Origin of the sequence: Roseovarius sp. PS-C2 (assembly GCF_018862045.1) — a bacterium.
Lineage (GTDB): Bacteria > Pseudomonadota > Alphaproteobacteria > Rhodobacterales > Rhodobacteraceae > Roseovarius.
The window spans coordinates 1-217,729 of record NZ_JAHKSQ010000007.1; the positions used below are offsets into that span (position 1 = coordinate 1).

The 217,729-nt window shown below is 63.1% G+C and carries 218 protein-coding genes, 2 tRNA genes, 1 pseudogene and 1 riboswitch; of the genes and pseudogenes, 116 read left to right on the top strand and 105 right to left on the bottom strand.

Annotated elements, in window-relative coordinates:
• Nucleotides 1-376 (top strand): annotated as a pseudogene (locus KPG71_RS14000) (recombinase family protein); the annotation flags it as partial.
• A 45-nt stretch (nt 377-421) separates the two neighbouring features.
• On the opposite strand, the gene KPG71_RS14005 reads toward KPG71_RS14000, so the two are convergent.
• Nucleotides 422-1,138, bottom strand: a complete 717-nt coding sequence (locus tag KPG71_RS14005; RefSeq protein ID WP_216338627.1) for a DUF5681 domain-containing protein — start codon at nt 1,136-1,138, stop codon at nt 422-424.
• Nucleotides 1,135-2,436, bottom strand: coding sequence for a DNA methyltransferase (locus KPG71_RS14010; protein WP_216338628.1), 1,302 nt, complete (start codon nt 2,434-2,436; stop codon nt 1,135-1,137). The genes KPG71_RS14005 and KPG71_RS14010 overlap by 4 nt, the downstream gene beginning before the upstream one ends.
• A gap of 136 nt (nt 2,437-2,572) precedes the next feature.
• Between KPG71_RS14010 and KPG71_RS14015 the strand changes: the two genes are divergently transcribed.
• Together KPG71_RS14015 and KPG71_RS14020 are read left to right on the top strand one after the other, a co-directional pair.
• Nucleotides 2,573-2,902: a helix-turn-helix domain-containing protein gene (locus tag KPG71_RS14015; protein ID WP_216338629.1), complete on the top strand. Its 330-nt coding sequence runs from the start codon at nt 2,573-2,575 to the stop codon at nt 2,900-2,902.
• 3 nt (nt 2,903-2,905) lie between these two features.
• A complete protein-coding gene (locus tag KPG71_RS14020) occupies nt 2,906-3,775 on the top strand; it encodes an ImmA/IrrE family metallo-endopeptidase (protein ID WP_216338630.1) in 870 nt (289 codons plus the stop codon).
• 398 nt (nt 3,776-4,173) lie between these two features.
• Here KPG71_RS14020 and KPG71_RS14025 read toward each other — a convergent pair.
• Nucleotides 4,174-4,263, bottom strand: a tRNA-Ser gene (locus KPG71_RS14025).
• A gap of 205 nt (nt 4,264-4,468) precedes the next feature.
• Between KPG71_RS14025 and KPG71_RS14030 the strand changes: the two genes are divergently transcribed.
• From KPG71_RS14030 to KPG71_RS14060, 7 genes are read left to right on the top strand one after another with little or no spacing between them, the layout of a single operon-like run.
• A complete protein-coding gene (locus tag KPG71_RS14030) occupies nt 4,469-5,374 on the top strand; it encodes an SPOR domain-containing protein (protein ID WP_216338631.1) in 906 nt (301 codons plus the stop codon).
• A 12-nt stretch (nt 5,375-5,386) separates the two neighbouring features.
• A complete protein-coding gene (locus tag KPG71_RS14035) occupies nt 5,387-6,565 on the top strand; it encodes a D-alanyl-D-alanine carboxypeptidase family protein (RefSeq protein ID WP_216338632.1) in 1,179 nt (392 codons plus the stop codon).
• On the top strand, nt 6,562-7,188 hold the full coding sequence (tmk, locus tag KPG71_RS14040) for a dTMP kinase (protein WP_216338633.1): 627 nt from the start codon (nt 6,562-6,564) through the stop codon (nt 7,186-7,188). Before KPG71_RS14035 ends, tmk begins: the two co-directional genes overlap by 4 nt.
• Nucleotides 7,185-8,333, top strand: coding sequence for a DNA polymerase III subunit delta' (locus tag KPG71_RS14045; protein ID WP_216338634.1), 1,149 nt, complete (start codon nt 7,185-7,187; stop codon nt 8,331-8,333). Before tmk ends, KPG71_RS14045 begins: the two co-directional genes overlap by 4 nt.
• 22 nt (nt 8,334-8,355) lie before the next feature.
• Complete coding sequence (locus KPG71_RS14050; protein WP_216338635.1) at nt 8,356-9,162, top strand: TatD family hydrolase; 807 nt, start codon at nt 8,356-8,358, stop codon at nt 9,160-9,162.
• On the top strand, nt 9,162-9,959 hold the full coding sequence (locus tag KPG71_RS14055; protein WP_216338636.1) for an MBL fold metallo-hydrolase: 798 nt from the start codon (nt 9,162-9,164) through the stop codon (nt 9,957-9,959). Before KPG71_RS14050 ends, KPG71_RS14055 begins: the two co-directional genes overlap by 1 nt.
• Nucleotides 9,960-9,964: 5 nt before the next feature.
• Nucleotides 9,965-10,894, top strand: coding sequence for an AEC family transporter (locus KPG71_RS14060; RefSeq protein WP_216338637.1), 930 nt, complete (start codon nt 9,965-9,967; stop codon nt 10,892-10,894).
• 2 nt (nt 10,895-10,896) lie between these two features.
• Here KPG71_RS14060 and KPG71_RS14065 read toward each other — a convergent pair whose 3' ends face one another.
• Together KPG71_RS14065 and KPG71_RS14070 are read right to left on the bottom strand one after the other, a co-directional pair.
• The gene (locus tag KPG71_RS14065) at nt 10,897-11,175 is read right to left on the bottom strand and encodes a helix-turn-helix transcriptional regulator (protein WP_216338816.1); all 279 of its coding nucleotides are present in this window, start codon (nt 11,173-11,175) and stop codon (nt 10,897-10,899) included.
• Between the two features lie 94 nt (nt 11,176-11,269).
• Nucleotides 11,270-12,499 (bottom strand): mandelate racemase/muconate lactonizing enzyme family protein, encoded by a 1,230-nt coding sequence (locus tag KPG71_RS14070; protein ID WP_216338638.1) that lies wholly within the window; start codon nt 12,497-12,499, stop codon nt 11,270-11,272.
• Nucleotides 12,500-12,789: 290 nt separating this feature from the next.
• On the opposite strand from KPG71_RS14070, the gene KPG71_RS14075 reads away from it, so the two are divergent.
• Complete coding sequence (locus KPG71_RS14075) at nt 12,790-14,337, top strand: phospholipase D family protein (protein WP_216338639.1); 1,548 nt, start codon at nt 12,790-12,792, stop codon at nt 14,335-14,337.
• 36 nt (nt 14,338-14,373) lie between these two features.
• Entirely contained in the window at nt 14,374-14,898 is a 525-nt protein-coding gene (locus tag KPG71_RS14080; RefSeq protein ID WP_216338640.1) for an HdeD family acid-resistance protein, read from the top strand.
• A 29-nt stretch (nt 14,899-14,927) separates the two neighbouring features.
• Here KPG71_RS14080 and KPG71_RS14085 read toward each other — a convergent pair whose 3' ends face one another.
• The 4 genes from KPG71_RS14085 to pobA form a co-directional block, all read right to left on the bottom strand.
• Nucleotides 14,928-16,013 carry a zinc-binding dehydrogenase gene (locus tag KPG71_RS14085; RefSeq protein WP_216338641.1) on the bottom strand — a complete coding sequence of 362 codons (1,086 nt, stop codon included), beginning with the start codon at nt 16,011-16,013 and terminating at the stop codon, nt 14,928-14,930.
• Between the two features lie 93 nt (nt 16,014-16,106).
• A complete protein-coding gene (locus KPG71_RS14090; RefSeq protein ID WP_216338642.1) occupies nt 16,107-16,823 on the bottom strand; it encodes an alpha/beta fold hydrolase in 717 nt (238 codons plus the stop codon).
• On the bottom strand, nt 16,816-17,607 hold the full coding sequence (pcaD, locus tag KPG71_RS14095; protein WP_216338643.1) for a 3-oxoadipate enol-lactonase: 792 nt from the start codon (nt 17,605-17,607) through the stop codon (nt 16,816-16,818). The genes KPG71_RS14090 and pcaD overlap by 8 nt, the downstream gene beginning before the upstream one ends.
• Nucleotides 17,608-17,748: 141 nt before the next feature.
• The gene (pobA, locus tag KPG71_RS14100; protein ID WP_216338644.1) at nt 17,749-18,918 is read right to left on the bottom strand and encodes a 4-hydroxybenzoate 3-monooxygenase; all 1,170 of its coding nucleotides are present in this window, start codon (nt 18,916-18,918) and stop codon (nt 17,749-17,751) included.
• Nucleotides 18,919-19,119: 201 nt separating this feature from the next.
• Here pobA and KPG71_RS14105 point away from each other — a divergent pair, with 201 nt between their 5' ends.
• Entirely contained in the window at nt 19,120-20,148 is a 1,029-nt protein-coding gene (locus KPG71_RS14105; protein WP_216338645.1) for a proline racemase family protein, read from the top strand.
• Here the strand turns inward: KPG71_RS14105 and KPG71_RS14110 are convergent.
• From KPG71_RS14110 to KPG71_RS14125, 4 genes are all read right to left on the bottom strand, one after another.
• A complete protein-coding gene (locus tag KPG71_RS14110; RefSeq protein WP_216338646.1) occupies nt 20,145-21,350 on the bottom strand; it encodes an endonuclease/exonuclease/phosphatase family protein in 1,206 nt (401 codons plus the stop codon). The two genes, KPG71_RS14105 and KPG71_RS14110, sit on opposite strands and share 4 nt — an antisense overlap.
• Nucleotides 21,351-21,678: 328 nt before the next feature.
• Complete coding sequence (locus KPG71_RS14115; protein WP_216338647.1) at nt 21,679-22,659, bottom strand: threonine/serine dehydratase; 981 nt, start codon at nt 22,657-22,659, stop codon at nt 21,679-21,681.
• The gene (locus KPG71_RS14120; protein ID WP_216338648.1) at nt 22,656-23,489 is read right to left on the bottom strand and encodes an alpha/beta fold hydrolase; all 834 of its coding nucleotides are present in this window, start codon (nt 23,487-23,489) and stop codon (nt 22,656-22,658) included. The genes KPG71_RS14115 and KPG71_RS14120 overlap by 4 nt, the downstream gene beginning before the upstream one ends.
• 3 nt (nt 23,490-23,492) lie before the next feature.
• Nucleotides 23,493-24,179, bottom strand: a complete 687-nt coding sequence (locus tag KPG71_RS14125) for a haloacid dehalogenase type II (protein ID WP_216338649.1) — start codon at nt 24,177-24,179, stop codon at nt 23,493-23,495.
• Between the two features lie 201 nt (nt 24,180-24,380).
• On the opposite strand from KPG71_RS14125, the gene KPG71_RS14130 reads away from it, so the two are divergent.
• Both KPG71_RS14130 and KPG71_RS14135 read left to right on the top strand, forming a co-directional pair.
• Nucleotides 24,381-24,809, top strand: a complete 429-nt coding sequence (locus KPG71_RS14130) for a peptidylprolyl isomerase (RefSeq protein ID WP_216338650.1) — start codon at nt 24,381-24,383, stop codon at nt 24,807-24,809.
• 111 nt (nt 24,810-24,920) lie between these two features.
• Nucleotides 24,921-25,532, top strand: coding sequence for a hypothetical protein (locus tag KPG71_RS14135; protein WP_216338651.1), 612 nt, complete (start codon nt 24,921-24,923; stop codon nt 25,530-25,532).
• Between the two features lie 25 nt (nt 25,533-25,557).
• Here the strand turns inward: KPG71_RS14135 and yecR are convergent, their stop codons facing one another.
• The 3 genes from yecR to irrA form a co-directional block, all read right to left on the bottom strand.
• Complete coding sequence (gene yecR, locus KPG71_RS14140) at nt 25,558-25,875, bottom strand: YecR family lipoprotein (RefSeq protein ID WP_216338652.1); 318 nt, start codon at nt 25,873-25,875, stop codon at nt 25,558-25,560.
• 316 nt (nt 25,876-26,191) lie between these two features.
• The gene (locus tag KPG71_RS14145) at nt 26,192-27,181 is read right to left on the bottom strand and encodes an NADPH:quinone reductase (RefSeq protein WP_216338653.1); all 990 of its coding nucleotides are present in this window, start codon (nt 27,179-27,181) and stop codon (nt 26,192-26,194) included.
• A gap of 82 nt (nt 27,182-27,263) precedes the next feature.
• On the bottom strand, nt 27,264-27,683 hold the full coding sequence (irrA, locus tag KPG71_RS14150) for an iron response transcriptional regulator IrrA (RefSeq protein ID WP_216338654.1): 420 nt from the start codon (nt 27,681-27,683) through the stop codon (nt 27,264-27,266).
• Between the two features lie 175 nt (nt 27,684-27,858).
• Between irrA and fabA the strand changes: the two genes are divergently transcribed.
• The 4 genes from fabA (at nt 27,859) to KPG71_RS14170 (ending at nt 30,821) form a co-directional block, all read left to right on the top strand.
• Nucleotides 27,859-28,368 carry a bifunctional 3-hydroxydecanoyl-ACP dehydratase/trans-2-decenoyl-ACP isomerase gene (fabA, locus tag KPG71_RS14155; RefSeq protein WP_216338655.1) on the top strand — a complete coding sequence of 170 codons (510 nt, stop codon included), beginning with the start codon at nt 27,859-27,861 and terminating at the stop codon, nt 28,366-28,368.
• Between the two features lie 30 nt (nt 28,369-28,398).
• Nucleotides 28,399-29,628, top strand: coding sequence for a beta-ketoacyl-ACP synthase I (gene fabB, locus KPG71_RS14160; RefSeq protein WP_216338656.1), 1,230 nt, complete (start codon nt 28,399-28,401; stop codon nt 29,626-29,628).
• Nucleotides 29,629-29,634: 6 nt separating this feature from the next.
• Nucleotides 29,635-30,426: an enoyl-ACP reductase gene (locus KPG71_RS14165; RefSeq protein ID WP_216338657.1), complete on the top strand. Its 792-nt coding sequence runs from the start codon at nt 29,635-29,637 to the stop codon at nt 30,424-30,426.
• Between the two features lie 83 nt (nt 30,427-30,509).
• Entirely contained in the window at nt 30,510-30,821 is a 312-nt protein-coding gene (locus KPG71_RS14170; RefSeq protein WP_216338658.1) for a hypothetical protein, read from the top strand.
• A gap of 370 nt (nt 30,822-31,191) precedes the next feature.
• Here KPG71_RS14170 and KPG71_RS14175 read toward each other — a convergent pair whose 3' ends face one another.
• Nucleotides 31,192-32,061, bottom strand: a complete 870-nt coding sequence (locus KPG71_RS14175; protein ID WP_216338659.1) for a hypothetical protein — start codon at nt 32,059-32,061, stop codon at nt 31,192-31,194.
• Between the two features lie 105 nt (nt 32,062-32,166).
• Between KPG71_RS14175 and miaB the strand changes: the two genes are divergently transcribed.
• The 9 genes from miaB (at nt 32,167) to KPG71_RS14220 (ending at nt 40,892) form a co-directional block, all read left to right on the top strand.
• A complete protein-coding gene (gene miaB / locus KPG71_RS14180; protein ID WP_216338660.1) occupies nt 32,167-33,495 on the top strand; it encodes a tRNA (N6-isopentenyl adenosine(37)-C2)-methylthiotransferase MiaB in 1,329 nt (442 codons plus the stop codon).
• A 280-nt stretch (nt 33,496-33,775) separates the two neighbouring features.
• Complete coding sequence (locus KPG71_RS14185) at nt 33,776-34,279, top strand: OmpA family protein (protein WP_253196288.1); 504 nt, start codon at nt 33,776-33,778, stop codon at nt 34,277-34,279.
• A gap of 13 nt (nt 34,280-34,292) precedes the next feature.
• Nucleotides 34,293-34,604, top strand: coding sequence for a hypothetical protein (locus KPG71_RS14190; protein WP_216338661.1), 312 nt, complete (start codon nt 34,293-34,295; stop codon nt 34,602-34,604).
• Nucleotides 34,605-34,750: 146 nt separating this feature from the next.
• The gene (locus KPG71_RS14195) at nt 34,751-35,767 is read left to right on the top strand and encodes a PhoH family protein (protein ID WP_216338662.1); all 1,017 of its coding nucleotides are present in this window, start codon (nt 34,751-34,753) and stop codon (nt 35,765-35,767) included.
• 84 nt (nt 35,768-35,851) lie between these two features.
• Nucleotides 35,852-36,355, top strand: coding sequence for an rRNA maturation RNase YbeY (gene ybeY, locus KPG71_RS14200; protein ID WP_216338663.1), 504 nt, complete (start codon nt 35,852-35,854; stop codon nt 36,353-36,355).
• Between the two features lie 47 nt (nt 36,356-36,402).
• Nucleotides 36,403-37,296, top strand: a complete 894-nt coding sequence (locus tag KPG71_RS14205; RefSeq protein WP_216338664.1) for a hemolysin family protein — start codon at nt 36,403-36,405, stop codon at nt 37,294-37,296.
• Nucleotides 37,289-38,809: an apolipoprotein N-acyltransferase gene (gene lnt, locus KPG71_RS14210; RefSeq protein ID WP_216338665.1), complete on the top strand. Its 1,521-nt coding sequence runs from the start codon at nt 37,289-37,291 to the stop codon at nt 38,807-38,809. Before KPG71_RS14205 ends, lnt begins: the two co-directional genes overlap by 8 nt.
• Nucleotides 38,810-38,848: 39 nt before the next feature.
• Nucleotides 38,849-38,897, top strand: a riboswitch (SAM-SAH riboswitch).
• Nucleotides 38,898-38,905: 8 nt separating this feature from the next.
• Nucleotides 38,906-40,072, top strand: coding sequence for a methionine adenosyltransferase (metK, locus tag KPG71_RS14215; protein WP_216338666.1), 1,167 nt, complete (start codon nt 38,906-38,908; stop codon nt 40,070-40,072).
• 106 nt (nt 40,073-40,178) lie between these two features.
• Complete coding sequence (locus KPG71_RS14220) at nt 40,179-40,892, top strand: tRNA (guanosine(46)-N(7))-methyltransferase TrmB (protein ID WP_216338667.1); 714 nt, start codon at nt 40,179-40,181, stop codon at nt 40,890-40,892.
• 38 nt (nt 40,893-40,930) lie between these two features.
• Here the strand turns inward: KPG71_RS14220 and argE are convergent, their stop codons facing one another.
• A complete protein-coding gene (gene argE, locus KPG71_RS14225; protein WP_216338668.1) occupies nt 40,931-42,094 on the bottom strand; it encodes an acetylornithine deacetylase in 1,164 nt (387 codons plus the stop codon).
• A gap of 515 nt (nt 42,095-42,609) precedes the next feature.
• Between argE and KPG71_RS14230 the strand changes: the two genes are divergently transcribed.
• The 5 genes from KPG71_RS14230 to KPG71_RS14250 all read left to right on the top strand — a co-directional run bounded on the left by KPG71_RS14230 (nt 42,610) and on the right by KPG71_RS14250 (nt 50,464).
• Nucleotides 42,610-43,392, top strand: coding sequence for an Ig-like domain-containing protein (locus KPG71_RS14230; RefSeq protein WP_216338669.1), 783 nt, complete (start codon nt 42,610-42,612; stop codon nt 43,390-43,392).
• Nucleotides 43,393-43,398: 6 nt separating this feature from the next.
• Nucleotides 43,399-45,654: an Ig-like domain-containing protein gene (locus tag KPG71_RS19845; protein WP_216338670.1), complete on the top strand. Its 2,256-nt coding sequence runs from the start codon at nt 43,399-43,401 to the stop codon at nt 45,652-45,654.
• 72 nt (nt 45,655-45,726) lie between these two features.
• Nucleotides 45,727-47,043 (top strand): TolC family protein, encoded by a 1,317-nt coding sequence (locus KPG71_RS14240; RefSeq protein WP_253196280.1) that lies wholly within the window; start codon nt 45,727-45,729, stop codon nt 47,041-47,043.
• A gap of 104 nt (nt 47,044-47,147) precedes the next feature.
• Nucleotides 47,148-49,274 (top strand): ATP-binding cassette domain-containing protein, encoded by a 2,127-nt coding sequence (locus KPG71_RS14245; protein WP_367397361.1) that lies wholly within the window; start codon nt 47,148-47,150, stop codon nt 49,272-49,274.
• Nucleotides 49,275-49,276: 2 nt separating this feature from the next.
• Complete coding sequence (locus tag KPG71_RS14250) at nt 49,277-50,464, top strand: HlyD family efflux transporter periplasmic adaptor subunit (protein WP_216338671.1); 1,188 nt, start codon at nt 49,277-49,279, stop codon at nt 50,462-50,464.
• Between the two features lie 12 nt (nt 50,465-50,476).
• Here KPG71_RS14250 and KPG71_RS14255 read toward each other — a convergent pair whose 3' ends face one another.
• Entirely contained in the window at nt 50,477-51,334 is an 858-nt protein-coding gene (locus KPG71_RS14255; protein WP_216338672.1) for a LysR family transcriptional regulator, read from the bottom strand.
• 94 nt (nt 51,335-51,428) lie between these two features.
• Between KPG71_RS14255 and KPG71_RS14260 the strand changes: the two genes are divergently transcribed.
• Nucleotides 51,429-52,685, top strand: a complete 1,257-nt coding sequence (locus KPG71_RS14260) for a Xaa-Pro peptidase family protein (protein WP_216338673.1) — start codon at nt 51,429-51,431, stop codon at nt 52,683-52,685.
• A 7-nt stretch (nt 52,686-52,692) separates the two neighbouring features.
• Here KPG71_RS14260 and dtd read toward each other — a convergent pair whose 3' ends face one another.
• A complete protein-coding gene (gene dtd / locus KPG71_RS14265; protein ID WP_216338674.1) occupies nt 52,693-53,130 on the bottom strand; it encodes a D-aminoacyl-tRNA deacylase in 438 nt (145 codons plus the stop codon).
• A gap of 150 nt (nt 53,131-53,280) precedes the next feature.
• On the opposite strand from dtd, the gene KPG71_RS14270 reads away from it, so the two are divergent.
• Nucleotides 53,281-53,694, top strand: a complete 414-nt coding sequence (locus KPG71_RS14270) for an Hsp20/alpha crystallin family protein (protein WP_216338675.1) — start codon at nt 53,281-53,283, stop codon at nt 53,692-53,694.
• A gap of 17 nt (nt 53,695-53,711) precedes the next feature.
• Here the strand turns inward: KPG71_RS14270 and KPG71_RS14275 are convergent, their stop codons facing one another.
• From KPG71_RS14275 to KPG71_RS14300, 6 genes are all read right to left on the bottom strand, one after another.
• Nucleotides 53,712-54,386 (bottom strand): nitroreductase, encoded by a 675-nt coding sequence (locus KPG71_RS14275; RefSeq protein WP_216338676.1) that lies wholly within the window; start codon nt 54,384-54,386, stop codon nt 53,712-53,714.
• Nucleotides 54,387-55,505 carry a TFIIB-type zinc finger domain-containing protein gene (locus KPG71_RS14280; RefSeq protein WP_216338677.1) on the bottom strand — a complete coding sequence of 373 codons (1,119 nt, stop codon included), beginning with the start codon at nt 55,503-55,505 and terminating at the stop codon, nt 54,387-54,389. It abuts the gene before it with no gap.
• Between the two features lie 68 nt (nt 55,506-55,573).
• Complete coding sequence (locus tag KPG71_RS14285) at nt 55,574-56,695, bottom strand: SPFH domain-containing protein (protein ID WP_216338678.1); 1,122 nt, start codon at nt 56,693-56,695, stop codon at nt 55,574-55,576.
• A gap of 20 nt (nt 56,696-56,715) precedes the next feature.
• Nucleotides 56,716-57,642, bottom strand: a complete 927-nt coding sequence (locus KPG71_RS14290; RefSeq protein WP_216338820.1) for a DUF2927 domain-containing protein — start codon at nt 57,640-57,642, stop codon at nt 56,716-56,718.
• A 40-nt stretch (nt 57,643-57,682) separates the two neighbouring features.
• The gene (locus KPG71_RS14295; protein ID WP_216338679.1) at nt 57,683-58,882 is read right to left on the bottom strand and encodes a toxic anion resistance protein; all 1,200 of its coding nucleotides are present in this window, start codon (nt 58,880-58,882) and stop codon (nt 57,683-57,685) included.
• A gap of 9 nt (nt 58,883-58,891) precedes the next feature.
• On the bottom strand, nt 58,892-59,791 hold the full coding sequence (locus KPG71_RS14300; protein WP_216338680.1) for a 5-bromo-4-chloroindolyl phosphate hydrolysis family protein: 900 nt from the start codon (nt 59,789-59,791) through the stop codon (nt 58,892-58,894).
• 252 nt (nt 59,792-60,043) lie between these two features.
• On the opposite strand from KPG71_RS14300, the gene KPG71_RS14305 reads away from it, so the two are divergent.
• Nucleotides 60,044-61,060: a GlxA family transcriptional regulator gene (locus tag KPG71_RS14305; RefSeq protein WP_216338681.1), complete on the top strand. Its 1,017-nt coding sequence runs from the start codon at nt 60,044-60,046 to the stop codon at nt 61,058-61,060.
• A gap of 15 nt (nt 61,061-61,075) precedes the next feature.
• On the opposite strand, the gene cls is transcribed toward KPG71_RS14305, so the two are convergent.
• The 3 genes from cls to KPG71_RS14320 form a co-directional block, all read right to left on the bottom strand.
• Entirely contained in the window at nt 61,076-62,527 is a 1,452-nt protein-coding gene (gene cls, locus KPG71_RS14310; protein ID WP_216338682.1) for a cardiolipin synthase, read from the bottom strand.
• 166 nt (nt 62,528-62,693) lie between these two features.
• Complete coding sequence (locus tag KPG71_RS14315) at nt 62,694-63,170, bottom strand: hypothetical protein (RefSeq protein WP_216338683.1); 477 nt, start codon at nt 63,168-63,170, stop codon at nt 62,694-62,696.
• A gap of 574 nt (nt 63,171-63,744) precedes the next feature.
• A complete protein-coding gene (locus KPG71_RS14320) occupies nt 63,745-64,536 on the bottom strand; it encodes a pseudouridine synthase (RefSeq protein WP_216338684.1) in 792 nt (263 codons plus the stop codon).
• A 64-nt stretch (nt 64,537-64,600) separates the two neighbouring features.
• Here KPG71_RS14320 and KPG71_RS14325 point away from each other — a divergent pair, with 64 nt between their 5' ends.
• Entirely contained in the window at nt 64,601-65,056 is a 456-nt protein-coding gene (locus KPG71_RS14325) for a nucleoside deaminase (protein WP_216338685.1), read from the top strand.
• 68 nt (nt 65,057-65,124) lie between these two features.
• Here the strand turns inward: KPG71_RS14325 and KPG71_RS14330 are convergent, their stop codons facing one another.
• Together KPG71_RS14330 and pgk are read right to left on the bottom strand one after the other, a co-directional pair.
• Nucleotides 65,125-66,018, bottom strand: a complete 894-nt coding sequence (locus tag KPG71_RS14330; protein ID WP_216338686.1) for a fructose bisphosphate aldolase — start codon at nt 66,016-66,018, stop codon at nt 65,125-65,127.
• A 171-nt stretch (nt 66,019-66,189) separates the two neighbouring features.
• Nucleotides 66,190-67,374: a phosphoglycerate kinase gene (pgk, locus tag KPG71_RS14335; RefSeq protein WP_216338687.1), complete on the bottom strand. Its 1,185-nt coding sequence runs from the start codon at nt 67,372-67,374 to the stop codon at nt 66,190-66,192.
• A gap of 130 nt (nt 67,375-67,504) precedes the next feature.
• Here pgk and KPG71_RS14340 point away from each other — a divergent pair, with 130 nt between their 5' ends.
• The 3 genes from KPG71_RS14340 to KPG71_RS14350 are packed head-to-tail and all read left to right on the top strand — an operon-like array spanning nt 67,505 to nt 69,356.
• Nucleotides 67,505-68,011, top strand: a complete 507-nt coding sequence (locus KPG71_RS14340; protein ID WP_216338688.1) for a peptidylprolyl isomerase — start codon at nt 67,505-67,507, stop codon at nt 68,009-68,011.
• Nucleotides 68,004-68,552, top strand: coding sequence for a peptidylprolyl isomerase (locus tag KPG71_RS14345; RefSeq protein WP_216338689.1), 549 nt, complete (start codon nt 68,004-68,006; stop codon nt 68,550-68,552). Before KPG71_RS14340 ends, KPG71_RS14345 begins: the two co-directional genes overlap by 8 nt.
• A 3-nt stretch (nt 68,553-68,555) precedes the next feature.
• Nucleotides 68,556-69,356, top strand: coding sequence for a DUF4336 domain-containing protein (locus KPG71_RS14350; RefSeq protein ID WP_216338690.1), 801 nt, complete (start codon nt 68,556-68,558; stop codon nt 69,354-69,356).
• 28 nt (nt 69,357-69,384) lie between these two features.
• Here KPG71_RS14350 and KPG71_RS14355 read toward each other — a convergent pair whose 3' ends face one another.
• From KPG71_RS14355 to KPG71_RS14390, 8 genes are all read right to left on the bottom strand, one after another.
• Nucleotides 69,385-70,191 (bottom strand): ABC transporter permease, encoded by an 807-nt coding sequence (locus KPG71_RS14355; protein WP_216338691.1) that lies wholly within the window; start codon nt 70,189-70,191, stop codon nt 69,385-69,387.
• Nucleotides 70,188-71,072: an ABC transporter permease gene (locus KPG71_RS14360; RefSeq protein ID WP_216338692.1), complete on the bottom strand. Its 885-nt coding sequence runs from the start codon at nt 71,070-71,072 to the stop codon at nt 70,188-70,190. The genes KPG71_RS14355 and KPG71_RS14360 overlap by 4 nt, the downstream gene beginning before the upstream one ends.
• 62 nt (nt 71,073-71,134) lie before the next feature.
• Nucleotides 71,135-71,851 carry a transporter substrate-binding domain-containing protein gene (locus tag KPG71_RS14365; protein ID WP_216338693.1) on the bottom strand — a complete coding sequence of 239 codons (717 nt, stop codon included), beginning with the start codon at nt 71,849-71,851 and terminating at the stop codon, nt 71,135-71,137.
• 38 nt (nt 71,852-71,889) lie between these two features.
• On the bottom strand, nt 71,890-72,666 hold the full coding sequence (locus KPG71_RS14370) for an ABC transporter ATP-binding protein (protein WP_216338694.1): 777 nt from the start codon (nt 72,664-72,666) through the stop codon (nt 71,890-71,892).
• 114 nt (nt 72,667-72,780) lie between these two features.
• The gene (locus KPG71_RS14375) at nt 72,781-73,542 is read right to left on the bottom strand and encodes a phosphate/phosphite/phosphonate ABC transporter substrate-binding protein (RefSeq protein WP_253196282.1); all 762 of its coding nucleotides are present in this window, start codon (nt 73,540-73,542) and stop codon (nt 72,781-72,783) included.
• Nucleotides 73,539-73,979: a TerB family tellurite resistance protein gene (locus KPG71_RS14380; protein ID WP_216338695.1), complete on the bottom strand. Its 441-nt coding sequence runs from the start codon at nt 73,977-73,979 to the stop codon at nt 73,539-73,541. Before KPG71_RS14380 ends, KPG71_RS14375 begins: the two co-directional genes overlap by 4 nt.
• Before the next feature lie 39 nt (nt 73,980-74,018).
• Nucleotides 74,019-74,456, bottom strand: a complete 438-nt coding sequence (locus KPG71_RS14385) for a TerB family tellurite resistance protein (protein WP_216338696.1) — start codon at nt 74,454-74,456, stop codon at nt 74,019-74,021.
• A gap of 14 nt (nt 74,457-74,470) precedes the next feature.
• Nucleotides 74,471-75,166 carry a hypothetical protein gene (locus KPG71_RS14390; RefSeq protein WP_216338697.1) on the bottom strand — a complete coding sequence of 232 codons (696 nt, stop codon included), beginning with the start codon at nt 75,164-75,166 and terminating at the stop codon, nt 74,471-74,473.
• Nucleotides 75,167-75,273: 107 nt separating this feature from the next.
• On the opposite strand from KPG71_RS14390, the gene KPG71_RS14395 reads away from it, so the two are divergent.
• The 3 genes from KPG71_RS14395 (at nt 75,274) to KPG71_RS14405 (ending at nt 77,547) form a co-directional block, all read left to right on the top strand.
• Complete coding sequence (locus tag KPG71_RS14395) at nt 75,274-75,852, top strand: hypothetical protein (RefSeq protein ID WP_216338698.1); 579 nt, start codon at nt 75,274-75,276, stop codon at nt 75,850-75,852.
• Nucleotides 75,853-75,940: 88 nt separating this feature from the next.
• Nucleotides 75,941-76,765 carry a sulfite exporter TauE/SafE family protein gene (locus KPG71_RS14400; protein WP_216338699.1) on the top strand — a complete coding sequence of 275 codons (825 nt, stop codon included), beginning with the start codon at nt 75,941-75,943 and terminating at the stop codon, nt 76,763-76,765.
• Entirely contained in the window at nt 76,759-77,547 is a 789-nt protein-coding gene (locus tag KPG71_RS14405) for a hypothetical protein (protein ID WP_216338700.1), read from the top strand. The genes KPG71_RS14400 and KPG71_RS14405 overlap by 7 nt, the downstream gene beginning before the upstream one ends.
• A 21-nt stretch (nt 77,548-77,568) precedes the next feature.
• Here the strand turns inward: KPG71_RS14405 and KPG71_RS14410 are convergent, their stop codons facing one another.
• From KPG71_RS14410 to ccmI, 3 genes are read right to left on the bottom strand one after another with little or no spacing between them, the layout of a single operon-like run.
• Nucleotides 77,569-77,811 carry a DUF1289 domain-containing protein gene (locus tag KPG71_RS14410; protein WP_216338701.1) on the bottom strand — a complete coding sequence of 81 codons (243 nt, stop codon included), beginning with the start codon at nt 77,809-77,811 and terminating at the stop codon, nt 77,569-77,571.
• Nucleotides 77,808-78,284 carry a Holliday junction resolvase RuvX gene (gene ruvX, locus KPG71_RS14415; protein WP_073035174.1) on the bottom strand — a complete coding sequence of 159 codons (477 nt, stop codon included), beginning with the start codon at nt 78,282-78,284 and terminating at the stop codon, nt 77,808-77,810. Before ruvX ends, KPG71_RS14410 begins: the two co-directional genes overlap by 4 nt.
• Entirely contained in the window at nt 78,281-79,522 is a 1,242-nt protein-coding gene (ccmI, locus tag KPG71_RS14420; RefSeq protein WP_216338702.1) for a c-type cytochrome biogenesis protein CcmI, read from the bottom strand. Before ccmI ends, ruvX begins: the two co-directional genes overlap by 4 nt.
• A gap of 215 nt (nt 79,523-79,737) precedes the next feature.
• Here ccmI and KPG71_RS14425 point away from each other — a divergent pair, with 215 nt between their 5' ends.
• From KPG71_RS14425 to rarD, 7 genes are all read left to right on the top strand, one after another.
• Nucleotides 79,738-80,982: a sarcosine oxidase subunit beta family protein gene (locus tag KPG71_RS14425; RefSeq protein ID WP_073035176.1), complete on the top strand. Its 1,245-nt coding sequence runs from the start codon at nt 79,738-79,740 to the stop codon at nt 80,980-80,982.
• Between the two features lie 85 nt (nt 80,983-81,067).
• A complete protein-coding gene (locus tag KPG71_RS14430; protein ID WP_216338703.1) occupies nt 81,068-81,397 on the top strand; it encodes a sarcosine oxidase subunit delta in 330 nt (109 codons plus the stop codon).
• On the top strand, nt 81,394-84,408 hold the full coding sequence (locus tag KPG71_RS14435) for a sarcosine oxidase subunit alpha family protein (protein ID WP_216338704.1): 3,015 nt from the start codon (nt 81,394-81,396) through the stop codon (nt 84,406-84,408). The genes KPG71_RS14430 and KPG71_RS14435 overlap by 4 nt, the downstream gene beginning before the upstream one ends.
• Nucleotides 84,401-84,976 (top strand): sarcosine oxidase subunit gamma, encoded by a 576-nt coding sequence (locus KPG71_RS14440; protein ID WP_216338705.1) that lies wholly within the window; start codon nt 84,401-84,403, stop codon nt 84,974-84,976. Before KPG71_RS14435 ends, KPG71_RS14440 begins: the two co-directional genes overlap by 8 nt.
• Before the next feature lie 97 nt (nt 84,977-85,073).
• Nucleotides 85,074-85,673 carry a superoxide dismutase gene (locus tag KPG71_RS14445; RefSeq protein WP_216338706.1) on the top strand — a complete coding sequence of 200 codons (600 nt, stop codon included), beginning with the start codon at nt 85,074-85,076 and terminating at the stop codon, nt 85,671-85,673.
• 143 nt (nt 85,674-85,816) lie between these two features.
• Nucleotides 85,817-86,272 carry a host attachment family protein gene (locus KPG71_RS14450; protein WP_216338707.1) on the top strand — a complete coding sequence of 152 codons (456 nt, stop codon included), beginning with the start codon at nt 85,817-85,819 and terminating at the stop codon, nt 86,270-86,272.
• A gap of 98 nt (nt 86,273-86,370) precedes the next feature.
• Nucleotides 86,371-87,270 carry an EamA family transporter RarD gene (gene rarD / locus KPG71_RS14455; protein ID WP_216338708.1) on the top strand — a complete coding sequence of 300 codons (900 nt, stop codon included), beginning with the start codon at nt 86,371-86,373 and terminating at the stop codon, nt 87,268-87,270.
• Here the strand turns inward: rarD and KPG71_RS14460 are convergent.
• The gene (locus KPG71_RS14460; RefSeq protein WP_216338709.1) at nt 87,231-87,782 is read right to left on the bottom strand and encodes a TIGR00730 family Rossman fold protein; all 552 of its coding nucleotides are present in this window, start codon (nt 87,780-87,782) and stop codon (nt 87,231-87,233) included. The two genes, rarD and KPG71_RS14460, sit on opposite strands and share 40 nt — an antisense overlap.
• 103 nt (nt 87,783-87,885) lie before the next feature.
• Between KPG71_RS14460 and KPG71_RS14465 the strand changes: the two genes are divergently transcribed.
• The 3 genes from KPG71_RS14465 to KPG71_RS14475 all read left to right on the top strand — a co-directional run bounded on the left by KPG71_RS14465 (nt 87,886) and on the right by KPG71_RS14475 (nt 91,282).
• Nucleotides 87,886-89,013 carry a LysM peptidoglycan-binding domain-containing protein gene (locus KPG71_RS14465; RefSeq protein ID WP_253196283.1) on the top strand — a complete coding sequence of 376 codons (1,128 nt, stop codon included), beginning with the start codon at nt 87,886-87,888 and terminating at the stop codon, nt 89,011-89,013.
• Nucleotides 89,014-89,129: 116 nt separating this feature from the next.
• Nucleotides 89,130-90,941 (top strand): ABC transporter ATP-binding protein/permease, encoded by a 1,812-nt coding sequence (locus KPG71_RS14470; RefSeq protein WP_216338710.1) that lies wholly within the window; start codon nt 89,130-89,132, stop codon nt 90,939-90,941.
• A complete protein-coding gene (locus tag KPG71_RS14475) occupies nt 90,938-91,282 on the top strand; it encodes a hypothetical protein (RefSeq protein WP_216338711.1) in 345 nt (114 codons plus the stop codon). Before KPG71_RS14470 ends, KPG71_RS14475 begins: the two co-directional genes overlap by 4 nt.
• Nucleotides 91,283-91,300: 18 nt before the next feature.
• Here the strand turns inward: KPG71_RS14475 and KPG71_RS14480 are convergent, their stop codons facing one another.
• The gene (locus KPG71_RS14480; protein ID WP_216338712.1) at nt 91,301-95,086 is read right to left on the bottom strand and encodes an efflux RND transporter permease subunit; all 3,786 of its coding nucleotides are present in this window, start codon (nt 95,084-95,086) and stop codon (nt 91,301-91,303) included.
• Nucleotides 95,083-96,318 carry an efflux RND transporter periplasmic adaptor subunit gene (locus tag KPG71_RS14485; RefSeq protein ID WP_216338713.1) on the bottom strand — a complete coding sequence of 412 codons (1,236 nt, stop codon included), beginning with the start codon at nt 96,316-96,318 and terminating at the stop codon, nt 95,083-95,085. Before KPG71_RS14485 ends, KPG71_RS14480 begins: the two co-directional genes overlap by 4 nt.
• Before the next feature lie 301 nt (nt 96,319-96,619).
• Between KPG71_RS14485 and KPG71_RS14490 the strand changes: the two genes are divergently transcribed.
• The 4 genes from KPG71_RS14490 (at nt 96,620) to KPG71_RS14505 (ending at nt 101,418) form a co-directional block, all read left to right on the top strand.
• On the top strand, nt 96,620-97,285 hold the full coding sequence (locus KPG71_RS14490) for a tetratricopeptide repeat protein (protein WP_216338714.1): 666 nt from the start codon (nt 96,620-96,622) through the stop codon (nt 97,283-97,285).
• 60 nt (nt 97,286-97,345) lie between these two features.
• Nucleotides 97,346-98,674: a PQQ-like beta-propeller repeat protein gene (locus KPG71_RS14495; RefSeq protein ID WP_253196284.1), complete on the top strand. Its 1,329-nt coding sequence runs from the start codon at nt 97,346-97,348 to the stop codon at nt 98,672-98,674.
• A 49-nt stretch (nt 98,675-98,723) separates the two neighbouring features.
• Complete coding sequence (gene der / locus KPG71_RS14500; RefSeq protein WP_216338715.1) at nt 98,724-100,196, top strand: ribosome biogenesis GTPase Der; 1,473 nt, start codon at nt 98,724-98,726, stop codon at nt 100,194-100,196.
• A 232-nt stretch (nt 100,197-100,428) separates the two neighbouring features.
• Nucleotides 100,429-101,418 (top strand): fatty acid desaturase, encoded by a 990-nt coding sequence (locus tag KPG71_RS14505; protein ID WP_216338716.1) that lies wholly within the window; start codon nt 100,429-100,431, stop codon nt 101,416-101,418.
• Nucleotides 101,419-101,557: 139 nt separating this feature from the next.
• Here KPG71_RS14505 and serS read toward each other — a convergent pair whose 3' ends face one another.
• Nucleotides 101,558-102,850 (bottom strand): serine--tRNA ligase, encoded by a 1,293-nt coding sequence (gene serS / locus KPG71_RS14510; RefSeq protein ID WP_216338717.1) that lies wholly within the window; start codon nt 102,848-102,850, stop codon nt 101,558-101,560.
• A gap of 243 nt (nt 102,851-103,093) precedes the next feature.
• On the opposite strand from serS, the gene yajC reads away from it, so the two are divergent.
• The 9 genes from yajC to KPG71_RS14555 all read left to right on the top strand — a co-directional run bounded on the left by yajC (nt 103,094) and on the right by KPG71_RS14555 (nt 109,940).
• Nucleotides 103,094-103,375 carry a preprotein translocase subunit YajC gene (gene yajC / locus KPG71_RS14515; RefSeq protein WP_216338824.1) on the top strand — a complete coding sequence of 94 codons (282 nt, stop codon included), beginning with the start codon at nt 103,094-103,096 and terminating at the stop codon, nt 103,373-103,375.
• Nucleotides 103,376-103,427: 52 nt separating this feature from the next.
• Nucleotides 103,428-106,061, top strand: coding sequence for a protein translocase subunit SecD (secD, locus tag KPG71_RS14520; protein WP_216338718.1), 2,634 nt, complete (start codon nt 103,428-103,430; stop codon nt 106,059-106,061).
• The gene (locus tag KPG71_RS14525) at nt 106,054-106,815 is read left to right on the top strand and encodes a sulfite exporter TauE/SafE family protein (RefSeq protein ID WP_216338719.1); all 762 of its coding nucleotides are present in this window, start codon (nt 106,054-106,056) and stop codon (nt 106,813-106,815) included. The genes secD and KPG71_RS14525 overlap by 8 nt, the downstream gene beginning before the upstream one ends.
• A gap of 1 nt (nt 106,816) precedes the next feature.
• The gene (locus tag KPG71_RS14530) at nt 106,817-107,170 is read left to right on the top strand and encodes an Mth938-like domain-containing protein (protein WP_216338720.1); all 354 of its coding nucleotides are present in this window, start codon (nt 106,817-106,819) and stop codon (nt 107,168-107,170) included.
• 64 nt (nt 107,171-107,234) lie between these two features.
• A complete protein-coding gene (gene ccmA / locus KPG71_RS14535) occupies nt 107,235-107,852 on the top strand; it encodes a heme ABC exporter ATP-binding protein CcmA (protein ID WP_216338721.1) in 618 nt (205 codons plus the stop codon).
• Nucleotides 107,849-108,505 (top strand): heme exporter protein CcmB, encoded by a 657-nt coding sequence (ccmB, locus tag KPG71_RS14540; RefSeq protein WP_216338722.1) that lies wholly within the window; start codon nt 107,849-107,851, stop codon nt 108,503-108,505. The genes ccmA and ccmB overlap by 4 nt, the downstream gene beginning before the upstream one ends.
• Nucleotides 108,506-108,521: 16 nt before the next feature.
• Nucleotides 108,522-109,259 (top strand): heme ABC transporter permease, encoded by a 738-nt coding sequence (locus KPG71_RS14545; protein WP_216338723.1) that lies wholly within the window; start codon nt 108,522-108,524, stop codon nt 109,257-109,259.
• A complete protein-coding gene (gene ccmD, locus KPG71_RS14550) occupies nt 109,256-109,414 on the top strand; it encodes a heme exporter protein CcmD (protein WP_216338724.1) in 159 nt (52 codons plus the stop codon). The genes KPG71_RS14545 and ccmD overlap by 4 nt, the downstream gene beginning before the upstream one ends.
• Nucleotides 109,407-109,940 carry a DsbE family thiol:disulfide interchange protein gene (locus tag KPG71_RS14555; RefSeq protein ID WP_216338725.1) on the top strand — a complete coding sequence of 178 codons (534 nt, stop codon included), beginning with the start codon at nt 109,407-109,409 and terminating at the stop codon, nt 109,938-109,940. Before ccmD ends, KPG71_RS14555 begins: the two co-directional genes overlap by 8 nt.
• A gap of 94 nt (nt 109,941-110,034) precedes the next feature.
• Here KPG71_RS14555 and KPG71_RS19780 read toward each other — a convergent pair whose 3' ends face one another.
• Nucleotides 110,035-110,169: a hypothetical protein gene (locus KPG71_RS19780; protein WP_301182903.1), complete on the bottom strand. Its 135-nt coding sequence runs from the start codon at nt 110,167-110,169 to the stop codon at nt 110,035-110,037.
• Between the two features lie 230 nt (nt 110,170-110,399).
• Here KPG71_RS19780 and KPG71_RS14560 point away from each other — a divergent pair, with 230 nt between their 5' ends.
• Nucleotides 110,400-110,792, top strand: a complete 393-nt coding sequence (locus KPG71_RS14560; protein WP_216338726.1) for a diacylglycerol kinase — start codon at nt 110,400-110,402, stop codon at nt 110,790-110,792.
• Nucleotides 110,793-110,974: 182 nt separating this feature from the next.
• Here KPG71_RS14560 and acnA read toward each other — a convergent pair whose 3' ends face one another.
• A complete protein-coding gene (acnA, locus tag KPG71_RS14565) occupies nt 110,975-113,725 on the bottom strand; it encodes an aconitate hydratase AcnA (protein WP_216338727.1) in 2,751 nt (916 codons plus the stop codon).
• 171 nt (nt 113,726-113,896) lie between these two features.
• Between acnA and KPG71_RS14570 the strand changes: the two genes are divergently transcribed.
• From KPG71_RS14570 to hemF, 5 genes are all read left to right on the top strand, one after another.
• A complete protein-coding gene (locus KPG71_RS14570; RefSeq protein ID WP_253196285.1) occupies nt 113,897-114,664 on the top strand; it encodes a thioredoxin family protein in 768 nt (255 codons plus the stop codon).
• 148 nt (nt 114,665-114,812) lie between these two features.
• Entirely contained in the window at nt 114,813-115,142 is a 330-nt protein-coding gene (clpS, locus tag KPG71_RS14575) for an ATP-dependent Clp protease adapter ClpS (protein WP_216338826.1), read from the top strand.
• 7 nt (nt 115,143-115,149) lie between these two features.
• Complete coding sequence (locus tag KPG71_RS14580; RefSeq protein WP_216338728.1) at nt 115,150-116,148, top strand: class I SAM-dependent methyltransferase; 999 nt, start codon at nt 115,150-115,152, stop codon at nt 116,146-116,148.
• Between the two features lie 46 nt (nt 116,149-116,194).
• A complete protein-coding gene (locus KPG71_RS14585) occupies nt 116,195-116,995 on the top strand; it encodes an SDR family NAD(P)-dependent oxidoreductase (protein WP_216338729.1) in 801 nt (266 codons plus the stop codon).
• Between the two features lie 14 nt (nt 116,996-117,009).
• Nucleotides 117,010-117,900, top strand: coding sequence for an oxygen-dependent coproporphyrinogen oxidase (gene hemF / locus KPG71_RS14590; protein WP_216338730.1), 891 nt, complete (start codon nt 117,010-117,012; stop codon nt 117,898-117,900).
• A gap of 36 nt (nt 117,901-117,936) precedes the next feature.
• Here hemF and KPG71_RS14595 read toward each other — a convergent pair whose 3' ends face one another.
• The 7 genes from KPG71_RS14595 to purB all read right to left on the bottom strand — a co-directional run bounded on the left by KPG71_RS14595 (nt 117,937) and on the right by purB (nt 123,208).
• Nucleotides 117,937-118,878 carry a lysophospholipid acyltransferase family protein gene (locus tag KPG71_RS14595; protein WP_216338731.1) on the bottom strand — a complete coding sequence of 314 codons (942 nt, stop codon included), beginning with the start codon at nt 118,876-118,878 and terminating at the stop codon, nt 117,937-117,939.
• A 75-nt stretch (nt 118,879-118,953) separates the two neighbouring features.
• The gene (nthA, locus tag KPG71_RS14600; RefSeq protein WP_216338732.1) at nt 118,954-119,595 is read right to left on the bottom strand and encodes a nitrile hydratase subunit alpha; all 642 of its coding nucleotides are present in this window, start codon (nt 119,593-119,595) and stop codon (nt 118,954-118,956) included.
• A 4-nt stretch (nt 119,596-119,599) separates the two neighbouring features.
• Nucleotides 119,600-119,863, bottom strand: coding sequence for an SH3-like domain-containing protein (locus tag KPG71_RS19850; RefSeq protein WP_367397357.1), 264 nt, complete (start codon nt 119,861-119,863; stop codon nt 119,600-119,602).
• On the bottom strand, nt 119,856-120,203 hold the full coding sequence (locus KPG71_RS19855) for a ScnB-like protein (RefSeq protein WP_367397358.1): 348 nt from the start codon (nt 120,201-120,203) through the stop codon (nt 119,856-119,858). Before KPG71_RS19855 ends, KPG71_RS19850 begins: the two co-directional genes overlap by 8 nt.
• 211 nt (nt 120,204-120,414) lie before the next feature.
• Nucleotides 120,415-121,497, bottom strand: coding sequence for a flagellar motor switch protein FliG (locus KPG71_RS14615; protein WP_216338734.1), 1,083 nt, complete (start codon nt 121,495-121,497; stop codon nt 120,415-120,417).
• A gap of 119 nt (nt 121,498-121,616) precedes the next feature.
• Nucleotides 121,617-121,775 (bottom strand): adenylosuccinate lyase, encoded by a 159-nt coding sequence (locus tag KPG71_RS14620; RefSeq protein WP_143163211.1) that lies wholly within the window; start codon nt 121,773-121,775, stop codon nt 121,617-121,619.
• A 125-nt stretch (nt 121,776-121,900) separates the two neighbouring features.
• On the bottom strand, nt 121,901-123,208 hold the full coding sequence (purB, locus tag KPG71_RS14625) for an adenylosuccinate lyase (RefSeq protein WP_216338735.1): 1,308 nt from the start codon (nt 123,206-123,208) through the stop codon (nt 121,901-121,903).
• A 91-nt stretch (nt 123,209-123,299) separates the two neighbouring features.
• Between purB and KPG71_RS14630 the strand changes: the two genes are divergently transcribed.
• Both KPG71_RS14630 and KPG71_RS14635 read left to right on the top strand, forming a co-directional pair.
• On the top strand, nt 123,300-123,719 hold the full coding sequence (locus tag KPG71_RS14630) for a DUF6314 family protein (protein WP_301182904.1): 420 nt from the start codon (nt 123,300-123,302) through the stop codon (nt 123,717-123,719).
• A gap of 150 nt (nt 123,720-123,869) precedes the next feature.
• Nucleotides 123,870-124,604: a DUF3445 domain-containing protein gene (locus KPG71_RS14635; protein WP_216338736.1), complete on the top strand. Its 735-nt coding sequence runs from the start codon at nt 123,870-123,872 to the stop codon at nt 124,602-124,604.
• A gap of 3 nt (nt 124,605-124,607) precedes the next feature.
• Here KPG71_RS14635 and KPG71_RS14640 read toward each other — a convergent pair whose 3' ends face one another.
• The 5 genes from KPG71_RS14640 to KPG71_RS14660 form a co-directional block, all read right to left on the bottom strand.
• Nucleotides 124,608-125,324: a hypothetical protein gene (locus KPG71_RS14640; RefSeq protein WP_216338737.1), complete on the bottom strand. Its 717-nt coding sequence runs from the start codon at nt 125,322-125,324 to the stop codon at nt 124,608-124,610.
• Nucleotides 125,325-125,473: 149 nt separating this feature from the next.
• Nucleotides 125,474-126,226 (bottom strand): lytic transglycosylase domain-containing protein, encoded by a 753-nt coding sequence (locus KPG71_RS14645; RefSeq protein WP_253196293.1) that lies wholly within the window; start codon nt 126,224-126,226, stop codon nt 125,474-125,476.
• A 194-nt stretch (nt 126,227-126,420) separates the two neighbouring features.
• The gene (locus tag KPG71_RS14650; RefSeq protein ID WP_216338739.1) at nt 126,421-127,266 is read right to left on the bottom strand and encodes a hypothetical protein; all 846 of its coding nucleotides are present in this window, start codon (nt 127,264-127,266) and stop codon (nt 126,421-126,423) included.
• Between the two features lie 204 nt (nt 127,267-127,470).
• Nucleotides 127,471-128,877, bottom strand: coding sequence for a type I glutamate--ammonia ligase (gene glnA / locus KPG71_RS14655; protein WP_216338740.1), 1,407 nt, complete (start codon nt 128,875-128,877; stop codon nt 127,471-127,473).
• A gap of 82 nt (nt 128,878-128,959) precedes the next feature.
• Nucleotides 128,960-129,298: a P-II family nitrogen regulator gene (locus KPG71_RS14660; protein ID WP_216338741.1), complete on the bottom strand. Its 339-nt coding sequence runs from the start codon at nt 129,296-129,298 to the stop codon at nt 128,960-128,962.
• A gap of 176 nt (nt 129,299-129,474) precedes the next feature.
• Between KPG71_RS14660 and KPG71_RS14665 the strand changes: the two genes are divergently transcribed.
• Nucleotides 129,475-131,055: an NAD(P)H-hydrate dehydratase gene (locus KPG71_RS14665; protein WP_216338742.1), complete on the top strand. Its 1,581-nt coding sequence runs from the start codon at nt 129,475-129,477 to the stop codon at nt 131,053-131,055.
• Nucleotides 131,056-131,117: 62 nt separating this feature from the next.
• Here KPG71_RS14665 and KPG71_RS14670 read toward each other — a convergent pair whose 3' ends face one another.
• Nucleotides 131,118-131,615, bottom strand: a complete 498-nt coding sequence (locus tag KPG71_RS14670) for a Hint domain-containing protein (RefSeq protein WP_216338743.1) — start codon at nt 131,613-131,615, stop codon at nt 131,118-131,120.
• 152 nt (nt 131,616-131,767) lie between these two features.
• On the opposite strand from KPG71_RS14670, the gene KPG71_RS14675 reads away from it, so the two are divergent.
• The 3 genes from KPG71_RS14675 (at nt 131,768) to tig (ending at nt 134,267) form a co-directional block, all read left to right on the top strand.
• Nucleotides 131,768-131,852 (top strand) — tRNA-Leu (locus KPG71_RS14675).
• A gap of 241 nt (nt 131,853-132,093) precedes the next feature.
• Nucleotides 132,094-132,708, top strand: coding sequence for a VPLPA-CTERM sorting domain-containing protein (locus KPG71_RS14680; RefSeq protein WP_216338744.1), 615 nt, complete (start codon nt 132,094-132,096; stop codon nt 132,706-132,708).
• A gap of 227 nt (nt 132,709-132,935) precedes the next feature.
• Nucleotides 132,936-134,267 (top strand): trigger factor, encoded by a 1,332-nt coding sequence (tig, locus tag KPG71_RS14685; protein ID WP_216338829.1) that lies wholly within the window; start codon nt 132,936-132,938, stop codon nt 134,265-134,267.
• Nucleotides 134,268-134,418: 151 nt separating this feature from the next.
• On the opposite strand, the gene KPG71_RS14690 is transcribed toward tig, so the two are convergent.
• From KPG71_RS14690 to rpsF, 5 genes are all read right to left on the bottom strand, one after another.
• Nucleotides 134,419-135,216: an acyl-homoserine-lactone synthase gene (locus tag KPG71_RS14690; protein WP_216338745.1), complete on the bottom strand. Its 798-nt coding sequence runs from the start codon at nt 135,214-135,216 to the stop codon at nt 134,419-134,421.
• 170 nt (nt 135,217-135,386) lie between these two features.
• On the bottom strand, nt 135,387-136,088 hold the full coding sequence (locus KPG71_RS14695) for an autoinducer binding domain-containing protein (RefSeq protein ID WP_216338746.1): 702 nt from the start codon (nt 136,086-136,088) through the stop codon (nt 135,387-135,389).
• Between the two features lie 420 nt (nt 136,089-136,508).
• Nucleotides 136,509-137,147 (bottom strand): 50S ribosomal protein L9, encoded by a 639-nt coding sequence (rplI, locus tag KPG71_RS14700; RefSeq protein ID WP_216338747.1) that lies wholly within the window; start codon nt 137,145-137,147, stop codon nt 136,509-136,511.
• Nucleotides 137,148-137,159: 12 nt separating this feature from the next.
• The gene (rpsR, locus tag KPG71_RS14705; RefSeq protein ID WP_058291462.1) at nt 137,160-137,387 is read right to left on the bottom strand and encodes a 30S ribosomal protein S18; all 228 of its coding nucleotides are present in this window, start codon (nt 137,385-137,387) and stop codon (nt 137,160-137,162) included.
• Nucleotides 137,388-137,415: 28 nt separating this feature from the next.
• Entirely contained in the window at nt 137,416-137,769 is a 354-nt protein-coding gene (gene rpsF, locus KPG71_RS14710) for a 30S ribosomal protein S6 (protein WP_216338748.1), read from the bottom strand.
• Nucleotides 137,770-138,005: 236 nt separating this feature from the next.
• On the opposite strand from rpsF, the gene KPG71_RS14715 reads away from it, so the two are divergent.
• Nucleotides 138,006-138,512 (top strand): hypothetical protein, encoded by a 507-nt coding sequence (locus KPG71_RS14715; protein ID WP_216338749.1) that lies wholly within the window; start codon nt 138,006-138,008, stop codon nt 138,510-138,512.
• A 150-nt stretch (nt 138,513-138,662) separates the two neighbouring features.
• Nucleotides 138,663-139,238, top strand: coding sequence for a YceI family protein (locus KPG71_RS14720; protein WP_216338750.1), 576 nt, complete (start codon nt 138,663-138,665; stop codon nt 139,236-139,238).
• A gap of 74 nt (nt 139,239-139,312) precedes the next feature.
• Here KPG71_RS14720 and KPG71_RS14725 read toward each other — a convergent pair whose 3' ends face one another.
• Nucleotides 139,313-140,545, bottom strand: coding sequence for a cytochrome b/b6 domain-containing protein (locus KPG71_RS14725; RefSeq protein WP_216338751.1), 1,233 nt, complete (start codon nt 140,543-140,545; stop codon nt 139,313-139,315).
• A gap of 173 nt (nt 140,546-140,718) precedes the next feature.
• On the opposite strand from KPG71_RS14725, the gene fabD reads away from it, so the two are divergent.
• The 10 genes from fabD (at nt 140,719) to KPG71_RS14775 (ending at nt 151,291) form a co-directional block, all read left to right on the top strand.
• Nucleotides 140,719-141,660: an ACP S-malonyltransferase gene (gene fabD, locus KPG71_RS14730; RefSeq protein WP_216338752.1), complete on the top strand. Its 942-nt coding sequence runs from the start codon at nt 140,719-140,721 to the stop codon at nt 141,658-141,660.
• 72 nt (nt 141,661-141,732) lie between these two features.
• Entirely contained in the window at nt 141,733-142,470 is a 738-nt protein-coding gene (fabG, locus tag KPG71_RS14735) for a 3-oxoacyl-[acyl-carrier-protein] reductase (RefSeq protein ID WP_216338753.1), read from the top strand.
• 454 nt (nt 142,471-142,924) lie between these two features.
• Nucleotides 142,925-143,158, top strand: coding sequence for an acyl carrier protein (locus KPG71_RS14740; protein ID WP_036558652.1), 234 nt, complete (start codon nt 142,925-142,927; stop codon nt 143,156-143,158).
• Between the two features lie 207 nt (nt 143,159-143,365).
• A complete protein-coding gene (locus tag KPG71_RS14745; protein WP_216338754.1) occupies nt 143,366-144,109 on the top strand; it encodes a 1-(5-phosphoribosyl)-5-[(5-phosphoribosylamino)methylideneamino] imidazole-4-carboxamide isomerase in 744 nt (247 codons plus the stop codon).
• 129 nt (nt 144,110-144,238) lie between these two features.
• On the top strand, nt 144,239-145,498 hold the full coding sequence (gene fabF, locus KPG71_RS14750; RefSeq protein ID WP_216338755.1) for a beta-ketoacyl-ACP synthase II: 1,260 nt from the start codon (nt 144,239-144,241) through the stop codon (nt 145,496-145,498).
• Complete coding sequence (mltG, locus tag KPG71_RS14755) at nt 145,498-146,652, top strand: endolytic transglycosylase MltG (protein ID WP_216338756.1); 1,155 nt, start codon at nt 145,498-145,500, stop codon at nt 146,650-146,652. Before fabF ends, mltG begins: the two co-directional genes overlap by 1 nt.
• 420 nt (nt 146,653-147,072) lie before the next feature.
• A complete protein-coding gene (locus KPG71_RS14760; protein ID WP_216338757.1) occupies nt 147,073-147,489 on the top strand; it encodes a hypothetical protein in 417 nt (138 codons plus the stop codon).
• Between the two features lie 53 nt (nt 147,490-147,542).
• Entirely contained in the window at nt 147,543-147,818 is a 276-nt protein-coding gene (locus tag KPG71_RS14765) for a hypothetical protein (RefSeq protein ID WP_216338758.1), read from the top strand.
• 775 nt (nt 147,819-148,593) lie between these two features.
• Nucleotides 148,594-148,935: a hypothetical protein gene (locus tag KPG71_RS14770; RefSeq protein WP_216338759.1), complete on the top strand. Its 342-nt coding sequence runs from the start codon at nt 148,594-148,596 to the stop codon at nt 148,933-148,935.
• 19 nt (nt 148,936-148,954) lie between these two features.
• Nucleotides 148,955-151,291, top strand: a complete 2,337-nt coding sequence (locus KPG71_RS14775; RefSeq protein ID WP_367397360.1) for a phage tail protein — start codon at nt 148,955-148,957, stop codon at nt 151,289-151,291.
• A 19-nt stretch (nt 151,292-151,310) separates the two neighbouring features.
• Here KPG71_RS14775 and KPG71_RS14780 read toward each other — a convergent pair whose 3' ends face one another.
• Both KPG71_RS14780 and KPG71_RS14785 read right to left on the bottom strand, forming a co-directional pair.
• Complete coding sequence (locus tag KPG71_RS14780; protein WP_216338761.1) at nt 151,311-151,859, bottom strand: cytochrome b; 549 nt, start codon at nt 151,857-151,859, stop codon at nt 151,311-151,313.
• 119 nt (nt 151,860-151,978) lie between these two features.
• Nucleotides 151,979-152,317 carry a TraR/DksA C4-type zinc finger protein gene (locus KPG71_RS14785; RefSeq protein WP_216338762.1) on the bottom strand — a complete coding sequence of 113 codons (339 nt, stop codon included), beginning with the start codon at nt 152,315-152,317 and terminating at the stop codon, nt 151,979-151,981.
• 85 nt (nt 152,318-152,402) lie between these two features.
• On the opposite strand from KPG71_RS14785, the gene cysE reads away from it, so the two are divergent.
• On the top strand, nt 152,403-153,218 hold the full coding sequence (gene cysE / locus KPG71_RS14790) for a serine O-acetyltransferase (RefSeq protein ID WP_073035241.1): 816 nt from the start codon (nt 152,403-152,405) through the stop codon (nt 153,216-153,218).
• A 90-nt stretch (nt 153,219-153,308) separates the two neighbouring features.
• Here cysE and KPG71_RS14795 read toward each other — a convergent pair whose 3' ends face one another.
• The 4 genes from KPG71_RS14795 to KPG71_RS14810 all read right to left on the bottom strand — a co-directional run bounded on the left by KPG71_RS14795 (nt 153,309) and on the right by KPG71_RS14810 (nt 157,469).
• Nucleotides 153,309-154,604 carry a pyruvate dehydrogenase complex dihydrolipoamide acetyltransferase gene (locus KPG71_RS14795; protein ID WP_216338763.1) on the bottom strand — a complete coding sequence of 432 codons (1,296 nt, stop codon included), beginning with the start codon at nt 154,602-154,604 and terminating at the stop codon, nt 153,309-153,311.
• A gap of 13 nt (nt 154,605-154,617) precedes the next feature.
• Complete coding sequence (locus KPG71_RS14800; RefSeq protein WP_216338764.1) at nt 154,618-156,000, bottom strand: pyruvate dehydrogenase complex E1 component subunit beta; 1,383 nt, start codon at nt 155,998-156,000, stop codon at nt 154,618-154,620.
• 15 nt (nt 156,001-156,015) lie between these two features.
• Nucleotides 156,016-157,026 (bottom strand): pyruvate dehydrogenase (acetyl-transferring) E1 component subunit alpha, encoded by a 1,011-nt coding sequence (gene pdhA / locus KPG71_RS14805; protein WP_216338765.1) that lies wholly within the window; start codon nt 157,024-157,026, stop codon nt 156,016-156,018.
• Between the two features lie 143 nt (nt 157,027-157,169).
• Nucleotides 157,170-157,469 carry a septum formation initiator family protein gene (locus KPG71_RS14810; RefSeq protein WP_216338766.1) on the bottom strand — a complete coding sequence of 100 codons (300 nt, stop codon included), beginning with the start codon at nt 157,467-157,469 and terminating at the stop codon, nt 157,170-157,172.
• A gap of 139 nt (nt 157,470-157,608) precedes the next feature.
• Here KPG71_RS14810 and KPG71_RS14815 point away from each other — a divergent pair, with 139 nt between their 5' ends.
• Complete coding sequence (locus KPG71_RS14815) at nt 157,609-159,234, top strand: acyl-CoA dehydrogenase family protein (RefSeq protein WP_216338767.1); 1,626 nt, start codon at nt 157,609-157,611, stop codon at nt 159,232-159,234.
• Between the two features lie 117 nt (nt 159,235-159,351).
• Here KPG71_RS14815 and KPG71_RS14820 read toward each other — a convergent pair whose 3' ends face one another.
• Together KPG71_RS14820 and KPG71_RS14825 are read right to left on the bottom strand one after the other, a co-directional pair.
• A complete protein-coding gene (locus KPG71_RS14820) occupies nt 159,352-159,702 on the bottom strand; it encodes a hypothetical protein (protein ID WP_216338768.1) in 351 nt (116 codons plus the stop codon).
• 807 nt (nt 159,703-160,509) lie between these two features.
• On the bottom strand, nt 160,510-162,048 hold the full coding sequence (locus tag KPG71_RS14825) for a trimethylamine methyltransferase family protein (RefSeq protein WP_216338769.1): 1,539 nt from the start codon (nt 162,046-162,048) through the stop codon (nt 160,510-160,512).
• Nucleotides 162,049-162,470: 422 nt separating this feature from the next.
• Here KPG71_RS14825 and cysS point away from each other — a divergent pair, with 422 nt between their 5' ends.
• The 3 genes from cysS to KPG71_RS14840 all read left to right on the top strand — a co-directional run bounded on the left by cysS (nt 162,471) and on the right by KPG71_RS14840 (nt 166,406).
• Complete coding sequence (cysS, locus tag KPG71_RS14830) at nt 162,471-163,889, top strand: cysteine--tRNA ligase (RefSeq protein ID WP_216338770.1); 1,419 nt, start codon at nt 162,471-162,473, stop codon at nt 163,887-163,889.
• A gap of 99 nt (nt 163,890-163,988) precedes the next feature.
• Nucleotides 163,989-165,620 carry a citramalate synthase gene (gene cimA / locus KPG71_RS14835; protein ID WP_216338771.1) on the top strand — a complete coding sequence of 544 codons (1,632 nt, stop codon included), beginning with the start codon at nt 163,989-163,991 and terminating at the stop codon, nt 165,618-165,620.
• A 9-nt stretch (nt 165,621-165,629) separates the two neighbouring features.
• Nucleotides 165,630-166,406: a squalene/phytoene synthase family protein gene (locus KPG71_RS14840; RefSeq protein WP_216338772.1), complete on the top strand. Its 777-nt coding sequence runs from the start codon at nt 165,630-165,632 to the stop codon at nt 166,404-166,406.
• A gap of 4 nt (nt 166,407-166,410) precedes the next feature.
• On the opposite strand, the gene KPG71_RS14845 is transcribed toward KPG71_RS14840, so the two are convergent.
• Nucleotides 166,411-168,018 carry a peptide chain release factor 3 gene (locus KPG71_RS14845; protein WP_216338773.1) on the bottom strand — a complete coding sequence of 536 codons (1,608 nt, stop codon included), beginning with the start codon at nt 168,016-168,018 and terminating at the stop codon, nt 166,411-166,413.
• 63 nt (nt 168,019-168,081) lie between these two features.
• Nucleotides 168,082-169,095 (bottom strand): Hint domain-containing protein, encoded by a 1,014-nt coding sequence (locus KPG71_RS14850; RefSeq protein ID WP_216338774.1) that lies wholly within the window; start codon nt 169,093-169,095, stop codon nt 168,082-168,084.
• A gap of 151 nt (nt 169,096-169,246) precedes the next feature.
• Here KPG71_RS14850 and KPG71_RS14855 point away from each other — a divergent pair, with 151 nt between their 5' ends.
• Nucleotides 169,247-170,026 carry an SDR family oxidoreductase gene (locus KPG71_RS14855; protein ID WP_216338775.1) on the top strand — a complete coding sequence of 260 codons (780 nt, stop codon included), beginning with the start codon at nt 169,247-169,249 and terminating at the stop codon, nt 170,024-170,026.
• On the top strand, nt 170,023-170,406 hold the full coding sequence (locus tag KPG71_RS14860) for an alpha/beta hydrolase (protein WP_216338776.1): 384 nt from the start codon (nt 170,023-170,025) through the stop codon (nt 170,404-170,406). The genes KPG71_RS14855 and KPG71_RS14860 overlap by 4 nt, the downstream gene beginning before the upstream one ends.
• Before the next feature lie 90 nt (nt 170,407-170,496).
• Here KPG71_RS14860 and KPG71_RS14865 read toward each other — a convergent pair whose 3' ends face one another.
• The 4 genes from KPG71_RS14865 to KPG71_RS14880 form a co-directional block, all read right to left on the bottom strand.
• A complete protein-coding gene (locus tag KPG71_RS14865) occupies nt 170,497-171,342 on the bottom strand; it encodes an arginyltransferase (RefSeq protein WP_216338777.1) in 846 nt (281 codons plus the stop codon).
• 87 nt (nt 171,343-171,429) lie between these two features.
• On the bottom strand, nt 171,430-171,879 hold the full coding sequence (locus tag KPG71_RS14870) for an RDD family protein (RefSeq protein ID WP_216338778.1): 450 nt from the start codon (nt 171,877-171,879) through the stop codon (nt 171,430-171,432).
• A 55-nt stretch (nt 171,880-171,934) separates the two neighbouring features.
• Nucleotides 171,935-172,372: a DUF2852 domain-containing protein gene (locus KPG71_RS14875; protein ID WP_216338779.1), complete on the bottom strand. Its 438-nt coding sequence runs from the start codon at nt 172,370-172,372 to the stop codon at nt 171,935-171,937.
• A gap of 251 nt (nt 172,373-172,623) precedes the next feature.
• Nucleotides 172,624-173,091: a YbaK/EbsC family protein gene (locus KPG71_RS14880; protein WP_216338780.1), complete on the bottom strand. Its 468-nt coding sequence runs from the start codon at nt 173,089-173,091 to the stop codon at nt 172,624-172,626.
• An 84-nt stretch (nt 173,092-173,175) separates the two neighbouring features.
• On the opposite strand from KPG71_RS14880, the gene KPG71_RS14885 reads away from it, so the two are divergent.
• The 5 genes from KPG71_RS14885 to KPG71_RS14905 all read left to right on the top strand — a co-directional run bounded on the left by KPG71_RS14885 (nt 173,176) and on the right by KPG71_RS14905 (nt 178,806).
• The gene (locus tag KPG71_RS14885; RefSeq protein WP_216338781.1) at nt 173,176-175,965 is read left to right on the top strand and encodes a glutamine-synthetase adenylyltransferase; all 2,790 of its coding nucleotides are present in this window, start codon (nt 173,176-173,178) and stop codon (nt 175,963-175,965) included.
• A gap of 1 nt (nt 175,966) precedes the next feature.
• The gene (locus KPG71_RS14890) at nt 175,967-176,236 is read left to right on the top strand and encodes a hypothetical protein (protein WP_216338782.1); all 270 of its coding nucleotides are present in this window, start codon (nt 175,967-175,969) and stop codon (nt 176,234-176,236) included.
• Between the two features lie 155 nt (nt 176,237-176,391).
• On the top strand, nt 176,392-177,027 hold the full coding sequence (locus KPG71_RS14895; protein ID WP_216338783.1) for a DUF6778 family protein: 636 nt from the start codon (nt 176,392-176,394) through the stop codon (nt 177,025-177,027).
• A 37-nt stretch (nt 177,028-177,064) separates the two neighbouring features.
• Nucleotides 177,065-178,261, top strand: a complete 1,197-nt coding sequence (locus KPG71_RS14900) for an RSP_2647 family RNA methyltransferase (protein ID WP_216338784.1) — start codon at nt 177,065-177,067, stop codon at nt 178,259-178,261.
• The gene (locus tag KPG71_RS14905; RefSeq protein WP_216338785.1) at nt 178,261-178,806 is read left to right on the top strand and encodes an RSP_2648 family PIN domain-containing protein; all 546 of its coding nucleotides are present in this window, start codon (nt 178,261-178,263) and stop codon (nt 178,804-178,806) included. The genes KPG71_RS14900 and KPG71_RS14905 overlap by 1 nt, the downstream gene beginning before the upstream one ends.
• Nucleotides 178,807-178,906: 100 nt before the next feature.
• On the opposite strand, the gene KPG71_RS14910 is transcribed toward KPG71_RS14905, so the two are convergent.
• Together KPG71_RS14910 and KPG71_RS14915 are read right to left on the bottom strand one after the other, a co-directional pair.
• Entirely contained in the window at nt 178,907-179,596 is a 690-nt protein-coding gene (locus KPG71_RS14910) for a M48 family metallopeptidase (protein ID WP_216338786.1), read from the bottom strand.
• Nucleotides 179,597-179,639: 43 nt separating this feature from the next.
• Nucleotides 179,640-180,593 carry a radical SAM protein gene (locus KPG71_RS14915; protein WP_216338830.1) on the bottom strand — a complete coding sequence of 318 codons (954 nt, stop codon included), beginning with the start codon at nt 180,591-180,593 and terminating at the stop codon, nt 179,640-179,642.
• Between the two features lie 192 nt (nt 180,594-180,785).
• Between KPG71_RS14915 and zwf the strand changes: the two genes are divergently transcribed.
• The 3 genes from zwf to pgi are packed head-to-tail and all read left to right on the top strand — an operon-like array spanning nt 180,786 to nt 184,525.
• Nucleotides 180,786-182,240 carry a glucose-6-phosphate dehydrogenase gene (gene zwf, locus KPG71_RS14920; RefSeq protein ID WP_216338787.1) on the top strand — a complete coding sequence of 485 codons (1,455 nt, stop codon included), beginning with the start codon at nt 180,786-180,788 and terminating at the stop codon, nt 182,238-182,240.
• The gene (pgl, locus tag KPG71_RS14925; RefSeq protein WP_216338788.1) at nt 182,237-182,908 is read left to right on the top strand and encodes a 6-phosphogluconolactonase; all 672 of its coding nucleotides are present in this window, start codon (nt 182,237-182,239) and stop codon (nt 182,906-182,908) included. Before zwf ends, pgl begins: the two co-directional genes overlap by 4 nt.
• A 9-nt stretch (nt 182,909-182,917) precedes the next feature.
• On the top strand, nt 182,918-184,525 hold the full coding sequence (pgi, locus tag KPG71_RS14930) for a glucose-6-phosphate isomerase (RefSeq protein ID WP_216338789.1): 1,608 nt from the start codon (nt 182,918-182,920) through the stop codon (nt 184,523-184,525).
• Between the two features lie 22 nt (nt 184,526-184,547).
• Here pgi and KPG71_RS14935 read toward each other — a convergent pair whose 3' ends face one another.
• From KPG71_RS14935 to KPG71_RS14950, 4 genes are all read right to left on the bottom strand, one after another.
• Nucleotides 184,548-184,712, bottom strand: coding sequence for a hypothetical protein (locus tag KPG71_RS14935; RefSeq protein WP_216338835.1), 165 nt, complete (start codon nt 184,710-184,712; stop codon nt 184,548-184,550).
• Between the two features lie 106 nt (nt 184,713-184,818).
• On the bottom strand, nt 184,819-186,093 hold the full coding sequence (eno, locus tag KPG71_RS14940) for a phosphopyruvate hydratase (protein ID WP_216338790.1): 1,275 nt from the start codon (nt 186,091-186,093) through the stop codon (nt 184,819-184,821).
• A gap of 86 nt (nt 186,094-186,179) precedes the next feature.
• A complete protein-coding gene (locus KPG71_RS14945) occupies nt 186,180-187,055 on the bottom strand; it encodes a DMT family transporter (RefSeq protein ID WP_216338791.1) in 876 nt (291 codons plus the stop codon).
• 95 nt (nt 187,056-187,150) lie between these two features.
• The gene (locus KPG71_RS14950; RefSeq protein ID WP_216338831.1) at nt 187,151-187,561 is read right to left on the bottom strand and encodes a Fur family transcriptional regulator; all 411 of its coding nucleotides are present in this window, start codon (nt 187,559-187,561) and stop codon (nt 187,151-187,153) included.
• A gap of 323 nt (nt 187,562-187,884) precedes the next feature.
• Between KPG71_RS14950 and KPG71_RS14955 the strand changes: the two genes are divergently transcribed.
• Nucleotides 187,885-189,153: a DEAD/DEAH box helicase gene (locus tag KPG71_RS14955; protein ID WP_216338792.1), complete on the top strand. Its 1,269-nt coding sequence runs from the start codon at nt 187,885-187,887 to the stop codon at nt 189,151-189,153.
• A gap of 25 nt (nt 189,154-189,178) precedes the next feature.
• Here KPG71_RS14955 and KPG71_RS14960 read toward each other — a convergent pair whose 3' ends face one another.
• Nucleotides 189,179-189,898: an endonuclease/exonuclease/phosphatase family protein gene (locus tag KPG71_RS14960; RefSeq protein ID WP_216338793.1), complete on the bottom strand. Its 720-nt coding sequence runs from the start codon at nt 189,896-189,898 to the stop codon at nt 189,179-189,181.
• A 39-nt stretch (nt 189,899-189,937) separates the two neighbouring features.
• On the opposite strand from KPG71_RS14960, the gene KPG71_RS14965 reads away from it, so the two are divergent.
• Nucleotides 189,938-190,573 (top strand): hypothetical protein, encoded by a 636-nt coding sequence (locus tag KPG71_RS14965; RefSeq protein ID WP_216338794.1) that lies wholly within the window; start codon nt 189,938-189,940, stop codon nt 190,571-190,573.
• 6 nt (nt 190,574-190,579) lie between these two features.
• Here the strand turns inward: KPG71_RS14965 and KPG71_RS14970 are convergent, their stop codons facing one another.
• The 3 genes from KPG71_RS14970 to mazG form a co-directional block, all read right to left on the bottom strand.
• Nucleotides 190,580-192,001: a YdiU family protein gene (locus KPG71_RS14970; protein ID WP_216338795.1), complete on the bottom strand. Its 1,422-nt coding sequence runs from the start codon at nt 191,999-192,001 to the stop codon at nt 190,580-190,582.
• Between the two features lie 31 nt (nt 192,002-192,032).
• The gene (locus tag KPG71_RS14975) at nt 192,033-192,479 is read right to left on the bottom strand and encodes a GNAT family N-acetyltransferase (protein WP_320179479.1); all 447 of its coding nucleotides are present in this window, start codon (nt 192,477-192,479) and stop codon (nt 192,033-192,035) included.
• Between the two features lie 250 nt (nt 192,480-192,729).
• A complete protein-coding gene (gene mazG / locus KPG71_RS14980; RefSeq protein WP_216338797.1) occupies nt 192,730-193,551 on the bottom strand; it encodes a nucleoside triphosphate pyrophosphohydrolase in 822 nt (273 codons plus the stop codon).
• A gap of 158 nt (nt 193,552-193,709) precedes the next feature.
• Here mazG and speB point away from each other — a divergent pair, with 158 nt between their 5' ends.
• A complete protein-coding gene (gene speB / locus KPG71_RS14985; RefSeq protein WP_216338798.1) occupies nt 193,710-194,687 on the top strand; it encodes an agmatinase in 978 nt (325 codons plus the stop codon).
• 64 nt (nt 194,688-194,751) lie between these two features.
• Complete coding sequence (locus tag KPG71_RS14990) at nt 194,752-195,171, top strand: DUF1499 domain-containing protein (protein ID WP_216338832.1); 420 nt, start codon at nt 194,752-194,754, stop codon at nt 195,169-195,171.
• On the opposite strand, the gene KPG71_RS19665 is transcribed toward KPG71_RS14990, so the two are convergent.
• Nucleotides 195,079-195,399, bottom strand: a complete 321-nt coding sequence (locus KPG71_RS19665) for a hypothetical protein (RefSeq protein ID WP_253196286.1) — start codon at nt 195,397-195,399, stop codon at nt 195,079-195,081. The genes KPG71_RS14990 and KPG71_RS19665 overlap by 93 nt on opposite strands.
• A gap of 63 nt (nt 195,400-195,462) precedes the next feature.
• Here KPG71_RS19665 and prfA point away from each other — a divergent pair, with 63 nt between their 5' ends.
• The 3 genes from prfA to KPG71_RS15005 all read left to right on the top strand — a co-directional run bounded on the left by prfA (nt 195,463) and on the right by KPG71_RS15005 (nt 198,134).
• Nucleotides 195,463-196,509 (top strand): peptide chain release factor 1, encoded by a 1,047-nt coding sequence (prfA, locus tag KPG71_RS14995; RefSeq protein WP_216338799.1) that lies wholly within the window; start codon nt 195,463-195,465, stop codon nt 196,507-196,509.
• Complete coding sequence (prmC, locus tag KPG71_RS15000) at nt 196,506-197,336, top strand: peptide chain release factor N(5)-glutamine methyltransferase (protein WP_216338800.1); 831 nt, start codon at nt 196,506-196,508, stop codon at nt 197,334-197,336. Before prfA ends, prmC begins: the two co-directional genes overlap by 4 nt.
• A 231-nt stretch (nt 197,337-197,567) precedes the next feature.
• A complete protein-coding gene (locus KPG71_RS15005) occupies nt 197,568-198,134 on the top strand; it encodes a DUF4167 domain-containing protein (protein WP_216338801.1) in 567 nt (188 codons plus the stop codon).
• Nucleotides 198,135-198,222: 88 nt separating this feature from the next.
• On the opposite strand, the gene rsmA is transcribed toward KPG71_RS15005, so the two are convergent.
• Genes rsmA through lptF form a run of 6 tightly spaced genes read right to left on the bottom strand, consistent with a single transcriptional unit; the run spans nt 198,223 to nt 205,720 of the window.
• Nucleotides 198,223-199,062 carry a 16S rRNA (adenine(1518)-N(6)/adenine(1519)-N(6))-dimethyltransferase RsmA gene (gene rsmA / locus KPG71_RS15010; protein ID WP_216338802.1) on the bottom strand — a complete coding sequence of 280 codons (840 nt, stop codon included), beginning with the start codon at nt 199,060-199,062 and terminating at the stop codon, nt 198,223-198,225.
• On the bottom strand, nt 199,059-200,036 hold the full coding sequence (gene pdxA, locus KPG71_RS15015; protein WP_216338803.1) for a 4-hydroxythreonine-4-phosphate dehydrogenase PdxA: 978 nt from the start codon (nt 200,034-200,036) through the stop codon (nt 199,059-199,061). The genes rsmA and pdxA overlap by 4 nt, the downstream gene beginning before the upstream one ends.
• Complete coding sequence (locus KPG71_RS15020; RefSeq protein WP_216338804.1) at nt 200,033-201,283, bottom strand: peptidylprolyl isomerase; 1,251 nt, start codon at nt 201,281-201,283, stop codon at nt 200,033-200,035. The genes pdxA and KPG71_RS15020 overlap by 4 nt, the downstream gene beginning before the upstream one ends.
• Before the next feature lie 5 nt (nt 201,284-201,288).
• Nucleotides 201,289-203,502, bottom strand: coding sequence for an LPS-assembly protein LptD (locus tag KPG71_RS15025; RefSeq protein ID WP_216338805.1), 2,214 nt, complete (start codon nt 203,500-203,502; stop codon nt 201,289-201,291).
• A complete protein-coding gene (lptG, locus tag KPG71_RS15030; protein WP_216338806.1) occupies nt 203,499-204,593 on the bottom strand; it encodes an LPS export ABC transporter permease LptG in 1,095 nt (364 codons plus the stop codon). Before lptG ends, KPG71_RS15025 begins: the two co-directional genes overlap by 4 nt.
• Nucleotides 204,590-205,720 carry an LPS export ABC transporter permease LptF gene (gene lptF, locus KPG71_RS15035; protein WP_216338833.1) on the bottom strand — a complete coding sequence of 377 codons (1,131 nt, stop codon included), beginning with the start codon at nt 205,718-205,720 and terminating at the stop codon, nt 204,590-204,592. The genes lptG and lptF overlap by 4 nt, the downstream gene beginning before the upstream one ends.
• Before the next feature lie 151 nt (nt 205,721-205,871).
• On the opposite strand from lptF, the gene KPG71_RS15040 reads away from it, so the two are divergent.
• Entirely contained in the window at nt 205,872-207,344 is a 1,473-nt protein-coding gene (locus KPG71_RS15040) for a leucyl aminopeptidase (protein ID WP_216338807.1), read from the top strand.
• Nucleotides 207,344-207,802, top strand: coding sequence for a DNA polymerase III subunit chi (locus KPG71_RS15045; protein ID WP_216338808.1), 459 nt, complete (start codon nt 207,344-207,346; stop codon nt 207,800-207,802). The genes KPG71_RS15040 and KPG71_RS15045 overlap by 1 nt, the downstream gene beginning before the upstream one ends.
• A 6-nt stretch (nt 207,803-207,808) precedes the next feature.
• Here the strand turns inward: KPG71_RS15045 and KPG71_RS15050 are convergent, their stop codons facing one another.
• The 3 genes from KPG71_RS15050 to KPG71_RS15060 all read right to left on the bottom strand — a co-directional run bounded on the left by KPG71_RS15050 (nt 207,809) and on the right by KPG71_RS15060 (nt 210,971).
• Nucleotides 207,809-208,390 (bottom strand): TIGR02281 family clan AA aspartic protease, encoded by a 582-nt coding sequence (locus KPG71_RS15050; protein WP_216338809.1) that lies wholly within the window; start codon nt 208,388-208,390, stop codon nt 207,809-207,811.
• A gap of 37 nt (nt 208,391-208,427) precedes the next feature.
• On the bottom strand, nt 208,428-209,057 hold the full coding sequence (locus tag KPG71_RS15055; protein WP_216338810.1) for a MarC family protein: 630 nt from the start codon (nt 209,055-209,057) through the stop codon (nt 208,428-208,430).
• 63 nt (nt 209,058-209,120) lie between these two features.
• Complete coding sequence (locus tag KPG71_RS15060; RefSeq protein WP_216338834.1) at nt 209,121-210,971, bottom strand: ABC-F family ATP-binding cassette domain-containing protein; 1,851 nt, start codon at nt 210,969-210,971, stop codon at nt 209,121-209,123.
• Between the two features lie 136 nt (nt 210,972-211,107).
• On the opposite strand from KPG71_RS15060, the gene ndk reads away from it, so the two are divergent.
• A complete protein-coding gene (ndk, locus tag KPG71_RS15065; RefSeq protein ID WP_073037819.1) occupies nt 211,108-211,530 on the top strand; it encodes a nucleoside-diphosphate kinase in 423 nt (140 codons plus the stop codon).
• Nucleotides 211,531-212,157: 627 nt separating this feature from the next.
• Here ndk and sucD read toward each other — a convergent pair.
• From sucD to KPG71_RS15085, 4 genes are read right to left on the bottom strand one after another with little or no spacing between them, the layout of a single operon-like run.
• Nucleotides 212,158-213,039 (bottom strand): succinate--CoA ligase subunit alpha, encoded by an 882-nt coding sequence (sucD, locus tag KPG71_RS15070; RefSeq protein WP_216338811.1) that lies wholly within the window; start codon nt 213,037-213,039, stop codon nt 212,158-212,160.
• Nucleotides 213,039-214,223: a malate--CoA ligase subunit beta gene (locus KPG71_RS15075; protein ID WP_216338812.1), complete on the bottom strand. Its 1,185-nt coding sequence runs from the start codon at nt 214,221-214,223 to the stop codon at nt 213,039-213,041. Before KPG71_RS15075 ends, sucD begins: the two co-directional genes overlap by 1 nt.
• A 13-nt stretch (nt 214,224-214,236) precedes the next feature.
• Entirely contained in the window at nt 214,237-215,181 is a 945-nt protein-coding gene (locus tag KPG71_RS15080) for a CoA ester lyase (RefSeq protein ID WP_216338813.1), read from the bottom strand.
• 31 nt (nt 215,182-215,212) lie between these two features.
• Nucleotides 215,213-216,415, bottom strand: coding sequence for an aminotransferase class V-fold PLP-dependent enzyme (locus KPG71_RS15085; protein ID WP_216338814.1), 1,203 nt, complete (start codon nt 216,413-216,415; stop codon nt 215,213-215,215).
• 284 nt (nt 216,416-216,699) lie between these two features.
• Here KPG71_RS15085 and KPG71_RS15090 point away from each other — a divergent pair, with 284 nt between their 5' ends.
• Nucleotides 216,700-217,341: a response regulator transcription factor gene (locus KPG71_RS15090; RefSeq protein WP_253196287.1), complete on the top strand. Its 642-nt coding sequence runs from the start codon at nt 216,700-216,702 to the stop codon at nt 217,339-217,341.
• The last annotated feature ends 388 nt before the right edge of the window (nt 217,342-217,729 follow it).

Genomic DNA, 217,729 nt, shown 5'->3' on the forward strand with positions numbered 1-217,729 from the left:
ACCCGAAGACCTCTCTGACGACGCGCTTGCCATCGAGGCGCCCTTCAAAACCCGCCGGCGTGGGATTGAGACCAAGATCATTGTCGGGGATATGAAGCCCGCCCCGGATCGCACGCTTCTGCGGGGCCTGGCGAAGGCGCATAGATGGGCGGCGGCCATGCAGGGCGGCAGGTCGCTCGCCGCCATTGCCCGGCAAGAGAAGGTCAGTGAAGCCTATATCCGGCCGCGACTTCGCCTGGCTTTCCTGTCCCCGCCGATCCAGAAAGCGATCCTCGAGGGAACACAGCCAGCCGACATGACGCTGGAAGCGCTGCTGCGCACGACCCTGCCTCTCGAGTGGCAAGCGCAGGAAGATATCCTGGGATGGCGCGCATAGCGCAGGTTTGCGACATCAATGCGCGCCCCCTGATCCCCCCCTGCATCAATAGCCGATCTTTTCGAGCAACTGTTCGATGATCTCCAGCACGCGATCGACTTGCTTGAGATCCTCCTCCATGAGCGCGCGGGCTCTCGCGTCGGGTTCGGTTTCCAGATCCTCGAGCAATCCTTCGCGCTCGGCCTCGAACATCTCCTGGCGCTCGCGCCAGAGATCGAGCTGGGCCTTTTCGTCTTTGGTCGCAGGCCCCTGGATCCAGGCTTCGGCCGTGTTCATGTCGATCCGGACCTGATCGGGATGCGGCAACGGGTCGGGCAGATCGGTGATCCCAAGTTGCCTGCGCCGTTCAAGTTCGCGATCCCATTCGATCTTGTAATCGAGCGCGGTGTTGAACCACGCATCGGCCAGTTCCTTGTTCTGACGCTCCGTCGTTGTGAGCATCTCGGCAAAGAGGCGTTGCGAGCGGTGCTGCCCCTTGGCGGCATTGACCGCAAGCGCGCGCACAATGGCCTGGGCCATCGGCACGGTCACGTTGCGATCGCCATCGCGCACGGTGATGTCGCGATAGGCTTCATCGAGGATAATGCCCTTCAGCCGCTCCTCGTTGAGCTTTGGCCGCTTGTTCTTCGCGCCCCTGGGGCGCCCCTTCGGATTGCCCGACCGCCCGGGCCGGAAACGCCCCGAGGCAGGGGGCTTGCCATAGCCCACATCGTAGTCTGCGGCAGGTTTGTGAGCTGGCAGCTTGATCTTGCGTCCCGTCATTCTGCCGCCTCCATGACGGCCATCTCAGGGCCCCAGCCGCAGACCAGCTGCTCGGCCTCGTCGCGGGAATAGCACTCCCAGCGGGCCAGAATGCGATCACAATAGACAGGGTCGAGCTCGCAAAGATAGCCACGACGTCCGGTCTTTTCCGCCGCGATCAGCGTCGAGCCGGAGCCGCCGAAGATATCGAGCACGATCTCGCCGCGCCCGGACACATCGCGAATGGCATCCGCCACCATCTGAACCGGCTTGACCGTCGGATGCAGTGCCAACTCCTCCATGCGCCCCGCATGTCGGCTGTTCGCGCCGCGATATTCCCAGACATTGGTGCGATACCGCCCGTGCTGACCGAGCTCGAATGTATTGGTATGCGGGGCCGTGCCCTTCTTGAAGGCGAAGATCAACTCGTGACGGGAGCGATAGAAGGTGCCCATGCCGCCATTGTCCTTGGCCCAGACGATCAGGTTCTTGAGATCCTCATAGACCGCCTGTCCCGCCGCCAGCATCTCCTCCATGTGGCGCCAGTCCATGCACAGGAAGTGGATCGATCCATCCACGCTGTGATCTGCAAGGTTGCGGAGCGCCGTCTGAAGAAAGCCGGTGAACTCGTCGCGGCTCATCTCGCCGGACGCCATGGCAAATTCCCGATGCTGGATCTTGCCGGAATTGCCGACATGGCCATCGATCGGCACGTTATAGGGCGGATCACTGAACACCATGCGTGCGTCCTGGCCTGCCATCAGATCCCCGATCACTGCCGGGTCCAGCGCATCACCACAGATCAGACGATGCGCCCCCAACTGCCAGATGTCTCCGGGGCGGGTGCGGGATGCGACATCGCCGGGCAGGACATCATCCTCGGGATCGCCCGGCTCCTCGGGCGCCACGCTTTCCAGCACGCTATCGATCTCCGGAATGGAAAACCCGGTGATCGAGACATCGAACTCGAGGTCCGATGACATCAGCGCCCCAAGCTCGGCCGCCAGCAGGTCTTCATCCCAACCCGCATTCAGCGCCAGCTTGTTGTCGGCCAGCACATAGGCGCGCTTCTCATCCGCGCTCATATGATCGAGCCGCAGGCAGGGCACCTCGCGCCAGCCCAGCAGCTTTGCCGCCTCGACCCGGCCATGCCCGGCAAGGATCACGCGCCCCTCGTCGATCAGCACCGGATTGGTAAACCCGAAGGTCTCGATACTGTCCGCGATCTGGCGAACCTGTTTCCTGGAATGGGTCCGCGCGTTGCGCGCCCAAGGGGTGAGATCGCCGATGGCGATCGTTTCGATGTTCGTTCGGGCCATGTCTGGCTCCTTGCTCTGTTACTGCTCGACAGTCGAATCGTTCGATCTGCCATCGCAGTAAGATATATCTACCCCTTGGCTTTCTGTAAAGCGTGGGTGTATGTACGTGTTCGATACATCAAACGGGAGAGCGCATATGACTATCGCAGAGCGCCTGTTCAGCCTGCGCCAGAAGAGTGATCAGTCCCTGCAGCAGGTGGCGGATGCGGTCGGTGTTTCCAAGGCCCATATCTGGGAACTGGAAAAGGGGCGCACGAATAACCCGTCCTTCGAACTGGTCCAGAAGCTGGCACGGCATTTTGGCGTCTCGATCGATGCATTGGTTGGAGCGGCGGAGGAGCCGGATGCCGCCTCACTGCAGGTCGGACGACTTCACCGTGAGCTTGAAGACCTTTCTGATGGGGATCGCGCCGTTGTCGAGGACATGATCAAGTCCCTCAAAATGCGGGCCAGTATGGCGAGCTGAGTTTTGTCTCTCGACCGCATCGACCTTCTGGACGTTCACCAGCCCGGTCCCCTGGCCCGGGCGGTGCATGCGCAGCTCGGCGAGCTTGTGCTGCCTGTCCCCGTTACGGACATCGCCAGGGCTCTGGATATCTCGGAGATCCGGATCGATGATCTGGACGGGTTCGAGGGCATGTTGCTCACGGATCGTCGTCGCAGCGTGGGAGCCATTCTGGCCAACAATAAAGGTGGAGCGCGCCGCGCCCGGTTCACCATCGCGCATGAACTGGGGCATTTCCTGATGGAGCATCATGTTCTGTCAGGTGAGACAGGCTTCCAGTGTCGCGCCAATGACATGTGGGAAACGCGCGAAGGCCGGCGGCACCAGAAACAGGAGACAGAGGCCAACCAGTTCGCGATCGACCTGCTGGCGCCGTTTCCCCTGGTTGACGGGGTTTTGTCAACGGACCCGGATTTGCGCGATGCGCAGCGTATGCGCGATGCGTTTGATCTCAGCCTCGAGGCCAGTGTGCGCCGGATGATCGAGCGGCGCCCCGAGCCGCTGGCGGCGGTCTGGTCGAAAGATGCCCAAGTGCGCTACACCGTGAGCAGTGACAGCTTTCCCTATATCCCTCTCAAGAAAGGGGATCGCCTGCCGCAAACGTCGCAAGCTTTCCGTGTGCAGGCCAACACCAAAACCGGCTTCACGGAATTCTGGAACGCCCCCACCATTACCTGGACCAATCGCTCGGAGGTCGAGATATTCGAGCAAACGCGGCGCGCGCCCTCAGGCTTTGCCGTCACGCTCCTCTGGGCGGACATGCCTGAGGGGGGCGATGAGGATGAAGAGGGCGATGATCCATATCATCGTGAGCTTGACGTGCCGGGGTTTTGAGTGGGCGAGGGCCCGTGCCTCTGGTTTCCCTGTTCTTTGAAAACCGATTCCCTGTTCGCGCAGAAAAATTCCCTGTTCGGATGATTTGAATTCCCTGTTAATGCAGGAACAGGGAATTGGGCTGCAAGCCCCTGAAATTACGCTGCAAATCTGCGGCGAATCTTCCGGGATTCGGCCTCAAACGCCCCAAAATCGCGAAAATTCCCTGTTAATTCCCTGTAAACCGGCGCGCGCGCCGAAAACCGAACCGCCTCAAATGGTCCACTGAGACTCGAGCCGGATTGCCCGCAGCTCTTGGCGATGCGGTGCGTCTCTGATAAGAAAAGCCTCAGGTAACCTCCGGAAAACGCCCGGAAAATAAGGGCGAAACCGAAGGGGTGAAATGAGACGGGTGTGGGTGGCGGAGGAGGTGGGATTCGAACCCACGGTACGCTTTCACGCACGCCGGTTTTCAAGACCGGTGCATTCGACCACTCTGCCACTCCTCCGGTCCGACCCTCCTATAGGGCCTTTTGCGATTCTGGAAGACACTGAAATCAGGGGAATTCCGCCGACAAGCGTCTGGAAGCTTTTCTTGAGCCGGGCAAGGCGTTAGACTGCGCCGCGATGGCCTTGTGGCCATGCATACGCAACAACGCCGGATCAACCGGTTGGCAGCGCGCCGAGACGCGCGTCACAGGCAAGGGGCTCGTAATGGTGCAGTTTATCAAGGGCGGCAGGCAGCGCTGGCGCGGCACGGCTATTCTGGCGGTATCGGCGCTGACGGTGTCGGGGTGTCAGGATGTGGGGCAATTGAACCCGTTTAAGGCCAAACCGAAGGCCGAGGCCACGGCCACGACCGCCGCCGCGGAGTCGTCGGTCAAGCTGGTGGAGCGCGATGTCGAGGCGCCCGAGGTGTTTCAGGCCACCGATATGGGGCTTTGGGACGGGCGGCCCTCGCTTGGCGGGGTCTGGGTGGCGCATCCAGATGTCAAGGAGCCCGAGCGGGTCATCATCCGCAACACGTCCAATTCGAAATTCGTGATCGGCGCGCTGTTCCGGCGCGAGCGCCAGAATCCGGGGCCGATCCTGCAGGTGTCCTCGGATGCGGCTGCGGCGCTTGGCATGCTGGCCGGGGCTCCGGTACAGCTCAACGTGACGGCGCTGCGCCGGGAAGAGGCCGAACTGCCCGATCCCGAGGCGGCGCCCACCACCGAGGGTGTGGAGGACCCGGCAGCGGTCGAAACCACCGCGCTCGATCCGGTCGCCGGGGCGGCCGCCGCGATCGAGGCCGCGCCGGATGGCAGCGCAACCGAAACCGCAGCCGCGGCGGCCCCATCGCCGCAACCGGCCCCGGCCCCCGAGCCGAAGCCGCGCGCCTCGTCTCTGGACAAGCCCTATATCCAGATCGGCATCTTCAGCGTCGAAGAGAACGCCGAGAATACAGCCACGGCCATGCGCCAGAACGGCATGGTGCCGACGGTCAAGAAACAAAGCTCTCAGGGCAAGACCTTCTGGAGGGTCGTCGTCGGCCCGGCCACCAGTTCATCCGAACGCAGCACCTTGCTGAACAAGATCAAGGGCGTCGGTTTCGACGATGCCTATCCCGTCACAAACTAGACAAGGACTGTCATGACCCGCATGTTCAGATTGCTTGTTCCGGTCGCGCTGGCCCTTCTGCTGGCGCCGGTTTTCCCGTGGTCCGCACAGGCCTTCGATACCCGTGCCAAGGCCGCTTATGTCATGGACGTGACCACCGGCACGGTCCTGCTGGCGCGCAACGCCGATGAGCCGCTGCCGCCCGCGTCGATGTCCAAGCTGATGACGCTCTACGTCACCTTCGAGGCGATCCGCGATGGCCGTCTGTCGCTGGACGAACGCCTGCCGGTGTCGCGCCACGCCATGAGCTATGGCGGCTCGACCATGTTCCTCGATACGACCGACCGGGTGCGCGTCGAAGACCTGTTGCGCGGGATCATCGTGTTGTCGGGCAACGACGCCTGCGCCGTTCTGGCCGAAGCGCTCAGCCCCGACGGAACCGAGGCGGGGTTCGCCCGCTACATGACGCAGCGCGCCCAGCAGATGGGCATGACCAACTCGACATTCGCCAATTCCAACGGCTGGCCCGCTGCCGGCCACCGGATGAGCATGCGTGACCTTGCCCTGCTGTCCCGCCGGATCATCGAGGATTTTCCGGGGTTCTACCCGATGTTTGCCGAAACCGAATTCGCCTTTGACGGGCGCGCACCGCAAAACACACAGAACCGCAACCCTCTGTTGCGGCTGGGGATCGGTGCGGACGGTCTGAAAACCGGCCACACGCAGGAAGCGGGCTATGGGCTTGCCGGGTCGGCCAAACAGGGCGACCGCCGCGTGGTGTTCGTGATTTCGGGACTGGACAGTGCACAGATCCGCGCCGAAGAGGCGCAGGCGATCGTCAACTGGGCCTTCCGCCAGTTCGTCGAGAAATCCATTCTGGATGCAGGAACCGAGGTGGCCCGCGCCGATGTCTGGATGGGCGATGTGACCAGCGTCGGCCTGACCCCGGCCAAGGATATCACCACGCTGTTGCCGGTTCTGGGCGGGGACGACCTCAAGGCCGAGGTGGTCTATCAGGGGCCGGTGCGCGCCCCCATCGCCAAGGGCGACGAACTGGGCGAACTGGTTTTCGCCCCCGAGGGCCTGCCCGAAACCCGCGTGCCGCTGGTGGCTGCGCAGGACGTGCCGCGCGGCGGTTTCGTGGCGCGGTTGCGCACCGTGTCGGGCCTGTTGCTGGCGCGGCTGAAACAGGGGCCCGAGGGCGCACTTTGAGCAAACGCGGCTATTTCGTCAGTTTCGAAGGTATCGACGGGTCGGGCAAATCCACTCAGGCCCGTCTGCTCGCCGATCACCTGCGCGCCACGGGGCGCGATGTGGTGCTGACGCGCGAACCGGGCGGCAGCCCCGGCGCCGAGGATATCCGCAAACTGGTTCTGGAAGGCGACACCGACCGCTGGTCGCCCGAGACCGAGCTTTTGCTGTTCACCGCCGCGCGCCGCGACCATCTGGAACGCACGGTCAACCCGGCGCTGGCCGCCGGGCAGGTGGTGATCTGCGACCGTTTCGCCGACAGCACGCGGCTCTATCAGGGGCTGGCGCGGGCCGATCTGCGCGGGCTGGTCGATCAGCTGCACGATCTGGTCATCGGGCAGGAACCCGACCTGACCGTCCTGATCGACATGGACCCGGAGATCGGCCTGTCGCGCGCCCTGGCGCGCGGCGATGGCGAGGATCGCTTCGAATCCTTCGGCGGCGACATGCAGCGCAGGCTGCGGCAGGGCTTTCTCGACCTCGCGCGCGAATTTTCCGAACGGTTCGTCACCATCGACGGCAATCGCCCGGTCGAGGACGTGTTCGCCGACATGCGCGAAGTGGTCGGGGCCCGCCTGCCATGAGCGACGATACCGCCCCCCTGCCGGATCGCGTCGAAGGCGCGCCGCATCCGCGTGAAACGCCGCGTCTGATCGGGCAGGGCGCAGCGGAACGCGCCTTTCTCGATGCCTATAATGCGGGGCGCCTGCATCATGGCTGGCTGATCACCGGGCCGCGCGGCGTTGGCAAGGCGACGCTGGCATGGTCCATCGCGCGCTTCCTGCTGGCCACGCCCGAGGGCGGCGATGGCGGCCTGTTCGGCGACGCGCCGCCCGTGCCCGACAGTCTGGACATTCCCGCCGATCACCCGGTGGCGCGGCGTATTCTGGCGGGCTCCGATCCGGGGCTTTACCTTGTGCGCCGCTGGGGCGCGGGCACGTCCGACAAGGATCGGGAAAAAGCCTTTGAAGAGGGGCGTTTCTCGCAGGATATTCGTGTCAGCGAAATTCGTGGCCTCGCCAGTTTCATCCATCTCAGCGCCGCCGAAGGCGGGCGTCGCGTGGTGATCGTCGATGCTGCCGACGAAATGAACACACAGGCCGCCAACGCCTTGCTGAAAATGCTCGAAGAGCCGCCGGCGCGCACGGTATTGCTGCTGGTCAGCCATCAGCCCTCGCGCCTGTTGCCCACGATCCGCTCACGCTGCCGCGAATTGCGGCTCGGCCCGCTGAACACGCAGGACATGGCGCAGGCTCTGGCGCAGGCAGGTGTCGATCCGGGCGCGGATGCCGGGGCGCTGGCGGAACTCTCCGCCGGGTCGGTGGGCGAGGCGGTGCGCCTGATCAACCTGGGCGGTGTGAAGATGTATCACGAGATCGTCGGCATCGTCGCTAGCATGCCGCGTCTTGACCGCCCCCGCGCCCTGAAACTGGCCGAGGTGGCGGCAACGCGCGGGGCGGGGGACAAGCTCGACCTGCTGCTGGGCCTGACCGATCTGTTCCTTGCGCGCATGGCGCGCGGCGGCGCGCTCGGCCCCCCGCCCGAGGCCGTGCCGGGCGAGGCCGACCTGATCGCGCGGCTGGCCCCCGATGCCCGTCGCGGGCGGGCCTGGGCCGAATGCGCGCAAGCTATCGGCGCGCGGGCGCGTCACGGGCGGGCGGTCAACCTTGACCCCGCTTCGCTGGTCCTAGATACCGTGTTCAGGATACAGCAAACGGCGGCGGGCTGAGCGGCCCGCGCAAAGGGCACAGATGAGCGACACGATCCAGATCACCGACAGCCATTGCCACCTCGATTTCCCGGATTTCGACGAGGAACGCGATCAGGTGATCGCGCGCGCCGTCGAGGCCGGTGTCACCCGCATGGTCACGATCTGCACCAAACTTCGGTTGGAGCCACAGGTGCGCGCCATCGCCGAAACCTACGCCCCCGTCTTCTACGCCGCGGGCACCCATCCGATGAGCGCGGCGGACGAACCTCTGGCCACGGTGGAAGAGTTGGTCAAACTGGCCGAACACCCCAAGTTTGTCGGCATCGGTGAAACCGGGCTCGATTACCACTACACCGCCGACAGCGCCGAGGTGCAGCGCCAAAGCCTGCGCATTCATATCGCGGCGGCCCGCGAAACCGGCCTGCCGCTGATCATCCACGCTCGCAGCGCCGATGACGATATGGCCCGCATTCTGGCCGAGGAACACGCCAAAGGCGCGTATTCCTGCGTCATGCACTGTTTTTCCTCCGGTGCGGGGCTGGCCCGCGCGGCGCTGGACCTCGGGTTTTACCTGTCGATGTCGGGCATCGCGGCTTTCCCGAAATCCGGCGACCTGCGCGAGATTTTCGCCACCGCCCCGGTGGATCGCATCCTCGTGGAAACCGACGCGCCCTATCTTGCGCCGCCGCCCTATCGGGGCAAGCGCAATGAACCGGCCTACAGCGTCCACACCGCGCAGGTCGGGGCCGAGGTGTTCGGCATGGATTGGCCCGACTTTGCCGCGCAGACGCAGGCCAATTTCGACCGGCTGTTCTGGAAGGCCGCGCAATACAGGGCGGCCGCCTGATGGCTGAGCGCCGCTTTATCATCCTCGGCTGCGGATCGTCCGGCGGGGTGCCGCGCCTTGGCGGGCACTGGGGCGACTGCGACCCCACCAATCCCCGCAACACCCGCCGCCGCTGTTCCATGCTGGTGGAACAGGACGGTCCGGGCGGCACGACCCGCGTGCTGATCGACACCTCGCCCGATCTGCGCGCGCAGCTTCTGGATGCCAGGGTGGGGGAACTGGACGCGGTGGTTTACACCCACAGCCACGCCGATCATGTCCACGGCATCGACGATCTGCGGATGATCGTGTTCAACATGAAAAAGCGCCTGCCGGTCTGGGCCGATGGCGACACGCAGAACGCGCTTTATGCGCGCTTCGGCTATGCCTTCATCCAGCCCGAGGACAGCCCCTATCCCCCCATCCTCGACATGCACACGATCAACGGCGACGTGACCATCGACGGCGCGGGTGGCCCCGTCACCCTGACCCCGTTCGAGGTCAACCACGGCTCGATCGAGGCGCTCGGGTTTCGTATCGGCGATCTGGCCTACCTGCCGGACGTGGCGCACATCCCCGACGATGTCTGGCCGGTGCTCGAGGGGCTGGAATGCTGGATCCTCGATGCGCTGCGCCGCACGCCGCACCCGACCCATTCGCATCTGGAGCAATCGCTGGAATGGATCGCCCGCGTGGCCCCGCGCCATGCGGTGCTGACCAACATGCATATCGACCTCGATTATCGGACCGTGGCCGATGAAACCCCCGATCACGTCATTCCCGCCTATGACGGCATGACGCTGACCTACAAGGTCTGAACGCGATGCAGGCGCTTCTGGATGTCATCCTGCCGGTCTTCGTGGTGATCGGGTTCGGCTATCTGGCCGTCTGGCGCGGCTGGTTTTCGGATGCGGGCGTGGACGGGCTGATGAAATTCACCCAGAATTTCGCCATCCCCTGCCTGCTGTTCACCGCCATCGCCCGGCTGGATTTGGGCCAGCATTTCGACTGGCGCCTGCTGACCAGTTTCTATGCCGGCGCGCTGGCGGGGTTCCTTCTGGGCCTGTTCGGGGCGCGGCTGATCTTCGGGCGTGAATGGGAAGAATCCGTCGCCATCGGCTTTTGCTGCCTGTTTTCCAACTCGGTTCTTCTGGGCCTGCCGATCACCGAGCGCGCCTATGGCGTGGATGCGCTTCAGGCCAACTACGCCATCATCGCGGTGCATTCGCCGATTTGCTACGGGGTCGGGATTTCGGTGATGGAGATCGTCCGCGCCCGCGGCCATACCGGCCCGGCGCTGGTGTCCAAGGTGCTGCGCGCGATGTTCTCGAACGCGCTGATCCTCGGCATCGCGGCGGGGTTCGTGGTCAACCTGACCGGTCTGCCGCTGCCGGGGCCGCTCGATAACGGGCTGGACCTGATGGTGCGCGCGGCGCTGCCTGCGGCGCTCTTCGGCCTTGGCGGCGTTCTGGGGCGCTATCGCCCCGAAGGTGACCTGCGCCTCGTTCTCTATGTCTGCGCGGTTGGCCTGCTGATGCACCCGCTGATCACGCGCGGGCTGGGGGCGGCGCTGTCGCTACCCACGGACGCGCTGCGCTCGGCGACGCTGACGGCGGCGATGGCACCGGGGATCAACACCTATATCTTTGCCAATATGTACGGCTGTGCGCGGCGCGTTGCGGCCTCGGCGGTTCTGATCGCCACAGGGCTGTCGATCCTGACCGTCTGGATGTGGCTGGGCAGTCTGCCCTAGCCTCAGCCGCAGAACTGACGATACAGCAGGTCGATCAACTCGCGGGTCTTGTCATCGGCAAGGCTGTAATAGATCGTCTTGCCCTCGCGCCGTGTCTTGACGCGGCCCTCTTCACGCAGGCGCGCCAGAATCTGGCTGACGGCGGCCTGACGCATCTGCAACAGCGCTTCCAACTCCCCCACCGATTTTTCGCCCGACCCCAGATGACACAGGGTCATCAGCCTGCCTTCATGCGCCATGGTCTTCAAAAAGGCCGCGGCTTCCTTTGCGCTTTGTTTCATTTCGGTGGGGCTTGCGATGGGCTCTTGTGTCGTCACGGTGTCGTCCTGCTCTCTGTTCTTTTGGGCTTAGCACGCCGTTCCGCAAAAGGCGAGATCACCAGCCCTCGCTTGGGGCGCCGCCCTCGAACGCGTTGCCGTTCACATAATCGCAGGGGGCTTCCTGCATTTCGAGGTGAAGCCCGCTGCCCTCATAAGGGTGGGCACGCGCCAGCGCCTCGTCAAGATCAATGCCCAGTCCGGGGGCTTCGGGCGGGGTCACAAAGCCGCTTTCGACCCGCAAACCGCCTTTTATCAGGGCATCGTGGAACGGGGTTTCGATGGTTTCGGCCATCAACAGGTTGGGAATCGACGCTGCCAGATGGATATTCGCGGCCCATTCCACCGGCCCGGCATAAAGATGCGGCGCCATCTGGGCGCTGTAAACCTCGGCCATGGCGGCGATTTTCTTGACTTCCCAGATGCCGCCAGCCCGCCCCAGGGCCGGTTGCAGGATGCTGGCCGCGCCCTGTCGCAGAACCGGGGCGAACTCGGCCTTGGTGCATAACCGCTCGCCGGTGGCGACGGGAAGGCCTACGGCCCGCGCGACCTCGGCCATCTGCGCGGGATTGTCCGGCGGGATGGGCTCTTCGTACCAGAGCGGATCATAGGGCGCGATCGCCCGGCCCAGCCGGATCGCCCCGGCACTGGTGAATTGCCCATGCGTGCCGAACAACAGGTCGGCCCGGTCGCCCACCGCCTCGCGGATGGCCTTGCAGAACGCGACCGAGATCGAGATATCGCTCATCGCGGGCATGTGGCCGCCGTAAACGGTATAGGGACCGGCGGGGTCGAACTTGACGGCGGTATAGCCCCGCGCCACGCAATCGGCGGCGGCTTCGGCGGCCTGATCGGGCGAGACCCAGAAATCCTGATCGTGATGGGGCAGGGGGTAGAGGTAGGTATAGGCGCGGATACGGTCGTTGACGCGCCCGCCCAGCAAGGCCCAGACAGGCCGCTCGCGCGCCTTGCCCAGAATGTCCCAACAGGCGATCTCCAGCCCCGAAAACGCACCCATCACCGTCAGGTCGGGCCGCGCCGTAAAGCCCGAGGAATAGGTGCGGCGAAACATGAGCTCAATGTTCTCGGGGTTTTCGCCCTGCATGTGGTGGGCAAACACGTCCTCGATCACGGCGCGCATCGCGACCGGCCCGACCGAGGCGGCGTAACATTCCCCCCAGCCGGTGATCCCGGTATCGGTGGTCAGCTTGACCAGTATCCAATACCGCCCGCCCCAGCCCGGCGCAGGAGGTGCGGTGACGATGATATCGAGATCTTGCAGCTTCATGACGACCCTCCGCGTTTTGCCCGACACGGTGCCGCGTCGGGCAGGGGCGGGCAAGGGATAAAACGCCCTGTCTCCATCCGCTGTCATGAAACCGGGGTAAGCGCCTGAACCGGAACGAAAACACATTCGGCATACCGGCGTCCTATGCCCGGCGTGGCGGTAGGGTGGCAGGGCTTGCGCCGCTCGGAAAAGCGCCTCTGTTTCCCGCCTGGGAATGGTCTTTCGCCCAATCCGCCTCTGGGTTGAATTTTTCTGTGCAAGGCGCACGCAAAGGACGTAAGATCACCTTTATGAAACGGTTTGTTAAACGAGTGTTCCAGGTCGCGATTCTCCTGACGGTGGCCGTATTGATCGCGCGGCTCGTATTTCCCTTACCCGACATTTCCAACCGGGTCGTTGCCCGGTCTCTCCCGGCCAGCGTGGAAACCTCGCTGGGTGCCCGCGTTGCAGAAGGGCAGGCCGCCCGACCGGGGCAAACCGGGGTGTTTCCTCTGGAAAACGGGCGTGATGCGCTGGCCAGCCGGCTGGCCCTGATCGCCGCCGCCGAGCGCTCCATCGACGCGCAATATTACATCTGGCATGACGACACCTCGGGCATCCTGTTGCTCGAGGCGCTGCAACACGCGGCAGAGCGCGGGGTGCGCGTGCGGCTCTTGCTGGACGATAACGGGGTGCCGGGGCTCGATGGGTATATGGCTGCCCTGAACGCGCAGGAGAATTTCCAGATCCGCCTGTTCAACCCGTCCACCGTGCGCCAGCCGAAATTGCTGGGCTACGCCTTCGATTTCTTCCGCATGAACCGGCGCATGCACAACAAATCCCTGATCGTCGACGGGGCCGCGGCGATCATCGGCGGGCGCAATATCGGGGATGAATATTTCGCCGTGGGCGAGGATACGTTCTTTGTCGATCTCGATGTTCTGGCGGCGGGGGCCATCGTGCCCGACACGGCGGCGGTCTTCGACGAGTACTGGAACAGCCTTTCGGTGTTCGAGCTCGAGCGGATCGTTCGCGCCCCCGGCGATATCGCCGCGTTCGAGGCGCGGGTGCAGGAGGTGCGCGCCGGCGACACTGCCGGCACCTTGTTGCAGGACGCGGTCGATACCGCAACCGAATACGCGGCCGGCCGGAAACGGCTGGACTGGACGACCGTGCAACTGGTGGCCGACAGCCCGGTAAAGGGGCAGGGCATCGCCACGCGCGATCAGTTGATGATCACCCGCCTCGGCGCCATTCTGGGCGATATCGAAACGCGGCTCGATCTGGTATCGGCCTATTTCATTCCGGGGGCTGCGGGCACCGGATTGTTTTCGGATATCGCCCGGTCGGGCCGCGATGTGCGTATCCTGACCAACGCCATGAACACCACCGATGTCCTGCTGGTTCATGCCGGGTATTCCAAATACCGGCGCGAATTGCTCGGGGCCGGGGTGCGCCTTTATGAACTCAAGCTGCACGGCACCACCTCCGGGGCGGATGCTCACACCATGCCGATGGGCCTGTCCGGCGCCAGCCTGCATGCCAAGACCTTTGCCGTGGATGACAGGCGCGTGTTCATAGGGTCGTTCAATTTCGATCCCCGCTCGGCCATGCTGAATTGCGAAATGGGCTTCCTGATCGACAGCTCCGCCATGGCGCGACAGGTCAGCGCCATATTCGACGGCCCCATCGAAACCGTCACCTACCAGCCCGCCCTGACCCCCGAACACAAGATGATCTGGCAAGAGAAGCGCGCAAAGGATGATACCATCATCTATCAGGAAGAACCCGGCGCAACGTGGTTTCAGCAAATCGTGATGGTCGTGATCGGTCTTTTGCCGGTCGAATGGCTGCTATGAATTTTGACGCGGAAAATTGAGTGAAAGGAAAAGACGATGGGACGTTGGATTTGGTGGATGATTGCCGGAATCGTGTCCATTGCCGGGGGAATTCTGGCCCTGGCGAACCCTCTGGCCGCCTCCCTGACGGCCGAGTTGCTTGCGGCGTGGTCTTTCATGCTGGTCGGGCTGATCGCCATATTTTCCGCGTTTCGCGATCAGGGCTGGGGCGCACGCATCCTCGCGTTGCTTCTGGGGGTCCTGATGCTGGTTCTGGGGCTCAGCCTCGTGGCCAACCCGCTTGAGGGGCTGTTGTCGCTGACCTATGCGGTGGCGGTGGTGCTAATGATGGCCGGGGTGTTCCGGCTCCTCCTGGCCTTCCGAGCGGACATGCGGGCGTTTCGCTGGGTGCTGGCCCTCTCGGGGGCGCTGTCGATCTTGCTGGCGCTCCTGATCTTTTCGAACTTCCCGCAATCGGCGGCGGTGGTTCTGGGCCTCTACCTGGCGATCGAACTGATCTCGAACGGTGTGTCGCTGGTGGTGATCGCACTGGCGCGCAAGGCGGCAGGCCGGGCCGCCTGACGGCAGACCGCCTCGCGGGCGGTGCGCGCTCAGCCCATGACAATGACGTTGCGCCGCGCATTGCCCGATTTGGTGTCGGCAATCGCCTCGTTGATCTGATCCAGCCGCCAGCGGTTCGAAATCAACTCGTCCAGCTTCAGGCGGCCCTGCCGATAGAGGTCGATCATCCACGGAATGTCGCGCGCGATCACCACATCGCCCATTTTCGACCCCACCATGGACTGCCCCGCAGCGGCAAGGTTCCCGGCCTCGTAACCCGAAACCGCCCCGCTCGCGGGCATACCCACCATGATCACCTTGCCCCCGCGCGCCAGGTAATTCGGCGCCTGATCATAGACCGGCGCCGCGCCCACCGTGACCAGAACCGCATCGGCGCCCCGGCCCATGGCCTGTTTCGCGGCCTCCCACGGCGCGCTTTCCGAGGCCAGAACCCCATCGGTCGCCCCAAAGGCGCGGGCGTCGGCCAGTTTCTCGGCACTCATGTCCACGGCGACGATCCGGCGCGCGCCCGCGATACGCGCGCCCTGAATAGCGTTGAGGCCAACGCCCCCCGCGCCGATCACCACCACGTCCTGTCCGGCCCGCAACTGCGCGGCATTCACCACCGCACCGATGCCGGTGATCACCCCGCAGGCCAGCAGGCTGGCCGCGTCCATCGCCATGTCGCCGGGGATTTTCACCGCCTGTGAATGATGCACCACCACCTTTTCGGCAAACGCCCCGCAGGCCATCGCCTGATGCAGCTTTCCGCCCGCAGCGGTCCTCAGCGCGCCATGATCGCCGTCAAAAGGCGTTTCGCACCCCGTCGGTCGGCCTGCGCCACAGCTCGGGCAGGCCCCGCAGGCGCGGATCAGGGTGACGATCACCGGATCGCCCTGGCTCAGGCCCGCCACACCCGCCCCCACGGCGCTGATGCGCCCCGCGGCCTCGTGGCCATAGACCGCGGGCAGGCTGCCGCCCCATGCCCCGTCGGCATAGGAAATATCCGAATGGCAGATTGCCACCGCCTCCAGCGTGACCTCGATCTCGCCCATCTGCGGGGCGCGCAGCTGGACATCCTCGATCACCAGCGGTTCGCCAAAGGCATGGCACACGGCGGCCTTGATGGTTTGCATGTCGTCCCCCTGTCGATTCCTGACGGACAGGGTCGGGGTGGCGGCGTCTACACGCAAGCGGTTTTGCGACCTTTGATGGCGCAAACGGCCCGATCAGGCGGCGCCGCGCGCGATCCGGTCCAGGCGCCGCGCCAGATCCTCGGGGGCGGCGAAGAACGGCGAATGGCTGGCGGGCATTTCGCTCACGTCTTCGGGCGGCCAGCCTTCGGTCATTGTGCGCTGGTATTCAGGCGGAATGGCACGATCATCCGCACAGCGGATATAGGATTTCGCCACGCTGGCATAATTCGCCCCCAGCCGGATCGGCGTGGCCTGCGGTTTGATCGCCTGAACGCACAGGCGGTCACGCGCATAGGCGACCGTCCCTTCGGGGCAATCGTGATAGAGCGCCTCGGACAGCTTGTCGTCGCGAAAGGTAAACCCCAGCCCGTCGGGCGTTTTCTCGATGGCCGCCAGCAGCGGTTGGCGCGGGGCCTCCAGCCGCATGTCCACCAGCGAGACACCGTCGCGCGGCGCATAGGCACACAGATAAACCAGCCGCGCGATTTTCGCCGGGTCCTTCTCGGCGGCCGCCGAAATCGGGAACCCGGCCATGGAATGCCCCACCACGATGGCGGGCGCGTCGATGGCCGCCAGGATCGCATCGGCATACGAATCCAGCGTGATGTCCTCGATGGGGCAGGGGGTGTCGCCATGCCCCGGCAGGTCGATGGCGCGCGCGCTGTGCCCCAATGCCTCGAGCGCCGGGATCACGTCGCGCCAGCACCATGCGCCGTGGCACGATCCGTGGATCAGCAGGAATTCAGACATGCCCCACCTCCTTCAGGAAATCGCCAAGCACCTGCGCAAAGGTCTCGGGGTGATCGACGCAGGGCAGGTGGCCCGCCTGCCGGATCAGGTGAAATTTCGACCCGTGGATCAGATCGACCGTTTCGCGCACCAGATCGGGCGGGGTCGATCCGTCCTCGGACCCGGCAATGCCCAGCGTGGGCAATCGCAGCCCGCTGGTGGGCGTGTAGAAATCGGTGCCCGCAATCGCCGCGCTACAGCCGATATAGCCCTCGGGCGGGGTCCGCAGCAACATATCGCGCACCGGGGCAAGGCGCGCCTCGTCCTCGCGGAAGCGTTTGGAGCACCACCGCTCCAGCGTGGCATCGGCCAGCGCGGCAACACCGCCCGTACGCACGGCGGCGATACGGTCCTCCCACATGGCGGGCTGTCCGATTTTGGCGGCGGTGTTCGACAGCACCATCGCGCGCACCTGATCCAGCCGCTTGACGGCCAGCCCTTGCGCCACCATCCCGCCGATGGACAGCCCCACAAAGACGCAATCGCGCACCTTCAGATGGTCCAGAAGCCCTTCGGCATCGCGCACCAAAGCGCCCATCGTATAGGGCGCAGGCGGGCAATCGCTTTGGCCGTGCCCGCGCATGTCATAGCGGATGACCCGCAAGCCCTGGGGCAGAAGCGGCAGCACCTTGTCCCAAAGGCTCAGGTCCGTGCCCAGTGAATTGGCAAACACCAGCGGCGCACCGTCCGGTGTGCCGTCTTCGCGGTAATGCAGGGTGATGTCCCCCAGATCGGCCATCGGCATGTGCTGCCCCTCCTTGTCCTTCGCTTCCCCCCTTGAACCCCGCCCCCGCGCCGCCGTCAAGCGGCTGGCGGGAGGAGGTGGCGGCCCCGCAAGACAAGGTTTGAACGAGGGCCGGAACGCCGACCCTCCCTGGCCGATGCCCTAATACGACAACCCGACATAGTTTTCTGCCAGCGTCGTCTGTGCCGCTTCACTGCCGGCCAGATAGGCCAGGTCGGCGCGTTGCATCTGCAGGTCGAACGCGGTCTGATCCGGGAAGCGGTGCAACAGGTTGGTCATCCACCAGCTGAAGCGCTGGGTCTTCCAGATGCGCGCCAGCGCGGTTTGCGAATAGGCCTCGAGCCCCGCATCGTCCCCGTCGCGGTAATGCCGGGTCAGCGCGTGATAGAGATACTGCACGTCACTGGCCGCCGTGTTCAGGCCCTTGGCCCCGGTGGGCGGCACGATATGCGCCGCATCCCCGCACAGGAACATGCGCCCCCATTGCATCGGCTCGGACACGAACGACCTGAGCGGCGCGATATAGCGCCCGCTCAACGCTCCGCCGGGCAGGGTGCTGGCCACATCCGCGGGCAGGCGGCGGGCAAGTTCCTCCCAGATGCGCTCGTCTTCCCAGTCTTCGGGAGAATCCGATAGCGGCACTTGCAGGTAATAGCGCCCGCGCTCGCCGTCTTGCAGCGAACACAGGGCGAATCCCCGTTCCGACCCGGCATAAAGGAATTCCTCCACCACCGGCGGCGCGTCGGATGTCACGCCAAGCCAGCCAAAGGGAAATATCTGCTCGACTGCCTGCGCCACATCTTCGGGCAGTTCCTGTCGACATGGGCCGTGAAACCCGTCGCATCCGGCAATGAAATCGCAATCCAGCCGGTTCATCTTCCCGCCATGCAGGAAGGTCAGGAAGGGCTGATCGGTATCTATGTCGCGCGGCTTCATGCCTGAACATCCGTGCAACGTGGTCAGCCCCGCCGCATCGCGTGCCGCGTACAGATCCTGCGTGACACGCTCTTGCCCGTAGATCGTCACCGAACCGCCGGTCAACGCCTTCAGGTCAATGCGAAAATCTTGTCCGCCGCCCGCGATACGGATGCCGTCATGCACCAGCCCGCCGTCTTCCAGCGGCGCGTCGACACCGGCCTCGCGCAGCAGGTCGGTCAGCCCGCGCTCCAGCACGGCGGCGCGGATACGCGACAGCACCTCGTCGCGCTCGTAGCGCTCCAGAACGATGGTTTCGATTCCCTGCGTCTGCAACAATTGCGCCAGCAGCAGGCCCGCCGGCCCCCCGCCTACGATGGCTACCTGAGTGCGCATGACGTCCTCCTTTCGCCGCTTGGGTCGCCCCACAGGGTAAAGCAACGCCCCGCATGTCGTAAATGATCTGGCGCAAGACGCGCGGGCGTGCAGGATGGTAAGGGGCGCGGATCGCCCCGCAGGGCTGCAAGGCGGTTGGCACACCCCCGCGCGCCTTCTAAAGTCGCGTCAGGAGACAGCCGGACAAGGACAAACCACATCATGCGTTCGACCAAAACCATCCATGTGATTTCCGCCCATGCCGAGGGCGAAGTGGGCGATGTGATCGTCGGCGGAGTCCTGCCCCCTCCGGGCGACACCATATGGGAGCAAAGCCGCTGGATCGCACGCGACCAGACCCTGCGCAATTTCGTGCTGAACGAACCACGCGGCGGCGTCTTCCGCCATGTGAACCTGCTCGTGCCGCCCAAACACCCAAAGGCACAGGCGGCATGGATCATCATGGAACCCGAAGACACCCCGCCGATGTCCGGCTCCAACTCGATCTGCGTGGCGACGGTGCTGCTGGATGGCGGGCTGGTCCCGATGACCGAGCCCGAAACCCATCTGACGCTCGAAGCGCCCGGCGGCCTTGTGCAGGTGCGCGCCGAATGCCGCAATGGCAAGGCCGAGCGCATCTTTGTCACCAACGTCCCGTCCTTCGCCGCCAAACTCGACCAGACGCTCGAGGTTGACGGGCTGGGCCGCCTGAACGTCGATACCGCCTATGGCGGCGACAGTTTCGTGATCGTCGATGCCGCCGCGCTGGGCCTGTCCCTGACAGCGGACGAGGCGTATGACATCGCCACCCTCGGCGTGCGCATCACCAACGCGGCCAATGAACAGCTCGGCTTTGCCCACCCGGAAAACCCGGACTGGCGGCATATCTCGTTCTGCCTGTTCGCCGGGCCGCTGACCCAGGGCGAAAACGGGCTGGAAACCGGGGCTGCCGTGGCCATTCAGCCCGGCAAGGTCGACCGCTCGCCCACCGGCACGGCACTGTCGGCGCGCATGGCGGTGTTGCAGGCCCGTGGCGCGATGAAAACCGGCGACCGGCTGACCGCGCGCTCGCTGATCGGCTCCACCTTTTCCGGGCGCATCCTGGAAGAAACCACCGTGGGCGGCACCCCCGCCATCCGCCCCGAGATTTCAGGGCGCGGCTGGATCACCGGCATTCACCAGCACATGCTCGACCCGTCCGACCCTTGGCCCGAGGGCTACAGGCTCAGCGATACATGGGGCGCGCGTTAGGTATCGTTCAGCCGAATATGCGCCATGATCTGCCCGTGGTCCGAGGCCAGCTTGTTATAGGGCGCTTCGGGGTGCGAGCCATCGGTCAGGTGATCGTTGAAGGCGCTGAAATAGGTCATCTCGCCGATCCGCCCCGGATGATCGGGGTGGAAATCGCGGCTCATGTAGATCTGGTCGATGGATTCGAACACCCCGCCAAAGGCCGAGGTATAGACCATGTCGCGTAGCGATTTGCGCACGAACAGCCGCTCCGCCGAATGCAGGCGCACGCGCTCCACGTCTTCGGTGATCTGCTCGTTTTCCTCTTCCGAATAGCGATCCTTGCCGCTTTCGGCGTCATGGCGCAGCATCCAGGCGTAATTCCTGAACGGCGCTTCGCCGGTCACGATTTCCGAACTCACCGCATGTTCGCCGTCGTTGAAATCGCCCAGCACCATAACCGGGTTGCCCTTGTGGATTTCCGCCACGATCTCGCGGCGCAGCACCCAGGCTTCGGCCATGCGGCGCAGGGCGGCGCGCAAGCTGCCCATCGCACGGCCGACCGGATCATAGCGCGTGAGGTCGTCTTCGGGCGCATAGGCCGCGCCATCGGGCCTGATATACTCGCCCAGCTTGGATTTCAGGTGGCAGTTGAACACGGTGATCACCCGCCCGCCCACAGGAATGCGCGCCTTGAGGATCGGGCGCGACAGGCGGCGGATCGTATAATGCCCCGCATCCTCGCGCGGCAACCCGCGCAGGGGCTGGAACGGAATGACCAGCGGTTCGTCCAGATCCTGTATGATCTCGGGTGGGCCGTCGAAGCCGAACCGCGACAGGATCGCCACACCGGGCCGCCTCTCGCCGGGAATGCCCCGGTCGGCGGCATTGGGCGCAAAGGCCAGCGCGGCGTCGTCATAGGGCTCGATCCTGAGCTTGCGGAAAATCACCTTGCGATGATAGCGCTTTGACCGATCGGGCACCGTGGCCGCGTTCAACGCGGTCGCGCGCTGATTGGTTTCCTCGATCACCGCGCGCAGGGCGTCCTGCTCGAAAATTTCCTGAAACCCCACGATATCGGCATTCATCGACAAAAGCTGATCCGCCATCCAGTCCTCTTTCCACGCGTATTCTTCGGGCGTGTAGGTCTGGAAGCGGTAATATTCCCGGTCCGGGCCGATCAGGTTCTTGACGTTGAAACTGGCAATCGTGAACTCGGTCATGGGACAGCTTTCAGGGTGTGGTTGCGGGCAGGATGACAAGCCTATCGTCATGCCCTGCCAACGCGGTGTCAATGAGCGGGGTGATCGGGTCGCTTTCGATGACCCGCATCGCTCAGCCTCCGCGCCTTTTTCCCGGATCGCTTGCGATCCGGGGCGCGCCCGACCCCGCCCCCAAGGGCGGGCGCGAATGATACCACCGTTTCGGAAAATTTCGGCGTTGGGGGTGGAACGTGACGCCGGCGCAACATGCACCGCGCCCACCCTCGGTGCCGGGCGCGCCCCTGCGGATGCGCCCTTCACTCAACGGTGCAAATGTCGGGCGCACCGCTCACCCCCCGTCGCTTTGCAGGGCACGGATGAACATGGGCGCATCGACATTGCCGCCCGAGATGGTGCAGATCACCGCGTCGCCCTCGATCTGGTCGCGCCGGAACAGCGCCGCGGCCAGCGCCACCGCGCCGCCCGGTTCCGCCACCAGCTTGAGCCGCTCGAAGGCCAGCTTCATGGCGCGCAACGCCTCGTCCTCGCTGACGATCAGGCCGGGGCCGCATAGCCGCTTCATGATCGGAAAGGTCAACTGCCCCGGCTGCGGCGTCACGATGGCGTCGCATATCCCGTCCGAGGCGCGCGCATTGGACACGATCCGCCCCTCCGCCAGCGAGCGCGCGGCATCGTCGAACTCTTCCGGCTCGCAGGGGCGCGCACGCAGCCCCGGCGCCTCGGCCTCCAGCGCCAGCGCGATCCCCGAGGTCAGCCCGCCACCGCCGCAACAGATCAGCACATCGGCGCGCTCCACCCCTTCGGCGCGGGCCTGCTCGGCAATCTCCAGCCCGCAGGTGCCTTGCCCGGCGATCACCTGCGGCTCGTCATAGGGCTTGATCAGGGTCAGCCCGCGCTCGGCGGTCAGTTTGTCGCCGATCTCCTCGCGGTTTTCGCCGCCCGCGCGGTCATACAACACCACCTCGGCCCCGAGCGCACGGGTGTTGTCGATCTTCATCTGCGGCGCATCGGCGGGCATGATGATCACCGCAGGCACGCCGAACTCCCGCGCCGCCAGCGCCACGCCCTGCGCGTGGTTGCCGCTGGAAAATGCGATCACGCCGCGCGCGCGGGTTTCGTCGTCCAGTGCCGATACCGCCGAGCGCCCGCCGCGATACTTGAAGCTGCCCGTATGTTGCAGGCATTCGGGCTTGACCAGCACCCGGCGGCCCGCGATTTCGTCCAGAAAGGGCGAGGACAACAGCGGCGTGCGCCGGGCATGGCCCTTCAGCCGCTCCGCCGCCGCGCGGATCATGGTAATGTCACTCATTCAGACGCCTCCAACAGCTTGCGGATCGCCTCCAGCGCCTCCGCTTCATCCAGAAACGGCACATGGCCGCGATCGGGCACCGTGGCGCAAATCAGCCCCGGATGCCGCTCTGCCATCCGCTCCACCGTTTCAGCGCTCAGCAGGTCCGAATTCGCCCCCCGGATCACCGCCAGCGGCACCTCCTTCAGCGCATCGAACAACAGCCACAGGTCCGGGGCCTCGCCCACGCCCGCCTGACCGATCAGCGCATCGCGCAGTTTGGGATCGTATCGCAAAGCCAGCCCGCCACCCGGCTGCTCGGCGAACATCGCTTCGGCCTGTGCACGCCAGCGCGCCAGCGGCACAGCGGGAAACTGCGCTTCGCTGACCGCCTTCAACGCCTGCGCGGCCTCGTCCAGCGTCGGGGCATTGGGCGGCTTGCCGACATAGTCCATGATCCGCTCCAGTCCGATGGGCGTGACCTCGGGGCCGATATCGTTCAGCACCACGCCTTGCAACCTGTCGCCGTATCCCGCCGCCAGCGCCATGGCAATCAGCCCCCCGCGCGAGGTGCCAAGGATCGTCACCCGCTCCAGCCCCAGATGATCCAGCAATTCGATCACGTCCTGCGCCTCGCGCAGGATACTGTAATTCATGAACTCGGGGTCATGATCCGATTGCCCCCGCCCGCGATAATCCAGCCGCAACAGGCGCAGATCCCCAAGATGCGGCGCGACGAAATCGAAATCGCGGGCATTGCGAGTCAGCCCTGCAAGGCACAGAACCGGGCGGCCCGTGCCCTGATCCTCGTAATACAGGCGCAGCCCGTCGGAGGTGGTGAAACGTGGCATGATCTACCCCTCCACCAGTGCCGGAATGCCGGTCAGGTCGCGCAATACATGATGCGGGCGCGCGGGCAGGCGGTCCACCGGATCGCCCCCACGGTTGACCCAGGCCGTGGTGAACCCATAGCCCGCCGCCGCTGCAGCGTCCCAGCCGTTCGAGGACACGAACAACACCTCGCCCTTCGCGCAGCCGAACCGCTCGCCCACCAGATCATAAACCACGCTGGCGGGCTTGAAGACGCCCACGCTTTCCACCGACAGCACATCGTCCAGCACATCGCCCACCCCGGCCGAGGCCACCGCCCCCTCCAGCATCGCGGGCGAGCCGTTGGACAGGATCGCGGTGGCCTTGCCCTGCGCCTTCAGCGCATGCAGCATCTTCGGCACCTCAGGAAAGGCGGCCAGTTCCCAGTAAAGCTGCAACAGGCGCTCGCGCAATTCGGGATCGCCCTCCATCCCGCTGGCCTCCAGCGCCCAGTCCAGCCCGTCCTGCGTGACGGTCCAGAAATCGGTGTGCTGCCCCATCACCGCGCGCAGCCACGTATATTGCAATTGTTTCTGCCGCCAGTGCTCGGCAATCTGCGGCCAGTGTTCGGCGAAACGCGCGCGCCCCGGTTCCTGGGCGGCGATGCGCGCGGCGGCGGCCACATCGAACAGGGTGCCATAGGCGTCGAAAATACAGGTCGTGATCGGCATGATCCCCTCCGGCTGTCTGGCGTGACCCTTGCACGGATCGCTCCCCGCCGAAAGCCCCGTCGCGCGCCCGCGCGGGACAGGGCGGCAGATGGTTTGCAATCGCGCGCGTGAATCACTAGGTTTGGGTCCGATACGCATCAAGCACCCGCGCTGCGCGCGGCCTTGCAAACTCATCCCCCTTCAAAACAGATTGGAAAACGCATGACGCAAGTCAAAGAGGGCGATACCGTCCGCATTCACTATACCGGCACGCTGGCAGACGGCGCCACCTTCGACAGCAGCGAAGGCCGCGACCCGCTGGAGTTCACCGTCGGCTCGGGCCAGATCATCCCCGGCCTCGACAAGGCGATGCCCGGCATGGCCGTCGGCGACAAGAAAACCGTCGAGGTTCCCGCGGACGAGGCCTATGGCCAGCCCGACCCGAACGCCCAGCAGGCCGTGCCCCGCGCCGACATCCCCGCCGACATCCCGCTCGATCTGGGCACGCAATTGCAGGTGCAGACCCCGCAAGGCCAGGTGATGCCGGTGACGGTGGTCGAAGTGACCGAAGACCAGGTGACGCTCGACGCCAATCACCCGCTGGCCGGCAAGGACCTGACCTTCGCCATCGAACTGGTTGAAATCGCGTAAGCCACCACGCTTTCGCAAACGACGTTCAAGCGCGCGCCGGGGTTTCCCGCGCGCGCTTTTCTTTTGCGCCGCAGGCGGTAGGCTGGTCCGGTCAACCGCCGGAGTCCGTCCATGCCCACCGCCACCGAAAAGCTGCTTGCCCGTATCCGCGTTCTTCAGGACGAGCTTGAACAGGAATTCATCCGTCGCCGTGCACAATTTCGGTATCGGCTGGAAAATGACCGCGTGGTGTTCGAATCCGAGATTCGCCGCCATCACCGCGAATTTCGCGTCCGCCTCGGCACATTCCTGCGCCAGACGCGGCCCCTTGTGGTCCTGAGCGCCCCGGTGATCTACAGCCTGATCCTGCCTTTCGTGTTGCTCGATCTGTTCGTCACGCTCTATCAGCGCATCTGTTTTCCCGTCTACGGGATCGCACGGGTGCAGCGCGCCGATTTCATCCGTATCGACCGCCATCACCTTGCCTATCTCAACGGGCTGCAAAAGCTGAACTGCGTCTATTGCGGCTATTGCAACGGGCTGATCGGCTATGTTCAGGAAATCGCGGGCCGGACCGAGGCCTATTGGTGCCCCATCAAACACGCCGCCCGCGTGGGCGCGCATCACGCCTATTACGCGCAATTCGTGGATTACGGCGATGCCGAAGGGTTCGGCGCGGGGCTGTCCAGATCGCGCAAACAGATCACGCAGGCCGGGCTGTCGGGGATCGCGCCACGAAAATAATGTAGCGCGATCCTGATGATTGCTTTTAGCGGACCGCACATTGGTAAGTGCGCGTAGCCTTCATGCTTTTGCAAGTGCCGTAGTAGTCATCGAATGCAAGGCAGGATGTACTGATGTTTTTAAAGGGTAATGCATGTTCGAAGCCCCAAGCCCGGCAGCGATTGGATGCTTCGTTACCTGAAGCAGTCCAACTGATTTCTTCAATTTGGGGATTGTAGGTTGTGCTCATCTCAATCAAGCCTGCGCTCCTGCTGCCACCTGCGGCCTGCATTGATACTGGCGGCGGTGCCATACAAGCAGAGAGGAACAATGCTGATACAGCAAAAAAGGGTGAAATTTTCATATATCATTCTCCAGGGTTGATTTCCGATTGGAGAAGTCGCCTTAAACTATGGCAAAGCTTGGGAGTGAAGCAGCTATTTTTGAGGTGACGGATTGTCGAGCCTACTGGCGGCAATTCTTGGCGTATGAATGAGTTAAGTGAAGTTTGACGTTTCAGGGTGTTATTGAGCCGCGATCGATTGCGATGGTGATGAAAACCATATGCCCTTGGCTACAATGTCCGTTCGAGGGTTTCGTGAAGTCGGACAATAAGCAATGAGTGTACGCTTACCGCGTATCTTGCGAATTGATTATCCGCAAATTTTCGGTTCAGTTCTCTAACCGATCTCCAGCAAAACCGCCCCGGTGCGTCCCGGCGTCATCACTGCCTCATGCGCCTTGGCGCAGTCGGCCAGCGCATAGCGCGCGCCGATCTCCGGGCGCAATGCGCCCTCTTGCAGGGTCTTGTGCAATGTCGCGATGGCGGCGTCCCGCGCGGCGTCTGGCAGGATGTAGATCAGCGTGATGTCGATTTTCAGCGCCTTGAACAGATAGGGGCCAAAGGGCAGGGTCGGGGCCATCTGCTTGCCCGATCCGTAGACCGCAATCGTTCCCAGAGGGGCCACGACCTCGGGCAGGACCGAGATGTTTTCGCCGAATTCCACCTCGACCGCCCGATCGACACCGCGCCCGCCGGTGATCTCCATGATCCGGGCCGTCAGGTCGGGGTCGCGATACTCCAGCACATGATCGGCCCCCGCGGCGCGCACCCGCGCCTCCGCCCCTTTCGAGCTGGTGGCGATCACCGTCGCGCCGCCCCATTTGGCCAGTTGCACCGCGATATGCCCCACCGCGCCCGCGCCGCCTGAAATCAACAGGGTCTGCCCGGCCACGTCACCGCCACCAAACACCGTCTGGCAGGCGGTCAGCCCCGGAATGCCGAGGACCGCGCCGGTGGCAAGGTCCACGCCGTCCGGCAGGGGCACGGCCTGTGCCTGGGGCAGGGCGATGTATTCGGCGGCGGTGCCATAGGCGCGCTGCCATTGCCCGTTCCAGATCCAGACCCTTTCGCCGATACGGGCGGCGTCCACGCCCGCGCCGACGGCTTCGATGACGCCCGCGCCATCGGAATGGGGGATGATCTGCGGGAAGGGCGGTTTTGTCACACCGGGGCGAATTCCGGCGCGGGCCTTGGCGTCGGACGGGTTCACGCCAGACCATGCCAGCCGCACCAGAACCTCGCCCGCGGCGGGGGCGGGCGGCTCGATCCGGGTCAGGGTCAGAACATCGGCAGCCGGGCCGAACCGGTCATAGGTTATCGCGCGCATGGGCACTTCCTTTGTCGGGGATTGTCGGGGCCGCGATGCGTGTCAGGGGCCCTGCGGCCCCCAAACGGCGCGGCACATGGCCTCAGCCCTTGCGGCGCAGGCGGATCACCACATCCACGGACGCGATCTCGGCCCCCTCGGGCGCTTCGGGCAGGCGGGTGATTTCCAGCTCCTCGGCAGGGGCGTCGCTCAGCCGGTTCTCGTCTTCCCAGAAGAAATGCGGGTGATCGTGGGTGTTGGTGTCGAAATAGCTTTTCGATCCGTCGACCGTCACTTCCTGAATCAGCCCGGCCTCGCAAAAGGCGCGCAGCGTGTTGTAAACCGTGGCCAGCGATACGCTGTCGCCGCGCTTGTGCGCCTCGGCGAACAGGCTTTCGGCGGTGACGTGGCGATGCTGCCCGTCCCCCACCAGCATTTCGGCCAGAGCGACACGCTGACGGGTCGGGCGCAACCCGGCCTTGGTCAGCCAGTCGGTTTCTCGGTTTTGAGCGTGCGCGTGCATTTTGGCCTCAATTCAGGAGTTACCTGCCAATATAGTGTGCAGAGGCACATGATTTCAAACAAATTTCATGTTGCCGCTTCGGCGCGGGTGCGGTCCGACATGCTTGCAAGGGGGTTTGGGGCGGTGATACAGGGTTGCTAACCAGTTTTGAATATTCACGAAAGGGGCCGCCTGCATGGCCGACTATCCAAGCAGTTTCGACCGCGACGACCTGCTGAAATGCGCACGGGGCGAATTGTTCGGCCCCGGAAACGCTCAACTTCCCGAACCGCCGATGCTGATGATGGACCGCATCACCGACATTTCCGGCGATGGCGGCCCGCACGGCAAGGGCCATGTGGTGGCCGAGTTCGACATCACCCCCGACCTGTGGTTCTTCGAATGCCACTTTCCCGGCAACCCGATCATGCCGGGCTGTCTGGGGCTCGATGGGCTGTGGCAGCTGACCGGCTTCAACCTGGGCTGGCGGGGCTGGCAGGGGCGCGGCTATGCGCTCGGCGTGGGCGAGGTCAAGCTGACCGGCATGGTCCGCCCCGACCGCAAGATGCTGACCTATTACGTGGATTTCACGAAAGCCGTGCAAACTCGGCGCCTCACCATGGGCGTGGCCGACGGACGTGTCGAGGCCGATGGAGAATTGATCTATCAGGTCAAGGACATGAAGGTCGCGCTGTCGGAAAGCTGAAGCCAAACGGGAAAGCAAGGAGTGCGCAACATGCGTCGCGTCGTCGTCACAGGTCTGGGGGTCGTCTCCAGCATTGGCAATTCCGCCGAAGAGGTTCTTGCGTCGCTCAGGGCCGGGACATCCGGTATCACGGGCTGTGAGGAAATGAAGGAGCACGGCTTCCGCTCGCAGGTGGCCGGAACGCTCAAGATCGACGTGGCCGAGCATGTCGACAAACGCACCCTGCGCTTCATGGGGCCGGGCGCGGCCTATGCCCATATCGCGATGGGGCAGGCCATCGCCGATGCGGGACTCGAGGAGAGCGATGTCGTCAATCCGCGCACCGGGCTTGTCGCCGGGTCGGGCGGGCCGTCCACCTCGGCCATGCTGGCGGCGCACCAGACGGTGCTGGAAAAGGGCAGCCCGAAACGCATCGGGCCCTTCGCCGTGCCCAAATGCATGTCGTCCACGATCTCGGCCAACCTCAGCACGGCCTACAGGATCAAGGGCATCAACTACTCGATCACCTCGGCCTGTTCGACCTCGCTGCACTGTATCGGCAATGCCGCCGAACAGATCATGATGGGCAAGCAGGACGTGATGTTCGCCGGCGGCGGCGAGGAACTGGACTGGACCCTGTCCTGCCTGTTCGACGCGATGGGCGCGATGTCCAGCAAATATAACGACACCCCCGACAAGGCCAGCCGCGCCTTCGACGCCAACCGCGACGGGTTCGTGATTTCCGGCGGCGGCGGCATCGTCGTGCTGGAAGATCTGGATCACGCGCTGGCGCGTGGTGCGAAGATCTATGCCGAGGTCACCGGCTATGCCGCCACCTCCGACGGGCACGACATGGTCGCGCCCTCGGGCGAGGGCGGCGAGCGCGCCATGCGCCTCGCGCTGTCCACGCTGCCCGAAGATCGCAAGGTCGGCTATATCAACGCGCACGGCACCTCAACGCCCGTGGGCGACGTGGGCGAGGTCGAGGCCGTGCGCCGCATCTTCGGCGAGGGCACCACCCCGCCGATCAGTTCCACCAAGTCGATGACCGGCCACAGCCAGGGCGCCACCGGCGCCCAGGAGGCGATCTATTGCCTGCTGGCGCTGGACAACGATTTCATCATCCCGTCGATCAATGTCGAAACGCTGGACCCGGCCATTCGCGACGGCGAAATCGCCACCGCCCGCGTCGACAATGCTGGGCTGGATACGGTGATGACCAACAGCTTCGGCTTTGGCGGCACCAACGGATCAATGCTACTCAGCAAATACCATGGATAAATTGACATGAGCAATTCGATGCAAGGCAAGCGTGGCCTGATCATGGGGGTGGCCAATGACCGCTCCATCGCGTGGGGCATCGCCAAGGCGATGCACGAGGCCGGGGCCGACCTGGCCTTTACCTATCAGGGTGACGCTTTCGGCAAGCGGGTTCAGCCGCTGGCCGAAAGCCTTGGCTCGAAACTGTTGCTGGATGTCGACGTGACGGACGACGATTCGCTCGATGCGGCCTTCGCGCAACTGGCGCAAACCTGGCCGACGATTGATTTCCTGGTGCACGCCATCGCCTATTCCGACAAATCGGAACTGACCGGACGGTTCATCAATACCAGCCGCAAGAACTTCAAGCACAGCCTTGAAATCTCGGCCTATTCCTTCATCGACGTGGCGCGCCGCGCCTATCCGATGATGAAGGAAAACGGGGGCACGCTGCTGACGATGACCTATCAGGGGTCGAACAAGGTGGTGCCGAACTACAACGTGATGGGCGTGGCCAAGGCGGCGCTGGAATCGGCCACGCGCTATCTGGCCAACGATCTGGGGCCCGACGGTATCCGCGTGAACGCCATTTCGCCGGGTCCGATGAAAACCCTTGCCGGGGCGGCCATCGGCGGTGCGCGCAAGACCTACAAGCACACCGATGTCAACGCACCGCTGCGCTCGAACGCGACGCTGGAATCGATCGGCGGCACGGCGGTGTACCTGGCCTCCGATGCCGGGGCCTTCACCTCGGGCGAGGTGATCCATGTCGATGGCGGCTATCACGTTCTGGGCATGCCGCAGGCCGAAAACCTCTAGGGCTCCGGCCGCGCGCCGGCAGGGCCGCAAATCCGCCATTATCGGGTCATAGAAATGCCGCGCCTTCAGGGCAGAAAAGCGGCATGACGATGATGCCGACACATGCGCAATCGCGCGCCGACAGGTTCGACCGCCGGGCACGGCGGGCGCGCAGTCTTGCCTCTCTGGTCATGTTCGCCCTCGTGGGCACTTCCCTGACAGCCATCTGGCAGGACCGCCGCCTTGCGCCGCCCGTTCATGACGGCATGCTGGTGGTGCGGGCGAAAACCGCCGAAATGCTGGAAGACTCCGGCGTGGCGCAGACCTATCTCGCCTCGCTCGGCAAAGGCGGCCCGAAAGGGGCCGATAACGGCGACAACGCCGTGACCCGCCTGCTTCTGAGCATCCGCGACTAGGCTGTCGGGCTCATTCCGCCGGATCAATGGACTGTGCGTTTCAGGCCCCCAGGCCCGCGCGTGCCCGGCCCACTTGATGCCCCCCCTCCCGTTGGCTCTTGTTTTGTGCTATGGTCGCTTGATCATAACTCCCGAGGCCATGGGCAAGACCACCTGTCGTGAACGGTGAAATTCACCACGAATGGGAGGGGGATGTACCATGAGACCAGTAGCCGTCTTTTTCTGTTTGGTGTTTTTTGCGACATCTGCGTTCGCACAGTTCGTCAATACCAGTACGATGACACCGACGCTCAGTTTTCCTGATCCGGGTCCTGTCAACGCACCCGTTACAAAGGATACCCGCCGCCCGTGACCGGCGGGCGGTCCGGGCCTAAAACCACTGCCCCGGCTCCATCAGGCCGAGATCCAGCAACTGGCGCGAATGCCACTCGAACGGGGTGGAGTTGTGCCACTTGAAGGTCTCGATATCGTAGGTCGAGCCGGGGTTACGCTTTAGCGCCTTGGCGGTGCGGAACGAGACCACCGCCGCCGTCAGGTTGTGATGCCACGGGCAGGCATAGGTGTTGTATTCCTCGTCCGAAAACGTGTGGTCCTCGCGCAGCGTCAGCCCCTCGCGGGCGCGGAACAGCGCAATGCGGTCGATCTTGCGGCGCGGGGCAGGGATGTGCTCTTCATAGCGCCAGCGCAGCCCGCCGAAGAAATCCAGCTGCCGCTCCCTCGGGTGGTTGTGATTGTCCGGGTCGTTGCGCGCCAGCGCGTAATAGCCCGACTTGTCCAGATGCGCATCCTCAAGCGACACCGCGTTCGGGTGCCGCCCCAGATCCCCGGCATAGAGATCCACCACATAGGCCAGCATCGCATCGCGCCGCTCTTCGGTGTGAAAGGTCAGCATCTCGCCCACGGTGCGGGTTTCGCAGAACGGGTAGAACAGGTATTCGCCGTTGAAACAGTAATACATCCACAGCCCCGGCGCGGCGGCGATGATCCGGTTGACGGGGGCGGTGAAATCGCCCGAGCCGACCACGTCATGAGCGATCCTGTGCACCCGTGGCGCCACGTCCCCGGCCAGCGCGAATCCCTCGGGCATCAGCGCCAGCACGGCCGTGAATCCGCAATCCAGATGGTGGCGCAGCGTGCTGTCCACCTCGGTGTCGTCCTCGATCAGGACAATCGCCACCGGCCCCGCGGCCAGGGCGGCCTTGCCACGGCTCAGGAAATCGTCAAGGCTGTCATACTGCATCGCTGCCCCCGGTTTTGCGCCAGACTCCGCCAATTCGACCTCCATTGCAAGACACCCCGAACATGATGTAGGGAGCGCCCCTGAAACAAGGCAGGAGCGGCCCCCATGTCCGACCCCAGGAAACTGTTCATCAAGACCTATGGCTGCCAGATGAACGTCTATGACAGCGAGCGTATGGCCGAGGCCATGGGCGGCGCGGGCTATGTCGAAACCGACAGCCCCGATGATGCCGACATGATCCTGCTCAACACCTGCCACATCCGCGAAAAGGCCGCCGAAAAGGTCTATTCCGAACTGGGCCGGTTCCGCGCGCTCAAGGATGAGAAGCCCGACCTCAAGATCGGCGTGGCGGGCTGCGTCGCACAGGCCGAGGGCGAGGAAATCATGCGCCGCCAGCCGCTGGTCGATCTGGTCGTCGGCCCGCAATCCTACCACCGCCTGCCGCAGATGGAGGCCCGCACCCGCCAGGGCGAAAAGGCGCTCGACACCGATTTCCCGCTGGACGACAAGTTCGAAACCCTCAAATCCCGCGGCCCCAAGGCCAAACGCGGCCCCACCGCATTTCTCACCGTGCAGGAAGGCTGCGACAAGTTCTGCGCCTTCTGCGTCGTGCCCTATACCCGCGGCGCCGAGGCCAGCCGCCCCGCCGCGCGCATCCTCGACGAGGCCCGCGACCTGGTGGAGCGCGGCGTGCGCGAAATCACCCTGCTGGGCCAGAACGTCAACGCCTATCACGGGGCCGGGCCGGACGGGTCCGACTGGTCGCTGGCCCGCCTGATCCGCGAACTGGACAAGATCGACGGGCTGCTGCGCATCCGCTTCACCACCTCGCACCCCAACGACATGAGCGACGACCTGATCGACGCCCACGGCACCTGCGACAAACTCATGCCCTACCTGCACCTGCCCGTGCAGTCGGGCAGCGACCGCATCCTCAAACGGATGAACCGCAAACACACTGCCGAAGAATATATCCGCCTGATCGAACGCATCCGCGCCGCGCGCCCCGACATCCTGATGTCGGGCGATTTCATCGTCGGCTTCCCCGAAGAAACCGACGCAGATTTCCAGGCCACGATGGACCTGATCGAAGAGGTGAAATACGGCTACGCCTATTCCTTCAAATACTCCACCCGCCCCGGCACCCCGGCGGCAGAGCGCGAACAGCTCCCCGAGGACGTGAAAACCGACCGCCTGCACCGCCTGCAAGAGCGCATCACCCACCACCAGCGCGCCATTCAGGATGCAATGGTCGGGCGCACCGTGGGCGTTCTGTTCGAGAAGACGGGCCGCCTGCCGGGCCAGATGGTCGGCAAATCCGATTACCTGCACGCCGTGCATGTGGCCGAGTGCGATCGTCAGCCGGGCGATCTGGCGCAGGTGGAAATCACCGAAAGCGGCTCCAACTCGCTGGCCGGGCGGCTCGTGTCCTGAAATTTTCCTGACTCCGCCCGGCATCCAGCCCGATCCGATCTGCGGATTCTTTGGGGACTGTTGCCTGTTGCGACACAATATCTGGTGAATTCTCCTTCACATCGGGCCTGAACTTGCTAGAATACCGCAATGTTTCCGGTGTGTGTTGGCTTCGGTCCCGTCCGCGCCGGGAACCTTCGGGGGAACTGGTGAAAGGGGCAGTACCGTGGTGAAACAGTTTTCGATTTCAATGCGTCGCGTTCTGGGGGGGCTTGCCGCCATCGCCCTGGGGCTTGCGGCGATGGCCGATGCCGGGCAGGCGCAGCAGGGCCAGCGCGTCATCAAGGGCGAAAGATACATTCCGACCATCTGGGTCGACCCGGACGGGTGCGAACACTGGGTGATGGACGACGGCGTCGAAGGATACATGTCGCCCCACGTCACCCGCGAGGGGATCCCGGTTTGCCGCCGGGGCGATGTCTGCGGGGTGATGAACTCCGATCAACTGTTCCGCACCGACAGCGCCCATATCAACGCCGCAGGCCGTCAGCGCCTGGCCAGCTTCTTCCGTCAGGCAGGGGCCGTGTCCTATATCATCACCGGACACACCGACAGCCGCGCCTCGGACGAATACAACATGAACCTGTCGTATCGCCGCGCCAACGCGGTGGCGCGCGTCGCCCAGAGCGTGGGCGCGCGCATCTCCGACATCCGCGGCTATGGCGAACGCATGCCCAAGGCATCCAACACCAGCGCGGCGGGCATGGCGCAAAACCGCCGTGTCGAAATCATCTGTATTCGCTGAGGGGGCGGTTTCCATGAAAATTATCAATCTTGCGATTGCTCTGCCTCTCGTCGGCCTCGTGGCGGCCTGCGGTCACGGCACGGTCGGACCCGACAAGACCCGTGACCGGGGGTTCGACAAGAAACATCTCAGCCAGCTTCAGGCCGGTATCTGGATCGACCCCAACGGCTGCGATCACTGGATCATCGACGATGGCGTCGAAGGCTATCTCTCGCAGCGGCTCGACAAATACGGCAAGCCGGTCTGCTCGGGCACTGCACCGCCCACCGTGGCGACGGGCCATTTCAAGGGCGGCTCCACGAACTCGCTGGGCGATCCGCTCTGATGCCCGCCCACGTGACGCAAAATCAGCCGCAGGCCTTCCGCCTGCGGCTTTTTTCGTTTCAACTTCGTGACAATATGAAACCGGTGCTTGCACCGGCCCATGCAACTTGGCACCCTTGACTGAAACCTCTTGCGCAGGAGAACCGATTGGTCACCACCCAACTGCCCCCGTCGCCCGGTCCCGACAGCTTGCACGAAGAAGCCGTCGAATTCCCCGACAACCGCCTTCTGATCGACCTGTGCGGCGAATATGACCGCAACCTCACCGATATCGAACGCAGTCTCGGCGTGCAGATTCTGCGCCGGGGCAATCAGCTCGTCGTGATGGGCGAAGAGACCCCGGCCAAGGAAACCGTCGAGGTGCTGCGCGCGCTCTATCAGCGTCTGGAAAGCGGCCGGATGGTCGAACCCGGCGACGTGGACCGCGAATTGCGCATGGGCTCCGACTCCGACGAGATCGGCGCACGCGACGGCGATCAGCTCGAAATGTTCAAGGGGGGCCGGGTCGAGATCAAGACCCGCAAGAAACTGGTCGAACCGCGCACCGAGGCGCAAAAGGCCTATGTGCAATCGCTTTTCGGCAACGAACTGGCCTTCGGCATCGGCCCGGCGGGCACCGGCAAGACCTATCTGGCGGTCGCGGTGGGCGTGTCGATGTTCATCGAGGGCCATGTCGATCGCATCATCCTCAGCCGCCCGGCGGTCGAGGCGGGCGAGAAACTGGGCTACCTGCCCGGCGACATGAAGGAAAAGGTCGATCCCTACATGCAGCCGCTCTACGACGCGCTGAACGATTTCCTGCCCGGCAAGCAACTGGCCAAGCTGATCGAGGAAAAGCGCATCGAAATCGCGCCGCTCGCCTTCATGCGCGGGCGTACGCTCGCCAATGCCTTCGTGGTGCTGGACGAGGCCCAGAATGCCACCTCCATGCAGATGAAGATGTTCCTCACCCGTCTGGGCGAAGGCTCGCGCATGGTCATCACCGGCGACCGCAGCCAGATCGATCTGCCGCGCGGCGTCACCTCGGGCCTGCACGATGCCAAACGCCTGCTCGGCCAGATTCCCGGCATCGCCTTCAACTACTTCACCTCCAGGGACGTGGTCCGCCATCCGCTGGTCGCCGCCATCATCGAAGCCTACGACAAGGATGCGCCCACCGGTTGACCTGCCGTGCAAAACCCGGCAATGCCATTTCTTCTTGCTCCAAATATCCCGGGGGTCCGGGGGCTGGCCCCCGGCATATGCCACATGCTCACCGATACGCTGATCGAGGACAGCCGCTGGCAAGAGGCCGGCCTGGAAGACCTCGCCGAAACCGCCGCACAGGCCGCGCTGGCCCATCTGGGCCTCGATCCCGCGCTGTGGGAAATCGCCGTTCTGGGCTGCGACGATGCGCGCATCGCCACGCTCAACGCCGATTTTCGCGGCAAACCGCAGCCCACCAACGTGCTCAGCTGGCCCGAGGACGATCTCGCCCCCGACACCCCCGGCGCGCGCCCCGCGCCGCCCGAACCCGAACACGGGGCGGGGCAGGGGCCGTCGCATCTCGGCGACATCGCCATCGCCTACGAAACCTGTCAGCGCGAAGCCGCCGAGGCGGCCATCCCCCCCGCCGATCACATCACCCACCTGATCGTGCATGCGGTGCTGCATCTGCTGGGCTACGACCATATCCGTGACAAGGATGCCACCCTGATGGAGCAAACCGAGGTCGCCATACTTGGCAAACTCGGGGTTCGTGACCCATATTAGGGTATTGACCGGGGCCGCAGGCGGCCCGACCACTGGAAAAAGAGACGATGGGCGACAGTACAGACGACTCCTCTAACGCGGCGCAAAGCGCGCAGCCCGAGACCGGGCACGACAGTGACGAGGACCAGGGCGGGTTTTTCCGCCGCATCATCGGGGCCTTCAGCCCCGCCGAAGAACAATCCGAAGCCGAGGACACGGCCGATCGTGCCGTGCCGCAGGGCGCGCCGGGGTTGCGCAACCTGCACGACATGGCGGTCGAGGACGTGGCCATCCCCAAGGCCGATATCGTTTCGGTCCCGGCCACCATCACCAAGGACGATCTCGTCGATGTGTTCCGCGACAGCGGAATGAGCCGCCTGCCGGTCTATGACGGCACGCTCGACACGCCCATCGGCATGATCCACCTCAAGGACCTGGCGCTGCGCCACGGCTTCAACGGCAAGGGCACCGCCTTCTCGCTCAAGCAGATGCTGCGCCCGCTGCTGTTCGTGCCGCCCTCGATGCCCATCGGCGTGCTGTTGCAGAAAATGCAGGCCGAACGCCGGCACATGGCGCTGGTGATCGACGAATACGGCGGCGTGGACGGGCTCGTGACCATCGAGGACCTGATCGAACAGGTCGTGGGCGAGATCGAGGACGAACACGATGTCGACGACGATCAGCTCTACATCCGCGAAAGCCCCGGCTGCTACCTCGCCGCGGCCAAGACCCCGCTGGACGAGTTCGAACAGGAGATCGGCCTGTCGCTGACCGAGGCCGACGAGGTCGACGAGGAAGAGATCGACACGCTCGGCGGGCTGGTCTTTGTTCTGCTGGGCCGCGTGCCGGTGCGCGGCGAGGTGGTGGAACACCCCTCCGGCGCGATGATCGAGGTGATCGACGCCGACCCCCGCCGCATCAAGCGCCTGCGCGTCCGGCTGCCCGGCCACACGGATGGCTGACAGCCCGCTTCAGGCCACCGCCGCCCGCGCCGCCGTGCTGCGCGCGCGCCACCGCCTGCCGCTGGCCGGGCTGTTCGGCGCGCTTGCGGCGCTCGGGCAGGCCCCGTGGGGCCTCTGGCCCGCCACCCTCGCCGGGCTGGCCGCGCTTTACGCGCTGTTCACCGCCACCCCCGGCTGGCGCCGTGCCGCCCTGTTGGGATGGGCGGCGGGGACGGGGTATTTCGCCCTGGCCCTCAGCTGGATCGTCGAACCCTTCCTTGTCGATATCGCGCGCCACGGCTGGATGGCGCCCTTCGCGCTCGTCGGGCTCAGCGGCGGCCTTGCACTGTTCTGGGCGGGCGGCTTTGCCCTGGCCCGTGCCGCGGGCGGGCGCGCGCCCGCCTTCATCGCCGCGCTGGTGCTGGCCGAGGCCGCGCGCACCTATCTTCTGACGGGCTTTCCCTGGGCGCAGGCGGGCCATGCGCTGATCGACACCGCCTGGCTGCACTGGGCCTCGCTCGGCGGAGCGCTTTTGCTGACTGCGCTCACGCTGGCGGCGGCCAGCGCGCTCTGGCACGTCCTGACGGGCCCGCGCCTGCCCGCCGTCGCGACCCTGCTGGCCCTTGCCGCGCTGCATCTTGGCGGCAGCGCGCTGATGCCACCGCCCGGTGCGCCCGCCGACGCCCCCATCGTGCGCCTGATCCAGCCCAACGCGCCGCAGCACCAGAAATGGGACCCGGCCCATATCCCGACCTTCTTCAACCGCCAGATCGCCTTTACCGCCGAAGGGCCGCAGCGCCCCGATCTGATCGTCTGGCCGGAAACGGCGGTGCCCGTGCTGCTGCACCGGGCCGGGCCCACCTTTCAGGCGATTTCCGAGGCGGCGGGCGGGGTGCCCGTGGTGCTGGGCCTGCAACGCATCGACGGTATGCGGTTTTACAATTCGCTGGTCGCGCTCGATGAAACCGGCACCGCCAGCGCCGTTTATGACAAGCATCACCTCGTGCCCTTCGGCGAATACATCCCCTTCGGCGATCGGCTTCAGGCGCTCGGAATCAGCGCCTTCGCGGCGCAGCAGGGCAACGGCTATTCCTCCGGCCCCGGCGCGCGGGTGATCGACCTGTCCGGCACGGGCCGCGCCCTGCCGCTGATCTGCTACGAAGGCGTCTTCCCGCAGGATGTCGCCGCCGCGCCCGAGCGCCCGGACATGCTGTTGCTGCTCACCAATGACGCCTGGTTCGGGCAGGTGTCGGGGCCCTACCAGCACCTCGCGCAGGCCCGCCTGCGCAGCGTCGAGCAGGGGCTGCCGATGATCCGCGTGGCCAATACCGGCGTCTCGGCCATGATCGACCCGGCAGGGCGCATCATCGACCCGATCCCGCTCGGGCAGGCAGGCTGGCGCGACATTCCCTTGCCGTCACCCCTGCCGCCCACATTCTATACCCGGACGGGCGATGCGCCCGCGCTGCTGCTGGCCGCCCTGATCTTTGGCCTGTGCCTTGTGCGGTACAGGAAACGCAGCGGTCCCAGATAGCGATTGACGCGCCCCCGGCGGGCGCGTAACCACATCGCATACCCGTCACAACGGCTTCCTGGCGTGACGGCAGATAGTCAATGGAGCACTCAGCTAATGTCCCGTCAGAACTACATTTTCACCTCCGAGTCCGTTTCGGAGGGCCACCCCGATAAGGTTTGCGACCGTATTTCGGATGCCATCCTCGATGCGCTGATCGCCGAGGAACCCAATGCACGCGTGGCCGCCGAGACCTTCGCGACCTCCGGCATGGTCGTGATCGGCGGCGAGGTCGGCCTGTCCGATCAGGAAATCCTGCGCAACTACATGGGCCGCATTCAGCAGATCGCCCGCGACTGCATCCGCGATATCGGCTACGAGCAGGAAAAATTCCACTGGAACACCTGCCACGTTCTGAACTTCCTGCACGAACAATCCGCCCATATCGCCCAGGGCGTCGATCGCGACGGGGCAGGGGATCAGGGCATCATGTTCGGCTATGCCACCAATGAAACCGACGCGCTGATGCCCGCGCCGATCCAGTTTTCCCACGCCATCCTGCGCCGTCTGGCCGAGGCCCGCAAATCCGGCGCCGAACCCAGCCTGCGCCCCGATGCCAAAAGCCAGCTGTCGCTGCGCTATGAAAACGGCAAGCCGGTCGAAGTGACGCAGATCGTGCTCTCCACCCAGCACGAAAGCGAAGACCAGACCAGCGATGACATCCGCGCCATCGTCGAACCCTACATTCGCGAGGTTCTGCCCGCCGAATGGATCACCGACAAGACCGAATGGTGGGTCAACCCCACCGGCACCTTCGTCATCGGCGGCCCCGACGGCGATGCCGGCCTGACCGGGCGCAAGATCATCGTCGATACCTATGGCGGCGCGGCCCCGCACGGGGGCGGCGCGTTCTCGGGCAAGGACCCGACCAAGGTGGACCGCTCGGCGGCCTATGCCGCGCGCTACCTGGCGAAAAACGTCGTGGCCGCCGGTCTGGCCGAACGCTGCACGCTGCAACTCTCCTACGCCATCGGCGTCGCCAAGCCGCTGTCGATCTATGTCGACACCCACGGCACCGGCGAGGTCGGTGAGGAAGCCATCGAAAAGGCGATCCGCCAGTCGATGGACCTCACCCCGCGCGGCATCCGCGAAACGCTGGACCTGAACAAACCGATCTACCAGCGCACGGCGGCCTATGGTCATTTCGGGCGCGCGCCCGAGGCCGATGGCGGCTTTAGCTGGGAAAAAACCGATCTGGTCGAAACGCTGAAAAAATCCGTCTGATTTCGGGGCGGGGCCGGGTTTGCGTCCATGATGGATGCAAACCCTGCGCATCCGCCCGGATTTCGTACAAAACCCGCGTACACTTCGTACGTTTCGTACAAAAGTCATGACCCAGGACAAACACCCCTCCGGCGCCCCGTGGCGCAACTTCTATGGCCGGTTCAAAGGCAAGGGTCTGCGTAAATCGCAAGAGGCCTATCTCGATCAGGATCTGGAAAAACTCTCCCCCGGTCCGGTCGGATGGGACGTGAATCCCGACCGGGAACCAATTGATTTGAAATCGCTTTTCGGGGATCGCGATGTCTGGCTCGAGGTCGGGTTCGGCGGTGGCGAGCACATGGTGCATCAGGCGGTGCAGAACCCGGATGTCGGAATTATCGGGTGCGAGCCCTATATCAACGGCGTGGCGATGCTCTTGGGCAAGATCAGGGAGTCGGGGGCGCAAAATATTGCGGTTCACCCCGGTGATGCCCGCGATATGTTCGATGTGCTGCCCGATAACAGCATTTCGCGCGCCTTCCTTCTCTACCCCGATCCCTGGCCCAAGAAACGCCACCACCGCCGCCGTTTCGTCACGCCCGAACATCTGGGTCCCCTGTCCAGGGTATTGAAAACAGGCGCTATTTTCCGTGTGGCCACGGATATTCCCGACTATGTTCGCCAGACGCTCGAACAGGTGCCGCGCCACGGCTTCGACTGGCTGGCCGAGCGTCCCGCCGACTGGCGGCAGCCCTGGAATGATTGGATTTCAACACGTTACGAGGCCAAGGCCCTGCGCGAAGGCCGCACGCCGCATTACCTGACCTTTGTTAAGAAATAAGGTCAGAGTTGTCGCGTAACTGATTGATAATGCGTGAATTAATGCTCGAGCCGCTCACCAAGGCGGCCCAGCATGTCGACGCATTGCTGTAGCTGGTCCACCGACACATACTCATCGGGCTTGTGCGCCTGGTCGATCGACCCCGGCCCGCACACCACCGCCGACATGCCGTATTGCTGGAATATCCCCGCCTCGGTCCCGAAAGGCACAACATCTGCGGTGTTGGCGCCGGTCAGCTCCATCATGATGTGTTTGGCTTCGTTCTGATCCACGGGTTCCAACCCGTCCACCTCGCCGATCACCTCGGTCGTGATCCCCGCCTCGGGCCAGATCGCGCGCATCGCGGGCAGCAATTCTTCGTTACAATACCGTTGCAGGTCGTCCTTCACGAACTGCGCGTCCGCCGCCTGCACAGGCCGCATTTCCCATTCCAGTTTGGCGATCGAGGCAATGACGTTATGCGCCACACCCCCGCTCAGGCTGCCGGTGTTGATCGTGGTCCAGGGCGGATCGAACCGGCTGCCGGCAGGTGCCCGGGCGCGCAAGGCATCTTTCAACTCCAGCAGGCGGCCCACGTAACGCGCCGCGTATTCCACCGCGTTCACACCCTTGTCGGGGGATGAGCCATGCCCCGCAAGCCCATGAAAATGCGTGGTATATTCGTAACATCCCTTGTGCCCCTCGATGATGCGCATCATGGTCGGCTCACCGATGATGGCCACGCCGGGACGGATGCCTTTCTGCTTGAGACTGTCCACAAGCGCCTGCGCGCCGAAACATCCGACCTCTTCGTCATAGGTAAACGCGAAATGCACCGGACGGTCGCGCACACGCTCGGCAAAATAGGGCGCCATCGCGACCGCCGCCGCAATGAACCCTTTCATGTCGCAGGTGCCGCGCCCGTACAGGTGGCCCTGATGTTCCGTCATTTCAAAGGGATAGCTCGACCAGTCCTGCTCATCCACAGGCACCACGTCCGAATGCCCCGACAACACGATCCCGCCATCCGTTTCCGGGCCAATGGTCGCGAAAAGGTTGGCCTTGTGCCCGATCTCGTCATGGAAAATGTCGACTTTCGCACCCTCGGCTTCCAGCCGGTGGGCAAGATAGGCGATCATGTCCAGATTGCTGACCTCCGAGACGGTGGGAAACGCGATAAGATCGCCCAGGAGCGCAACTGTATCAGAGAGTTGTGTCGTCACTTATACCTCGAATGGATGTCGGGAAACCTGAGCGACTGTGTTTCCCCGATTTCGTCCCGTCAACCCGTATTTTGCCCCGATACCGGACTTCCGATCAAAAACACCGCGCGCGGCTTTCGCGCCAGGCCTGTTGCGCAAAAGACTCACATTTTCCGAAATCGGGGCGCGAGGGAACCAAATATGGCGGCTTTGGGTCGATTTTGAGGCGGGGCGTGAAAAAAATACTAGCGATTGTGGTGATTTGGCGGTAAATGCTGGACCAGAAGGTCAAGGTCGCGCCCAGCAAACGAGGCGCGGCAGGCCGGGGTAGAGCGGTGAGTGTAATGAAGTCTATTGAGTACGTCGCCCGCGCGGAAGCGGGAAGTGTGTTTCGTGGTTCTATCGCAGAAGGTGGCGATATCACGGTAATTCCGGCCGGTAACGGACAGGAAATATCCTTAAATCTCAGACAGATCGACATCGAGGCCTATCAACGGGACGGGGGTAATCTCATCCTCTCTCTTGCCGATGGGCGCATGATCGTTCTCGAAGGCTATTTCGGTGCGGATGGCGAAGCCGAAAGCCGGCTGTTCATCAGTGCGGACGGTTACCTGAACGAGGTGACGCTGGTCGAAGGCGGCGAAGGCACGCTGTATGCGCAATACGGCCCGACCGAAATGTGGGGCAAGTGGAGCCCGTCGGATGACCTGATCTTCCTCGGTGGCAGCGATGTGGTATCACCCGCCTCCGCGGCAGCGGGGGGCGAGGAGGTTTCAATGCTGGGCGCCGGTCTGCTGGGCGGCGCGGGCCTGTTCGGTGCGGCAGGGGCCGGGGCGGCAACGCTTGCGGCCACGTCGCTGCTGGCAGGGTCCGGCGGCGGGGGCGATGGCGGCGGGTTCATTCCCGGCGGCGGCGGTGGCCGCGACAGGATCGAGCCGTCCGTGAACGAAGAGGGCACCATCGTTGTCGGCGGCGATCCCGATGGCGATCCGTCGATCACGATCTCCGGTGAGGCCGAACCCGGCTCGGAGGTGGATGTCACGATAGGTGATGAAACCGTGGACACCCAGGCCGGTGAGGACGGCACCTGGGAGGTCGTGTTCGAGGGGGAGGATTTTCCCGAAGACGGCGAATACGATGTCACTGTGAAGGTCACCGAACCCGACGGGACGGAAACCGAGCTTGAGGGGCCGTCGGTCACCATCGACACGACGCCCCCTGAAACCGCTGTCGCGGAGGGCGTGGTTTCGACCGGCGATATCGTGAACGACGATGATTTCCACGATGGTGTCGAGATTTCCGGCACGGGCGAGGCCTGATCGACCGTGGCTGTGACCATCGACGAGGTGACCGAAACGGTCACCGTCGGTGAGGATGGGACCTGGACCGTGGAGTTCGACCCCGGCGACCTGCGCGAGGGCGATTACGAAACCGATGTCACCATCGTGTCCACGGATTCCTATGGAAACAGCGCGACGATCACCGAAACGATCTCGATCGACACGATCTATAACGATCTGGAAATCCATGCCGATCAGACAGGCGATAACGGTCTGGTCAACAAGGCCACCGCCGATACCGAGGGGCTGATCGTTACCGGCATGTCCGAACCGGGCGCGACGGTGATTGTCGCGATGGGCGGGCAAACCGTCGAGGTCACGGCTGGCAATGATGGCTCATGGCAGGCCGAATTCGACCCTTACGATCTGCCCGATACGCAATACGATGCCACCGTGACCGCGCGCACCGTCGACGACGCCGGCAACGTGACCGAGCAGTCCGAGACCATCCGTATCGACCTTGAAGTGCGCGATTTCACGCATCAGGCCGATATCGGCGGCCAAGACGGGGTGATCAACGAGGCCGAGATCGGTGGCGGCTTTACCCTGACCGGCACGGTCGAGGATGGCAGTTCCTCCGTGACGCTCAGGTTTTTCGACGAGGTGGTCGAGGCCATGGTCAATGCCGATGGCACCTGGACGGCCAGTTTCTCGGGCGATCAGGTGCCGCCGGGCGACTATTCGCAGGATGTGCAGATCATCGCAGAAGACATTGCCGGAAATACCAGGACGCTGACGCAGACCGTGGTGGTGGATACCGAGGCCGGGGCGCTGACGCTGAACGGCAATATCGGCAACAACGGTGTGATCAATCACGAAGTCTACGAAAACGGCGTCATGGTCACCGGCACAGCCGATCCTCATGCGCAGGTCGTGGTGTCGCTCGATAATGTGGAACACACGGTTCAGGCCGATGAAAGCGGCCAGTGGCAGAAGTTCTATGCCACCTCCGACCTGACGCCGGGGGTGCATTCTCCCGTACTGAAGGCCACGATCACCGATGAGCACGACAACACCTATTCGGTAAGCGAAACGCTGACGGTCGATACCGTGGTCGAAGACCTGTCCATGAACGGGCCGTCGGACATGCCGCTGACCGCAGATGGCATGCGCGTGATCAATCAGAGCCTTGCCAATGGCGGGTTCGAACTGACCGGCACGGTCGAGCCCGGCTCGCAGGTCTGGGTGGAGATCGACGGGGTGCCCGGCGATGTGACAGTCGACCCGGAAACCGGCGCATGGACCGCAGAGTTCGAAGCCGGGGCGATCCCCGGCGGCACGCGCGAGGCCGATATGGTCGTGCGGGTGCAGGATTCGGTCGGGAACCTTGACGAGTTGTCCGAGCGCGTGCTGATCGACACCGAAGTGCAGAACCTTGCCCAGGGTGAAACGGTAGGCGCGGTCAATGACTTTGCCAATCTCGACGCCGCGCGCGACGGGCTGGAACTGACCGGCACGGTCGAACCCGGTTCCGAGGTCGAGGTCAATATTTTCGGCCAGACCTATTACGCGACGGGCGACGGTTCGGGCGCCTGGTCGATCACCGTGCCGCGCGGGGTCATCCCCGATGACGAAGGCACGGCTCAGATGTCGATCACCGGCACCGACATATACGGCAATACCGGCACCGCAACGGGGCAGGTGGCCTATGACATGGTTGCTCCCGGTGAGCCGCTGGTGCGCTTCGTGGGCGAAGACCTTGGTGGCGGTTACAGCGTGGTCGGTACGGATGTCACCTCGGACAGCATCGATTTCCATCAGGTCAACACCGGCGGCGGTGTGACGGGGCTGGAGGTGAACAGCACCAATGCCGGGTCGATGACCTATCACGAGTTCGTCGACGGTTCGGGCAATCCCGCGCCCATCCCGGACGGGTCGCAACTGCTGGTGACATCGACCGATCAGGCGGGCAACGCCTCGACCACCTATCTGGTTCTGGACGAGGTGAATGCAAGCGACGTGGACCTGTCCAATCCGGCGCTCGATGGCTTCAACATCGAAACCATCGACCTCAGTTCGCGCGGCGCAAGCGGCGAGTTGACGATCACCGAAGAGCAGCTACTGGCCCTTTCGGACAACAGCGATACGCTGGTGGTCAAGGGCGGCGCCGACGACAAGGTCACCATCAGCGGGGCGCAAAGGGTCACCGATGCCCCGGATGAACCCGAAGGCTTCGATATCTACAGCCTGGGCGATGACGCCACGATCATCGTTGACGAAGATATCGACATCGTCACCTGACACGGAAAATGACGGTCGCGTCCGGGGGCGGGCGCGGCCAGACCATAAGAAGCTACCGGTCAAGGGGCAGTCATGGGGCAGAGGGACGGATCAGTGAAAGCGGCGGTTTGCCTGCTGGCGGCCATGAGCCTGTCGGGGTGCATGTCGTCCGGCGGCGGCGAAGGCGGGCAGGTCTCGCGCTTCCTGAGCAATTCACCCGATACACAACTGACCGAGCGTCAGAAAGAGGCCGCGCAATCCGCGGTGATTTCCGCCTTGCAGGCACGCCACAGCGTCCTGCCGCCGGACAGCGCCTATGCGCGTGTGGCCGGGCCGGTTCTGGCGGCCTATAGCCGTCCGGCCGAGGCCGAATTGCGCAGCGCGCGCTTGCGGGCCAGGGCCGCGTCGAAAAACTGGCTGCCGCGGATCGGCCCGGATATCAGCCTGACCAGTCTGGGCGATCTGGTGGCGCAGCTGGTGGTCGAGCAGGTGCTGTTCGACAATGGCCGCAAAAAGGCGGAACGCGCTTTTGCAAAGGCCGATGTCGAAGTTGCCGCCGTCACCCTGTCCGAGGACACGAACGAACGGGTGCTGACGGCGCTCGGCCTGTATCTGGACGCCATGAAGGCGCGCGAACGCGCCTCGCTCGAAGAGCAAACGCTCAAGGACATGCAGCATTTCGAGTGGGTCATGACCGAACGCGTCAGCGGTGGCGTGTCGGATATGTCCGATCTGAACGTCCTGCGCCAGAAACTCGCCGAAATCCGCGCGACCCTGACCGCGCAGCAGGAGGCCGAGACAACCGCGCTGGCCGAACTGAACGCCATGTCGGCAAGCCCGCTGGACGAAGTGAGCGGGCTCAGCGACCTCGCGCCCGACCCTGCCGCCGCGCGCCCGCTCGAGGTGCTGCGCGCCGAGGCCGAGAAAGACCGCGATATCGCGCAGGCCAAAATCGACCGGGCGGGCCTGTTGCCGGGCCTTTCGGCAGGGGGCACCGTGGACGAGGACGGATCGAATATCGGGCTGAACATCTCGACCGATCAGCTTCTGGGGCTTGGCACCGGCGCCAGCCTCAAGGCGACACAAGCCGAACGCGATGCCGCCGAGCGCCGTGTCGGTCAGGCGCAGGAAGACGCCGAGCGCACCCTGCGCCGTCTCGATGGCCGCCGTTCGGCCCTGTCCCGGCAAGTCACCGAAGCCAGCACGCTGGCCACACAGGCCAAGGCCAATCTCGACCTGTTCCAACGGCAATACAAGGCCGGGCAACGGCAGGTGATGGACGTGGTCGGGGTCTATGAAACCTTCGCCGCGCGCCAGACCGCGCAACTGGACCTGAAATACGAACTGGCCAGAACCCGCCTGCAGATCGCGCGGCATCTGGGCCTTCTGGCGGACGGGGGCGACATTTGAGCAAGCCGCCCGCAGTTCTGTCGATCACCGGTGGCGTGCGCCGCCGGCTCAAGGCCGTTTCCAACAGCGACGCCCCCCCCTCCGCATCCCCGCCCGAGCCACAGATAAACTCGCGTTTTGGCGGACGGGCCGAGGCCCGCGCCAAATTGGGGGCCACCTACGCCGCCATTCTGGGGCAGGAGGTCATGGCGCGCGATATCCTCGAGGCGATGATGTCGAGCGCCGCCACTGGCGATCAGCCGCAACCACAGGCCCTGGCCGACGGTCTGGCCGCGGTCGGCCTGCTGACCGAGGTGGAGACCGTCGCGCAGTGCCTTGGCGATCACTGGCCCGCCCTCGCGCAGATGACCAGCGGGCAGTTCATCCTCGTGCTGCAACAGGATCGCGGCGATCTGGTAATCTACGATCCCACCTGCACCGACAATCGCGCTACGGTCGCACTGGACGAGTTCGAACCCTATTTCACCGGCATCGTCGTGCGCGCCGAAGCGCCCCTGCACCGGATTTCCGGATCGCACACCGAAACACGGGCCGAGCCACATTGGTTCTGGGGTCAGTTCGCCGGGTTCCGCCGCCATTTCGCCGAGGTGGTTCTGGGGTCCTTTGTGGCCAATATCCTGGCGGTTGCGGTCGCGCTGTTCGCGCTTCAGGTCTATGATCGCGTGATCCCGCACCAGTCCGAAGCGACGCTTTGGGTGCTGGCGGGCGGCGCGGCGCTGGCGCTGCTGATGGAGGCGTTTCTGAAAATCGCCCGCGCGCGGCTGATGGACGGGGCCGGGCGGCAGATCGAGTTGAACGTGCAATCCCTTCTGATGAACCGCCTTCTGGGTATGCGATCCGAGGTGGCGGGCCGCACGCCCAGCCAGTTGTTCAGCGCGATGCGCGAATTCGGCTCGGTGCGTGAATTCTTCACCGCCTCGACCATTGGCAGCCTTGCGGATGTGCCGTTTATCTTCGTCTTCCTTCTGCTGGTGACGTCGATTGCCGGAAACGTGGTCTGGGTGCTGATCTTCGGCGCGATCCTGATGGTCCTGCCGGGGGTATTCCTGCAAAAGAAGATGATCCGCCTGACACAGGAAACACAGGGCGCGTCGTCGAAATCCTCGCGCCTCCTGCACGAGGCGATTTTCGAACTGGACACACTGAAAACCCAACGCGCCGAGGATCGGTTCCGCCGCCTCTGGACCGAGCTGACCACCCTTCAGGCGCTCAAGTCCAGCGAGCAGCGCAAACTGGCCTCGACCCTGACGTTCTGGAGCCAGGGCGTGCAGCAGGCCACATATGTCTCTGCCGTGATCATGGGCACCTATCTGGTGTTCGCCGGAGACTTCACCGTGGGGTCGATCATCGCCGTGTCGATCCTTACCAGCCGCACGCTGGCGCCGCTGACGCAACTGGCAGGCACCTTGGCGCGGTGGAGCAATGTGAAATCCGCCCTCAATGGCATGGACCAGATCGCCTTGGCCGAACAGGACAGCGCGAGCGACCGCTCTTACCTGCGGCGCGAAACGCTGGAGGGCGGGTTTGAGTTGCGCGAGGTCCAGTTCGGCTATGACACGGGTGCCGCGCCCGTTCTGGACATCCCCGCATTGGCCATTCAGCCGGGGCAGAAACTGGCCATTCTCGGGGCCAACGGCTCGGGCAAGTCCACTTTCCTCAAACTGCTGTCGGGGCTCTACGCGCCCGCCAGGGGCCGGGTCATGGTGGATGGCACCGACATGAACCAGATCGAGCCGCGCGATCTGCGCCGTCTGGTGGGGTATCTGGGGCAGGATGTCCGCCTGTTCACCGGCTCCCTGCGCGAGAACCTGAACCTGACCTTGCTGGAACGCGACGATGATCGCCTGATGCAGGCGCTGGATTTCGCCGGGCTGGGGCCATTCGTCAAATCCCACCCAAAGGGGCTTGATCTGGAAATCCGCGACGGCGGGCAGGGGCTCAGCCAGGGACAGCGCCAGTCGATCGGCTGGGCGCGGCTGTGGCTGCAGGATCCGCGTATCTGCCTGCTGGACGAACCGACCGCCGCGCTGGATCAGACGCTCGAGCGCACGCTGGTCAGCCGTCTTGAAACTTGGCTGGCGGGCCGCACGGCGGTGATCGCGACGCATCGCGTGCCGATCCTGCAACTGACGGATCGCACGATGATCCTGCAAAACGGCCGCATGGCGGTGGACGGTCCGCGCGATCAGGTGCTGGCGCATATCGCCCAGGGCCCGCAGGGAGGGGTATGAGCATGGCCACAGGCGCAACGACCCTTGTCGCGCAACTCAACGACCGGCTGCGCGGCCCCAGCCTGACCATCTGGCTCTGCGCCGCCAGCGTGTGGTTGTTCATCATGTGGGCCGCCTTTGCATGGGTCGATGAAATCGTGCGTGCCGATGGCGAGTTCATCTCGTCTTCGCGCCCGCAGATCATCCAGAACCTCGAAGGCGGCATCCTGTCCGAACTGCTGGTGCAGGAAGGCGATATCGTGGATCGGGGCGATGTGCTGGCCCGGCTGCACGGGACACAGTTCAAATCCTCGGTCGAAGATCTGCGCGATCAGATCAACGCCCATGACATCCGCCGCCTGCGGCTCAAGGCGGAACTGGCCGGGCAGTTCGACTTTGCCGTGCCCGATGATCTGGCCGCCCGCAGCCCCGAAATCGTGGCTTCGGAAAAGGCGCTGCTGAAGGCGCGGCAGGCCGATTACGTCAAGCGCAGCGAAGGTGCCAAAGAGGTGTTGCATCAGGCCGCCGAGGAACGCCAGCTTCTGGAAAACCTGTTGGAAAAGAATGTCGTGGCCCTGATCGAAGTGACCCGCGCCCGCAAGGATCATGCCGACGCGCAAAAGCGCTATGACGAGATCGTGACGCAAACCGAACTGGACCGCGCACAGGACTATTCCGACACGCTCAAGGAACTGGCGACGCTGAAGCAGAACCTCAAGGCCAGTCAGGATCAGCTGAACCGTACCGTCCTGACCAGCCCCATGCGCGGCATCGTCAACAACCTGAACGTCACCACCATCGGCGGGGTCGTCCGCCCGGGCGAGCAGATACTGGAGATCATCCCGCTGGACGAGGAAATGTTTGTCGAGGCCCGCGTCGCGCCCGAAAACATCGCCAATATCCGGCGCGGGCAAGAGGCCACGATCAAGCTGACCGCCTATGATTACACGATCTACGGCACGCTCAAGGGCGTTGTGGATTTCATTTCCGCTGATACGTTCAAGGACGAAAACGCTCGCGATCCCGACGGCAACCCGCATTACAAGGTGACGCTGTGGGTGGATATGTCGGCGCTGACGCCGCGCCAGTCCAGCATCGAAATCCGCCCCGGCATGCAGGCGCAGGCGGAATTGCACACCGGCCAGAAGACCGTTCTGCAATACCTGCTCAAGCCGCTCTACAAATCGCGCGAGGCCTTCCGCGAACCCTGATCCCGAATGCGGTCAGCCGGTCAGAAACGCCCACAGTCGCCGGGTGTTTTCGCTCGGCAGGCGGTTTTCCGGCTGCGTCAGGAAATAGCCCTTGCCGGTCTCCAGCGACGGGCCGGGTAGGGCGCTCAATGCGCCATGCCGCAACTCGTCCTTCAGCAGATGCAGACTGCCAAGGGCGATCCCGTCGCCCTGCAACGCCCGCCCCACCGATTGCGCATAGCTGGCACAGCGCAGGCGGGGCCGGTCGGCAAATGTATCGCTGCCGGTCAGGGCATGCCATCGCTCCCATCCGATCCAGTCGGGGCCTCGCAGCGGATAGTCCAGCAAGGGGGCATGCGCGATCTCCGCCCCCGGCGCGGCCATGGGCACCAGCGTTTCGGCAAACAGCATATGCGCCCTGCGCCCCGGAAACCGGCCATCGCCGTACAGCACCGACAAATCATGCGTGGCCGACGACAGGTCGCGCGGGTGGTCGGTGGTGGTCAGGTTGATCGGGCAGGCGGCGTCACCCAGGGCAAAGGCGCGCAGCCTTGGTTGCAGCCAGAACATCGAAACTGCCCCCATGGCGGCCAGTTGCACTGGCGGGTCTTCGGGCGCGCGCACCGCCTCCAGCCCCTGCGCCAGAAATTCCAGCGTCACCGCCACCTTTTCCGACAGCGCCTGCGCCGCCGGGGTCGGCGTCATCTGTCGGGTGCTGCGGTCGAACAGGGACACGCCCAGCCAGTCCTCGAGCTGGCGCACACGCTTGCTGACGGCGGCCTGCGTGACATGCAGCTCATCCGCGGCACGGGTGAAGCTGCCATGACGCATCACACAGTCGAAAAACAACAGCGTATCCAGCGGGGGCAGGGAATTGCGTTTGACTGACATAACAAAAAGTTATGCGATGGAATGAGAATTTCCAAGGTTTTCCTTGCGCCGCGCGTAGCGGATAAATCGCCATAGGGAATGAGAAGGACCAGACATGCCCGAACTCGACTGGCACGCCGAACGCAGCGACCTTGAGGGGCTCGCCCAACTGGATCGCGCCCCCGAAGGCGAAGGCATCGACCTGCGCGCGGTGCGGCTCTACCGGCAGGGCCGTGTGCGGCAGGAAATGGCCGCCCGTGGCATCGGCGCGGTGATCCTCAGCGATCCGGTGAACATCCGCTATGCCACCGGCACCCGCAACATGCAGGTGTTTTCCATGCGCAACGCGCCCTCGCGCTATCTGTTGCTGACCGCCGAGCGTTCCATCCTGTTCGAATTCACCGGCTGCCTGCATCTGGCCGACGGGTTCGAAACCGTGGACGAGGTGCGACCGGCCAGAACCGCCAGTTTCGTGGCCGCCGGTCCGCATATCGCCGCGCGTGAACAGGCCTGGGCCGCCGAAATGGCTGACCTGATTGGCGAACTGGTCGGCAAAGGCGCAACCGTGGGGCTGGAGCGGCTGAACGCCGGCACCGCCCTTGCCCTGCGCGAACAGGGGCAGACCATCGTCGATGCGCAGGAACCCGTGGAGATGGCCCGCGCTATCAAGTCGCACGAGGAAATGAAATGCGTTATCGCCTCGCTGCGGGCGACGGAAACCGGCGTCGGGAAACTGCGCGCCGCGATCCGCCCCGGCCTGACCGAGGCCGAACTGTGGTCGGTTCTGCACCAGTCTCTCATCGCGCAGAACGGTGATTATGTGGAAACCCGTCTGCTGAACGCCGGAGAGCGCACGAACCCGTGGTTTCAGGAAACCTCGGACAACATGATCGGCAAGAACGAACTGATCGCGCTCGATACCGATGTGGTGGGCTGTCACGGCTATTACGCCGATTTCTCGCGCACCTTTCATTCCGGACCCGATGCGCCCACCGATACGCAACGCGAGCTCTACAAGGTGGCCCATGAGCAGGTCCATTACAACATGGGCATCCTGCGCCCCGGCATGTCCTTTCGCGACTACGCGAACGCGGCCTGGGACATCCCCGAGAAATACTATGCCAACCGCTATTACCTGTCCTCGCATGGCTGCGGGATGACCGGGGAATACCCCTATCTCTATCACCACGGGGATTTCCCCGATGCGGGCTATGACGGTGAAATCCTGCCCGGCATGACGCTCTGCGTGGAAAGCTATATCGGCGAGGACGGCGGCAGCGAAGGCGTGAAGCTGGAACAGCAGGTGCTGATCACAGACACCGGGGTCGAATTGTTATCGCAATTCCCGTTCGAGGACGCGCTTTTGCGCTAGGGGCCGCTCAGGCCTCCATCCAGATCGTCACCGGGCCGTCATTCAGCAGTTCCACCTTCATGTCGGCCCCGAACCGGCCGGTTTCAACCGGCACGCCCTGCGCGGCCAGTTGCGCGGCGAAATAGTCATACAGGCGCTTGCCGTCCTCCGGCGGGGCGGCGGTTGAAAATCCGGGCCGGTTGCCCCGGCTTGTGTCGGCGGCCAGCGTGAACTGGCTGACCACAAGGGCGCTGCCGCCGATTTCGCGCACCGAGCGGTTCATCTTGCCCGCCTCATCGGTAAAAATCCGCAGTTTGGCGATCTTGGCGGCCAGGTGATCGGCCTGCGCCTCGGTATCGCCCTGCATCGCACAGACCAGCACCAACAGGCCGGGGCCCGTCTGCCCTGTCATCTGCCCCTCGACGGTTACCGAGGCCCGTGCAACCCGTTGCAGCAATGCGCGCATGATCCCGCTCCGATTTCGTGTCCGGTTCGTCACCCTGTTGGCCGAATTTTCGTGCCGTCGCAAGGCCCGGACTTTGACCAGAATCAAAGCGCACCGCGCCAGCGATGTGCATACTGCCTGCCATTCGTTTCAATGAAAGGAGTTGGCACCATGGTTGAAAAATCCCAATCCGGCTTCTGGCCGTCGGTTTACGAGCCCATGCTGAATTTCGGTCAGCGCGTGGCCGACTGGCTGTCTCCGGCCTCCGATGCATCGGCCAGCGACAATGCGTATCACATCACTCTGGAACTGCCCGGCGTGTCCGAAAGCGATATCGATGTGTCGGTGCATGACGGCGTGGTCACCGTGAAGGGCGAGAAAACCCATGAGCGGGAGGAGAAGGGCGACACATGGTTCTTTTCCGAACGGCAATACGGTGCGTTCAGCCGGACCTTTCGCCTGCCCGCCGATGCGGATGGCGACCGGCTCGAGGCGCATCTCAAGGACGGGGTGCTGAGCCTGTCGGTGCCCAAACGGACAGAAGCCACCGGTGAGGCCAAAAAGGTCGCGATCAAGCGCGGGTGATGCCTTGGGGGCTGTTCCTAGCCGCGCAGGTCGAGGATTTCATCTAGGTCTGCGCGTTCGGTGCGGAAACCGTTAACGGGATGGTCCGTATCGCCGTAGCCGAAGGAGATCGCACACAGAACGGTCCGCGTATCCGGTAACCCGAAATGCGCGCGGACCATCGGGGAATAGGCCGCAATGGCGGCCTGTGCGATCGTGTCCACGCCAAGCGATCTGGCCGCCAGCATGAACGCGGCGATGAAGCCGCCCGTATCCATCGCCCCGTAAGGGCCAAGCGCGGCCTCGCTATGCACGATGGCCACATGCGGCGCATCGAACAGGCGATAGTTCCGCATGGATTGTTCGGCCCGCGCCGGGCGGTCGTCACGCGCGATGCCCACCGCGTCATAGAGTTGATACCCGCAGGTCCGCCGCCGGTCGCCGTAGATACCGGGAAATCCCTGTGGCCAGGGCTGATCGGGCTTCGGATCGCCTTGCGCGGCCCGCTCCAGCAGCGCGGTGCGGAAACGCTCGGTTTCGGCCCCGCGCGTCACGGTGATCTGCCAGGGCTGCGCGTTACACCAGGACGGGACCTGACCCGCTGCGGTGACAATGCGCGTGATCACCTCGTCCGGCACCGGATCGGGGCGAAAGGCGCGGCACGAATGCCGCTCCCGCAGCACCTGCGTCAGCGTCTCATAGGCGTCGCTCATTTACAAAACTCCCTGTTCTTTGGCGACGACATACCCCACCACGGCCCCGACCAAAAGCGCCGCGATGGCGGCAAGGGCGATCTTCCACGCCGACCACGGGCGCTCGCCCTGAACCCGGCCCGTGCGACCGTTGACGACAAAGCGATAGGTCTGCCCGCGGTATTTATAGGCCGCCAGCCAGACAGGCAGCAGGACATGCTTGAAGGTGATGTCACCGATCTCGGTCTGGATGTCATGGATGCGCTGCCGGTCGCCGCCAATATCGAACCGCACGTCGCGGGCGATGACCCGGTCCATGATCTGGCGGGCCTCGGCGAACCCCTCTTCCAGTTCCACCGAATACCCCTCGGCGCGGAACCCGGCCAGGTATTCGGGGTTGTAGGGTTCGAGCGCCGACAAATCCCACGGCTCCAGCGCGTCGGTGAACCTCTTGGGCAGGCTGCGCGAGGCCAGCACCAGCACATCGTCGAAAAACCGTGCCACCCGGCCCGACACCGCGCGCCACCGCACCTTGGCCACGCGCACCCGCTCGCGCTTGCCGTTGCGGGTGACGGTGCGGGTTTCGTAGTAAACCGTGCCGCGTTCACCGCGATAGGCGGAGCGGGTGTCGGCATCGAAGGTCCAGTAGGGCACGTAAATCCCCTGCATGCGCCGCCCCTTGCGCGCATACTCCTTCAACCCGCCGGGCGCGAACCACAGGCGGCCCAGCCAATCGGTCATCGCCTTGCGGGCGGTGTCTTCGTCCAGTGCGAAGGGCAACAGCCCCTTGGGCTTGATATGACGATGCGTGCCGGTATCCGTGACCACCGGCGTAGCGCAGAACGGGCATTCGGCGGCATGAACATCTGCGTCGAACTCGACCTGCGCGCCGCAATTGGGGCAGGTGCTGACGCGGGTTTCCTCGATGTCCTGCGCGGGCAGGTCCTGCGCCAGGGCACTGCGGAAATCCAGCTCGCGGATCGAGCTTTCCCAGGGGCCCGATTGCGCCACGTCCTCGCTGTTGCCGCAATGATCGCACACCAGCCGCCCCGCCGCCGGATCAAAACGGTAATCCGCCCCGCATTGATCGCAGGGAAAGCGGTGTTCTTCGAGGGACGCGGAAGTGTCGGAAAAAGGCATGAACGAAACCTGCCATCGGAAAGGCGCATGAAAAGACGATCAGGCGGGGCGCAGCCCCTGCGCCGGTGTCACGCCTCCGGCGGCGGCGGCGGCAGCACGGTGAACAGTTGCGCCAGTTCCGCCACGTCCTCGGCCCGCAGCCAGCCATCCTGCCCGGCGGTCCAGACATGGCTGTCGCGCGTCAGCTTGCCGTCTCCGGCCATGCGTCCCATGTCGGCCTTGGAATAGGGGCCGTGGGTCTTGCCCTTTTCGGCGATGTGCCAGACATGCTCGACCGGCAGAGGCGGGGGCGGCGGGGCCGCCTGTCCGGTTTGCGGCGCCGCACCCCAGGGGCCTTGCTGGTTGGCCATCTGCTGGGCCATCGCCATGCCCATCCCCATGCCGAGCCCGGCCCCGATGCCCGCCCCGCCCGAGGGGTTCTTGGCAGCGGCGGTCATCGCCTCTGCGGCGGAATACTGGGTGAACTTGCCCAGATCCCCGGCCAGCCCCGCCGAGGTGCGCTTGTCCAGCGCCTCTTCCACCGCAGGCGGAAGCGAGATGTTCTCGATATAGAATTCGGGGATGGTCAACCCGTATTCGGCCACCACCTTGGAAATCTCGGCGGCCACCAGCTTGCCTAGGTCGGCGGTGTTGGCGGCCATGTCCAGCACCGGAATGCCGCTGCCCGCGATGATCCGCGAAAACGCCTGCACGATGATGTTGCGGATTTGATAGCTGATCTCGTCCATGGTGAATTCGCCATCGGTTCCGACGATCTCGGACAGGAACCGCGCCGGATCGGCCACCTTGACCGTATAGGTGCCGAAGGCGCGCAGGCGGGTGGGGCCGAATTCCGGGTCGCGCAGCATGATCGGGTTCTTGGTGCCCCATTTCAGGTTGCTGAACCGCGTCGTGTTGACGAAATAGATTTCCGACTTGAACGGCGACTTGAACCCGTGATCCCAATGGTTCAGCGTCGTCAGGATCGGCATGTTGTTGGTTTCGAGCATGTAAAGGCCGGGCGTGAACACATCGGCCAGTTGCCCCTCGTGCACGAACACCGCCGCTTGCCCCTCGCGCACGGTCAGCTTGGCGCCATACTTGATCTCGTGGCCCTCGCGCTCGAACCGCCAGACCATCGTGTCGCGGGTATCGTCGACCCAATGAATGACGTCGATGAACTCGCCGGTCAGAAAATCGAAAATACCCATCTTTCAGGTCTCCTTTGTCGTCAGATCGACCCGGCTGCACCGGCCAGCATGCGGGCGACGATGGGGCGGGCCTCATCGGGTTGCATGCCGGGGGTCAGCGCCGGGGTATAGAGCAGGCTCAGCAGCTCTTCGTCATGGGTGGTCAGCAGCGCGAACTCGTCGTCGTCGTTGAAGATCGAGGGCCGCGCGCGCGGGCTGTCATTGGCCAGCCCCAGCCCCTGCGCCAGTTCCTCATGCACGCAGGACTGGCGCATCAGGTCGGGATGCTCGGCGCGGATGAAGGCAATCGCGCGGCTGTAGCTGTAATCGTGTTCGGCGTCCGAAAACGCCACCACAAGGCAATGGATCGACCGCGGCAGCGTGCGAAACAGCGCCAGCGAGGACGCATTGATATTCGGCACGATCTGCCGGATGCGCGCGACCGCCTGATCGCGGTCGTCCTCCCCCATGAACAGAACGTGGAAATTCGGATTTTCGCGCCCGGTCGAAATCGGGTGCCCGGTGATGCGCGCCAGCCGTTTGGCATAATCGCGCACCATCCGTTCGTCTTCGGCGCGCTGCGCCTTTGGAACGGTATCGCCGAACTCGACCGACATGCGCACCGGCCGGGTCCATTTGCGCAGCCCGACGGCGGCCCCGCTGGAGCGGCGGAAACCGCCGTTGCGTTCGTATTCGTCATAGAACGCGATCCGCTCGAAATTCCGCATCACGTCGGTGTCGGTATAAGGCGTGTCCGGCCCGCCGCCATCGGTCCGCAGCAAGCCTTGCGCCAGAAGGTCGGCCTGCACAGCCGCGTAATAGCGCGACATGGCCTGGCTGGCCGGTGAGGGGCCGACCGGGGCAGGGGCCGGGGCGGGCACAAGGCCCGGCGGGCGGGCCTGTGGTTTGGTGCCGGGCGGCGTGGTGGTCATCGCGCAGGCCGACAGGGCCAGCACCGCCAGCCCCATGAATGCCCGGACCGTGAATCGTCGCGCGCCCACTGCCTGTTCAGCCTTTCGGAACCGAGGTGCCGGCATTGTCGCCCACACCGTCCTTGCGTGCCTTGGCCGCGGCGAGCGTGTCGCGCAGGTCGGCTTCCATCTTCTTCAGCTCTTCCTCGGCGGCGGCGCGCTTGGCCTTGCCTTCGTCGGCGATGGCCAGGCTTTCCTGGATCGTGCCGATCAGGTCGGCATTGGCCTTCTTGACGGCTTCGATATCGAACACGCCGCGCTCCATTTCCTCGCGGATCATCTTGTTGCTTTCGCGCAGGTTTTCGGCGTTCGAGGTCAGCAATTCGTTGGTCAGGTCGTTGGCGTCGCGCACCGCGGCGGCCGCCTGCGCCGAACGCTGGATCGTCACCGCCTGCGCCAGTTGCGTTTCCCACAGCGGCACGGTGTTCACCAGGGTCGAGTTGATCTTGGTCACAAGGCTCTTGTCGTTCTCCTGCACCAGCCGGATCGACGGCAGCGATTGCATCGTCACCTGCCGGGTCAGCTTCAGGTCGTGCACCCGGCGTTCCAGATCGTCGCGCGCTGCGCGCAGGTCGCGCAACTCCTGCGCCTTCATCACCTGATCGCCTTCGGGCGCGGCCTGCACCTCGGCCTCTTTCGCGGGGATATGGGTGTTGTCCAGCTCTTTCAGCTTTTCCTCGCCCGCCGCGATATAAAGCGCCAGTTCGTCATAGAATTGCAGCGTCTTTTCATACAGCAGGTCCAGCGACTTGATGTCTTTCAGCAGCGTGTGTTCGTGATGCAAAAGATCGTCGGTGATCTTGTCGATCTGCCCCTGCACGGTTTCGAACCGCGCTGTGAACTTGGCAAAGGGCGCGGCGCGGCCCAACAGCTTTTCCCACCATGTCCGCTCGCGGCGCACATCCAGTTCGGACACCGAAAAGCCGCGGATCGTGGTGACGATCCCGCGCAGGCTGTCGCCCGCCGGGCCGACATCCTTGTTGCGCACGCCTTGCAGCATGGATTGCGAGATTTCCTGCAGTTCCGCCTGAGCGGCCGAGCCAAAAGACACGATCGAATTGGTATCCGACATGTCGATCTCGTCCATGCGCTTGCGGATTTCCCCGCCTGCGGCCGCATCGGCCTGTTCGAGCGGCACGATGGCATTCGCCTCGGCAGGTTCGGGCAGGATGGCGCGGCTGACTTCCTCGACTTCGGCCAGCGCGGCCTCGGCTTTCTGGCGGATGGTGTCCGACATGGTATTCCCTCACTCGTTGTTGGTGTCCGGGCGGATGCCCTCGCGTTGCAGGCGGTCGCGCAGAACGCCGATTTCGATATCCAGGTCGCTGCGGTCGTCCAGCAGCAACTTCTCGGTGCGCGCCGCGAAATTCCCCTCGAGGTCGTCCAGAAGCGCGGAATAATCCGCCTTGGCCTGCGGATCGCGGTTGCGCCCGTAGATGTCGGCGAACTTGATCGTCGCGTCGCGCGCCCCCAGCAGGTAAACCGACAGGTACTTGCGCGCCGCCGTCAGGTCGCGCGGGTCTTCCTCGACCGTGCGGAACAGATCGCGCGCCGTGGTCCTGAACCGATCCACCCGCGCCTCGAGCTGGCGGTCTCCTGCGCGCTGAATGGCCTCCGACATGGCCGACAGATGTTTTTCGGCCTCGTCCACGGCCCGCGCCACACGGTCGGTCTGGAACATGTCCACACCGTCCATGCCCTTGTCCGCTAGCGGGTCCAGCCCGAAGGCGAAGGAATGGATGACCGTCCCCAGAACGGCAAAGATCACCGCCTCCAGCAGGCCGAACCCGGCGATCCCTGCCATGAACAGGCCCGCGCCCGCACAGAGCGATCCGACGATCTTGCGCGGCAGGGCCGGGCGGCGCGCCACCTTGCGCGCCTCATAGGCCTCTTGCGCCAGTATCCCCTCGCGGGTCAGCCACGCGGACAGGATCAGTAGGCCAAGCGCCGCCAGATACTGCGCCATGCCGACGGGATCGGTGGTGAACGCCTTCCAGATCAGCGGCAGAGGGGCCAGAAACAGCAGGTTGACCCGGCCCCCGGCACGGGTGCGTTTCGCACCGCGATAACTGCCCGTCGCCGGCTTGCGCGGCCCGTCTTCGGACGGGCCATCGGGGCTGTAGTGTCCGCCATAGCGTTGCGCCATCACACGCCCCCTGCAACGGAAACGTAGAAAATAAGCAAGACCAGCAGGAAAAACGCCAGTTTCTGCAACCCTGTATCGGACATACGTCCCCCGGAACTCCTTTTGTCTCACCAAACTTAGGCCAACCCGCCAGTCCTTGCTAGGGGGAAGATTGTGGCGGGCGGCGCATCGCCATTGCGCTGCCGTCATTTTCACCGCCCGCACGGGCGGCCCCGTCTTACCCACGGATACAGAGGATGCTATGACAGCGTCATGACAACGCGATCTTTCGTCCCCCGCGGCGCAGCCAGTTTCAGCGTGGCCTATGACGGCCCGCCGCGCGACGTCTATTTCCTGTTGTTGCCCAAGCTGACGCTGCTGGCCTTCACCTCGGCGCTCGAACCGCTGCGCGTGGCCAATCAGGTCGCCGGGCGGGAGCTCTACCGCTGGTACGTGATGAGCGAAGAGGGCGGGCCGGTCACCTGCTCCTGCGGGGTGCACATCACCCCCGACAGCGGGCTGACGGACGTGCCCCGCGATGCGCTGGCCTTTGTCTGCGCGGGGATCGAACCGGCCAGCACCGCCAGCCGCCGCGCGACCCAGTGGATTCGCCGTCAGCGGACCTTCGGCTGCCGGGTCGGCGGGATCTGCACGGGGGCGTTTTCACTGGCGCAGGCGGGGCTGCTCGAGGGGCGGCGCTTTACCCTGCATTGGGAAAACCAACCCGCCTTTGTCGAAAAGTTCATGGATCTGGAGCCCACCGGCGCGCTCTATGAAATCGACGGCCCGCTTGTCACCTGCGGCGGCGGCAGCGCCGCGACCGACATGATGCTCGACCTGATCGAGCGCGACCACGGCGCCGACCTCGCCACCATCGTGGCCGACATGTGCCTGCACGTCCGTTCGAATCTTCAGGACCGCAAGCAAAAATCGGCGTTCTCCTTCGCCCTCAGCAGTCGCAACACACATCTGATCGCGGCCATGCACATGATGAACGACAACCTCGACACGCCGCTGCCCATCGACGAACTCTCGCTGCGCGTCGGCATCTCGCGCCGACAGCTCGAGCGGCTCTTTACCACCCATGTCGGCAGCACCCCGGCGCAGTTCTATATCGACCTGCGGATTTCGCGCGCGCACGCCCTGCTGAACGAAACCGATCTCGGCGTCGCCGAAATCGCCGCCGCCACCGGCTTCAACAGCACCTCGCAAATGGCCACGCGGTTTCGCAAACGCTTCGGCAAGTCCCCGCGCAGCTACCGCAAAAAATGGAGCACGGTGCAGGGCTAGGGCGCGCGGGCCCGCTCAGAGCACCGGCCCAAGCATGGCCACCGAATTGTTCCATAACCGCCGTCCGACACTCCAATTCTCCACGTCGGACCGGGTGACTTCGCCCGACGCTGAAATATAGGCCTCCTGGCGTTCGCGAATTTTCGCGCTCAGGGCGCGGCTCTTCAGGAGAATGTTGTTTTCATAGTTGAGATCGAAACTGCGGCGGTCCAGATTTGCCGAACCGATCAGGGCAATTTCACCATCGACCGTCATGGATTTTGCATGAAGCAATCCATTCGGGTACTCGAAAATGCGGACCCCGGCTTTCAGCAGTTCGAGATAATAGCTTCGGCTCGCGGCCGCGACGACCCATGAATCGTTGTGTCTGGGCATCACGAGCGATGTGCGCACATTGCGAAACGCGGCCGAGCAAAGCGCCGAGTGCATGGCTTCCGACGGCACGAAATAGGGGGTGGTGATGATCAGGTCGTCTTTCGCGTTATGCATCAGTGCCTCGAACACTTCGGGCATGGCAGAGTTGCGAATGGTCGGCCCGGTTCCGATCGCCTGGGCAATGACATCCCCATCGGACCTGCGGCGCGCCGGTGCGTCCTGCAGGTCCGTCAGGGGATCATCCACATGCGACAGCCAGTCCTGAAGAAAGAGCTTCTGGTTCTGATCTGAAACCGGCCCCTCGAAGCGGAGCATGAGATCGACCCAGGGGCCGTATTTCGCCTTGGGAAGAAACGCCGGATCGGCGCAATTCTGACTTCCGCAATAGGTGATCCGGCTGTCGATCACCACGATCTTGCGGTGGTTTCTCAGGTCGACCCGGCCCCGGATCGGATGCAGCAGGAGGTTTCCCACAGGCAGCGCCCGCGCCAGCCTGACACCGGCCTCCTGCATGTCTGTCCAATGGCCGGACCGCACCAGCTTCCGCGATCCCAGATCGTCCGCCATGGCGCGCACGACAACGCCGCGCCGCGCCGCCCGTTTCAAAGCCTCGACAACCTTTCGCCCGTTCGTGTCGTCCAGCCAGATGTAGAACAGGAGGTGGACGTTTTCCTGCGCCGCGTCGATGTCGGCGATCATGGAATCTATTGCGCTGTCCGAGTCCGGCATCAGGCGGGCGGCATTGCCGGAAACCGGAAGAAAGCCACTGATCGACTGCCCCAGCCGAAAGAGTTGCTCGTGATCGGCCCCGAGGCCCTCCAGGGCTTCCCGGTTCTCGTGCCCGGTCTCTGTGGCAGGGCCGACAAGCGCGATCGCCGTCTTGTAACGCGCGACACGGCGTCGACCGATATTCGTTTCCCCGAACAGCACATAAGCTGACATTCCGACGGCCGGGATCGCGAGAATGACCAGAACCCAAGCGATACGGGACGAGGGCTCCCGATGCGGCCGCAGCAGAGCGCGAACGATAAACCCCGCCTGAAGCGCGACGTGCAGCGCGACAAGGGAGATGGCGATGACCGACGAACTCATTTCAAACGACACCCATTTGTCGGGCCATTCTCAGGTGGTGTCGCAAGATTGCAAAGAAGTTTTTGCTCCTGGCGGGGCTCAGCCGACATCCATGCCCGGCATCAGCTATGTACTGCATAGCAGATCGCGATGCTCCGTGAGGCGAATGACCAGATTGAGCCCAAACTTACATTCGAATTGGGAACGGGCGTTCAGGAAGTAAACCGATGAGCAGATCATGAAATTCGGGCCCCGCGGGCAGGTTGCGGTTTGGTGCCGAAGCCCCTTGCAGCGCCAGTGAACCAGCAATTCCCGTATTGGCACATTGAAAGCAAATCAAGGCCCACCAGTCCAGTTTCCCATCCCTCACCGTCGCGATACCGTGGTTAGGTGCATAGCACATCCAGTCCATCTCTCCGTCGGGTTCGTTCCATGCGCCAAGGAGGGCAAAGCATTCCTTTCGCTCAAGAAAACGCCCTGAAAACCTACTCGGCGCATCTCGTTTTCCAGCCGTTATGTGTTTACCGAAGTTCAAACCTGCATCGGCTTCGCGCGCAATCAACTTCTGCAACCTCTCGGCAACCACTTGGTCCCCTTCCAACGATAGAAAATGGAAGATAAACAACGCATCCCACGGTTCGTCAGCTCGTCCTACAATTTCCATTGGGAACTCCAATTGCGTTCGTTGCCTACTTTAGGTTCTTTGGCTTTTCGAGGCACATAACGCATTCAGCGAATGGCAGCAAAGTCCGCATTCCACCTATCGGCACCATGTCCGGCTGTTGTCTGGATTGAAACCGGAGAGGTCTTCCCGGTCGCGCGATACAGCGGCCGAAGGCCGCCGCGCATCGCCAGACCGCCCATACGGGCTGGCGATTGGGTGAGGACGGCGCCCCGTTCAGGCCTCTTTCGGATTGGGCTGGCATAAACTGCAAAGAATGACCGTTTGATCGCCATCCCGCGGTCTGGCAATGCGCGGCACAGGCAACGGCAGTTTTGTCCCGCATTCCACCCACTTTCCCGGCGGGCACGACGGTTAGGCTTTCACCCTGCACTGCCCCACCAAAACGCTTCAACCATCGAACTTTTGCCCGCAAAACCGGCCCAACGGTGTTTTGTACAAATCAATGGGGTATTTCGTACGTTTTGTACGATTCGCCGGGGCCTGAATGCCGGTCGGAACGCAGCGCGAAACGGTGCGCGGTCGGGTAAGATATCGTTCAGGGGCCGGGGGTGCGTCAGCGCTTGCGCCGGGTCCGTTGTGGCCTTGGTTTGCCCGGTTTCGCCACCTCTGTTTCGTCCTTCAGTCCCAACTGGTCGCGCAGGATGCGGGGGCGGATTTCCTCGACCGCGCCGGTCTTGAGATTGCCCAGCTGGAACGGCCCGTAGGAGATACGGATCAGGCGGTTCACGCTCAGCCCCACGGCCTCCATCGCGCGACGGACTTCGCGGTTGCGCCCTTCTCGGATGCCCACCGTGGCCCAGGCGTTGGCGCCTTGCTGGCGGTCCAGCGTGACGCTCATCGGCTGGAACTTTTCTCCGTCTATTTCAATGCCTTGGCGCAGGGGCTCAAACGTGGCGTCGGTCGGGCGGCCTTTGATGCGCACCCGGTATTTGCGCAACCATCCGGTCGAGGGCAGCTCCAGCTTGCGTTTGAGCTCGCCATCGTTGGTGAGCAGCAGAAGCCCCTCCGAGTTGAGGTCCAGCCGCCCCACGCTCATCACGCGCGGCAGGTCGTCGGGCAAGTCGTCGAAAATGGTCTGGCGGCCCTGTTCGTCGCGCGTGGTGGTCACAAGGCCCGCAGGCTTGTGATAGAGCCACAGGCGCGGCGGTTCCGGGGCCTTCAGGTCGCGCCCGTCCACGGTGATCCGGTCCTTGTCGGTCACGTTCAGCGCGGCACGGTCGATTACCTTCCCGTTAACCGCCACACGACCGGCCTCGATCATCCGCTCCGCCCCCCGCCGACTAGCCACCCCAGCCCGCGCAATTACCTTGGCAATTCGGTCGCCTTTATGTTGCGATGTGTTCATAAGAACACCGCTTAGCGCAAAGCCCGCCCTTGCGAAAGCGGGGATCGCACGGCAATAGGGCAGGATGACGTTCAAAAGCCATATGCAAATCGCGCTCGACGAGGCGCGCAAGGCTGCTGCGCGGGGCGAGGTGCCGGTCGGGGCGGTGATCGTCGATCCGCATGGGCAAGTCGTGGCGCAGGCGGGGAATCGTACACGTGAGTTGCACGATCCCACCGCGCATGCCGAGATTCTGGTGATCCGTGCGGCATGCGAAGCGGCTCAAAGTGAACGCCTGCCGGGGTATTCCCTGTATGTCACACTGGAGCCGTGCGCGATGTGTGCCACGGCCATGTCCGCAGCCCGTATTGCAAGAGTCTATTATGGCGCGTCGGACCCGAAATCGGGTGGCGTGGCTCATGGGGCGCGCGTATTCAGCCATTCGCAATGCCACCATGTTCCCGAAGTATATGATGGCATTGCGGGCGAGGCAGCCCAACAACTTCTCAGATACTTCTTTCAGGACCGTCGCGATATCTGATCGAGCGGTCCGGTTGCTTCAGGCAGAAATATCCGGGTGTCGTCAGACATGCCCGACCCGAGGTCGTTTCAGCCCGCGACCGAAGCCTGATGAATGCTGTCGATCGAGGATGCGATGGTGGCGTTGAATTCATCGTCGGATTGCTGCGCCGACAGGCCTTCGGTCAGGGCGCGGCTGAAGCTGGCGATCATGCCGGTATTACGTGACAGGCGGGCGTTCGCTTCGTCGCGGCTATAGCCGCCCGACAGGGCCACGACACGCATCACGCGCGGGTGGTCGACCAGGGGTTTGTAGAGGTTGTCGGTTTCCGGCAGGGTCAGTTTCAGCATGACCTGCTGATCTTCGGGCAGGGCATCGAGTTGCGCGGCGATCTCGGACAGCAGGATGTCTTCGGCCTCGGCCTTGTCACTGATGCTGATCGTCACCTCGGGCTCCACGATCGGGATCAGACCGTGGCCGAGGATTTGTTTGGCGACCTCGAATTGCTGGGCGACGACGGCCTTGATACCTGCAGGGTTGGCCGCGTTGATCACCGAGCGCATCTTGGTGCCGAAGATACCGGCCTTGACCGCGCGCTCAAGCAGGGCATCGAGTTCGGGCATGGGTTTCATCACCTGCGCGCCGTTTTCCTCATCGGCCAGCCCTTTGTCGACCTTCAGGAAGGGGACAACGCCGCGATCTTCCCACAGGAAGGTGGCCGAGGGCTTGCCGTCGATCTTGCGGTCCATTGTCATTTCGAACAGGATCGCGCCCAGAACCTTGTTGCCGGTAAAGGCGGGAGCCTGCGCGATGCGGGCGCGCATGGCATGGATCATGTCGAACATCTCGGCGTCGGAGTTGTATTCGCTTTCCTCCACGCCATAGAGGCGCAGCGCCTTGGGGGTGGAGCCGCCGGATTGATCGAGGGCCGCGATAAAGCCCTGTCCGTTGCGCATCTGCTCTGCCTGACGTTCCTTCGACATCTGTGATCCCCGTTTTCGACATATGGATTGACTGGTGATACGCGCAGCCCCGGACAGGATACCGCACGGTTAGCTTGCTTCTAGGCGAGGGCAGGCACGGTTGCAATCGTGGTCGCGCTAACAACACGACCACTCGGGCAGGTGGAACTCAGGGAAATTCCGGGCTCTGTCTCAGCCCTCAAGCGCGGCGACGCCGGGCAGGGCCTTGCCTTCCATCCATTCCAGGAATGCCCCCCCGGCGGTCGAGATATAGGTGAAATCCTGCGCGGCCCCGGCTTTGTTCAGGGCCGCCACGGTATCCCCGCCCCCGGCGACCGAGGTCAGATCGCCCGCCTTGCTGCGCGCGGCGGCATGGGCGGCAGCGGCGTTGGTGGCCGCATCGAAGGGCTCGATCTCGAATGCGCCGAGGGGGCCGTTCCAGATCAGGGTTTTGGCGGCGTCGATGGCGGCGGTGATGCGCGCCACCGATTGCGGCCCGGCATCGAGAATCATCGCATCCGTGGGGCAGGCATGGGCGGGTACGGTTTCATGCGGGGCATTGGCGGCGAATTCTCGCGCCACGACCACATCCGCCGGCAGCAGGATCTCACAGCCCGCCGCCCCGGCCTTGGACATGATCGTGCGGGCGGTGTCGGCCATGTCGTGTTCGCACAGCGATTTGCCCACGTTCAGCCCCTGTGCGGCCAGGAACGTATTGGCCATCCCGCCGCCGATGACGAGGTGATCGACCTTTTCCACGAGATTGCCCAGGAGGTCGAGCTTGGTCGAGACCTTGGCACCGCCCACGACGGCAACCACCGGGCGCTTGGGCTGGCCGAGTGCGGCTTGCAGCGCTTCGAGTTCGGCCTGCATCAGGCGGCCCGCGCAGGCGGGCAGGTGATGGGCCAGCCCCTCGGTCGAGGCGTGGGCGCGGTGGGCGGCGGAGAAAGCGTCGTTGCAATAGATGTCACCCAAGCCTGCCAGACGTTTGGCGAAATCAGGATCGTTGGCCTCTTCGCCGGGGTGAAAACGAATGTTTTCCAGCAGCAGCACCTCGGCCTCACGCGCCTCGGCGGTCAGGTTCTCGGCACCTTCCAGTGTTTCGATGAAGGTTACGGTGTGGCCAAGGGCCTGTTCCAGTGCGGGAACGATGGGGCGCAGTGACATGTCATCGACGACCTTGCCCTTGGGGCGGCCGAAATGGGCGATCAGCATCGGTTTGCCGCCCGCGGCAAGGATGGCCTCGATCGTGGGGACGATGCGGGTGATGCGGGTGGCGTCGGTGACACGCCCGTTTTCGATGGGAACGTTGATGTCGACCCGTGTCAGGACCGTCTTGCCATTGAGGTCCATGTCATCGAGGGTTTTCCAACTCATGCCACTGTCTCCACTTGGGTCAAATGCGCGCCTCTCATGGCCTCTTGGGGGCGGGGCGTCAAGCTCTGCGCTTGGCAATCGGGGCGCGGCATCTTAGGTATTCGGCGACAGATCAGACAAGGAGCGCCAGATGGCCGAGATCAAAGACCCCGAGAACACCATTCTGCTGGAACTGAAGGACGGCACGGTAACGATCGAACTGTTGCCCGAGATCGCCCCGAACCATTGCGAGCGGATGAAGGAACTGGCGCGCAGCGGCCAGTATGACAACGTGGCCTTTCACCGGGTGATCGACGGCTTCATGGCTCAGACGGGCGATGTGGCCAATGCCAACATGGAAAAGGATTACAACCCACGCATGGCCGGTACCGGCGGCAGCGATTTGCCCAACCTCAAGGCCGAATTCAGCGGCATCCCGCATGATCGCGGCACCATCGGTGCGGCACGCAGCCAGAACCCGGACAGCGCCAACAGCCAGTTCTTCATCAATTTCAGCGACAACCATTTCCTGAACAGGCAATACACCGTCTATGGCCGCGTGATTTCGGGGATGGAACATGTGGATGCCATCACCCGTGGCGAGCCGCCCGCGAACCCCGACCGGATGATCAGCATGAAGGTGGCTTCCGATGCGTAAACTGGCTTTTCTTTTCAGCCTGCTGGCCAGCCCGGCACTGGCGACGGGATTGCAGATCGAGGTTGAGGGCGAGGCCAACGGCACCGTCACGATCGACCTCTTCGAGGATGTGGCCCCGGGCCATGTGGAGCAGATCACCGCATTGGCCGAAGCCGGGGCCTATGACGGGATCGTCTTTCACCGGGTGATCGAGGGGTTCATGGCGCAGACGGGCGATGTGCAGTTCGGCAAGCTGGAGGGCGGTGACATGCGTATGGCCGGCACCGGCAGCAGCGACCGGCCCGACCTGAAGGCCGAGTTTTCGGAGGTCCCGTTCGAGCGCGGTGTCGTGGGCATGGCGCGCAGCCGGAACCCGGACAGCGCCAATTCGCAGTTCTTCATCATGTTCGCCCCCGCTCATCACCTGAACGGCCAGTACACCGTGGTCGGTGAGGTGACGGATGGCATGGACGTGGTCGACGCGATCAAACGGGGCAAGGGCCCCAACGGTGCGGTGGTCGGCAAGCCCGACGCGATGGCCCGGGTCACGGTCACGGAATAAGCCATGACGGAGGCCACGGGATACGAGCCGCTTGATACGCTCAAACCCGTGGCCGACGGGCTGTGGCTGATCGACGGACCGGCGATCCGGTTCATGGGATTGCCGTTTTCGACCCGCGCCACGGTAGTGCGGTTGGAAAACGGCGATCTATGGGTGCATTCGCCCACGCATCTGACCGACGGTTTGCGTGCGGAACTCGATGCACTTGGCCCGGTGCGCCACCTGATTGCGCCGAACTGGATTCACTATGCCCATATCGCGGATTGGCAGGCTGCCTGGCCCGATGCCGAGGCTTGGGGTGCTCCGGGCGTGACTGAGCGGGCTGCGAAAAAGGGGCTTGAGTTGCGTCTTGATCACGATCTGCAATGGGACGGGTCCGAGCTCCCCTGGGCGGGGCAGATCGATCAGTTGATCGTGCGCGGCAGCAAGACACATCGCGAGGCGGTGTTTTTTCACCGGGCCAGCGATACGCTGATCCTGACCGACCTGATCGAAGCGTTCGAGACCGAAAAACTGCCGGTCTGGATGCGGCCTCTCGTCTGGATCGCGGGGATCGACGACAGCGACGGCAAGATGCCCCCCGATATGCAATGGACCTTCCGCGACAAGACGGCACTGGCCGAGGATCTGGAGCGGATGATTGGCTGGGGGCCCGAGCGGGTGATTTTGGCACATGGCCGCTGGTATGACAGGAATGGGGTGGCGGAACTTGAGCGTGCGTTTCGCCGGGTGTTGCGCGGGCGGGCGTGGGACAGGGCGCTGAGCGATGTGAAGGCCCGCAAGACGCGTGACTCAGACCTCTGAGTTTCCGTCCCGGCGATGATTGCGGGGATTAACGTATCAGGTTCATGCGGAATTTCAGACCACGCCGCGCGGCCCGTGGCAAATGACGATTCAGGCGGCGATTGATCAATCCGAACAGTGCCAGCAGCACTAGTGTGAGCAGGATGAAATATCCGGCCAGGATCGGGTAGGGCACGAAGGGGTTGAACGTCTTGTCGGCGAAGTAGTTCGCGTAATAAAGCGCATCGCCGCGTTGCTGCCATGCGGGGAACCCCGTAAAAAATACCAACGTCGTGGCGTGGAACAGAAAGATCGCCTCATTCGTGTAGGCAGGCCAAGCGAGGCGCAGCATGGTCGGCCAGACGATCCGGCGAAAGCGGGGCCACCCGGAGAAGCCATAGGCGTCGGCGGCCTCGACATCGCCCTTGGGGATCGAGCGCAGTGCGCCATAAAAGATTTCGCCCGAATAGGCGGCGGTATTGAGGAACAACACGATCAGCGCCCCCAGCCACGCCGATGTGAACGCATCGAACGCCGGGCTGAGCCGTTTCAACGACAGAAATGCGAAATAGGCAAAGAAGAACTGGATAAACAGCGGTGAGCCACGGAAGAGAAAGATGAACCATTCGGCGCTTTTACGGATCATGCGGTTGCGCGCGCCCTTGCCCACGGCCAGTGCCGTGGCCAGAAAGAATCCCGCCAGCAGGGCCAGCGCGCCGAAATAGATGTTCCAGATCATGCCCGACCCGATCAGGGTGATCTGTTCGCACAGTGTGAACCCTTCGCGCGGCAGCAGGCGTTCGCCGATCCCGAGGCTGCGCAGCCCGTAATCCTGTATGGTTTGCCAGCAACTCATGCGGCGGCCTTCCGTTGGGCTTCGCCGCCGGTCGTGGCCTGACCGTGGCTGAGTTTGCGCATCAGGCGGTCGAGCACCAGTTCGGACACGCGCGTGAAGCCGAGGTAGAACACCAGAAGCGCAAGGAAATACCACATCCGCCAGTCGCCATGGGGGTATTGGGTAAAGCGCGGGTTGGCGGTGCCGCCCAATTCGCGGGCCCAGTAAACGATGTCCTCGACACCCAGAAGGAACAACAGCGGTGTGGCCTTGATCAGCACCATCCAAAGGTTCGACAGGCCGGGTAGCGCGTAGACCCACATCTGCGGCACGAGGATGCGCCAGAAGGTTTGCCGCCGGGTCATGCCGTAGGCTTCGGCGGTCTCAAGCTGGGCATGGGGCACGGCGCGCATCGCGCCGAACAGGACGTTGGCGGCAAAGGCCCCGAAAACGATGGCAAAGGTCAGCACGGCAAGGAAAAAGCCATAGACCTCGTGAATCCATTGCGGCGCGTTGCCAAGCGGCAGTTTGGCCTGTGCACAGACGATGAAATCGTTGCCTTGCCGGATCGGCTGATCCCAGTCGGGGCACAGAACCTGATGGCGCATCCATTCAAACCCCTGATCGAGCGCGATCACGAAAAACAGGAAAAAGGCGATGTCAGGCACACCGCGTACGATAGCAATGTAGATGCGGCCCAGCCAATTCACAGGCCAGATGCGCGAGCGCGCCGCAGCGGCCCCGCCGAAGCCGAACAAAAGCGCCGCAGGGGCCGTGATGGCCAGCAACAACAGTACGACCCCGAAGGAGATGTAGAAGGACAAGTGTTTGCCTGTCGTCAGGTAACACGACAGCCATTTCAGGCCTGACAGCGTATCGGGATCGGCGCAGTAGGAGAACATTCAGAATGGTCCGGGGGGCGCTGCAGGGGCGGTGGTGGACCGCCCCCGCAGGTGATGCCGCATCAGAAGGTCGATGCGACTTCCCATTTCTTGATCAGTTCGTTCAGGCTGCCGTCATCCTTCATCGACTGGATCGCGGTATCGAAGGTCGCCCGCAGTTCGGTGTCCGATTCGCGCAGGCCCATGCCGATTCCGTCTCCGAGCGCCACATCGGGGCCGACGATCATCAGGTCGGCATCCTCTTCGGCGACGGGCACGAGGAAGGATTTGTCGGCCAGTACCGCGTCGGCCTCGCCGTTGCGGACGGCGGCGATAGCTTCTTCGGGGGTGGCGAACTCGATCAGGGTCGCGCCGGATTCGGCAACATAACCGGCCTGAAGCGTGCCGGCCTGCGCGGCGATCACACCACCGGTCAGGTCAACGTCCTCGGACATGGCCAGGTAGGAAGACGGATCGGGCGGCGTGTAATTCTGGGTAAAGTCGATCACTTCGTCGCGTTCGGCGGTGATGGACATGCCCGCGATGATCACGTCATAGTTCCCCGAGACGAGGTTGGGAATGATCGAATCCCATTCGTTCGTGACCCATTCGCAGGTCAGTTCGGCGCGGGTGCACAACTCGTCGCCCAGTTCTCGCTCGAACCCGTCGACCTCGCCGGAGTCGTTGATGAAGTTCCACGGAGGGTAGGCGCCCTCGGTGCCCATGCGCACCACGTCCTGCGCCATGGCAAAGCTGGCCGAGAGGGCCAGTGCCGCTGTCGAAAGGATCAGCTTTTTCATAATATTGCTCCCTTTTTGGTTGGTATCGGTTTCTGGTGTCAGGCGGCCATGGTCGAACTGAGGAATTGCCGCAGTCGCTCGGATTTGGGGGCCCCGAATAGCGCGTCGGGCGCGCCCTGTTCCTCGATCAGCCCCTGATGCAAAAAGATAACCTGATCAGAGACATCGGCGGCCATCTTCATGTCGTGGGTGACGATCATCATGGTGCGGCCCTCACTGGCCAGATCCTTGATGACGCGCACGACCTCCTGTTCCAGTTCAGGGTCCAGTGCGCTGGTCGGTTCGTCGAACAACAATGCCTCGGGTTCCATGGCAAGGGCGCGGGCGATGGCGGCGCGCTGTTGCTGGCCACCCGACAATTGTGCCGGATAGGCATCGTGCTTGTCAGCGATGCCGACCTTGTCCAGATAGGCATGGGCGGCTTTCTCGACCTCGGCACGGTCACGGCCCAGAACGGTGATCGGGGCCTCCATCACGTTCTCCAGAATGGTCATATGGGCCCAAAGATTGAACTGCTGAAACACCATCGACAGGTTGGTGCGGATACGTAGCACCTGTTTGGCGTCCGCAGGGTGACGGAGCAGGCCCTCACCCTTCCACTTTACAGGTTCGCCCTTGAAGAGGATATCGCCCTGCTGACTGTCTTCGAGCAGGTTGGCGCAGCGCAGGATAGTTGATTTGCCCGAGCCGGACGAACCGATGAGAGAAACCACATCGCCCTTATGGGCCGTGATGTCCACGCCCTTGATCACCTCAAGCGCGCCATAGGCCTTGTGCAGGTTGCGTATTTCGATGACGGGCGTGTCGTCTGGCAAGGGCAGCGTCCGTGTCTGAGTGCGGGTCTGGCCCGACAATAGGGACGAAAAAATGGTGCGATGCAACTTGCAAAACGACCGATCCGGGCGATTCCTGACCGAAATGACGCAGGGTCAGGCCGTTTCGGCAAGCGGAGGCGCGGGATTGGGCACGTCGAGATAGGCTTGGGCAGGCAGTCGGGTCAGGCCGCGCAATCCGAGGGCGTGCCGATCGGATGCCGTCAGTGCACCGATCGCGGCCTCGAGCGCGTTAAACAGGCCGTCGGCATCGTTTCCGGGTGCGGTGATGTAGGGCAGCGCCGGGGTGGGGGGCGTGCGGGCGATTTCACGCAGGGAACAGGAGAAGTCGTCGTGACGCTGGATCAGCGCCCATGTCAGGGCATCCAGGGATGCGATGTCGGCGTGTCCCTCGGCCACGGCAAGGGCCGAGGCGCGGTGCCCACCCGTTGCCTTTGGGTTGGAAAAGGTGAACCCCTGCAAGGCGGCGAAGTTCTGTGGCGCGGCCCATCCGCTTTGGCTGAGCGGGTCGTTATAGGCAAAGCGGGCGGTGGCGAACTCGGTCAGAGTTTGGCGCGGGTCGTCGATGCGCACCACAAGCGCACTGCAATAGTGACCAGTGGGGCAATCGGGCAGGTCGTAATCCGGTGTGGCGACCAGGGTGACCTTGTCATGCAACCGTGCGCGGAAGGGATAGCCGCAGGTTTGCGACAGCAACAACTGGGGGCTGGTCCAATGAGCCCAGAGATCGCCGTCGCGGGTCAGATGCCGCGGGCCATAGCCCAGTTCGGCGCGAATTGCTTGCCAAAGCCGGTCGTTGGCCGCCGCTGTTTCGGGGCGGTCGTACATGGGCAGGCTGGCCAGCGATGTGGCGGTCATGCGCGGGGATCGACCCGTTGACGGACCAGTGCGCTGTCGCGGTCGTTGACGCCCAGCAGGTTCGCCACCAGCCGCACCAGTGCATCCTCGTCCTGATCGCGCGCGCCATCGGCAAGAGCGACCTGCCACAAGGCTTCGATCACGCCGATTCGGTCCTCGTAGGGGACGGCATCCTTGATGGCGCGCGTAAAGCGCACGGTATCGGGGGCCTCGGCCTCGATCGATTCGGCCTCGGTACGCAATTTGAGCGCGGCATCGTCACTCAGCCCGAAGCGGGCCTTTATGATACGATCGATGCGGATGATCTCGGAGGCCGAGTAATTGTTGTCCGAGCGGGCCAGCCGCACCAAGAGGGCGGTCAACGCGCGACGAGCGTCCAGATTGTCGAGCGTTTCCGGCTCTGGCTGGAACAGGTTTTTCAGAAGATCAGCAAACATGGCGCAAGATATAGGGCTTCGGAGCGGTGGCGCAAAGCGCTATTGCGCCTCAGCGCGGGCGCGTGCGGAATCGTTGTCGTGATCGCTTAGGCCAAGCGCCTCTTGTGCCGCGTCGACAACGGCGATTTCTTCGGGGCGGCGGTGGCCATCGGCAAGCACCACCTCCCAAAGGGCCTCGAGCGCCTCGCAGCGGGCCTCGTGGCTGACGGTGTCGCGGATCAGATGGGCCAGATCGGCAGTGTCCGGCGCCTGATGCTCCAGCTTTTCGCAGGTGGCCCGCATCTTGGCTGCCTCGATCGGGCCGATGCGGTGCAGACGGATCAGCAATTTGTCTATCCGGCTGATTTCCTCGAACCGGTAGCGATGATCGGATTTTGCGACCCGTACCATCAACGCCCCGAGCGCAAGATTGGCGTCGGGTTCGGGCAATGGTGCTGGCTCGGGGCTGGACAGGGCGGAAAGGATACGGCTGAGCATGTGGGCCCCTTGGTTCAGAATGCGGCGGGTGCAGTTTGATAGAGGATGTCGTCCAGTGCAATGCCGCCGGGATCGTCATTGGTGATGGTGACCGCGGCGATGTCCGGCGTGTGACCGGCCCGCGCAAAGCCCAGTTCGGTGACCGCGGTGTTCAATCGCTGCCGATAGCGGGTGATCAGGTGACCCTGACGGGTATAGAAGGTGAGCGTCACATACCCTTGCGGGCGGGCCTGCCCGAGCGGCGCGGCATAGTCGCTGTGCACCCGCAGACCGAGGGCGGACTGGTCGTGGTCGAAAAGGATGGCGACGGCGCCTTCGCCGCGCGCATTGAGTGCAGGAAATCCCGCCGGCCCGAGTGGAAACAGCGCGGTTGAACCGAAACCGCGATGATATGCCACCGAAAGAGAGGCGCCGGGTGCGCCAGCTACCACCGAAAGGGGTGTATGTGGTGTTCCGCTGAGACTGTCGTGCTGCATGTTGTTGTGAACGAACTGCCCGCCCAACCGCTCACCCAGCCAGGCAAGGCCTGCGCGTATCGGGGAATCAAGGGCGATTCCCGGCTCGGATCGGCGCGGAAGAGCCTCAAACCGGATCGCCGCATCAAGCATGAGTTCAAGGTCAGTGTAAGGCACCGGCGACAACGGTGCTTCTGCCTCTGCGGGCGGGGTTGCCAGCGCCAGAGAACACATAAAACCGGCGGTAATCCGCAATGGCCTCAAGTCGGTCACAATTGCTCCAAACTCTTTGCGATTTTCACCGGCAGTTTAAGGCACATATCCCGGAACGCATCCGGTGATTTTCCTGGGCGGAGTCATACATGCAATCTTTCGACGAGTTCGACTGGTCCGATGGTACGCCGGAGGAGCACCTCAAGATGGTCCGACAGGCCAACGAGGACCAGTTGCGTCACCTGGCGCGCTCTTATGATTGGGCAATGTATCCGGTGCCGGTCCTGGGTTGGGCAATGGCGCAAAAATGCATGGATCTGGGGACGGCCCTGACGGTGTTCCTCAACGGTGGGCCGGAACGGTTCAACTATGTTCCCAAACGACATGTGCCCGAAGATTATCGCGACGTCGCGCGGATGCTGGATAATATCTGTTTGCGGGTGAACAGCGGGTTTTACCTTGTCTATCCGGAGAGGGATGTGTCGAACCGCAAGCGGTTGATGACATGGGTATCCTATCAACGCGCCGATCGGGCCGAAGGGCGGCAGGGGCGCTATACTTTCGACGAGGAAATCCTGCAAATCCTGTTGAACGACGCCTTGCGTCTGGACCCAGGCATGGAAACCGCAGTTTACAGCCAAAAACCAAGCCTGTTGCGTGATTTGTTCAGTCCGGTGATGGATTTGGGCGTGTCACGCCGTCTCTTGCGGTTCAAGCCACCGGAATAGCAGGCTGTTGGTTTGCCCGGTCGGGCGGCTTTTCCTTTCAATCCTGCCGGTGTAAGGCTTCGATCACCGCGACAGGAAAGGCCCGACCATGCCCGATACGATGCTATTGATCCAGATGCTGTTGCTGTTGCTGTTCATCGGCGGTTTCGCAGGTGTGCTGGCAGGGCTGTTGGGGGTGGGCGGCGGTATCGTTCTGGTGCCGGCCTTTTTCTATGCTTTCCAGACCTTGGGATATGATGGTCCGCAATTGATGCAGATCTGCCTGGCCACGTCGCTGGCCACGATCATCGTGACCTCGGTCCGCTCGGTTCTGAGCCATAACAAGAAGGGCGCGGTCGAATGGTCGATCCTGCGCACCTGGGCACCGGGAATTGCGGTAGGTGCGGTACTGGGGGTGCTGGTGGCGGCCAGTCTGCGTTCGACCACATTGCAAGGCATTTTCGGTGTGTTGGGTGTGGTAATCGGGGCCTACCTGGGTCTTGGGCGTGCGCATTGGCGTCTGGGGCCGGAAATGCCACGTGGGTTGACCCGCGCGATCCTGTCGCCATTCGTGGGCTTCCTGTCGGTGTTGATGGGCATCGGCGGTGGCAGTTTCGGAGTTCCGCTGATGAGTTTGTACAACGTGCCGATTCATCGTGCTGTCGCCACGGCGGCGGGGTTTGGCGTGACCATCGCCGTGCCGTCGGTGATCGGGTTCCTGTTTCTTGAAATCGACCCGGTCAATCGTCCGCCTCTGACCATTGGTGCGGTCAACCTGGTGGCCTTCGGTATCGTTATTGCGATGACGATGATCACCGCGCCATGGGGCGTGCGTCTGGCCCATGCGATGGACCCCAAGCCGCTGAAGCGTGTCTTTGCGGTGTTCCTGACGCTCGTAGCCCTGAATATGCTGCGCAAGGCGTTGGGATGGTAGAGGCGTTTTTGCGCGACGGTTGGGTAAGGTTCGCGCCCGAGGACAGCGTACGGGATTGGGCGCATGCGGCGCGTGTCGTGGCTGCAGAGCGGGTGGCTGACGCGGGCGAACAGTCCAAATGGTTGCAGTGCGGGGGGACGTGGTTTGTCGGGGTCGATACCTTGCCGAACGGCCCTGACGGAACGGTGGGGAGGTCCGCCCCCTTGCGCGGTGCCGCGACGGAATTGGCACGACGGCTTTATGGAGCCTTGCCGCTGCATTGCGGGCAGGTCTCGGTCATCTATCCCGGTTATCCGCGTCCGCGCGACGGCGAAAGCGATGCGGCGTTTGGGTATCGAGCGAAGCGCGATGCCGCGCATGTGGATGGGGTGCTGGCTGTGGGGCCGGATCGGCGGCGCATGTTGAAAGAGCGTCACGCCTATATCCTCGGTCTGCCACTGACCAGCTGCGATGCGGGCGCAAGTCCCTTCGTCATTTGGGAGGGCAGCCACCTGATCATGCGGGATATGTTCATGGCGGCCCTTGGGCAATGGCCGGAAACCGAATGGGCCGGGGTGGATTTGACCGCGGTCTATCAGGCCGCCCGGCGCGCGCTGTTCGACAAGTGCAAACGTGTCGAGATAGCCGCGAAACCCGGTGAGGCCTATCTGGTACATCGGTTTGCCCTGCACGGCGTGGCACCGTGGGCCGAGGGTGCGCAGGCCCCTGAAGAGGGACGGATGATCGTGTATTTCAGGCCGGAATTTATTGGCGGAACACGCGATTGGCTGGAACTGCCATGATGGCTGGCGCTCATTTCGACGTTAGCCGCCGTTACGTTTGAGCCGCGCGGCACGACCGCCGCGGCGTTTGGCCAGAAGTGGAGCGCGGTCGGGCAGGGCGGCCATGATCTCCTGGCGTTCATTGGCATTCATTTTCGACCAGCGGGCGATCTCGTCGATGGTGCGGTAACATCCGGTGCAGATGCGCGCCTCGGGATGGACGACGCAAATGCGCACGCAGGGGCTTTCGACCTCGTCGCGAGTCCAGACCTTGTTTTCCGTCACTGTGCTGCCCTCATGTGCCTCAAACGGTCCAATGCACCTTGGAGGATATAGGAGGCGGCAACGTTGTCGATAACTTCGGCGCGACGTTTTCGGGACGTATCCGCCTCGAGCAGGGCGCGTTCGGCGGCGACCGTGGACAGGCGTTCGTCCCAGTAAGTGATCGGGAGGTCGGTCAGTTTTTCCAGGTTGCGGGCGAAGGCGCGGGTGGATTGGCAGCGCGGTCCCTCGCTTCCGTCCATGTTGCGTGGCAGGCCCAGAACGATTCCGCAGGCCTCGCGTTCGCTCGAAAGTTCAAGTAATCGCGCAGCATCGAGGCTGAATTTGCGGCGCTTGATCGTCTCGACCGGGCTGGCCACGGACAAAAGCCTGTCCGACAGCGCCACGCCAATTGTCTTGGTCCCGAGGTCGAGCCCGATGATCGGGCGGCCCGAGATCAATGCGTCGGCGAAATCGGCGATCTCGTCGCAGATCATTCCGCGACACCCGCCGCCTGCGCCGCAGCGCGGACCTGGTCCAGTGCCTCGGGCATTTCGGCGAAAACTCCCTGAGCCTCGGCCCAGATTTCCCCGGCCTGTTCGGTTTTGCCCTGCACACCAAGTACGCGGATCAACTGCGCCCACTCTGCCGGTGTTCCGCCTTCGTTGGCCAGGCGCTGCGACAGGCCTTGTACCATGCCTTCGATCATCTGCTGGCGGTCCTCGTCGGACATGTCGCCAGCGGCCTCGATATCGGCGGCGGATGGTCCGGCGAGCGGCGGTGTTGCGGCAGGAGCGTCAGGCAGTTGGTAATCGGTGACACCTGCGCGCCACGCCAGTTCTTCGATATTGGTGCGGATTGCCGGAACCCAAGGGGCATTGGGATTGCTTTCACGCAGCAGACGATCCCAGGTGCGGAAGGCGGCATCGGGGCGGTCCACCTGCATCAGGTAAAGACCCATGTAATAGCGCGCGGGCGGGATTTCAGGATTGCGTTCCAGTGCATCGCGCAGGGCCTGTTCTGCCTCCTGGCTGACGTATCCGCCAGCCGCGCTGATCTTGAGTTCCGCCAAATAGGCATAGTCACCTGCCGAGGCTTCGTCTCCTTTGGCGTCGATGATTTTTTCTTGGGCGTCGTAGGCGGCGACGTAGTTGCCAAGCGCGGCTTCGTTGCGCGCCAACAGGGTAAGACCGCGCAGATCGCCGTTGCGCTCTTGCACGGTTTGCCGCAGCCGCTCCATAAGGGTCAGAAATTCTTCGCTGGCTTCCGGCGCGATGTCGGTGGCGGGCATCCGTGCTTCCGCATCCGCCTGGTTCAGACGATTGGCGCGCGCAATGTCCGAGGCTGCCATGCGGGTCTTGAGCGGCAGGTCGCCAAGCCCCGGCGCTCCTAGCTGCGCATAAAGCATCAGCGAGCCTCCCATCATAAGCGCCCCGAGCACGAGCGTCAGGATCAGTCCGCCGCGGCGGGGTTGTCCGCCACTGTCGCCACCTCGTTTCAGTTGCGCATCGGCAGCCAGAACGCGCCGGGACACTTCGGCGCGGATGCGCTCGGCATCTTCCGCGCCGATGACGCCACGGGTAAGATCGCGATCCACCTCCTTGAGTTGGTCGCGATAGACCTGAAGATCATAGGCGGCTGGCGGTTTGTCGCCAACGCGGCCGCGCAACAGCGTAAGCCCGATGATTCCGCTGACGATCAGCGCAAGTGCGCCCGTGACGATCCAGAACACCATGGTTTCTCCTCAAATTCGTGCCTCCATGTAGCCATCACGGAGGATAGAAAAAAGAGGCAAAGGCGCGCAGGGGGTGTTGCGCCTCTGGCAGAACGACCGCATGTCGCATATCGAGTGTTTTATGCCGCGCGGGGTATCCTTTGACAGGTCAAGCTGTCGCATTACGCTTACATGGCAGCATGACTGCGATTCCAACCTTGTTCGAAAGAGCGCGCATGAAACGTTATTCCGCCTTTGCCGTCGCCCGCGAAGCCCTGCGCTATCATATGGGCTGGGACCGGGCCTGGGCTTCTCCCGAACCGAAGAAGAAATACGACGTGATCATCGTCGGCGCGGGGGGGCATGGTCTGGCCACCGCGTATTACCTTGGAAAGAACTTCGGCATCACCAACGTGGCCGTTCTGGAAAAGGGTTGGCTGGGGGGCGGGAACACGGGCCGCAACACCACGATCATCCGCTCGAACTATCTGCAGGATTCATCGGCGGCGATCTACGAAAAGGCGCGTGGCCTGTACGAGACCCTGAGTCAGGATCTGAACTACAACATCATGTATTCCCCGCGCGGGGTGATGATGCTGGCCCAGACCCAGCACGAGGTGCGCGGATACGAGCGCACGGCGCATGCCAATGCGTTGCAGGGCGTGGCGACCGAATTCATCTCGCCCAACCGGGTCAAGGAACTGGTGCCGATCATCAATATCGACGGGCCGCGTTACCCGGTTCTCGGGGCGCTGTGGCAGCCACGTGGGGGAACCGCGCGCCACGATGCCGTGGCCTGGGGCTATGCTCGGGCCTGTTCGGCCATGGGCATGGACATCATCCAGAAATGTGAAGTCACCGGTATCAGCCGCGAAGGCAGCAAGGTGACGGGAGTGACCACCAATCGCGGCGATATCGCCTGTGATAAACTGGGCATCGTCGTCGCAGGGCATTCGGGGCATCTGGCCGATATGGCGGGCTTCCGCCTGCCGATCGAATCCGTCGCGCTTCAGGCGCTGGTATCCGAGCCGATCAAACCCTGCATGGACGTGGTCGTGATGGCCAACACCGTGCACGGCTACATGAGCCAGTCCGACAAGGGCGAGATGGTGATCGGCGGCGGTGCGGACGGGTACAATAACTACACGCAGCGCGGCTCGTTCCACCATGTCGAGGAAACCGTGCGCGCACTGGTCGAGACCTTCCCGATGATCAGCCGCCTGAAGATGCTGCGCCAGTGGGGCGGGATCGTGGACATGACCGGCGACCGCTCGCCGATCCTGTCGAAAACCCCGGTCGAGGGCGTGTTCATCAATTGTGGCTGGGGCACCGGCGGGTTCAAGTCCATTCCCGGCAGTGGCTGGGGCTTTGCAGAACTGATGGCTAAGGGACATTCGCCGCTGACTGCCGAATTCAACCTGGACCGCTTCAAAGAGGGGCGCTTTATCGACGAGAGCGTCGCCGCGGGGGTGGCGCACTGATGGCCGCAATACAGACGAAATTCTTCGAAGAGTTTTGCCAGAATTTCCCAAAGAAACCTGGCACCCAGATCCCCGGAGGCATGACATGCTGATCCTGACCTGCCCCTGCTGCGGTGTGACCGCGGAAGAAACGGAATTCCACGGCGGCGGCGAAGCGCATATCAAACGCTTCGGCCCCGGTTCGAGCGACGAGGATTTCCACGGCTACCTGTTCGAGAAGGTGAACCCCAAGGGCGTGCATTTCGAACGCTGGCGCCATGCCAACGGTTGCGGCAAGTGGTTCCATGCCGCCCGTTGCACTGTCACGCTTGAGGTGTTCGGCACCTACCGCGCGCAAACCACGGAGCCCCCGCAGGATATCAAGGACAAAATCTCGGCCAAGCGGCCGGGCTGGAGCTGGAGAGAGTTCGCATGAGCACACGTCTGGCCAATGGCGGCCGTCTTCTGAACAAGGGACGGGCGCTGGATTTCACCTTCAATGGTAAACGCTTCAAGGGGGTCGAGGGCGATACTCTGGCCTCGGCGCTGCTGGCCAACGACCAGATGATGGTCGGGCGGTCGTTCAAGTATCACCGCCCGCGCGGCATCGTCGCCAGTGGCGGGGAAGAATCCAACGCACTTGTGGGCCTTGGCGAGGATGCCAAATTTGAACCCAACCAGCGGGTTACCACGACCGAGCTGTTCGACGGGCTGACCTGTACCAGTCAGAACCACTGGCCCAGCCTCGAATTCGACATCGGCGCCGTGAACTCGAAACTGGCGCGCTTCCTGCCGGCGGGTTTCTATTACAAGACGTTCATGTTCCCGCGCCCGTTCTGGAAGCACATCTACGAGCCGTTCATTCGCCAGTCCGCAGGCTTGGGCAAGGCGCCGCGTGATCGCGATCAGGACAGCTATGAGCATTTCTATGCATTCTTCGATGTCGTCGTGATCGGTGGCGGCGTGGCAGGACTGCAGACGGCGAAGGCTGCAGGGCAGGCGGGCGCCAAGGTGCTGTTGATGGAGCAAACCCCCCATTGGGGTGGGCGCACGCCGGTCGACGGCGGTACGATTGACGGCCAGCCTGTGGATAACTTCGTGGATCAAATCGTTTCCGAACTGGAGACAATGGAGAATGTCACCCTGCGCGCCCGCATGATGGGCTCGGGTGTCTATGACCACGGTTATGTTCTGGGCTACGAGCGGGTGAGCGATCATCAGCCCGGCGCCAAGGGCCCGCGTCATCGCCTGTGGCGCATCCGCGCGGGGCAGATCGTGACGGCGACCGGGGCCATTGAGCGCCCGATCAGCTTTGCCGGAAACGATGTTCCGGGGGTCATGCTGGCCTCGGCGGTGCGTGACTATGCGGTGAATTATGGCGTGTCCGTGGGGGACCGTACCGTTGTCGTAACCAACAATGACGACGCCTATCGCACTGCAATCACCCTTAAAAAGCTGGGCCTTGACGTTCCGGTGATCGTCGATGCCCGCGCCGGTGGCGGTGGGGCTCTGGCCGGTGAGGCCGCGGCTCTTGGCATTCGCGTCGAAAACGGCAAGGGAATCGCCAGGGTCAAGGGCGGCAAACGGGTCGAGGGCGTGGAAATCTGCGCCCAGGCTGGCGAAGGCGCGGCGCTGGAACTGATCAAATGCGATGCGGTCGCCATGTCGGGCGGCTGGTCGCCGGTGGTGCACCTGTGGTCGCATTGCGGTGGTAAGCTGTTGTGGGACGACGAAAATGCCATGTTCCGCCCCGATGGGGATAAAGCTCCGACCGGGGCCGACGGCAAGCGGTTCGTGATCCCTGCAGGATCGGCCGACGGACATCTCGATCTGGCCACGGTGTTGGAAAATGCCGATGCTGCAGGCAAGGCCGCAGCGGAGGCGACGGGCCATGCGCGCGGTAAGGCCGAGGCGCCAAGCGCCACACCCGAAACCGAGGCTCCGATCGAAGCCGTCTGGATGATGCCGCAGGGTGCAAACATCAAACTGCGCATGAAGGCCTGGCTGGATTACCAGAACGACGTGAAGGTCAGCGACGTGCAACTGGCCGCGCGCGAGGGGTATGAATCGGTCGAGCACGCCAAGCGCTATACGACGCTTGGCATGGCAACGGATCAGGGCAAGCTGAGCAACATCAACGGTCTGGCGATCCTGTCGGATTCGCTGAGCCAGCCGATCCCGCAGACGGGTACCACCACCTTCCGCCCGCCTTACACGCCGATTTCACTGGCTTCGATTGCCGGTGAGGCGCGCAATGAAACCTTCCAGCCGCTTCGCAAGACGCCGATGCATGCCTGGCACGAGGAAAACGGCGCCTATTGGGAGCCGGTGGGCGCTTGGCGCAGGCCCTATTGCTATCAGAAGCCGGGTGAAACCATCGAAGAGGCCCTGCATCGCGAGATCACGCAGACCCGTGACAGCCTCGGGATGCTGGACGCCTCGACCCTCGGCAAGATCATCGTCAAGGGCCCGGATGCCGGCAGGTTCATGGACATGCTCTATACGAACATGATGTCCACGCTGAAGCCTGGCCGCTGCCGCTATGGCCTGATGTGCAACGAAAACGGGTTCCTGATGGACGACGGCGTCGTCGCGCGTCTGGATGAGGACACGTTCCTGTGCCACACGACCACCGGCGGGGCCGAGAATATCCACGGCCACATGGAAGAATGGTTGCAGACCGAGTGGTGGGACTGGAAGGTTTACACCGCCAATGTGACCGAACAGTACGCCCAGATCGGCGTTGTCGGTCCCAAGTCGCGCAAGGTGCTTGAGAAGCTGACCGATGACGATATCGGCGGCGATGCCCTGAGCTTCATGGGTTGGAAAGAGATCACCCTGACGGGGGGCATCCCCGCGCGTGTGTTCCGCATCTCGTTTGCCGGTGAACTGTCCTTCGAACTCGCGGTTCCCGCCTCGCGCGGTCGCGAACTGTGGGACAAGCTGATGGAGGCTGGGGTCGAATTCAACGTCACCCCGTACGGCACCGAGGCGATGCACATCATGCGCGCCGAGAAGGGCTTTATCATGATCGGGGACGAGACCGATGGCACGGTGATCCCGCAGGATCTGGGTATGCAGTGGGCGATCTCGAAGAAGAAAGAGGATTACCTCGGCAAACGCGCTCAGGAGCGCAGCCACATGACCGATCCGACCCGCTGGAAACTGGTGGGGCTGGAAACGCTGGACGGCAGCACATTGCCCGATGGCGCCTATGCCACCGCCGACGGAACCAATGCCAACGGTCAGCGCAATGTGCAGGGGCGGGTGACCTCGACCTACCATTCGCCGACCCTGGGCCGGGGTATCGCGATGGGGCTGGTCCTGAACGGGCCGGATCGGATGGGCGATGTTCTGGACTTCCCCAAGGTGGACGGAACCGTGATCAAGGCGAAAATCGTCGAACCCATCTTCTATGACAAGGACGGGGAGAAGCAGAATGTCTGACGCAGTCAGCGCACTGAAAGGGGCCTCCTTCGACGGGATCGTCTCGGTCGAGGAAATGGGCCTGCAAGGCATGATCACCCTGCGCGGCGATCTGGCCTCGTCCGAGGTGGAAAAGGCGGTCAAGGATGTGACCGGCCTGTCGGTGCCCGAACAAGGGCACATCGCGGGTGAGGGTGGCAAATGGGTGGCGTGGATGTCACCCGATGAATTGCTGCTGGTCGTCGCTTATGACAGCGTGAGAGACACCGAGGCATCCCTGCGCGATGCGCTCTCGAAGGTGCAACATCTGGCGGTCAATGTTTCGGACGCGCGGGCCATGTTCCGCTTGTCGGGGAATGGTGCACTTGTGCGTGAAGCGATTGCCAAGCTTTGCCCGGTGGATATGAGTGCTGAGGCCTTTGCCCCCGGTCAATTCCGCCGCTCGCGTATGGCACAGGTGCCAGCCGCGATCTGGATGCCGGATGAGAGCAGCGTTCAGATCGTCTGCTTCCGCTCGGTGGCGGAATATACGTTCAATCTGCTCAAAGGCGCTGCCGCACCAAGCAGCGAGGTCGGCTTCTTTTCCTGAGAGTTTTGCGCGGAAATATGTGGCAGCCCCTTGACCTTGCCGGTCCGGGGCTACCATGTAGTCAAACGTAATTGCTCTAACGAACAGGGGACCTGACATGGCATTCGAACTTCCCGATCTGCCCTATGCCCACGACGCGCTGGCCGCGTCCGGCATGTCACAAGAAACGCTGGAATACCACCACGACATTCACCACAAGGCCTATGTGGACAATGGCAACAATGCCATTGCCGGGACCGAGTGGGAAGGCAAGTCCGTCGAGGACATCGTCAAAGGCACCTATCAGGCGGGCGCCGTGGCACAGAACGGCATTTTCAACAACGCCTCGCAGCACTGGAATCACAGCCAGTTCTGGGAAATGATGGCGCCCGGTGGCACCGGCATGCCCGGTGAGCTGGAAAAAGCCCTGACCGACAGCTTCGGCTCGGTCGACAAGTTCAAGGAAGAATTCGCTGCCGCAGGCGCGGGTCAGTTCGGCTCGGGCTGGGCCTGGCTGGTCAAGGATACCGACGGTGGTCTCAAGGTGACCAAGACCGAAAACGGCGTGAACCCGCTGTGCTTCGGTCAGACCGCTCTGCTGGGCTGCGACGTGTGGGAGCATTCCTACTACATCGACTTCCGCAACAAGCGCCCGGTGTATCTGCAGAATTTCCTGGATAACCTCGTGAACTGGGAAAACGTCGCCTCGCGGCTATAAGCCGCGCGCATTTCCCAATCAGGTATCGGCCCCGCGCAGAGTGATCTGCGCGGGGTTTTTTCGTGTGTTATTGATCATCGCCTTTTAAGATCATGGGGCCATAATTACGTGAAAGATATTGCAACGCAGAAGGAGGATGACAAATGACCGAATTGGCACATGGCGCATGGGTTCTGGTGGCCGATGGCGAAAAGGCCCTGTTTCTGGAAAACGTTACCGACGGGCAAGACCCGTTCCTGCGCGTGATTCGCCTGGAAAGTCAGGACAACCCACCGCATGGCGAACAGGTCAGCGACCGTCCGGGCCGCATGCCGGATACGGGAGAGGGGCATCGCTCGGCGATGCAGGAGGCAGACTGGCATATGCTGGCCAAGGATCGGTTCGCATCGGAGTTGTCGGATATCCTCTATCGTCTGGCGGGGCGCGGGGCGTTTGACAAACTCGTGCTGGTGGCACCTCCGAAAACGCTTGGGGCTTTGCGAGACGGATTGCACAAGGAAGTACGTGCACGTGTCGTGGCCGAGGTGGACAAGGACATGACGAACCACCCGGTGCCGAAAATCGAAACCCTGCTCAAGGCGGCCCTTGCGGCTGGCTAGAGGCTGTAACCGTTCTTTTTCGCCCTTGTCATTGCTCTGTGGTTGCGCCAGCACTGGTGCATCATCCGAAAACGCGTATCGGGCAGGGCGGGCATGGCATGAACGAGTCGATCAAAGGGGTGGCGGCGCTGATCGCCTGTTGCACGATCTGGGGTCTGTGCGGCCTGTATTACAAGCTGCTGTCACATGTCCCGCCGATCGAGATCCTGGCGCATCGTACGCTTTGGTCCTTGCTGTTTTTCATGATCGTGTTGCTGGTGCAAGGCAGACTCGGGCTGGTGCGGCAGGCGCTTTCCGCGCGTCGCTCGGCACTTCTGATCGCGTTGGCTGCACTGATGATTTCGTGCAACTGGTTCGTTTTCATCACCTCGATCCTGATTGGCAAGGCCACCGAGGCATCGCTCGGATACTACATTTTTCCGCTGGTTTCGGTGGTTCTGGGCATGATCGTGTTTGGCGAAAGACTGGACCGGGCGCAGGTGCTGGCCGTGGGGTTGGCCGCCGCTGCGGTGATCACGCTGACCGTGGGCCTCGGGGTCGCACCTTGGATATCGCTGATCCTCGCCTTCAGCTTCGGCTTCTACGGATTGGTCAAGAAAGGACTGAGCGTCGGGCCGGTCGTGTCCGTTACGACCGAGGTTTTGCTGCTGTCCCCGATTGCATTGGCGGTTCTCTGGGTGATGCATTCCAGTGAAACGGGCGGTGCTTTCGGGGTTTCATGGCGCGACAATGCACTTCTGGCGTTTTCCGGCATCCTGACCGGGTTGCCGTTAGTGTTGTTCAGTTACGGTGCGCGCCGGGTGCGGTTGGGCACGGTGGGGCTGGTGCAATACCTGAACCCGACATTGCAATTCCTTGTCGCGACGCTGATCTTCCAAGAGGCCTTCAGCCTTTGGTACGCGGTGGCCTTCGGAATGATCTGGACCGCCCTGGCAATCTATTCCACCGCCAGTTGGCGTCAGGACAGGGCCGCGCGCAGGGCTATGGAAAGTTCCTGAACGCCGCTGACCGTTCGAATGAAATCGCGCAGGCTGTCAGCGGCAAAGCCCTCGGCGATCACATGGTCGATCAGCCCGGTAAGCGGCGTCCAGTAGCCTTCTGTATTCAAAAGAAAAATGGGTTTCCGGTGCAGGCCCAGCTGACGCCATGTCAGAACCTCGAAAAACTCGTCCAGAGAACCGGCCCCGCCGGGCAGAACCACGATCGCGTCCGAGTTCATGAACATCACCTTTTTGCGCTCATGCATGTTTTCGGTAACGACAAAGCGGCTGAGGTCGCGTTTGCCGACTTCGCGCTGTATCAGATGTACCGGGATCACTCCGAAAGTGTCGCCCCCGGCCTCTTGCGCAGCTCTGGCAGTGGCCCCCATCAGCCCGACATCGCCCGCGCCATAGACCAGCCGCCACCCCTGATCCGCCAGCATCCGCCCCAGTTCCGTGGCTGCGGCGCGATAGGCGGGGCGGTTGCCGTCGCGTGAGCCGCAAAAGACACAAACCGAGCGCATGGTCATGGAAATGGTCCTGTTTCTCAAAGGGTTGTTTTGACCACTGATACCGCTGTTGCTATGGTCCGGCAACCACGCACATAGGGTGCGGGCATGTCGGGGGGATGGCATGAGCAAATCGCCAGGGATGATCGGTGGACCCGTGATTGCAGCCGGTGTGGCATCGGTTGTCATTGCCATTGGTGCCGCTCTGTATGTATCGGGGGTGTTGATCCCGGATGCGCAACCTGAAGTTCAGGCAGTGGCCAAGGCCGAAAGCGATACAGGGACGATGGTCCAAGCTGCTGATCAGACGGCGGAAAAGGCTGATAGCGCCCCCCCGGAAGCCCCTGCAGATGTCACCCCTCCTGCCACGCCCGAACCGCCCGGCATCAGTTCTTTCCGGCTGGAGCCGGATGGCCGCATGCTGGTGGCAGGCCGTGCGCAGCCGGGCTGGGACATCTCCATCCTGCTGGATGGTCAGAGCCTGAAAACGCTGATCCCCGATGCGGGCGGTGAATTTGTCGAATTCCTGACGCTGGAAACGAGCCAAGAGCCAAGAGTTCTGTCTCTGTCGATGCATTCTCCGCAAACCGGCGAGGATATCGTTTCGGCCGACGAAATCATCATTGCACCTGGGACAACCGCGCCTCCGGAGAACGAGGCGGAGGTATCACAACAGGATATCGCAGACGTGCCGGACGACGAGCCGGCGCAAACCGTGCTTTTGTCGGACGAAAGCGGTGTGCGCGTACTGCAGGCCCCCCGGCCCGAGGATGCCGTGCCCGAAGTCATGTCCAGCGTCGCCCTGGATGCGATCACCTATTCCGATGCCGGGGAAGTGGCCCTGTCGGGTCGTGCGCAAGGCGGCGGATTTATCCGCGTCTATCTGAACAATGAGCCGATCAGCTCCTCGCGGACCGCACCGGGGGGGCAGTGGCATACCGAACTGCCCGACGTGGACAGCGGCGTTTACACTCTGCGCGTCGACGAACTGGATGATCAGGGCAACGTGACGTCGCGCGTCGAAACACCGTTCAAGCGCGAAGCACAGCATCTTGTGGCGGATGCCGGCGCACCCTCTCGGTCCGTGCGTGCCGTAACGGTCCAACCGGGCAATACCTTGTGGGAAATCTCACGCGAACGGTATGGCGAGGGGCCAATGTATGTCCGTATCTTCGAGGCCAACCGTGATCGCATCCGCGATCCCGACCTGATCTATCCCGGTCAGGTCTTTACCGTGCCGCACCCGGAATAGTGCCGGACGAACCGGGCGTTTCTGCCGGAACCTGTTGATATCACAAGGCGGTGGGCTGGTGTTTCGGTGTGGTGAGCCCTAAGTGAGGGACAGTTTTCTGAAATGGACCCCCTTTCATGCGCCGCCGCACCCTGACGACCACTGAAATGCCTGCAAATGGGTGGGCAACGATCCGCCGTGTGGCGCCCTATCTCTGGCCGGATGGGCAGGGATGGGTAAAACGCCGCGTCGTACTGGCGTTGCTGGCGCTGGTTGTCGCCAAGCTGGTCGCGGTGGGAACGCCGTTTTTCTACAAGGCAGCGGTCGATGCATTGGCGGGCGAAGGTGATACAGCGGCCTGGATGCTGGCCTATGGTGCGGTCGGCCTGACTGTGGCCTATGGCATGGCGCGGCTGATGAATGTGGGATTTCAGCAGTTGCGCGACGTGATTTTCGCCCGCGTGGCGCAACGCGCCCTGCGGCAACTGGCGCTCGAAACCTTCACGCATATCCACCGGATGTCCTTGCGCTACCACATCACGCGCAAGACCGGTGGGTTGAGCCGCATCATCGAACGCGGAGTCAAGGGCGTGGAATTCCTGCTGCGCTTCCTGCTGTTTTCCATCGGACCGCTGGTGCTCGAGCTGCTGCTTATCGGTATCGTCTTATGGACGCTGTTCGATTTCTGGTATCTGGCCGTGGTTGTCGGGGTGATTGCGGCATACGTGGCCTTTACCTTCAAGGTCACCGAGTGGCGTGTGAAGCTGCGCAAGCAGATGAACGATCAGGATACCGACGCCAACCAAAAGGCGATAGACAGTCTTCTGAATTTCGAAACGGTCAAGTATTTCGGAGCCGAAAAACGTGAGGCCGACCGTTATGATGCGGCGATGGCGGGGTATGAAAGCGCGGCCTTGCAGACCTCCTATTCGCTGGCGTTCCTGAATTTCGGTCAATCGGTGCTGATCACTGGCGGCTTGGTTGCGGTGATGGTGATGGCCGCCATCGGGGTGCAGAATGGCGCCATGACGGTGGGCGATTTCGTCATGGTCAATGCCTACATGATCCAGATCACCATGCCGCTGAACTTTTTGGGCACGGTTTACCGCGAGATACGACAATCCCTCGTCGATATGGGGGAAATGTTCGGTTTGTTGGAGCAAGTGCCCGATGTCGAGGATAAATTTCAAGCGAAGGTTCTAAATGTACAAGGCGCCAAGGTGGTCCTGCGCGACGTTTTCTTTGGCTACGACCCTGCGCGCCCCATCCTCAAAGGAGTTTCGCTGACTGTGCCTGCCGGGCAGACGGTGGCGGTGGTCGGCCCGTCGGGATCGGGGAAATCCACCATCGGGCGGCTATTGTTCCGCTTTTACGATGTGCAGGAAGGTGCGGTGCTGATCGACGGGCAGGACGTGCGCGATGTGACACAGGATAGCCTGCACGCCGCGATCGGCGTGGTGCCTCAGGATACGGTGCTTTTCAACGATACGGTCGGCTACAACATTGCCTATGGCCGTGATGGTGCGACCCGCGCCGAGGTGGAGGAGGCTGCGAAAGCTGCGCAGATCCATGACTTCATCATGGGCTTGCCCGATGGGTACGACACGCAGGTGGGGGAACGGGGGTTGAAATTGTCGGGGGGCGAAAAACAGCGCGTCGGCATCGCGCGTACCCTGCTGAAAAACCCGCCGATCCTGTTGCTGGACGAAGCGACCAGTGCCCTCGATACCGAAACCGAGCGCGATATTCAGGGCGCGCTGAAACGGGCCGGGCAGGGGCGCACGGTGATCACCATCGCGCACCGCCTGTCCACTGTCGCCGATGCCGACCGTATCGTGGTGCTGGAAGATGGCCGCATTGTCGAGGAAGGTACGCATACGGAACTGCTGGCGCGGCAAGGGCGTTATGCCAGTCTTTGGCAGCGCCAGCAGGCGGAAGAGGCCGCATGAGCCGAAAGAACTATCCCGAAACGCCGGACGGGCGGTATTTCGTGTCCAAGGGTCGGCTGTGGCGAAAAACCGATCCATCCCTGCCAGACGGCGAACGCCGGGCGGCGATCAAGACGCTGATGCAGGCACGGCGCGCGGTTCAGACCGCCCAAACGCCCGAGGCCGAATGCGCAGCGCGCGATGCCGTGGACGCGGCCAAGCGCAGGTTGGGCGAACGTGGCCCGGTCTGGTGGAACGACGGTGCGCCCGACGAAGGTGGGCGACATCCCGCGAACAGCAGCTATGCCGCGTGGTGGGCCTCGCTGGATAAGTCCCGCCGGGAGTATGGCGAAGGCGGGTAATCGTTTTGACGCGAGCGATTACTCGGCGGCGCGCAGCGGTTTGCCATTGTCGTCACGGGCGTCGACCACGCGCTTGATGTCATTCGCTTCGGGCCGCGCGGCGTCTTCGTCTTCATACTCGCCCGCCTGTTCTTCCGGCCACAGCAGTTCGGGGGCATGCACTTTTCGGGCGGCATTCTGCAGCGCCCAGTCCTGTGCGGCGCGGCTGGCGCGGCCCATCGACAGCGCGGCCAGGGCCCGCGCGGTCCATTGCACATAGGTGCCGGCCCAGATTCTCAACGCCAGCATCGACGGCGTAAACACCAGCGTCAGCATCGTGGCGATGCCCAGACCGAACACCACGGCGGTCGCCAGTTGTTTCCACCACAATGCCGTGGGCGAATTGAACGAGTAACCACCATTGACGAAATCGAGGCTGAGGCCGAACATCATCGGCGCAAGGCCCGCCATTGTGGTGATGGTGGTCAACAGAACGGGACGAATGCGCGCTTCGGCGGTACGTGTGATGGCCTCGATCCGCGGCATGTAGCGGCTGAATTCCTGATAGGTGTCGATCAGCACGATGTTGTTGTTCACCACGATCCCGGCAAGCGCGACGATACCGGTGCCTGTCATGATGATCGAAAACGGCTGGCCCATCACAAGCATCCCGATCAGCACGCCGGTGGTGGACAACACCACCGCCAACAGCACCAGGACGGCATTATAGACGCTGTTGAACTGCGCCAGCAGGATGATGAACATCAGCCCCAGTGCCCCGGCAAATGCCTGTTGCAGGAAGGCCCCGGATTCGGCCTGATCTTCCTGATCGCCGGTCCATTCGTAATCGACGCTGTCGGGCAACACGCCGCTGTCGAGCCATTCGGTCAGGTGTGCGATGCGCTCATTCGCGGTAACGGGCACCTCGGAGCGTGCGCCGCCGTCGGCGGCAACGGTCGTCGTCAATCCGTCCACGACACCTGCTTTGATGTCGAAATAGCGGGTCTGGTCCACGCGGTCGATCTGCGCCAGCTTGGCCACCGGTTTGCGCGTGATGAAATTGGACAGCGGCACCAGGCCATCCTGTGTGCGCACCTTGAGCGCATCAAGCGTGGACAGCACACGATCCTCTTTCGGTAGGCGCACACGGATGTCGATTTCCTCGTCCGAAGAGGGTACGCGCATCGTGTCCAGAAGAATGCCGCGGGTCACCAGCTGCACCATCGCCCCCACGGTCGCCACGTCGGCGCCATAGCGCCCGGCCTTTTCCACATCCACGTCGATCTGCCAGTCGATGCCGGGTAGGGGCAGGGTATCTTCGATTTGCTTCAGGCCGAACGTGGTCTCGAACTTTTCGCGCGCCAGACGCGTGGCGTCTTGCAGGTCTTGCCAGTTGTCGCCTTTCAGCCGCAGGTGCACCGGTTTGGCCGAGGCCGGACCGCGTGCCTGAGCAAGGATTTCCACCTTGGTGCCGGGTAACTGCTCCAGTTGCGCGGTCAGTTCGTCGATGATCGTGTCGCCGTCATATGCCTCGGCACTGACCGCGCGGGTAACTTCGTAATCCAGCACCGGAATGGTGAACCAGGTTTCCCGGCCTTGCGGGCGGTTCTCCCACGGGATGGTTTCCAGTTGAACCTGCCCGATCGTGTCCAGCGGGGCCTCGGCGCCTCCGGTATTGTTGGTCAGCCCGCCCTCGCCGGCAAAGGCAAACACGGTCTCGACGCCGGGATGCTGCATCGCGATCCGTTCGGCTCGCGCAACCAGGGCATCCTTTTGCTCGATCGACAGGTTGCCGCGGCCACGTACATAGATAATGGCCTGTTCCGGCTCGGATTCGACGAAGAACTCGGTGCCCTTGTTGTTGTTCATGTAGAAGATCAGGACAGATCCGACGAGAACAAAGACGAAGCCGAAGGTCACCAGCGGCATCACCGGATTACCCGAAATCGCATGGATCACCCGACCGAACGGGGTGCGGTGATGCCCGGCTTTTACACGGCCCTCACGGTGGGGCATCGCGCGGTTCTTGAGCCAGCCAATGCCATGCTGCGCGCGTTTTCCAAGGGCCATCAGGCCCAGCAGAAGCGCAACCACCGATGCCACGCCCGCCGATGCCAGGACCGCTACGCCAAGCAAAAGGACGAAGACTGATAACAGAGTGGGAATCACCGAGGCCAGAATACGCCCGGCTTCCATTTGCGCGAACTGTTCGGAGACCTGTGCCAACACGACCGGTGCAAGGCTGCCCACCAGCATCAGCGCCGCGACAGCCACGGGAAACAGCAGCAGGTGCCATAGCCAGAAGCCGCCTGCGATCTGCTCGGTCCGGGTGTTGAACCAACGTTCAAGCCGTCCGGTGACGCCGCCCATGACCGGCAAATAGACCAGCGCGACCAACAGAGATGCCGACAAGACGAAGATCAGTGTGACAGGCAGCATGCCCATGAATTGCCCCGGGATGCCGGGCCAGAACAGCATCGGCAAAAAGGCACAAAGCGTTGTCGCGGTCGAACTGACGACCGGCCAGAACATCCGCTTGGCGGCCTCTACATAGGCGTGCATCGGGCCTTCGCCCTCTGCGATGCGCTTGTCGGCATATTCCACGACGACGATCGCCCCGTCCACCAGCATGCCGACGGCCAGGATCAGACCGAACATCACGATATTCGATATCGACACGTCCATGATCGCCAACAGGGCAAAGCACAGCAGGAACGACGTGGGGATCGCGAACCCCACCAGCAATGCGGGCCGGATGCCGAGCGCCGCCAGCGTGACGATCATCACAAGGGCAATGGCGGTCAGGACCGAGCCCTCAAGCTGTTTGACCATAGATTCGACCGTGCGCGACTGGTCGTTCGAGGTGCCCACCGTCACGGCGGCGCGCAACTCGTCAGGCCAACCGGCGCGGGCTTTCTCGACGGTTTCGCGCACAAGGCTGGCGGTTTCGATGATGTTGAAACCTTTGCGTTTGACCACCTGCAAGGCCACCGTTTTTTCACCGTTGAATCTTGCGGTGCCAAGGCGGTCTTCGAAGGTCAGGTTGATGCGCGCAAGATCGCCAAGGGTCACTACACGATCGCCATTGATCTTGACCGGCAAGTCATAGATGTCACGCGCTTCATCGAAGCTGGAGGGAATCTTGACCGAAAATGCGCCCGAGGCGGTCTCGACCTCGCCTGCCGCAATCAACAGGTTGTTGTTGCGCACCACGTTGATCAACTCGTTCGCGGTGACGTTATAGGCCTCCAGCCTGAGCGGGTCGATCACCACCTCGACCATCTCGTCGCGATTGCCCGCGATCCCGGCCTCCAGAACCGGTTCCAGCCCTTCCAGATCGTCCTGAAGATCCTTGGCCAGCCGCGCCATGGTGCGTTCCGGCACATCGCCCGACAGGTTCACGATGATGATCGGGAACTCGCTGAAATTGATCTCGTTGATCGTGTATTTTTCGGCGCCTTCGGGAAACTTGGCTTCGGCGGCGTTCATTGCATCGCGCGTATCGGCCATGATCTTGGTCTTGTCCCAGCCGAACTCGAACTCCAGAGCCACACCTGCATAGTTCTCGGCGGCAGTACCGGACATGGTCTTGAGCCCGTCGAGATCGCTCAACTCGGTCTCCATGACCTTGACCAGCAGCTTTTCGCTATCCTCGGCGGAAATGCCGGGGAAGGGGACCGAGACGAAAAGCGCCGGAATCTCGATATCCGGCTCGCCTTCTTTCGGCAGGCTGATATAGGCTAGGCTGCCCGCCAGGATCGACAGGACGATAAAGGCGACGACCATCCGCGCGCGGGCGGCGGCCCAGTCGACGATGCCGGTCATTGGCCAAGCTCCTGATAGCTGGGCACGACGTGAACGCCATCGGTAACGTATTCCTGTCCGATAATGATGATATCGGCCTGTTCCGGCAGGCCGGACAGCCATACACCGTTCGGTGTGTCGCGCAGCAGGGTCACGGGTGCAAAGACGGCCAGATCATCCTCCCCGACCAGGCGCACCCCAAGCGTGCCTTCGTCGTTCAGGGTCAAGGCTGACTGTGGTAACAGATGTGCCTTTGCACCGTCGGCGGAAATCACGATTTCCGCGGTCTGGCCATCGCGCAGGGTCAGGTCGGGGTTCGGCACCTGGATTTCGACCCGGAACGTGCGCGTTGTCTGGTCTGCCTGCCGCGACAGGAAGGTGACCTTGCCCTGTATGTCACCACCCGAAGCCAGCCGCGCGCCCGCGACGGCGCCGATTTCGACGCGATCCACCTCGATTTCCGGTACGAACCCGACCAGTTGGATCGGGTCCAGTTGAATGACCGTCGCACAGAGCGCGCCGGGTTGCAGAAGGCTGCCCAACTCGGCTGTATCGCTTTCCAGAAGACCGGAGAACGGGGCGCTGATCGTGAGCCGTTCAATTTCCTTTTCGGCGGCATCCACGCCAGCCTGCGCCGAATCTATCTGCGCGCGCGCGGTTTCCAATCCGGTGCGGGCCGCTTCCACCGTCGCCTCGGCCGAACGCAAAGCCGCCTTGGTCGAAGCCGCGCGTGTTTGCGATGCGAAACCTTCTTCGGACAGGCGGGTGGCGGCGTTGTCGTTGATCCGCGCCTCTTCCAGCCGTGATTGGGCTTCTTCTACACGTGCCCTGGCTTCGGGGATGCTGGCGCGCGCCGCCGACAGTCGCGATTTTGCTTCGGCCAGGGCAGACTCGCGCGTGCCGGGATCAAGCTGGCAGAGCGGTTGACCGCGCTCGACGAAAGCCCCTTTGCGCAAGGGGTCGGAAACAACCTGCCCCGAGGTCTCGGCACGCAACTCCACCTGCCGGAAGGCCTCGGTCTGACCGCGCAGGATCACGGCGCTGTCGATGGTGCGGGCGGTGGATTGAACGGCAACGACCCCGACGGGCTTCCCGGTTTTGTCGTCCGTATCTTCCGAGGATTGAGCCTGCGCGGTTTCGCTTTGCGTGTCCGCAGGGTCCGGAGATGCACCTGTCAGCCTGTCCCGTTCGAACACGAACACGTAGATCAGGATCGAAACCAAGATTGCTGCCAGGATGGGGAAAAGTCGCATCAGATAACCTTTAATCACGGTCCGAGGGCCGGCTTGCCTTGGACATTTGAACGATTCCGCGGTTCGTCAAGGCTGTATATGCGTGAACTGACCAGTTTAGATTACCCTGTTGCGTGTTTCCGGGCAAGATGGGCTGTTTGTGCCACACTAGGATCAGCGGCTTATGTCGCAGCGTGGCTTCGAGACGCGGGTGAACATGGCGTATATTGTTTTAAAGGTCAGGTGCGTGACATGACAACGGCCCCTTGGCAGGCAGGGGCCGACGCGATAAGAGGAGGGTCAAACGCAGGGGATATCGAGCGTGAGCGATACAGACAGTTTCATCGAAGAGGTCACCGAAGAGGTTCGCCGCGACCGGTTGTTCGCGCTGATGCGGCGCTATGGCTGGATTGCGGTTCTGGCGGTCATCCTGATCGTCGGCGGCACCGCCTGGAACGAATGGCGCAAGGCACAGGATCGTGCACAGGCCGAGGCGTTCGGTGATGCCATTCTCGGGGCGCTCGAGGCCGGGGACCGCGCGGCGCGCGCGAGCGCTCTTTCGGATATTGACGCACCCAATCAGGGCGCCGGAGGGGTTCTGGACCTGCTGACCGCCGCCGAACAAACCGCCGGTAGCCCGCAAGAGGCGGCGGCGCGGTTGTTGTCGCTGGCCGATAGCGAGGCGATCGACCCGGTCTATCGCCAGATTGCAACGCTCAAGGCCGTCGCCTTGCCGGAGTCGGGGCTCGGCGTCGATGAGCGTCGCAGCCGGTTGCAGGGGCTCGCCATGGCCAACGGGCTGACGCGGCTTCTGGCCGAGGAACAACTGGCCATGATCGACGTTGAAACGGGTGACAGCGCCGCAGCGCTGGAGCGTCTGACGGCTATCGTAAAGGATGCCGAGGCAACGGCGAGCTTGCGTCGCCGGGCGACACAAGTGATTGTGGCCTTGGGGGGCGAGTTGCCGGACACCGGACAAGGCGGGTAAGGTGCCGCCACCGGGCCTGTGGTGGCTTGGTAGAAAGCGTTAACTTGGGGGGCTTCGGCTTTGAAACCAAACGGGATTATTCTGGGGCTTGCGGCGGCTTTGGCGCTGACGGCCTGCTCGAAGGAAGAAGCGATCCTCCAGGGTGAGCGGGAAGGGCTTCGGGATGTCCTGTCCCAGCCGCAGGCGCCGGATGAAGAACAGGCCGCAACGCAAGACCACAGCCAGCCTATCGCCCTGGTCGCCACACGTAACAATCCGGCATGGCCGCAGGCCGCCAGTACGCCGGGCACCCGCACCGCGCATCCCGCTCTGTCGGCCGCGCCGCAACGGGTGTGGTCCACGTCGATTGGGGCCGGCGATGGCCGCAGGACGCGTATCACCGCCGATCCGGTCGTGGCCGACGGGCGTATCTTCACGCTGGATGCCCAATCGCGCGTCAGCGCCGTGTCAATCAATGGCGAGCAACTCTGGACGCATGATCTGGTGCCGCCCAACGATTCCGCCAAGGACGCAACGGGCGGCGGTTTGGCATATGGAGATGGAACGCTGTACGTATCCTCCGGTTTCGGTCTGATGACCGCACTGGATGCCGCGACAGGGGCCGAAAAATGGCAGCAGAACCTGCGCGCCACGGGCTCGGGCAATCCGACCGTTGTCGGCGACCTGGTCTATCTGGTGGCAGGCGACGAGATCGCATGGGCCCTGGATACCGACACGGGCCGCATCCGCTGGCAATTGTCGGCCACACCCAACATTCATAACGTGATGGGCGGTCCTGCTCCGGCCGTATCGGAAAAATATGTCGTGTTTGCCTTTGGCTCGGGCGAGGTGCAGGGCGCATTCCGCAAGGGCGGTCTGCGTTTGTGGGATTCGCAGGTGGCCGGTCAGCGCGATGGATATGCGACCGCGCGGGTGGGTGACATCACCGGCGATCCGATGATTGATGGCGAGCGTGTCTATGTCGGTAGCCATTCGGGGCGCACGGTGGCGCTCGGTCTGGCCAATGGCGAACGCTTGTGGACCTCCGACGAAGGCTCGCTCAACCCGGTCTGGCCTGCGGGTGATTCGGTGTTTCTGGTGTCGGATCGCAATGAACTGATCCGCTTGTCCTCCGAAGATGGCAGCCGGATCTGGGGCACGAAACTGCCGTTTTTCACCAAGGACAAGCCGCGCAAACAGGCCGAGATTTACGCCCATCACGGGCCGATTCTGGCAGGTGGCAACCTGATCATCGCTTCGGGCGACGGATTCCTTCGCTTTTTCGATCCGGTGTCGGGCCAATTGACCCGGCGCGTCGAACTGCCCGGAGGCGCCACCACCAACCCGGTCGTGGCCGGGGGCACACTGTATGTCGTGTCGCGCAAAGGGGAATTGCACGCTTTCCGTTGAGCGCGCGATGCTGTAACAGGGCGGCTTGATCCGCTCCGGAGCCAGAAAGATGAGTTTCACCCTTGCCATCGTGGGCCGCCCGAACGTGGGCAAGTCCACGCTGTTCAATCGCCTTGTCGGCAAACGCCTGGCCTTGGTCGATGACCAACCCGGCGTCACCCGTGACCTGCGCGAAGGCGAGGCGCGGCTTGGCGATCTGCGTTTTACCGTGATCGACACGGCCGGTCTGGAAGAAGCCACCGACGAATCTCTTCAGGGCCGGATGCGCAAGCTGACCGAGCGGGCCGTGGACATGGCCGATATCTGCCTGTTCCTGATCGACGCCCGCGCCGGGGTGACACCCACGGACGAGGTTTTTGCCGACATCCTGCGTAAACGGGCCCGCCACGTGATCCTTGCGGCAAACAAGGCCGAGGGCAGTGCCGCCGATGCCGGGGTGTATGAATCCTACGGTCTTGGTCTGGGTGAGCCTGTCCGCCTGTCCGCCGAACATGGCGAGGGCATGAACGAGCTTTATTCACACCTCATGCCCCTGGCGGATGAGTTCGAGAAACGCGCCGCTGCCGAGGCCCCGGAAACCGAGGTCATCCTGAATGAAGAGGGCGAGGCCGAAGACCCCGACGCCGTGCGTCAGCCGACACCCGAGCGCCCGATGCAAGTAGCCGTGGTGGGCCGCCCCAATGCGGGCAAATCCACGCTGATCAACTGCATTCTGGGCGAAGATCGCCTTCTGACCGGCCCCGAGGCCGGAATCACCCGCGATGCCATTTCCCTGCAACTCGACTGGGATGGCCTGCCGGTGCGAATTTTCGACACTGCCGGAATGCGCAAGAAGTCGCGCGTGCAGGACAAGGTGGAAAAGCTGTCGGTCTCGGATGGTCTGCGCGCGGTGAAATTCGCCGAGGTTGTCGTGGTCCTGCTGGATGCTGCGATTCCGTTCGAGCAACAAGACCTGCGTATCGCCGACCTGGCCGAGCGCGAGGGGCGTGCCGTGGTCGTTGCCGTGAACAAATGGGACATCGAGGACCAAAAGCAGCAAAAACTGCGCGATCTGCGCGAGGCGTTCGAGCGTCTTTTGCCGCAATTGCGCGGCGCGCCGTTGGTCACCGTATCGGCCAAAACGGGCAAGGGGCTGGACCGCCTGAAAGCGGCTGTCGAAAAAGCCTATGATGTCTGGAACCGCCGCGTGACCACCGCGCAGCTCAACCGCTGGCTGGCCGGCATGGTCGAGGCGCACCCACCCCCCGCACCGGGCGGGCGGCGGATCAAGCTGCGCTACATGACACAGGCCAAGACGCGCCCGCCGCATTTCGTGGTCATGTGCTCGCATCCCGACAAGCTGCCGGACAGCTATTCGCGCTACCTGATCAACGGGTTGCGTGAGGATTTCGATATGCCCGGCACTCCGATCCGGCTGCATATGCGCTCGCAATCCGACAAGAACCCCTACAAGAGCAAGAAGAAATCAACGCCCTCGCGGCTGCGCAAACATATCCACGGCAAGGGCAATCCTCCGAAATAGCACTGCTCTGACAGGGTGGAATTCGGAATTCCGCTAACCACACCGGCATGGCCGGTATGGGTTTTCCGCGTTTCATGCGTCTGGTGTGCTATAGTCGGCGCACCGCGCAATGCCGTATGAGCCGTTTTTTTCGCCATGACCGGCACGGTGTCGCACCAATTTTACAGCAAGGATTATTGTCCGGCTCAAATGGTTTCGGTCACGATACACACGCACAACGTGAGATGGCGTCATGACGATTCGGGAATTCACCCGTGCTTATACGGGCAAAAGCGATACTCTGGGCGGACTGTCCCTGCTGGCCACATTGGGCGTTTATGGTGGGGCGCTGACGCTGGCGGCGGACTCTGTTGACCGATGGGCCTTGGTTTGCGCGCTGATCGTGCTGTTGGCCTTCGCTTCGGTGCGGCTTTACGTGCTGCAGCATGATTGCGGACATTACGCGCTGTTTGCCACGAAAGGGCTGAACGATCTGGCGGGCCATGTCCTGTCGGTGTTTTCACTGACACCTTATCGGGTCATGCAGCACAATCATAACCTGCACCATGCCTATCTGGGCAATCTCGATCACCGTGAAACCACCGAAGTCTATACAATGACACTGGCCGAATGGCAGGCGGCGTCTTGGTGGCGGCGGTTGTGGTATAGGCTGTATCGCAACCCGGTGCTGATGCTGGGGCTTGGTGGGATTTATGCCTATTTCATCGCCTATCGCTGGCCGGCCAACACGCTCAAGGTCGGCACCGGAGGCGTGATCGCCCACAACATTGCCCTGGCTGTCTATATCTGGCTGGTCTGGCGGGCGCTTGGGGCGCCGGGCCTGATCGTGCTTGGAGCAAGCGCAGTGTTGGCCGGGGCCATCGGCGTGTTTCTGGTCTATCTCCAGCACAATTTCGAAGACACCTATTGGGATCGCAAACCCGATCTGGATTTTCGCCGTGCGACGCTGGAGGGCTCAAGTTCGCTCGATCTAGGCTGGTTGTGGGATCTGGGCACCGGCAACATCGCCTATCACGACCTGCACCACTTTAACCCCGGTATCCCATCCTATCGGCTGCGCCGCTGCCAGAAAGAGATGCCCGAAGAGCTTCGTACCCATGACGTGATCCGCTGGCCCGAAGCGCTGGCCAGTTTCCGGCTGAAGCTATGGGACGAGGATTGCCAGAAGCTGGTGCCATTCCCGCACGAGGGTGAAGGGCAGGGTGCCGTTCCCGCCGGATAACTTTGTGTCAAACCGGAAAGGGGGCCGTCGGCCCCCGTCGTCGCTGGCGGTCCGTCAGAGGGGGGGGGCGCTCGTTCGGGGCTGAAAACGATCCTCACCCCCGAAGATACTTTGAAACTGCAAGAAGAAGAGCGCGAGGTCAGGCCAGCGTGCCGTCGGCTTGCAGAACGGTCTTGCCGCGCAGGTAGGGATGCAGCGCCTCGGGCAGTTTGACCGAGCCATCGGCCTGTTGGCCGTTTTCCAGCACCGCGATCAGGCAACGACCAACGGCCAGCCCCGACCCGTTCAGCGTATGCACGAATTGCGGCTTGCCGCCGCCTTCAGGTTTGAACCGGGCGTTCATGCGTCGCGCCTGGAAATCGCCGCAGACCGAAACCGAGCTGATCTCGCGATAGGTGTTTTGGCCAGGCAGCCAGACCTCGATATCATGGGTGCGGCGCGCGCCAAACCCCATGTCGCCGGTGCACAGCACGATGGTGCGATAGGGCAGGCCCAGCTTTTCCATAATACCCTGCGCGCAACCGGTCATGCGATCCAGTTCGGCGCGCGAGTGGTCTGGATGGGTGATCGACACCATTTCGACCTTTTCGAACTGGTGCTGGCGCAACATACCCGAGGTATCCTTGCCCGCGCTGCCCGCTTCCGAGCGGAAGCATTGCGTATGGGCGGCATAGCGGCGTGGTAGATAGGATTCATCGACCGTTTCGCCGTTCACGAGATTGGTCAGCGTGACCTCGGCCGTGGGCACCAGCCACCAGCCATTGGTGGTCCGATAGCTGTCTTCGCCGAACTTGGGCAGTTGCCCCGTCCCGTACATCATGTCTTCGCGCACCAGAACCGGGGTCCAGGTTTCCAGCAGACCGTTTTCCTCGACATGGGTGTCCAGCATGAACTGCGCCAAGGCCCGGTGGATGCGCACCACGCCCCCCGACAACACCACAAAGCGCGAGCCGCTGAGTTTCGCGGCGGCCTCGAAATCCATCCCCGGTTTCACGCCTTCGATCTCGAAGTGCTCCTTGGGGGTGAAGTCGAACTCGGCGGGGCTGCCCCAACGATGGATTTCGACATTGTCGTCCTCGTCCTCACCGTCGGGAATGTCGTCCATCGGGAGATTGGGCAGGCCCATCAGCAGGTCGGTGAGTTGCTGATCCAACTCCTTGGCTTGGGTCTGCATCGCGGCGACCTCGGCCTTTTTCTCGCCAACGAGGGTGCGCAGGCGCTCGAACTCGGCCTCATCGCCCTTGGCCTTGGCCGCGCCGACCTCTTTGCTGGCCTTGTTCTGGTCGGATTGCGCGGTTTCGGCAGCGTGAATCTTGGCGCGCCGCGCCTCGTCGAGTTCGAGGATCGGAGCCGAGGCGTTTTCCACACCCCGCCGCGCCATGGCGGCGTCGAAAGCTGCGGGATTTTCACGGATGGCGCGGATGTCGTGCATGAGAATCGTCCTCGGCGCTTGGTTGCGGTCGTTTCGAGGCCTTATGCACCAGATTTTTTGCAAGGTGTAGGGTGGTTTGCGCCGAAGTCGCATGTCGGTGTTTCGCACCGACGAAATACCGACATCATACCGACGCGATACAGACACGGTGTTAGCGCCTTGCAAATGGTCTGCTCGGGTCATAGGTTCCGGCCAATTCGGCGGGGCCTCGTGGTGCCCCTTGTGATAAAGGACAAGACCCAGATGGAAGCCTTCGGACAGTTCATTCCCCTCATTCTGATCTTCGCGATCATGTATTTCCTGCTGATCCGCCCTCAGCAAAAACGCCTCAAGGACCATAAGGCCATGGTCGAGGCCCTGCGCCGCGGTGATCAGGTGGTCACCCAGGGCGGGCTGATCGGCAAGGTCTCCAAGGTCAAGGACGGCGACGAGGTCGAGGTTGAACTGAACGAAGGCGTGAAGGTGCGGGTTGTCAAATCGACCATCGCGCAAGTGCTGAACAAGACCGAACCGGCGGAAGGCTGATTTCGCCCGACCGCTCTGACAAGACCCGGCAATATATTGAAAAGGCAGGATAATGCTGCAAATTGACATGTGGAAACGCATCGCGATCTGGGGCATTGTCGCCCTTGGTCTTCTGCTGGCACTGCCCAACACCTTTTACAGCCGGGTCGAAACCCATAACGACGCTGTCAAGGCGCTCGAGACTGGTGCGCAGTCGGCGCAACTGACCGAAGCCGCAGGGCAATGGCCGGGCTGGCTGCCCTCGGGGCTGGTCAATCTGGGCTTGGATTTGCGTGGCGGGGCGCATTTGCTGGCCGAAGTGCAGGTCGAGGATGTCTATCAGTCCCGGATCGAAAGCATGTGGCCCGAGGTGCGCGACTTGTTGCGTGAGGAACGTGATCGCGTCGGCCCGATCCGTCTGCAACCCACTGAAAACGCAGAGCTTCGTGTGCGTCTGGTCGAAAAGCCGGAAGAAGCAGAATACGCTGCCAGCCTCGTGCGCGGTCTGGCGCGTCCGGTCACCAGCCTGACCGGCGCGGGGGCCAGCGATATCGAGGTGTCTGCCGAGGGCGATCAGATCGTCGTCCGGCTGAGCGAGGCCGAACAGCGCGCCACGGATGAGCGCACCGTGCGTCAGGCGTTGGAAATCATCCGTCGCCGTATCGACGAGGTCGGCACGCGTGAACCCACCATTCAGCGGCAGGGCGCTGACCGTATCCTGATCCAGGTGCCCGGCGTGGGCAGTGCGGCGGAGTTGAAAGAGATCATCGGCACGACGGCGCAGTTGACGTTCCAGCCAGTGGTAGGCCGCTCCCAGAACGAGAACGAGTCGCCCGGCGCGGGCAACGAGGTGCTTCCGGCGCTTGATCAGGAAGGGCTGTTTTACATCCTTGAACGCGCTCCTGTGGTCACGGGCGATGAATTGGTGGATGCGCAGCCCGATTTCGATCAGAATGGCCGCCCGGCCGTTTCTTTCCGGTTCGACCCGCATGGCGCGCGCAAGTTCGGGGATTATACGGCGGAGAATATCGGCAGCCCCTTTGCCATCGTTCTGGATGGAGAAGTGATCAGCGCGCCCGTGATCCAAAGCCATATCCCCGGCGGCTCCGGTATCATCACCGGCAATTTCACGGTCGAGGAAAGCACCCAACTGGCTGTTTTGCTGCGGGCAGGGGCGCTGCCGGCAGGGCTCGATTTCCTCGAAGAACGGACCATCGGGCCTGAACTGGGGGCGGACAGCATCGAAGCGGGCAAGATCGCCTGTATCGTGGCCTTCGTTCTGGTCCTTGTCTTTATGGTGGCCAGCTATGGCACGTTCGGCGTTTTCGCCAATATCGCGTTGATCGTGAATGTCGGGCTGATCTTCGGGTTGCTCAGCATGATCGGCGCGACGCTGACTTTGCCGGGGATCGCCGGGATCGTGCTGACCATCGGGATGGCGGTGGATGCCAACGTGCTGGTGTTCGAACGTATCCGTGAAGAAATGAAGACGGCCAAGGGCCCGGCGCGGGCGATCGAACTGGGCTATGAAAAGGCATTGAGCGCGATCACCGATGCCAATATCACCACCTTCATCACGGCGGTGATTCTGTATGCCATGGGGTCGGGGCCGGTGCGCGGCTTCGCCATTACCCTGGGGTTGGGGATCATCACCTCGGTTTTCACCGCAATCTTCCTGACGCGCCTGATCGTTGTCATGTGGTTCGAGCGCAAGCGCCCGAAAACGGTGCTTGAAGGGCGTGCATTGCGCCTTGTCCCCAAGGAAACCAAGTGGGATTTCTTCCGCCGCTGGAAGATGTCGCTTGGACTTTCCGCGGTTCTGATCGTCGTCGCCGCCGGGTCGTTCCTGGCGCAAGGGTTGAACTATGGTATTGATTTCCGGGGTGGTACGACCATTCGGACCGAAGCCGTCCAACCTGTCGATATCGGGGCGTATCGCGATGCGATCCAGCCTCTGCAACTGGGTGACATCACGATCACCGAGGTGTTCGATCCGACCTTTGCCGAGGATCAGAATGTGGCGATGATCCGCATTCAGGCGCAGGACGATCAGGAAAGCGTGTCCGCCGATGTTATCGCGCAGGTCGAAACCGCGTTGCAAGCCGTCGCGCCGGACCTGAAATTCACGTCGGTCGAAAGCGTCGGCCCCAAGGTGTCTGGCGAGTTGATCCAGACCGCGATGATCGCGGTCGGGCTCGCCATCGCGGCGGTGCTGATCTATATCTGGCTGCGCTTCGAATGGCAGTTCGCGTTGGGCGCCGTGGCGGCATTGGTGCATGATGTCGTGCTGACCATCGGTATTTTCTCCGAGCTGCAAATTCAGTTTGACCTGGCCATTATCGCCGCGCTGCTGACCATCGTGGGCTATTCTCTGAACGATACGGTGGTCGTTTTCGACCGGGTTCGCGAAAACCTGCGGAAATACAAGAAAAAGCCCCTCAAAGAAATTCTGAACATGTCGATCAACGAAACGTTGTCGCGGACGATGATGACCTCGGTCACCACGTTGCTGGCGTTGCTGGCGTTGTTCGCGCTTGGCGGGGACGTGATCCGTGGCTTTGTCTTTGCGATGATCTGGGGCGTTATTGTCGGGACCTACTCGTCGGTCTTCGTGGCCAGCACGGTGCTGCTCTGGCTGGGGGTCAAGCGGGATTGGTCCAAGCCCGACGCGAACAAGGGCAACCAGTTCGCCAACGTGGATGCCTGATACGCTGTTTCAGGCCTGGGCCACTCCGGGCTTGATCTGGCTGGTGGTCGCCATCGGCATCGCGGGCATCGTGCGCGGGTTCACAGGCTTTGGAACAGCGTTGATTTTCGTTCCGGTGGCGGGAATTTTCCTGCCTCCGGCCATCGTGATCGGGGTGATCACCCTGACAGGGGTGGCCAGTACGGCGGCTTTGCTGCCGCGCGCATGGGGGCAGGCGCATCGGCGCGAGGTCGGGGTGCTGGCCCTGGCGGCGCTGATCACCGTTCCCGCAGGGCTGTGGCTGATGGACAGGCTGCCAACGGATACCGTGCGATGGATCGTGGCCGGGGTGGCGGCGACAACCTTGTTGGCCCTTGTTGCGGGCTGGCGGTTCTCGGGTCAGGTCTCGAAGCCGGGTCTTGGCGTGATTGGGGCGCTGGCCGGTGTGATCGGCGGATTGACGGGGCTGACCGGGCCGGTGGTGATCCTGTTCTACCTTGCAGGACAGTCCACAGCGCAATCGGTGCGGGCCAATACCATCCTGTTTCTTGCCATTCTGGACGTGGTGATCGTCGGCAACCTGCTGTGGCGCGGGACGGTGGCGCTGAATACCGTTTTACTGGCCATGACGCTTGCGGTGCCCTATTTCATCACCACCCTGATCGGCCAGTCGATGTTTGACCCGCGCCACGAGCGGTTGTACCGATGGGCCGCGTATGGGGTGATCGGAGTGGCCGTTTTGACAGGGCTGCCGATCTGGACGCCGGGGAATTGACATGCAGATGCACGAGGTGAATTTTGCCGAGGCCACGCCGATCGACGGTTACGGGCCGGGTTTTTTCCGGATCGGCGGCGAGGTGTTCGAGGGTGCCGTTCTGGTCACGGCCAGCCAGGCACGCGGATGGAGCGGATATGAGGATACCGCGCCGTTACTGGAGCTGGCAGAGCAGGCCGACGTGCTGTTCATCGGCACCGGGGCCGAGACCGCGCATATCCCGACGGCATTGCGCAACACGCTGGAAGAGGCAGGCCTGGGCGTCGAGGTGATGCATTCCCCCGCCGCCTGCCGGACCTTCAACGTGCTGCTTTCCGAAGGGCGGCGCGTGGCGGCGGCCCTTCTGCCCGTATGAAATTCCAATCCGGTTTGATCGAGGTCACTTACAGCGCCGGCGGCTTTGGGGTAGGGACAGTTTCATGGGATTGAATGTGTCAGACCTGACGATTGCGCGCGGCGGGATCAAGGTGCTCGAAGGGATTTCCTTTGCGCTTGAACCCGGCTGCGCCATTGTGCTGCGCGGGCCGAACGGTATCGGTAAAACAACTCTTCTGCGCACGGTGGCCGGGTTGCAGCCGCCGGTCTCGGGCCGGATCGAGGCCGCACCGGAAAGCCTAGTCTATGCCGGGCATTCCGATGGGATCAAGGCAACGCTGAGCGTGGCGGAAAACCTCGAGTTCTGGGCGCAAGTCTTTGGTAACAGGGATATTTCCGCCGCTATCGAAGCCTTTCAACTGGACCGGCTGACCACCCGGCCCGCAGGCGGCCTTTCGGCGGGGCAAAAGCGCCGGCTCGGATTGGCGCGGCTGTTGGTAACGGGCCGTCCTGTCTGGGTGCTTGACGAACCCACAGTATCGCTGGACGCCGAGGCAGTGGCCATGTTTGCCGAAGCCGTGCGGAGGCACTTGCGTGGCGGTGGTTCGGCCCTGATCGCCACCCATATCGACCTTGGCCTGCCCGAGGCCGAGGTGCTGGAGGTCGGTCCGTACCGTGCCAAACCGGCTGAGGCCGATGATTTCGATGAGGCGTTTCTGTGATCGCTCTGTTGATCCGTGACTTGCGCCTGGCGATCCGGGCGGGCGGGGGGTTTGGTCTCGGGCTGGCGTTTTTCCTGATCGTCGTCACCTTGGTGCCGTTTGGCGTGGGGCCACAAAGCGACCTGTTGGCGCGGATCGCGGCGGGCATCCTTTGGTTGGGGGCCTTGCTGTCCTGCCTGTTGTCGCTGGATCGCATCCTTGCGCTGGACTGGGAGGACGGCAGCCTCGACCTGCTGGCCACCGCCCCCCTGCCGATGGAGGCCATCGTCAGCATCAAGGCATTGGCCCACTGGTTGACCACCGGCCTGCCGCTGGTGCTGGCCGCGCCGGTTTTCGGCCTGCTGCTGAGCCTGCCCGAGGCGGGGTACAAACCGCTTATTATCTCGCTGCTTCTGGGAACGCCCGCGCTGAGCGTGATTGGCACCTTCGGGGCGGCGTTGACGGTGGGGCTGAAGCGCGGGGGGCTTTTGCTGAGCCTGCTTGTGCTGCCGCTTTACGTGCCCATATTGATTTTTGGCGCCGAGATGGCTCGGCGTGGGGTCGATGGGCTGGATTATACGACGCCGCTTTTGATGCTGGCGGGCATCACCTGCGGCACCATCGCGCTTTTGCCTTTTGCCTCGGCTGCGGTATTGAAGGTCAACCTGCGCTAAGCATATGGGATACGGAATGAACCTGAACGCACTCTGGGCCTATGCCAACCCCAAGAAATTCATCCAGACGACCGACAAGGTGTTGCCCTGGGTGTCGGTTTTGGCCGTTGTTTCATTGGTGGTCGGACTGATCTGGGGCTTTTTCTTCACACCCGAAGATTACCGGCAGGGATCGACGGTCAAGATCATCTATCTGCATGTGCCGAGTGCGTTGATGGCGATCAATGTGTGGCTGATGATGCTGGTGACCTCGCTGGTGTGGATCGTGCGGCGGCATCATGTCAGTGCCTTGGCGGCAAGGGCGGCGGCGCCTGTGGGGGCGGTGATGACTCTGATTGCGCTGGCCACGGGGGCGATCTGGGGGCAGCCGATGTGGGGAACATGGTGGGCGTGGGACCCGCGCCTGACATCGTTCCTGATCCTTTTTCTGTTTTATCTCGGGTACATGGCCCTGTGGGAGGCCATCGAGAATGACGATACCGCAGCAGACCTGACCAGCATTTTGTGCCTTGTCGGGTCGGTGTTTGCGCTGCTCAGCCGGTATGCGGTGAACTTCTGGAACCAGGGATTGCATCAGGGGGCGTCGCTGAGCCTTGATCAGGAAGAGAACGTGGCCGATGTTTTCTGGTATCCGCTGCTGGTTTGTATCGCCGGATTTGTGTTACTTTTCATAGCCTTGGTTCTGTTGCGGACGCGTACTGAAATTCGGGCGCGGCGGATGCGGGCGCTGTTGGCGCGGGAGCGGATGGGATGATGCCTGATCTGGGGAAATATGCCGAGGCGGTTTTGTCGTCCTATGCGGTGTCGATTGCCTTGCTGGCGGTGCTGGTCTGGATGAGTTTGCGGCGCGCGAAACGCGTGAAGAAACAACTGGAAGACGTTGAATCGAAAGTGAAACGCAATGGCTAAACTATCGCCTCTCATGGCTGCTCCGCTGGTGATCGTGGCCGGATTCACGGTGTTGGCCTTTGTCGGGTTGCAACGCGAGAATCCGAACGAGCTGCCCTCGACATTGGAGGGTCGGGCGGCGCCGGCGGTGGAGGTGACGCCGTTGGGGGATAAAAAACCGTTCAAGGACAGTGACTTGCGCGGCGAAGGTGTGAAGCTGGTGAACTTCTGGGCCAGTTGGTGCGCGCCGTGCCGGGTGGAGCATCCCAATCTTGAAAAACTGACACAGCAGGGCATCACGATCTATGGGGTGAATTACAAGGACAAGCCCGGTAACGCCTTGAAATTCCTCAACGATCTTGGCGATCCCTATGCCGCCATCGGAGCGGACGAGGCCGGGCGCATGGCGTTGAACTGGGGGGTCTACGGGGTGCCCGAGACCTATGTGATCGACGGGAACGGGCAAATCCTGCTGCGCTTTGCCGGTCCGATCACCGAGCGGGCGATGCAGAACCAGATCCTGCCCGCCATCGAAAAGGCGCGCTGAGTTTCGTACGTTTTGTACGATGTGTACGCGGGTTTTGTACGAAATCCGGCAGGATTCCGAAGGTTTGCGTCCATCATGGACGCATCGCCCACAGTCAGAAGCTGCACTCGACCTCGGCATTGGGGGTGAGGCTGGGGCAGGGCCGGTTGCTTTCGCTGTCGCCCTGAGCGCCGATCACCGCCATCAGGGTGAGAATCCCTGCCTGAATCAGAATTACGACCGCCTGCATTGGTTACCTCATCGTTTGCCCGATTATTCGTTTTGAAACCCATTTGGGGGATTGATGGGCGGATGAAAGGGGGAGACCTGCGGAACTGGCATCACAGGCGCGCGATGGGCAGAATGCCGCCTTTTCCCCGCGGGCGAGAGCGGATCACGGGGCGGGTGCGTTTGCTCGACAGGGTTTGCGGGGCTGGCTAGGGTGCGGGGACGAGGCAAGGCGATTGGTGAGGTGCACAGATGGAGCAGGGGCCGAATGTGAAGGGCCACGGCCTGAGAGGGATTGCACGGCTGCGCGCGGCGTATCGCAATTCCGTGGCGGGCTTTGGCGATATCTGGCGGGCGGAAGAGGCGTTTCGCATCGAGGTGGTCGTGCTTGTGCTGTCGCTGCCGGTGGCGATCTGGCTGGGGGAGACGATGCTGACCCGTGCGGCGCTGGTGGTGTCGGTGCTGTTCGTTCTGATCGTGGAAATCCTGAACAGTGCCATCGAGACAGTGGTGGACCGGATCGGCGCCGAGAGGCATGAGTTGTCACGCATCGCCAAGGACCTGGGGTCGCTGGCGGTTTTGCTGGCCACGATTGCGGCGGGGCTGATCTGGCTGGCGGCGCTTTGGGACAGATTTGCGGGGTAGGGTGGTGAGGGCTGTTGCTGAGCCGCGCGGTCGCCGCCCCGGGGGGCGGGTCGGCGATCGCGCGGCGGCCTTCGGCCTTGATTCCGCGCGAAGGAACGCGTCTGACGATCACGCTCGGGTGGTTCGTCCCATGAAAAAAGGGCGGCCCGGAAGCCGCCCTTGTGGTCTGTGCCGATCCGCGATCAGGCGGATTTGGCGAGGTTGCGCAGCACGTAGTGTAGCACGCCGCCGTTTTCGACATATTCCTTTTCCACCGCCGTATCGATGCGCGACTTGAGAGTGATCTCTTTCGTCGTGCCATCGGCATAGGTGATGGTGCAGGGCACGTCGGCCTGCGGTTTCATGTCGCCTTCCAGCCCGGTGATGTCGAAGCTTTCCTCGCCGGTCAGGTTCAGGGTCGAGCGGGTGTCGCCGCCGGTGAACTCGAACGGGATGACGCCCATGCCGACGAGGTTCGAGCGGTGAATACGCTCGAAGCTTTCGGCGATCACGGCCTTGACGCCCAGAAGGCTGGTGCCCTTGGCGGCCCAGTCACGGCTGGAGCCCGCGCCGTACTGTTCGCCGCCGATGACGACCAGCGGGGTGCCCTGTTCCTGATAGGCCATGGCGGCATCGAAGATCGAGGTCTGCTTGCCGTCGGGGCCCTTGGTGTAGCCGCCTTCGACGCCATCCAGCATCTCGTTCTTGATGCGGATATTGGCGAAGGTGCCGCGCATCATCACCTCGTGGTTGCCGCGGCGCGATCCGTAGGAGTTGAATTCGCGTACCGGCACCTGCCGTTCGGTCAGGTACTGACCGGCGGGCGTTTCGGGCTTGAAGCTGCCGGCGGGGCTGATGTGGTCGGTGGTGACCATGTCGCCCAGAAGGGCCAGCATGCGCGCGCCCCTGATATCGGAAATGGTTCCGGCCTCTTTCGCCATGCCCTGGAAATAGGGCGGGTTCTGGACATAGGTCGATTGCGGGGGCCAGTCATAGGTCTTGCCCTCGGAGGTTTCGACCGCCTGCCATTTGTCGTCGCCCTTGAAGACATCGGCATATTTCGACTGGAACGCCTCGCGCGTGACGGTCTGTTCGACCAGGTCGGCGATTTCCTGCTGGGTCGGCCAGATGTCTTTCATGTAGACGTCGTTTCCGTCCTTGTCGGTGCCGATGGGGTCCGTGGTGAGGTCGATATTCATGTCGCCCGCGATGGCGTAGACCACCACCAGCGGCGGCGAGGCCAGGTAGTTGGCGCGCACGTCGGGGCTGATCCGGCCCTCGAAGTTGCGGTTGCCCGAGAGCACCGAGGTGGCGATCAGGTCGTTGTCGTTGACGGCCTTGGAGATTTCCTCCTGAAGGGGGCCGGAGTTGCCGATACAGGTGGTGCAGCCATAGCCGACGAGGTTGAAGCCGATGGCGTCGAGATCGTCTTGCAGGCCCGCGGCTTCGAGGTAATGCGACACGACCTGACTGCCGGGTGCGAGCGAGGTCTTGACCCAGGGTTTGCGGTCGAGGCCCAGTTCGCGCGCCTTGCGGGCGACGAGGCCCGCGCCGATCATCACGTAGGGGTTCGACGTGTTGGTGCAGGAGGTGATCGAGGCGATCACGACCGAGCCGTCGCGCAGTTCGTATTCTTCGCCCTCGACCTTGGCGGTCTTGCGGATATCGTTTTCGGCGGTGTTCAGATCGCCCTCGGAGGCCATGTTGCGTGCCTCGTCGGACACGTCGGTGCCGCGATACTCGCCCACGACCCGGTAGAAGGCCGACGCCGCCCGGTCGAGCGCGACGTAGTCCTGCGGGCGTTTCGGGCCCGAGATGGCCGGAACGATGGTGCCCATGTCGAGGCTGAGCGTGTCGGTGTAGACCGGCGCATAATCTGCGTCGCGCCAGAAGCCGTTTTCCCTGGCGTAGGCTTCGACCAGGGCGATGCGGTCGGCGTCGCGCCCGGTGTTGCGCAGGTAGCGCAGGGTTTCGTCGTCGATCGGGAAGAAACCGCAGGTGGCGCCGTATTCGGGGGCCATGTTGGCGATGGTCGCGCGGTCGGCCAGCGGCAGGTTGTCGAGGCCCGCGCCGTAGAATTCGACGAACTTGCCGACAACGCCCTTGGCGCGCAGCATTTCCACGACTTTCAGCACGAGGTCGGTGCCGGTGGTGCCTTCGACCATGGCGCCGGTCAGTTCGAAGCCGACGACTTCGGGGATGAGCATCGAGATCGGCTGACCGAGCATGGCGGCCTCGGCCTCGATCCCGCCGACGCCCCAGCCCAGAACGGCGGCGCCGTTGACCATGGTGGTGTGGCTGTCGGTGCCGACCAGCGTGTCGGGGTAGGCCACTTCGACGCCGTCCTGATCCACGTCGGACCACACGGTTTGCGCCAGGTATTCGAGGTTCACCTGGTGGCAGATGCCGGTGCCCGGCGGCACCACGCGGAAGTTGTTGAACGCGCCCTGGCCCCATTTCAGGAACTGGTAGCGTTCCATGTTGCGCTCGTATTCGCGGTCCACGTTCATCTGGAAGGCGCGGGGGTTGCCGAATTCGTCGATCATGACCGAGTGGTCGATGACCAGATCGACCGGGTTCAGCGGGTTGATCTGTTCGGCGTTGCCGCCGAGCGCCACGATCCCGTCACGCATCGCCGCGAGGTCCACCACGGCGGGAACGCCGGTGAAGTCCTGCATCAGCACGCGGGCGGGGCGATAGGCGATCTCGCGCGGGTTCTTGCCGCCCTTGTCGGCCCATTCGGAGAATGCCTTGATGTCGTCGGTCGAGACGGTCTTGCCGTCTTCGAAACGCAGCATGTTTTCCAGCACCACGCGCAGCGCGGCGGGCAGTTTCGAGAAATCGCCCAGACCGGCCTTTTCGGCGGCTTCGATCGAATAATAGGCGAAGGTTTTGCCGTTGACGCTGAGTTCCTTGCGCGTCTTGGCTGTGTCGTGTCCAACGGAGATGGGCATGTGGCCTTCCTTTCACTCTCAAGGCAGGAATTCGCTGGCTTGCTTCTGACCCATTTGAAACTAGCGATCAAGGGGGGTGATGCATTTTTTGTATACTATTGCACACCGAAACTCGATGAAAGAGCTTTCACTCCGCTCTCGCGAAACCTTGATTGGTCATTGCAGGTGTGAATGGATACATGGAATACCGAACAGGAAATGCGCAACAGGCCCGATCCCATGACATCACAGCTTTTCAGAATCGCTTTGTTCCTTGTCCTCGGAGTTCCGGGCGCGGCGGTCGTGCTGGGCGCCACGCCGGCGCGGGCCGAGGAGCGGCGGGTGGTGGTCGAGCTGTTCACCTCGCAGGGGTGTTCCTCTTGCCCGCCGGCGGATGCGTTGCTGCTCGAACTGGCCAAGCGCGAGGATGTGGTCGCGCTGGCGCTGCATGTGGATTACTGGGATTACATCGGCTGGAAGGACAGTTTCGCCACGCCCGCCCATACCGCCCGGCAAAAGGCCTATGCGGCGTCGCGGGGGGAAAAGATGATCTATACTCCGCAAATGGTGGTGCAGGGGCAGGAGGCCCTTGTCGGCACCAAGGAAATGAAACTGGCCGACCTGATCGCGCGGCACAGGGTCGAGCCGCAAACAGTGGATTTGTCGGTCGAACGCGCGAACGGGGTTCTGACGATCTCGGCGCAGGGGGCATTGCCATATCCCGTGGATGTCTGCCTTGTGCGGTACATGCCGCAGGAAACGGTCGAGGTGCGCAAGGGCGAGAATGCGGGCCGCACGCTGACCTATGCCAATATCGTGACCGACTGGTCCGTGCTGGGTGAATGGGACGGGCGCGCGCCGTTGTCGATGCAACTGCCGCTGGAGGACGATCAGCCTGCCGTGGTGGTCTTGCAGCAAAAAGGCCTCGGCCCGATCCGCGCCGTGGCGGACCTGCGCTGAGGGCCCCGGCAGGCGGGTTACAGCGGAAATTTGCGACATTGCCGGTGCGCTGCCCCTTTTCTCGGGCGGCAGAGAAGTTATATTGCCGCCCTGCGAGCGGACTGTCAGCAAAGCACGGGAACTCATGGCAAAGCACAGCGTATGGATGATGTCCGGCGAGGATGACGGCGACGCGGATGGCGGGGCCGATACCTCGGTCGTGGTCAAGACCCGCTCCAAGACGAAGCGCCCGCCGCTTTACAAAGTCTTGCTGCTGAATGACGACTATACCCCGATGGAGTTCGTGGTTGCGGTGCTGGAGCGGTTTTTCGGCATGAATCACGCGCAGGCGTTCGAGATCATGCTGACCGTCCACAAGAAGGGGCTGGCCGTGGTGGGCGTGTTCAGTCACGAGATCGCCGAGACCAAGGTGGCGCAGGTGATGGATTTTGCGCGCCAGCATCAGCACCCGCTGCAATGCACCATGGAAAAAGAGTAGGGCGCGGATGAGCACCCCGTCACGCCTGTCGCTGGCCGTCGAGGCCGGTTTGCTGGAATTGCCCGAGGCCGGGCGCATTGCCGTGTTCGCCCCGCGCGAGGGGCTGGATATATCGGCGCTGCCCGTCGAGCGGTGCCACCTGATAGCGGGGTCGAAACCCGAGCACGATCATTTCGCCGGTCTGGGCCTGAATTGCGCGGTCGAGCCCGAAGGGCGCTATGGTGCCGCGCTGATCTGTCTGCCCCGCGCCAAGGCGCTGGCGCATGCGCTGATCGCGCAGGCGGCGGAGGTGACCGACGGGGTGCTGATCGTGGACGGGGCCAAGACGGACGGGGTGGAATCGATTCTGAAGGAGTGCCGCAAGCGTGCCGAGATGTCCGCGCCGGTGAACAAGGCGCATGGCAAGCTGTTCTGGTTTCATGCCGGGCCGGAGGTTTTCGCGGACTGGACGATGAGCGGGCCGCAGCGGATCGACGGCGGGTTCGTGACCGTGCCGGGGGTGTTTTCGGCCGATGGAATCGACCCGGCCTCGCGCCTGCTGGCCGATCATCTGCCGCGCAAGCTGGGCCGTCATGTGGTGGATCTGGGGGGCGGCTGGGGCTATCTGAGCGCCCGCGCGCTGGAAGGGCGCGACGAGATCGAGCGGATCGACCTGATCGAGGCCGATCATGCCGCGCTGGCCTGTGCGCGCGAGAACGTGGCGGATGCCCGCGCCGTGCTGCATTGGGAGGACGCCACGCGCTGGCAGCCCGATGCGCCGGTGGATGCGGTGATCACGAACCCGCCGTTTCATACCGGGCGCGCGGCGGACCCCGATCTGGGCCGCGCGTTCATCCGGGCGGCGGCGCGGATGCTGAAGCCGCGCGGCGAGTTGTGGCTGGTGGCCAATCGCCATCTGCCTTACGAGACCGAAATGCGCGCGCATTTCAGCCATGTGGACGAGGTGGCCGGGGACAGCCGTTTCAAGGTTCTGCACGGTCGCGGCGTGTCTCGCAAAGCGCGGTGAACTGCCCTAGGGTGGCGCGCAGACTCAACAGGAAAGGCTGCTGATCATGTCATTTTCCATTTCCGGCAAGACGGCCATCGTGACCGGCGGGGCCAACGGGATCGGGCTGGCCATTGGCCGGCATTTTGCCGACAAGGGCGCCAATGTGGTGTTTGCCGACATGGACGAAGAACGGCTGGCCAAGGAGTTGGGCGGGAACGAGGATACGCCCAATATCCGCTATTTCGCGGGCGATCTGCGTGAGCGGCTGACCCAGGCCAACCTGTTGTCGGCCACCATCGACGCCTTCGAGCAGGTGGATATCCTGATCAACGCGTCGCGTCAGGTGGTGCCGTCGGATGCGCTCAATCCCGATGACGATGCGGTGGAGCAGTTGTTGCAGCAGAACCTGATGACGGCCCTGCGCATGAGCCAGATGGTCGCCAAGCGGATGATCAAGCAGGCCGAAGGGCAGGACGAGGGCAGCGCGGGCACGATCGTGAACCTGTCCTCGATCGCGGCGCGGCGCACGCATCCCGAGTTGATGGCCTATTCGGTGTCCACCGCCGCGCTGGACCAGATGACGCGTAGCATGGCGGTGGCGCTGGCGCCGCATCGCATCCGGGTGAACGCGGTGGCGTTCGGATCGGTGATGAGCGCCTCGCTCAAGGATACCTTGCGCGAAAAGCGCGATTACCGCGCCGATATTGAGGGACACACGCCGCTTGGGCGGATCGCCTCGCCCACGGAACTGGCCGAGGCGGTGCAATACCTGGCCTGTGACGGCTCGGCCTTCATGACCGGGCAGATCATGACGGTGGATGGCGGGCGCTGCCTGCTCGATCCGGTGGCGGCCCCGGCGCATTGAGGAAGGACAGCGGTATGAGCGGTGATTTGCTGAATGAGAAAAAGCGCGCGGCGCAGTGGTTTCGCAGCCTGCGCGATCAGATCGTCGCGGCCTTCGAGGCGCTGGAGGACAGCCATGACACGGGGCCGCTGAGCGAGGCCGCGCCGGGGCGGTTCGAGGTGAGCGACACCACGCGCGCCAGCGAGGACGGGTCGGATGCGGGCGGCGGGCTGATGAGCGTGATGCGCGGCGGGCGCGTGTTCGAAAAGGTCGGGGTGAACGTGTCCGAAGTCTACGGCACGCTGGGCGAGGCCGCGCAAAAGGCGATGGCGGCGCGCGGTGTGCCGGGAATAGCCGAAAACCCGCGGTTCTGGGCCAGCGGCATCAGCCTTGTGGCGCATATGCAGAACCCGCATGTGCCCGCGGTTCACATGAACACGCGGATGTTCTGGACGCCGGGCGCGTGGTGGTTCGGGGGCGGATCGGATCTGAACCCGTGCATCGAATATGACGAGGACACGGCGCATTTCCACGCCACGCAAAAGGCGCATCTGGAGCCGCATGGCGCAGATCTGTATCCGCGCCTCAAGGACTGGGCGGACGAGTATTTCTATATTCCGCACCGGCACCGGGCGCGCGGCGTGGGCGGGATTTTCATGGATGACCGCAACTCCGGCGACTGGGAGGCGGATTTCGCCCTGACGCAGGATATTGGCCGCGCCTTTTTGCCCGCCTTTGTGCCGCTGGTGGAAAAGCGCCGGGGGCAGGCGTTCAGCGAGGCCGACAAGGACACGCAACTGATCCATCGCGGGCTCTATGCGGAATACAACCTTGTTTATGACCGGGGCACCAAGTTCGGGCTGGCCACGGGGCATGACGCCAACGCGGTGCTGATGAGCCTGCCGCCCTTGGCCAAGTGGGTCTGAGCCCGAGCGCGCGCTGAGCGGCCCGAGAGGCGAAGGTTATTCTTTGCGGTGAGCTTCGAGTTGTTTGGCGCCGCGATCGGCCAGCGGGCCGATGCCGTCTTTCCAGCGGCGGTGAATCCAGAACCATTGATCCATGTGCTTGCGCACCATCGCCTCCAGCCGGTCGTTGACCTCTTGCGTCATGGTGACGGGGTCGGTGGCGGGCACGGGCTCTTCGACGATGACGCGGTAATCGAGGCCGTTTTCCTGCCGGATGGCCCAGACCGGCACCAGCGGCGCGTCGAACTTGAGCGCCAGTTCGGCGGTGGCGAGCGGCGAGAGCGCCGGTTTGCCGAAGAATTGCAGCGGCACGCCGTCCAGCGCGTTGAGGTCGGTCAGGATGGCCAGCACCCCACCCGAGCGCAGGTGCTTGACCATCTGCATCATGCCGCGCCGGCCCTGTTCGAACATCGGCTGGCTGATCGCGCCCATCGCCTGAATGTAGCGGCGGTTGAAGAAGTCGTTGGCCATCGGGCGATAGAACACGCCCATGTCGAAGCCCTGTTCGATCATCGCCACCCGCGCGGCGTTGAAATTGCCGAAATGGCCGGTGACGAAGATCACCGGGCGGCCCTCGGCGCGGGCGGTGCGGATCGCGTCGAGGCCGGGGCCTTCGACCGGGGCCTTGCGCCCGCGTTCGACGAAACCTTCGGGTGAATACAGTTCGATCATGTTGCGCCCGGCATTGTCGGGCACGGCGCGGGTCAGGCGGCGCACCTCGGCTTCGGGCAGGTCGGGCAGCACATGGGCGAGATTGTCGCGCACCCGTTTGTCATAGCCCGCAATCGGCGCGATGATGCGAGACGTCACCCAGCCCATGACCGGCAGCCGCCAGCGATAGGGCAACAGCCGCGCCAGGGCGATGGGCGCATACATGGCCAGCCCGAGGGCGGTATCGCGTGCACGGTCGGGAAAGCTGGGGGTGGTCGGGTCTGTCATCGCGTCGGGGCCTGTGATCCTTGTGGCGCAGACATACGCCGCGCGCCGCGCGATCACAAGGCCGGGGTGCAGGCGTTAGGGGGTGCGGGGCAGGCCGGTGCCGATCATCGAATCGCGGGTGACGAGCGCGGCAAGCGCGTCCTGGTCCATCTGCTCGGTGCCCGCGGGGCGCGCGGGCAGCACGATATAGCGCATGTCGGCGGTGCTGTCATGGACGCGGATGGTGGTGGCCGGGGGCAGATCGACGCCGAATTCGCGCAGGACGGCGCGGGGTTCGCGCACGGCGCGCGAGCGGTATTCGCGGGTCTTGTACCAGTCCGGCGGCAGGCCCAGCAGGTTGCGCGGGTAGCAGGAACACAGCGTGCAGACGATCATGTTATGGGTCTCAGGCGTGTTTTCGACCGCGATCAGGTGCAGCGGGCCGATATCGAATCCCATCTCGCGGCAGGCGTCCGAGGCGTTTTCCAGAAGGCGCGTCTTGAAGGCGGGATCGCTCCAGGCGCGGGCCACCACGGCGGCCCCGTTGGCGGGGCTGCGGGCATCCATCGTGTCGATCTGTGCGGCGACTTCGGCTGCGCTGAGGTGGCCCTTTTCGATCATCAGTTCGCGCACGGCGATTTCCATGCGCTGCCAATAGGTGAGCGGGGTGTCATTGTCGGCCCGGTAGGGATGGCCCGAGGGGCTGAGCCCGGTATGGTCGTGATGATCGTGCGGCATCCGTTCAGACCCTTTCCAGCCAATGGCCGTAAATCTCGGCGTCCAGCGTGTCGGTGGGGCATTCGGCCGCCTCGCCCCAGATTTCCGCCATGCTGAAGCGCACGCGGTAGAGCGGCTGTTTGTCGGCGGGCAGGCCATAGGCCAGTTGTTCGGGGTTGGCGAAGGGGCCGAGCGGGCGCTCGATGGTGCCGGTCTTGCCGCGCAGATAGGCGGGGGTGCGCACATGGCCAGGGGGCATCATCGTCTTGACGCGGACACGCTCAGCCATTTTCGCGCTCCTGCGCCTCGGCATAGGTGGGGCCGCGGGCGACGATCTCTTCCATGCGGGTGCCGAGCTCGGCAAGGGAATAGGCGCCGGATTCGACAAGGTTCTGGTTGATGGCGGCGATCCAGCGTTCGTAATAGCTCATCTTTTCGAAGGCGTCTTCGCCCATGTCTTCGAGCGCGCGGCGCAGCCCGTCGACGGTGAAGAAGCCCTTGACGCCGCAGAGCACCATCAGGGCATCGACGCGCTTTTCCCAAAGCGCGAAGTCATGATCGTCTGCACAGACCGGGCCCGCATCCTGCCCGCCCATGTCATGCCAGCGGCGTCCGTCGGTATCACTCATGACGGGCAGGGTAGGCGGGGGAGAGGGGGCTGTCCAGTGGGTTGGTTGCCGGGTGGCGGAGGCCGCCGGGCGGGATTTGCAATGCGAAACATCGGCCAAGGGAGAAACAGCAGGTTCGCGCCCGCCCTGGGGGGCGGGGTCGGGCGCGAACCGGATCGCAGGCGATCCGGGGGGGGATTCGCCCGATGGCGCGGTGTTCGAGTCCCTGGGGTCAGGTGTTTTCCTCTTCCTCCTCGTCGTCGGGGACGGTGAGGGTGATTTCGCCTCGGGCCTCCAGCGTGCGGATGGCGTTGACGATGTCGGTCATCGCGGCCTCGCCGTCGCGGGGTTTGACCTTGCCCAGCTCCTGCATTTCCTCGCGCAGCGCATCGGCCATGCGTTTGGAGATATTGCCAAGCACGAATTCGGCCGTCGCGGCCAGATCGCCCCCCTGATCCGTGGCCGAGGCCAGCGCAGTGACCAGCACGGGCTGATCCACCTCGCGGGTGATCTTGGGCACGTCCGCCGGGGCGAGGCGCGCGGGGATGTGGACGAAGGTAAAGATCGCCTTGCGCACGAGATTGGAGAAATCCTGATCGGTTTCATCAAGCCCCGTCAGCACGTCGTCGCGGGTGGCGGCGGCGGAGTAGTTGAGGATCGCGCCCACCCGTTCCACCGGCCCGTCGTCGAAGGCGGTTTCGGGCACGTCATGCAGTTGCGCGGCCAGCGCAAGGCCGATCCGGTCCACGGCGTCGGGGGTGACGGCGCCGGTTTGCGACATGGCATAGGTGATGCGGCGCGCCCGGTCGCCGGGCAGGCGGCCCAGCAGGTCGGCGGCGCGGGCGACATCGAGCTTGGAGAGCATGACGGCGGCGATCTCGGTGCTTTCGCGACCCAGGATGTCAAGCAGGTCGTCAGGCGGGGCGGCGCGCACCTGTTCCCAGGGATCGCCGAACTGGCGCACGCCCGCCTCTTTCCTGAGCCGGGCGGCGGTTTGCGGGCTGATCCGGCCATCGAGCGCGCTGAGCGCACCGGCGACACCGCGCGGGAAGGTCAGGCCCATCGCCTCGAGCTCGGAGGCGAATTCTGCCACGACATCGGCCAGCGTGCCGCGATCCACATAGCGCATCGAGCCCATTTGCGTGGTCAGTTGCGCCTGTAGCGGGTCAGGCAGGTCGGTGAGCGGTAATTCCGCGCCTTCCTTGAGCAGGAAGCGCACGATGATCGCCGCCTTTTGCCGGCGGGTCAGGCGCGCGCTGGCGGGGCTGGCGGCGCGGGGCGGCGCGAGTTGCGCAAGCGGTGTCGAATGGGTCATCCCGTCCCTCGTTCAGGCATTGGGGCCAGTCTAGGGCGGGAGTGGTGAAGAAATGTCTAAAAAAAGCGGGGCGCACGACGTAGGGCACCCCGGAAATTTGCCTGAAATCGCGTCCGCGGTCAGCTTGTGGTTTGCGGCACGCAGGTTTTCGATCCGGCATCCCATGTGGTGCCATCGGCGCAGGACATCGCCTGCTGTTCATGTGCGGGACAGGCATGGGCGGCCATCGCCGAAGTCACGGTCAGGGCCGCCGCGGTCAGAATGGTCTTGAGGGTCATTTTCGATATCTCCTGTTGAACCATGAGGTGAGCATAGCACAGGATCGCCCTTGGGCAAAATCATGGATGAAAAAAGGGCGGCCCGTCGCAGGCCGCCCGATGAAAAACCGTGCATGTGGTGCAGGTCAGCTTTCGCCGAAGACCCGTTTGAAGATCGTATCGACATGCTTGGTGTGATAGCCCATGTCGAATTTTTCCTCGATCTGCTCCTTGCCGAGGGCCGCGACCACATCCTTGTCGGCCAGCAACTCCTCCTTGAAGTCGGTCCGCTCTTCCCAGACCTTGAGCGCGTTGCGCTGCACCATGGCATAGGCGTCTTCGCGGCTGACGCCCGCCTGCGTGAGGGCCAGGAGCACGCGTTGCGACATGACGAGGCCGGGGAACTTGTTCATGTTCTCCAGCATGTTCTCGGGGAAGATCAGCATCTTGTCGATCACGCCGGTGAGGCGGGCAAGGGCGAAATCGAGTGTTACGGTGGCGTCCGGGCCGATCATCCGTTCCACGGAGGAATGTGAAATGTCGCGTTCATGCCAAAGCGCCACGTTTTCCATCGCCGGGACCACGGCGGAGCGCACGAGGCGGGCGAGCCCGGTGAGGTTTTCGGTCAGCACCGGGTTTTTCTTGTGCGGCATGGCCGAGGAGCCTTTTTGCCCCATCGAGAAAAACTCGGCGCCTTCCAGAACCTCGGTGCGCTGCATGTGGCGGATCTCGATGGCGATGTTCTCGATCGAGGAGGCCACGACGCCCATCGCGGCGAAGAAGGCGGCGTGACGGTCGCGCGGGATGACCTGTGTGCTGATCGGTTCGGGCTGAAGGCCCAGTTGCTTGCAGACATGGTCTTCGACGCGGGGGTCGATATTGGCGAAGGTGCCGACCGCGCCGGAGATGGCGCCGGTGGCGATTTCCTCGCGCGCGGTTTTCATGCGGGCGAGGTTGCGGTCCATTTCGGCATAGAAGCGCGCGAAGGTGAGGCCCATGGTGGTGGGTTCGGCGTGGATGCCGTGGCTGCGGCCCACGCGCAGGGTATTCTTGTGCTCGAGCGCGCGGCGCTTGAGGGCGGCGAGCAGGCCTTCGATATCGGCGATCAGGATGTCGGCGGCGCGCACCAGTTGCACGTTGAGGCAGGTATCCAGAACGTCCGAAGAGGTCATGCCCTGATGGACGAAACGGGCCTCTTCGCTGCCGACATGTTCGGCGAGGTGGGTGAGAAAGGCGATGACGTCATGCTTGGTGACGGCCTCGATCTCGTCGATGCGGGCGACATCGAAGTCCACGTCCTTTGCTTTCCAGACGGCCTCGGCGTTTTCGCGGGGGATCACGCCCAGATCGGCCATGGCGTCGCAGGCGTGGGCTTCGATCTCGTACCAGATGCGGAACTTGGTTTCCGGCGACCAGATGGCAACCATGTCGGGGCGGGAATAGCGGGGAATCATGTGACGAACCTTTGCATCTGCTGTATCGGTTGGCGCGGGTTTAGACGGAAGGCGCCTCAGCGGCAAGCGGATGGCGCCGGGGTAAGACGCATTGAGTGAAGCGGAAAGCGACAAGGCGGCGCGCGTGCTGGCCGATTTCGAGGGGCGCTGGCGGATGGCGCGCCGGATCGGGCAGGCGAACGGCCCCGATGCGCGGCTGGAGGGCGAGGCGTGCTGGAGCCCCGTGGCCGAGGGATTGCTGTGTGAGGAGCGTGGCGTGCTGAGCGTCGAGGGCCAGCTGCCGCTGGCGGCGCATCGGCGGTATCTGTGGCGCAGCGATCTGAGCGTGTGGTTCGACGATGGGCGCTATTTCCATCAGGTGCCGGGGCAGGGAGGGCCCTGCGGGCATTGGTGCGATCCCGATCAGTATGACGGGGTTTACGATTTCAGCCGCTGGCCGGTCTGGCGTTGCACATGGCAGGTGCGGGGGCCGCGCAAGGACTACCGGATGGTGACGGAGTACCGGCGGTAGGGCGCTTGGCGGCGGTGATGCGGGGGTGCAGCCCCTGTCGCGGGTCATGCGGCCTGTCCGGGGCTCCGCCCGGAGGGAGGATATTTTCGGCAAGAAGAAGGGATGGTCTTTCGGGATGGACAGGCGGAACCGTGCGGGTAATGTCGCGCCATGACGGGTATTTTTCAGAAGAGCACCCCCTATGAGGTGAGTGCGCAGACGCGTTTGCCGGGGATCGGGCCGCTGGACCCGGCGGACTGGTTGATGGTGGACGATGCCTTTGGCGCGCAGATGGCCGAGCGCGAACGGCTGCTGCGCGAGCGGCGCGATGATGTGCTGGCTGTCACGCCGGAGGGGCGCGCGGCGGCGGACGAATTGCTGGAATTCGTGCTGGACTGGCTGGCGCGGCATTCGCCAAGCTATGAGGTGGCGGCGGATCGTGTCCGGCGGCCCGATGGTGTGACCGTGCAGGTCGACCGGGACGATCCGATGGGGACGCTAGGGCATCTGGTGCAGGAAGATCTGTGCCTGATGGAGAAGCAGGGCGATGAGCATGTTCTGACGGCTGCCGTGCTGTGTTTTCCGGCCAGTTGGCGGCTGGCCGACAAGATCGGGCGGCCCCTGACGGCGATCCATGTGCCTGTCGAGGTGTATGACGATGCGCTTGCACGGCGGGTGCAGCGGCTGTTCGACGGGGTGCAGGTGGAGCGCCCTCTATGGCGGTTCAACGCGCTGCATTATGCCGATCCTGCATTGTTCCAGCCCGAAACGAGGGACGCGCCGCGCACCGACGATGCGGGTGGGGCCTATCCTTATCTGCGCAGCGAGCGGCAATGCGTCCTGCGCCTGCCCCGGACGCGCGCCTGCGTTTTTTCGATTCACACGTTCTTGCTGGCCGGGGCCTGAGATTCAGGTGGAGACCGGCACGACGTCGCGCAGCATCGAATAGACGAACAGGAAGGCGCCGAGCGCCGGCACATGCAGCATCAGGGTGAGCGCAAGCGTGTGGATGGTCAGGCGCAAGGGCTGTGTCGGCTCGGCCCGCGCGGTGAGCCATTGTGTCAGCGGCGCGGCCTGCGCCGTGTCGGTGGAGATTTCGATTTCATCGCCATCGGGGGTGGGGGTGAAGCTCCAGGGATGCTCGGGTTTCGGCGTCGGGGGGGTATGCGCGCTGCGGTTTTGCGGCGCGGCGGTATCGCAGGGCGTTTGCGCCGACAGCCGGAGCAGGTCGAACACATCGTCGATCAGTTCGGGACCGACGGCGCGGGAGGCCGGGCCATGCAGGACGGCATGGGCGGGCAGGAATTCCTGTGTGCGATCGACGATCTGGTCGGCGACGAAGCCCAGAGACCCGCCGTCGATAAGCGCATTGCCGGCCTGATCCGAAGGACCGACCGCCGCGACAAGGTGCCAGGAGCCGTCATCGTCATCCGGGGGAAGCCAGCCAAGCGCCACGCGCAGGTAATCGCGCTCGATCAGCGCGATATCGTCGCAATCCCAGGTCAGGCTGCGGGTTCTGGCGTCGGCCAGTTGGAAGGACAGGTCGAATTCCTCGACGATATCCTGAAATTCCATGCGCGGACATGCGCGATACTCGAACCCGACAACAATACCATGGGACTGCATAGCGCCAATTCCTGTCAGGGTTTGAACTTTGTCTTGCCCCATAAGGCGGTGCAACTTTGGAGTGAATTTGATGTAAATGAGGCGGAACAGTGAAATCTGCTCCGCCTCAAGCGTTGAAACGGTTGTTTTTGTAACGGTTCCGTAAAGGTTCAGCCGCCTGCGTCGATCTGCGCGGCCATGATGGCGATCGCCTTTTGATAGACCCCGGCGGCGTTCCATTCCCTGATCGCGCGGAAATTCGGCTGCCCTTCCTGATAGCCCTGTCCGGGTTGCCAGCCTTTCTGGCGCAGGTAATTGGCGGTGGAGGCGAGGGCGTCGGCCTGGCTGTAGAAATCCACGCGCCCGTCGCCATTGGCGTCGACCCCGTATTTCAGGGCGTTGCCCGGCAGGAACTGGGTGTGCCCCAGTTCGCCATGCTTGGCGCCGCGCGTGTCGCCGGTGATGGTGCCCTGATCCACCAGTTTCAGCGCGCCGATGGCGTGAGGGACGAAGAACGCCGAGCGGCGGCAGTCATAGGCCAGCGTGGTGATGGCGGACACGACGCGGCTGTCGCCCATGAAACCGCCAAAGCCGGTTTCCATGCCGTGAATCGCGATCAGAATGCCGGCGGGCACGCCGTACCGTTGTTCGAGCGCGTTGTAGAACTGGGCGTTGCGGGCCTTGCGTGTGCGTCCCTGGGCGACGATGGTCGAGGCCCCGCGCACCTGCATGAACTTGTCCAGCGAGTATTTGAAACTTTTCTGGTTGCGGTCGGCGGCGATGGTGCGGCTGGCGTATTGGGCATTGGCAAGGGCCTGAAGGCCGCGGTTTCCGACGCCCGCGCGGGCCGCTTCCTGGGCGAAGGCCGCTTTCCAGGCGGGAAAGCCCGACCCGTTATTGCCGCAGGGGGCGGCGGTGGCCATGCCCGGCAACAGGCCGAGGGCGAAAAGGAAACCGGCGGCGATCGGGCGGGACCATCTGGACATCATCGGGCGCTCCTGCAGAAAAAATCCTGTCGTGGTGCAACTCTAGCCGAGGGGGCGGTTTGCCTCAAAGGCAAATCTGGTGTCCGGCCGCCGCGGGGCGGCGACCGGAGGGGTGATATATCGGGGCGCGATCAGGACAGGAAGTTCTGGACCGCCTCCATAGCCTGTGCCGTGGTTCCGAAGGCCTGGAACGACAGGAAGGTGCCGGTCAGGGCCGCCGCCTGCGACGCAAGCCGCGGGTTTTCGCCCTTGATGAGATTCACCAGCAGCAAGGCGATGCCGACGGGCAGCGAGAACAACATGACCGCATAGGCCATGAGCCATGCGGACAGGCGTTGCGGGGCGCTGAGGGGGGCCTCGTCCGGGTCGATCCGCGCCGGGGGGGCCTTGCGGGTTTTGCCGGTTTCGAGATCGGCGTCGGCTTCGCGGAAGAAGCTGCGCAGATCGGCGAGTTCGGACGCGCAGGCGCGCGTATGGTCGGAATGGTGACCCGTGGTCACGTTCGCCGTGCCTCGGGCCAGGCGCGCGCCCGCCGATTGGGCAGGTCCCGGCAAATCCGTGGTCATCAACAGGAAGTCCGCCGAACTGAGCAGGCGGCTGTGACCGACCCAGCGGATGTAGTCTGCGGACATCTGCCAGTGCAGATCCTTCAGCACATGGGTCAGGACCATGTCATTGGTCATACCCTGCCCATCCTTGGTGGGGTCCTTGTCGTCCTGGGCGATGTCCACGGTCAGTACCCGGGGCACCTGTTTGGAGAATTCGTCGATAAAGGCGTCGTATTCGATGCCGATGCGCATCGTGTGGCAGCAACTGGCCACGATCGCGCTATCGTCGGATTGCACGCGGGTGCCCGTAATCCTGTGGCCCATCCGCGCGAGGGCGACACGCACGCGGTTGGCGGTTTCGACGATGTCGATGTCTCTCGTACCGAGAAATACTAGTCCTGCTGTAACCCATGTTCGTTCATTGGTCATGCTCATGCCTGTTTGCAGGGTTTCACCTACGGTTTTCCTACGCCGACAAGTGGAAGATGGTTTGTTTCAAATATGGATACATTGGGGCAATCCACCGGAAATGAGCGGATTGTTGCCATCTGGCGGATTGTCGCCCAAGGCGCGGCATGAAAAAGGGCGCCCCGTGAAGGGCGCCCTGATCGTTTCACTGTCCCGTTCAGGCGATCAGCAGCTGTAGTACAGCTGGAATTCAACCGGGTGCGGGGTGTGTTCGTAGGCTTCGACCTCTTCCATCTTGAGGGCGATATAGCCGTCGATCTGATCCTTGGTGAACACGTCGCCGGCCAGCAGGAAGTCGTGATCGGCGGCCAGGGCGTCGAGCGCCTCGCGCAGCGAACCGCAGACGGTCGGGATGCCTTCCAGTTCTTCGGCGGGCAGGTCGTAGAGGTTCTTGTCCATCGCCTCACCCGGATCGATCTTGTTCTTGATGCCGTCGAGACCGGCCATCAGCAGGGCAGCAAAGCACAGGTACGGGTTGGCCGAAGGATCGGGGAAGCGGGCCTCGACGCGCTTGGCCTTGGGGCTTTCCGTCCACGGGATACGCACGCAGCCCGAGCGGTTGCGGGCCGAGTAGGCGCGCAGAACGGGGGCTTCGAAGCCCGGAATCAGGCGCTTGTAGCTGTTGGTCGACGGATTGGTGAAGGCGTTGAGCGTCTTCGCGTGTTTCAGAATGCCGCCGATGAAATACAGCGCTTCCTGGCTGAGATCGGCGTATTTGTCGCCCGCAAACAGCGGCTTGCCGTCTTTCCAGATCGACATGTTCACATGCATGCCGGTGCCGTTGTCGCCATAGATCGGCTTGGGCATGAAGGTGGCCGACTTGCCATAGGCCTGCGCGACGTTGTGGATGACGTACTTGTACTTCTGAAGCTCGTCCGCCTGTTCGGTCAGCGTGCCGAAGATCAGGCCCAGTTCGTGCTGGCAGGAGGCCACTTCGTGGTGGTGCTTGTCGACCTTCATGCCGAGGCGCTTCATCGTCGACAGCATTTCGCTGCGGATGTCCTGCGCGTCGTCGATCGGGTTGACCGGGAAATAGCCGCCCTTGACGCCCGGACGGTGGCCGGTGTTGCCCATTTCATACTGGGTGTCGGTGTTCCACGAGGCGTCCATCGCGTCGACCTCGTAGGAGACCTTGTTGATGGTGTTCGAGAAGCGCACGTCGTCGAACAGGAAGAATTCGGCCTCGGGGCCGAAGAAGGCGTTGTCGCCGATGCCCGAAGATTTCAGGTAGGCTTCGGCCTTTTCGGCGGTGCCGCGCGGGTCGCGGTTATAGGGTTCACCGGTGTCGGGTTCGACGACCGAGCAGTGAATGCACAGCGTTTTCTCGGCATAGAAGGGATCGACATAGGCCGACTCGCAGTCGGGCATCAGTTTCATGTCGGAGGCTTCGATGGATTTCCAGCCGGCGATCGACGAACCGTCGAACATGAAGCCTTCTTCGAGGAAATCTTCATCGACTTCGTCGGCAATCACGGTGACGTGCTGCAGTTTGCCGCGCGGATCGGTGAAGCGGATGTCGACATACTCGATGTCTTCTTCCTTGATCTGCTGAATGATAGCTTTGTGGCTCATCCCTTTTGTCCCTTTCTGTCTGGGTCGCGTTTCGGGTTTGGATCGGGGCGCCGGTGTGGCGCCGGTAACTGTTGTTTCGGGTTCAGAGCGCGTCCGAGTCGGTTTCGCCGGTGCGGATGCGGATCGCCTGTTCGACGGGGCTGACGAAGATCTTGCCGTCGCCGATCTTGTCGGTGCGGGCGGCCTCGACGATGGCCTCGATGGCCTGGTCGACCTGATCGTCGTCGATCACCACGTCGATTTTCACCTTGGGCAGGAAATCGACCACATATTCGGCGCCGCGGTACAGTTCGGTATGGCCTTTCTGGCGGCCAAAGCCCTTGACCTCGATCACGCTGAGGCCCTGAATACCTGCGTCTTGCAGGGCTTCTTTCACCTCGTCCAGCTTGAACGGTTTGATGATCGCTTCGATCTTTTTCATGGCTCGGCCTCCTCGCCCTTCGGTGTCTTGCTGGTTTGCAGACCACTTCTCAGGAGGGCTCTCAATCGGATAGGGTGGCGGCGGGCCTGAGTGCGGGCCTGTCGCGCAGTAAATGCACAAAATTTAGGCAAGCTGCCCGCGATGTGGGCGGAATTGAATCGCGAGGGCGGGAAACCATGACGGAATTGCTCACAGCCGCGCAGATGCGCGCCATCGAACGGGCTGCCATCGAGTCGGGCGAGGTGACGGGGCTGGAGCTGATGGAGCGCGCCGGGCGCGGCGTGGTCGAGGCGGTGTTCGAGGAATGGCCCGACCTGGCCAGGGCCCCGCACCGGGCGGTGGTTCTGTGCGGGCCGGGCAACAATGGCGGCGACGGGTTCGTGATGGCACGGCTGTTGAAGGACTGGGGCTGGGAGGTGGCGGTGTTCCTTTATGGGGATGCCGAAAAGCTGCCGTCGGATGCCAGGGCGAATTACGAGCGGTGGCGGGAGATGGGGGAGGTGCGCCCGTGGAATGACAACGGGATAGAGGACCTTCTGGACCGGCAGGGCCACGACCTTGTCGTCGATGCGGTGTTCGGAACAGGGCTGACGCGGCCGATGCCGGAAGACACCGAGCGCACATGGCACGGTTTCGTCCCGACGGTCACGCACAATGCATCAGAGATGCGCCCGAAATATGTGGCAGTCGATACGCCAAGTGGGCTGTGCGCGGACTCAGGTGGGAACCTCGGCGCGTTTCCGGTCGACCTGACGGTGACGTTCCACAAGGGCAAGACCGGCCATTACCTTCTGCGCGAGGGGCGTTACGGTGGCGGGCCGGGACTGAGCGGGAAGATCGTGGTGAAGGACATCGGTCTGGGGGGCTGCCCGGCGGTGCCGCCGGGCGATGTCGTCAGATTGGTTGAGCGTCCGGCTTCATTGGTGCCCAAGCATACGTATGGTCACAAATACACCCACGGTCATGCCTTGATCCTTTCTGGCGGTTCTGGCCGCACCGGCGCGGCGCGGTTGGCGGCGCGGGGGGCGCTCAGGATCGGGGCGGGGTTGGTGACGGTTGGCGTGCCGGGATCGGCGCAGATGGAGGTGGCCTGCCAGATCACTGCGCTGATGCTGCGGCGTGTGGAGGATGGCGAGGCGCTGGCCGAAGCGTTGGAGGACGAGCGGCTCAATGCGCTGTGCCTGGGGCCGGGGATGGGGATGGAGCGGGCGCGGGATCTGGTGCCGGTGGCGGTGCGCGCGCAGCGCGCACCCTACGTGGTACTGGATGCCGATGCGTTGACGGCGTTTGCAGATGCGCCTGAAATCCTGCTTGCAATGCTGCATGACAAATGCGTTCTGACGCCCCATGCAGGGGAATTTGCGCGGCTGTTCCCGGACATTGCCGACAAGCTCAACGCCATACCGACCAAGGGCCCGGCCTATTCCAAGGTGGATGCCACGCGTGAGGCCGCCAAACGAGCGGGCTGCGTGGTGTTGTTCAAGGGGCCCGACACGGTGGTTGCCGCACCCGATGGGCGGTGCAGCATCAATTCGGCCCAATACGAGCGCGCCGCTCCGTGGCTGGCGACCGCCGGGGCGGGCGATGTGCTGGCCGGGGTCATCACCGGGCTGTTGGCGCGGGGGGTCGCGCCGATGCAGGCGGCGGAAACGGCGGCGTGGCTGCATGTGGAGGCGGCGCGCGCCTTTGGCCCCGGATTGATCGCCGAGGATCTGCCCGAGTTGCTGCCGACCGTCCTGCGCGATCTGGGGCTGTAACGGCGAAACGTCCCGTGTCCGGAACCGGCAGCGGGGCGTTCAAAGGGCGGTGTCGCCGGGACTTATGCGGCTTTTGCCTGCGTGGATCGAACGATCTGCCCGGCCACTTCGATCCCGTCGACATAAAGGATATGGGGGCGGTCGAATTCCAGCTCGATCACGGTGAGGTTCGCGATGCCCTCGCGGCGGATGAATTCACCGTCGACCAGCCGTTCCGCGGGCACCAGCGCCTGACGGGCGCCGAACATCGCCTCGGCGCGCCAGTCCCTGACCAGAACACCCTGTCCGGCGGGCAGGATCATGTCGCGATCGGGGCGCGTATCGCCAAGCGATCCGGCCTGAATGACAATGGCGTCGGCCTTGATGCGGCGTTTGCGGATATTGCGGACAATGGCGGCACCGGCATCGCGGGTGATGATGCGGTCGCCGGGCCTGACATCGCTGACGGCCTTTTCGCCATCGAGCGTCAGGATGATCGAATTGGCCATCAGGCCCGCGTCTTCCATGGGGGTATGGACGGAATTTTCACCGTGTGCCCGCCCGACCGTTTTCGGTTTCATGGCGTTTCTCGCTATGTTACTGCCTCAGTTTTTTTCCAGATTATGGCAAGAATGGGTTAATGTCGTGCCTTTTTTGCGGGAGGAGGGTGCTTTTTGCGGTGATTTTTCCTCTCGCATCCGATTTGCGGCTTTGCTAAGAGGCGGTCTCACGTGCGGGTGTGGCGAAATTGGTAGACGCACCAGATTTAGGTTCTGGCGCCGCAAGGCGTGGGGGTTCAAGTCCCTCCACCCGCACCATGTTAACCCATTGAAATCAAAGAATGCCCTTGCAAATAAGGGCCTGTGGCCGGCTTGTGGGTGCAGCTTGGGTCACAAAAGGCGGTTTGCGGGAACGGCAGGATCGGTCTCGATCATCTTGACGCGCGGCGGGGGTGTCAGAGGTATCGAAAAAAATTGACAGGGCGCAGGCGAAAGCGCAGGCTTGGGCGATTATCATATATGCATTCACAGATCGGATATTGTCATGCGACTGAAGGCATTGATCGTCGGGCTGGCGTTTGTGCTGGCAGCGGGACCGGGGCAGGCGGCCACATTGTTCAGTGTGGATGGAAACCGGGATGCAACCACACCAATCGGTGAAGGAGCGCCTGACAAGGGGGCGGCTCAGACGTTTGAAGTGACACAGACGCTGACGGACGTCGCCTTTTCCTTTGATATGACCTGCTATAGCTGCGCGGGCGAATTGCGGCTGATCTCGGGGCGAATGAGCCCGACGGCGACCATTTTCCAGCAAGTTTTCGACACGACCTATACGAAGTGGGAGGGGGCGCAGTCGGCTTTGTCAGGGCTGACGCTTGTGCCCGATACCTACACGCTCATCATGACGATGACGACGGGCAATGGAAGTTGGCGGGGAACCACAACCCCCTCGGTCACCGGTAGCGTCATCACTGCGGAAAACGGGTATCTGGTGCTCAATGACGTGGACCCGAATTTCGTGCCGTGGTCCGGCACCACACCATTTGCGGATGCGATGCTGAAGTTCACGGTTACCGGCAACGTCGCCGCCGCAGCGGTGCCGCTGCCGGCCTCGCTGCCGTTGCTTTTGGCGGCCCTGGCCGGTCTGGGATTGATCCGGCGGGGCAGGGGCTGACGTTCGGCGCGCGGTCACGTTCCGGGATTGCGGTTGACGGTTCCTTGGCAGGGTCGTTCAAGGCGTCGGTTTTCGGCTGAGCCCGCCTTGGCCCGGTATCATTCTACAGTTCGTGAATGCATCGGGGCAGACTCTGCTTGCGTCCGGGCGAAGCCAACCCTAGAAGGGCCACTGATTTTGACCGCCGCGGACGCCTCCGCGGCCCGATGCTATGGATGAGGACGACTATGCAGGTCACCGAGACCCTGAACGAAGGGCTGAAACGCGCGTATACAATGATCCTGACCGCCCAGGAACTGGACGACAAGGTCACCGCGAAACTGAAAGAGGCCCAGCCTGAAATCGAAATGAAAGGCTTCCGCAAGGGTAAGGTGCCCCTGCCGTTGCTGAAAAAGCAGTTCGGCCAGCGTGTGCTGGGCGAAGCCATGCAGGAGGCCGTCGATGGCGCGATGGCCCAGCATTTCGAAGACAAGGGCGAGCGCCCGGCCGCCGAGCCTGCCGTCAAGATGGTCAATGAGGACTGGAAAGAGGGCGACGATGTCGAAGTCGAGATGTCGTACGAAGCGCTGCCCGAAATCCCCGAGGTGGACCTGAGCACGATCAAGGTCGAGCGTCTGGTCGCCAAGGCCGATGACGAGGCGGTTGACGAAGCGCTGGCCAATCTGGCCGAGAGCGCACAGGACTTCAAGGACCGCAAGAAAGGCACCAAGTCGAAAGACGGCGATCAGGTCGTGATCGACTTTGTCGGCAAGGTCGATGGCGAGGCGTTCGAGGGCGGTTCCGCCGAGGACTATCCGCTGGTTCTGGGCTCGAACAGCTTTATCCCCGGTTTCGAGGATCAGCTTGTCGGCGTGAAGGTCGGTGAGGAAAAAGACGTGACCGTCACCTTCCCCGAAGAATACCAGGCCGAGCACCTGGCCGGGAAAGAGGCCGTGTTCGAATGCAAGATCAAGGAAGTGAAAGAGCCCGTCGCCGCCGAGGTGAACGACGAGCTGGCCCAGAAATACGGAGCCGAGAGCCTTGACGACCTGAAGGGCCAGATCAAGGAGCGTCTGGAAGCCGAATACGCCGGGGCCGCACGCGCCGTGCTGAAGCGCAAGCTGCTGGACGAGATGGACAAGCTGGTGAGCTTCGATCTGCCCCCCAGCATGGTCGAGGCCGAGGCCAAGCAGATCGCGCATCAGCTGTGGCACGAGGAAAACCCCGATGTTCAGGGGCACGATCACCCCGAGGTCGAGCCGACCGAAGAGCACAACACGCTGGCCGAACGCCGCGTGCGTCTGGGGCTGCTGCTGGCCGAACTGGGCCAGAAGGCCGAGGTCGAGGTCAGCGATGCCGAGATGACCCAGGCCGTGATGGAACAGGCCCGTCAGTATCCGGGGCAGGAGCGTCAGTTCTTCGAATTCGTTCAGAACAACCCGCAGATGCGTCAGCAACTGCGTGCGCCGATCTTTGAAGAGAAGGTCATCGACCACGTCATCGAGCTGGCCGAAGTCAGCGACAAGGACGTGTCGAAGGCCGATCTGGAAAAGGCTGTCGAGGCTCTGGACGAAGAGTGAGGCCGAAACCGGGGCGCTCTGTTCTCCGGTCGTCGTGGAATGAATGCGGGCCGCCCCTGATTGGGGCGGCCCGTTCCGTTCTTGCGTCAGTCAGCCGGGCAGGGGAGATAATCCACACCGGCCAACCTGCATGGCCTTTCGATGGGGTTGGTCAGGCGTTGCAGTTGCGGCCAGAACGAAACATCTGGGATATCTTTTCCTGCAGGGCCAGTGCCGCCTGCCGTTCGTCGTCGGTGGCGGCGGCGGCAACCTGTGCATCGCAATAGTCACGCAGTTCCGGTGTCATGGCGTCGCCGGCGGCGCGGGCGGCCAGTGCATCGGCGACTTCGTTTTCGTCGGCAAAGATGTTTCCGGTGATGCCCGCGAAGTTGCGGATGCGCGCGATACGCTCTTCGGTGATGTCGCTGAGCGCGGCAAGGGCCTTGGTCTTGCCCATCTGGACGGTTTCCCCGATATAGCCGTAGGGGGCGTTGTCGCAGCGCTTGAGAATGCGGTCCATCGCCGGATCGACGACGCTGATCACGTCGCTGATGCCGGACTCGAAGGCGTATTCCGCGATGCCCGCCATCAGTTCGCAGGCGGTGTATGAGACGCTGCGGGAATTGCCCGGACGCTTGAGGCGTTCGGTGTCGATGCAGAACCGGGTGTTTTCCCAGATTGTCGCGCTGCGCAGGGGCGGTTCCCCGCACAGGATGTCCTGGAACACGTCGGTCAGCATGTGCGGTCCGGTGGTTTGCAGCATGCGGTTGCAGCCCACGACATTGTAGTCGTCATCGAGCGCGACGAGGTATGCAGGATCGAGATCGTCGAACAGGTCGAATTCACGGCCATTGCGCACGGTCACGTCCCAGCCCATCCGATCGTGGAATACGCGGGCGCGCAGTTTGAACATGTCGTCAATAACCGATCCGAACCGGTGGCGGTTCAACGCGTCAATAACAAGGATCATGGCGTTCGTTCCCCAAAGTGGTGGTGATTGGGGAAAGGATATCAAGGGAGTGTTACTGTGGAATTAGGGAAATCCCGTAGTTTGGGGCCCTCGGGAAAGTTTTTTTCCTCAAATGCATGTCAGCCCGAGGATATCCCACAGGATTTGCGTGGCATGTTTTGGGTACTGAATCAACCGGGAAGTATCAGCCCCAGGCTGACGGCGCGCCCGACGGCTTGTGCGGTGCTGATGGTGCAGAGTTTTTCGCGCGACGACCTCAAATGCACTTCGACGGTACGTGGCGAGATCGACAGGATGTCGCCGACATCCTGTTGCGACTTGCCCGCCGCCACCCATTGCAGAATCTCGAGTTCCCGCGATGAAAGGTTGGGGTGCCGCAGGGTTTTCATCAGGGGTTCGGAATTCATCACGGTGTCATGCAGGTGCACCGCATTGTTCAGAAGGCTTCCGATGATTTCCCGCTTCAGGCCGGCCCATTCGGTTGCTGTCGTCGAGGTGCAGGCGCAGAGCAGGCCGGTTTCACCGAACATTCCGCGGATCGGGACCGTCACGCCCTGCGAGGGCAGGCCGAAATCGTGGGCGTCACGAAATACCCTGTCGTAGTTGGTGTCGCTGGTCAGGCGGTTCCAGTCGACAGGGGCGACGGACCGCGCCGCCGAGCGAAGCGTCGGATCGAATTGCTGCAGGCTGTGCTGAACGTAATGGGCTTTCCATTCGTCCGGGTAGGTGGTGAAGCCATGCATCTTGCCCGAAATCGGATTGACCGCGAAATAGGTCGCGTGCTCGACACCAAGCGTATCGCACAGCTTGTTCAGATGCGCGACGAAGTCACGCTGCCCGTCGGGCGTACTGGCCAAGTCAATCAGATCCATGCGCTTGTTCATGTTGTATCGGGGGCGCGGGGGCGCCCTCTCCTCAGTTCAGCGTTTCGATCACCCATACCGGGGTCAATTTATACAAACACCATCGGGAATACCAAGATGGCAGGGATGTCATGATATACTCATACATGTCTTGTCGCCTTGGAATACTGCTTTACGGGGTGAACGAACATTGACTTGAAACAGCAAGAGACCGGTCGGCAGACAGGTTAGCGTTAACTATAATGCCATAATGCGGCATTGTCTTGGCGCTTGGGAAGCGGATTCCAGCCGACGCACAGAGACGCGTGGAATCGCGGCCAGAAAGATGTAAACCCGGCAAGGTTACTCCGGGGCCTCGGGCATCGGAGCCGAATGAAAAGGGCCGCGCGACAGTGTCGCGCGACCCGGATTTTCTCGGCAACGTCTGGATCAGGCGTTGTTTTCGTCGTCCGATGCGTCTTGCTCGGGCAGGACTTCTTCGACCGTCTCGGCCAGATCTTCGTCGTCCGATGCGGCGCTGCCGATGTCTTCGAAGAGTTCCGCGATTTCATAATCGGCGGCGGCTTCTTCTTCTGCGGCGGCGTCCTGAATGCTTTTGCCCGACGCTTGCAGTTCGGCCTCTTCGGGCGAACGGGCGACGTTCAGTTGCATGTGCACCTCGACTTCGGGGTGCAGGTGCACCTCGACGTCGTGCAGGCCGAGGGTCTTGATCGGCTGGCGAATCAGAACTTGCTTGCGGTCGAGCGAGAAGCCTTCCTCGGTGGCGACGGCAGCGGCGTCACGAGTCGAAACCGACCCGTAAAGGTTGCCGCCGTCAGAGGCCTGACGAATCACGATGAACTGCTGACCATCCAGCTTTTCGGCCAGTTGTTCGGCTTCCTTGCGGGTTTCCAGGTTGCGGGCTTCCAGCTGCGCTTTCTGGTCTTCGAAGCCTTTGATGTTGGCCTCGGAGGCCGACAGGGCCTTGCCTTGGGGCAGCAGGTAGTTGCGTGCGAAACCGGGCTTGACGTCGACGACATCGCCCATCTGGCCCAGCTTGGCCACGCGTTCGAGAAGGATAACTTGCATGATGCTCTCTCCTTACTTCACGGCGTAGGGCAGCAGGGCGAGGAAGCGCGCGCGCTTGATGGCGCGGGACAGCTCACGCTGCTTCTTGGCCGAAACGGCGGTGATGCGCGACGGCACGATCTTGCCACGCTCGGAAATGTAGCGTTGCAGCAGTTTCGTGTCCTTATAGTCGATCTTGGGTGCGTTGTCGCCCGAGAAGGGGCAGACCTTGCGGCGGCGGAAAAACGGTTTTGCAGCCATGGTTTAGTGTCCTTTCTTCAGGCGGTTATCAACGGCGCTCGCGACGGCTGTCGCGATCTTCTTTCTTCTGCATCTGGATCGAGGGGCCCTCTTCGTGCTCGTCGACCTTGATGGTCATGACGCGCATCACATCGTCATGCAGACGCATCAGGCGTTCCATTTCCTGAACGGCCGGCGCGGGGGCGTCGGTTTTCAGGAAGGAGTAGTGGCCCTTGCGGTTCTTGTTGATCTTGTAGGCCATCGTCTTGACGCCCCAGTACTCGCTGTCGACGATCTTGCCGCCGTTGTCGGACAGAACGGTACCGAAATGTTCGATGAGGCCTTCGGCCTGCGCGTTAGACAGATCCTGGCGCGCGATAAATACATGCTCATACAGCGGCATGTGATCTCCACTTCTTTCAAGGCGCATTTCAAAGGCGGGCCAGACCCTTCCACGGCCCCGCCACGAGAGACTGCGCGGTTCAAACGTCGTGCGGAAGGATGGGCGCGTATACGATGGATCGTGCTGTGGCGCAAGTGGCGGTGTCGCGTATGGCGTATGTCCCAGAATTTGTCTGCGCTTTGCCCAAATCGCGCCTCAATCAAGCTGTTCTTTCAGGGTTAACAAATCATGAAAGGATGCCCGTCGTGGTTGCGCTGCACGAATTGTCGAATATCGAACCCGACACCCTGATCGAAGGGAATGCCCGCCGCGCGCTGCGGGGCAAGGCATCGTTGCGCCGGGGGGTGAAAATGGGCTTCGGTGCGGCATTCCTGATGGCGTCGGTCGGGTTGTGGGCGTTCCAGGCAGGCGCGGGCGACGGTGCGATGCAGTTGATCAAGCTGCTGATCTCGGGCGTGTTGCTGATCGTCGGGTTGTTCTTTGTCAGCGGTCTGGACGAGCGCGGCGACGTTCCCGAAATACATATCGACCCCATCAAGCGGCAACTTCGTATCGTGAATGTCGACAGCGAGGGAATGGCGCGGATATGTGCCACTCATGCGTTTGACGATCTGGCCGAAATCGCGTTGCGAGACGGTTTGCTGACCGCGCGCGATCATGAGGGGTGCGAACTGTTCGCCATTCCCGTGGACGATCCATCGGTCGTCGAGGCCCTGCGCGATACGATGCAACTGAGTGCATGAAGCGCATATGATCATGGCGATTTGCGCCTTTGTGCCGGCGAATGTTCGCTGATCCACACGTTTTGTTGAATTTAACAGGATTGCCCGAGCCGGGATTACCCCATTTATTGCGTCTGGAACTGTAATTTCCATTCCTGAGAGAGAGACGTAATGAAGACACTGCTTTTGACCACCGCCCTGACCGTAGGTGCCATGCCCGCTTTGGCCGCGCCGGAGCAATACAACCTCGACCCGAGCCACAGCCAGGTCGTGTTCTCGTACAACCACCTTGGGTTTTCGACGACTTACGGGATGTTCACGGGCTTCGAGGGCGAGATCATGTTCGACGAGGAAGACCCGGCGAACTCTTCGGTCAGCGTGTCTATGCCGGTGCTGTCGATGTTCACCGGATGGGAGGCGCGTTTCGATCACTTCATGTCCGAAACGTTCTTCAATGCCGCGGAGGGCGACATGATTACATTCAGTTCGACCGGGATCGAAGTGACCGGCGACACCACGGCACAAATCACCGGCGATCTGACCATGAACGGTGTGACCAAATCGGTCGTGCTGGATGCCGAACTGAACAAGCAGGGCGGGCATCCGATGATGGAGGGCAAGCCTTGGGTCGGGTTCGACGCCACCACCACGCTGAAACGCAGCGAATTCGGTATGGACTTCGCCGTGCCGGCGGTCGGGGATGAGGTCGAAGTGATGATCTCGATCGAGGCGGGCAAAGCCGAATAACACCGGCAAGTGGAATGCAAGAAAGGGCCAGTCCAAGCGGCTGGCCCTTTTCGTTTGTCCCCGCCGGGGCTTTGTCAGCCTCGGTTCGCTGTCAGATCGAACCGGATATTCACATCCGCACCAAGCGATCCGGTGTCGTTCGAGCCGACGTTGAAATCGCGGCGGTCCACGCTCAACCCGCCCTGAGCGGTGGCGCTGTCACCGTCCACCGTCAGGTCGAATGGCATTTCAACGGGGACGGATTGATCGCGGATCGTCAGGGTGCCGCGCGCGACATGGCCCTGATCGGTGCCGAACAGGTCGGCGTTGAAACGGGCGGTAGGAAAGTTTTCTGCGTTGAAGTACTCGGCTCCCATGGCCTGATCGGTCACTGAGCCAAGGGTCAGAGACCCAATCGAGATCACGACCGTCACTTCGCCATGCTTACCCGTCGCGTCGGGCGTTTCCGAATAGCTGATATCGGCGGTCCAGTCGGCAAAGCTGCCGGTCACGTCCGATCCCATTTGCAGGACCGTGATTTCAAGAGTGCCGTTCTGCACCTGCCATTCGCCCTGCACGGTTTCAAGGGATGGGGCGGTTGCGGCGGTTTCCGTCATCGGTGCACGCTCCAGCGGAAGCCAGCCAAGGGCACCCGCACCGCCAAGGATCGCCGCCCACAGGGCAAGGGCGGTCATAACAGGCAGGCCGTGACCGGGCTGTGTTTCGGTTGGCTGGCCTGGGCTGTGGCCGGGCAACATACGGCGCAAGGTGGCGTCGCGGTCGATGACATGGTGTTTGAACGCGCCCACGATGTGCAGGACGATGGCGCCGATCAGAATCCACTGCAGGATGTAATGCAATACGCCCGTCAGGTCGGCCACATAGGCGTCTTTCGGCACGAAGGGCAGGTTTTGTCCGAAGGGCCACCAGATCGGGGCAAAACCTGTCGTGGCCGCATGGTGCACCCAGCCGGTCAGAGGAACCGCGACAAGCGAGCCGTAAAGCAGCCAGTGGACCGTTTCGGCCAGCCATGCCTCAACCTTGTGGTCGCCGTTCAGCAGGCCGGGTTTGCTCTGCCCGAATGCCCACAGAATGCGCGCCAATGCGACGAAAAATACGGCGAGGCCGATGGTCTTGTGGGCCGAAAACAGGGTGGCGGCCCATTGCACGGTGGTTTCGGATACGGCGATGTCGGGGTTGCCGACCTGATGGGCCAGATCGTTGGCAATGATCCCGAGCGGAATCGCCGCCAGGATCAACAGCGCGGTCAGCCAGTGAAAGGTCTTGGCGACGCTGCCATAGGTGGTCGGGGTGTTGCTGGCGGGCATGGAATGCTCCTGATTGAAATCTTTGCCGCAACATTAGCGCCGGGGGCAGAACGGACAATCCCACGCTGCGCACAGGTGGCGTGCATGTGTGCCGCAGCCGGGGTTGCCCGTTGCCTCGGCGGGCGAGGCGCGCTATCGGGGAGATTACCGAACAAGAAAGACAAGAGGTCATGATGAGCCGAGCATTCGTATTTCCGGGGCAGGGGGCGCAGACGATTGGCATGGGCCGGGCATTGGCCGAGGCGTACCCGTCTGCAAAGGCGATTTTCGACGAGGTCGATGAGGCCCTGGGCGAAAAGCTGAGCGATCTGATCTGGGAGGGCGAGCAGGACACGCTGACCCTGACGCAAAACGCGCAACCCGCGCTGATGGCGACCTCGCTGGCGGCGATGCGCGCGCTCGAGGCTGAAGGGGGGGCGATTGATGCGGCGTCGATGGTCGCGGGGCACTCTCTGGGGGAATATTCGGCACTGGCCGCCGCCGGGGCGCTGAGCGTGGCCGACTGTGCCCGCTTGCTGCGCACGCGCGGCGAGGCCATGCAAAAGGCCGTGCCGGTGGGCGAGGGCGCGATGGCCGCCATTCTGGGGCTCGATCTGGAGGCCGTGCGCGATGTGGCCGTGGCTGCCGCGCAGGGCGAGGTCTGTCAGGCCGCCAACGATAACGATCCGGGGCAGGTTGTGGTCTCGGGGCACAAGGCCGCCGTGGAGCGTGCGGTGGAGATTGCCAAGGAAAAGGGCGCGAAGCGGGCCATGTTGTTGCCGGTCAGCGCACCGTTCCACTGCGCCCTGATGCAGCCCGCCGCCGATGTGATGGCCGAGGCCTTGAGCGCCGTGGACATCGCCGCGCCCAAGGTGCCGCTGGTAGCCAACGTGCGCGCCGGTGCTGTGACGGACCCGGATGAAATCCGCCAGTTGCTGGTCGAACAGGTGACGGGATCGGTTCGCTGGCGTGAATCGGTGCTTTACATGGCCGCTCAGGGCGTGACCGAGGTTTGGGAGATCGGCGCGGGCAAGGCGCTGAGTGGGATGATCCGCCGGATCGACCGGGCATTGGCGACCCGTGCGGTCGGCACGCCCGAGGATGTGAACGCGGCGGTCGAGGCACTGAACGGCTAGGGCCGGGACAAAACGAATTGTCGTGCCGGATGTCCTGTGGAGGTCCGGCGACGGAACAAAGGGATATGCAAGATGTTTGATCTGACAGGAAAAACCGCCCTCGTCACAGGTGCGTCGGGTGGGATCGGCGGCGCGATTGCACGGGCGCTGCATGGCGCGGGCGCGACGGTGGGCCTGAGCGGCACGCGCACCGAACCTCTTGAGGCGCTGGCCTCGGAACTGGGGGAGCGCGCCCATGTCCTGCCGTGCAACCTTGGCGACGCCGAGGCGGTCGAGGCCCTGCCCAAGCAGGCCATCGAGGCCATGGACGGGCTGGATATTCTGGTGAACAACGCCGGGATCACCCGCGACCAGATTTTCATGCGCATGTCCGACGAGGAATGGGCGCAGGTGCTGGACGTGAACCTGACATCGTCGATGCGGCTGTGCCGGGGTGTGATGCGCCCGATGATGAAGGCCCGTTGGGGGCGTATCATCAATATCAGTTCCATCGTCGGGGCCACGGGCAACCCCGGTCAGGCCAACTATGCCGCCTCCAAGGCGGGTCTTGTCGGGATGACCAAATCCATCGCCTATGAGGTCGCCAGCCGGGGGATCACCGCCAATGCCGTGGCGCCGGGGTTCATTGCGACGGCGATGACCGACAAGCTGACCGACGATCAGAAAGACAAGATCAACGCGCAAATCCCTGCCGCACGCATGGGCGCGCCCGAGGAAATCGCCGCGGCCGTATTGTATCTGGCCAGCCCCGAGGCCGGGTATGTCACCGGCACGACGTTGCATGTGAATGGCGGTATGGCGATGATCTGATCCGCGGGGTCCGGTCTGCACGTCCTGCGGGAATCAGTGGATGCGATGCAATGACCGGAGCCGGAGACCGTTTGCATCGTGGTCGCTGGCCGCTGCGTATCGGGCCGGGGCCAGAGGGAGGATGACCTTGCGTAAGGGGCGGTGGTTGTGGTTTGTTCTGTTTCGCCAACAGCTTAGCGACCGCGACGCGGAATTCGGGGCGAATCCGGCCCCGGTTCGGTTCCGTTGGGACGGCAGCGCTCGGTCGGGTGGCCATTGGCGAAAGGATTTGCCAACGGCGCACCATGTGCTATAGGCGGCGCAGTTCGGCTGGGAGGTGGCATTCGCCCGTCCGGGCCACCCGCTTTGGCGGGATGAGACATCCGCCCCGTGGGGCATAACCAAGGCCGCTTCCCGGCTGGGGCAGGGGCAGCAAAGCGGGTCGGCAGACCCCGAAGTAAATGAGGATTATGACATGAGCGATATCGCAGACCGCGTGAAGAAAATCGTCGTAGAGCATCTGGGTGTGGAAGAGGACAAGGTTGTCGAGAACGCCTCGTTCATCGACGATCTGGGCGCAGACAGCCTTGACACGGTCGAACTGGTCATGGCCTTCGAGGAAGAGTTCGGTATCGAGATCCCCGACGATGCAGCCGAAACCATCCAGACCTTCGGTGATGCTGTGAAATTCATCAGCGAAGCATCGTAAGCAAGACTCTCACCCGATCGGGTGACAGGCCCCTGCCGGTTCGGCAGGGGCCTTTTTCGTGCCTGCATACGGGTCAGGAAAATTTGGCGAGGGCGTTAATCGACGCTATGATGCCGATTTGTTGACATCCCGCCCGGCCATCTGCTGGCAAGATCGTGCTGTCCCGATTGGTCGGGGTATAGTTTTCGCAACGGAAGGTCTGTCGCCATGATCATCTATCCCACCCTCGAACTGATGAACGGCAAATGCGTGTCGCTGACGCGTGGCCGGTTGAATGAACCGGTGATCTGGCATGTGGACCCGGTTGAAACCGCCCGCGGCTTTGCCGCCGCCGGTGCCGAATGGATTCACGTGACCGATATCGACGCCTTGACGGGCGAGGGAAACAATGACGATCTGATCGGGGATATCATCCGTGCCGCCGGTGCGCCTGTCCAGCTTGGCGGCGGGTTTCGTTCGCGCGAACGGGTTGAAAACTGGATCGACCGTGGCGCGGGCCGCGTCGTGATCGGCACGATGGCGGCACATGATCCGGATTTGCTGCGTGAACTGGCCAAACTGCATCCTGACCAGATCGTTCTGGCCGTGGATATCTATGACGGTTCTGTCATGACCGAAGGCTGGAAGTCGCGCAGCGCCTTCCAGCCGGAGACCTATGTCAAGGCCTTCGACGATGCGCCCCTGGCGGGAATTATCGTCACGGATATCGACGCCGATATCGAGGACAGCGACGGCAGCCTTGCCGTGATCACCGGCCTTGCCGCGCAGACTCATCACCCGGTCATTGCACGGGGGACCGTAAGCAGCGCCGACGATGTATCGCGGTTGAAATACGTGCCCAACATTGCCGGGACACTGATCGGCCGGGCCCTGCTGTCCAAGGATGTCGATCTGGCCGAGGCCATCGCCATGGGCCATGCCGAGACCGAACCGCAGGCCGAGTTTCAGTAAACGGGAATTTCAGTCAGGTTATCGGCGGAGTGGCGTCGACTTGGCCTGGCGCATGCAGCGCCGCTCTTGCCCCCCGGTGGCAAGGCGGGTTATGAGCAACCCTTGAAGAGGTAAGGAAAGGGCAGAAGCATGCGTCGAGTGGTTGTCACGGGGCTGGGTTTGGTCACGCCTTTGGCGTCAGGCGTTGAAAAAACGTGGGCACGGCTTCTGGACGGGCAGTCGGGGGCGGGAACCATTACCCGTTTCGATCCCCAGAACGTGGTGACGAAATACGCCTGCGAAGTACCGCTTGGCGATGGCTCGGACGGGACGTTCAACGCCGATGATCACATGGCGCCCAAGGAACGCCGCAAGGTTGATGACTTCATCCTTTACGGTGTCGCCGCCGCCGATATGGCGGTCAAGGATGCGGGCTGGACCCCCGACGACGAAGAGAGCCGTGAGCGCACGGGCGTGATGCTGGGCTCGGGGATCGGCGGGTTGCGCTCGATCGAGGAGACCACGCTGCTTATTCGCGACAAGGGCGTGCGCCGTGTGTCGCCGTTCTTTATTCCGGGTGCGCTGATCAACCTGATCAGCGGGCAGGTCAGCATTCGGTACGGGTTCAAGGGACCCAACCATTCGGTGGTGACGGCCTGTTCCACGGGGGCGCATGCCATCGGGGACGCATTGCGTCTGATCCAGTATGGCGATGCCGACGTGATGGTGGCCGGCGGGGCCGAGGCGGCGATCTGTGAGATCGGGATCGCCGGGTTCAACGCCTGCAAGGCGCTCAGCACCAAGCGCGCCGACGATCCGCAGCGCGCCAGCCGTCCCTATGACGAAGATCGCGACGGGTTCGTCATGGGCGAGGGCGCGGGCGTGGTCGTGCTGGAGGAGTACGAACACGCCAAGGCGCGCGGCGCCAAGATTTATGCCGAGGTTCTGGGCTATGGCCTGTCGGGCGATGCCTATCACATCACCGCTCCCTCCGAGGACGGCGATGGTGGGTTCCGGGCGATGAAATCCGCGCTGAAACACGCCGGTGTCGACCCGTCCGAGGTGGATTACATCAACGCGCACGGCACCAGCACCATGGCGGACACGATCGAACTGAAAGCGGTCGAGCGTCTGCTGGGCGATGCCGCAGGGCAGGCGACCATGAGTTCGACCAAGTCGTCGGTCGGCCACCTTCTGGGGGCGGCCGGTGCGATTGAGGCGATCTTCTCGATCCTGGCGATCCGCGATCAGGTGGCGCCGCCGACGATCAATCTGGACAATCCCGCAGTCGACACTCCCCTTGATCTGGCGCCGAACGCCAAGCGGGAGCGCAAAATTGACGTGGCGCTTTCGAACAGCTTCGGCTTTGGCGGAACGAATGCCAGCCTGTGTATCGGGAAACCGCGCTGATGTGGCGGCATATCGCCTCGAACTTTCTTACCTTTCTGGTGGTGATCGTGTTCCTGATCGGGGGCGTGATCCTGTGGGGGCAGTCGGAATACAACGCCACCGGTCCGCTGGACGATCCGATCTGCCTGCGGGTCGAGCGCGGCAGCAACATGCGCGCGATTTCGCGGCGGCTGGCCGAGGACGGGGCGATCAGCAACGGGACGATCTTTCGGGTCGGAACCGACTACACCGACAAGACCGCCCTTCTGAAAGCCGGGAGCTGGCTGATCCCCGAGGGGGCCAGCATGTCCGAGATCGCCGATCTGATCACCAAGGGCGGGGCCAGCACCTGTGGCACCGAAGTGGTGTACCGGATCGGGATCAACAGTGCGGCTGTGGAAGTGCGCGAGTTGGACCCGGCGACCAGCCGCTATGTGGAAAAGGCCGCGTTTACCCCCGGAGAAGAGGACGCCCCCGCCCTGTTTCAGTCGGTGCGCGACAAGGCCGATACGCGCTATCGCATCGCGATGGCCGAGGGCGTGACCAGTTGGCAGGTCGTCAACGCATTGAATTTAATGGATGTTCTGGACGGCGAAGTCGGGGAGACTCCCGCCGAGGGCAGCCTGGCACCGGACAGCTACGAAGTGCGCGAGGGCGACACCCGCGAAAGCGTGATTGCGCGGATGCGGGAGGCGCAGGATGTGATTTTGGCGGGGGCCTGGGAATCGCGGCAGGAGGGGTTGCCGTTGGAGGGGCCGTATGAGGCCTTGATCCTGGCGTCGATCATCGAGAAGGAAACCGGCATCGCGGAAGAGCGTGGGCAGGTGGCCAGCGTGTTCGTCAACCGCCTGCGGGAGGGGATGCGGCTGCAGACCGACCCGACGGTGATCTACGGGATCACCAAGGGCGAGGGCGTGTTGGGACGGGGGTTGCGTCAGAGTGAACTTCGGTCTGAAACCCCTTGGAATACTTATGTAATTCCGGGGCTTCCGCCGACGCCGATTGCCAATCCGGGCCGTGCCAGCATCGAAGCGGCGGTCAACCCCGAGGAGACCGACTATATCTTCTTCGTGGCGGACGGATCGGGGGGGCATGCCTTTGCCGAGACGCTGGACGAGCATAACCGCAATGTCGCGCGCTGGCGCGAAATCGAGGCCGAGCGCAGCACGGAGTGATCCGGGCGCGCGGGTTCGCCCGGTCCGGCGCGTTTCGTACGTTTTGTACGATGTGTACGCGGGTTTTGTACGAAACTCCGGGGGTGTGCGGACATTTGCGTCCATCAGGGGCGCAAATCGGGCGGTGAGAAGGCGCGGGATTTCTGGCAACGAGCGGGATGTCGAGAGTCGGGCGATTGGCCATTGGGTTGCTGTGCCTGGGATCGGTTTGCGTGTTGTCTGAGGGCAGGCAGGTTGGCTGGACCTGCGGTGCGGGTGTGGCGGGTCGTGAAAGTCGGAAGGTCGGGTTTGAGTCCTAAGTGACAGATGCTGTGAAATGCACGAATGTCCGCTGCGGAGGGGGCAATACGCGACTGACTGCGTTGACGCACGGGGCCAAAGGTGGCAGGGCCTCACTTTGTTAATATGAAAGCAAAGACCATGAGCACGTCTGCTGAGATCCAGAGTCATATACGTGACTTTGTACGCACCCAGCTTCTTGGGAGCGTAGATGACCTCATTAGACTTTGTCGATCAAATGATTTCGGAGACAAACTACGATCCGCGCAATACGCTTTTCTATGGAATGCTAGTCTAGCCGATCCTGAAGCGCTGGAAGCTGCGTATGACCGAATGATTGAAGATGGTGGGTGCTATGAGATGCCGATTGACAGCAACGCAGTGTTCGGACGTATTTTGATCATGGCAATAGCACCAAGCAATCCTGCGAAAGCCGCTGAGGTATTTGAAACGCTTATCAAGCTTTACGCTGACCCCGGTGAAGCCGATTACATCAAGCATGAGATACTCGAAAACTATAGCCCCGCCCGCGCAAAGCTTTCAGATCAGGGAATTTGACCTCCCCCCCGAGATCCTAAGCGTTGCGCCCGTTGCGCTAAGGGGGCACGTTCATGCTTTACAAAACCGGTGTCCTTTCTGATTGGTTTCAATATGCACTACAGACCAAAGCGGTCATCGGTACAGCCGCAGCGAATTCACACTTCGTCCGCATACCGGCCATAGGCACCATGTCCGGTCGTTATCCGGATTTAAATTGCAGAGGCCTTCCCCGCCGCGCGATACAGTGGCCGAAGGCCGCCTTGCATCGCCGGGCCGCCCTGTCGCACCAAAGGTGCGCCGACGATGCTTGGATCGCCTCTGGCGTGACCGGGCTGGCGATTGGGTGACGCAGGTGCGCCGCTTTGATTTCTTTCGGATTTGGCGGGCATAAACTGCGCTGGATGGCCGTTTGATCGCCATCCCGCAGTCTGGCGCTGCGCGGCTTGCGTGAGGCGTGCCTTGAGTCCGGGCTGTGATGGAGGTGGGGTGAGCGTTTGGTTTGAGCCTTTGCAAGACGTTCGTGCAGAGCGCCCAGCCGGTTAACAGCCGTGAAGCGGCCCGGCTATCGTCAGCCCCTCCCCTGGGCTGGCGATTTGTCTGAGCTGGGCGCGCCGTTCGGTCTGTGGATGTGTTTTGCGACCATAAAGCTCTTTGAAACAACGGTTGCATCGCCACCCCAGGGCTGACGTTAGCCTTCGTCGCGAGCGGCAGCAAAGTCCCGCATAGCAGCCATCGGCGCCATTGTCTGGATTGAAACCGCAGAGGTCTTCCCGTGCGCGAAACAGCGCCGAAGGCGCCGCGCATCGCCGGGCCGCCCCCCGGCGCGGCGATTTGGCTGATGCAAGGACCACGCTCTGATGTTTTCATGATTTGGCTGACATAAAGCATTGCCGAATAACTGTTGGATCGCCGCACCGCGACCCGGCGCTGCGCGGCTTGCGTGAGTGGTGACGCCGGTCGCGCGCCCTGTCGCCCCCCCAACTGCGCACCGCACGCTCCCTTTAACCGGCCTTAACGCGCCTTGGGTCAGCCTTGCCTTCTGTCAGCTGGACGGGGCGGCCGGTGGGCCGTTCTCCTCAATCGGAAGGGACCGGGCAAGAGAAACACGAGGCATGAGCACGAATGGTTTTGATCACCCCCGACGAGGGGCCCACGGGCCTGACCACCTCGATCGACGCGCTGGAGCGGCAGTTGTCGGACATGCGCGAGGATATCGAGGTCATCTACCGGAAGATCCGGGCAGGGGAATTCGGCGAACTGAAGAACGCGGCCAGGGCGACGGCGGAAATCCGGCAATGGCTGAAGATCGCGATAGAAGCGGAGGCGCAACTTGAAAAACGCAGGAAACAGGAAAAAGGCATCGCACGGGAGTATGCCCTCGACCTTGGAGAGGCACGGGCTTCGGTCTGCAGCCGGCTGGATCGTCTCAGAAGGGCCAGATGTCCAGGACGATTTTCTGGATAGTCTCGATCAGGGCGAGCTGATGGCGCTGCCCTATCTGTTCGAGTTCTGGGCGCTGGAGCATCAGCTGCCGCCTGAGGGGGACTGGACCAACTGGATCGTGATGGGCGGGCGCGGCGCGGAATGGGTGCGCGCGCAGATCGAGGGCGACAAGCCGATGCAGGCCGGGCGCTGCCGGCGCATGGCGCTGGTGGGGGAAACCGTCGATCAGGTGCGCGAGGTGATGATTTTCGGCGAAAGCGGCATCATGGCCTGTTCGCCCCCCGACCGGCGGCCCGACTGGCAGGCCAGTCGCAAGCGTCTGGTCTGGCCCAACGGCGCGACGGCGCAGGTGTTTTCGGCGCATGATCCCGAGGGGCTGCGCGGGCCGCAGTTCGACGGGGCCTGGGTGGACGAATACGGCTGCGCGGCGGTGGACAAGGGAACCAACCAGCCCAACAAGTTCCTCGATGCCAAATCCTCGGAATCCAGCCTGCCGCGGCATTCCACGGGGCGGCGGGACGAGTTGATCCAGCTTCAATACCTGCGCGCGATGGCGGGCTACTGGACCGACCCGGCGAACAACCCGGTGTCCGAAGAATACGACGGCCCGATGCTGGATTGGGATCATAGCTGTGCCTGGGCGTGGGATGCGCGGCCCTATCCGTTTTTCCCCAACAATCGCGGACTTTGGAGCGATGGCGAGAACTATGCCAGGGGGCATTGGCTGAACGGGCGGGCTTCGGGGCGCACGCTGGCCTCGGTCGTCGATGAGGTGACGGCGCGGGCCGGTCTGGCGCATACCGATACCGGCGGGTTGCACGGGTATCTGCGCGGCTACCTGGTGGATCAGGTCGAAGAGGCGCGCGGCGCGCTGCAACCGCTGATGCTGCGCTACGGGTTCGATGCCATCGAGCGCGATGGCCTGTTGCAGTTTCGCATGCGCGACGGGCGGGCGGATGTCGTGCTCGATCCCGACTGGCTGGTGCGCGATGCCGAACTGGACGGCGTGATCGAGCAAACCCGCGGCAGCGAGGTGGAACAGGCGGGCCGGGTGCGGCTGCGGTTCATCGAGGCCGATGCCGATTTCGCGGTGATCGCCGAAGAGGCGATCCTGCCCGATGACAGCACCCATGCGGTGGCGACCTCGGAAATGCCGCTGGCGATGACACGTGCCGAGGGGCGTCAGACCGTCGAACGCTGGCTGTCCGAGGCGCGGGTGTCCACCGACACCGTGCGCCTTGCCCTGCCGCTGTCGCGGCTCGGCACCGGGGCGGGTGACGTGATCGCGCTGCCCGAAGAGGGCGGGCAGGGGCTCTACCGGATCGACCGGGTCGAACAGGTGGCCCAGACCCAGAGGGCCGAGGCCGTGCGGATCGAGCCGGAAACCTATCGCCCGGTCGATTTCGGGGACGAACCCGCGCAGGTTCGTGCCTTCACTGTGCCGGGGCCGGTCACGCCGCTGTTTCTGGACCTGCCGCTCATGACCGGAGAGGAAGTGCCGCACGCACCGCATATCGCGGTCACGGCCGATCCCTGGCCCGGCGCGGCGGCGCTCTATGCGTCGGATGTGGATGCGGATTACGCCCTGAACCGCCTGCTGAACCAGCCAACGCCGGTCGGGCTAACCGAAACGCCGCTGATCGCGGCCTGCCCGGCGCGCATCGACAAGGGCGAGGGCCTGCTGGTGCGGATGGTCGGCGGTGAATTGCAAAGCGTGGGCGATGCGGCCTTTCTGAGCGGGGCGAACCTGTGCGCAATCGGCGATGGCACGCCGGACGGGTGGGAGCTGTTCCAGTTCCGCGATGCCGATCTGGTGGGCGAGGAGACCTATCTGCTGCACCATCGCCTTCGCGGGCAGTTGGGCACGGAAGGCGCGATGCGCGAGGTCTGGCCCGCCGGGTCGATCATCGTGCGGCTGGATGGCAGCCCGATGCAGATCGACATGCCCGAGGCCAGGCGCGGCATGGCACGCCATTACCGTATCGGCCCGGCGGATCGTCCGGTGGACGATCCGTCCTATCAGGGTGCGGTGGCGGCGTTCGACGGGATCGGGCTGCGCCCTTATGCGCCGGTGCATCTGCGTCACGGCATGGATGCGGGCGGAGACCGGCATTTTGGCTGGATTCGCCGCACCCGGATCGGCGGCGACAGGTGGGACACGCCCGAGGTGCCCCTTGGCGAGGAACGCGAAGCCTATGTCCTGCGGGTGATGCAGGGAACGCAGGTTCTGCGCGAGGTCACCGTGGAGACGCCGGAATGGACCTACACCGCAGCCGCGCAGGCACAGGACGGTATCACCGGGTCGTTCACGGTGCAGGTCGCGCAGGTGTCGGCGCTCTACGGGGCGGGGGCGGTCGCCACGCTCGGCATCGGCTGAGCGTGGCGAGGCCGGGCTGTTATTCGCTGCCTTTGGTCATGCGCGCGATGCGGTTTTCGTTCCACGCACGGTCATGCACCACGGCCATTGCGATATGCCCGGCGGTCAGCGCCAGCAGAACCCAGCCCAGTTCGCCATGCCAATTGCTGCCGAGGTTGGTCATCCATTCGATCTTGGGCTCGAACTTGTCGAAGATCTGGATGCCGAAGGCGCTGAACCCGCGTCCCGATCCGTAAGACCGGATCAGCGCGACGACCGGCACCGCGAATAGCAGGCTATACATCGCCACATGTCCCAGAGCGGCGGCCTTATCCAGGCCGCCGTTATGCTGTGGGCGGCGCGGAATGTTGATCAGCCCCCAGATCGCGCGCACCGCGACCAGCACCAGCAGCAGCAACCCGAATGGCTGATGCCAGGCGAAAAAGAAATCGGCCAGCGGTGTGTCATCCACCAGAAAATGCAACGCTGCTGAAATGGCCTGCCACAGGATCAATGCCGCCATCGACCAGTGGAAAAAACGGCTGATCACACCATAGCCACGGGCGTGATCCATCACTTGCATACTCATCTGTCTTTACCTCGTTTCCATATCGTAACAAACATCTGCCCGCATGATACGGGCGGGGCTGGCGGTTCCGTCGCGGACAGGTGACGTTTTTGCGATAATCCGATCATGTGCACAATACTTCAGCCGTTTGCACAGTCCACGCACCGGGTCGCCGCCGGGTCCAGCGCCAACCGGCCCGGCGCGATCTTATCGCCGCACTCCTCGCAATAGCCGAATTCGCCCTCGTCCATGCGCCTGAGCGCCGCCTGCAGCCGTTTGCGCTCGCTTTGGCGGCGGGCCTGCGTGGCCTTGGCCATGGCCTGATTTTGCAGGGCGTCCTGTCGGCTCAGCCGCCCGATGGCCTGCTGGTCCAGCTCGACGGTGGCCTGCCCGGCCTCGCCCAGCCGGTCTTCGGCCTCCAGTTCGGCCAGCCTGTTCCCGATCAGCACCCGGAATCGGGCGTGCTCATCCCCATTCATTTGCCTGATCCTTCCGATCACAGCTTTGCGTTTTGCCTCGGCGTCCTATCTGCTATACTCAACCACCGAATTTGGGAGCATGCAAATGGCTGAAACCCGCGCAAAACTGGCCGAACTCGATCCGGTCTGGGGCCGCATCCGCACCGAGGCCGGCGAGGCGATCGAATACGAACCGCTGCTTGGCGGGGTGATCCACTCGTCGATCCTGCACCACAAGACGCTGGAATCGGCGCTGGCTTACCGGATTTCCCTCAAGCTCGCCTCGACCGAGATGCCCGAGCAGATCCTGCGCGAGATTTGCGATGCCGCCTACAAGGCCGACCCGTCGCTGGCCGTGGCGGCGCGCGCCGATATCGTCGCCGTGCATGATCGCGACCCAGCCTGCGACCGTTTCATTCAGCCGATGCTGTTTTTCAAGGGGTTCCAGGCGGTGCAGGCCTATCGCGTGTCGCACTGGCTCTGGCGCGAGGGGCGGCGCGACATGGCGCGGTTCTTCCAGATGCGCGCCTCCGAGGTGTTCGGGATCGACATCCACCCCGCCGCGCGGATCGGCAAGGGCATCATGATCGACCACGCCCATTCCATCGTCATCGGCGAAACGGCGGTGGTCGGCGATAACGTGTCGATGCTGCATTCGGTCACGCTTGGCGGCACCGGCAAGGAAGAAGAGGATCGCCACCCCAAGATCGGCAATGGCGTTCTGATCGGGGCCGGGGCCAAGGTGCTGGGCAATATCCGCGTGGGCAACTGCTCGCGCATCGCCGCAGGTTCGGTGGTGCTGCAAGAGGTTCCGCCCTGCAAGACGGTGGCGGGCGTCCCGGCTAAGATCGTGGGCGAAGCAGGCTGCGATCAGCCTTCGGTCAGCATGGATCAGCTTCTGGGCACCAAGGGTTCGGACTAAGGCCGCAGGCGCAAAATCGCCTCGTTCAATACATTAAAAACCCACGGCAACCACTTGATTGCCGGGGGTTTTTCTTCAACGCAAAGTCGATCAGGCCAACATTACCATCGGGTTTTCGAGGTTCTCGACGATCTGTTGCAGCAACTCGGCGCCGAGCGCGCCGTCGATCACCCGGTGATCCACGCTCAGCGTGACCGACATGACCGTGGCCACCGTCAGTTCGCCATCCTCCCCGACGACCGGCTTCTTCACGCCTGCGCCCACGGCCAGAATGGCCCCGTGCGGCGGGTTGATGACCGCGTCGAAATTGTCGATCCCGAACATGCCGAGGTTGGAGATGGCGAAACTGCCGCCCTGGTATTCCTCGGGGGCAAGTTTGCGGTCACGGGCGCGCGCCGCAAGGTCTTTCATTTCCGCCGACAGGGCCGAAAGCGATTTCATTTCGGCGTCTTTCAGCACCGGCGTAAACAGCCCGCCTTCGATCGCCACGGCCACCGCCACGTCCGAGGGTTTGAGCTGTAACACCTTGTCGCCCGCCCAGACGGCATTGGCCGCGGGCACCGCCTGCAAGGCCAGCGCACAGGCCTTGATGATGAAATCGTTGACCGACAGCTTCACGCCGCGCCCTTCGAGTTGCTTGTTCAACTGGCTGCGGAATTTCAGCAGCGCATCCAGCCTGATATCCCGCCGCAGGTAGAAATGCGGCACGGTCTGCTTGGCTTCGGTCAGGCGCGCGGCGATGGTCTTGCGCATCCCGTCCAGCTTGATTTCCTCGTAGTCGCGGCCCTGATACATCGCGGCGATGGCATCGCCCGACGGGCCCGAGGGGGCCGCAGCCGCTTGCGGCGCCGCAGCGGGCGCTGCCTTGGCCGGGGCTGCGCTTGCGCCTTCCACATCGGCCTTGACGATCCGGCCATGCGGCCCCGAGCCCTTGATCCCGCTCAGGTCCAGCCCCTTGTCGGCGGCGATCCGGCGCGCAAGCGGCGAGGCAAAGATGCGCTCGCCCCCCGCATCAACAGGCGCGGCGGGGGCTGCACCGGCGCTACCGGCCGTGTCAGCCGGGGCCGGGGCGCTGTCGTCACTCTCGGGTTTGGCCGCAGGGGCCGGGGCGCTGCCTACATCGCCGATGTCATCGGCGCTTTCGCCCTCTTCCAGCAGCACGGCAATCGGCGTGTTCACCTTGACGCCTTCGGTGCCCTCCGCAATCAGGATCTTGCCGACGGTGCCTTCGTCCACGGCTTCGAACTCCATCGTCGCCTTGTCGGTTTCGATCTCGGCCAGCAGGTCGCCGGAACTGACGGTATCGCCTTCCTTGACCAGCCATTTGGCCAGCGTGCCCTCTTCCATCGTGGGGGACAGGGCGGGCATGAGAATTTCAGTTGGCATCGTCCATGTCTCCTTAGCGATAGGTTACTTTTTTCACGGCTTCCAGAACCTCGGCGGTCGAGGTCAGCGCCAGCTTTTCAAGGTTGGCGGCATAGGGCATCGGCACGTCCTTGCCCGTGCAGTTGATCACCGGCGCATCCAGGTAATCGAACGCGCGCTCCATCAGCACCGCCGAGATGTGGTTCCCGATCGAGGCCACCGGCCAGCCCTCTTCGACTGTGACGCAGCGGTTGGTTTTCATCACCGAGGCAATCACCGTGTCATGATCCATCGGGCGCAGCGTGCGCAGGTCGATCACCTCGGCGTCGATCCCGTCCTCGGCCAGCTTTTCGGCGGCCTCCAGCGCATAGGTCATGCCGATGCCAAAGCTCACGATGGTCACGTCGCTGCCCTCGCGCGCGATGCGCGCCTTGCCGAAGGGGATGGTGAAATCGTCCATCACCGGCACGTCGAAGGACTTGCCGTACAGGATCTCGTTCTCAAGGAACACCACCGGGTTCGGATCGCGGATCGCGCTTTTCAGCAGGCCCTTGGCGTCGGCGGCGGAATAGGGCTGAACCACCTTCAGCCCCGGCACCTGTGCATACCACGCGGCGTAATCCTGGCTGTGTTGCGCCCCCACGCGGGCGGCGGCGCCGTTGGGGCCACGGAACACGATGGGGCTGCCCATCTGCCCGCCCGACATATACAGCGTCTTGGCCGCCGAGTTGATGATCTGGTCGATCGCCTGCATGGCGAAGTTCCATGTCATGAATTCGACAATCGGGCGCAGCCCACCCCATGACGCGCCCACGCCGATCCCGGCAAAGCCGTGTTCGGTGATCGGCGTGTCGATCACCCGTTTCGATCCGAACTCGTCCAGCAATCCCTGGGTGATCTTGTAGGCGCCTTCGTATTCGGCCACCTCTTCGCCCATGATGAACACCGTGGCGTCGGCGCGCATCTCTTCGGCGATGGCGGCATTGATCGCCTCGCGCACGGTCTGCTTTTTGGTTTCCGTGCCCTCGGGCCAGTCGGGGCTGAGGTCCGGTTTGGGCGCTTCGGGCGCCTTGGCTTGTGCGGGGGCCGGGGCAGGCGCGTCGCCTGCGCCGCTGTCATTACTGGCCTGCGGGGCAGGGGCGGCGGCGGTCGTGTCGATATCGTCGGCGCTTTCGCCTTCCTCCAGCAGCACGGCGATGGGGGTGTTCACCTTGACGCCCTCGGTGCCTTCCGCGATCAGGATCTTGCCGATGGTGCCTTCGTCCACCGCCTCGAACTCCATCGTGGCCTTGTCGGTTTCGATTTCGGCGAGGATGTCGCCACTCGACACCTCGTCGCCTTCCTTGACCAGCCATTTGGCCAGCGTGCCTTCTTCCATGGTGGGCGAGAGGGCGGGCATCAGGATTTCGGTTGCCATTGTCGTCTCTCCTCCTCAGGCGTTCTGGGGCGCCGTATCGGCGTAAATGTCGGTCCACAGCTCGGCCGCATCCGGCTCGGGGCTGTCTTTCGAGAACTCGGCCGCATCGTTCACGATGGCCTTGATCTCCTTGTCGATCGCCTTGAGATCGTCCTCGGTGGCGTGCTTACCCGACAGCAGCAACTCGCGCACATGCTCGATGGCGTCCTTTTCCTCGCGCATTTTCTGCACTTCCTCGCGGGTGCGGTATTTGGCCGGGTCCGACATCGAATGCCCGCGATAGCGATAGGTCTTGATCTCGAGGATATAGGGCCCCTTGCCCGACCGGCAGTGCGCCACGGCCTTGTCGCCCGCTTCCTTGACGGCCAGAACGTCCATGCCGTCCACCGCCTCGCCGGGGATGCCGAACGCCTCGCCACGGGTGTAGATATCGGGCGTTGAGGTCGAGCGTTTCTGCGCCGTGCCCATGGCGTACTGGTTGTTCTCGATCACGAACACCACCGGCAGGCTCCACAGGGCGGCCATGTTGAAGGTCTCGTAGACCTGCCCCTGGTTGGCCGCGCCATCGCCGAAATAGGTGAATGTCACGCGGTCGTTTTCAAGGTACTTGTCGGCAAAGGCCAGACCCGCGCCAAGCGGCACGTTCGCCCCCACGATCCCGTGCCCGCCATAGAAATCTTTCTCGGTCGAGAACATGTGCATCGAGCCACCCTTGCCGCGCGACAGCCCGCCCTCGCGGCCCGTCAACTCGGCCATGACGCCCTTGGGGTCCATCCCGCAGGCCAGCATGTGCCCGTGATCGCGATAGGTGGTGATCCGCTTGTCGCCCTCCTCGGCGGCGGCCTCCAGCCCCACGACGACGGCCTCCTGACCGATGTAAAGATGGCAGAACCCGCCGATCAGGCCCATCCCGTAAAGCTGACCGGCCTTTTCCTCGAATCGACGGATCAACAACATGTCCCGGTAAAAAGTCTTCAGCTCCTCCGCCGAAACGTTTGGTTTCTTTGCGCTTTTCCGGGTGCTCATGGGTCGCCCGCTCCTCTGCTGCAAAATAGTTTAGCGTTAAACTAATTCATACAGCAAAACCGCTTTTCATGCGAGAGTCAATTTGGGCCGCGCGGCCGGTCGTGGCGCGCGTTTGCGGACAATACCCATAAAATACCGAAGGTTCAGCGGATGACGATCTCGTCGGCGCGCAGCAGGCCCAGAACGTCGCGCGCCTGCTGGTCCAGCAGGTCGAGGTCGAGGTACTCGTCCGACAGCCGCAGCGTCAGGTTTTCCATCCGTGCGACCTGACCTTCCAGCGCGTCCAGTTGCCCCTGCAAGGCGCGGCTCTCGGCCTCGATCTCGGCACGGCGGAACAGCCCGTAATCCCCCTGCACCGCGGCAAAGGTGAAATACGCCCCAAGGCCGAAGGCCACGACGAAGAATATCAAAACACCCAAAGCGGGCCGTGTGCGGCGTGTCATGGTGATTACTGCTCTGCCTCTTGGTGCCGCCTCTTTCGGGCGGTCTCGGGCCACCTTGCCACAGGTGATTCGCTTTGTGAATCCCCTTTTCACGATTGCCGCATTGCGCGATACCTTTCCCGTCAGAGGAGAGTCCGCCATGCCACACCTGCCACCCCGCAGCGACCTTGCCACGCACGAGGTCACCAACCAGCCCGCGCCGCGCGGCGATCTGGACCTCTGGGCGAACGACCCGGCGCTGCGCGGCCACGCGCAGGCCGGCGGCGCGCAGGCCGACCACCTTGCCAGCTACGGCGCGCAGATCGGCACCGCCGATTTGCAGGCCGCCGGGCGCGACGCCAACCGTCATCCGCCCGAACTGGTGCTGTTCGATGCGGGCGGGCGGCGGCTGGACGAGGTGCGCTTTCACCCGGCCTATCACCATCTCATGCAAACCGGCATCGGCGGGGGCTATGCCGCCCTGCCGTGGGAGGGCGCACCGGGCGGCCACGCCACCCATGCCGCGATGGTCTACCTGACGAGCCAGATCGAACCGGGCGTGTGCTGCCCCATGACCATGACCTACGCCGCCGTCCCGGCGCTCAGGGCCGACAAGGGGCTGCTGTCGCATTGGGTGCCCAAGCTGACGGCGCGCACCTATGACGGCGCGCCGCTGCCGCTGGCGCGCAAACCGGGCGCGACGCTCGGCATGGCGATGACTGAAAAACAGGGCGGCTCGGACGTGCGCGCCAATACCACCACCGCCACGCCCGAGGGCGGGATGTACCGCCTGAACGGGCATAAATGGTTTTGCTCCGCGCCGATGTCGGACGGGTTCCTGACCCTGGCGCAGGCCCCCGGCGGGCTGACCTGTTTCCTCGTGCCCCGCTGGCTGGAGGACGGGCGCAACCCCATCCAGATCCAGCGGCTCAAGGACAAGCTGGGCAATCGTGCCAATGCCTCGGCCGAGATCGAATATGTCAACACGCTCGCGCATCGCCTTGGCGACGAGGGGCAGGGCGTCCAGACCATCATCGAAATGGTGCATCACACCCGGCTCGACACCGCGATGGCCCCGGCGGGGCTGATGCGCGCCGCGCTCGACCATGCCCACCACTGGGCGCGCCACCGCACGGTGTTTCAGAAACAACTGATCGACCAGCCCCTGATGCGCGCGGTTCTGTCCGACCTGGCGCTCGACTGGGAAGGGGCGCTGGCGCTTGGCCTTCATGTGGCTGCGTTTTTCGACAAACCGGGGGACGAGGCCCGCGCCTTTGCCCGCCTCTCCGTGGCGCTGGCCAAGTTCATGGGCAACAAGCTCTGCCCCAATGTCGTGTACGAGGCGATGGAGGCGATGGGCGGAATGGGCTATGTCGAAGACACGCCCCTGCCGCTGCTCTATCGCGAGGCCCCGCTCAATTCCATCTGGGAAGGCTCGGGCAACGTGATCTGTCTCGACATCCTGCGCACCCTGCGGCGCGAGCCGCTGGCGGGCGAGGTGCTGAGCGCCGAACTGGGCGCGGCGGCGGGCAGCTACCGCCGTTACGACGCGGCCCTGCGCGACCATATGGGCCGCTTTCCCCGCCTGCCGGACGAGGCACAGGCGCGTTGGTACGCCGAAAGCCTCGCCACGCTCCTGACCGCCTCGGTCCTGATCCGCCACGCCCCGCCCGCCGTGGCCGAAGGCTTCATCGCCACCCGCCTTTTCGGCGGCCGTGGCCGGATAAGCGGCGCCATCGAAGGCGTGGACAGCGCCGCGATCCTTGGCCGGTTGGGAGAGGGGTAGGGGGATGGCAGGAGAGAAGCCTTATGGCAATGTCGGGGGTGGGCCAAAGACTGCGATGGGTCGGGAGGGGAGTTTGGAAAGCGTCAATCCATGGACTTCTTTCAAGGCAAGATCGGCCTATTGTTGATATTGGTGGTTTGTATATCGAATTTCCGCCTCTACCCCTAAGCTGCCATTGCCCCTCGGCGCTTGTTGCGGACAGGATCTGCGTGAAAGTGGGGCAGGTGGCGGTGCGACATGGACAATAAAATCAATCTTTTGGATTTCGAGTGGCAAGCGTTGAGTGTACTTTTCAGTCAAAAGGGCATCAATCCACCGGACCGAAAGAATTTCATTGTTCTCTCTCGAAAGTACACCAGTGTCGGCAGCTACACCGAGATTGAGGTGAAAGGCTTTTCCAGCCTCGTAGCGTCCAGAGAAAATGTTTTCCTCCGTGGTTGTCGAGGTCGACGGGCTGGCGAGCGGCATGACTTTGATCCTGTGGCCGGAGACAAATGATAAGATCCTGCTTGAAACCGTCACCCATGGAGAAATCATGCCATCGGCTCCAAGTATTACCATTCTTCTCGGCTGAGCGACCGATCGCTTTGTCCCGCATGGCAACCTTTGGCGCCATGTTCACCTGCGCGAAACAGCGCCGAAGGCGCCGCGCATCGCCAGACCGCCCGCACGGGCTGGCGATTGGGTGAGGACGGCGCCCCGTTCAATCCTCTTTCGAATTTGGCAGGCATAAAGCACAAAGAATGACCGTCTGATCGCCATCCCGCGGTCTGGCGATGCGCGGCTCAGGCAACGGCAGCTCCGTCCCGCATCTCGGTTATTTATCGGAGCTGCAGTGAAAGTCCACTCTCCGCCCCACCTGCCTAGCATCCGCGTCGGATTGCATCGCAATCGAATGTCCACTCCGAAACCGCCATCCGCCATTGCCGAACGCTCAGGCCATGATCGTCCCCATCCCCCTAGCGGAATATCCACCCTCAGGCGAACATGCCTGTCGACATCGCCCCTGACGCGGTGGTTCGGGTGGCGGGCAACTCCGCCGGGGAACATGATCGTCACACGGGCGCAGCGCAGGCATCGGGCGTTTCATAACGGTCTCCTCATCTCGTATCCCCATTGCTAACAGGGAGCCGTTGCCAAACCGTAAACCTCCGGCGCGTGGGCGCATTTGCGTCCATGATGGGCGCAGATATCCGGCAGGGGGCCGATTTTCGTACAAAACGCGTGTACGCATCGTACGTTTTGTACGATTCAACCCCCTTGCCGATGCGCCGCTCAGGCTGGCAGGTGGATGGTGAAGCGTCGCCGGATCTCGGCATCCAGCCGCGGATCGAACCGGGCCTCTGACCGATCTGCCAAAATCGCCTCCTTGCGTTCGGTGGCCCGTTCGATCAGGTCGGGCTTGCCGTTCTCGGCCCATTCCTTGGGGCTCGTGCGGTCGCCGAGCGCGGGGTAGACATGATCGCGCTGCATCCGCGCCAGCGTCTGATCGGTGCCCAGGTAATGCCCCGGCCCGTTCAGGCAGACCTCGCGCATCTGGTCCAGCGCCAAAGTCTCGTTATCCACCTCGATCCCGCGCACACAGCGCAGCGCCTGCCCGATCAGATCGTCGCCAAGTATCAGGGATTCATGGCAAAACCCCAGCAGCGAGGCATGCATCCCCGCCGCCTCATAGACCATGTTCAGCCCCGCCAGGCCGGCCATCACGTTGGAACACATCTGCTCCCATCCAGCCTGCATGTCGGGCAGTTTGGCGTCCGCGATCCCAGCCGCCGCCCCGCCGGGCAGCCCGTAATACCGATGCATCTGCGCGCAGCCCGCGCTCAGCAACGCCTGCTCGCCCGACCCGCCCGTCATCGCCCCGCTGCGCAGGTCCAGCCCGAAGGGCCAAGTGCCGAAAATCGCCGGATGGCCGGGTTTCACCGCGTTGACATAAACCAGCCCCGCCAGACATTCCGCCACCGCCTGCACGATCGCCCCCGCAATGGTAGAAGGCGCCGTCGCCCCCGCCATCCCCGCCGACAACAAAAGGATGGGCATTCCGCCGTCGATGCAGGCTTCCATCACCTCGCAGGATTCGGTTGCAAACCGCATCGGAGGAACGACGAAGCAATTGGTATTGCTGACAAAAGGCCGCTCACGCCATTTGTCTTCTCCCCCCGCGATCAGGTGCAAAAGCTCCAGCGCCGGGGCCACATGCGAGGGCTCGGAAAAGCTGGTTCCGACGTGTTTCGTGGTCCCCGCGCAGCAGGCATAGACCGTGTTCAACTCCATCTCGAACGCATCCGGGATATCCCGCGCGACCATGGGCCGTTGCAGGAAATGGATATTGTCCAGCCGGTCGGTGATCCGCGCGGCATCGTGCAGATCCTGCAAGGTGCTGTCGCGATAGTCGCGTCCGTCCACATCCACCATATGCACCGCCGCACCAGCGGTGCCGTAATGCACCCGAGGGCCCACAAGGAGCAGGTCATGCCGGGGATTGCGGGCGAACAGGGTTATCTCTTTGTTTGCATTGGCAATTGTTTCCTCCACCAGGGCGCGGGGAAAGCGCAGGCGACCGTCATCGCCAAGGGTGGCACCGGCGCGGGTCATACGGGCGATACCACTGTCTGGTGCACCGGACAGGCCGATTTGCTCCAATGCATCGAGCGCGGCGCGGTGGATGCGGGTCATGCCGTCTTCGGTCAGCGGGGTATAGGTGCCGCCCGTCAGGCCGGGGCGCACGGGGCGCAGATCGTCGTTCAGCGGGGCAGCCCGGCTGGCACGCCGGGCCGCGCGCCCGCCGGTGCGGCGCGAGGTCATGTCGTTCATATTTGAAACCTATTGAAAAGGCAGGAAAATTCAGGCTTTCAGCAGTATTGCATCCGGTCTGGCCTGCCTCTGGCTGCACGTCCTCGCGCCGCACCGATTGTGCGCGTGACCAGTGCGATCTTGCAGCACGGTTTCATGGTCGGGTCCTCCTCCCTGACCGGTTCAGGAAAGCCGATTCTGTCTGTGCTGTCTGTCCTGATCGCGACCGATGTCGCAAACGGATCATGAGGCGGCGAAGCGAGACCCTCGCGTTTGCCCTTGCCATTCGCCCGCACCGGGCGTAGCGTCAGGCCATGACGATCCGCTGCTTCATCATCTGCTGCATTACCACCTGAGATATCTCGGGCGGGCCGTCATCTATTCCATATCCAGACGTGACTTGATAAGCCCGCCGCGGGACAACCGCGCCTGCGAGGACATTCATGACGACGATCAAACTCTATAACACCAAGGCCCGCGCCAAGCAGGTGCTGGAGCCATTGGACCCCGAAAACGTGCGGATGTATGTCTGTGGCCCTACGGTCTATGACCGGGCCCATCTGGGCAACGCGCGGCCCGTGATCGTGTTCGACGTGCTCTATCGCTTGCTGCGCCATGTCTATGGCACCGATCACGTGACTTATGTGCGCAATTTCACCGACGTGGATGACAAGATCAACGCGCGCGCCATTGAAAACGTCGGCAAGGGCGGGGACGTGAACGCCGAAATCGCCCGTATCACCGAAATGACGACACAGTGGTTTCTGGACGATATGGGCGCACTTGGCGCGCTTGAACCCGACGCCATGCCCCGTGCCACGCAATATATCGGCCAGATGATTGCGATGATCGAAGACCTGATTGCCAAAGGTCATGCCTACGAGGCCGAGGGGCATGTTCTGTTTTCGGTCGAAAGCTACAAGGAATACGGGCGTTTGTCGGGCCGCTCGGTCGATGACATGATCGCCGGCGCGCGGGTCGAGGTGGCGCCCTATAAACGCAACCCGATGGATTTCGTACTGTGGAAGCCATCGAGCGACGACCTGCCCGGATGGGACAGCCCCTGGGGCCGGGGACGGCCCGGCTGGCATATCGAATGCTCGGCCATGTCCTATGAATTGCTGGGCGAAAGTTTCGATATCCACGGCGGCGGCAACGATCTGATGTTCCCGCATCACGAAAACGAGATCGCCCAAAGCTGCTGCGCCCATCCCGAAGGCGGTTTCGCGCAGATATGGATGCATAACGAGATGTTGCAGGTCGAGGGCAAGAAGATGTCCAAGAGCCTTGGCAACTTCTTTACCGTGCATGACCTGCTGGAACAGGGATTTCCGGGGGAGGTGATCCGCTTCGTGTTCCTGTCCACGCACTACCGCAAGCCGATGGACTGGACGGCGGAGAAGGCTGCCGGAGCCGCTGGCAAGTTAGACGATTTTCTCAAGATCATTGAAAGAAATGGCAATCTTGAGGAGGCCAAGACATTGCCTCCCATGCAAGCCATCGTTGATGCTTTGGCAGATGATCTGAATACACATGCGGCATTGGTCGGCTTAGATCAGTTGGCGAACCATGCGATGGGCTCAGAGTTGGCCGCTAACCTTGTTTTCCTCGGATTTTACACATTTGAGGAGATTTCTGATCGGATAAAATCTGCTCATGTTGCAAAAAGCGGGCTCGAACGTTTGGCGGACCAACTTTTCCAAGCCCGCCAAAGCGCCATGCAAACCAAGGACTTTTCCGAGGTGGACCGCCTCAAATCCGCGCTGATCGACGCTGGCGTCGAGGTGCGCATGAGCAAGGACGGGGTGGAATTGATCCCCGGTGCGGGGTTCGATCCTGCCAAGCTGGAAGGGTTGGAGTGATGTCGAGAACCCACCCAGCCAAGTTGCGCCATCGGAGCGAGGGGCCAGCCTCTCACATTCGCCGGGATAGTCGCGAACAGAAGAAAGCAGGGGGGCGTGATGGGTAAGGAGCGTCTTTATCTTTATGACACAACCTTGCGCGACGGTCAGCAGACGCAGGGAGTGTCGTTCTCGGCCCATGAAAAACAGCAGATCGCCAAGACGCTCGATGCTCTTGGTGTGGATTACATCGAGGGTGGCTGGCCCGGTGCGAACCCCACCGACAGCGCGTTTTTCGCCGATGCCCCGCAGACCCGTGCGACGATGACCGCCTTTGGCATGACCAAGCGCGCGGGCCGTTCGGCCGAAAACGACGATGTGCTGGCGGCGGTAATGAATGCCGGAACGGGCGCGGTATGCCTTGTGGGCAAGACCCATGATTTCCATGTCGAAACCGCGCTTGGCATCACTTTGGCCGAGAACACCGAGAACATCGCGCGATCCGTCGCGCATCTGGTCGGGCAGGGGCGCGAGGCGCTGTTTGACGCCGAGCACTTCTTTGACGGCTGGAAGGCCAATCGCGAGTACGCACTGGAGGCGTTGCTGGCGGCGCATGAGGCCGGGGCGCGCTGGATCGTGTTGTGCGATACCAATGGCGGCACCTTGCCCGACGAAATCGGGCGGATCACCTCCGAGGTGATCGCGGCGGGTATTCCGGGGGATCGGCTGGGCATTCACTGTCACAACGATACCGAAACCGCCGTGGCCGGATCATTGGCGGCGGTGCGGGCCGGGGCGCGCCAGATTCAGGGCACGCTGAACGGCTTGGGCGAGCGTTGTGGCAATGCCAACCTGACGGCCCTGATCCCGACCTTGTTACTTAAAGAGCCCTATGCCAGCCGGTTCGAGACCGGGATCACGCAGGACGCATTGCAGGGGCTGACGCAGGCCAGCCGGTTGCTGGACGAAATCCTGAACCGCGTGCCGACCAAGCAGGCCTCATACGTGGGGGCATCGGCCTTTGCCCACAAAGCCGGACTTCATGCCAGTGCGATCCTCAAGGATCCGTCGACCTATGAGCATATCGATCCGGGGCTTGTGGGGAACATGCGCATCATCCCGATGTCCAACCAGGCGGGGCAATCGAACCTGCGGCGGCGACTGGCCGAGGCGGGGATCGATGTGCCATCGGGCGACCCGGCGCTGGCCCGTATTCTGGACGAGATCAAACAGCGCGAGGATCGCGGGTATACCTATGACAGCGCGCAGGCCAGTTTCGAATTGCTGGCCCGGCGTGAACTGGGGCAGTTGCCGGATTTCTTCGAGGTCAAGCGCTACAAGGTGACGGTCGAGCGGCGCAAGAACAAGTACGACAGGATGGTTTCGCTGTCCGAGGCCGTGGTCGTGGTCAAGGTCGATGGCGAAAAGAAGCTGTCGGTCAGCGAGTCGATGGATGAGGATGGCAACGATCGTGGCCCGGTGAACGCGCTGGCCAAGGCATTGGCCAAGGATCTGGGGCCGTATCAGCAGGCGATTGACGACATGCGGCTGGTGGATTTCAAGGTGCGTATCACCCAGGGCGGGACTGAGGCCGTGACCCGTGTCATCATCGACAGCGAAGACGGGCAGGGGCGGCGCTGGTCCACGGTGGGGGTCAGCGCCAACATAGTCGATGCCAGTTTCGAGGCGCTGCTGGATGCGATCGTCTGGAAGTTACTGCGTGATTGCGGGCGGGAAGGGGCCGTGGCCTAGGTGGCGCGCGTGGAGTTCGACGCCGATCTGATCGCCTGTGCGCTACTTGTGGAGCGCGGCGATCCCGACAGGTTCGCCGCGATCATGGCCGCGCCGCCGCGTGCCCGTGCGGTTCTGTTTCCGATCTATGCTTTCAACATCGAGGTGTCGCGCGCCCCGTGGGTCACGCAGGAAACGATGATCGCCGAAATGCGCCTGCAATGGTGGCGCGATGCGTTGGAGGAAATCCGTAGTGGCGGGCCGGTGCGCCGTCATGAGGTGGTCACGCCTTTGGCGCGGGTTCTGGACGGGCAAGGAGTGGAATTGCTGGATGCGCTGACCGAGGTGCGGCGGTGGGACATCTACCGCGATCCCTTCGGGGATATGGCGCATTTCCAGGATTACCTTGCCAAAACCTCGGGCAATCTGTTGCTGGCGGCTGCGCGGGCCCTGGGGCCTGTGCCGGATGCGGTGGTGCGAGACGCGGGGTATGCGCTTGGGGTGGCCAACTGGCTGCGTGCTGTGCCCGCGTTGGAGCAGGCAGGGCGGGTGCCACTGGTCGAGGGGACGGCGGATGCGGTGCGAGGGCTGGCTCAGGAAGGGTTGAACAGCCTTGCGCAGGCCCGTGCGCGCCGCCAGAACATCCTTGCTGCCGCGCGCCCGGCATTGCTGCCGATGTGGCAGGTCGGGCCGATCTTGCGCATGGCTGTGCGTGATCCGGCACGGGTGGCGGACGGCACGTTGGAACTGTCCCCGTTTCGCTGCCGCATGGGCTTGATGAGGACCGCTATCACCGGTCGCTGGTAGGCGGTCAGGCCATCATTTCCTTGGTGGCCGTCAGGGTGATGTCCGGGTAATCCCGTTCGACCCGGTCGATATCCCATTGCAGGCGCGTCAGGTACACCACGTCGCCGTCATGGTCATGGGCGATGTGCTGTTTATTGGCATCGGCAAATGCTTCAACCGCGTCCTTGGGGCCGCTGACCCACCGGGCCGAGGTGAACTGCGACCCTTCGAACCGGACGGGCAGGCCGTATTCCATTTCAATCCGGCTGCCCAGGACCTCGAATTGCAACGCACCAACGACCCCGACGATAAAGCCCGAGCCGAAGGCGGGCTTGAACACCTTGGCCGCGCCTTCCTCGGCGAATTGCATCAGGGCCTTTTCCAGATGCTTGGCCTTCATCGGATCGCCCGCCCGGCAGCTTTGCAGCAGTTCCGGCGCGAAAGAAGGGATGCCGCTGACGCGCAGGGCTTCTCCCTCGGTCAGGGTGTCGCCGATGCGCAATTGTCCGTGGTTTGGGATGCCGATGATATCGCCGGCCCAGGCCTCTTCTGCCAGTTCGCGATCCGACGCCAGAAACAGAACCGGGTTCGAGACTGCCATCGGTTTCTTGGTGCGCACATGGGTCAGCTTCATGCCGCGCTTGAAATGCCCCGAGGCCATGCGCACGAACGCCACACGGTCGCGGTGCTTGGGGTCCATATTGGCCTGCACCTTGAACACAAAGCCGGAAACCTTGGTTTCTTCGGGAGCGATCTGGCGCGGTTCGGCGGATTGCGGTTGCGGTTCGGGGCCATAGGTACCGATCCCGTCCATCAGTTCCTTGACGCCGAACGAGTTGATCGCCGACCCGAACCAGATCGGGGTCATGTGCCCTTCGAGAACCGCCTGCGGGTCGAGCGCGGGCAGCAATTCGCGGGCCATCTCGACCTCTTCGCGCAACTGTTCGACAAGGTGTTCGGGAACGTGCTCGGCCAGTTTCGGGTCGTCCAGACCGTCGATCTGGATCGACTCGGCAACCTTGTTGCGGTCGGCGCGGTCCATCAACTCCAGCCGGTCGTTCAGCATGTCGTAGCAGCCGATGAAATCACGGCCCACGCCGATGGGCCAGCTGGCGGGTGTGACGTCGATTGCCAAGTTTTCCTGAATTTCGTCTATGATATCAAAGGTATCACGGCTTTCACGGTCCATCTTGTTACAGAAGGTCAGGATCGGCAGGTCGCGCAGGCGGCAGACCTCGAACAGTTTCTGCGTCTGGCTTTCCACGCCCTTGGCCCCGTCGATCACCATGATCGCGGCATCGACGGCGGTCAGCGTGCGATAGGTGTCTTCGGAGAAATCCGAGTGGCCAGGCGTGTCCACGAGGTTGAACCGGAACTTGCCGAAATCGAAGGACATGGCCGAGGCCGAGACGGAAATCCCGCGGTCCTTTTCCATCTGCATGAAGTCCGAGCGCGTGCGCCGCGCTTCGCCCTTGGCGCGTACCTGACCGGCCATCTGAATAGCGCCGCCATACAGCAGGAACTTTTCGGTCAAGGTGGTCTTGCCCGCATCCGGGTGCGAGATGATCGCGAAGGTGCGGCGCCGTGCGATTTCAGGCGGCAGATCGGGGCGGTTTTGGGTCAGGTCCAGCATGAGGGCGCATATAGAGGGCGCAGGACGGGTGCGCAATACGGGCCGACGGTTTGCACGACCGGATTACCGCGTCGAGGCGCGTTTGAGGATGCTGGCGGCGTCGGGGTGATTCAAAAGTGCCTTGCTGACTTCAAGATCCTTGTGAGCGCGCTCGCCGTGGACCGACAGAAGGTCGGACAGGGCATCGCTCAGGTCTTGCGGCAGGGCCGCGCGCGTGCGGGTGTCGACCAGCAGGGTTTCGGCGGCGATGCCCTCGGCATAGATGATCTGGTGATGATCGAACAAAAGCTGGAAATAGTCGATGAAGCCGCCATCCTGCTGCACCACCGTGTCGCCATTCACCAGGTAGCGCGCCCGCACCAGAAGCTCGTGCCGGCCCGCGCCAAGCGCATCTGAACGCTGATAGATGAACAGTCGGTGATCCGGGCTGACCAGCAGGTCGTTTTCGTTGTGCAGGGCGCCCGCCTTGATCCGGATCGGGGCGAATTCGCCCACGGCGCGAACGGTGGACTGACCGATCCAGCGAACCTGCTGGGGGCCATCGTCGCGGGTCAGCACCATGTCGCCTATGTTCAGGTCCTCGATGCGGCGCTGCGCACCCGAGGCCATCGTGATATGCGTTCCGCGCGAGAACGAGACACAGGCCACCTCGGCGAATTTCTGGTGGGCATTGTCGCGGTCGATCCCGACAAGGGCATAGCCCATGCGAGGCACCAGTTCGGCCATGGGCAGGATATAGACCTCGGCCACATTCCCATGAACGTCGACCTCGACGAGGGTCAGCACCTCGGAGGTTTGGCCTGTGCCTGACATGACAGTCAGACAGGCATCCAGATGCAACGTCGCGCCGGGGCGGCCAAGCGAGGTATCCGGCGCCACGCTGAATCCGCCTGCTTCGTCGGCCAACACCGACAGGCGGTGCTGATGTGCCGTTTTGCGAAGTTCATAGGTGTCGTCGAGATCCAGTTCGGCGGCGAAGGAAACCGGATCGCCCAGATTGGCACCGCTCACCACGGTAAAATCGGCGGCCCGAAAGACGGGAATCGACTGGGCTGGTTTCGGGACTGTCTGGGTCATTGGTGTATCACTGAGTGCACGTCGTCTACGGTGGCGTATGCGATATCACAACCTATATTTCTGGCGGGTGTGGGTCAATCAATCGGTCTTTTGCTGGTATCCCCCCGAAGGCGGGTGATATCGTGGCGCAACCATATAAGGGAGCTATCACATGGATCTGGGAATAAAAGGTAAAAGCGCGCTGGTTTGTGCATCGTCCAAGGGGCTTGGGCTGGGGTGCGCGCGGGCATTGGCCGGGGCCGGTGTCGATCTGGTGATGAATGCCCGCGGGGCCGAGGCGCTGGAGTCGGCGGCGCAGGTGATCCGGGATGAGTTCGGCGTCAAAGTGACGACGGTGGCATGCGATGTGACCACCGAGGACGGACAGGCCAAATTGCTGAAGGCGGCCGGTGAGGTGGATATTCTGGTCAATAATGCGGGCGGGCCGCCGCCGGGCATGTGGACGGATTGGAACCGCGACGATTTCATAAAGGCGCTCGATGCCAACATGCTGGCGCCGATAGCCCTGATCAAGGCGTTGGTGCCGGGGATGATGGAGCGGGGCTGGGGCCGGGTGGTCAACATCACCTCGCAGTCGGTCAAGGCGCCGATCCCGGTATTGGGCCTGTCGAACTCGGCCCGTGCGGGGCTGACCGGCTATGTTGCGGGCACGTCGCGGCAGGTGGCGGGCAAAGGCGTGACCATCAACAATCTTTTGCCGGGGATTCATGCCACCGATCGCGCGGACTCGCTGGATCAGGGGGTTGCTGAGAAAGAAGGAATTTCCGTGGATGAGGCCAAGACGAGGCGCTGCGCAACGATCCCTGCGGGCCGTTACGGCACCAAGGAGGAATTCGGTGCGACCTGTGCCTTCCTGTGCAGTCAATTTGCCGGGTTTATCGTGGGGCAGAACGTCCTGCTGGATGGTGGCGGAGTGAACGCGACGCTTTGAGCGACAATGCCGGGTCAGTGATGATGGGTGAAGAGTTTCCTGATGGCATTGGAGGGATGACGTTGGAGGACATACCATTTGGGTCCGCGCCATCAGGTGAAACGTCCAAAACCCTGCGTGTGAATTTCTATCTGCCGGACAATCGTGACCAGCCGGTGCCGTTGCTGGTCTGGTATCACGCCGGAGCCTTTCGCAGTGGCGCTTACAATCACGCCAGCCACCGGAAAATCGCCCGGTGGCTGGGCCAAAAGGGAATAGCATTGGCTACCCCGGAATACCGCCTGGGAGCCGCAAGGGGTGATCTCTCGGAGCACGTGCAGGACAATCTGGAGCGCCTGCGAGGTTTGCGTGATCCCCGGTTTCTTATTTCTCTCTCTTGAATGGCGAAAATATCGGTAGCCGTTGCAGGCTTGCGTGCTTGTTCTCTCGGTCGGGCCGGGGGCTCTTTCGATTGGAGAGATGTGCAGGGCTTACCGCCCGCCTTGCCGGCTGCGGCGGGCGGGAAGCGGGCGCCCATCGGGCAGGGAGATATTGGCCACCTGCTCGGAGATCGGATCATTGGACAGCGGGTGCAGTTGTGCGTCATACCCATCGGGATTGCGCATCTTTTCCCACGCGCCGTTCACATATACTTCGAGTCCTGAAAATGCGGCCTTGTAGCCCATCTTGGGACTGCCGGGCACCCAGTATCCCAGATACACATGGGGCAGCCCGTTTTCCCGCGCGATTTCAATATGATCAAGGATGATGTAGGTGCCCAGAGAGGCACTGGTGCGATCCGGGTCGTAGAACGAATAGACCATGCTGACACCGTCATCCAGAACGTCGGTCAGGCAGACCGCAGCCAGTTCTTCGGTTTCTGTGTCCACATATTCCACAACACGGGTGCGGATCGGCGTTTCCTCGACCATCGCGGCGAATTCGAACGTGTCCATGTCGGCCATGCCGCCATCGGCATGGCGATGTTCGAGATAGCGGCGGAAAAGAGCGTATTGTTCTTCGGTGGCCCAGGGCGAGGTCGAGCGGCGTTCAAGCGTGCTGTTGCGGTTCAGCGTTTTGCGCTGACTGCGCGAGGGGTGGAAATCATCGACATTGATCCGGGCCGACAGGCAGGCCGAACACTCTGCACAAGCCGGGCGGTAGAGAACGTTTTGCGAGCGGCGAAAACCCTGTTTCGACAGGCTGTCGTTCAGGCGCTGCGCCCCTTCGCCCTGAAGGGCCGTGAACAGCTTGCGCTCCATCCGGCCCGGCAGATACGGGCAGGGCTGCGGGGCCGTCACGTAGAACTGGGGTGCGATTGGCAGGGTATGGCGCATCGGGCAAGGCTTTTTCGGTTCTATGATTTACGGTAACAACCTTGGGCGCGCAGGCCAAGTGCCAATAAACAGGGATGTAATCGTGTTTCAGGCCGTAGCACGCCGGTTCAGGGCTACGGTGCCAAGCACATGGTCGCTCAGGCCCTGACCGCGTTCCGTGGTCAGCATCAGGACGATGGAAATCACCTGAAGTATCGGAAACCCGAACGAGATGGTCAGGCCAAGCGTATGCAGCAGCGCCATGGACAGATCGAAGCGCTGACCGTCGAGCTTGCGAAATTCGAGCGAAACCAGGCGCATGCCCCATGTGGCCGAGCCCCGTGCGATGGTGACAACGCGATAGGCAAAGCCAACGATCAGCATGAGAAAAGGAAAGAAAAACAGCCCCGTAAAGGCCGTAAAAGGAACGATCAACAGGCAGATCAGAACGATCAGAACGGTATCGACCACCCAGGCCAGCAGGCGTTTGGCGGGGACGTCCGAATAGAATTCGGGTTGGGTGACGGGATCGGGAAGGTGCCAGGAATACTCGGTCATGGTGGTCCTGATATAGGGGAGGGAAACGGTCCGGGAAACCCCGGACCGTTCTGGCTCAGGCTTCTTTGGGCGCGTCGTCATCGCTGGCGGCGCGGGCGCGGTCCGACATGAACTGGTCGAACTCGGCCTTGTCGCGGGCGTCGCGCAGGCGTTGCAGGAATGCCTCGAAATCGGCCTGTTCCTGTTCCAGTCGGCGCAGCGTGTCGGCACGATAGGAGTCGAAGGCCGAGTTTCCGGTGCTGCGACTGGCCGTATAGGCGCAGCGGCCACGCTTCAAGCTGTTGCTTTTACAACCCATTTTTCCACTCCAGATCATGTAGGCGAGAAGGGCCAGGCCAACCGGCCAGACGAAAATAAAGGCCAGAACCATGGCGGCGATCCAGGCGCCTTTGCCCTTGTCGTCAAGCCAGGCTTCGGCGCGTGCAAGCCAGCCCATCGGGCCGGACCCCGACCCGACGGAGGAAGCGGGCGAGGGGGAGGTGGCGGTGCTCATCAGGGTGTCCTTTCATGTCGCGGTGCGGTTGATGTGAATGTCTTTCACATTCCCTAGATTGGGGTTCGCTCCCGTTCGCGCAAGAGGCGATGTGAAGGTTTTTTACATTTATTCGGGGCAAGATGCGGGAATCGGCGGGTAAGGCATTGGTTAATATGCCAAAACCGGGTCCGGTATCGCGTCGGTAAAACGACGGTATTGCGTCGGTCCGGGAGCCGGTATCTCCGTGGTTAACGGGGCGTGCGGCAGGGTCAGTCGGTGAACGCGCCGGTTTGTGCGCCGGAAATCCTTTGCAGGTCCACGGGGGCGATGGAAAAGACATGGCGCGGGGTGCCGGCGGCGGCCCAGACGATTTCGAAGTCCATCAGCCGTGGATCGAGAAAGGCACGGGGCGGGGTCAGGTGGCCGACGGGGGAAACCCCTCCAATGGCAAAGCCGGTCTGCGTCCGGATCAGCGCTGCGTCGGCCTTGCCCAGAGGTTCCCCCGCCAGGGTGGCGGCGCGGTCGGCGTTGACCTGATTGCCCCCGGCGGTGATGAACAGGACCGCCTCACCGGACATGTCACCGCGAAAGATGATGGATTTCGCGATCTGATCGACACTGCACCCGACAAGATCGGCGGCCATGCGGGCGGTGGTGGCGTGTCCGACTTCGACCGGCTGGCTGTCGCAACCCGCATCCTGAAGGGCGCGCAGAACGCGCTTGAGGCTTTTACTCATGACCTGTTTCCCGTTCGCTTTTGCCGCACTATTCCAATCCTGCGGGCCATTGACCAGACCCGATGCACGGGTATCAGTAAGGTCATGGATTTTTCGTCACGCATCACCCGCCTGCCACGCCCCTTCGAGCCCGAACAGGGGCAGGAGGTCCGCGCCCTGTTTCCCGATCTGGGGCCCGACCTGGCCAACCTGATCGACGGGGCCGCCGGATGTAGCCCCTATCTGAAAACCCTGATGGAGAAAGAGCGCGACTGGCTGCCCGAGGCATTGGATGCCCCCGAAGCGGCGTTGGATACGCTGGTGGCGGACCTGCCCGAGGTCGCTGTTGATGCCTTGCCCTCGGCCTTGCGGCAGGGCAAGCGGCGCGTGGCGCTGTTGACCGGGTTGGCCGATCTGGCCGGTGTCTGGCCGCTGGAAGAGGTCACGGGCCGCCTGACCGAATACGCCGATCTGTCATGCGATCTGGCGATGAAAGCCTGCGTCGGCGCCGAAATCCGCCGTGGCAAACTGCCCGGCAAGACCGAGGACGATCTGGGCACGGCAGGCGGCATGGTGGCGCTTGCCATGGGCAAGATGGGCGCGGGCGAGTTGAACTACAGTTCGGATATCGACCTGATCTGCCTGTTCGACGAAACCCGGTTCGACGAGGGCGATTATCATGAGGCGCGGGCCTCGTTCGTGCGGGCGACGCGCAAGATGGCGGCGATGCTGAACGACCGCACCTCGGAGGGCTATGTGTTTCGCACCGACCTGCGCCTGCGTCCCGATCCGAGCGTGACGCCTGTCTGCATGGCGATGGCGGCGGCGGAAACCTATTACGAAAGCCTTGGCCGCACCTGGGAGCGCGCCGCCTATATCAAGGCGCGGCCATGTGCCGGTGATCTGGCTGCCGGGCAGAAATTTCTGGATACGTTGCGCCCCTTCGTGTGGCGCAAGCATCTGGATTTCGCGGCGATCGAGGATGCGCATAACATGCGCCTGCGCATTCGAGAGCATAAGGGCCTTGGCGGGCAATTGTCGCTGCCGGGCCACAACATGAAGCTGGGCCGGGGCGGTATCCGCGAGATCGAGTTTTTCACCCAGACCCGGCAGATCATCGCAGGCGGGCGTGACCCTGACCTGAGGGTGCGCGGAACGGTCGAGGGGCTGGCGCGGCTGGCCGAAAAGGGCTGGATTCCCGAGGACGCCGCGCAGGTTCTGACCCGCCACTACCGGTTTCATCGAGAAGTCGAGCACCGCTTGCAGATGTTGCGCGACGCCCAGACACACGATTTGCCGACCTCTGAGGCCGAATTCGAGCGGCTGGCGGCCTTCATGGGTCGGGATACCGGCGACTTGCAGGCGGAACTGAAGGACCGTCTGACCGAAGTGCACGATCTGATCGAGGGCTTTTTCGCCCCCGAAGGGCCAGAGCCCGTGTCGGAGGAGGCCGAAGAGCTGTTCGATGAAGAGATCATCAGCCGCTGGCCGAGTTATCCGGCGCTGCGCTCGGGGCGGGCGGTGGATATTTTCAACCGGCTGAAACCCGATATCCTGTCGCGGCTGGCCAGAACGGCCCATCCGGCCGAGGCCCTGTTGGCCTTTGACGGGTTCCTGGCAGGGCTGCCCGCCGGGGTGCAGGTGTTTTCCCTGTTCGAGGCCAATCCGCAGCTTGTCGATCTGTTGGTGGATATCGCGGGCACATCGCCCAAGCTGGCGGCGCATCTGTCGCGCAATGCCAGCGTGTTCGATGCGGTGATTGCGGGGGATTTCTTTGCCCCGTGGCCGGGGCGCGACGCCTTGCAGGAGGATCTGTCGCGGCGGCTGGAGCAGGAAGGCGATTACGAGCGCAAGCTGGACACCGCGCGCCGCTGGATGAAGGAATGGCATTTCCGGATCGGTGTGCATCATCTGCGCGGGCTGACCGGGGCGGATACCACGGGGGTGCAATATGCCGATCTGGCGGGCGCGGTGATCGGGGCGATCTGGCCGCATGTGGTGGCGCAGTTCGTGGAAAAACACGGGCCTCCGCCGGGGCGCGGGGCCGTCGTGGTGGGCATGGGCTCGCTCGGGGCGGAGCGGTTGAATGCCGGGTCCGATCTGGACCTGATCGTGATCTACGACGCCGACGGGGCCGAGGGCTCGGACGGGCGACGCCCGCTGGCGACGCGACCCTATTACGCGCGGCTGACGCAGGCGATGATCACGGCGCTGACGGCTCCCATGTCGGAAGGGCGGCTTTACGAGGTGGATATGCGCCTGCGCCCGTCGGGCAATCAGGGGCCGGTGGCGACGGGGTGGCAGTCGTTCCAGGAATACCAGAAAAACGAAGCCTGGGTCTGGGAGCATCTGGCGATGACGCGGGCGCGGGTGATTGCCGGGCCTGAAGAACTGGCCGGGGATGTCGAGGCGTTTCGTGCTGCGCTTCTGACCGAAAAGGGAGCCCCGGACAAGGTGCTGGAGGAGGTGGCGTCGATGCGCAAACGCATCGCCGACGCCAAGACGCCCGCCGGCCCGTGGGACACCAAGCTGGGGCCGGGGCGCATGCAGGAGGTCGAGCTGCTGGCGCAGGCCGGGAGCCTGATGGCCGGGGAGACCGGGCGCGATATCGGGGCCGGTTTGCAGGCCGGTGTCGCAATCGGCTGGCTGAGTGACGCGGACAGAGAGGCGTTGTTGCGGGCCTATACGCTTTGCTGGCAGGTGTTGCAGGCCGCGAAGTTGCTGAGCGACAGGCCGCTCGATCCGGCCAGTCTGGGCGAGGGCGGGGCGGAATTCGTGCTGCGCGAAACCGGGTATGAAACGCTGACGGCGTTGTCGGACGATCTGGAGCAGGCGACGCGCAATGCGGCGAAGGTGATCGACGCGGCGCTGACGCGCCTGCCGCAGGAGGACTGACATGGAACGCGATCCGCTGGACCACAAGGGGCTGATCCGGGAGGCCTATCGCATTGATGGGATCACCGCGCCGGAGTGTCGTTCGATCTTTCTGGACTGGGCGTTGTCTCTGCCCGGCGATCAGGATCAGACCGGGGCGATCACGACGTTGCTGGAGCGGTATCGCGTCGGCAACGAAGATCATCCGATGACGGGCGTGTTGCAGGACGGGTTGCTGACGGTCGAGCCTCCGCGTCGCCGCGGCGGTTGGAAATCGCGTCAGCGCGAGTGATTTTCCGGGACCGCAGGAGAGCGGGCCGGGATGTCAGGTGCGGATTCAGACATGGTTAATCCATTGTAAAGTACCGGATTTGACGAATTTGCGCCTCAATCCCCCGTCAGATTGGCATCAATCAATCAAGGGCGAAAAATGCCCAGGAGGATGTCATGAGTCTATTTCGTTTGATCGCCGTCATGCTGATGGGGCTGGCCGTATCGGGCTGTGCCTCGGTCGATACCGCGACCCGCAACGCCCCGCTGGAAGCCCCGCAAATCCAGGCGGCACCGCTGTCGTTCGACGTGAAGGCCGTTCGGGTGTCGGTGCCCGACAACCTGCGGGTTTCCGAAGCCAACCGATACTATCCGGGCGGCGATATCGTGTGGCGCGAAGACCCGCCGGGCGATCGTCATGCGCAGGTCAAGGCCATTTTCCAGGCCGGGCTTGAGCGCGGTGTAAGTGAGATGGAGCCCGGTCTGGTGCCGGTGATCCTCGAGGTGGAAGTGACCCGTTTTCATGCACTGACCGAAAAGGCGCGCTATACAATCGGTGGCGTGCATGCGTTGCAGTTCAAGATGCAGATGCGCAACCCGGAGACCGGGCAAATCTATGGAAAACCGCATTTCGTCAAGGCCGATTTCCGTGCGCTTGGCGGGGCCGAGGCGATCAAGGCCGAACGTCAGGGGATCACGCAGAAGTATCGCATCACCAATCATCTGGCGCAGGTCATCAAGACCGAGCTGACCGATCCCAACGGGTACAAGGCCGCGTTTCTGGGGATGATGGGTGCGATCAACCAACTCTGATCTTTTCGACAGGTACGAAACCGCTTAAGGGGACGGCATGACACCGTCCCCTTATCCCGTTATACGCCTGAAACCCAAGGCACAGGCCCGCGCCATCCGGCACGGAGCGCCATGGGTTTACGACAATGAACTGGTCACCGACCGCCGCACGAAGAAGATTGCCCCCGGCAGTATCGCGGTGCTGGAGGACGGTGAGCGCAATCCGTTGGCTCTGGTCGCGGTCAATCCCAATTCGCGGATCATGTGCCGGGTGCTGGAGCGCGATTGCGGCAAGGTCATTGATGGCGATTGGTTGCGGGATCGTCTGGCACGTGCCCTGGCCCTGCGCGAACGGCTGTATGAGACTCCGTTCTATCGCCTTGTCCATGCCGAGGCCGATGGATTGCCCGGCGTCGTGATCGACCGTTTCGGAGACACGGCCGTGATCCAACCGAATGCGGCGTGGGCCGAACGGCTGCTTGACCCGATGGCCGAGGCGTTGGTCCACGTGACAGGGGTGAATATCGTTTTGAAAAACGCCGCTGGCCGGGCGCGGGGGCTGGAGGGTCTGGATGCGGAAAATACCGTTCTGGTCGGGCAGGCCCCCGGCGCGCCGCTGGCGGTGCCGATGAACGGAGCGATCTACATGGCCGATCTGACGGGCGGGCAGAAAACCGGGCTGTTCTTCGATCAGCGGCCCAACCATGCCTTTGCCGCGCGGCTGAGCAAGGGGGCGCGGGTGCTGGATGTTTTTTCCCATGTCGGGGGCTTTTCGCTGGCGGCGCTTGCAGGCGGTGCGGAGCACGCGCTTGCCGTGGATGGGTCCGTGGCGGCGCTGGATCTGGCGGTGCAGGGCGCGCGACAGGCCGGTGTGGAGGCGCGATTTGCCACCCGAAAGGGCGATGCGTTCGAGGTTCTGGGGCAATTGGCCGAGGAGGGGGCGCAGTTCGATGTGGTCATTTGCGACCCGCCAGCCTTCGCTCCGTCGAAAAAGGCGCTGGAGGCGGGGTTGCGCGCCTATGAACGCGTGGCGCGCCTGGCTGCGCCATTGGTGTCCGAAGGCGGATATCTGGGCCTGTGTTCCTGTTCGCATGCGGCCGACCTGGCCAGGTTCCGGGGCGCATCGGTGCGCGGTATCGGCCGTGCGGGGCGGGGCGCGCAGCTGATCCATACCGGATTTGCCGGGCCGGACCATCCGCTCCATCCGCAACTGGCCGAGAGCGGATACCTCAAGGCACTGTTTTTCCGCCTGTGATGAAGATTCTTCTGGATACCTGCGTGATTTATCCCACCGTGATGCGGCAGGTTCTGTTGGGGGTGGCTGCGCGTGGCGTCTATACGCCGCTCTGGTCGGCGCGGATCGTTGGTGAATGGCTGCGGGCTGTGGAGAAACTGGGGCCCGATGGCATGGCTCAGGCGCAGTCGGAAGCTGCACTGCTGGCGGTTCGGTGGCCCGAGGCCGAGGTGGAGTACCCACCCTCTCTGGAGGCGCGGCTGTGGTTGCCCGATCCGGCGGATATTCATGTGCTGGCGGCGGCGGTGGCCGGTTCGGCGGATATGATCGTGACGCTGAACGCGAGGGACTTTCCGCGCAACGTTCTGACTGAAGAAGGTATCAGCCGGGCCGATCCCGATACATTTCTGCACGGTATCTGGCAGGCGCAACCCGATCTGGTGCAGGCCGTGGCCGACGATGTTCTGGCCGAGGCGAACCGGTTGTCTAGCAAGTCATGGGAAATGCGCGCGCTGTTGAAAAAGGCGCGCTTGCCGCGATTGGCGAAGGCGGTGAGCGGCGGTTGAGGGCGGTACAAATGACGCCTTATGGCGTTTCGGGGGCTGGCCCCGTTGCCGAGAGCGGTGACTTGCCCGGCGTATCTGCGGAACGATGGAAGGTCGTCTTTCAGCTTTCCACGCGCCATTTGGTTTCGAGTTTTTCGATGGCGGCGATGCGGTCTTCGGTTTTGGGGTGACTCATCAGCCATGCCGGCGCGGCACCTGCGCGTGCTTGTGTAAGGGCTTCGAGCTTGCGGAAAAGCGATTTCTGCGCTCCGGTGCCAATGCCCGCCTTGGTCAGTAGGGCGGCGGCATATTCATCTGCCTCGTATTCGTCGCTGCGCGACAGGCGGGCGGCCAGAAGCGAGGTCAGACCGTTGGCGATCCAGACGCCGATCCCCGGCAGAAAGCGTGACAGGATCATGGCGAGTGCGGTGCGAAGGGCGTTCTGACCGGAAAAGTCGATCATCCGGCGGCGCGAATGGCCAAGGGCGACATGGCCCAGTTCGTGGGCGATAACGCTGGCCAGCTCCTCGGCTGTCACCTCGCCTTGCTGGAACTTGCGATAGAAGCCACGGGTAATGAAAATCCGCCCGTCGGGTGCGGCAAGGCCGTTCACCGGGTCGATTTCGTAGATATTCACACGGATACGCGGAAGGTCCAGCGCACGGGCCAGCCGTTCGGTCATGCCCTTGAGCCGGGGATCGGCCAGTTCGGTCGAGCGGGCGTCAAGTTCGCGCCGGGTGCGCCAGACCGAAAACCGGTACATGACGACGGCATAGAGAATGGCCAGCAGGATAGGCGTGAAGCGGATCATTCACGATATATGGGGCAGTGGCCGTGCCGGGGCAAGCGGTGGATCAGGCCGAACAACTCGCACCGCCAAGAACACAGAACTTGGCGCAATGGGGATGGTTGAGGGCCACGTCGCGCTCGGCCTGCTCAAGTGTTTCGCCGAGTTCGAATTCAGGCGCGTAGGGCAGGAGCGTGCAGGCCAGAACCGTGGGAAGAGCGGCGCCACGGCGTTTGACCACCATGCGAGAGGAGGCACACATCACATCGTCGGGCGATTTGCCAAGGATGCCCCAGCATGCGGTGGTGATCTCCGGAACTTCGACGGTTTCGTCCATCTCGGGAAAAAGAACGGTATGGCCGGGATCGTATGCATCTATGTCGAATGCGTGGATGGCGTAAAAGCGGGCGTAGCCATCGCGCGCGGCGGCTTCGGTTTCGCCCCAGACGGTGCGTCCGGCGACGGTCATGCGCAGGCCATTGTCGCGCAGCCACGTCATGCCCTCGAGCGTTTTTGCAAACGCGCCTTCGCCGCGTTCCTTGTCGTGCAGCTCTTGCGACCAGTGATCGACCGAGATGCGCAGGGTCAATTGATCGCGCCAGTGTCGGGTCAGGTCCAGCAGGCCCTGCCGGACGGAGTTGCGCATCATCGGACGCATGGCGTTGGTCAGGATCAGTACGCGATAGCCGCGCTCCAGTGCGGCGCGGGCCATGTCGACCATCTGCGGATTCATGAAAGGTTCGCCGCCAGTAAAGCCGATCTCCTGGATGGGCCAGCCGCGCGCCGCGATCTGGTCGAGGTAGTCGCGCACCTCGTCAGCCGTGATATAGACCAGCCGGTCATTGGTGGGCGAACTTTCGATATAGCAATTCGCGCAGGTGATGTTGCACAGTGTGCCGGTGTTGAACCACAGGGTTTCGGGCCGGGAAAGGGCCACGGTGGCGCGCGCCTGACCGTCGGCGGTGGTCGCGGGATCCTGAAACTTGCCGCTGTTGGCGTCGGGCGGGCTGGCGTCTTTCATCGTCTCTTCCGTCATCTGTGTCCGAATTGGGTAACGGCCGGGAGTTGCGAAAGAAAGACGCGATATCGTGACTGACACCATTGTGAACGCAGGGGGGCATGGTAGACTCTGTTTCAAACTGCGTTTAGACGGTTTGGTCTGAGGATTTGTTAACGCTAACATTCGCCCAAAACAGGCGGCAGGAGGGTTTTGATGGTTTCGCGAGTCATCCCGGTCGAACCTTTCGATCTGATCGTGTTCGGCGGCACCGGCGATCTGGCGCGACGCAAGATTCTGCCGGCATTGTTCCGCCGCTATTGCGCGGGCCAGATGGGGGGCAGCTCACGGGTGATCGGCGCGGCCCGCAGCGAGTTGGACGAGGCGGGCTATCGTGCCTTTGTCTCGGACGCGATTGCCGAGTTCGATCCCGACGCCATGCAGAACCGTGATCATCTGAGCGCCTTTCTGGAACGGGTGAGCTATGTCACCCTGGACGCAAGGGGCGATGCGGGGTGGGACAAGCTGGCCGCATTGGTGCAGAAAGACCGGGTGCGGGCCTACTATTTCTCGGTCGGTCCCGGCCTGTTCGGCGATCTGGCGCAGCGATTGCATACCTATGGTATGTCCGATGCGGATAGCCGGATCGTGGTGGAAAAGCCCTTTGGCCGTGATTTGGCCAGTGCACGTGACCTGAACCGGGTTCTGGCGCAGCATTTCGAAGAGCGACAGATTTACCGGATCGACCATTATCTGGGGAAGGAAACCGTTCAGAACCTGATGGCGGTACGGTTCGGCAATATGTTGTTCGAGCCGCTTTGGAACAGCCAGTACGTGGATCACATTCAGATTACCGTGGCCGAAAGCGTCGGTGTCGGCGGTCGCGGCGAATACTACGACCGAGCGGGTGCGATGCGGGACATGATGCAGAACCACCTGATGCAATTGCTGTGCCTGATCGCGATGGAGCCACCGGCCAAGTTCGATCCCGACGCGGTGCGCGATGAAAAGCTCAAGGTGATCCGTGCGCTCGATCCGGTGGAACCGGATTGCGTGGTGCGCGGCCAGTATCAGGCTGATGACGGCGCCCCCGGTTATCGTGACGAGGTCGAGGCGCCAGACAGCACGACCGAAAGTTTCGTGGCGATCCGGGCGCATATCAGCAATTGGCGATGGGCTGGCACGCCGTTTTACCTGCGGACCGGCAAGCGCCTGAAGGCCCGCGCCAGCGAGATCGCGGTCGTGTTCAAGGATGCACCGCATTCGATTTTCGGGGTGCAGGCCGGGCGGCACCGCAATATCCTGACCATTCGACTGCAACCCAATGAGGGGATCGAACTGGGGGTGACCATCAAGGAGCCGGGACCGGGCGGCATGCGGTTGGTCGACGTGCCGCTGGATATGACCTTTGCCGAGGCGCTTGGCCCGGACAGCGCGGATTTTCCCGATGCCTATGAACGCCTGATCATGGATGTGATCCGGGGGAATCAGACGCTGTTCATGCGTGGCGACGAGGTGGAAGAGGCCTGGAGCTGGACCGATCCGATCATTGAGGGCTGGGAAGAACGCGGCGAGGCACCGATCCCTTATGCGTCGGGGAGTGCGGGACCGGACGATGCGCTGATGCTGATGCACCGCGATGGTCGTCGCTGGAGGGAGATCAGGGCATGAAACTGCTTGAGTACGCCGACGAGGAAATGCTGGCCATCGACCTGGCCAATGTTCTGGCCGGGGAATTGAAATCGGCGCTCAATCAACAGGACCGCGTGTTGTTCGTGGTGCCGGGCGGTACCAGTCCGGGCCCGGTTTTCGATGCACTGTGCGACGCCAACCTCGACTGGAGCCGGGTCGATGTGATGCTGAGCGATGAGAGATGGGTGCCCGAGGTTCATGTGCGCTCGAACACGCGGATGATCCGCGAGCGCCTGTTGGTGGGGCGCGCTGCGGCGGCACGTTACCTGCCGCTTTATGTCAAGGCGGCCGACCCGGATGCGGTGCTGGCCGAGCTGGAGGCCTCCATCGTGCCGCGCCTGCCGATTTCCGTGCTGTTGCTGGGAATGGGGTCGGATATGCATACGGCTTCGCTTTTTCCCAAGGGGGATAATCTGGACCTGGCGTTGTCGGATCGCGCGCCGGTGCTGGTCAGCATGCGCACGCCCGACCAGCCCGAACCGCGGATCACCCTGTCGGCGCATGTTCTGAACGATGCAATGGCCAAGCACCTGTTGATTACCGGCCGCGCCAAGCGTGCGGCGTTGGAGCGGGCGCAAAGCATGACGCGCGCCGAAGCCCCGGTGCGGGCCGTGCTGAACGACATGGTGGTGCATTGGACGGCGTAAGAGGTAGGGATGTTTGACAGGCTCAAGGATATGGCCGCCGGATTGGCCGGGCAGGACATCGTCGATCTGTTCGCGCAGGATGATACAAGGGCGGAGGGATTTTCCGCCCGGTTTGACGGGCTGTTGCTGGATTATTCGAAAACGCTGATCACGAAAGAGGTGCGTGCCGCGCTGATCTCCCTGGCGGAAACGCGAGGCGTGATGGCACGTCGGGATGCGATGTTCGCAGGGCAGGCGATCAACGAAACCGAGGGGCGAGCGGTATTGCATACCGCGTTACGCAACCTCGACGGCGCCCCGGTCATGGTCGACGGGCATGATGTTATGCCCGAGGTTCGTGAAACGCTGGCGCGGATGGAAGCCTTTGCAGAGGACGTGCGCGGTGGGCGTTTCAAAGGGCAGGGCGGGGCGATCACCGATGTGGTGAATATCGGGATCGGCGGATCTCATCTGGGGCCCGAGATGGGCACGCTGGCCCTGCGGCCATATCATGACGGCCCGCGCTGTCATTTCGTATCGAACGTGGACGGGGCCGATATAGCCGACACGCTGGCGGGGCTGGATCCGGCCACGACGCTGATCGTCGTGGCGTCGAAGTCTTTCACGACCGTGGAGACCATGACCAATGCCGAAACCGCCCGTGACTGGATGGCCGATGCGGTTTCCGATCCGGCGGCGCAGTTCGTGGCCGTTTCGACCGCCCAAGACAAGACGGCGGCCTTCGGCATCCCGCCCGCGCGCGTGTTTGGATTCGAGGATTGGGTCGGCGGGCGCTATTCCATGTGGGGGCCGATCGGCCTGCCGCTGATGATCGCCATCGGAGCCGGGGATTTCCGTGTCTTCCTGGGCGGTGCGGCGGCGATGGATGCGCATTTTCGCGAGGCTCCGTTGGCCCGGAACCTGCCGGTTCTTCTGGCCTTGGCGGGGCTGTGGCATCATCAGGTGTGCGGTTATCCCACGCGGGCGGTCTTGCCCTATGATCAGCGTCTGGCGCGTTTGCCTGCCTATTTTCAACAGCTGGAGATGGAATCGAACGGCAAGCGGGTGACGATGGATGGCTTGCCATTGGATGGTGTGTCCGGCCCGGTGGTCTGGGGGGAGCCGGGAACCAACGGGCAACACGCATTCTATCAGTTGATCCATCAGGGCACGCAGGTGGTGCCTTGCGAATTCATGGTGGCCGCCAAGGGGCATGAGCCGCATCTGGTGCATCATCACCGACTGTTGGTGGCCAATTGCCTGGCGCAATCCGAGGCGCTGATGTGCGGGCGTTCGATGGATCGGGCGCGCGAGTTGATGGCCAAGGCCGGATTCGAGGGCGACGAGTTGGAGCGGCAGGCCGCGCATCGGGTGTTTCCGGGGAACCGGCCTTCGACCACGCTGATCTATGACCGGCTGACGCCTCGCCGTCTGGGCCAGATCATCGCGCTATACGAGCACCGGGTTTTTGTCGAAGGGGTGATCCTGGGGATCAACTCGTTCGATCAATGGGGGGTCGAACTGGGCAAGGTTCTGGCCACCGAGCTGGAGCCGGTCTTGAGCGGCGAGTCCGATGGCGCGGGAAAGGATGGTTCAACCCGCGCCCTCGTCGCTTTCGTGCGGCAGCACATGGAGTGATTGCCGCGTCGGCTGTCGCGCCTTACCCTGCCGGGGGCACACAATCCAGTTCTGCAGCATCCATATCCTGTACAGGATCACCGGGCGCGCATTCCTCGCCGCTGACGGGATAGGTGTCGTCGTTGGCGCAGGACGCGATCAGGGCGGGAGCGAGCAGGATCGCGAGGAGTTTCATAAATTTCGACATGATTGCCTCGTATCAATTTGGCCGGAATTGGCACTTAATATAACCTAATTAGTAAATTCGCCCGCATCCTGCGTTGATCGGGATCAAGATGCGGGCAGAAGGTCTGTTACTTGAGGATCGAACGGCCCGCATATTCGGCGGTGTCGCCCAGGGTTTCCTCGATGCGGATCAACTGATTGTATTTCGCCAGGCGGTCCGAACGGGCCAGGCTGCCGGTCTTGATCTGCCCGCAGTTGGTGGCCACGGCCAGATCGGCAATGGTGGCGTCTTCGGTTTCGCCCGAGCGGTGCGACATCACGTTGGTCATGCGCGCGCGATGTGCCATGTCCACGGCCTTGAGCGTTTCGGTCAGGCTGCCGATCTGGTTCACCTTGACCAGCATCGAGTTGGCCGCGCCGCGCGCGATCCCGTCGGCCAGACGGGCGGGGTTGGTCACGAACAGGTCGTCGCCCACCAGTTGCACCTTGTCGCCGAGCGCCTCGGTGAGGGCCACCCAGCCGTCCCAATCGTCTTCCGACATGCCGTCCTCGATCGAGATGATCGGGTAATCGTCGCAGAGTGATTTCAGATATTCGACATTCTCAGCGCTTGTCAGGCTCTTTCCTTCACCGGAAAGTTCATATTTTCCATTTTTGTAGTATTCGGTCGCCGCGCAGTCGAGCGCCAGGTAAATGTCTTCACCCGGCTTGTATCCGGCCTTTTCGATGGAGGCCAGGATGAGGTCCAGCGCGTCGCGCGTCGAGGCGAGATCAGGGGCGAAACCGCCTTCGTCGCCAAGGCCGGTGGACAGCCCCTTGGCGGTCAGTTCCTTTTTCAGAGTGTGGAACACTTCCGAGCCCATGCGCACCGCATCGCGGATATTGCCGGCGCTGACGGGCATGATCATGAATTCCTGAATGTCGATCGGGTTGTCGGCATGTTCGCCGCCATTGATGATGTTCATCATCGGCACCGGCAGTACGCGGGCCGAGGTGCCGCCGACATAGCGGAACAGGGGCTGTGTGGTGAAATCCGCAGCCGCCTTGGCCACGGCCAGCGATACGCCAAGGATGGCGTTGGCGCCCAGGCGGCCCTTGTTGGGGGTGCCGTCCAGTTCGATCATTGCCATGTCGATTTCGACCTGCTCGGTGGCGTCCATGCCGACCAGTTCCTCGGCGATCTCGCCATTCACGGCTGCCACGGCCTCGAGGACACCCTTGCCCATGTAGCGGCCCTTGTCGCCGTCACGTTTTTCAACCGCCTCATGCGCGCCGGTGGAGGCGCCCGAGGGCACGGCGGCCCGGCCCATGGTGCCGTCTTCGAGGATCACGTCGACCTCGACCGTGGGGTTGCCGCGGCTGTCCAGGATTTCGCGTGCGTGAATGTCGATGATGATGCTCATAAGCTGTCCCTCAGGATAAAAACGGTTGCGCTTGCCATACCAATTCTGGCGCGGAATACAACTGTGCTTGCGTGGCGCAGATGGGGTCAGGCACGTTGGGCGCGGCGGCGCAGCCGGCGTTCGCGAAAGAGCGTGTAAAGGCCGGAGGCGATGATCACTGTCGCACCGATCAGGGTCAGCGCATCGGGCTGTTCGTCGAACAGGGTAACGGCAATGATCAGGGCAAACACAAGCCGCGAATAGCGAAACGGAGTCACAAAGGACACTTCGCCGATACGCATCGCGGCGACGATCGCATAATAAGCCGCAACACCCAGAACCAGGGCAAACGCCATGTCGCGCCAGTTGGTGGCGCTTGGGGTTGCGGCATCGCCCGTCAGCCACATCATCAGCAGGCCGGCGGGAACAACCGTGGCGAACCCATAGCTCGAAATCTGCATCGAGGTGACGTTGCGTGGCACGGCACGCGTTGCCAGATCGCGCATGGCCAGCCCGATCACCGCCTGCACGGCGAACAGCGAGGCAGCTTGGAACCCGGCCAAACCGGGGCGCAGGACCATCAGAACCCCGGCAAAGCCCACCAAAATCGCGCTCCACCTGCGCCAGCCGACATCCTCGCCCAGAAACAGCGCCGCCCCGAGCGTGACAGCAAGCGGCGTGGCCTGAAGGATGGCCGAGGCCGAGGAAAGCGGTGTCAGGGCGATGGCCGTGACAAAGCCAACGGTGCCGATCAACTCGCCCAGATTGCGCAGCATGACCGGGGCGCAGAACAGATCGCGGGAAAACAGGCGATGACCGCGCATCACGGCTGCGGCGCCAAAGATCAGTGCGCCGCCCAATCCCAACAGAACGAGGATTTGCCCCACAGGCAGATCCTGTGACAGGCGTTTGACGAACATGTCTTCCAGTGCAAAGCCAGCCATAGCCAGCACCATCAGCGCACTGCCGCGCAGGTTTTCCATTGTCTGTCCTCGGGGGATCGTTCGCGTCATTGCCTGCCTATGCCTGCCGCTGCGTCTTGGCAAGCCGGGGAAGACAGGCGATGCGGGGCGTTAGGTTATTTCTTGATCGGGACGCCGTAGAGTTCCAGACGGTGCCCCTTGAGGCGATAGCCGAGCTTTTCCGCGATCTTTTCCTGAAGCGCCTCGATCTCGGGGTCGACGAATTCGATAACCTCGCCCGAGTGCATGTCGATCAGGTGATCGTGGTGGTCGCGTTCGGCGTCCTCATAGCGGGCCCGCCCGTCGCCGAATTCCAGCTTTTCAAGGATTCCGGCCTCTTCGAACAGCTTGACGGTGCGATAGACCGTGGCGATCGAGATGCGCGGATCGAGGGCCGAGGCGCGGGCATAAAGCTCTTCGACATCGGGGTGGTCGTCGGAGGTTTCCAGAACCGAGGCGATGATGCGGCGCTGGCCGGTCATGCGCAGGCCCTTGGCCTCGCAACGCTCGGTAATGGTTTCGGACATGACCGCCCCCTTGTCGACATCGGGGTGTTGGATAGCGGCATCGCGAAAATGAATCCAGCCGTTTTCCGCGCCGCGCTTGACTTTGGGTTGTAGCGAGCGCATGTGCATGTCAACCGATGTTTCCTGCCGCGTGAGCAGTCGGGCCGCCTCAGGGCACGCCCACCATGAAACATCGCGGAGTGTTCCCAAAATCACGCGTGGGTCCGAACCATCAGAGCGATGTCCGGCACGAGGCCGGGCATGGGCCTTGGTGACACCACGATTCATCCGCCTCGAAAGGGCGGGTGCGGCATGTGCACAACGCCATGCCCGAAAGGATATATATGAACCTGTTTCAGGAAATGGGCCTGCCCGGCCCGCTGGTGAAAAAGCTGGCGCAGATGGGCATTACCGAACCGACCCCCATTCAGGAGCGCGCGATTCCCTTTGCGTTGGACGGTGACGACGTCATGGGATTGGCGCAGACGGGGACGGGCAAGACGGCGGCCTTTGGTCTGCCTTTGCTGGCGCAATTGATGGAGGTGCGTGGCAAACCCGCGCCGAAATCCGTGCGCAGCCTGATCCTCGCCCCCACGCGCGAATTGGCGGGGCAAATTCGCGACACGCTGGTGCCGCTGGTCAAGGATACGCCGATCAAGGTGGGGCTGGTTGTTGGCGGCGCGTCGATCAATGCCCAGATCAAACGGCTTGAGCGCGGCACCGATGTGCTGGTGGCCACGCCGGGGCGTTTGCTGGATTTGCTGGATCGTCGTGCGCTGAACCTCGACGCCACGCAGTTTCTGGTGCTGGACGAGGCCGACCAGATGCTTGACCTGGGCTTTATTCATGCGCTGCGCAAGATCGCGGGGCTGTTGCCGGACGAGCGTCAGACGATGCTGTTTTCGGCCACCATGCCCAAGCAGATGGAAGAAATCGCCGCCAGCTATCTGACCCATCCCAAACGCGTGCAGGTCAGCCCGCCGGGCAAGGCCGCCGACAAGATCACACAGGCGGTGCATTTCATTGCCAAGTCGGAAAAGCCCAACCTGCTGATCGAACTTCTGGACGCGCATCGCGACGAACTGGCGCTGGTGTTCGGGCGGACCAAACATGGCTCGGACAAGCTGGCCAAGCGGCTGGAGGCGGCGGGATTTGCCGTGGCGGCCATCCACGGCAACAAGAGCCAGGGCCAGCGTGACCGCGCGCTCAAGGCCTTTCGCGCTGGTGAGGTCCGGGTGTTGGTGGCCACCGATGTGGCCGCGCGAGGGCTGGATATCCCCGATGTGAAACACGTCTACAATTTCGACCTTCCGAACGTGGCCGAAAACTATGTCCACCGGATCGGGCGCACCGCGCGCGCAGGCCGTGACGGGGCCGCCGTGGCCTTTTGTGCGCCGGATGAGATGGGCGAATTGAAAGACATCCAGAAGGTCATGGGAATTTCCATTCCCGTGGCGTCGGGGCGTCCGTGGGCCGACCTGCCGGACCCCAATGCCAAACCCAATGGCCGTGGCGGCCCGCGCCGTGGCAAAGGCGGTGGCGCTCAGCCGGGCAAATCGCAGGGCGGGCCACGCAGGCGCCGCCGTAGCGGGCCGCGCAAGAAAGCCGCCTGATTGGTCACATGGATGGCCCGTGCCCTCAGGGGCGCGGGTCTTTTTCTGTGGACCGCGTAAGATCGGCCCAAACGGGCAGGTGGTCCGAGGCGATATGCGCCGGTTGGTGGCTATGCACACCCATTGCCGTGGCCGTCAGTTCGGGGCTGAGTGCGATACGATCCAGCGAAGCAACAGGGCGCGGTGCCGGAAACGAGGCGTGCATGGGCAGGAAGGTAACCCGCTTGATGGCGGCGTCCAGTGCCATGCCCTTGCCCCATTCGTTGAAATCTCCGGCAAAAACCGTAGGCATTTCGGGCAGTTGTCGTAACGCGCGACAGATCGTACCCAGTTGCAGCAACCGGTATCGGCGAACAAGCCCCAGATGCACGCCGATGACTCGCAATGGGCCGATGGTGGTGTTCAGATCTGCGCGGATTGCGCCGCGTGGCTCCAGCCCCGGCAACTCGATATGCGCGGTTTCAAGCACCTGCGCCTCGCCACGCACCAGCATCGCGTTTCCGTGCCAGCCGAGCGATCCGCCCGGCGCACCAAAGGGCAGAATACTCCAGCCATCTTCTTCAATCATGTCGTGGGGCAGGGCGGCGGGCCGGGGGGGCAGGCGTTTATCGACCTCTTGCAATACAACGATATCGGCCGCCAGGGCATTGATAACCCGCAGGCTGCGGTCCGGCCTGCGGCGCAGGTCCAACCCGACGCATTTCTGAAGGTTGTAGGTTGCAATTCTGAGCGCAGATGCCTTCATGGGCTCATATAAAGGCATTTACAGCGGGATTGTCACCTCGTGTTTTCCGAACAGACATGGCTGGCACGTATTATCTGGGGCGCATTGTTGGCTGTGGCGCTGTGGGCCTTGGTCGAATGGCAGCTTGAACTGGCCTTTGTGGCCCTGGCCACGCTGGCCCTGTCGGTGGCGCCGCTGTTCGTCGCGAGATGGGTCGACATCCGTGTGCCGCCCAGTTTCATCGCGGCGCTTGCAATATTCGTGGCCGGAACACTGTTTCTGGGAGAAGTCTTTGATTTCTATGAACGTCTTTGGTGGTGGGACATGACGATGCATGCCAGTTCGGCCATCGGGTTCGGCCTGATAGGCTTTGTTCTGATGTTCATCATGTTCCAGGGCGACCGTTTTGCCGCGCCGCCGATTGCGGTGGCCTTTTTCGCCTTTTGTTTTGCCATGACCATCGGCGTTTTGTGGGAGATATTCGAATTCGGCATGGATCAGACGTTCGGCATGAACATGCAGAAATCCGGCCTGATGGATACGATGGGCGATCTGATCGTCGACATGATTGGCGCTATGATCGGCGCGGCGTCCGGGTTTGCCTATCTCAAGGGTCAGGCGCGGGGCGGGGTGCAACAGTTGATCGACGAATTCGTTGAGCGCAATCCCCGGTTTTTCAAACGCTGGAAAAAGTAGGGGTGTTCAGGTGCCGCAGAATGTCTGCTGCACCACCTCTGATGGCTCGGGCGGGCGCATTAGATCCTGCGCGTCTGGTTGTGCGTCATAGGGGCGTGACAGGACCCGCATCAACCGATCAAAAGGCCTGAAGTCGCCCGCCACGGCAGCCTGGATCATCTGTTCGATCCGGTGGTTGCGCGGGATATAGATGGGGTTCGCGGAACGCATTGTGTCCTGCGGACTATCCTCTGCCTCGATCCGGCTGCGCCAGCGGGGCTCCCATGTGTCAAACGCCACTGGATCGAGGAACTGATCACGCGGCGCTCCGTTGCTCAGGGCGTTGAAGGTATTGGTGAAATCGGCGCGGTTCTCGGCCATGAGGCGCAGCAGATCGACGATCAGGGATTCGTCCTCGGGGGTTGCATCGGCTATCCCGATCTTGCGCCCGTAGGCGCGCAGCCAATGACTGTGGATGCGGTCGGGCATGGCGTGAATGATGTTGGTGAAGTTTTCGACCGCCGCGTCCTGATCGGGCATGAGGGCGACCAGAGCCGTCGCCAGTTGCGCCATGTTCCAGACGATCACATTGGGCTGGCTGGAAAAGGCATAGCGCCCGTGAGCGTCGATTGAACTATAGACCGTATCGGGGTGATAGCTGTCCATGAAGGCGCAGGGGCCATAGTCGATGGTTTCGCCGGAAATCGTGATGTTGTCGGTATTCATCACGCCATGAATAAAGCCCACGGACATCCATTGCGCCACCAGTCCGGCCTGCCGTTCGACCACCGTTTGAAGCAGGTCGGCCGGAGTTTCGGCATCCAGCGCGTGGCGTTTCACGGCATACTCGAACAGGGCCCGAAGGCCGGGGATGTCGCGCCGCGCGGCGAAATACTGGAACGTGCCCACCCGCAGGTGACTGGAGGCCACGCGGGTCAGCACCGCGCCGGGCAGGGCGCCTGTTTCACGGTAAACGGGTTCGCCCGTGGCCACGGCGGCAAGGGCGCGGGTGGTGGGGATGCCAAGTGCATGCATCGCCTCGGACACCACGTATTCGCGCAGCACCGGACCTAGCCAAGCGCGCCCGTCTCCCATCCGGGAATAGGGGGTGGGTCCCGAGCCTTTCAGTTGAATATCAAGGCGTTGACCGTCATTTTTCATGACCTCACCCAACAAATGCGCCCGCCCGTCGCCAAGCTGAGGAGAGAAGCCGCCGAACTGATGCCCGGCATAGGCTTGCGCCAGCGGCTCGGCCCCGTCGGGCAGCATGTTGCCTGCGAAAACCTGCGCCATCTCCTCGACCGGGCCGGGGGTGATGCCCAGATCGGCGGCGAGCGCGTCGTTGAAGGCCAGCAAGGTGGGCGCCTTGACCGGCACGGGTGTCAGGCGGCTGTAGAACCTGTCGGGCAGGCGGGCATAGCTGTTTTCAAAGGGAATATGCAGGGTCATGCCCTTAACCTAGGCGCATGGCAGATGAATGCTAGACGTCGCGGCTAAGGATCATGACCTCGTCGCGCGGATGGAAGCGCATTCTTTGGTAGAGGGAACGCGGGCGGGGCTGATCGCGTGGGGTTTCGACATGCATCACCTTGAGGCCCGCCCCCTTGAGCGCCTTGGGCAGGCTGGTCAGAACCTCGGCCCCGATCCCGCGGTTGCGCACACCGGGGCGGATGAACAATTCGTCCAGGGTGGCGGTCATGCCACCCTGGCGCACGGACCAGCCGAAGGACAGCAGGACATAGCCGATGGGGGCACGGACCGGGCCGATCAGGTATCCGGCCCCGTGTGGCGCACCTTCGAGCAGCGCCAGCAGGGCCTCGCGGCGGGCTGAGGCATCCTGGGCGATGCCGGCCTCGGCGTGGTGAGAGGCGACGAGCGTGTCGAGACGGTCGAGATCGTCAGGCTTGGCGAGGGTCAGGTTCGGCACGGTATCGGGTAACCTCGTGATCGGATCAAATCGGGTCGAAGCAGAGTCGCGCGACGGTGGGGGCTGACGCGGGAAATGTCCACCTCTCATACCCTCGGATCGGCGCTGTTTTGCCACTCGGGATGCGAATCGGGGCAAAAGCCAAGGTTAACAGGTCAAACCCCGTTCGGCATCGCGTCGGTATGACATCGGTATCGCGTCGGTTTGCGGGACCGACCGAGGGGAGGTTAACGGGGCGTGCGTTGCGCGATCAGTCCGGGGTGCGTTCGGCGGCCTTGGCGCGGTTCCAGAGGGCGTCCATTTCGGCAAGGTCGGATTGCTCTGGCGTTTTGCCCGCCTCGGCCAGCCAATCTTCGATCCGGGCAAAGCGGCGGGTGAATTTGGCGTTGGCGCGGCGCAGCGCGGCTTCGGGATCGACCTGGAGGTGGCGCGCAAGGTTGGCCATGACGAAAAGCAGGTCGCCCATCTCTTCTTCGATCTTGTCATGGGGCAGGGTTTCGGCGGCCTCGACCAGTTCGGCGGCTTCCTCGGCGATCTTGTCGAGCACCTGCGTGGTTTCTGGCCAGTCGAACCCCACGCGCGCTGCCCGCTTTTGCAGCTTTAGCGCGCGCAGCAGGGCGGGCAGCCCCACGGCGACCCCGTCCAGAACGCCAGTTTGCGCCTTGTCGGCACGCTCGGTCGCCTTGATCGCCTCCCAATCGCGGGTTTGCTGCTCGGCCGATTTGTCGCGGCTTTCGTCGCCGAAGACATGCGGATGGCGGGCCACCATCTTGTCAGAGATGGTATTGGCCACGTCATCGAAGGCGAACAGGCCTCGGTCATCGGCAATCTGGGCATGAAACACCACCTGCAACAGAAGATCGCCCAATTCGCCGCGCAACTCGTCCCAGTCGGCGCGCTCGATGGCGTCGGCGACCTCGTAAGCCTCTTCAATGGTGTAGGGGGCGATGGTGCCGAAATCCTGCTCGATGTCCCAGGGGCAGCCGCTGTTCGGGTCGCGCAGGCGGCGCATGATGTCCAGCAGTCGCGGCATACCGCCATGCGGATCGTGAACTGTCGGGTCCTTGGGCATCGCGCGGCTGTCCTTCATCTCGGGTCGGCGGCACCCTGACCTGCGGGAGGCGCGAAGTCCAGCCCATGCGCCGGGCTTGCATCCCCGTCTCATTGCCGACAATGATCGCACGAATGGCGGGCGACCCAGAGAAGCCGCGATACGGGAGGACGGGAACAATGGCGCTTGAGGACGCGAAAAACCAGGTAGATCAGGCTTTTACGCGCGATACTCTGCGTGGGCTGAGCTATGAGAACAGCTTTGGCGGGGCGCTGTCATTCCTGCGGCGGCGCTATAGCAAGGACCTGACAGGTGTCGATCTGGCGGTGACAGGCGTGCCCTTCGATCAGGCGGTGACCAACCGGCCCGGTGCGCGCCTCGGGCCGCGCGCGGTGCGCGAGGCCAGCGCCTTGCAGGTGTTCGACCCACCCTATGGCTGGGATGGGTTCAGCCCGCTGGAGGAGTTCGATATCGTCGATTTCGGCGACCTGGCGTTCGATTATGCCAATGTCCCGGCCTTTCCCGCCGCGTTGACAGAGCATATCCGCGGCATCCTCAAGGCCGGAGCGGGCAGCATTGCCCTTGGCGGGGATCACTATATTTCGTTCCCGATCTTAAGGGCTTACGCCGAAAAGTTCGGGCCGCTGTCCTTGCTGCAGTTCGATGCGCATAGCGATACATGGGCGGATGACGACATGGATCGCGTGGATCACGGGACGATGTTCTACAAGGCGGTCAAGGAAGGATTGATCGACCCGGAGCGTTCGGTTCAGGTGGGCATTCGCACGGTGAATGACGACAATCTGGGGGTGCCGACCATCGACGCACGCGAGGTGCATGAGTGTGGTCCTGTGGAAACTGCCAGAAAAATCAAAGAGATACTTGGCGATTCTCAGGTATACGTGACCTTCGATATTGATTGTCTGGACCCGGCGTTCGCCCCCGGCACCGGCACACCGGTCTGGGGGGGGCTGAGCAGCGGGCAGGTGGCGATCATCCTGCGCGATCTGGCCGGAATCAACATGGTGGGCGGGGATGTTGTCGAAGTGTCGCCCCCCTATGATACCAGCGGGGCAACGGCGGTGGCGGGCGCGCATGTGGCGATGGAGTTGATTTGCTTGTGGGGCTGGACGCGGCGTGGCCGTCGGGCCGGGTAACGGGTGGCCGCCGTCGGATGCCTCCGGCGGGGATATTTCGGGCAAGAAGAAGGGTGACGGTGCGATGAAATGGCTGGCGGTCGGGCTGGGGGTGATCGGGATTCTGGCCGTGGGGCTGAGCCTTTATGTGCGGCTGGCACCGAGCGATCCCGCGCGATGGCACCGGATGCCCGCCGCGGTCACCAATCGCGATGTCGCGGGGGGCGCGATGCGCGTGATCGGCGCCGGTGAGGGCGGGTTGCAACGGCTGGACGACATCATCCGCGCCACGCCGAGAACGCGGGTGCTGGCCGGATCGGTAAGCGAGGGGATGATCACCTATGTCACCCGGTCGCGCGTGTTCGGTTTTCCCGATTATACCACGGTGCGCCATACGGGGCCGCAATTGGAACTATACGGGCGGCTGCGGTTCGGGGGATCGGATCTTGGAGTGAACGCGGCGCGGCTGGACGGCTGGCTGGTGGCCTTCGCGCAGCGAGGATGACAGGCAACCCGTCGAGATTTCGCGCCACATCGGGACGTTCAGCGACATCTGGCATTGCGCCATGAAACTGCGCCCGTCGACGGTGAGACAGATCATGTCGCCCATTTCCACGCGGTTTCCGCCCGAGTCGGTGCAGTAGCACTCCACGGTCTTGCCGCCGGTTGTCTGGTCGGCAAGGGCCGGTGCGGTCAGTCCCGCCGTCAGAATTGCTGCTGTCAGCGCCCTCATGGGGGCAGAATAGCACAGGCTTTGGCCTTGACCAAACCGGGACAAAGGGGCAGATGCCGGTGCATGGTGCCTTTGGATAGACTGAACGAGATCGTGCAACGCTTCGAGTATCTCGAAGCGCAGATGGCGGCGGGTGGGGGCGACATCGCCAGGCTGGGCCGCGAATACGCCGAGTTGCGCCCGGTGGTCGAGGAAATCCGCGCCTATAGGCAGGTGCTGGAGGAGATCGGCGCGGCGCAATCCATGCTGGACGATCCCGAGATGCGCGATCTGGCGCAGGAAGAATTGAGCGAACTGGAGGCGCGCAAGCCCGGTTTGGAAGAGCGGCTGCAACTGGCGCTGTTGCCCAGGGATGCCGCCGATGCGCGGCCGGCGATTCTGGAAATCCGTCCGGGGACGGGCGGCGAGGAGGCGGCGCTGTTCGCGGGTGATCTGCTGCGCATGTATCAGCGCTATGCCGAGAGCAAGGGCTGGTCCTTCGAGGTCATCGAGATGTCGCAAACCGAGATCGGCGGCATCAAGGAGGTGGTCGCGCGGGTGGCGGGCGATCATGTGTTCGCGCGGCTGAAGTTCGAATCCGGCGTACACAGGGTGCAGCGCGTGCCGGAAACCGAAAGCGGCGGGCGCATTCATACCTCGGCGGCGACGGTGGCGGTGCTGCCCGAGGCCGAGGACGTGGACATCCAGATCGACCAGAACGATTTGCGGATCGACACGATGCGCAGTTCCGGTGCGGGCGGGCAGCATGTGAACACCACGGATTCCGCGGTGCGGATCACCCATTTGCCGACCGGGATCGTGGTGACGAGTTCCGAGAAATCGCAACACCGCAACCGCGAGATCGCCATGCAGGTCCTGAAGAGCCGCCTGTTCGATATGGAGCGGCAACGCGCGGCGGAGGAACGCTCGGCCAGCCGGGCGGCACAGGTGGGGTCGGGGGACCGGAGCGAGCGCATCCGGACCTACAACTTCCCGCAGGGCCGGATGACGGACCATCGGATCAACCTGACGCTGTATAAGCTGGATCAGGTCATGCAGGGCGATCTGGACGAGGTGATCGACGCGCTGACCGCGGATGCGCAGGCGGCCATGCTGGCCGAGATGGAATGACGGTACGCGCGGCGCTGAAACAGGGCATCGCGGTTTTGTCGGACGCCGGAGTCGAAGATGCGGCGCGGGATGCGCGGCTCTTGCTGGCGGGGGCCTGGGGTGTTCCGGCAGGGCGTTTGACGATCATGCAGGACGAGAGCGTGCCGCCCGAGGTGCAGCGCATCTATGAGGCGCATCTGCGGGAGAGGGCCGGGGACAAGCCCGTGTCGCGCATCCTGGGGCGGCGGGCCTTCTGGAAAGGGGAGTTCTTCGTCAACGCAGATGTGCTCGATCCGCGCCCGGATACCGAGGCGTTGGTGGCCGAAGCGCTGAGCGCGCCGTTTTCTCGGGTGCTGGACCTCGGGACCGGGTCGGGGTGCATCCTGATTTCGCTGTTGGGAGAGCGACCGGCGGCCAGCGGTGTCGGCACCGACATTTCCGAAGCCGCGCTGGACGTGGCGCGGCGCAATGCGCGGGAGGCCGGTTACACAGGGGCTGAATTCCTTCTGTCGGACTGGTTCGAGCGGGTCGAGGGGCAGTTCGACCTGATCGTATCGAATCCGCCCTATATTGCGATGGACGAGATGGCGGGGCTGTCGCGTGGGGTGCGGAATTATGACCCTCATCATGCGCTGACCGATGGCGCGGACGGTTTGAGTGCCTATCGCGTGATTGCGCGGCAGGCGGGGGCGTATCTGATCGAAGGGGGGCGGCTGGTGCTGGAAATCGGCTGGACCCAAGGGGCGGACGTTGTCGCCCTGCTGCATGAGATGGGATTCGCGAAAGCGCGGGTTCTGCCCGATCTGGAGGGGCGTGACCGCGTCGTGACGGCGGTCTGGCCCGGCTGAAACCCGCGTAAATACGCCAAAATACAAGTGATTTGCTGAAAATTTGCGCTTTGCCCTTGTCAGGCGGGGCCGGGCGTGTTTAGTGGAGGTTAGTCAAGCAAGCGATAACGCCCTTGGGCGATCCGCTTGACGCCAAGCCATTACATGTCGGATCCGGGAATAACTTCAGGGCGCTGACAGCGCCAAACGGATAAAGCGACGCATTGAGCACAGGGCTAAACAGCTAAACCAATGAGATCATCCAAGTCACGTTCGCGCAACAAGTCGGGCCGCAATCGGTCTGTCGGCAATATCGTCAACCGGGTTTTCGACAGCTCCGGCCCCGAAGGCAAGGTGCGTGGTACGCCGCAGCAGATCATCGACAAGTACAACCAACTGGCCCGTGATGCGCAGTTGGGCAATGATCGCGTCGCCGCCGAGAATTTCCAGCAACATGCCGAGCATTATCTGCGTCTTCTGGGGACCGCCCAGAAAGAGCAGGACGCCCGCCGTGAACAGCAGGAAAAGGAAAACCGCGAACGCCAGGCCGAGCGGGATCGTGAACGCGCCAAACGTCAGGAACGCGAAGCGAATGGCGGCGGCGGCGACCTTTCCGAGGCCCCGCAACCCGATTTGCTTGAGCCTGAATCCGATACCGATAGCGGGCTTGTGGAAACCCCAGAGACGCAGCAATCCGACAAGCCCAAGCGTCCGCGTAAACCCCGCGCCAAGAAACCGCCCAAGGACGACAGGGCGATCGGGGATGACGACGCTCAGCGCAGCGATGACAAGCCGGACGCGCCTGAAGCTGCCGAATAATCCGGCGTTCAGGTTCAGGTTTGCGGGATCGACAAGCCAGATGAAAAAAGCAGGGGTCTAGTGGCCCCTGTTTTTTTTGTACCGGCGCTCAGGCGTCAAGGGTCCGCGCAAGGGCGCAGAATTGTTCCAGTCCCACGGTTTCGGCGCGGTCGGTGGGTTTGATGCCAGCGGCGATCAGGCGGTCCTCGATGTCCGGAGCCATGCCCTTGAGGGCGGCGCGCAGCATCTTGCGGCGTTGGTTGAAGGCGCGTGCGACGACCCGTTCGAGCGTGGCCGCATCGGCCGGGTATCGCGGTTCGGGCAGCGCGCTGACATGCACAACGGCGCTGGATACCTTGGGGGGTGGCGTAAAGGCCGACGGCGGCAGGTGCATGACGATCTGTGCCTCACAGCGCCACTGTGCCAGCAAGGCAAGCCGCCCGTAGGCTTTTGAGCCGGGGCGCGCCACGATCCGCTCGGCCACTTCGCGTTGGAACATGAGAGTCAGGCTGTCCCAGACCGGCGGCCATTCCGCCGGTGTCAGCCAGCGGATCAGCAATTCGGTGCCCACATTGTAGGGCAGGTTCGCGACGATCTTGATCGGCGGCGTCAGATGCGCCAGCGGGTCGATCTCCAGCGCGTCGGCGTTGAGCACGGTCAGGCGTCCGGGATAGGCCTGTGCGATGTCCTCCAATGCGGGCAGGCAGCGGGTATCTTTCTCGACCGCCAGCACGCGGCGCGCGCCCTCGGCCAGCAAGCCACGGGTCAGCCCGCCGGGACCGGGGCCGATTTCCAGCACGTCGGCGCCGGTCAGATCCCCCGCGGCACGGGCGATCTTGGCGGTCAGGTTCAGATCCAGCAGGAAGTTCTGACCAAGCGATTTGCGGGCGCTCAGCCCGTGTGCGGCAATCACTTCGCGCAGGGGGGGGAGGGTGTCGATTGCGCTCATGCCGCGCTGCCCCGTGCCACGCCCATGGTCTGGGCCATCTTCAGGGCTTCGATCATCGAATCCGGGTTGGCTATGCCTTGCCCGGCAATGTCCAGCGCCGTGCCATGATCGGGCGAGGTGCGGATGAAAGGCAAGCCGAGGGTGATGTTCACGCCCCGGTCGAAATCCAGTGTCTTGATCGGGATGAGCGCCTGATCGTGATACATGCAAACCGCAGCGTCATAACCCGCGCGGGCACGATCATGGAACATGGTATCGGCAGACATCGGACCGAGCAGGTCCAACCCTTGAGCGCGCATCTGCTCAAGCAGGGGGGCGATTAGTTCGATCTCTTCACGGCCCATTGCCCCGCCTTCGCCCGCATGCGGATTCAACCCGGCGACGGCGATACGAGGCGAAGGCAGGCCGAAATCGCGGATCAGGGCCTGATGGGTGATGCGCAGCGTGTCGCGCAACAGATCGGCAGTGAGCGCCGTGGGAACCTGCGCCAGTGGAATGTGAATCGTCGTTGGTACGACACGCAGGGCCGGGCTGGCCAGCATCATCACGACGCGATCGACCCCGGCCAGTGCTGCAAGGTATTCGGTATGGCCGGGATGTGCGAAGCCGGCGCCGTCCTGAAGAGCTTTTTTGTGGATAGGCGCGGTGCAGAGCGCGCAAGCCTGACCGGAACGCACCAGATCGACACCGCGGGCGATCACGTCGATGACGCTTTGGGCGTGATCGGGATTGGGTTTTCCGGGGGTCAGGTCACCGGGGAAGTCATGACGCAGTACAGGCAGCGCGTTTCGCGCGGCCTCGGGGGCGTGAGACAGATCGTCGATCAGGGCCACGGGCGTGCCAGGGGGCAGGTGGGCGGGATCGCCGATCAGTACGAAAGGCAGGGAGTCGCGCAGTGCGGACCATGCGCGTGCGGCGAGCTCGGGACCGACGCCCGATGGTTCGCCGCAGCTGAGCGCGACCGGCGCGGTCATTCCAGATCGACGATCCGGGCTTCGGCGCGCAGTTGTTCCAGATAGCCGTTGGCGAAGGAATCCAGACGCTGATTGCGGATCATCATGCCCAACTGTTCGTTAGAGGGGCCTTCGCCTTCGAGCTTGGGTGTGCGGCCACAGAGCATGAGGAACACCAGGGTCTGCCCATTGGAGCGGGTCAGGGTGGTGGACACTTCGCCGGGGTCGAGCTTGGCCAGTTCGATGGCGATGTCCTGCGGGAGTTCCTCGGGGGCGCGTGAGCCGCGTTCCAGAACTTCGGGAGGTTCGCCTTTGGCGATCCCGTAAAGGTCATCGCAGACATCGGTATTGTCCTTGACCTGCTGGGCGCGGGCAAGGGCCTTTTGGCTGTGCCCCCCGGAGATGTAATAGGCGGCATATTCGATGGCCGAATATTCCGGGTCGGGGGCGTCGGTTTCCTCGATATCGCGCAACTGGAACAGGGCGACGGCACCTGGGATCGGCAGCGGCTCGCTGACCTCGCCCGGCCCGAGGCCCAGGATGATCGGGCGCAATTGCGGCGGCAGGTTGGTGATCGGCATCCAGTCGAGCCGACCGCCGCGCGCGGCCGAAGGGGCAGCCGAATAGCGGCGCGCCTCGGCGGCAAAGGCGGGAATGGTCGACAGTTCGGCAATGCGCGCCGCGCGGTCCTGCACGGCCTGTTCCTGTCCCGCCGGGGCCGGCATGATGAGTTCGGACAGAAGCACGCGGACGCCACCACTGCCGCCGCCCAAGGCGATGCGGGCACGATCCACGTCGGTTTCGTTAACCGAAACGCGCGGTGCAAAACGGGCGCTGACCAGTTCGCGCCAGGCAATGCCCGCCTTCACGAAATCGCGGTAGGTCTGCTCGGCCACCCCGGCACCGTCGAGGGCGCGCAGGAACTGTTCGGCGGTCATACCGGCGCGGCTGGCGAATTCTTCCATGCCGACCTGAACATCGGCATCTTCCAGAACGAGCCCGGCGGTTTGTGCGGCGTCCAGCTTGAGCCGGTCTTCGATCAGCTGTTCTCGCGCCAGTTGCTGCGGATTCCCCGGTGCGCGGAACAGTGTCAGCATGCGCGCCCGCTGTTGCAGCTCGAACCCGGTGATCACCTGATCGTTCACACGAATGGCGGGCGCAAAGAGGTTTTGCGCGTGGGCGGGGCCGTGAGCGGACCATGCAAGCACGGCGGCCATCAGGGCGGGAAGCGTGATTGCGGCGAGGAATTTGCGCATTCTGTATCTCATCTTGCCTAGTTCTTGCAATTGCGGACGTAGCTTTGATCGTCTGCCTTGGCGGTGAAGCCGCGCAGGCCGACGGTCAGGCTGATATCGGTTGATGGCCTGAGGATAGTGGAAGTGGTGTACCGACGCGAGGCCTTAAGCGCGATTTCCACACATTCGTTCGTGTAAGTCAGGCCGACACCGGCGTAGACCTTGCTGTTGCTGGCGACGTCATAGCGCCATTGCGCGCTGCCGGTCCAGTGATGCGCAAAACGGTAGCTGCCATCCAGAGACCATTCGGAGATATCTCCAGCACGGTTTTCACGCGGGTCTTTGCGCAGCCAGATATATGTCGCGCCGATACCGGTGAGGTCATTTTGCCAGCTGGCGCGCGCCTCGGCCTTGGTCGTCGTGAAACCGTCGTCGAACAGGCTGCGGCCCGTGACCGTCAGGCCATTGTTCAGTTTGAGTTGCCCCGCCACCAGCAGATCCGAGAAATTGTCCTGCAAGCCCGACGCCGTGGTGAATCCGTTCAATCCGCTGTATTCAAGCTCGATCTCGTCACGCACGACCTGACCGATGGCGAGCGTACTTTCCCATCCCTCCGGGTCATAGCGCGTCCAGCGTACACCATAGGCCGCGTTCAGGCCGCGTTCGCGACGATCCGGCGCGGTATAACGGGACATGGCGAAAAGGTTGCCCTCGTCGAACTCGATCATGGTGCTTTCGTCGTTGGGAATGTCGGGGTTCGATCCGCCGACCCAGGACAGCTGTGCCACGGGTTCGATCACATGCGTTGCGCCGCCACGGGTTGTTTTCAGCAAGGGCCAGCGCAGGCGCAGCGATGTGCTGGGTGTAACCTCGGTGGCCGACGAGGCGCTCAGGCCACCGGACTGGGCAATGCGAAACGAATCCACGGCGATGCCGGTCTGAAACCGGGCCAGAACGCCACCCGGCAAGGTCCAGTTGCGAATCCAGTCCGCACTGGCGGTCAGGCGGGTCACATCGCGCCCGTCTGCCCATAAGTCCATATCGCCCCCGTCAGTGCGCAGGTCCGATGTGCGGCGATGTCCGTGCAGCGCGGCCCCCAGCCGGATCTCGCCTCCCAGACGGGCCGGATGCAGGCGCCTTTCATATTCGGCATCACCGGCAAGCGTTGGCAGGGTGCTGTTGCTTTCGTTGAACCGCAGAGAATCGAAGACGGTGATCGCGCCGCGCATATATTCGTCGCGCCGGGCGCGTTCGATGGCGACCTCGCTGTCCAGCCGGTCTTTCCATGTATAACCGTAGCCCAGAAGATAGGTGTCATCACTGGCGTATTCGATGTCGAAACTGAGCTTGAAATCGCGCTTGAGCTCGAACTCACCCTCGGCGAACAGGTAGCCGCGCGTGGATTTCACGCCGAGGTCATCATCGCTGATCGCGCCCTTGAACTGTATGTCGCCATTGACGAAAGCCTGCCGGTAACGAAATTCCAGCGTTCGTGTCTTGTCGGTGATGAAAGGGGTCAGCGTCAGGTCGCGATGATCGTCTATGCGGATGAAATACGGCACCTTCAGACCGCTGCCCAACCGTGAGGAGTTGTAGAACGAGGGAATGAGAAACCCGGTTGCCCTTTCGAGTGTCGGGTCGGGCAGGCGCAGGCGTGGCAGGTAGAAGATCGGGAAATCCAGTACCCGCAGCTGCGCATCATCGAAATACAGCTGGCGTTCTTTCTGATCATGGATCACGCGCCGGGCGCGAATTTGCCAGAGTGGGGGGCGCCCGGTTTCACATACCCGGCACGAGGTAACCGCCGCCTTGTAAAGCTGGGAATAGCGGCCTTCGACACGGGCGATTGCATTCGCCGCAAGCTGTACCTGGGTCTCCATCACGATGCGCGCGCCGGTCAGCAGGCCGTTGGCCATATCACGGTCCAGTTCGGCCTGGTCGGCCAGGATCATGGTGCTCTCGCCGTCCTGTAACGTGATCGGCCCCTCGATGCTCAGCGTTTCGGCTTTGCTGTCATAGGTGACGCTGTGCGCCTTGAGGCGGCGGCCCTGATACAGGGCCTCGACATTGCCGGTCGCGATCAGCTTGTCATCGGGGGTGACCTGCACGTCATCGGCGACAAGGAATGCCGGCTGCGGGCTTTCTGTTTCGGTGCTGGCTTGCGGGGTCACGTCCTGTGCCGCAGCCTGTCGCGGGGCCATTCCCGGAGCGACGAGAGCGGTTGTCAGAAGAAGGGCGATTAGACGAGTCATCCTTCCTCCATATGCAAAAGAATTCCCACGGCGAGAAAAAGTGAGGCCACAGGCGGCGCCCAGGCTGCCAATAGCACCGGTATTTGCCCGTTTTCCCCCAGGATTTGCGCAAAGTTGCGAATGTAGTGCAATCCAAATCCCAGCATGATCGCTACTAAAACCGAAACCCCCGTGTTGGCAAGACGTGTGTGGCGCATGGTGAAACTGGCGGCCAGTATGACCAGAGCCGTCAGGAACAGGGGCCGCGCCAGTTCCATCTGGAACCAGACGGCATAACGGCGTGCCGAAAAGCCCGAGCCTTCAAGCTGTCTGATGTAGCCGGGCAGGTTCCAGATCGACACGTATTCGGGCCTGCCGAAACTGTCGGCGATGCGATCCTGTGTCAGTTCCGACGGTACGGCGAGTGTCGTGGCCGCGATGGCGGCGGCCTCGGGGTTCTCAGCAGAGGACAGATCCCACTGTTTGGCATCGCTCAACCGCCATTCGCCCCGTGTCAAATGGGCCTCGGCGGCGCTTACGCGGTGGATGGGATCGCCAGCGGGGGAAAACGACAGGAAGGTGGTATTGTAAAGCACGCTGAAGTCGGAACTGGCACGTTCCGCGTGGATGACAGTTTGACCGCTGTCGCTGCCTTGCCGCAGCCAGAGCCCCTCGATCGCGATGGCCAGAACGGTCAGGCCACCATTGCCCATCTGGGAACTGACCAGATCGTTGTGGCGCTTGGACGCGGCGGCGACGATGGGGTTGAGAAGCGTGACGCCGATCAGGCCGATCAGGGACGCCACGACCACCGGTGCGATGAGCGTTCGCATCGCGGATCGCCCGGACGCGCGCACCACGACCAATTCGGAACTGCGCGCCAGACGAAGAAACAGCGCCACGCTCGACAGTATGATGATCAGCGGCAGGATTTCGTAATTCGCATGCGGCACATTCAGCAGCACGATTTCCACGATATTGCCGAAGGGAAGGTCGGGAAAATCCTGAAGGTCCTTGATCAGGTCGATCAGTGCCAACAGCACTGCGAAAACCGAGAAGATTCCCGCAAAGGTCCAGAAGAAACGTCGCGCAAAATAGAAATGCAGGATCATGCCGGACGTTCCTTTTCGACGCGCGAAGACCGGCTCCTCAACAGGTTGCGGATCATGCCGGGTCGGGCTGACGCGTAAAGCATTCCCACGGTCAGACCCGCCCCTATAAGCGCGGGCAGGTACATGAGTGGCCATGCCGCGGCATTGGCCATCACCGTGCCCGAAACAGCCCCCTCGACCAGCTTGAGGCCGACCAGCAGGAAGAACGCCACGACGATCTGCCGCCAAACGCCGAAGCGGCTGTAAGCACCGACCATCAGGGTCGCAAAGCCGATCACCGCGGCCATGATGCACATCAATGGCTGGGCAAAGCGGTTGTGCAATTCAAAGGCCAGTTCACCAGGGCTGGCGCCGGTGCGTTCCGCCACGGCATCCGGGCGCACGAGCAGATCGTAGGTCTGGGCGTAGATGACCGAATCAAGGTTGAGGCGATCACCGATGATGATGCGGCTGATATCATAGGAAAAATCGTCGAAGTTGGTGGTAAACAGACGATTCCCGTCGCGTTGCAGGTTCTGGGAAAGACCATCGACCATCACCAGTTTGGTGCCGCCGCCCTCGCGCACGAGATAGGCCCGTTTCGAGGTGTAGATGACAGGGGCCTTGCGATCCCGCCTGTCGGACATGAAAACATCGCGCAACTCGCCCTCGGGGGTGATCTCGCGGATGTAGAAGGTCACGCCGGGCGAGGGGTGCAGGAATTCCCCCTCGGTCAGCAGTTTGGCCGAGATGTTCCGGCTGATTTCGACCTGACGGATGTTCAACTGGCTCTGGCTGGCGGGAATCAGCACATGCGTCAGCAATGACATCATTGCGGCAATGATGATTCCGAAAACCAACACCGGGCGCATCAGGCGCCAAGGGGAGTATCCGGTCGCCTGCACCACGGTCAGCTCGCTTTCGGTGCTCAGCCGGTTGGTCACGTAAACCGCTCCGGCAAAGGCCGCGATAGGCAACACGACGCCAATGACGGCGGGCAGGGTCAGCGCCGTGAATTCGATGAAAATCCACGCGGGCTGGCCATCCCCGATCAGCCGGTCGAACATGCGCACCGCCTTGTTGATCCAGAAGATGGATACCAGAACAAGCGCAAAAAAACCGAACAGAACCATGAATTGCGACAGCATGTATCTGTCGAATCTGGTCACGCGTTATCCCCCCAAGGCAGCAGTCTTGGCTGGCAACTTATCGGAATTGATCGCAGGGGAAAACTGCTAACTGGCCAAGTCGGCACAGCCACGCTAGGACTTGGATCGAACCGGATAAAGGAGCCGCCATATGACCATCCCAACCGAGATCAGTTTTCACGACACCGATATCGAAAAGATAGCCGGGACCAAGGGCCGTGTCGCCGTGATCGTCACCCCGGACGGGAAACTGGATAATGGTGCCCGTCGGGTCAACCGGCTGTGCAAGGGGGCGCTCAAGCGGTTGGTCGACAGTGACGCCTGGAGCAAGACGAAGCAGGGCGAGATCAAGTCATTGGCGTGGCCTGCGGGATTGGATGCCGAGGCGGTCGATGTGCTGTGCCTCGAGAGAAATGCAAGCGCCCTGGAAACCCGCAAGGCCGGTGTCGAACTGGCCAGGGCCGTGAACGGCGAAGAACTGCTTGTGCTGGCCGGTTCGGTCCGGCGGCCTGCCGAACTGGCATTCGGGCTGGCGCTTCGGGGGTATGAGTTTACCGAACGCAAGACCGCTGAAAAATCCGCACGCGGCGCGATACGGCTGATGGTGGGCAAACCCGAAGAGGTCGGTGAGGACTATGCGCCGCTGGCTGCCGTGGCCGAGGGCGTTTTCATGACCCGCGATCTGGTCAGCGAACCCGCCAATGTCCTGACGACCAGCGAATTCGCCAAGCGGATCGAGGGCATGGCCGATCTGGGGCTGAAGGTTACCGTCCTGGACGAAGCCGCGATGCAGAAACTGGGTATGGGCGCGCTCTTGTCGGTGGGTCACGGCAGCGCCAGCCCGTCGAAACTGGCGGTGATGGAATGGCAGGGCGGGGCCAAGGGGGCCGCGCCGCTGGCGCTGGTCGGCAAGGGCGTGGTGTTCGATACGGGCGGTATCAGCCTGAAACCCGCTGCCGGCATGGAAGATATGACCATGGATATGGGGGGCGCGGGCGTTGTCTGTGGCACGATGCGCGCCCTTGCGCAGCGCAAGTCCAGGGCCAATGTCGTGGGTCTGGTCGGGCTGGTCGAAAACATGCCCTCGGATCGCGCCACACGGCCCGGCGACGTGGTGACCTCGATGAAGGGCGACACGATCGAGGTGATCAACACCGATGCCGAAGGGCGTCTGGTTCTGGCCGATGTGCTTTGGTACGCGCAGGAAACCTACAAGCCTGCGGCAATCGTCGATCTGGCCACGCTGACCGGCGCGATCATCATCGGGTTGGGTCATGAAAAAGCGGGCGTTTTCTCGAACGATGACGGGTTTTGCGGCAAGTTTCTCAAGGCGGCGGAAACCGAGGGCGAAGGCGCGTGGCGGATGCCTCTGGCCGAGGCCTATGACAAGCAGTTGAAATCCGACATTGCGGATATGAAGAATGTGGGCGGGCGGCCTGCCGGGTCGATCACCGCGGCGCAGTTCCTGCAACGCTTCGTGCAGGACGATGTGCCGTGGATTCACCTGGATATCGCCGGTGTGGCCAGCGTGAAATCGGATACGACCTATGCGCCCAAGGGAGCCTCGGGCTGGGGCGTGATGGCGCTCAACCGACTGGTGGCCCAGCAGTTCGAGACCGAGTGATGGGGGCAGCCTATTTCTACCACCTGACACGCCGCCCGCTGGAGGCGACCCTGCCCATGTTGGTGGGCAAGGCGCTGCAGGCGGGGTGGCGGGTGGCTGTCCGGGGCGTCGATCCGGGGAGGATGGACTGGCTGGACCAGAAACTGTGGCAGGGCCCCGAAGACGGGTTCCTGCCGCACGGGCTGGCCGGTGGGCCACATGATGCCGACCAGCCCGTATTGCTGACCACCGCGCCCGACATGCCCAACGCTGCGGCCTGCCTGATGACAGTGGATGGTGCGGGGGTGGAGCCGGACGAGGTGCAGCGGCTGGAACGGGTTTGCATCCTGTTCGATGGCAATGACCCGGATGCCGTGCAGGTGGCCCGTGGGCAATGGAAGGCACTGACCGGCGCGGGGTGTTCCGCACAGTACTGGTCCGAGGAATCGGGCCGGTGGGAGAAGAAGGCCGAGGCCTGAGCCGGCTTAGCGGGTCAGGACCAGTTTGCCGCCGCCGATCTCGACGCTGGAAAAGCGTTGCAGGTAGTCCATGCCGAGGAGGGATTCGTCCATCGCCCCCTCGTTGACGACGGCGCGCACGTCATGATCGCGGATCGGGCCGATGGCGATACTGTCGAGTTTGACAGGCGCTGTGCGCACGGTGCCATTGGCCGTATAGGCGCGCCCGATATAGATCAGGTCGCTCAGGTCCAGCCCGGCCTCGCGGGCGTCCGATTGGGACAGCACGATCTGGCTGGCGCCAGTATCGACAACGAACCGGATCGGGGTGCCGTTCACCTCGGCTGTCAGATAGTAATGCCCGTCCGGGGCGCGCGGCAATTCTATACGGTTCCCTTGCGTCATGACGGTTTGCGTGGGCTGTACGGTCTGGCGGATGTCCCCCCAGAGTCCGACGGCGGCGATGACGCCGACGAATATCAGACCCCAGACAAGCGCCTGTTGTGTGACCTTGCCAAGGGATGCGCGGTTCTGGGCGAAAAACCACAGGAGAACGGCGCCTCCGAGAAGGACGAGATAGATCAGGCGGGCCGTGTCGAAATTATCCATGACCGGGATATAAGCCGCTGCAAGGGCAAGGGAAAGGTCAACCGGCTAGTCCGAAACCGCGCAGCCCGTCGAGGACGAACTGCACGGCGAGCGCGGCCAGAAGCATCCCCAGAAGACGGGTCACCACGTTGATGCCGACGCGGCCGAGCGCGCGCTCCAGAAGTCCGGCCATGAGGAACAGGATCAGCACGATCAAGACGACCAGAAGCATCACCCCGCTTACCAATGCCATGCCTTCAAGGCCGGGGTTCTGCCCGGCCAGAAGGATGACCGAGGTAATTGATCCCGGCCCGGCAATCAGGGGGATGGACAGCGGAAAGATCGAGGGATCGTCGTTGTCGTCCTCCTCTTCGGCCTCGTCCGCCTGGGATTTGCGCCGTTTGCTGCGCCGCTCGAACAGCATGTCGAGGGCGGTGATGAACAGCAGGATACCGCCCGCGATGCGGAAGGCGGGCATCGAAATGCCGATGAAGCCCAGAACCGCCTCGCCAAAGGCGGCAAAGACGATCAGGATCAGGGCCGAGGTCACGCAGGCGCGCAGGGCGATGGCCCGGCGCTTGGCCGTGTTCATGCCTTGGGTCAGCGCAACGAAAATCGGCGTCATTCCGATCGGGTCGATGATGACGAACAGTGTGACGAAGGCGGTGATCAGAAAGGGAACGTCCATTTCGGCTCCGGTTGCGTTAGACCATGGGTAGGGCGCTATGCGGCAATCCGCAAGCCTCGCGCCCTAGCCTCCGGCCTCTTCCAGCCGCTCCAGCGCCGTCATCCACAGGGTTTCGGCGCGGGCCAGCCCGTCTTCGATCTCGGCGTATTTCTTCTGCCATTCGGCAACGCCGTACGTATCGTCATAGATCGTCGGGTCGGCCAGTTTTGCCGCGACTTTCTCGCGCATTTCATTAAGCTTATCAACGCGCTGTTCGCATTTTTTCACGTCCTGGCGCAGCGCGATCAGGGCCTCGCGCGCGGGTCGCTTGGGTTTGGCCGTCGGCTTGTCCTTGGTCTGTGTCTTGGCGGGTTTGTCCCCGGCCAGCAGCATGTTGCGATAGCTGTCGAGATCGCCCTCGTAAGGGGTCACGCGCCCGTCCTTGACCAGCCACAGCCGGTCGGCCACGAGGCCGAGCAGGTGCATGTCGTGGCTGACGAGGATCACCGCACCGGAATAGGCGGTGAGCGCTTCGACCAGGGCCTCGCGGCTTTCGATATCGAGGTGGTTGGTCGGCTCGTCGAGGATCAGCATATGCGGCGCGTCGATCGTGGCCAGCATCAGCGACAGGCGCGCCTTTTGCCCGCCGGACAGCTTGCCGACCAGCGTTTCGGCCTGTTCCGCGCCGATGCCAAAGCCCCCGAGACGGGCCCGCAACCGGGCGGGGGCTTCATCGGGGCGCAGGCGGCGGATATGGTCGATGGGGGTTTCGTCAAGGTGCAACTCGTCGACCTGATGCTGCGCGAAATAGCCGATGCGCAGCTTGGAGGCGGTATGAATTCGCCCGTCCATCGCATCAAGTTTGCCAGCTAACAGCTTGGAAATCGTGGATTTTCCCTCGCCGTTACGGCCCAGAAGGGCGATGCGGTCATCCTGATCTATGCGCAGGTCCAGCCGGGATAGCACCGCTTTTCCGTCATAGCCCACGGCGGCACCGTCCAGCCGCACGATGGGGGGCGACAGTTCCTCGGGTTCGGGGAAGGAAAACTTGCGCAATGCTGCCTCTTGCGGGCGGGTGATGGGCTGCATCCTGGCAAGGGCCTTGATCCGGGCCTGCGCCTGTTTCGCCTTGTCGGCCTTGTAGCGGAAGCGATCGACATAGGATTGCAGGTGCGCGCGGCGCGCTTCCTGTTTCTGCGCCTCGGATTCGGCGGCGGCAACGCGGGCGGCGCGGGTTTTGGCAAAGGTGTCGTAGCCCCCCTGATAGAGGGTCAGCTTGCGGTCTTCGAGGTGCAGGATCGAGCCGACGGCGCGGTTCAGCAGGCCCCGGTCGTGGCTGATGACCAGAACGGTATGCGGATAGCGCGCAAGGTAGCTTTCCAGCCACAGGGCGCCTTCGAGGTCCAGATAGTTGGTCGGTTCGTCCAGCAACAGCAGATCGGGCTCTGCGAACAACACGGCGGCTAGGGCTACGCGCATTCGCCAGCCACCCGAAAAGGCGCTGCAGGGCTGTGCCTGTTCGGCGTCGGTAAAGCCCAGACCCTTGAGAATACTGGCCGCACGCCCTTCGGCGGACCAGGCGTCGATATCGGCCAGTCGCGTCTGGATGTCGGCGATCCGGGTGGGATCGGTGGCGGTGTCGGCCTCGGTCAGCAGGGCCGCGCGTTCGGTATCGGCGGCCAGCACCGTGTCGATCAGGGAGACCTCGTTGCCGGGCACCTCTTGCGCCACGCCGCCGATACGGGCGCGCGAGGGCAGGGTGATGTCGCCCGTCTCAAGCGCCAGTTCCCCACGGATCAGGCGGAACAGGGTGGTCTTGCCGGTGCCGTTGCGACCGACGATACCCACCTTGTGCCCGTCGGGGATGGTGGCCGAGGCGTGTTCGATCAGGGGGCGGCCCGCGACCGAATAGGATATGTCGTTGATGCGCAGCATGGGCAGGGGTGTGACGCAATCGCGGTCAGCCGTCAATCGCCGCTTTTCAAACTCATGACCCCATGCTATCGGGGCCGCGATATATGGGGTGCGGGCCGGGGCCTGCGCCGGTTTCATTCAAAGGAAAGAGGCTGACATGGCTGTCGAACGCACGCTGAGCATCATCAAACCCGATGCGACCAACCGCAACCTGACCGGCAAGATCAACGCCAAGTTCGAAGACGCGGGCCTGCGCATCGTTGCGCAGAAGCGTATTCAACTGACCAAGGCGCAGGCCGGTGAATTCTATGCCGTGCACAAGGAACGTCCGTTCTATGACGAACTGTGCGAGTTCATGGCATCTGCGCCGGTCGTGGTGCAGGTTCTGGAAGGCGAAGGCGCGATTGCCAAGAATCGCGACGTGATGGGTGCCACCAACCCGGCAGATGCCGCGGCGGGGACGATCCGTGCGGAATTCGCTGAATCGGTCGGCGAAAACTCGGTTCACGGTTCGGACGCGCCGGAAACGGCAGCGGTCGAAATCGCATACTTCTTCTCGGGTCTGGAACTGGTCGGCTGAGCCGGATCAAATCTTCCGAGTATTGGGCCGCACTCTGAAAATGGGTGCGGTCTTTTCATTTTAAATCAGGGCGTTACCGCCCGTTCCTCAAATGCTGGCAAAGTCGTTGAAGACCTGTTTGGAAATGGTCTGAGGCTTGGTTGGAATCTGTGGCGGGGCCTTGGTCGAGGCCGGTGCCGTGGGTTGGGGGGCTGCTGCTGTAGCCATGGGTCTGCTCCTTTTATCAAGGCAGGCCAGCCGGCTAGCGCACGACTGGCGCCTGTTTATGTTAACCCAGTTCCTCATCGAAATGAGGCATAAATGTGGCAACACACTGTTTCGCCCGGTTTCGTGTGGGGATGTGTCATAAAAGTTTCAATGACTTAGGCACCCAACACCTGACCCGCCCGGATCGCTGATTCCGTTCCTCGCGCGCAATGCCGGGGGCGGTGCGGTGAGGAAAACGGGATCGCGGAGGCCGGTGATTTCGGGTTTGGGTTTCGTACGAAACGTACGATGTGTACGCGGGTTTTGTACGAAACTCGGGGGGAATGAGGAAAGCTGTGTCCATGAGGGACGCAACGACCGGCCGGATCGCGCGGAGGGCCGGGCAAACGGGCGGCTTGATGGCCGCCCGCTGTCGGAAGGTCAGGCCATCATCCGGGCGACGGTTTCGCCGAAGGATGACGGCGTGGGGACGATGGTCACGCCCGAGCCTTTCAGGATCTCGACCTTTTCCTGCGCCGATTCCCCGAAGGCCGACACGATGGCCCCGGCATGACCCATGCGCCGCCCCTTGGGGGCCGACAGGCCGGCCACGTAGGCGGCGACGGGTTTGGTCATGTGGTCGCGGATGTATTCGGCGGCTTCGGCCTCTTGCGGGCCGCCGATTTCACCGACCATCACCACGGCGTCGGTTTCGGGATCGGCCTCGAACAGCTCCAGTATGTCGCGGAAGCTGGAGCCGTTGATCGGATCGCCGCCGATGCCGATGGACGAGGACACGCCGATGCCTTTCGACTTCATCTGGCTGGCGGCCTCGTAGCCCAATGTGCCCGAGCGTCCGACGATGCCGATGCGGCCCGGTTCGTAGATATGCGGCGGCATCAGCCCGGCGAAGGCCTGACCCGGTGTGATGATGCCCGCGCAGTTGGGGCCGATCAGGCGCATGCGTTTTTCCGCCTTGTAGCGGCGCATGTAGCGTTTGACGCGGATCATGTCGGCGGCGGGGATGCCGTCGGCGATGCAGACGCAGGTCTTGATGCCCGCATCGGCGGCTTCCATGATCGAATCCGCGGCGAAGGGGGGCGGGACGAAGCTGATGACGAGGTCGGCGCCGGTTTCGGCCACCGCGCCCTTGACGGTGTTGAACACCGGCAGGCCCAGATGGGTGGTGCCGCCCTTGCCGGGGGTCACGCCGCCCACGACATTGGTGCCGTGGTCGATCATGTCCTGCGCATGGAAACTGCCGATGCGCCCGGTGAAGCCGGTGACGAGAACCTTGGTGTCGCTGTCAATGAGAATGGCCATTACGAGGCCTCCTTGAATTTGGCGTCTTTCCATGCGCCGACGACGCGGTCGGCGGCTTCGGCGAGGGTGTCGGCGGTGATGACGGGCAAGCCGCTGTCATTCAGAACCTTGCGGCCCTCTTCGACATTGGTGCCCGAGAGGCGCACGACGACGGGGAGGGTGAGCTCCAGCTCCTTCATGGCCAGAACCACGCCTTCGGCGATCCAGTCGCAGCGGTTGATCCCGGCGAAGATGTTGACGAGGATCGCCTCGACATTGGGATCGTTCAGCACCGCCTTGAAGGATTTCAGTACCCGTTCGGGGCTGGCGCCGCCGCCCACGTCAAGGAAGTTGGCCGGTTCGCCGCCCGACATCTTGATCATGTCGAGCGTGGCCATCGCCAGACCCGCGCCGTTGACGATGCAGCCGATTTCACCGTCGAGCCCGATATAAGAGAGGCCGCGATCCTCGGCATAGGTTTCGCGGGTGTCTTCCTGACTCTTGTCGCGCAGTTCGCCGATTTCGGGACGGCGGAAGAGGGCGTTGTCGTCAAAGCTGACCTTGGCGTCGAGCGCGACGATCTCGCCTGCTTGCGTCACGACCATCGGGTTCACCTCGACCATGTTGGCGTCCATTTCGGCCATCAGGCGATAGCAGCCCATGATGGTCTTGACCGCCTGCGCGATCAGCGGCGGTTCCAGCCCCAGCGAAAACGCGATTTCGCGGGCCTGAAACGCCTGCATGCCCACCGCCGGATCGACGACCGAGCGAATGATCGAGTCGGGCTCCTGTTCGGAGATTTCCTCAATCTCCATGCCGCCCTGTGCCGAGGCCACGACGACCACGCGTTCGAGTTTGCGATCCATCACGAAGCCGAGATAGATTTCCTGCGCGATGCTGGTGGCCTCTTCTACATAAAGGCGGCTGACGAGTTTGCCTTGCGGGCCGGTCTGGTGCGTGACCAGCCTGCGGCCCAGCATCCATGTGGCGGCGTCCGAGATTTCCTCTTCGGAGGCGCAGATACGCACGCCACCCGCCTTGCCGCGTGCGCCGGAGTGGATCTGCGCCTTGACGACCCATTTGTCGCCGGACAGTTCGCTGGCGCGGTAGACGGCCTGTTCGGGGCTGTAGGCGATGCCGCCGCGCGGCACCTGCACGCCGAAGCGCGTCAGCAGGTCCTTGGCCTGATATTCGTGGATGTCCATGATGTGTCCTTCCTTATGCGTGCTGCGCGACGATGGCGTCGGCCACGGCGATCACGTTGTTGGCCATGCGTTCGCTGGCCGCGTCGATCATCTTGCCGTCGAGGCTGGCGGCGCCTTTGCCTTCGGATTCGGCCTTTTTGAGTTCTTCGATGATGCGCCGCGCGCGGGTGACTTCGGTTTCGGGGGGCGAGAAGACATCGTTGGCCAGGTCGATCTGGCTGGGGTGGATGGCCCATTTGCCCTCGATCCCCAAGGCGGCGGCGCGTCTGGCGCTGGCGATATAGGCGTCGGGATCGGAGAAGTCGCCGAAGGGGCCATCAATGGCGCGCAGGCCATAGGCGCGGCAGGCCACGGTCATGCGCGACAGGGCGAAATGCCACTGATCGCCCGGATAGTCGGGGTTCAGCCCGCCAATCACCACGGTGCGCGCGCGGTTCGAGGCGGCGTAATCGGCCACGCCGAAATGCAGCGCCTCAAGCCGGCCGGGCGCGGCGGCGATGGCTTCGACATTGGCCATGCCGAGCGCGGTTTCGATCAGCGCCTCCATCCCGATCCGGTGGGGCAGGGCGCAGGCCTCTTCGATCTGGGACACCATCGTTTCGACCGTATAGAGGTCTGCCGGGACGCCGACCTTGGGCACGAGAATGGTATCGACATGCTGCCCGGCCTGTTCCAGCACCTCGACCACGTCGCGATACATATAATGTGTATCCAGCCCGTTGATGCGGATCGAGATGGTCTTGCCCTTGGCCTTCCAGTCGATGTCGTTGAGGGCCTGGATGATGTTGGCGCGGGCCTTGATCTTGTCGGGGGGCGCGACGGCGTCTTCGAGATCGAAGAAGATATAGTCGGCGGTACTGTCGGCGGCCTTGTCGATCATCGCGGGGCTGGAGCCGGGCACGGCCAGTTCCGAGCGTTGCAGGCGTTGGCGTTTCAGCGGGTGCAGGGTGTAGCTCATGGCAGGGGGTCCTTATGTATAATGTGTGGGCTCAGGCGGCCTTGGCCGGGGCGAGCGCGGTGTCGGGGGTGGTGGTGCGGAAATGTTCCTGTGCGGCGGCGACGCCCGAGCCGGGTTCGATCGCGGCGCCCGCATCGCGCAGGGCCATTTCCGCCGCCGATATCCCCGCACACAGCATTACCGGGTTGAGCGAGCCCAGATGCCCGATGCGGAACACCCGGCCCGCCAGCTTGTTCAGCCCCGAGCCGAGCGAGGTCTGGTATTTGTAATAGGCGGTCGAGATCACGTCGCGGGCATCCACGCCGTCGGGGGTGTAGATGGCCGACACGGTGTCGGAGTACCATTCGGGACCGGCGGCGACGAGCGAGCAGCCCTGCCAGGCCCCGACCGCGCGGCGCACGCCCTGGGCCAGGCGGGCGTGGCGTGCCCAGACGGACTCCATCCCGGCGTCGAGCATCATGTCGACGGACACGCGCAGCCCGCGCAGCACCTGCGTGGCCGGGGTGTAGGGGAAATAGCCGGTGTCGTTGAACGTGATCATGTCGGCAAAGCTGAAGTAACAGCGCGGCATGGTGGCGGATTTGCTGGCCTCGATGGCCTTGTCCGAGGCCCCGAGGAGGCCCAGACCGGCGGGCAGCATGAAGCCTTTCTGCGAACCCGCGACCGCCAGGTCGACGCCCCAGTCCTGCATCTCGAATTCGATGGAGGCGATGGAGCTGACGCCATCGACGAACAGGAGCGCGGGATGCCCGGCCTCGTCCAGTGCGCGGCGCACGGCGGCGATGTCGGAGGTGACGCCGGTGGCGGTTTCGTTATGGGTGCAGAACACCGCCCTGATCTTGTGGTCCTTGTCGGCCAGCAATTTGGCGGCGTAGTCTTCGACCGGGACGCCCTTGCCCCAGTCGACCTCGCAAAGATCGACGTCGAGGCCCAGCCGTTCGGCCATGTCCGCCCACAAGAGCGAGAACTGGCCGAAGCGCGACATCAATACGGTGTCGCCCGCGTTGAGCGTGTTGGTGATCGCGGCCTCCCACGCGCCGGTGCCCGAGGTGGGAAAGACGAAGACGCGCCCGCTCTTCATCCGGTAGACCGATTTCAGATCGTCCAGCAGGCGGGTGACGAAATCGCTGAAATCCGGGGCGCGCATGTCTTCCATGGGGATGTTCATGGCCTGACGCACCGGGTCGGGCACATTGGTGGGGCCGGGGATGTAGAGGTGTTGAAAGCCGTGCATGATCGTTCTCCGATATTGGATGCTGACACGATCTTTGCGCGTGGCGCGTCGGCGCGAAACGCCCGTTGGAATGGTCATGGCGGACATTGGCGCGGGGCTATCACCGAACGGGTAGGGGGTGGCTACCCGTTCGGGGGCGCGGCGGCTTCGGTGTTCCGTGGTATGCGGCGGTATTCCAAATTCTCCTTTAAAATCATCGGTTTCGGGTGATGTTTTGTCGCATTAGACGGCTCTCGATTTTTCGCGGGATGGTGTAGACTGGCCCGATGGAGGAGACGCAGATCATGACAAAAGCCCCGCCGCAGGGGGAGGCGCCGCCTGTGCCGCAGGTGATCGTGGCCGACCGGCAGGTGATCGTGTGCCAGGGGATCGGCTCGCTCGTGGCGCAGATCCCCGAGGTGGAACTGGGCGCCTTCGCCACCGACAAGGCCAGCCTGAAAAAGCTGCTTTCGGCGGTGCGTGGCCCGGCGATCCTGATCCTGGGGGTGCGGCTGGCCGATGGCGACCTGACGCAGGTTCTGGGAACGGTGCGCAAGGATCATCCGCATGTGATGGTCGTCGTGGTGGCCGAGGAGAGTGAATTCGCCTTCATCCGCAGCGCGATCAAGCAGGGGGCCAATTCGGTTTGCATGATGGGGCAGATCCTGACCAGCCTGCCGAAGATCCTCGGCAAGCTGGTCGAGGGGCATTCCATCGTGCCCACGGATATCCTCAAGCGGCTGACATCGGAAACCACGGACTCGCTGTCGCGGCGCGAGCACGAGATCCTGGCGCTGCTGGTGGACGGGCTGACCAATTTCCAGATCTCGGCCCGGCTGGGTCTGAGCGAGAACACCGTGAAGTATTACCTCAAGGCGATCTATCAGAAGCTGGAGGTCAATTCGCGCGGGGCGGCGATCGCCAAATACGTGGCCGGCAATTACTGACGAGTCGCTGTCCGGTGTGACGGGCCGGCGGGACGGGCAGGGGGCGATTCCGGGATTTGCCGGATCCTGCGGGGCGTCGGGGCGCGATTCCCGCATCATCGGGTCATTTTCGGCGATGGCTCCGCAGCGATTTGCCGGGGGCTTTATGAATACGGCAATAATATGCTATGTTACCGGGTGTGTTGACGCATATTTCTTTCGTCCGTGATGCCGTTTTTGAAACAACGTTCACGCAACCCAATGAAAACACGGTAAAAATCGGTTTTTCAAAAAAAATGTGACGTTGGTGATAAAAAGGGGTTGCGGGGTTTGGGGTGAAGCAGTAGATACCCCTTCACCGGCGGCGCTGAGGTGCTGACGGGACGCGGGACGGACTGAGGGAGCGGAG

Bases quoted from the DNA above. Each gene is read 5' to 3' on its own strand.
- KPG71_RS14800 (WP_216338764.1), bottom strand. From the start codon at position 156,000: ATGGCAACCGAAATCCTGATGCCCGCCCTCTCGCCCACCATGGAAGAA.
- KPG71_RS14900 (WP_216338784.1), top strand. From the start codon at position 177,065: ATGACACCGTCCCCTTATCCCGTTATACGCCTGAAACCCAAGGCACAG.
- KPG71_RS14785 (WP_216338762.1), bottom strand. From the start codon at position 152,317: ATGAATGGGGATGAGCACGCCCGATTCCGGGTGCTGATCGGGAACAGG.
- KPG71_RS14270 (WP_216338675.1), top strand. From the start codon at position 53,281: ATGGTTGAAAAATCCCAATCCGGCTTCTGGCCGTCGGTTTACGAGCCC.
- KPG71_RS14715 (WP_216338749.1), top strand. From the start codon at position 138,006: ATGCCCGTCGTGGTTGCGCTGCACGAATTGTCGAATATCGAACCCGAC.
- KPG71_RS15005 (WP_216338801.1), top strand. From the start codon at position 197,568: ATGAGATCATCCAAGTCACGTTCGCGCAACAAGTCGGGCCGCAATCGG.
- lptF (WP_216338833.1), bottom strand. From the start codon at position 205,720: ATGCTGTCGCAATTCATGGTTCTGTTCGGTTTTTTTGCGCTTGTTCTG.
- KPG71_RS15040 (WP_216338807.1), top strand. From the start codon at position 205,872: ATGACCATCCCAACCGAGATCAGTTTTCACGACACCGATATCGAAAAG.
- KPG71_RS14570 (WP_253196285.1), top strand. From the start codon at position 113,897: ATGGATACATGGAATACCGAACAGGAAATGCGCAACAGGCCCGATCCC.
- KPG71_RS14170 (WP_216338658.1), top strand. From the start codon at position 30,510: ATGACGATGATGCCGACACATGCGCAATCGCGCGCCGACAGGTTCGAC.
- KPG71_RS19780 (WP_301182903.1), bottom strand. From the start codon at position 110,169: ATGCAGGCGGTCGTAATTCTGATTCAGGCAGGGATTCTCACCCTGATG.
- KPG71_RS19850 (WP_367397357.1), bottom strand. From the start codon at position 119,863: ATGGCTGAGCGTGTCCGCGTCAAGACGATGATGCCCCCTGGCCATGTG.
- KPG71_RS15025 (WP_216338805.1), bottom strand. From the start codon at position 203,502: ATGACTCGTCTAATCGCCCTTCTTCTGACAACCGCTCTCGTCGCTCCG.
- KPG71_RS14380 (WP_216338695.1), bottom strand. From the start codon at position 73,979: ATGTTTGCTGATCTTCTGAAAAACCTGTTCCAGCCAGAGCCGGAAACG.
- ccmA (WP_216338721.1), top strand. From the start codon at position 107,235: ATGGGATTGAATGTGTCAGACCTGACGATTGCGCGCGGCGGGATCAAG.
- irrA (WP_216338654.1), bottom strand. From the start codon at position 27,683: ATGCACGCGCACGCTCAAAACCGAGAAACCGACTGGCTGACCAAGGCC.
- KPG71_RS14190 (WP_216338661.1), top strand. From the start codon at position 34,293: ATGAAAATTATCAATCTTGCGATTGCTCTGCCTCTCGTCGGCCTCGTG.
- KPG71_RS14450 (WP_216338707.1), top strand. From the start codon at position 85,817: ATGACCGAATTGGCACATGGCGCATGGGTTCTGGTGGCCGATGGCGAA.
- KPG71_RS14230 (WP_216338669.1), top strand. From the start codon at position 42,610: ATGATCGTTCTCGAAGGCTATTTCGGTGCGGATGGCGAAGCCGAAAGC.
- KPG71_RS14725 (WP_216338751.1), bottom strand. From the start codon at position 140,545: ATGCCCGCCAGCAACACCCCGACCACCTATGGCAGCGTCGCCAAGACC.
- clpS (WP_216338826.1), top strand. From the start codon at position 114,813: ATGTCCGGCGAGGATGACGGCGACGCGGATGGCGGGGCCGATACCTCG.
- KPG71_RS14825 (WP_216338769.1), bottom strand. From the start codon at position 162,048: ATGAACGACATGACCTCGCGCCGCACCGGCGGGCGCGCGGCCCGGCGT.
- KPG71_RS14845 (WP_216338773.1), bottom strand. From the start codon at position 168,018: ATGCTGGACCTGACCCAAAACCGCCCCGATCTGCCGCCTGAAATCGCA.
- KPG71_RS14720 (WP_216338750.1), top strand. From the start codon at position 138,663: ATGAAGACACTGCTTTTGACCACCGCCCTGACCGTAGGTGCCATGCCC.
- zwf (WP_216338787.1), top strand. From the start codon at position 180,786: ATGGTTTCGCGAGTCATCCCGGTCGAACCTTTCGATCTGATCGTGTTC.
- prmC (WP_216338800.1), top strand. From the start codon at position 196,506: ATGACGGTACGCGCGGCGCTGAAACAGGGCATCGCGGTTTTGTCGGAC.
- tig (WP_216338829.1), top strand. From the start codon at position 132,936: ATGCAGGTCACCGAGACCCTGAACGAAGGGCTGAAACGCGCGTATACA.
- der (WP_216338715.1), top strand. From the start codon at position 98,724: ATGAGTTTCACCCTTGCCATCGTGGGCCGCCCGAACGTGGGCAAGTCC.
- KPG71_RS14220 (WP_216338667.1), top strand. From the start codon at position 40,179: ATGACCCAGGACAAACACCCCTCCGGCGCCCCGTGGCGCAACTTCTAT.
- KPG71_RS14055 (WP_216338636.1), top strand. From the start codon at position 9,162: ATGGCTGAGCGCCGCTTTATCATCCTCGGCTGCGGATCGTCCGGCGGG.
- KPG71_RS14325 (WP_216338685.1), top strand. From the start codon at position 64,601: ATGACGTTCAAAAGCCATATGCAAATCGCGCTCGACGAGGCGCGCAAG.
- KPG71_RS14115 (WP_216338647.1), bottom strand. From the start codon at position 22,659: ATGAGTGACATTACCATGATCCGCGCGGCGGCGGAGCGGCTGAAGGGC.
- KPG71_RS14670 (WP_216338743.1), bottom strand. From the start codon at position 131,615: ATGAAACCGAAAACGGTCGGGCGGGCACACGGTGAAAATTCCGTCCAT.
- KPG71_RS14485 (WP_216338713.1), bottom strand. From the start codon at position 96,318: ATGCGACTTTTCCCCATCCTGGCAGCAATCTTGGTTTCGATCCTGATC.
- KPG71_RS14125 (WP_216338649.1), bottom strand. From the start codon at position 24,179: ATGCCGATCACGACCTGTATTTTCGACGCCTATGGCACCCTGTTCGAT.
- KPG71_RS19855 (WP_367397358.1), bottom strand. From the start codon at position 120,203: ATGAGTGATACCGACGGACGCCGCTGGCATGACATGGGCGGGCAGGAT.
- KPG71_RS14250 (WP_216338671.1), top strand. From the start codon at position 49,277: ATGGCCACAGGCGCAACGACCCTTGTCGCGCAACTCAACGACCGGCTG.
- KPG71_RS14285 (WP_216338678.1), bottom strand. From the start codon at position 56,695: ATGGGTATTTTCGATTTTCTGACCGGCGAGTTCATCGACGTCATTCAT.
- pgi (WP_216338789.1), top strand. From the start codon at position 182,918: ATGTTTGACAGGCTCAAGGATATGGCCGCCGGATTGGCCGGGCAGGAC.
- KPG71_RS14375 (WP_253196282.1), bottom strand. From the start codon at position 73,542: ATGACCGCCACATCGCTGGCCAGCCTGCCCATGTACGACCGCCCCGAA.
- KPG71_RS14440 (WP_216338705.1), top strand. From the start codon at position 84,401: ATGTCTGACGCAGTCAGCGCACTGAAAGGGGCCTCCTTCGACGGGATC.
- KPG71_RS14615 (WP_216338734.1), bottom strand. From the start codon at position 121,497: ATGACCCATTCGACACCGCTTGCGCAACTCGCGCCGCCCCGCGCCGCC.
- pgl (WP_216338788.1), top strand. From the start codon at position 182,237: ATGAAACTGCTTGAGTACGCCGACGAGGAAATGCTGGCCATCGACCTG.
- KPG71_RS14290 (WP_216338820.1), bottom strand. From the start codon at position 57,642: ATGGGGCTGGCGGTGCTGGCCCTGTCGGCCTGCGCGATGACCACCACG.
- KPG71_RS14260 (WP_216338673.1), top strand. From the start codon at position 51,429: ATGCCCGAACTCGACTGGCACGCCGAACGCAGCGACCTTGAGGGGCTC.
- KPG71_RS14175 (WP_216338659.1), bottom strand. From the start codon at position 32,061: ATGCAGTATGACAGCCTTGACGATTTCCTGAGCCGTGGCAAGGCCGCC.
- rarD (WP_216338708.1), top strand. From the start codon at position 86,371: ATGAACGAGTCGATCAAAGGGGTGGCGGCGCTGATCGCCTGTTGCACG.
- eno (WP_216338790.1), bottom strand. From the start codon at position 186,093: ATGAGCATCATCATCGACATTCACGCACGCGAAATCCTGGACAGCCGC.
- KPG71_RS15090 (WP_253196287.1), top strand. From the start codon at position 216,700: ATGACAAAAGCCCCGCCGCAGGGGGAGGCGCCGCCTGTGCCGCAGGTG.
- prfA (WP_216338799.1), top strand. From the start codon at position 195,463: ATGGTGCCTTTGGATAGACTGAACGAGATCGTGCAACGCTTCGAGTAT.
- KPG71_RS14435 (WP_216338704.1), top strand. From the start codon at position 81,394: ATGAGCACACGTCTGGCCAATGGCGGCCGTCTTCTGAACAAGGGACGG.
- KPG71_RS14765 (WP_216338758.1), top strand. From the start codon at position 147,543: ATGCTTTACAAAACCGGTGTCCTTTCTGATTGGTTTCAATATGCACTA.
- fabB (WP_216338656.1), top strand. From the start codon at position 28,399: ATGCGTCGCGTCGTCGTCACAGGTCTGGGGGTCGTCTCCAGCATTGGC.
- KPG71_RS14275 (WP_216338676.1), bottom strand. From the start codon at position 54,386: ATGAGCGACGCCTATGAGACGCTGACGCAGGTGCTGCGGGAGCGGCAT.
- KPG71_RS14060 (WP_216338637.1), top strand. From the start codon at position 9,965: ATGCAGGCGCTTCTGGATGTCATCCTGCCGGTCTTCGTGGTGATCGGG.
- KPG71_RS14015 (WP_216338629.1), top strand. From the start codon at position 2,573: ATGACTATCGCAGAGCGCCTGTTCAGCCTGCGCCAGAAGAGTGATCAG.
- nthA (WP_216338732.1), bottom strand. From the start codon at position 119,595: ATGCCGCACGATCATCACGACCATACCGGGCTCAGCCCCTCGGGCCAT.
- KPG71_RS14870 (WP_216338778.1), bottom strand. From the start codon at position 171,879: ATGACCGAGTATTCCTGGCACCTTCCCGATCCCGTCACCCAACCCGAA.
- KPG71_RS14875 (WP_216338779.1), bottom strand. From the start codon at position 172,372: ATGAGCACCGCCACCTCCCCCTCGCCCGCTTCCTCCGTCGGGTCGGGG.
- KPG71_RS14255 (WP_216338672.1), bottom strand. From the start codon at position 51,334: ATGTCAGTCAAACGCAATTCCCTGCCCCCGCTGGATACGCTGTTGTTT.
- KPG71_RS14760 (WP_216338757.1), top strand. From the start codon at position 147,073: ATGAGCACGTCTGCTGAGATCCAGAGTCATATACGTGACTTTGTACGC.
- KPG71_RS14010 (WP_216338628.1), bottom strand. From the start codon at position 2,436: ATGGCCCGAACGAACATCGAAACGATCGCCATCGGCGATCTCACCCCT.
- KPG71_RS14365 (WP_216338693.1), bottom strand. From the start codon at position 71,851: ATGAAAAAGCTGATCCTTTCGACAGCGGCACTGGCCCTCTCGGCCAGC.
- KPG71_RS14855 (WP_216338775.1), top strand. From the start codon at position 169,247: ATGGATCTGGGAATAAAAGGTAAAAGCGCGCTGGTTTGTGCATCGTCC.
- KPG71_RS14955 (WP_216338792.1), top strand. From the start codon at position 187,885: ATGAACCTGTTTCAGGAAATGGGCCTGCCCGGCCCGCTGGTGAAAAAG.
- KPG71_RS14105 (WP_216338645.1), top strand. From the start codon at position 19,120: ATGCGTTCGACCAAAACCATCCATGTGATTTCCGCCCATGCCGAGGGC.
- KPG71_RS14505 (WP_216338716.1), top strand. From the start codon at position 100,429: ATGACGATTCGGGAATTCACCCGTGCTTATACGGGCAAAAGCGATACT.
- lnt (WP_216338665.1), top strand. From the start codon at position 37,289: ATGGCTGACAGCCCGCTTCAGGCCACCGCCGCCCGCGCCGCCGTGCTG.
- KPG71_RS14145 (WP_216338653.1), bottom strand. From the start codon at position 27,181: ATGCGCGCGATAACCTATGACCGGTTCGGCCCGGCTGCCGATGTTCTG.
- pdxA (WP_216338803.1), bottom strand. From the start codon at position 200,036: ATGACCGCGCCGGTCGCGCTCAGCTGCGGCGAACCATCGGGCGTCGGT.
- KPG71_RS14950 (WP_216338831.1), bottom strand. From the start codon at position 187,561: ATGTCCGAAACCATTACCGAGCGTTGCGAGGCCAAGGGCCTGCGCATG.
- KPG71_RS14810 (WP_216338766.1), bottom strand. From the start codon at position 157,469: ATGACACGCCGCACACGGCCCGCTTTGGGTGTTTTGATATTCTTCGTC.
- pcaD (WP_216338643.1), bottom strand. From the start codon at position 17,607: ATGCCGATGGCCGATCTGGGGGACATCACCCTGCATTACCGCGAAGAC.
- KPG71_RS14640 (WP_216338737.1), bottom strand. From the start codon at position 125,324: ATGCAGTCCCATGGTATTGTTGTCGGGTTCGAGTATCGCGCATGTCCG.
- KPG71_RS14360 (WP_216338692.1), bottom strand. From the start codon at position 71,072: ATGTTCTCCTACTGCGCCGATCCCGATACGCTGTCAGGCCTGAAATGG.
- KPG71_RS14530 (WP_216338720.1), top strand. From the start codon at position 106,817: ATGCAGATGCACGAGGTGAATTTTGCCGAGGCCACGCCGATCGACGGT.
- KPG71_RS14690 (WP_216338745.1), bottom strand. From the start codon at position 135,216: ATGATCCTTGTTATTGACGCGTTGAACCGCCACCGGTTCGGATCGGTT.
- KPG71_RS14545 (WP_216338723.1), top strand. From the start codon at position 108,522: ATGAACCTGAACGCACTCTGGGCCTATGCCAACCCCAAGAAATTCATC.
- KPG71_RS14430 (WP_216338703.1), top strand. From the start codon at position 81,068: ATGCTGATCCTGACCTGCCCCTGCTGCGGTGTGACCGCGGAAGAAACG.
- yecR (WP_216338652.1), bottom strand. From the start codon at position 25,875: ATGAAAATTTCACCCTTTTTTGCTGTATCAGCATTGTTCCTCTCTGCT.
- cimA (WP_216338771.1), top strand. From the start codon at position 163,989: ATGGGTAAGGAGCGTCTTTATCTTTATGACACAACCTTGCGCGACGGT.
- glnA (WP_216338740.1), bottom strand. From the start codon at position 128,877: ATGAGCCACAAAGCTATCATTCAGCAGATCAAGGAAGAAGACATCGAG.
- KPG71_RS14885 (WP_216338781.1), top strand. From the start codon at position 173,176: ATGGATTTTTCGTCACGCATCACCCGCCTGCCACGCCCCTTCGAGCCC.
- KPG71_RS15060 (WP_216338834.1), bottom strand. From the start codon at position 210,971: ATGCTGCGCATCAACGACATATCCTATTCGGTCGCGGGCCGCCCCCTG.
- KPG71_RS19665 (WP_253196286.1), bottom strand. From the start codon at position 195,399: ATGAGGGCGCTGACAGCAGCAATTCTGACGGCGGGACTGACCGCACCG.
- KPG71_RS14475 (WP_216338711.1), top strand. From the start codon at position 90,938: ATGAGCCGAAAGAACTATCCCGAAACGCCGGACGGGCGGTATTTCGTG.
- KPG71_RS14795 (WP_216338763.1), bottom strand. From the start codon at position 154,604: ATGCCAACTGAAATTCTCATGCCCGCCCTGTCCCCCACGATGGAAGAG.
- KPG71_RS14775 (WP_367397360.1), top strand. From the start codon at position 148,955: ATGGCGCTGCCCTATCTGTTCGAGTTCTGGGCGCTGGAGCATCAGCTG.
- KPG71_RS14820 (WP_216338768.1), bottom strand. From the start codon at position 159,702: ATGCCGCTCGCCAGCCCGTCGACCTCGACAACCACGGAGGAAAACATT.
- KPG71_RS14555 (WP_216338725.1), top strand. From the start codon at position 109,407: ATGGCTAAACTATCGCCTCTCATGGCTGCTCCGCTGGTGATCGTGGCC.
- KPG71_RS15055 (WP_216338810.1), bottom strand. From the start codon at position 209,057: ATGGACGTTCCCTTTCTGATCACCGCCTTCGTCACACTGTTCGTCATC.
- KPG71_RS14560 (WP_216338726.1), top strand. From the start codon at position 110,400: ATGGAGCAGGGGCCGAATGTGAAGGGCCACGGCCTGAGAGGGATTGCA.
- KPG71_RS14945 (WP_216338791.1), bottom strand. From the start codon at position 187,055: ATGGAAAACCTGCGCGGCAGTGCGCTGATGGTGCTGGCTATGGCTGGC.
- KPG71_RS15050 (WP_216338809.1), bottom strand. From the start codon at position 208,390: ATGGATAATTTCGACACGGCCCGCCTGATCTATCTCGTCCTTCTCGGA.
- fabF (WP_216338755.1), top strand. From the start codon at position 144,239: ATGCGTCGAGTGGTTGTCACGGGGCTGGGTTTGGTCACGCCTTTGGCG.
- KPG71_RS14910 (WP_216338786.1), bottom strand. From the start codon at position 179,596: ATGATCCGCTTCACGCCTATCCTGCTGGCCATTCTCTATGCCGTCGTC.
- sucD (WP_216338811.1), bottom strand. From the start codon at position 213,039: ATGGCCATTCTCATTGACAGCGACACCAAGGTTCTCGTCACCGGCTTC.
- KPG71_RS14480 (WP_216338712.1), bottom strand. From the start codon at position 95,086: ATGACCGGCATCGTCGACTGGGCCGCCGCCCGCGCGCGGATGGTCGTC.
- KPG71_RS14185 (WP_253196288.1), top strand. From the start codon at position 33,776: ATGGCCGATGCCGGGCAGGCGCAGCAGGGCCAGCGCGTCATCAAGGGC.
- KPG71_RS14320 (WP_216338684.1), bottom strand. From the start codon at position 64,536: ATGAACACATCGCAACATAAAGGCGACCGAATTGCCAAGGTAATTGCG.
- ccmD (WP_216338724.1), top strand. From the start codon at position 109,256: ATGATGCCTGATCTGGGGAAATATGCCGAGGCGGTTTTGTCGTCCTAT.
- dtd (WP_216338674.1), bottom strand. From the start codon at position 53,130: ATGCGCGCATTGCTGCAACGGGTTGCACGGGCCTCGGTAACCGTCGAG.
- rplI (WP_216338747.1), bottom strand. From the start codon at position 137,147: ATGCAAGTTATCCTTCTCGAACGCGTGGCCAAGCTGGGCCAGATGGGC.
- KPG71_RS14650 (WP_216338739.1), bottom strand. From the start codon at position 127,266: ATGACCAATGAACGAACATGGGTTACAGCAGGACTAGTATTTCTCGGT.
- KPG71_RS14205 (WP_216338664.1), top strand. From the start codon at position 36,403: ATGGGCGACAGTACAGACGACTCCTCTAACGCGGCGCAAAGCGCGCAG.
- KPG71_RS14620 (WP_143163211.1), bottom strand. From the start codon at position 121,775: ATGACCCTCAAGACCATTCTGACCGCGGCGGCCCTGACCGTGACTTCG.
- KPG71_RS14345 (WP_216338689.1), top strand. From the start codon at position 68,004: ATGCGTAAACTGGCTTTTCTTTTCAGCCTGCTGGCCAGCCCGGCACTG.
- speB (WP_216338798.1), top strand. From the start codon at position 193,710: ATGGCGCTTGAGGACGCGAAAAACCAGGTAGATCAGGCTTTTACGCGC.
- KPG71_RS14660 (WP_216338741.1), bottom strand. From the start codon at position 129,298: ATGAAAAAGATCGAAGCGATCATCAAACCGTTCAAGCTGGACGAGGTG.
- mazG (WP_216338797.1), bottom strand. From the start codon at position 193,551: ATGCCCAAGGACCCGACAGTTCACGATCCGCATGGCGGTATGCCGCGA.
- acnA (WP_216338727.1), bottom strand. From the start codon at position 113,725: ATGCCCATCTCCGTTGGACACGACACAGCCAAGACGCGCAAGGAACTC.
- KPG71_RS14090 (WP_216338642.1), bottom strand. From the start codon at position 16,823: ATGTCTGAATTCCTGCTGATCCACGGATCGTGCCACGGCGCATGGTGC.
- KPG71_RS14350 (WP_216338690.1), top strand. From the start codon at position 68,556: ATGACGGAGGCCACGGGATACGAGCCGCTTGATACGCTCAAACCCGTG.
- rpsR (WP_058291462.1), bottom strand. From the start codon at position 137,387: ATGGCTGCAAAACCGTTTTTCCGCCGCCGCAAGGTCTGCCCCTTCTCG.
- KPG71_RS15080 (WP_216338813.1), bottom strand. From the start codon at position 215,181: ATGAGCTACACCCTGCACCCGCTGAAACGCCAACGCCTGCAACGCTCG.
- KPG71_RS14315 (WP_216338683.1), bottom strand. From the start codon at position 63,170: ATGGAAATTGTAGGACGAGCTGACGAACCGTGGGATGCGTTGTTTATC.
- miaB (WP_216338660.1), top strand. From the start codon at position 32,167: ATGTCCGACCCCAGGAAACTGTTCATCAAGACCTATGGCTGCCAGATG.
- KPG71_RS14890 (WP_216338782.1), top strand. From the start codon at position 175,967: ATGGAACGCGATCCGCTGGACCACAAGGGGCTGATCCGGGAGGCCTAT.
- yajC (WP_216338824.1), top strand. From the start codon at position 103,094: ATGGAAGCCTTCGGACAGTTCATTCCCCTCATTCTGATCTTCGCGATC.
- KPG71_RS14030 (WP_216338631.1), top strand. From the start codon at position 4,469: ATGGTGCAGTTTATCAAGGGCGGCAGGCAGCGCTGGCGCGGCACGGCT.
- KPG71_RS14960 (WP_216338793.1), bottom strand. From the start codon at position 189,898: ATGAAGGCATCTGCGCTCAGAATTGCAACCTACAACCTTCAGAAATGC.
- cysS (WP_216338770.1), top strand. From the start codon at position 162,471: ATGACGACGATCAAACTCTATAACACCAAGGCCCGCGCCAAGCAGGTG.
- KPG71_RS14915 (WP_216338830.1), bottom strand. From the start codon at position 180,593: ATGAAAGACGCCAGCCCGCCCGACGCCAACAGCGGCAAGTTTCAGGAT.
- fabA (WP_216338655.1), top strand. From the start codon at position 27,859: ATGGCCGACTATCCAAGCAGTTTCGACCGCGACGACCTGCTGAAATGC.
- KPG71_RS14525 (WP_216338719.1), top strand. From the start codon at position 106,054: ATGCCTGATACGCTGTTTCAGGCCTGGGCCACTCCGGGCTTGATCTGG.
- KPG71_RS14050 (WP_216338635.1), top strand. From the start codon at position 8,356: ATGAGCGACACGATCCAGATCACCGACAGCCATTGCCACCTCGATTTC.
- ruvX (WP_073035174.1), bottom strand. From the start codon at position 78,284: ATGATCTGCGACGAGATCGCCGATTTCGCCGACGCATTGATCTCGGGC.
- secD (WP_216338718.1), top strand. From the start codon at position 103,428: ATGCTGCAAATTGACATGTGGAAACGCATCGCGATCTGGGGCATTGTC.
- KPG71_RS14300 (WP_216338680.1), bottom strand. From the start codon at position 59,791: ATGGCGCAACGCTATGGCGGACACTACAGCCCCGATGGCCCGTCCGAA.
- KPG71_RS14405 (WP_216338700.1), top strand. From the start codon at position 76,759: ATGGTAGAGGCGTTTTTGCGCGACGGTTGGGTAAGGTTCGCGCCCGAG.
- pdhA (WP_216338765.1), bottom strand. From the start codon at position 157,026: ATGAGCACCCGGAAAAGCGCAAAGAAACCAAACGTTTCGGCGGAGGAG.
- KPG71_RS14295 (WP_216338679.1), bottom strand. From the start codon at position 58,882: ATGTCGGACACCATCCGCCAGAAAGCCGAGGCCGCGCTGGCCGAAGTC.
- KPG71_RS14085 (WP_216338641.1), bottom strand. From the start codon at position 16,013: ATGCAAACCATCAAGGCCGCCGTGTGCCATGCCTTTGGCGAACCGCTG.
- KPG71_RS14460 (WP_216338709.1), bottom strand. From the start codon at position 87,782: ATGACCATGCGCTCGGTTTGTGTCTTTTGCGGCTCACGCGACGGCAAC.
- KPG71_RS14740 (WP_036558652.1), top strand. From the start codon at position 142,925: ATGAGCGATATCGCAGACCGCGTGAAGAAAATCGTCGTAGAGCATCTG.
- KPG71_RS14065 (WP_216338816.1), bottom strand. From the start codon at position 11,175: ATGAAACAAAGCGCAAAGGAAGCCGCGGCCTTTTTGAAGACCATGGCG.
- KPG71_RS14895 (WP_216338783.1), top strand. From the start codon at position 176,392: ATGAGTCTATTTCGTTTGATCGCCGTCATGCTGATGGGGCTGGCCGTA.
- KPG71_RS14385 (WP_216338696.1), bottom strand. From the start codon at position 74,456: ATGCTCAGCCGTATCCTTTCCGCCCTGTCCAGCCCCGAGCCAGCACCA.
- KPG71_RS14635 (WP_216338736.1), top strand. From the start codon at position 123,870: ATGACGGGTATTTTTCAGAAGAGCACCCCCTATGAGGTGAGTGCGCAG.
- KPG71_RS14865 (WP_216338777.1), bottom strand. From the start codon at position 171,342: ATGCGCCATACCCTGCCAATCGCACCCCAGTTCTACGTGACGGCCCCG.
- KPG71_RS14585 (WP_216338729.1), top strand. From the start codon at position 116,195: ATGTCATTTTCCATTTCCGGCAAGACGGCCATCGTGACCGGCGGGGCC.
- lptG (WP_216338806.1), bottom strand. From the start codon at position 204,593: ATGATCCTGCATTTCTATTTTGCGCGACGTTTCTTCTGGACCTTTGCG.
- rsmA (WP_216338802.1), bottom strand. From the start codon at position 199,062: ATGAGCGCAATCGACACCCTCCCCCCCCTGCGCGAAGTGATTGCCGCA.
- ybeY (WP_216338663.1), top strand. From the start codon at position 35,852: ATGCTCACCGATACGCTGATCGAGGACAGCCGCTGGCAAGAGGCCGGC.
- KPG71_RS14745 (WP_216338754.1), top strand. From the start codon at position 143,366: ATGATCATCTATCCCACCCTCGAACTGATGAACGGCAAATGCGTGTCG.
- KPG71_RS15045 (WP_216338808.1), top strand. From the start codon at position 207,344: ATGGGGGCAGCCTATTTCTACCACCTGACACGCCGCCCGCTGGAGGCG.
- rpsF (WP_216338748.1), bottom strand. From the start codon at position 137,769: ATGCCGCTGTATGAGCATGTATTTATCGCGCGCCAGGATCTGTCTAAC.
- KPG71_RS14075 (WP_216338639.1), top strand. From the start codon at position 12,790: ATGAAACGGTTTGTTAAACGAGTGTTCCAGGTCGCGATTCTCCTGACG.
- KPG71_RS14280 (WP_216338677.1), bottom strand. From the start codon at position 55,505: ATGCCTTTTTCCGACACTTCCGCGTCCCTCGAAGAACACCGCTTTCCC.
- KPG71_RS14400 (WP_216338699.1), top strand. From the start codon at position 75,941: ATGCCCGATACGATGCTATTGATCCAGATGCTGTTGCTGTTGCTGTTC.
- KPG71_RS14395 (WP_216338698.1), top strand. From the start codon at position 75,274: ATGCAATCTTTCGACGAGTTCGACTGGTCCGATGGTACGCCGGAGGAG.
- KPG71_RS14465 (WP_253196283.1), top strand. From the start codon at position 87,886: ATGAGCAAATCGCCAGGGATGATCGGTGGACCCGTGATTGCAGCCGGT.
- KPG71_RS14240 (WP_253196280.1), top strand. From the start codon at position 45,727: ATGGGGCAGAGGGACGGATCAGTGAAAGCGGCGGTTTGCCTGCTGGCG.
- KPG71_RS14850 (WP_216338774.1), bottom strand. From the start codon at position 169,095: ATGACCCAGACAGTCCCGAAACCAGCCCAGTCGATTCCCGTCTTTCGG.
- cysE (WP_073035241.1), top strand. From the start codon at position 152,403: ATGGCTGAAACCCGCGCAAAACTGGCCGAACTCGATCCGGTCTGGGGC.
- KPG71_RS14935 (WP_216338835.1), bottom strand. From the start codon at position 184,712: ATGTCGAAATTTATGAAACTCCTCGCGATCCTGCTCGCTCCCGCCCTG.
- KPG71_RS14970 (WP_216338795.1), bottom strand. From the start codon at position 192,001: ATGACCCTGCATATTCCCTTTGAAAACAGCTATGCCCGCCTGCCCGAC.
- KPG71_RS14070 (WP_216338638.1), bottom strand. From the start codon at position 12,499: ATGAAGCTGCAAGATCTCGATATCATCGTCACCGCACCTCCTGCGCCG.
- metK (WP_216338666.1), top strand. From the start codon at position 38,906: ATGTCCCGTCAGAACTACATTTTCACCTCCGAGTCCGTTTCGGAGGGC.
- KPG71_RS14815 (WP_216338767.1), top strand. From the start codon at position 157,609: ATGCCACACCTGCCACCCCGCAGCGACCTTGCCACGCACGAGGTCACC.
- KPG71_RS14045 (WP_216338634.1), top strand. From the start codon at position 7,185: ATGAGCGACGATACCGCCCCCCTGCCGGATCGCGTCGAAGGCGCGCCG.
- pgk (WP_216338687.1), bottom strand. From the start codon at position 67,374: ATGAGTTGGAAAACCCTCGATGACATGGACCTCAATGGCAAGACGGTC.
- KPG71_RS14580 (WP_216338728.1), top strand. From the start codon at position 115,150: ATGAGCACCCCGTCACGCCTGTCGCTGGCCGTCGAGGCCGGTTTGCTG.
- serS (WP_216338717.1), bottom strand. From the start codon at position 102,850: ATGCACGACATCCGCGCCATCCGTGAAAATCCCGCAGCTTTCGACGCC.
- KPG71_RS14330 (WP_216338686.1), bottom strand. From the start codon at position 66,018: ATGTCGAAGGAACGTCAGGCAGAGCAGATGCGCAACGGACAGGGCTTT.
- KPG71_RS14470 (WP_216338710.1), top strand. From the start codon at position 89,130: ATGCGCCGCCGCACCCTGACGACCACTGAAATGCCTGCAAATGGGTGG.
- purB (WP_216338735.1), bottom strand. From the start codon at position 123,208: ATGATTCCCCGCTATTCCCGCCCCGACATGGTTGCCATCTGGTCGCCG.
- KPG71_RS14110 (WP_216338646.1), bottom strand. From the start codon at position 21,350: ATGACCGAGTTCACGATTGCCAGTTTCAACGTCAAGAACCTGATCGGC.
- KPG71_RS15085 (WP_216338814.1), bottom strand. From the start codon at position 216,415: ATGCACGGCTTTCAACACCTCTACATCCCCGGCCCCACCAATGTGCCC.
- KPG71_RS14355 (WP_216338691.1), bottom strand. From the start codon at position 70,191: ATGAGTTGCTGGCAAACCATACAGGATTACGGGCTGCGCAGCCTCGGG.
- KPG71_RS14080 (WP_216338640.1), top strand. From the start codon at position 14,374: ATGGGACGTTGGATTTGGTGGATGATTGCCGGAATCGTGTCCATTGCC.
- KPG71_RS14340 (WP_216338688.1), top strand. From the start codon at position 67,505: ATGGCCGAGATCAAAGACCCCGAGAACACCATTCTGCTGGAACTGAAG.
- KPG71_RS14445 (WP_216338706.1), top strand. From the start codon at position 85,074: ATGGCATTCGAACTTCCCGATCTGCCCTATGCCCACGACGCGCTGGCC.
- hemF (WP_216338730.1), top strand. From the start codon at position 117,010: ATGAGCGGTGATTTGCTGAATGAGAAAAAGCGCGCGGCGCAGTGGTTT.
- KPG71_RS14130 (WP_216338650.1), top strand. From the start codon at position 24,381: ATGACGCAAGTCAAAGAGGGCGATACCGTCCGCATTCACTATACCGGC.
- cls (WP_216338682.1), bottom strand. From the start codon at position 62,527: ATGAGTTCGTCGGTCATCGCCATCTCCCTTGTCGCGCTGCACGTCGCG.
- pobA (WP_216338644.1), bottom strand. From the start codon at position 18,918: ATGCGCACTCAGGTAGCCATCGTAGGCGGGGGGCCGGCGGGCCTGCTG.
- mltG (WP_216338756.1), top strand. From the start codon at position 145,498: ATGTGGCGGCATATCGCCTCGAACTTTCTTACCTTTCTGGTGGTGATC.
- KPG71_RS14880 (WP_216338780.1), bottom strand. From the start codon at position 173,091: ATGAGTAAAAGCCTCAAGCGCGTTCTGCGCGCCCTTCAGGATGCGGGT.
- KPG71_RS14005 (WP_216338627.1), bottom strand. From the start codon at position 1,138: ATGACGGGACGCAAGATCAAGCTGCCAGCTCACAAACCTGCCGCAGAC.
- fabG (WP_216338753.1), top strand. From the start codon at position 141,733: ATGTTTGATCTGACAGGAAAAACCGCCCTCGTCACAGGTGCGTCGGGT.
- KPG71_RS14595 (WP_216338731.1), bottom strand. From the start codon at position 118,878: ATGACAGACCCGACCACCCCCAGCTTTCCCGACCGTGCACGCGATACC.
- KPG71_RS14770 (WP_216338759.1), top strand. From the start codon at position 148,594: ATGGTTTTGATCACCCCCGACGAGGGGCCCACGGGCCTGACCACCTCG.
- fabD (WP_216338752.1), top strand. From the start codon at position 140,719: ATGAGCCGAGCATTCGTATTTCCGGGGCAGGGGGCGCAGACGATTGGC.
- KPG71_RS14305 (WP_216338681.1), top strand. From the start codon at position 60,044: ATGACAACGCGATCTTTCGTCCCCCGCGGCGCAGCCAGTTTCAGCGTG.
- ccmI (WP_216338702.1), bottom strand. From the start codon at position 79,522: ATGGTGTTCTGGATCGTCACGGGCGCACTTGCGCTGATCGTCAGCGGA.
- KPG71_RS14645 (WP_253196293.1), bottom strand. From the start codon at position 126,226: ATGGCCACCGCCGCCCCCTGCGGCAATAACGGGTCGGGCTTTCCCGCC.
- ndk (WP_073037819.1), top strand. From the start codon at position 211,108: ATGGCTGTCGAACGCACGCTGAGCATCATCAAACCCGATGCGACCAAC.
- KPG71_RS15020 (WP_216338804.1), bottom strand. From the start codon at position 201,283: ATGAGATACAGAATGCGCAAATTCCTCGCCGCAATCACGCTTCCCGCC.
- KPG71_RS14780 (WP_216338761.1), bottom strand. From the start codon at position 151,859: ATGAGTATGCAAGTGATGGATCACGCCCGTGGCTATGGTGTGATCAGC.
- KPG71_RS14035 (WP_216338632.1), top strand. From the start codon at position 5,387: ATGACCCGCATGTTCAGATTGCTTGTTCCGGTCGCGCTGGCCCTTCTG.
- KPG71_RS15075 (WP_216338812.1), bottom strand. From the start codon at position 214,223: ATGGACATCCACGAATATCAGGCCAAGGACCTGCTGACGCGCTTCGGC.
- KPG71_RS14120 (WP_216338648.1), bottom strand. From the start codon at position 23,489: ATGCCACGTTTCACCACCTCCGACGGGCTGCGCCTGTATTACGAGGAT.
- KPG71_RS14695 (WP_216338746.1), bottom strand. From the start codon at position 136,088: ATGGATCTGATTGACTTGGCCAGTACGCCCGACGGGCAGCGTGACTTC.
- KPG71_RS14135 (WP_216338651.1), top strand. From the start codon at position 24,921: ATGCCCACCGCCACCGAAAAGCTGCTTGCCCGTATCCGCGTTCTTCAG.
- KPG71_RS14425 (WP_073035176.1), top strand. From the start codon at position 79,738: ATGAAACGTTATTCCGCCTTTGCCGTCGCCCGCGAAGCCCTGCGCTAT.
- KPG71_RS14665 (WP_216338742.1), top strand. From the start codon at position 129,475: ATGACGGAATTGCTCACAGCCGCGCAGATGCGCGCCATCGAACGGGCT.
- KPG71_RS14905 (WP_216338785.1), top strand. From the start codon at position 178,261: ATGAAGATTCTTCTGGATACCTGCGTGATTTATCCCACCGTGATGCGG.
- KPG71_RS14165 (WP_216338657.1), top strand. From the start codon at position 29,635: ATGAGCAATTCGATGCAAGGCAAGCGTGGCCTGATCATGGGGGTGGCC.
- KPG71_RS14990 (WP_216338832.1), top strand. From the start codon at position 194,752: ATGAAATGGCTGGCGGTCGGGCTGGGGGTGATCGGGATTCTGGCCGTG.